The following is a 221,938-nucleotide window of genomic DNA, read 5'->3' as shown; positions in this document are numbered from 1 at the left end:
GCGGCGGCTTCTTCGGGGGCCTCGGCGGCCTCGCCTCGATGATCGGCCTGCTGTTCCAGGTCGGGCTGGTCGTGCTCGTGGTGATGATGGCGCTGCGCTTCTTCCGCCGCCGGAACGAGCCGGCCGGTGCGGGCGCGCCCTACGCGCGCTCGTCCCTCGACGGCCAGCAGGGTCCGGCCGGCCCGGTGGGCGGCGCGCCGGGCGGTGCCGGCATGTTCGGCGGCCAGCGCCCGCGGCAGACCCGTCCGGTGCAGATCGGGCCGAACGACTATCAGGCGTTCGAGCGCCTGCTCGGCGACATCCAGGAGGCCTATTCCCGCGAGGATCGCGTGACGCTGGGCAACCTCTCGACGCCCGAGATGGTCAGCTACTTCGACGAGGAGCTGCGCAACAACGCGTCCCGCGGCGTGGTGAACAAGATCTCGGACGTGAAGCTCCTGCAGGGCGACCTCGCGGAGGCCTGGGCCGAGGACCGCACCGAGTACGCCACCGTGGCGATGCGCTACGCCCTCAAGGACGTGATGGTCGAGCGGGCCGGCGGCCGCATCGTGTCGACCGACTCGTCGGAGGCCACCGAGTTGTGGACCTTCCAGCGTCAGCCCGGCCGCGGCTGGGTCCTGTCGGCGATCCAGCAGACCCGCTGATCGCAACGCGCCCCGGCGAGAGCCAGGGCTGCTCTCCTCAGGCCGGTGCCGTCGACGCGGCGCCGGTTTTTTTGTGCGCGTCCCAGAGGTTGGCGAGGTCCACGAATCCCGACACGGGGATCTCCTCGGCCCGCGCCGTCTCGGCGAGGCCCGCCGCCTCCAGCAGGCGCCCGGCCTCGGGGGTCAGGGCCTTCAGGCTCTGGCGCAGCATCTTGCGGCGCTGGCCGAAGGCCGCCCGGGTCACCGCCTCCAGAGCGCCGGCCCGGCAGGGCAGGGGCGTCGCCCGCGGCACCAGCCGGACCACGCTCGACGTGACCTTGGGCGGCGGCACGAAGGCCGTAGGGCTGACGTCGAACAGGATCTCGGCCTCGGTGCGCCAGCCGCACAGCACGCCGAGCCGCCCGTAATCGGCCCGCTCCTCCGGGCCGGCGACGATCCGCTCCGCGACCTCGCGCTGGAACATCAGCACGGCCTGATCCCACCAGGGCGGCCAGGCCTCGCCGTCGAGCCAGCCGGTGAGCAGCGCGGTCCCGACATTGTAGGGCAGGTTGGCGACGATCCGGGCCGGGCCGGGCCCAATCAGCGGCCGGGGATCGAAGGCCAGCGCATCGGCGTCCACCACCTCCAGCCGTCCGGGGTAATGCGCGGCGATCTCGGCCAAAGCCGGCAGGGCGCGGGGATCGCGCTCGATCGCCACGACCCGGGGGGCGCCCTCGGCCAGCAGCGCGCGGGTCAGACCGCCCGGCCCGGGGCCGACCTCCACCACCGTCACGCCCTCGAGCGGCCCGGCGGCACGAGCGATCCGGCCCGTCAGATTGAGATCGTACAGAAAATTCTGGCCGAGGGCCTTGCGTGGTTCCAGCCCGTGCCGGGCGACGACCTCGCGGAGCGGGGGCAGGGAGTCTCCGGCGCTCACAGTTCGTCCTCCGGGTCGAAATGTCGGGCGCCCGCGGGCCGGGGCCGTCCGGCATAGATGCTGAACGGCACGACCTCGCCCCCCGGCGTGTCGGCGCGATCAGCCGCGTTGGCGGCGAGCCGGTCGGCGAGGCGCAGGGCCGCCATCAGGCTGTCGGGCCGCGCGATCCCCTGGCCGGCGATATCGAAGGCCGTGCCGTGATCCGGCGAGGTGCGCACGAACGGCAGGCCCAGGGTGACGTTCACCCCGTCGTCGAACGCGATGGTCTTGATCGGGATCAGGGCCTGATCGTGGGTCGGCGCCAGGGCGACGTCGTAGGTGGCGCGGGCGCGGGCGTGGAACAGGGTATCGGCCGGCAGGGGCCCCCGGATGTCGATTCCGGCCGCGCGCAGACGGGCCACCGCGGGGGCGAGCACGTCGCGGTCCTCGCGGCCGATCGTGCCGGCCTCGCCCGCATGGGGGTTCAGTCCGGCGAGCACGAGGCGCGGCTCGGGCAGGCCGAACTTCTCACGCAGGTCCCGGGCCACGATGGTGGCGGTCTCCTCCACGAGTTCCTGGGTCAGAAGCTCGGGCACGTCCTTGAGGGGCACGTGAATGGTCACCGGAACCACCGACAGCCCCGCGCTCCAGATCATCATCACCGGCCGGGGCGGCGTGCGGCCGGGGGGCACCGCCAGGGCGGCCAGGAATTCGGTGTGGCCGGGATGGGCGAAGCCCGTCCGGGTCAGCACGAACTTGGCGATCGGGTTGGTAACGACCGCGCTGGCGCGCCCCGCCTTCAAGAAGCCGACCGCGGCCGTGATCGATTCGATCGTCGCGCCGGCATTGGCGGTATCCGGAACCCCGGGCTCGGCGGCCACGAGGGCACCGCTCGGCAGCGGCACCACCGGCAGGGCGCGGGGAAACACCTCGGCGGCCGTCTCGGGGTCGACCTCGGCCACCGGGACGAGGCGATCCAGGCGGTATGCGAGGCGCTCGATGAAGGCCGGATCGCCCACCAGGAAGAAGGGCGGCAGCGGGTCCGCGCCGCCACGGCCGAGCCAGGCGCTGAGCGCCAGTTCCGGACCGATCCCGGCGGGGTCTCCGAGGGTGAGGGCAAGGGGCGGCATGAGGGGTCTATAGCGCCGGCCGGGCGCGGGCGCATCCGCGCCGCTGCCCTGCGCTCACCGCACCGACGCGATGCCGTCCGCCGTGGTGGCCGTGCCGACGTTCTGGCGCAGGTCCGCCTCGCCCAGCGTCTTCAGCTCGACACGCAGCAGCACCGTCTGGTTGCGCTCGCGGACGCCCGTCGCGGTGGCGATCGGCGAGTTGATGTAGTTCAGCGAGACGGTGGTGCACTCGTCCTGATAGCCGCCGCCGAAGCTCGCCCCCGAGAGGTAGAACCGGCCCGGGTTCTGGTAGACCGGCACGGTGCCGACCGGGTTCGCGAGGTAGCTGGTCAGCGCGTCCTGATAGGTGTTGCGCACGTCGAGGTAGTGCGTGAGGTCGACCAGCAGCGAGCCCGTCACGAACCAGTTCGGCGTGATGTTGTAGGTCGCGGTCGCGGTGACGCCCTCGCGGTAATGGCTGTAGCCCAGGAGCGGCTGCGCCTCGTAGTAGGAGTAGAAGGCCGAGAGCGTCAGCGGCAGGAACGGCGCGAACCGGGCCGTCGCGCCGGTCTCCAGGCGCGCGACGTGGAAGTCCGACTGGTTGAACCGCGTCCGCGTGATGAACGTGATGTTCTGGTTCGGCGAGACCTGGAACCGGCTCACGAAGTCCGACCGCCGCGTCTCCAGGCCGGAATCCAGGCCGACATCGGCGATGTCGCCGCGGCGGAACGAGTTCACGCCGGCAAGCTGGATCGACTCGCCGAACAGCACGTTCGCGTACCAGCCCGACGGCGTCACCACCGAGTACTGGCCGCCGAGATTGGTGCGCACGCCGCCTTCGACGCGGTCGTAGCCCGAGAACTTGTCCCACTCGAACAGCGACGTGTCGTCGAAGACGAGGCTCTGCGCGTCCTCGTTGGGCAGGCGGCCGATCCGTGTCTCGGAGGGGCGCGCGATGACCTGGCCGATCGGCTCCAGGGTGTGGACGCCGAGCGCGCCGAAATTGGCCACGAACGGGTAGCGGTAGTCGAGGCCGATCGCCGGCATGACACGGCCGGCGAAGCCCTGATCGACATGGGCGACCTGGGGGACGAGGTCGTTCTGGTAGCCCGAGAAGCTCGTGCTGTTGAAGAACGCGTCGGTGCGCAGATAGGCGAAGGGCGTGAACTTCTGGCCGAAGTCGTCGATGAAGCTGCGCCGCCAGGACAGTTCCGCGGAGGCGCGGGTGTTGTTGCCGGCGAGCCCCTGGATCGCGCAGGTGCCGCGCTGGAACACCGTGCAGGTCTGGTACAGCGGGAAGCTGACCCCGTTGACGCTCGGCGAGAACAGGTAGCTCGCGGTGCGCGGCAGGCCCTGGAACTGCGTCGTCTCGCGGTTCAGGCTGGTGATGTTGGCCTGGAAGCGCACCTCGCCCCCGATCTCGGCGGGGCCGTTGATGCGCTTGTCGTAGTCGATCACCGGCGCGACGATCGGCTGCTGCTTCTGCCAGTCGAAGCTCGACAGGCCCTTGAAGTAGTAGCCCCGCGCCTCGAACCACGAGCGGTCGCCCTGGCCGATCAGGAAACCCGTCGAGGTCGCCTCGCGGAAGTAATCCGTGGTGATGTTCTGGTTGCGGATCCGGTAATTGTCGAGGAACCACTTGTCGGTCACGCCGACGAGGTCCCAGCCGGTGCGCCAGCGCGGGTTGATGTAGAACCGGCCCTCGGACTCGACCGAGCCGCGGAAGTCCCGCTCGCCCGCGCCGAGCGGGCTCGGCAGGAAGGCCGATGGCGTCGTCTGCGAGATGCCGGACAGGCGCAGGTTGTAGAAGCCGTTATCGACCCGCTGGCGGAACTCGCCCTGCGCCAGGAGCCCCTGGCGGCTCAGCACGGTCGGCGTCAGGGTCAGGTCGTAGTTCGGCGCCAGATCCACGAAGTAGGGGATCGACACGCCGGTGCCGAGGGCCGTGGTGCTGACGAAGCGCGGCGTCAGGAAGCCGGTCTTGCGCTTCACCGTCGGGTCGGGCGCCTCGAAATACGGCAGGTAGGCGACCGGGATCCCGGCGAGCTCGAGCGTCGAATCGTCGAAGTAGACCGTATGGGTCTGGTTGTCGTGGATGATCTTCTTGGCCTTGATCTGCCAGAGCGGCGGCGTCTCCGGGTGGTCCTTACAGGGCTCGCAGGCCGTGTAGCTGCCGGCCTCAAAGCTCGTCTGCTCGCCGTTCAGGCGCTCGGCCCGGGGAGCCGAGAAGCGGGTGCGCACCGTCTCGAACTTGCGCTGGACCGTCTGCTGGCCGCGGAAGGCGTCGACGAAGCCGGTCTTGAAGTCGTCGGTCAGCTCCATGCGCTCGCCGGTCACGAGGCCGCCATCGGCCTCGGTGAGGCGGACATTGCCCTCGGCGAAGACGCGGCCGGTGTTCCGGTCGTAGCGCACCCGGTCGGCCTGCAGCGTGCGGGGGCCGTAATGCAGCTCGGCATTGCCGCGGGCGGTCACGGTGCTGTGGTCGTTGTCGTAGATCAGCTCGTCGGCCTCGACGAGGAGCTTGTCGCCGGGCTTGCCGGTCGGCAGCTCGGGCAGGCCCTGGGCATGCGCCGACAGGCCACCGGCCAGCGGCGCGGCGAGCGCCAGCACGGCCAGGAGGCCCACCTTCCGCAGGATGTCGGCGACCTTACGCAACGCGTGTCCCAACCCCTGTGACGTTCACCGCCACCAACCCCAACGCCGGTCTCCCTGCCCGCGATGGATCGCGGGTCTCAGCCGTCTTCCTGGTACAGAAGCGTGAGCGTACCGAGAAGACTGCCTACCACGGCGGGGAACCAGGCCGCCACCGGTGCGGCGACGAGTCCGGACGCGCCGAGCCCCTCCATGACCTGTCGGATCACGTAGAGGGCGAAGCCGGCCGCGACCCCACCGAGGACGAGTTTGCCGACACCACCAAAGCGGAAGAACCGTAAGGAAACGGTTGCGGCGACGATCACCATAGCCACGAAAAGAATCGGCCTCGCCCACAGGACATCGTACTGGAGGCGGTATCGGGTGGCGTCCAAACCGGCACGTTCGGTGCGTGCGATCGTTGTGGGAAGTTGCCAGAAAGGCACAGATTCCGGGGGGGTGAAGCGCTGCCGGACCTGCCCGGGGTCGAGGTTCGAGGCGATCAGGTAGGTGTCGAACGACTCAGCGGGTGCGTCCGGTGTGAGAACGCGCACATCGGAGAGCTCCCAGTAGCCGTCGTGCAGGGTGGCCTGGGCCGCCACGAGCTGATCCACGAACTTGCCGGCCGCATCGAAGGTGAAGACCGAGACGCCCGACAGGGTGGTGGTGCCCTCGATGGCGGTCTCGGCCCGCAGGATCGCCTCGCCGTCGACGCCCTTCTGGCGGATCCAGAGATCCTTGCCGGAACCGGCCTTGGTGGCCTTGGCGAAGATCTTCGCCTCGATCTCGGTGGAGCGCTGCTTCAGCAGCGCCGAGACCGGGTTGTAGACCCCGACCGCCAGGGCGCCGAGGGCCAGGGCAACGAAGATCCCGGGCTGCAGGAACTGCCACGCCGAGATCCCCGCCGCGCGGGCCACCACCAGCTCCAGCTTGCGCGAGAGCTGGAGCAGGGTCGCCATCGAGCCGAACAGCACCGCGAAGGGCAACACGCCCTCGGCCACCGCGGGGGTGCGGTAGAGGGAGAGCTGCGCCATCAGCCCGGTGGAGGCGCCCTGGGTCTCGCCGGCGCGGCGCAGCAGCTCCACGAAGTCGAGCGTGTAGACCAGCGCGAACACGGTGATGAAGACGCCCAGCACCGTGCGGGCGAAGCGGGCGGCGAAGTAGCGCCCCAGGGTCGGTCCGATGAGCATGGCCGGGTCAGGTCGCCGGGGCGAGGCGGCGGCCGGGCAGCAGGCCCCGCAGCCCCCGCACCACGGCGCCGTTGAAGGCCCGGACCTTCGGCCCCCAGAAGATCAGCAGGCTCGAGAGGGCGATGGCCAGCAGCGGCACGCCGTAGACCGCCGCGACTGCGGCCTGGCTGCGCGCCGCCGCGCTCACCGCCGCGAAGCCGGCGATGCGCAGGGCCACCACGGCGAGGATCGCCCCCGCGATGGCGAGCCCCCGGCCCTGGCGGGTGGTGCGGGGGTCACCGAGCGCCGCGAAGGCGATGAAGGCGAGTGCCAGCGGGTACAGGCAGGCGGAGAGCCGGTCGTGCAGCTCGGCCCGGAAGCGGCCCTTCTGCAGCTTGTAGTAGCCCTCGGTCGTATCGGGGAACAGGAGCTGCGTCGTCGAGCGTTCGCGCGGCTTGTAGATCGTGTCGGAATCCGGTGGGGCGAAGGCCGCGAGGTCGATCGTGTAGCGCTCGAAGGTCAGGATCGAGGAATCGCGCGAGTCCTTCTGCTGCTGGTGAACGCTGCCGTTCTCCAGGATCAGGTAGCTCTGCCCGTCGATGTCGACGGCGTTGCCGCGGTCGGCGAGGTAGACCTTGGTCTTGCCGGCCTCCCGGCGGTCCTGGATGAACAGGCCCTTGAGGGTGCCCCCCGGCCCGCGCTCGCGGAAGTGGAAGGTGATGCCGTTGTCGAGCTGGGTGAACTGACCCTCCTTGACGACATTGGCGATGAAGTCGCCGCGCACCCGGGTGATGACGTCGCGCAACTCCTGGAAGCTCGCCGGCATCACAACCACCACCAGGAATCCCACGAGGAAGCTGACGATCACCGCCAGCCTCCTGAACGGGCGCAGCAGCGCACGGGGCGGCATGCCGGCCGCCGACATTACGATCAGCTCGGAATCGCCGTTGAGCTTGTTGAGGGCGTAGATCGTGCCGATGAACAGGGCCACCGGGGCGATCACCACGATCAGGGTCGGCAGTGACAATCCCGTGACGAACAGGAAGACGAGGAGCGTCTGGCCCTTGGCGGTCACGAGGTCGAGCTCGCGCAGGGCCTGCGTCAGCCAGATGGTGCCGGTCAGGCCGATCAGGCAGGCCAGGGTGGCGCCCAGGGCGATCCGGAAGATGTAGCGCTCGATCAGCCTCATCGGCCCGGCAGTCCCGCCCGTTTCATCGCGCCCCCCGGCGCGGCAGGGACCCGACAAAAGGGGCGATTCCAGGGCTGTCGCGCCGCGTTGCGTTCTTCGCCTCAGCGGCTACACAGGGCGGATGGCCTGCGCGGCTCCGCGCGGCCTCGGTGTGCGGCTCCGACAGGCGGAGCATAGCGGCAGGGATGGCGGCGGGTATGGCGGACGGTATCGAGATCGGTTTCGGCCCCCTGGAGAAGAGCGGGTCGGGCCCGGGTGGATCCGGCGATCTCGTGGTGTTCGTGGGCGACGACCTGGCCCTCGGCTCGGCGGCCCGGGAGATCCTGGGCGGATCGGGGGCGGACCTCGTGGCCCGCGCAGCGGCGTCGGAAAAATTCAAGGGCCGCTCGCTCAGCGCCCTGAGCCTGCCGGCGCCCGCGGGCGTCGCGGCGGACCGCCTCGTCGTGGTGGGCCTCGGCTCCGACAAGGACCGCGCCAAGACCGATTGGCCGGCGCTGGGCGGCTTCACGGCCGGCAAGGTCTCCGGCCGCACGGCCCGGGTGGTGCTCGACTGGCCGGGGGCGGTCGTCTCCGCCCGGGAGGCCGGCGAGTTCGCCCTCGGCGCCCGCCTGCGGACCTACAGCTTCGACCGCTACAAGACGAAGAAGAAGCCCGACGCCGACGACAAGGCCGGGACCACGCTGACCCTCTTGCTGGCCGACCACGACGCGGCCTCCCGCGAGGGGGAGGGCGCCCGGACGCTCGCCGACGGCGTGATCCTGGCGCGCAACCTCGTGAACGAGCCGCCGAACGTGCTCTTCCCGGAGGAATTCGCCAAGCGCGCGTCCGAGCTCGGCAACCTCGGCGTCGAGATCGAGGTGCTGGAGCCCGCCCGGATGCGCGAACTCGGCATGGGCGCGCTGCTCGCCGTGGCGCAGGGCTCCGTCCGCGAGCCCCGGGTCGTGATCATGCGCTGGAACGGCGGCTCCGCCGGCGAGGCGCCGGTGGCGCTGATCGGCAAGGGCGTGATCTTCGATTCCGGCGGCATCTCGATCAAGCCGGGCGGCGGCATGGAGGACATGAAGGGCGACATGGGCGGCGCGGCCGCGGTGGTCGGGGCGATGCACGCGCTGGCCTCGCGCAAGGCGCGCTGCAACGTCGTCGGCGCCATCGGCATCGTCGAGAACATGCCGGATGGCGGCGCCTACCGCCCCTCCGACATCGTGACGTCGCTGTCGGGCCAGACCATCGAGGTGATCAACACCGACGCCGAGGGCCGGCTCGTCCTGGCCGACGTGATCACCCACGTGGTCCGCAGCTTCAAGCCCAAGGCGATGGTGGATCTCGCGACGCTCACCGGCGCGATCATCGTGGCGCTGGGCCAGGACATCGCCGGAATGTTCTCGAACGACGACACGCTGGCGGGCAACATCCACGCGGCGGGTGAGGCGACCGGCGAGAAGGTCTGGCGGATGCCGCTGATCCCGGCCTACGACAAGGCGATCGACTCGAAGTTCGCCGACATGAAGAACACCGGCGGCCGCCACGGCGGCGCGGCGACGGCGGCCTCGTTCATTAAGCGCTACGTCGAGGAGGTGCCGTGGGCGCATCTCGACATCGCGGGCGTGGCGATGTCGTCGAACGCGAGCGAGATCAACCGGAGCTGGGGCGCCGGCTGGGGCGTGCGCCTGCTCGACCGGCTGGTGCGGGACCATTACGAGGCGAAGTAAGGACGGTCCCGTGAAGGCGCCTGCCGCCGGTGCCAGCCCCGGCGGCGGCCCTGCGCCATCGGCCGACTGGGACGATCCGAGAGGTATGACGCCAACCACGAAGCCGCACCTGGGCGCACCTTGGCTGGCAGCGTCCGGGCCGATCCTCGCCATGCTGCTCGCCCTGGCCCTCGTCGCGGCCACCGGCCTGAGCCAGCGCTCGGCCCTGCCGGAGACCGTCGAGCCCTGGGTCTACGGCTATTTCGCCGGGCGCTATCCGCTCTTCGCCTTCGCCCTGGTGTACGGCGTGGCGCATCTCGTCCGCATGGCCGCGGGTCCCGGGCCGGCCTCCATCCCGCGCCGCCTCGTGTTCGGCCTCGCGGGCGCTGTCATCCTGCTCCTGGCCGGCCTCTATCCGACCTTCGGCGGCCTGATCCTGCGCGCCGCCTTCGCCACCGGCGGGATGGCGTTCCTGACCCACCAACCCCTGTGGCTGGCCTACGCGCTCGGAACGGGCGCAGGGGCGGCCGTCTTCGGTGGCCTCCTCGGCCTGTTCGCCATCGCGGCGAACCGCCCGCTGCGGCCGCGCCTCGGAAGGGTCGGCGCGGGGGTGCTCGCGTTCCTGGCCCTCTGGTTCGGCGCGGCCGCCATCGGCCTGTCCGGCACGCTCGGGCTCGGCCCCTGGCCGCACCGGGCCTTGCGCCCCGCGGAAGCCGGCCTCGCCGCCCTTCTGCTCGTCATTGCGGCCCTGCCGCATAGTGCGCTGACGACAGTCCGGCGGCATCGTCCGGCCTCCTGAGCGCGCCGCCTTGCGGGGCGCCCGCCGTTCCCGCAGAGTCCCCCCGTTCCGCGTTGTGGGACCCGGCCGTCGAGAGCCGGGCCCGGGGAGGCTTCAGGATGCATGAGGCGAACGTGATCGACCACGGCGCACGGGCGCTGCCGTCCGACCAGGGCCCGACCCCGCCATCAGGCCACGATGCGGCGCATCCCCGGCGCGCCGCGTATCCCCCGAACGTGCCCACCGCGATCGATCCGGCGCGCCTCGGCACCCTCGTGGACCTGTTCGAGACCAGCGCGGCCGCCTTCGCCGACCGGCCGGCGATGCTGTGCTTCGGCTCGACGATGACCTACGCCACCCTGAGCCGGCAGGCGCGCGACCTCGCGGCCTGGCTCCAGGCGGAGGGGCTGGCCAAGGGCGACCGGGTCGCCATCATGCTGCCGAACGTGCCGGCCTACGCGGTGGCGATCTTCGGCATCCTGCTGGCGGGCGGGACCATCGTGAACACCAACCCGCTCTATACGCCCCGGGAGCTCACGCAGCAGCTCAGCGATTCCGGGGCGCGGATCCTGATCGTGCTGGAGAATTTCGGCGCCACCGTCGCCGCCACGCTGCCGGATGTCGCCCTGAAGCGCGTCGTCCTGGTCGGCCCCGGCGACGGGCTGGGCCTGAAGGGTCGCGTGATCAACCTCGCCAGCCGGCACGTGCGCAAGGCGGTGCCGCCATTCCGGCTCCCGGAGGGGCTGGCTCTTCCGTTCACCGCCATGCTGCGCCGGGGCCGCGGGCTGCCCCGGGCGACCACCAGGGTCGAGCCGGAGGATCTCGCCTTCCTGCAATACACGGGCGGCACCACCGGCATCGCCAAGGCCGCGATGCTCAGCCACCGCAACATCATGGCGAATGTCGAGCAGTCGCAGCTCTGGTTCGACTCGAAGGATCCGAGCGTCACGCGCTGCTGCGTCACGGCGCTGCCGCTCTATCACATCTTCGCGCTCACAGCCTGCTTCTTCCAGTTCATGCGCAGCGGCGGCGCCTGCCTCCTGATCCCGAACCCGCGGGACTGCGACGGCATGGTCAAGACGCTGAGCCAGACGCCCTTCACGCACCTCATGGGCGTGAACACGCTGTTCAACGTGCTGATCAACCACCCGAAGATCGGGACGGTCGACTTCTCGAAGCTCGACTTCGTGGTCGGCGGCGGCACGGCGGTCCAGCGCGCGGTGGCCGAGCGCTGGAAGGCGCTCACCGGCAACACGATCATCGAGGGCTACGGCCTGTCGGAGACCTCACCCGTCGTCTCCGCCAACCCTCGCGGCCTGCGCGCGTTCTCGGGGACGATCGGCTTCCCGCTGCCCTCGACCGAGGTCTCGATCCGCGATGCGGCCGGCGAGCCGGTCCCGAGCGGGCAACCGGGTGAGATCTGCGTGCGCGGGCCCCAGGTGATGCGCGGCTACTGGAACCGGCCGGAGGAGACCGCCCGCGCCATGACGGCCGACGGATTCTTCCGCACCGGCGACGTGGCGATCCTGCTGCCGGACGGCCAGCTCAAGATCGTCGACCGGATGAAGGACATGATCCTCGTCTCGGGCTTCAACGTCTACCCGAACGAGGTCGAGGACGTGCTGGCCGCCCATCCCGGGGTGCTCGAATGCGCGGTGGTCGGCGCGCCGAACGCGGAGACCGGCGAGATGGTGGTGGCCCATGTGGTCCGGAAGGACCCGGCGCTCACGCCCGACACCCTGCGCGCCTACGCGCGCACGCAGCTCACCGGCTACAAGGTGCCCCGGCAGGTCGTCTTCCACGAGGCGCTGCCCAAGACCAATGTCGGCAAGGTGCTCCGGCGGGTGCTGCGCGACGAGACGCCGGAGGCCTGATCGCCGCCCGCGACGCCTCGACGCGTAACCGTCCGGCCGATCTCGCCGAAAGGTGAGGCTACGGCGCTTGCAGCCCTGTCGGCCCGGGCCGATCTGTGGGTTGCGATCCGTGGGTTGTAGGCGCGGGAAACCGGAAGAGGCGGCCATGTTGATCAAGCGCAAGCGCGGATGGGAGATTCCGGAGCACCTCGCCACCCCGGAGGCGCTGTTCCTGAACCGCCGCGCGCTGATCGGCGGTGCCGCCGGGCTCGCCGCCGGCTCGCTCCTCGGCGGCCGGACCGCCGTGGCGGCCGCGGGCGACCCGTCGCTCTATCCGGCCCCGCAGAACCCCGCCTACACCCTCGACCGTCCGGTGACGCCCGAGAAGTTCAGCGGCGACTACAACAACTTCTACGAGTTTGGCACATCCAAGACCGTGCTGCCCGCCGCGAACGCCCTCAAGACCCAGCCCTGGACCCTGAAGATCGATGGGCTCGTCGAGAAGCCGTTCGAGATCGGCGTGGACGACCTGATCCGGAAGGTCGGCCTGGAGGAACGGCTGTATCGCCACCGCTGCGTCGAGGCGTGGTCCATGGCGGTGCCCTGGACCGGCTTCCCGCTGTCGAAGCTCGTGGCGCTCGCCAAGCCGAGTTCGGGGGCGAAGTACATCCGCTTCGAGACCTTCATGGACAAGGCCATGGCGCCCGGCCAGCGCGCCTTCTACTACCCCTGGCCCTACACGGAGGGCCTGACCCTGGCCGAGGCCGGCAACGAGCTCGCCTTCGTGGTGACGGGCGTCTACGGCAAGCCGCTGCCCAAACAGTTCGGCGCGCCGATCCGCGTCGCGGTGCCGTGGAAGTACGGCTTCAAGTCGGCGAAGTCGCTTGTGAAGATCTCGTTCACGGCCGACCGGCCCAAGACCTTCTGGGAAGGGTTGCAGGCGTCCGAGTATGGCTTCTGGGCCAATGTGAACCCGGCCGTGCCGCATCCGCGCTGGAGCCAGGCGACCGAGCGCGTGCTCGGCACCGACCAGCGCGTGCCGACGCTGATCTACAACGGCTACGGCGAGCAGGTCGCGGGGCTCTACAAGGGCCTCGAGGGCGAGCGGCTCTTCGTCTGAGCCGTCCGCGGGCCGGTCAGTAGGTCCAGCGCTGCGCCTTCGACACCAAGAAGTCGCGGAACGCCTGGACCCGGGCCACGGAGCGCATCTCCTCGGCGTAGACGAGGTAGCTTTCCAGGCTCGGCATCTCGGTCTCGCGCAGGACCTGCACGAGCTGCTGGTCCCCGTCCACCGCGTAGTCGGGCAGGATGCCGATGCCGGCGCCGGCCTCCATGGCGCGCTGCAGGGCGCCGATGTTGTTCACCGTCAGGTGGACTTGGCGCCGGTCGCGCCCCTCGCGGCCGGCATCGGCCAGCCAGTGGGCGGCGAGCAGGTAGGACGGCTCGTTGCCGCCGAATGACACGAGGCGGTGGTCGTCGAGATCCTCGATCGACTTCGGCTCGCTGAAGCGCTTGACGTAATCCTGGCTCGCGAAGGCGTGGTAGTGGACGGTGAACAGCCGCCGCTGGATCAGGTCCGGCTGGGCCGGGCGGCGCATGCGGATCGCCACATCCGCCTCGCGCATGGCGAGATCCAACTCCTCGTTGGTGAGGATCAGTTCGATGCGCACGTCCGGATAAAGGTCGAGGAATTCGCCGACCCGCTGGGACAACCACGACGTGCCGAGGCCCACCGTCGTCGTGACCTTGAGATCGCCGGTCGGTCGCTCGGCGGTTTCGACCAGGCGGGCCCGGGTATTCTCCAGGCGCAGCTTCATGTCACGGGCGGCCCGGAACAGCAGATCGCCCTGCTCGGTGAGGAGCAGCCCCCTGGCGTGGCGGTGGAACAGCGGCGCCTTCAGCTCCCGCTCCAGGGCGCTGATCTGCCGGCTAACCGCCGACTGGCTGAGGCCGATATCGTCGCCCGCCTTGGTGAAACTGCCCGCCTCGGCGACGTTCAGGAAGATCCGGATCTTATCCCAGTCCAAGGCAAGAACCCCTACCAGCGCGAACCCGCACGCGGCGCCCGGGCGAGGCGGACGCGTGGCGCAGCGGGCGGATCACCGGGCGAGTTGCGCGGCGCCGACGGTGGGGAAACACGCGGGGCACCGCGCGGGTATGCGTGAGATGCATCCCGGCGCAGTCGACACTCCTATGCGCACGGCGCATGGTCGAGCGCAAGCGCCTGGATCAGGAATTCGGAGGACGACGGACGTGCGGTGGCCAAATCACAACCGCACGTGGAGATATCCTTACCGGGCCGCCTACTCGGCCGCTGCGGCCTGGACCGGGCTCTCGCCGATCTCCAGGTTGGCGAGGAACTTCTCCGCCTCCAGCGCGGCCATGCAGCCCATGCCGGCCGCCGTGATCGCCTGACGGTAGACGTCGTCGGTCACGTCGCCCGCCGCGAACACCCCGGGAATGTCGGTCTCCGTGGTGCCCGGCTTCACGGTGAGATAGCCGCCGTGGCGCATCGGCAATTGCCCCTCGAAGATCGCGGTCGCCGGCTGGTGGCCGATCGCCACGAACACGCCGTCGGCCTTCACCTCGCTGATCTCCCCGGAGCGCGGATCCGTCAGCCGGACATGGGTGACGTTCGGCGCGGGCTTCTGCACGCCGCAGATCTCGGCGATTTCCCGGTGCCAGAGCACCTCGACGTTCGGGTGCTTGAACAGGCGCTCCTGCAGGATCCGCTCGGCCCGGAACGAATCGCGGCGGTGGACCACCGTGACCTTGCTGGCGATATTGGCGAGGTAGAGCGCCTCCTCGACGGCCGTGTTGCCGCCGCCGACCACGACGACCTCCTTGCCGCGGAAGAAGAAGCCGTCGCAGGTCGCGCAGGCCGAGACGCCGCCGCCCTGGAAGGTCGCCTCGGAGGGGATCCCGAGCCACTTGGCCTGGGCGCCGGTGGCGATGATCAGCGCGTCGCAGGAGTAGGTCTCGCCCGAATCGGCCTCGAGCCGGAACGGCCGCTGCTTGAGATCGACCTTGGTGATGTACTCGGAGACGATGCGGGTGCCGACATGCTCGGCCTGGAGCCGCATCTGCTCCATCAGCCAGGGCCCCTGGATCGCCTCGGCGAAGCCCGGATAGTTCTCGACATCCGTGGTGATCATAAGTTGCCCGCCCGGCTGGAAGCCCGAGATCAGCAGCGGCTCCACCATGGCGCGGGCCGCGTAGATCGCCGCCGTGTAGCCGGCCGGCCCGGAGCCGATGATCACCAGCTTGGCATGGGTATGGGCCATCTCTCGGTCTCCTCAGGCGCGATCGGCCGTGCGGTGCGCAGCGTAAGCGGTCGCGAGCGCCTGCGCGATCACCGGCGTCGCATCGATCGGCTTGTACGACAGGTCCACCAACTGACCGGTAAAGGGCCGGAGGGCTCCGGCGATCGCCAGCCCGGCGAACATCCGCCGGTGCCGGATATAGGTACGCGGCAGGTCGAACAGCAGGACCGGCGCGCCGGTGGCCACGGCCTCGCTGACCATGTTGGCCGAATCGGAGGTGACCACGATCGCCTCGGCGAGGGCCAGCATGGCCACGTAGGGGTTGTCGCCACTCCCGTCCCAGAGGAAGCCGCCGGTCTCGGCCGCCAGGGCCTTCACGGCGTTCCGGAGGGGATCAGGCGTCCGACGGGAGATCGTCACCATGAGCCGGCAGCCCTGATCCACCAGGGAGCGCAGATCCCCGACGAGTCGGATCATGTCGGTCTTGCGGTAGCTCAGGTGCCGGCTGTCGCCGCCGACCAGCACGGCCACCCGGGGCCCGTCGAGGCGGGCGAGGCGCGGATCGGGCCGGGCGCGGGCCGCCGCGAGGCGCGCCGCGGTCACGAGGTGCGGCGCCGTCAGCGTCGTGAAGACGTTGGGGCCGCGCAGGTCGTCGTAATCCGGCACCCAGATGAAGTCGGCGCTGTCCTCCCCGGTGCGCGGATCCTTGAGGAAGGCCGTGAAGGTCCGCCCGCCCGTGGCGCGCCGCACGGCCCGCAGATAGGGCACGGACCGACGCCCGGAGGCGATCAAGATATCGGGATAGGGCCCCGACAGGGCACCGGCCCGGCGCCGCGGGCCCTCGCGCGGGTCGATCGGCCCCCAGGGCGCCATCCAGCCGAACGGCCCGGAGGCCGGCACCTGCCGGATCTCGAAAGCGACGCCCAGGGTCTCGGCGATGCCGACGCACTGGTTCTCGTCGCCGGCCTTGCCGTCGGTGACGATCCAGGCGCGGGCGTGAGCCAGTTCGGGCAGGGATTCGGATCGCGCGTCCGGGCGGTTGCGCCTGGCGGGTTTCGCCTCCGTCACGTCGATGCTCGCCATGCGCCTTGCTCGGGAAACCCGTTTTCGAAACCGGAAGCGATCGTCTCCGCTTCTTTCCCTCCCCCGCAGAGGGGGGAGGGAGTTGCACCCGCACGTATAGGGCCGATCCGCGGGGACACGTTGGAACTGATCGCTGTAGCGTCGGCCGTCAGCGCGACCCGCTCTACTCCCGCGGCAGATCCCGCGCGAGCCACTGGGCGTAGATGTCGGCGATCGCCGCCAGCCGGCGCCCCTCGAAGTCCTGAGCGTACCACGCGCCGCCATAGCTCGACGGCGTCGCGGTCATCTGCGGGTGCCGCCCGAGGATCTGGCCCTTCGGCCCGACGAGCAGCGCCTCGCCTTCCAGATAGTCGGACTGGAAATTGCCGCCCAGGCCCGGCCGCGCACCGCTGCCGACGTAGGGCCGCAGGGACACGCCCGTGATCACCACGACGAGGCGCGGTCCGCGCCCGCCGATCCGATCCGCGAAATTCTTGCGCAGGGCCTCGGTCAGGTCGGCCGCCAGCGCTTCCGCCTGCAGGCCCGCACCCTTGTCGAGGAGCGGCCGCACGTCGACCCGGATATCGGAGAATTGGGCGGTCGCCGGAAACTCGTCCGCCGCCGCGGAGCCCGCGACGGCGCAGAGGATCAGACCGGCGAGCCGGCCCCAGGAACGCGACAGCATCCGCTCAGCCGCCGTACTGGACGGCGACGACCTCGTAGGATTTGCCGCCGCCGGGCGTCGTCACCTCGACGGTGTCGCCGACGCCCTTGCCGATCAGCGCGCGGGCGATCGGCGAGGTGATCGAGACCCGGCCCGAGCGCACGTCGGCCTCCGGCTCGCCGACGATCTGGTAGGTCTTCTCCTCCTCCGTGTCCTCGTCGACGAGCTTCACGGTGGCGCCGAACTTGATCTTGCTGCCCGAGAGCTTGGTGACATCGATGATCTCGGCGCGGGCGATCATGCTCTCCAGCTCCATGACGCGGCCCTCGTTGTGGGACTGCGCCTCCTTGGCGGCATGATACTCGGCGTTCTCCGACAGGTCGCCCAGCGCGCGCGCCTCGGCGATCGCCTGGATGATGCGCTGGCGCTCAACCTGCTGGCGGTGTTTCAGCTCCTCTTCGAGGGCTGCGAAGCCGCGCACCGTGATCGGAACCTTGTCTATCGCCATCGTCTCGCGCCACAATGAAGAGGCCCGGCCGAGAGTGCAGCACTCTCTCCGGGCCACGAGATAAAGTCAGCGGAACCCTGAGGCTCAGGCCGCGAAGTATTCCTGCAACGCGCGGACCTTGAGATCGCCTTCTAAGTAGGCCTTGATCCCCTCGGCCGCGGCCATCGCGCCAGCTAGAGTGGTGTAATACGGCACCTTATGCAAGAGGGCCGCGCGCCGGAGCGAGCGCGAGTCCGACAGAGCGCCCGCGCCTTCGGTGGTGTTGAGGACGAGGTGGATGCCGCCGTTCTTGATCGCGTCGACCACGTGCGGCCGCCCTTCGAGCACCTTGTTGATCCGCTCGGCCGGAACGCCGTTCTCGACGAGATAGCGCTGGGTGCCGCCGGTCGCCAGGATGGTGAAGCCGAGATCCGACAGCAGCTTCATGGTCGGCAGGATGCGGGCCTTGTCGGCATCCCGCACCGAGACGAACACGCTGCCCGCCTTGGGCACCTGCGTGCCCGAGCCGAGCTGACTCTTGGCGAAGGCCACGCCGAAGCTGGTATCGAGGCCGATCACCTCGCCGGTGGAGCGCATCTCCGGGCCGAGCAGCACGTCAACACCGGGGAAGCGAGCGAAGGGGAACACCGCTTCCTTGACGGCGATATGCGGCAGGGTCTTGGGCTTCAGGCCGAAGGTCGCGAGCGGCTCGCCCGCCATGATACGGGCTGCGATCTTCGCGATCGGCTCGCCGATAACCTTGGCGACGAACGGCACCGTGCGCGAAGCGCGGGGATTTACCTCCAGCACGTAGATGACGCCGTCCTTGATGGCGTACTGCACGTTCATCAGGCCGACGACCTTGAGCGCCAGCGCCATCGCCTTGGTCTGCCGCTCCAGCTCATCCATGGTCTCGGGCGAGAGCGAGCGCGGCGGCAGGGAGCAGGCCGAGTCGCCGGAATGGATGCCGGCCTCCTCGATGTGCTCCATGATGCCGGCGATGAACACGTCCTTGCCGTCGCAGACCGCGTCGACGTCGACCTCGACCGCGTCCGACAGGTAGCGGTCGAACAGGAGCGGGTTCTTGCCCAGCACCGTGTTGATCTGGCCGGTCTTGTCGTTCGGGTAGCGGGCCTTGACCTCGGAGGGGATCAGGCTCGGCAGCGTGTCGAGCAGGTAGTCGGCGAACTGCGTCTCGTCGCGGATGATCGCCATGGCGCGCCCGCCGAGCACGTAGCTCGGGCGCACCACGAAGGGCAGGCCGAGATCGGCCGCGACCAGCCGGCTCTGCTCCACCGAGTAGGCGATGCCGTTCTTCGGCTGCTTCATCGCGAGCTTGTCGAGGAGGCGCTTGAACTGGTCGCGGTCCTCGGCGAGGTCGATCGCGTCGGGCGAGGTGCCGAGGATCGGCACGCCGGCGGATTCCAGCGCCCGGGCGAGCTTCAGCGGGGTCTGGCCGCCGAACTGTACGATCACCCCGTGCAGGGTGCCGGCCTGCCGCTCGGTCTCGATGATCTCCAGCACGTCCTCGGCGGTCAGCGGCTCGAAATAGAGCCGGTCGGAGGTGTCGTAGTCGGTCGAGACCGTCTCCGGGTTGCAGTTGACCATGATGGTCTCGTAGCCGGCATCCGACAGCGCGAAGCAGGCGTGGCAGCAGCAATAGTCGAACTCGATGCCCTGGCCGATCCGGTTCGGGCCGCCGCCGAGGATCACGATCTTCTTGGCGTCGGAGGGCTGCGCCTCATCGACCACCGCGCCCGCGAAGGGCGCCACGTAGGTCGAGTACATGTAGGCGGTGGGCGACTTGAACTCGGCCGCGCAGGTGTCGATCCGCTTGTAGACCGGCCGCACCGACAGGGCGCGCCGGGCTGCGCTGACGGCGGCCTCCTCGGTCTTGGCCAGCACCGCGAGGCGGGCATCCGAGAAGCCGGCGGCCTTGAGCTGGCGGAAGGCACCGGCGGTCTTCGGCAGACCGTGGGCCTTCACGCGGTTCTCAAGGTCGATGATCGCCTGAAGCTGCTCCAGGAACCAGGGGTCGATCTTGCAGGAGGCGTAGACCTGCTCGTGGCTGACGCCGAGGCGCAGGGCCTGCGCAACCTTCAGGAGCCGGTCCGGGGTCGGGGTGCCGATCGCCGCCTTGATGGCGTTGTGGTCGTCGCCCTTGCCCAGCCCCTCGATCTCGATGTCGTCGAGGCCGGTCAGGCCGGTCTCCAGGGAGCGGAGCGCCTTCTGGAGCGATTCGGCAAAGCACCGGCCGATCGCCATGGCCTCGCCCACCGACTTCATGGCGGTGGTCAGCGTCGGCTCGGCGCCCGGGAATTTCTCGAAAGCGAAGCGCGGGATCTTGGTGACGACGTAGTCGATCGTCGGCTCGAACGAGGCCGGGGTCGCGCCGCCGGTGATGTCGTTGGCGATCTCGTCGAGCGTGTAGCCGACCGCGAGCTTGGCGGCGACCTTGGCGATCGGGAAGCCGGTCGCCTTCGAGGCGAGCGCCGAGGAGCGCGAGACGCGCGGATTCATCTCGATCACGATCATCCGCCCGTTCTCGGGGTTGATCGCGAACTGCACGTTGGAGCCGCCGGTCTCGACGCCGATCTCGCGGAGCACCGCCAGCGATGCGTCGCGCATCACTTGGTATTCCTTGTCGGTCAGCGTCAGCGCCGGGGCGACGGTGATCGAGTCGCCGGTGTGGACGCCCATCGGGTCGATGTTCTCGATGGAGCAGACGATGATGCAGTTGTCGTTCTTATCCCGAACGACCTCCATCTCGTACTCTTTCCAGCCGAGCACGCTCTCCTCGATCAGCACCTCGTTGGTCGGCGAGGCGTCGATGCCGCGCTCGACGATGTCGAGAAACTCCTCGCGGTTGTATGCGATGCCGCCGCCGGTGCCGCCCATGGTGAAGGACGGGCGGATGATCGCCGGCAGGCCGACCTCGGCCAGCGCCATCAGCGCCTGCCCGATCGCATGCTCGCCGTAGCGCTTGCGCCGGTCGGTCTCGCCGGCCATCCAGCCCTTCTCGAAGGCTGCGAGGGCAACCCGGCGCGCCTCCGGATCCGTGTTGGCGGATTCGATGCGCGCGACCTCGGCGAGGTACTTCTCGCGATCCGCCTTCTTGGCGGCGGACGCATTGGCCAGGGCCGATTTCGGGGTGTCGAGCCCGATCTTGGTCATGGCGTCGCGGAACAGGCTCCGGTCCTCGGCCTTGTCGATCGCCTCCGCGGTGGCGCCGATCATCTGAACGCCGTACTTGGCCAGCACGCCCATCTTCTGGAGCGAGAGGGCGCAGTTCAGCGCCGTCTGGCCACCCATGGTCGGCAGGATCGCGTCCGGGCGCTCCTTCTCGATGATCTTGGCGACGATCTCGGGCGTGATCGGCTCGACATAGGTCGCGTCCGCCATGTCCGGATCGGTCATGATCGTGGCGGGGTTCGAATTGACCAGGACGATCCGGTAGCCCTCCTCGCGGAGTGCCTTGCAGGCCTGGGTCCCGGAATAGTCGAACTCGCAGGCCTGTCCGATGATGATCGGACCCGCACCGATGATCAGAATCGAGGAGATGTCGGTGCGTTTGGGCATCGGGGGCCTTTTCAGGCCAAGCGCGCCCGATCGGGCAGGGCCAGAGCCCTGCGCCCGGACGCGCGTGGCGGGATTATCGTTGAACGCCGCATTTACACGGGCCGTCCCCGCTTTGGAAGGCCATGGCCCATGCGCAACCGGAGCACGCACAGGACGCCAAGCTTCGCCACTCGCAGGTAACGCTGGCGATGTTCCAAATTGATCCCTGGATCAATCGCGTGCCTGCCGGCGTCGAACGCGGTCGGTGAGGCTCAAACGATCGTTACGTCCGTCGAGCGTCGCAAAGAGACCTCAAGACTGACGATGATTGGGAATCGGTGAGCGTCGCAGCTCTGCCGATCGACGCGGTCTTGGGGGCGACCACCGCGGAAACCGTGGTGAAGACGTCAAGCAGCCGCCCCGGCGGAATGATGAACTTCGATTCCTCCGACGTGAAGATTCAGCCGGGCGACACGATCCGGTTCGTGCCCGCCGGCAAGGGACACCACGCCGAGCTCATCAACGGCATGGCCCCGAGGGCGCCCGGCTTCAGGTTCGTGATGGGCAAGGCGGGGACCGCGACCTTCGACGAGGCGGACCGCTACGGCTTCAAAGGCGCGCCGCACACCATCACGGGCATGGTCGGCCTGATCCAGATTGGCGGCATGCCGGAGAACTGGGAGGCCGCCAAACGGTTCGAGCCGCTGGCCGTGAAGGTGCAGTTATCCGGTCGGAGCGGCATGCCGCCCCGTCTCAGAAGCTCGCGTAGAGCGCGGCCACGGCCCGGTCGATGGAGAGGTAGAACACCCCGAACGCCACCAGGGCGGCCGCAGCGAACTCGACGGCGACGTTCGAGAGCGTCTGCGCGCGGCGCAGGGCCTCACGGCCGAAATACAGGGAGACCCAAGCCAGGGCGAGGACGGCCGGCAGGGCGAAGAGATACGACACCGTGCTCTCGACCCGATCGAGGCCGCCCGTTGGGTCGATCAGCGCGCGGATGTTGCGCACCCACGGGGCGTAGAAGGCGGCGGTGAGGGCGGTCAGCCAGGACAGGCCCACGGCGACGCCGAGATGGAGCGTGAAGGTGCGGTGCAGGCGGGAGAAATCGTCGCGCGCCTCGTCGATGGTCATCCGGCATTCCCCTGCGACGGAGCCGGTGGCGGCGGGCGCGGGTGCGCCGCCGTTCACGGGCCGTCATGGGTCTCTTAAGCCGGCGGATTTCGCGGATTTTATGGCCCCGGCGGGGCCCGATTGGGATCGCGCCGGGAACCGATCAGGGTTTCGCCGCTTGTTCCGGCTAGCCTGAGCGCATCAGCGTCACGAACCGCTCGAACAGGTAGTGGCTGTCGCGCGGGCCCGGCGAGGCCTCCGGGTGGTGCTGTACCGAGAAGGCGGGTCGGTCGGTGAGCGTCAGGCCACAATTTGAGCCGTCGAACAGCGAGACGTGGGTTTCGACCGCGCTCTCCGGCAGGCTCGCCGGGTCCACCGCGAAGCCGTGGTTCATCGAGACGATCTCGACCTTGCCGGTGGTCTTGTCCTTCACCGGATGGTTCGCGCCGTGGTGGCCCTGGCCCATCTTCACGGTCCGGCCGCCGAGCGCGAGGCCCATCAGCTGGTGCCCGAGGCAGATGCCGAAGGTCGGCACCTTCGCGTCGAGCAGCTTGCGGATCACCGGTACCGCGTAGGCCCCGGTCGCGGCCGGGTCGCCGGGGCCATTCGACAGGAACACACCATCCGGCTTCAGCGCCAGGATCTCGTCGGCCGAAGTCGTCGCCGGCACCACGGTGACGTCGCAGCCGGCCTGGGCGAGGAGCCGCAGGATGTTGCGCTTCACGCCGTAATCGATCGCCACGACCTTCAGGCCCTCGCCGGGGGCGCGCTTGCCGTAGCCGTTACCCAGCGCCCAGACGGTCTCCGACCACTCGGACGGCGCCCGGCTCGTCACCGGCGGCACGAGGTCGAGCCCCTCCATCGGCGCCAAAGCCGCCGCGCGGGCCTTCAGCGCCTCGCGGTCGAACTGGCCGTCGGGATCGTTGGCGATCACGGCGTTCGGCATGCCGTGGTCGCGGATCCGAGCGGTGAGCGCCCGGGTGTCGACGCCGGTGATGCCCACGATGCCGCGGGCCTTGAGCCAGCCATCGAGATGCGAGGAGGAGCGCCAGTTCGACGGCTTCGTCACCGCCGAGGCGATCACGGTGCCGCGCACGCCGGAGGCCGGGGCCGCCTCCAGGCTCTCGAGATCCTCGTCGTTCGTGCCGACATTGCCGATATGCGGGAAGGTGAAGGTGACGATCTGCCCGGCATAGGACGGATCGGTCAGGATCTCCTGATAGCCGGTCATCGCCGTGTTGAAGCAGACTTCGCCGTCGGCGATGCCGGTCTGGCCGATGCCGAAGCCCTCCAGGACCGTGCCGTCGGCCAGGACCAGCAGGGCCGTGGCGACGGGCTCGGCCCACGGCTCGGGCGCCGGGGCGTCGGGGGCGGCGGCGTCTTGCAGCATGGGGCGAGTCTCGCTTATGTCCGGCCGAAGGCGGGCGCCGGTTTGCGGCGCTCTCGGCTTGCAGCATGATCGTGTGCGGCGCTCTTAGCGAGCGGCCCGCGATGGGGTCAATGTGGCTCCGCCCTCCGCAGGGCTCAACGTCTGCTTATCACAGGGCAGATCCGCAAATCGCAGGCCAGCCCGCCGTTTCGATCACTGGAAGGTTTGACCAAGATGCTGCGCGCGCGCTTCACCACCGAGATGAAGGAGGCCATGAAGGCCGGCGACAAGGAGCGGCTCGCGACCGTCCGGATGATGCAGGCCGCCCTCAAGGATCGGGACATCGAGGCCCGCGGCACCGGCAAGGACCCGATCTCCGACGACGAGATCCTGTCGCTGCTGCAGAAGATGATCAAGCAGCGCACCGAATCGGCCAACGTCTACGAGCAGGGTGGCCGCCCGGAACTCGCCGCCAACGAGCGCGCCGAGATCGCTATCATCGAGAGCTTCCTGCCGAAGCAGATGGACGAGGCCGAGACGCAGGCGGCGATCGACGCGGCGATCGCCGAGACCGGCGCCGCCGGCCCGAAGGACATGGGCAAGGTGATCGCCGCCCTGAAGGGCGCCTATGCCGGCCGGATGGATTTCGGCAAGGCGAGCGGGCTGGTGAAGGCGGCGCTCGCCGCGAAGGGGTGAGGCGCGCTCAAGTCTCTCCCGCGGTGCAGGCTCTGACATAGCTCCGCAGCACCGCATTGATCCGGCTTTGGTAGCCATCACCGCCATCCTTGAAATAGTCCAAGATGTCGGCATCCAGCCGGATGGAAACGGCGACCTTGCGCGGCGGGACCACAACCTCGGCGCGCGACCAATCGATATCGAGGGGCGCGGCATCCGGATCCTCCGCGACCGCCGCCGCGATCTCGGCATCGTTCAGCGCGGCGATCCGCGCCGGATCGGTCACTCCAGGCTGGCGCTCAGCCACCGAAGTGCGCCGCGAAGACCTGTCGCTCATTTCGCCTCGCTGCTCTTGCGGAGATAATCCGCACGACACCGCCTCGATCGGTCCAAACGACCGCGATGACGCTTTCGGCGACCCGACCTAGGCTGACCATCCGGATCTCGTCGTTCCGGATCGTCTTGGTTGTCAGGTGCGGACCGTCGAAGATGCCGATCGCGTCGCGGAAATCGATGCCGTGCTTCTCAAGATTGATGGCTCGCTTGCTCTCGTCCCAGGCGAAGCCATCACGCGGCATGTCCTAGCCTAAAATCGAATCGGCGTCGATACAAATGTATATACACCCGCGGGCCTTGCGAGTCGCATGGGCGTAATCGCCATCGCACTCCAGTAACCGGTACGCGCACTTCTCCACGCAATCCCCTGGCGATGCCTTTTCACGGCAGCGTTGAGACTCCGGCACGCCCGGCACGCTATACTCGGCGGTCCCGTCAACCGTCCCAGGCCCCGTGCGCTATCCGCCTCACATCCTGGAAGAGATCCGTGCCCGGCTACCGGCTTCGTCGGTGGTCGGCCGTCGCGTCCAGCTCAAGAAGGCCGGCCGGGAGTGGCGCGGCCTGTCGCCGTTCAACGCCGAGAAGACGCCGTCCTTCTACGTCAACGACCAGAAGCAGTTCTATCATTGCTTCTCCTCCTCCAAGCACGGCGACATCTTCACCTTCCTGATGGAGACGGAGGGCCTGAGCTTCCCCGAGGCCGTGGAACGGCTGGCCGGGGAGGCGGGCGTCAGCCTGCCCGCGCCGACCGAGGACAATCGGGCCAGCGAACGGAAGCGCGCGGGCGCGATCGAGGTGATGGAGATGGCCGCCCGCTGGTTCGAGGAGCGGCTGCTGTCGAACCAGGGCAGCGAAGCCCGCGCCTATCTCGAACGACGGGCGCTCGGCCGCGAAACCCAGCAGGCCTTCCGCCTGGGCTACGCCCCGAACGATCGCTACGCCCTGCGCGATCATCTGGCCGGGCAGGGCGTCGACAAGGAGCTGATGATCGAGATGGGGTTGCTGGCGGCCGGGGAGGGCGTCTCGGTCCCGTACGATTATTTTCGCGATCGGGTGATGTTCCCGATCACCGACACCCGCGGCCGGGTGGTGGCGTTCGGCGGGCGGGCGCTCTCGAAGGACGTGCGCGCCAAGTACCTGAACTCGCCGGAGACGCCGCTCTTCCACAAGGGCCGGACGCTCTACAACCTGCACGGCGCCCGCAAGGCCGCGCATGATCGCAGCTCGATCATCGCGGTCGAGGGCTATGTCGACGTCATCGCGATGACGCTCGCCGGCCATCCCGAGACCGTGGCGCCGCTGGGCACGGCGCTGACCGAGGACCAGCTCGGCCTGCTCTGGCGCCATGCCGACGAGCCGATCCTGTGCTTCGACGGCGACAAGGCCGGCCAGCGGGCGGCGTTCCGGGCGCTGGATCTGGCGCTGCCGCTGCTGGAGCCGGGCCGGTCCCTGCGGATCGCACTGCTCCCCGGCGGCCAGGATCCCGACGATCTGCTGCGCTCCGGCGGCCCCGGGGCGATCGATCAGGTGCTCAACGCGGCCCTGCCACTGTCCGAACTGCTCTGGCGCCGCGCCGTCGAGGCCGGACCGGTCGACACGCCGGAGCGGCGCGCCGGCCTGACCCAGACCCTGCGCACCACCGTCGCGACGATCCGCGACGAGACCGTGCGGCGCTACTACCGCGACGATATTGAGGAGCGGCTGCGCAGCCTGTCGCCCCGCAACGCGCGTGCGGCCGGGCCGTCGCCCCGTGGTGGACGGACCCGCTTCGTGCGCCCCGGCGAGCCGGTCTCGCCCCGCATCACCGGCAGTCCGAGCCCATCGATGACGGCATCCGCGGGCTTCACCGGCGCGGCGCCGGTCCGCGAAGCGGTGATCGTCGGCACGCTGCTCGCGCATCCCGAAATGCTCGCCGACTTCGCCGAGGAGATCGCCGAACTGGACTTCGAGGATCCGGATGCGCGGGCGCTTTTGTCGGTCCTGCTCGCCTGCGCGGCCGAAGACGCGCGCACGGATCCGGACGTGTTGCAAAACCGCATCACCCGCGCCGGACTGAGCGCCGCCGCAGAGCGCATTCTCACGCTGGCCCGCTCACGGGACCGCAATACCGTCGCTCCGCATGCCGATCCGGCGCAGCGCGCGGACGCGCTCCGACAGGCGATGATCTTGCACCAACAGGCAGGAGCGCTACATAGCGAACTTCGCGAAGCACGGCAGGCGTTTGAGAACGATCCGACCGATGCCGGATGGGCATGGCTCTGCGAAGTGAAGGCGAGGCTGGAGACCGTCATCGCCGCCGAGGCCGAGGCCGAACAGCCGCTGTCGAGCGACTCGACGGCCGCCTGACGGCTGTGTCATGGCGGTCTAGGCTGGCGGTGGGGAGCAGCTCGCCATAGTTAACAATCGGTCAAGCCTCAGGCTTGCATACGGATACCGACGACTCAAGGCGACGGAGCAATCCGGCGCCGATCCCGTACCGCGGTGTCGCTGGCGTGGACCGGCCTCTCAAGGGCCTCCGCAGCGCACCGCCCACGAAACAATAGGCTGATCATGGCGACGAAGGCAACGGAACGGGACGAGACGGACGCTGCCCCCGAGCAGCAGACCGACGGGCCGCTCCTCGACCTGACGGATGCTTCGGTCAAGCGGATGGTGAAGCTCGCCAAGAAGCGCGGCTACGTGACCTACGAGGAAGTCAACGAGGTTCTGCCCGAGGGCCAGTCCGATCCGGACCAGCTCGAGGACGTGCTGTCGCAGCTCTCCGAGATGGGCATCAACGTCGTCGAGGCCGAGGAGACCGACGAGGCCGCCGCCGGCGAGAAGGCCGCCGAGGGCGAGGAAGAGGAGGCCGAGGGCGGTGAGGTCGCCGAGGTCGCGCCGGCGCGCGCCGTCGCGGTCGCCACCACCACCAAGGAGCCGACCGACCGCACCGACGATCCGGTGCGCATGTACCTGCGCGAGATGGGCTCGGTGGAGCTCCTGTCCCGCGAGGGCGAGATCGCGATCGCCAAGCGCATCGAGGCCGGCCGCGAGGCGATGATCGCGGGCCTGTGCGAGAGCCCGCTGACCTTCCAGGCGATCATCATCTGGCGCGACGAACTCGTCGAAGGCAAGGTCCTTCTGCGCGACATCATCGATCTCGAGGCGACCTACGCGGGTCCCGACGGCAAGAACGCGCCGCAGATCGCCGAGGGCGAGGAATCCGACGACGGCGAGCCGCCCGCCCCCCCGGAGGGCGGCGACGATGAGGACGACCTCGAGAACAACGTCTCGCTCGCCGCCATGGAGGCGGAGATCAAGCCGCGGGTCCTCGAGACCTTCGATGCGATCGCCGCCAACTACCGCAAGCTGCGCAAGTCCCAGACGGAGGGGACGGAGCGCAAGGCCGCGGGCGGGCAGAACACCCCGGCCCAGGACCAGAAGCAGGCCGAGCTGAAGGACATCGTCGTCGCCGACGTGAAGTCCCTGTCGCTGAACAACAACCGCATCGAGGCGCTGGTCGGCCAGCTCTACTCGATCAACAAGCAGCTGATCGGCCACGAGGGCCGGCTGATGCGCTTCGCCGAGAGCCACGGCGTCGCCCGCGACGAGTTCCTGCGCCACTACCAGGGCTACGAGCTCGATCCGAACTGGATGGAGCGCGTCGGCACGCTGGGCGGCAAGGGCTGGAAGAACCTGGTCGAGAAGGGCTCGAAGCAGGTGACGGAGCTGCGCGCGCAGATCCTCGACCTCGCCTCCGAGACGGGCCTGGAGATCGGCGAGTACCGCCGCATCGTCAACATGGTCCAGAAGGGCGAGCGCGAAGCCCGGCAGGCCAAGAAGGAGATGATCGAGGCGAACCTCCGTCTCGTGATCTCGATCGCCAAGAAGTACACGAACCGCGGCCTGCAGTTCCTGGACCTGATTCAGGAGGGCAACATCGGCCTGATGAAGGCCGTGGACAAGTTCGAGTACCGCCGCGGCTACAAGTTCTCGACCTACGCCACGTGGTGGATCCGGCAGGCGATCACCCGCTCGATCGCCGACCAGGCCCGCACGATCCGCATCCCGGTGCACATGATCGAGACGATCAACAAGATCGTCCGCACCTCGCGCCAGATGCTGCACGAGATCGGCCGCGAGCCGACCCCGGAGGAGCTGGCCGAGAAGCTGGCCATGCCGCTGGAGAAGGTCCGCAAGGTCTTGAAGATCGCCAAGGAGCCGATCTCCCTCGAGACGCCGATCGGCGACGAGGAGGACAGCCATCTCGGCGACTTCATCGAGGACAAGAACGTCGTCCTGCCGATCGACGCGGCGATCCAGAGCAATCTCCGCGAGACCACGACGCGCGTTCTCGCGTCGTTGACCCCGCGCGAGGAACGCGTGCTGCGTATGCGCTTCGGCATCGGCATGAACACCGACCACACCCTCGAAGAGGTCGGCCAGCAGTTCTCGGTGACCCGCGAGCGCATCCGTCAGATCGAGGCGAAGGCCCTGCGCAAGCTGAAGCACCCCTCACGCAGCCGGAAGCTGAGGAGCTTCCTGGACAACTGAGCCCCCGCCGCGGCACGGGCCGCGGCGCCTGCCCTTCGACCGCGCTGCGGCGCGGGAATACATTGGCGCCATGCTCGAACGCCGCCCGCAAACGCCCGGTCTGCCGACGGCCTTCGCGGACGGCACCGAGGCCGATGATGTGCCCTTCGGCGCGATCCAGCCCTCTGTGGGGATCCGCGACTGGCTGCTCGGCGAGGGCGCGCGGCTGGAAAAGGCCGAGGCGATGCTCGAAGGCCTCGCCGAACGGCTGATCGCCATCGGCGTGCCGGTGGACCGGGCCTCGACGGCGATCGACACTCTGCACTCGGAATATGCCGGCGTGGGCCGGATCTGGACGCGGGACGGCGGCACCACGGTCCGGCTGTTCCCGCACGGTGCCCGCTCCACCGCCGCCTATCTCAACAGCCCGTTCCACACGGTCCACGAGACCGGGGAATGGCTGATCCTCGACCTCGCCGAGACGCCGGACGACGCCTACGCGATCATCCCGGACCTGAAGGCCGGCGGCTACACGGCCTATGTCGTGGCACCGCTATTCTTCACCAACGGCACAAAGAACGGCATCACCTTCGCCACCCGGGCGCCGGAGGGGTTCGGAAACGACGACATCGCGATCCTGCGCTTCGTCATGCCGGCGCTCGCCGCCGTGATGGAGATGCGCGTCCTCAACAAGCAGCTCGACCACGTGCTGCGGCTCTATGTCGGCGACGAGCCCCACCGGGCGATCCTGGCCGGCGACATCCGCCGCGGGCAGGTGACGCGGATCCGCTCGGCGATCCTGTTCGCGGACATGCGCGACTACACCCGCACCTCCGCCGACATGTCGCCCGAGGAGGTGGTGGGGCTGCTCAACGTGTTCTTCGATTGCCTCGTCCCGCCGATCGAGCGGGAGGGCGGCGAGGTGCTGAAATATCTCGGCGACGGCCTGCTGGCGATCTTCCGTGAATCCGGGGACGATCTCGGCGGCGCCGCCAAGGGCGCATTGACGGCGGCCCAGCACGCGCTGGCAGCCCTCGACGAGGCGAATGCGCTCCACCAATTCCCGGTGCCGGTGGCGGCCGGCATCGCGCTCCACCACGGCGAGGCCGCCTACGGCAATGTCGGCTCGGGATCCCGGCTCGACTTCACGGTGATCGGCCGCGACGTGAATCTGGCGAGCCGGCTGGCGCAGCTCAACCGCATCCTGGGCGAGCCGCTGCTGATGTCGAAGCCCTTCGTCGACTTCCTCTGGGGTGATCCGATCCCCCTCGGGGAGCACCCGCTCGACGGATTCCGGGAGCCGATGGCGGTGTTCCGGCCGAAATTTCTGCGTCCGCGCAAACCCGACTGAGCCTGTCCCCGGCGTTGGGCCCGGCCGAGGCCGACCCTGCCTCACAGGTGTAGGCTAGGCCCTCAATCGCTCCCATTCGGGCGTCAAGGGTGAACTGTAGGGGGTGTGCCGCAGGCCCCAGACCGGATCGATCATCTTGTTCGCCACCTCGCGGGCCAAGGTGCTGGCGCGGGAGAAGACGTCCTTCGGGATGTTGCTGCGCCCCAAAATCTTCAAGCAGGCATATCCGCACGCGCCGTACTGGCCGATGTGGTAGGCGTTGACGGCGAACTCATCGAGCAATCCGTAATCGTAGACCCAGGGATTCAACGAGATGCCTTCGCTCGGAAGTTCCAGTTCCAGACCCGCCTCGGCGTAGCGGTAGCCCTCCGCGAACCGCTTGCTCTGCCTGCAGAATCGGCTGGCCCCATGGCGCGCTTCCGCCCGGGCCGGAACGACTCCGATGGCGCGCTCGTAGAGGTGCAGCACCGTGTCGGCGGGCTCGCCCACGCGCTCCGCGTTGACGGCGGCCATGAGCAGATTGAAATAGACTTCCTCGTCCCAACCGCCCAGATCGGCCCGCTTCAGAAAGCAGTCGAAGGCTTTCCGGTACTCGCCGGCCGCATCGAAGGTGATCCCGAGGTACATCGTGTACCGGGCGATCATCATGGGATCGGTCTCGACCGCCAGCGCCTGTTCGAGGATGGCGATATCACGTGCATCCGCGGTCTTGTCGTGGTGGCGCGCGCCGTCCTCGCCCCGGCGCATCGCGAGGGGCAGGATCGGCGTCGTGTCGACGCCGGGGCAGGAGAGAAACTCGTGCAGGACACCCCGATAGCGCCAGTTCTTACGGCTGCTGACGAGCTGGTTGCGCCAGTATCGGGTCTGCCTGTCGATGATCTCGAACCGGTACCCGGGCTCACGCAGCTTGGGCATCGTGAACCCGTCCGGGATGATCAGCGTGTCATCGGCGTCGATGATCAGCACGTAGTCCGCGTGGCGCCGCGCGAGCTTCAGGGCCTCGTTTCGGTTCGTGGCGAAATCGACCCAGGGTCGCTCGACGAGAGAGCCCGGCAGATCGGCCATCGCCGTGCGGATGATGTCCTGGGTCCCGTCCGTGGATCCGGTATCCACGATGATCCAGTGATCGATGATCGGCCGGACCGAGTCCAGGCACCGGCGGATGACGTCGGCCTCATCCTTGACGATCATCGATAGACAGATCGTAGGGCCGGCTTTCTTCGTCATCGCATCGTCCTGAACGGCAAATTTTGTCCGGCCGCAATCGTGTCGGCCCATACCACGACCCGTTGGTCGCGCAAATCCGGGGTTTTACATCATTAAAACATCATTATAGTCGCAAAATAAAGCTTAAATATTTATTATAGCAGAATACTTGACCGGATATGTTGAAAAAATTCAGCGTTCCAACGTGTTGATGTGCGCAGATCAGGGCGAGACTATCGCGGGAGGTCGCACCCATCGATCATCACGCCGGCGCTCAACCCCGGAGCGTCATCGTGCTGCCGGCCACGCCGAACTCGCGCAGGCGCCCGAGGAACGACATTCCCAGCAGGCTGGTCGAGAGGAGCCCCCGCGGGATCACCACGGCTTCCACATCCCGCACCGTGATCGCGCCGATCTGCACGACCGCGATCTTGATCGGTGCGACCCGGACCCGGCCGTTCGCCGTGTTCCAGACGCGCGTGAAATCCGCCGGACCGACCCGGATCCCGATCCGCGCGGCGTCCTCCTCGGAGAAGGCGCAGGCGCTCGCCCCGGTATCGACCATCATCGGCAGCGTGCGGCCGTCGAGCAGAACGCTGACGAAGAAATGGCCGTTGCGGCCCGCCTGAAGCGCCACGCCCGCGGGCGCGCTGGCTGCGAGAACCGGCTCCGCCTGCGGCGCGATGAGCAGGGCGGCCGGAGCCGGTCGCAGACCGTCGCGCAGCTTCTGGATGGCGGTCGCCCCCACGAAGCCCAGCGTGCAGACGAGCAGGATTGTACGCACGCCGATCAAGGTCCGAGTGTGGGGGCTGCCGACGGGGGAATGAGACCCCAGGAGCGTGAAGGGATCGTACACGGCCATCGCCGGGACCAGCCTGAGCTCGCCCGTTCCGCTGAGCTTGGTGTCCAGACCGTGACTGCGATCGGCGACTTTTCCCGCGAACACAGGTCCTCACTCCGAAGCGGGGTTGACCCGCGCCCCCCGGGCGACCAAATCTGTGCCTGTTCCAGGGAGATCCCCGGCAAGGGGCTGAGAAACCGCTGGCACGTCCGTCAGGACCTGCGGCGCGGAAATCCTTCGAACCTGATCCGGCTCATACCGGCGTAGGGATTGGACCGCGGCCGCCCGCAGGGCAGGCCACAGCTTCTCACCGAAGCACACGGCCCGATCTCCACGTTGGCACCCTGTGGAGAGACGCGTGTCCCTGGACCGCCCCCTATCACCGATCGGACAACGCCGCGGCCCCGCGGTGACGATCGCGCAGGCCCATCGTCCTGACACCACCGACATCGCGATCGTCGGCGGAGGGCTGATCGGCCTGTCGATCGCGTGGCGGCTCGCCCGCGCCGGCCGCTCCGTCACCGTGCTGGAACGCGAGACGATCGGTGCGGGGGCGAGCCTCGCGGCCACCGGGATGCTGGCGCCGGCCGCCGAGCACGAGCCGGGCTCCGATCCGTTGCTGCCGCTCGCCCTGGACTCGCTCCGGCGCTGGCCGGCCTTCCGCGATGCGCTTGAGGCCGAGTCTGGCCTGTCGATCGACTACCGGGCGGACGGCACGCTGGTCCTGGCCATCGGCCGCGACGAGGTCGAGCGCCTGCGCTTCCGCTACGATCTCCAGCGCCGCTCCGGGCTCGACGCGACGTGGCTGCCGGGCAGCGAGGTCCGGCGCCTGGAGCCCGGACTGCGTCCCTCGGTCACCGCCGGAATCCAGTGCCCGCTGGATCATCAGGTCGATCCGTGCCGCGTGATGGCCGCCCTGGCGGAGGCCTGCCGGTGCGCCGGCGTCACCCTGGTCGAACGGGCCCCGGTGAGCGCCCTCGACTGGACGGGGGGCCGCGTCACGGGCCTGCGCGTCGGGGAACACCGCATACAGGCCGGGACCGTGATCCTGGCCTCCGGCGCCTGGAGCGGGGAGGGCGGGCTGCTGCCCGACACGCTGGCGCTGCCGGTGCGGCCCCTGAAGGGTCAGTCGCTGGCCCTGCGTACCACCGCCCGGACCGGCACGCTCGCCCGGATGGTCTGGACCGAGCAGGTCCACATGGCTCCGAAGAGCGACGGCCAGCTCATCGTTGGCGCCACCGTGGAGGATTGCGGCTTCCGTCCCGGCGTCACCGCGGGCGGGCTCTACGCGCTGCTCGAAGGCGCGCGCCGGGTGCTGCCCGGGATCGAGGAGATGGAGGTGGCCTCCGTCTGGAGCGGCTACCGGCCGACCTCGGACGACGATGCGCCGATCATCGACACGCTGGCGCCCGGGCTCGTCGCCGCCACCGGCCATCACCGCAACGGCTATCTGCTCGCCCCCGTGACCGCCGATGCGGTGGCCGAACTGGTGATGGACGGTGCGCTGCCGGAGGTGGCGCGTTCCTTCACGCGGGCGCGGTTCGCGCGTCCGGAAGAACCCCGGAGGGCCTCGGCATGAAGCTCTTCATCAACGGCGAACCGCGCGAGCGCGACGCCGAGACCGTCGACGCCCTTTTTCGCCAGGAGGCGGAGGAGGGGGGCATCGAGAGCCCGCAGGGCGTCGCCATCGCGCTGAACGGACGGGTGCTGCGCCGCCGGGACTGGGGCGAGACCCCGGTCGCCGAGGGCGACCGCGTCGAGATCGTCCGCGCCATGCAGGGAGGATGAGCATGGACCAGACCGTAACACCGCTGCGCCCCGAGACGGGGATCGACAGCTTCATGATCGCCGGGGTGAGCCTGTCCTCCCGGCTGTTCATCGGCACCGCCGGCTATCCGACGCAGGCGATCATGCGCGACGCGGTCGCGGCGAGCGGGGCCGAGGTGGTGACCGCCTCGATCCGCCGGGTCTCGCTCCAGGGCCACGGCTCGGACACGGTGACACTGCTGAAGGGCAAGCGCTTCCTGCCGAACACCGCCGGCTGCGAGACCGCCCGCGACGCGATCATGACCGCCGAGCTCGCCCGCGAGGCGCTCGACACCAATTGGATCAAGGTCGAGGTGATCGGCGACCGGGAGACGCTCTACCCGGACGTGACCGAGCTGATCGAGGCCTGCCGCCACCTCGTGGACGACGGCTTCGTGGTCCTGCCCTATTGCAACGACGACCCGATCGTCTGCCAGCGCCTGGAGGATCTCGGCTGCGCCGCCGTGATGCCCATGGGCTCGCTGATCGGCTCCGGGATGGGGGTAGCCAACCCGGCCAATCTCGAACTGATCTGCCGCCGGGCCGGCGTGCCGGTGGTGGTCGATGCCGGGATTGGCACCGCCTCGGATGCGGTGATCGCCATGGAACTCGGCGCCTCCGCCTGCCTGATCAACACGGCGGTCGCCAAGGCCGACGACCCGGTGCGCATGGCCCGCGCCATGGGCCGAGCCGTGGAGGCCGGTCGCGATGCCTATCTGGCCGGGCGGATCCCCCGCCGCGGCCGGGCCGAGCCGTCGAGCCCGCAGCTCGGCCTCGTCGGCTCGTGAGGACGTTGCCGTCGCCGCTCCTGGCGGTGACGGACCGGCACGGCCGCGCGCGGCCGCTTACCGAGACCGTGCAGGCGATCGTGGAGGGCGGCGGGCGCTGGATCTGGTTCCGCGACCGCGACCTGGAGCCGGAGGCGCGGCTTCGCCTCGGTGAGGCTGTGGCTGCGTGCGTGCGGGCGGCAGGCGGATTTCTGACGGTCGGGGGCGATGTCGCCCTGGCCCGGGTGCTCGGCGCCGATGGGCTCCATCTCGGCGGCGGATCGGGCCCGGAGGCGATCGCGGCGGCGCGGGAGGCGCTGGGGGCGGGGGCGCTGATCGGCGTCTCGGCCCACGCGCCGCATGAGGTCGCGCAGGCCGCCAAGGCCGGCGCCGACTACGTGACGCTCAGCCCGATCTTTCCGACGGCGAGCAAGCCGGGCTACGGGCCGGCCCTCGGTCCCGAAGGCATCGTCGCCGCGCGGAGGTTCGGCCTTCCCGTCGTGGGGCTCGGTGGGATCGACCCTGCCCGGATCGCGGAATGCCATGCGGCCGGCGCAGCGGGAGTCGCCGTCATGGGCGGCTTGATGCGGACTGGCGATCCGGCCGCAGCCGCGCAGGCCCTATTGGAGGCCTGGGGGTACCAAGTCTCGTGCGATCCGGATGGTAAAGGTCCCGCACAACGGGGATCCCATCCATACCCCTCATCCTGAGGTGCCCGCGTCAGCGGGCCTCGAAGGAGGGCTCCAGGGATCCGGGTGCGATCTGGAGGTCTCCTTCGAGGCCTCCGCTGCGCTCCGGCACCTCAGGATGAGGGGGGATGGATGGGATAACGCGCACGGTATGAACCAGCCGTCGCGACGGAGGTACGGATCCCTACTTCTCAGAAGGCCCATAGGGCGGCCGCGGGATCGCCCGGTGCGCGGCCCGCAGGGCCGCCGACCAGCGCTCGCGCAGATCATGAAAATAACCCTCGCCGGCCTCGATCCGGTGGTTCACCTCCGTGGTGAGGGCGTTCCGACGCGCCACCGCGATATCGATCGGCAGGCCCACCCCGAGATTCGACCGCATGGTCGAGTCCATCGAGACGAGGCTCACCTTCAGGGCGTCGTACAGGTCGGTCCGGTAGGTCACCGCCCGGTCGAGGATCGGCTTGCCGTATTTGTGCTCGCCGATCTGGAGGAACGGCGCGTCCATGCTGCACTCGATGAAGTTGCCGGCGGAGTAGATCAGGTACAGCCGCATGTCGCCGGTGCCGATCTGGCCGCCGAACAGCAGCGAGATCGAGAACCGGATGTTGGCCGCCTCGAACCCGTCCTTCTCGATCATCCGGACCCGGCGGATCGCCCGGCCGATGATCTGCGCCGCCTGGAACATGGTCGGCGCTTCGACCAGCCGCTGGGGCGGCTCGTCGTCCTCGCCGGGGACGCCCTCCTGCAGCAGGCTCAGGACCGATTGGGTGATCGACAGGTTGCCGGCTGAAGCCAGCATCATCACCCGCTCGCCCGGCACGTTGAAGTGGTGGAGCTTGCGGTAGGTCGAGATGTCGTCGAGCCCCGCATTGGTGCGGGTGTCGGCGACCATCACGAGCCCCTCCTCGACAAGAACACCGACGCAGTAGGTCATCGTCTTCGGGCTCTCGTGCGGCCGGGGCCGGTTTCGCGGGAATCAGGACTGGATCGCGGCCCTGCCTTGCTCGACGCGAAGCTTCACGTCCAGTGTCTCGGTGCCGCCGCCGGTGCGGCTGCCGCGGATCGGCGCGGCACCGAGATAGTCGAGCCCGGTGGCGACGCGGATGTAGCTGTCGGACGGGCTCATCCCGAAGCACGGATCGAACGCGACCCAGCCGAGATCCGGCACCAGGGCCTCGGCCCAGCCATGCGGCGCTTCGACCGCTGCTTGGCCGTCGTCCCGGGCGCGGTAGCCCGCCACGTAGCGCGCCGGGATGCCGATATGCCGCGCCGCCGCGATGAAGACATGTGTCAGGTCCTGGCAGATGCCACGCCCCGCAGCAAAGGCCGTGCCGGCCGGGACGGCGTTCGCGGCCGGACCGGGTTCGAACGCCACCGCCTCCGGGATCGCGTCCATGAGGCGATGGAGCAGCGCCAGCGGCGCACCGTCACCCTCCGTGGCAATACGCTCGGCGAAGATATGCAGCTCCGGGCTCGCCGCGCAGAGATCCGTGTCGCGCAAGTAGAAGGGATCCGGCAGGCGCTCGACCGTGCCGCGCACGACCCCCTGGGTGTCCTCGGTGTCGACAGCGCCGGTGACCCGGATGGTCAGGGCCTCGGCGGGCTCGTCCGGGGTGAACCAGTGGACGATGTTGCCGAACCCGTCCTCCCGGGCGGTCAGGCGCCCGTCGACCGTGGTGTCGATTCGCCAGTTCCGGACATACTGCCCGTCATGGTCCCGCGGCGTCATGCGCAGGACCTGTACGAGCCCGCGGGCGGGCTGCTCGTAGGTGTAGATGGTCTCGTGGACCACGCGGATGCGCATGCGCCGTCCTGTCCGTCTCGTTCAGCCGACCAGATACTGCTTCACGATGGCCTCGCCCACCCCGTTGTTCTCGGCGATGAAGGCCTCGACGAATTCGTGCAGGCCCGAGGCGAAGATCCGGTTGATGTCCTCACCCTCGAGCTTGGCCAGCATGTTGCCCGCGAGCCGCTGGCTCGGTCCCCGGCGGCCGTAGGCGTCGGCGATCAGGTCGAGATATTCCACGATCACACCGTAGCAGTTCGCGAAGGAGCGCGGCATCTGCTTGTTGAGCATCAGCAGGTCGGCCACCAGCACCGGCTTGATGCTCTCGCGATAGACCCAGTGATAGGCGTTGAAGGCCGAGACCTCGCGCAGGATCGTGGTCCACTGGAAGTAATCGAGACTGCCGCCGATCTTCTCGTCGTGCGGCAGGAGGATCTGGTACTTCACGTCGAGGATGCGGGCGGTGTTGTCGGCCCGCTCGATCGCGGTGCCGAGCCGCGTGAACCAGAAGGCGTCGTTGCGCAGCATCGTGCGGAAGGCCGAGCCGTCGAAGGTCAGCGAGACGGTCTTCACCCAGTCGAGGAAGCGGCCGAACTCGTCGCGGTTCAGGTCCTTGCCGGCGTAGTTGCGCAGTTCCAGCCACGCGCCGTTGATCGCGTCCCACATCTCGGTGGTGAGCGCCGTGCGCACCGAGCGGGCGTTCTCCCGGGCCGCCTCGATACAGGACCGGATCGAGGAGGGGTTATGCGCGCTGAAGGCCAGGAAGTCGCAGACCGTGTCGGCGTTGATCACGCTGTAATGCGTCTTGAACGCATCCGGGTCGCCGGCCGAGGCGAGGGCGGATTCCCACTCGTTGCCCTCGCCGCCGCCGTAGCTCGTCGGCAGCGAGGCGAAGCGGTGCGCCGCGTCGAGGATGCGCGCCACGAAATCGGCGCGCTCGACGTAGCGCGAGAGCCAGAAGAGGTTGTCGGCGGTCCTGGAGAGCATCGGTCTTCAGCCAAGTTTCAGCGGCGTCGTGCGGACCACGATGTCCGCGCCTCGGAGGGTCCGGGGAGCGTGGGCTTCAGGCGTCGAGCACCCAGGTGTCCTTCGTACCACCGCCCTGGCTGGAATTGACCACCAGGGAGCCCTCCTTGAGCGCCACCCGGGTCAGGCCGCCCGGCACGATGCGGATCTGGTCGGCGCCGCACAGCACGAAGGGCCGCAGATCGACGTGCCGGGGCGCGACGCCCGAGGCCACGAAGGTCGGGCAGGTCGAGAGCGAGAGCGTCGGCTGGGCGATGAAGCCGTCCGGGGCGTGCTTCAACTTCTTAGCGAAGTCGTCGATCTCGCGCTTGCTGGCGTGCGGTCCGACCAGCATGCCGTAGCCGCCCGAGCCGTTGACCTCCTTCACGACGAGGTCGGACAGGTTGTCCATCACGTACGCGAAGGCGTCCTTCTCGCGGCAGCGATAGGTCGGCACGTTGTGCAGGATCGGCTCCTCGCCGGTGAAGAACTTCACGATCTCCGGCATGTAGCTGTAGACGGCCTTGTCGTCTGAGATGCCGGTGCCGACCGCGTTGGCGAGGGTGACCGAGCCGCGCTCGTAGGCGTTCATCAGGCCCGGCACGCCGAGGACCGAGTCCGGCCGGAAGACCAGCGGGTCCAGGAAGTCGTCGTCGAGGCGGCGGTAGATGACGTCGACCTTCCGCGGTCCCTCGGTGGTGCGCATGTAGACCACGTCGTCGCGGGTGAAGAGGTCGGAGGCCTCCACCAGCTCGACGCCGAGCTTGTCGGCCAGGAACGAGTGTTCGTAGAAGGCCGAATTGTAGCGCCCGGGGGTCAGCAGCACGACCGTGGGATCCCGGGTGGCCGAGCCCGGCGCGAGGCTGCGGAGCGTTGCGAGCAGCGCGTCCGGATAGTTCTCGACCGGCGCGACCCGGTGCTTGGAGAACAGGTCCGGGAACAGGCGCAGCATCACCTCCCGGTTCTCCAGCATGTAGGAGACGCCGGACGGGATGCGGGCGTTGTCTTCCAATACAAAGAAATCGTTCTCGCCGGTGCGCACGATGTCGATGCCGGCGATGTGGACGTAGAGGTCGTGCGGCACCCGGAACGAGCGCATCTCCATGCGGTAATGGGCGTTCCGGTAGACGAGGTCGGCCGGGATGATGCCGGCCTTGATGCATTCCTGCGCGCCGTAGATGTCCTTCAGGAACAGGTTGATGGCGGTGACCCGCTGCTTCAGCCCACGCTCCAGGAACGCCCATTCCGGCTTGGTGATCACCCGCGGGATGATGTCGAAGGGGATCAGGCGCTCGGTCGATTCGTTGTCGCCGTAGACCGCGAAGGTGATGCCGATCCGGCGGAACAGCAATTCGGCCTGGCTGCGGCGGGTGTTGAAATGCTCGGGCGGCGTCGCGTCGAGCCACGCCTTGAGCTGGCCGTAGGCGTCGCGGATCGCGGCCGGATCGGCGCTGGTGCCGAGCCCGTTCATCTCGTCGAAGGCCGTCGCCATCCCACTCCTCCCTTACGCTCCCGCTTCTGAGGCAAGAGGCGCGCCATGCCGACAGGGCTATAGGCCTGCGCGATAACGCTCAAGGCGGTCGAAGGATCAGATCAGCTTCAGGCCTTTCAGGCTGGCATGTCCGTTTCGCCCCAGGATGACATGATCGTGCACGACGATCTTGAGGGGCGTCAGAACGGCGATGACCTCACGCGTCATCGCCACGTCGGCCGAGGAGGGGGCCGGATCGCCGGACGGGTGGTTGTGGGCCAGGATGATGGCGGTGGCCGAGAGTTCCAGGGCCCGCCGGGCGACCTCGCGGGGATAGACCGGCGTGTGATCGACCGTCCCGCGGCCCTGGACCTCATCGGCGATGAGCTGATTGCGCTTGTCGAGGAACAGGATGCGGAATTCCTCCCGCGGCGCGAACGCCATGGTGGCGCGCAGATACTCGTGGAGCGCCCCCCACGAGCTGAGGAGCTCGCGCGCGCGGATCGCCCCCCGGGCGAGGCGCCGCCCGGCGGCCTCGATCACCTTCAGATCGGAGGCCACGCCGGCGCTGACGCCCGGCACCTCCATCAGCCGCGCGGGCTCGGCGCTCAACACCTCGGCGAAGCTGCCGAACCGGGCGACCAGCGCCTTGGCGAGCGGCTTCACGTCCCGGCGGGGGATCGCCCGGAACAGGACCAGCTCGAGCAGTTCGTAATCCGGCAGCGCATCGCCCCCCGCCGCCGCGAACTTCTCGCGCAGCCGGTCGCGGTGGCCGTGATAGTGCGGCGCGTCCTTGCTGAGCGACGCGGCCTCGGCGCTGTCGGCGAACAGCCCCGCCTCGGCGTCCTCCGGCAGCGGCGGCATCAGCGATCAGGCGGCGGGGTTGATGGGCTGGTGCAGCCCCTTCGGCGAGATCGTGAAGATCTCCACGCCCGTCTCGGTGACCGCCACCGTGTGCTCGAACTGCGCGGAGAGCGACCGGTCGCGGGTGACGGCGGTCCAGCCGTCGCCCAGCACCTTCACGGACGGACGTCCGAGATTGATCATCGGCTCGACCGTGAAGAACTGGCCGGGCTTGAACGGCACGTCGTAGCTCGCCTCGACGTAGTGCAGGATCGTCGGCGCATCGTGATAGGTGCGCCCTAGGCCGTGGCCGCAGAAATCCCGCACCACCGAGCAGCGCTCGCTCTCCGCATAGGCCTGGATCGCCCGGCCGATATCGTTGGTGGAGCCACCGGGCTTCACCGCCGCGACGCCGCGCATCAACGCCTCGTAGGTGATCTCGCAGAGGCGCTGCGCCTTGCGGGGCACCTCGCCGACATAGGCCATCCGGCTCGAATCGCCGTGCCAGCCGTCGAGGATCAGGCAGATGTCGAGGTTGACGATGTCGCCCTCGCGCAGGGGCTTGTCGTTCGGGATGCCGTGGCAGACCACGTGGTTGATCGAGGTGCAGATCGACTTCGGATAGCCGCGATAGAGCAGCGAGGCCGGGTAGGCGCCATGATCCATGGCGAATTCGTAGGCGAGCTTGTCGAGGGCCTCGGTGGTGACGCCGGGCTGCGTCGCCTCCATGAGCAGATCGAGGGCCTCGGCCGTGAGGCGCCCCGCGCGGCGCATGCCTTCGAAGCCCTCCGGGCCGTGGATCGGAGGCTCGGGGGCGCGGCGCGTCCCCTGCGCGGTAACCTGTTCCTGCTGCATGGCGTGACTTTTCGCGGCGTCATCAATCGGGCGTGCGCCTTATGTACGGTGCGCGGCGCGGCAGGCCAAGCGGCGTCCCACACGGACGGGGGCGAGGCTTGCGCCGGCCGCGGGGCTGGCGGCATAAGCGGCCGCGAGGCGCCCGGGGGCGCGCGGGCAGATTCGCCGCGCGGTCGGTTGCGGGTCAGGCGAGGGCCGGATGGCAGGCAAGGCGGTACCCCACTTCCACAACGAGCCGGGCGTGCCGGTGGTCGCCGTGGGCGTGAAGGAGTTCATGTGCATCGGCGCGCTGCCGCCGTTCGACCATCCGCACGTCTTCCTCGACATGGGCGCGGACACCGAGATCATCTGCCAGTACTGCTCGACGCTCTACCGCTACCGCGCCGGGCTGAAGCCGGATCAGGCGGATCCGCAGGCCTGCGTCTGGCAGGACGACGCCAAGCTCGCCGCGGAGTAGGCGCGACGGCCGTGTCCTCCGAGAATCGAGCCCTGCGGATCGGAATCGTCGGGGCCGGGATCGGCGGCCTGACGGCGGCCCTGGCGCTGTCCGATGCCGGCCATGCCGTGACGGTGATCGAGCGCCGCACCGGCTTCAGCGAGGTCGGGGCGGGGATCCAGATCTCGCCCAACGCCAGCCGGGTGCTCACCGCCCTCGGCCTCTCGGCGGCCCTGCACCGGGCCGCGAGCGAGCCCCCCGGCGTCACGGTGCGCGCCCTCGACAGCGGCCGCCGCCTCGGCGGCGTCGCCCTCGGGGCCGACGCGCAGACGCAGTTCGGGGCGCCCTATTACGTGATCCACCGGGCCGACCTGCAGACCCTGCTGCTCGACGCCCTGCGGGGCCGCCCGGCGATCCGCCTGATGATGGGCCGCGCGGTCACGGACTTCACCGAGACCGAGGCTGCGGTGCAGCTCGTCGCCGAGGGGGCGAGCGGCACGCAGGATCTGGCCTTCGATCTCCTGATCGGGGCCGACGGGATCCGCTCGCGCCTGCGCGGGCGGCTCGATCGGGCACCGCTGCGGCCGGGCCATGCGGCGGCGTGGCGGGCCCTCGTGCCGATCGACGCGGCGCCGGAGGCTTTGCGCGGGCCGGCCACGGGCCTGTGGCTCGGCCGGAACCGGCACGTGGTGCATTACCCGGTGCGGGACGCGCAGTATCTCAACGTCGTGGCGATCGTGCCCGAGGCGGTGGGCGACGAGGGCTGGGGCCGGCTCGGCGAGCCCGCGGTCCTGCGGAAATTCTTCCGCCCCTGCGCCGAGCCGCTGCGCGACCTCCTGGCCGTGCCGGATTCCTGGCTGGTCTGGTCGCTCGCCGACCGGGCGGCGGCGCGCCCGCTCGCCCGCGGACGGGTCGCGCTGGTCGGTGACGCGGCGCATCCCATCCTGCCCTATCTCGCGCAGGGGTCGGCGCTCGCCATCGAGGATGCCGCGGTGCTGACGCACGCGCTGGCGACCCATCCGGGCGTGCCGGCGGCGCTCGCCGCCTACGCAGCGCAGCGGTCGGCCCGGGTCCGGCGGGTCCAGAAGGCGGCCCGCGCCAACGGCCGCACCTACCACGCCCGGGGCCTCGTGGCGTTCGCGCGCAACGCCGTAATGGCCCGCCTCGGCCCGGACGGCATGCGCGACCGCTACGCCTGGCTCTACGGGTGGACGCCGCCGGCTTGATCGCGGGGGCGCCCCCGGCTACCGAGGGCGCGATGCGGACGTGGCGGAACCGGTAGACGCACGAGACTTAAAATCTTGCGGCCGCAAGGCCGTGCGGGTTCGAGTCCCGCCGTCCGCACCAGCATCGTCGCGCGAGGGATCGTCCGCGCAGATGCCGGTCCGTTGCATTTGAGCGATCATCTCAACCCGCCTGCAGGATGACCCCGGCACAATCATCGGCCGGAGGTTCCGCATGATCGACGCCCTTCAGACCGCCTTCACCGGCATGGCCCGCGCCACCGACCGCCTCGGTGCCGCCGCCCAGACTATCGCGTCCGCCGGAGCGCCCGTCTCCGGCACCACCCTGGAGCCTGCCGCGCAGGTGGACCTGTCGGGCGCCGCCGTCGAGCTGCTCGGGGCCAAATCCGCCTTCGCGCTGAACGCCGCCGTGGCGCGGACCGCCGACCGGATGACCGGCCAGCTCCTCGACATCAACGCCTGAGCGCCGGCAGCGCCAGGGCGGCCAGGATCGCGGCCGCCGCGAACAGCAGGGCGACGCCGACGGCGCGGTAGGCGATCACGCCCACCAGCCCGCCCGCGAGGAACGACCCGACCGTCAGCAGATGCAGCTGCAGCCGCACCGGATCGTGGGCCTTGAGCGGCACCCGGTCGGGCGCGCCGCGGTCGAGCCATCGCGCCAGCTCGATGCCGATATCGGTGACCATGCCGGTGACGTGGGTGGTGCGCACCCGCGCCTCGGAGATCTTGGTCACCGCGGCGTTCTGGAGGCCCATCGTGAAGCTCAGGCCCAGCACGAGGGCGTGTCCCCGGAGCGGCTCAGCGAGGGGCAGGGCCACGAGCCCGAGCACGACGAGGCACAACGCCTCCGCGCAGACGCTGTAGGCGTGGGAGCCCCGGACCGACTTGCGGCGGCGGTAGCGGATCAGCAGCGTCGAGGTCGCGGAGCCCAGCACGAACAGCAGGACCAGCAACAAAGCTTCCGCCGCCAGCGCGAAGTCACCCGTGCCGGTCCGGTCGGAGATCGCCGAGACGTTCCCGGTCATGTTCGAGGCGTAGAGGCCGACCGCGTAGAACCCCGCGGTATTCAGCGCGCCGGCAACCGCCGCCAAGGACAGGCCGAGCTTCCGGTCGGCTTCGGGGGTGCGCGTTATGCCTTCGTGGACCAGCATCGAATCGTCTCGCGGCGCGGGCGTTGAACCAACGGTTCACGCCCGGCGCATTCGGCTCCGCGTTCGCTTCGGTTGAGAGCGCTTTAGAGCGGCTTCCGACCGCGGTGCAATCGGGAACCGCTCCGCGCCCGCCTCAGCACGCGCTGCCTGTCGCCGGGCGAGCGGCGCGCCCCCTCAGGCGCCGTCCGGTCGATCCCCGACCGGTTCACCAGCCGTCATAGGCGCGATGGCCGTAGCCGCGGTATCCACCGTCCCAGTCATGATGCCAGTGACGGTCGTAGCCGACCGGCACCCGCTCATAGGTAACGGTGCGGCGGGTGGCGTAGACCGGCCCATCCTCCTCGTAGACGCGATAGGCCGGCGCCGGCCGCACCACGACGGGCCTCGGCGCATAGCCATAGCCGCCATAGCCACCCTCATACCCGTAGGCGGGCGCCGCCTGGGCCTGAGTGGCGGCGCCGATCAGGGCGCCGGCCGCGAGGCCGCCGATGATCCCGGCCGCGAGGGCGCCGCCGCCGCGCGCCTCCGCGGCCGAAGAGGCCAGGGTGCCCGCGCCGATCAGCGCGGCGGCCGAAAGCAAGGCGAAGCGTGTCATGACCTGTCTCCCATGAAGCGGGCGGCCCGAACCGCCCCGGATCATGAGACGGATCCTGTCACCTCCGCGCTGCATCGGGGCTGAACTGCGTTGGCAGCCATTGTTCAGCTTGCAGGACCGGGCCCGGACTCGGGCGCCCCGCGGACGTAGCCCCGGGAGATCAGCCGGCTGCGCTCGCGGGTGCGCCGCTCGGCCTCCATCAGGTCGGACAGCGCGTCGGCGATCGCGCAGCGCAGCGCGATCCCGGCATCCCCGCCCGCAAAGCCGAGGTAGGCGCTGCTGATCGCCTCGACCGGACAGGCGTGATCGTCGCGCACAGCATCGGCTGCAATCCGCATGGTGTTCTCCTCCTCGCGCTGGGAACGGAAAGAGAACAAGCCATAAAGGTTAACGCTTCGTCAACGCGGCCGCGCCAGCCGCACCGGAGGCCGCCCTAGCCTGTGGACAACGGCGTTTTGCCTCCCCGGGCGCTGTGGATAAGCCGGCTCACTCCGGCAGGCGGGGCAGGGGCTGTCCGTCCTTGGGAATCGGATAACGGGCCGCGTTCAGCTCCATCGCGAGCAGCGTGTAGTAGCCTGAGATCGCCGCCAGATCGACGATCGCCGGCTTGCCGAAGCGGGCCTCGGCCCGCGCGAAGGTGGCGTCCGAGACGCGCTTGGTGTCCTGCAACTCGGAGGTGAAGTCGTACACGATGGTCTCGTCGTCGCTCATCCGGGCCGGGCGGCGCCCGTCGCGGATCGCCGCGATGATGTCGGCCGAGATCCCTGCCTTCTCGGCGATCGGGGCATGGACGTACCATTCGTAATCCTGGGTCCAGCGCCGCGCGGTCATCAGGATCACCAACTCCGACAGGGTGGTGCCGATCTTGGGTTTGAAGCGCAGGTAATCGCCCATGGAGCGCGCGAGGGTCATGACGTCGGGCGAATACATCAGCGGCTCGAACGGTCCGAAGGGCGGCTTGCCCCGGACCTGCGCGAAGGCTTCGGCCGCCTGCTTCTGCTCGGGCGTGTAATCCTGCGGCGGGATCGTCGGCAGCCGGTCCTGCGCGTGCGCCGCGGCGAGTGCGTAGGGCAGGGCGGCCAGGGCCAGGATGGTCCGGCGAAAGCGCATCGTTTCACTCCCGATTATTTTTGATACGCTTCAGCTTCGCGCTTCACCGGCGCGGAGGCCAGCGTCCGGCGACCGGATCGGTATCGAACACGCCCCGGCGTCACCGGCCAACAGCGCGGTTGCGCGCGGCGGCGCTCCGCGCCATCAGCGGCAGCGATGCCCGATCCCCAGACCGCACTGCCGATCGAGGCGGCGCTCCCCGACCTGCGCGCCGCCCTCGCCGGACGGAACGCCGCCGTGCTGGTCGCGCCGCCGGGGGCCGGCAAGACCACGCGCGTGCCGCTCGATCTCCTGAACGCGCCGTGGCTCGGCGGGCGGAAGATCGTCTTGCTCGAACCCCGCCGGCTCGCCGCCCGGGCCGCGGCCGCGCGGATGGCGCAGACTCTCGGCGAGCCGGTCGGCGGCACGGTCGGTTTGCGCGTGCGGCTCGGCTCGAAGATCACGGCCCGAACCCGGATCGAGGTGGTGACCGAGGGCGTGTTTACGCGGATGATCCTCGACGATCCGGAACTGACCGGCATCGGCGCGGTGCTGTTCGACGAGTTCCACGAGCGCTCCCTCGACGCCGATCTCGGCCTCGCCCTGGCCCTCGACGCGCAGGGCGGCCTGCGCGAGGATCTGCGCCTCCTCGTCATGTCGGCGACGCTCGACGGCGCCCGGGTCGCGCGGCTGATGAACGATGCGCCCGTGGTCGCCTCCGAGGGCCGCGCCTTCCCGGTGGAGACCCGTCACGTCGAGCGCGATCCGAACCGGCGGATCGAGGAGGCGGTGGCCGACGTGACGCTCCGCGCCCTGCGGGCGGATCCGGGCTCGGTGCTGGTGTTCCTGCCCGGGCAGGCCGAGATCCGCCGGACCGCCGATCTGCTGGCCGAGCGCCTCGATGCCGGCGTGATGCTGGCGCCGCTCTACGGCGCCCTCCCGCCGGCCGAGCAGGATCGGGCCGTCACCCCGCCGGCGCCCGGGACCCGCAAGGTGGTGCTGGCCACCAGCATCGCCGAGACCTCGCTGACCATCGAGGGGGTCCGGATCGTGGTCGATTCCGGCCTCGCCCGGGTGCCGGTCTATGAGCCCGGTCTCGGCCTGACCCGGCTCGTGACGGCGCGCGCCTCCCGGGCCTCGGTGGATCAGCGGCGGGGCCGTGCCGGCCGCACCGAGCCGGGCGTCTGCTGGCGGCTTTGGTCGGAGGCCGCCACCAACGCCCTCGAACCGTTCTCGCGGCCCGAGATCCTGTCGGCGGATCTGGCGGGCCTGCTCCTCGATTGCGCCGCCTGGGGCGTCGCCGATCCCCACAAGCTCGCTTTCCTGGACCCGCCGCCGCCTCCCGCGCTGGCGGAGGCCCGTAGCCTGCTGGCCGAATTGGGCGCCCTCGATTCGGACGGGCGGCTGACGGAGACGGGTTCGCGCCTGCGCGCCCTGCCTCTGCCGCCGCGCCTCGCGCGGATGGTGACGGTCGCAGCCAAGTCCGGCCAGGCCCGGGCCGCTGCCGATCTCGCCGCCGTGCTGGTGGAACGCGGCCTCGGCGGCGACGACGTCGACCTCGATGCGCGGGTCGAGCGGTTTCGTCGCGATCGGGGCGGGCGCGCCGCGGATATGCGCCGCCTCGCCGAGGGGTGGGCGCGGATCTCGGGCGGCGGCCCGGATGCGGGACCTGCGCCGGCCGGCCGGCTCCTGGCGCTCGCCTATCCCGACCGCGTGGCACGGGCGCGGGGCCGCGACGGCGAGTTCGTGATGGCGAGCGGTCGCGCCGGTCGCCTCGACCCGGCGAGTCCGCTGGCGCGGGAAACCCATCTGGTGGTGGCCGACCTCGCGGGATCGGCCGGCAACGCCCGCATCCTGGCCGCGGCGGCCATCGAGGGCGCAACCATCGAGGCGTTGTTCGCCGACAGGATCGAAGCGCGAACCGAGATCACGTTCGATTCCCAGGCCGCTGCCCTGCGGGCCCGCGCGGTCCGGCGGCTCGGCGCGGTCAATCTCGGCGCCCGGCCGCTGCCGATCCCGGCCGACCAGGAGAGCGCGGCGATCCTTGCGCGGGGCATCGCGGACCTCGGGCTCGACCGGCTGCCCTGGACCCCCGGCCTGTCGCAATGGCGCGCCCGGGTGCGCTTCCTGCACGAAGCGGAGGGCGATGCCTGGCCCGATCTCTCGGATGCGGCGCTGGCCGAGGCCGTGGAGGCGTGGCTCGCCCCATCCCTCGTCGGGCGCACGTCGCTCGCTTCGGTTACCGCCGACGACCTCGCCGGCGCCCTGCAGGGCCTTCTGCCCTGGGACCTGCGCGCCCGGCTGGACGCGGAGGCGCCGACCCATGTGGAGGTCCCCACCGGCTCGCGCATCCCGGTGGATTACGCCGCCGATGAACCCGCCCTGTCGGTGCGGGTGCAGGAGCTGTTCGGCCTCGACCGCCATCCCCGGGCCGGCGGCCGGCCGCTGGTGCTGCACCTCTTGTCCCCGGCCCAGCGGCCGATCCAGATCACCCGCGACCTCCCGGGTTTCTGGCGTGGGTCCTGGGCGGCGGTCCGCGCCGAGATGCGCGGGCGCTATCCCCGCCACCCCTGGCCGGAGGATCCCCTCGCCGAGGCGCCGACGCGTCGGGCCAAGCCGCGGGGAACCTGACGGTGCCCGCCGGTTTCCCAGAGCCGCCAGAGAAACGGAGACCGCGATGACCAACGAGACCGATCCCTTCGATCCGAACGACGCGGGCTGGGCGTTGGTCGAGGACGCGGGCTTCATCGGGCATGTCGGCCCGCTGCACCGGCGCGCCTCCGACGGTGCCTACGCGTTCCGCGCCGAGCAGAAGCACGCCAACCTGATCGGCGTGGTCCATGGCGGCATGCTGATGAGCTTCGCCGACCGCGCCCTCGGCGAGGCGGCGATGCGGGCAGCCGACGGCGCCAATTGCGTGACGATCCAGCTCGAGATGAAGTTCATGGCGGTCGGCCGCCTGGGCGACTGGATCGGCTTTTGCCCGCAGGTGGTGAAGCGGACCGGCTCGCTCGTGTTCATGCGCGGCGACGTGCGCGCGGGAAGCCGGTTGCTGGCTTCGGCGGACGGGGTGTGGAAGATCCTGCGGCGCCGGCCGGTTTGACGTCGGCAGGATTTATATCTTATCATCGGACACGTCCGAAACTGCGAACCGGGGGGATCGCATGCGGAAGGAAGCCAGGGATCCGTTCGCGGCCACGGAGCAACGCGGGCGCGCCACGCCGTCGCGCCGCGTGATGCTCGCCGGGTTGGGACTCGCGCTCGGCTCGGCCGGCCTCGCCGCCGCCGAGCCCGGGCCGCCCAGCACAGTGACGAACCCGCCGCGCGACTTCCGCCCCAACGCCGCCCCTACCACCTACTTCACCGATCCCGACGTGCTCGCGGTCGATCCGGCCTTCGAGGCCTCCATCGTGCCCAACAGCGCGATCCGCCGCCTCTGGACCGGGGCGCTCTGGGCCGAGGGCCCGGCCTGGAACGCGGTCGGCCGGTTCCTGATCTGGAGCGACATTCCGAACAACCGCCAGTTGCGCTGGCTGGAGGAGGACGGGCACGTCTCCACGTTCCGCGCACCCAGCAACAATTCGAACGGCAACAGCTTCGACTGGCAGGGGCGCCAGCTCTCCTGCGAGCACGCCACGCGGCGCGTCGTCCGCTACGAGCTCGACGGCTCCGCGACGGTGCTGGCCGATCGATTCGAGGGCAAGCCGCTCAACTCCCCCAACGACGTGGTCCAGCACATCGACGGCTCGTACTGGTTCACCGACCCGCCCTATGGCGGCCAGCTCTACGAGGGCCTGCCGGACGAGGCGGGCGGCCCCTCGAATCCGAAGGGCCATCTCAACCCGCGCTTCGGGCAGCCGGCCGGAATCGTGACGTCACGGCGGGTGCTGCCCAACGCGGTCTACCGGATCGACCCCACGGACCGGATCGACCGGATCCTCACCGACGAGCAGGTGCCGGATCCGAACGGCCTCTGCTTCTCCCCCGACCATCGCATCCTCTACGTCTGTTCGACCGGCAAGGGCCCCGGCGATACCGGCCCCGGCGGCAAGGGCGAGATCTACACCTTCGATGTCGCGGAGGGCGGCATGCTTTCGAATCGGCGCCTGTTCGCGGACTGCGTGATCGACGGCATCAAGTGCGGGCCGGACGGCTTGCGGACCGATGTCGACGGCAATGTCTGGGCGTCGAGCAATGCGGGCCGGGCTGTCGGCTACAACGGCGTCACGGTTTGGAATCCAGCGGGCAAGCTGATCGGGCGCATCCGCCTGCCGGAGGTCTGCGGCAACCTCACCTTCGGCGGCCCGAAGCGGAACCGCCTGTTCATGGCGGCCAGCCAGTCGCTCTACGCCGTGACGGTGAACACCCAAGGCGCCGGACCGGCCTGAGATCCTGGATCCGCGCTCGAACCGCGCATCCGTTGATCGGCGAGCACCATGGTTGTCGGGCCGAGAGAACGCTATCTGTAGCGGGCATGAGCGAGGATCCAGCCGACCCGACCCTGAACCGGCTCAGCGCCGCCCTCGGGGACCTGCCCACGCGAGGGCCGCCGCCGGTCGAGCGCTGGAATCCGCCCTATTGCGGCGCCATCGACATGCGCATCGCCGCGGACGGGACGTGGTATCACAACGGCACGCCGATCCGCCGACCGAAGCTGGTCCGGCTGTTCTCCAGCATCCTGCGGCGCGAGCCGGACGGGCGCATCGTGCTGGTCACACCGGTGGAATGCGTCGGCATCACGGTCGAGGACGCGCCCTTCGCAGCGGTCGAGATGGCGGTGGACGGGTCCGGACAGGAGAGGCGCATCAGCTTCCGGACCAACGTCGACGATCTCGTCCCCGTCGATGCCGACCACACCCTGCGCTTCGAGGAAGCGGAAGACGGTGCGCTGAAGCCCTATCTCCATGTCCGGCGGGGTCTCTGGGCGCTGGTCTCCCGGGCGCTCACCTACGACCTCGTGGATCTCGCCGATGAGGGCACCCTCGACGGCGAGCCCTGGCTCGGGCTCTGGGCCGGCGGCCTGTTCCATCCGATCGCGCCGGCCGCCGCCGCGTGAGCGACGCCAGCGCCGATTTCCTCGCCCGCGCCGCCGCGGGCCTGTCGCCGCACCCGCCGGGGCCGGATGATCCGACCTCCAACCCGCGCGGCGACCACAGCCTCGATCCGGACGGTTCGGCGGTGATCCCGCCGCCGCCGCACCGACGCGCCGCCGTGCTGGTGCCGGTGGTGTTCCGACCGGAGGGGCCGAGCCTGATCCTGACGCAGCGGGCGGCGAACCTGCGCGACCATTCCGGCCAGGTCGCGCTGCCGGGGGGCAAGATCGACCCGTCCGATCCAAGCCCCGCCGCCGCGGCGCTGCGTGAGGCCGAGGAGGAGATCGGTCTCGCCCCGGCGTCGGTACGCCTCGTCGGCTATCTCGATCCCTACCTGTCGGGGACCGGCTTCCTGGTCACGCCGGTAATCGGCCTCGTCGCGCCGGAGGCGACGCTCCAGCCGAATCCCGCGGAGGTGGCCGACCTGTTCGAGGTGCCGCTGCCGGTGCTGATGGACCGGGAGCGCTACCGCCTGCGGTCGCGTGCCTGGCAGGGGCGCACCCGCTACTTCTACGCCCTGACCTTCGGCGAGCGGCTGATCTGGGGCGTCACGGCCGGAATCCTCAACAATCTCCGCGAGCGGCTCTATCCGGATTCCGAACCGGACCGGATCCGCCGCTCGGCCGGGTAGGGCGAACCGCCATGCTGCGTCGCGTCCTCGAAGAGTTCGGCCTCTTCCTCATCCCCTTCGCGCTGTTCGTGGTCTACCTCGTGCTGGCGGGACGAAACCCGCTGCGCCGGGTCCATTGGGATGCCCATCTCTTCCGCCTCGTGCTCGCCGGATTGGCCATCGTGATCGCAACCCTCGTCTACGAAGGCCTGTTCTCCGAGCGCCGCGCCGGCGGTTACGTGCCGACCCATATGGAGAACGGGCATCTGGTCCCGGGCGGCTTCCGGTGACGCGAGATCTTGACCAGGGCGGCCTGACGGCGTTGCTCGACCGCCCGGGCGTGCGCCGGGCCTTCGCGGCCCTGGACGAGCCGGGCGCCGAGACCCGGCTGATCGGCGGCTGCGTCCGCGATGCCCTCCTCGGCATCGCCGCCGCCGACATCGACCTCGCCACCACGCTGTTGCCGGAGGCCGTCCTGGCGCGGGCCCGCGCGGCGGGTCTCAAGGCGGTGCCGACCGGCATCGAGCACGGCACGGTCACCCTGATCACCGGGGACGGGCCGATCGAGGTCACGACGCTGCGTGAGGATGTCGAGACCGATGGCCGCCACGCGGTGGTGCGGTTCGGCAGCGATTTCGCCCAGGATGCCGAGCGCCGCGACTTCACGGTCAACGCCCTGTCGCTCGGCCGCGACGGGCAGCTGCACGACACGACCGGAGGATTGGCGGATCTCAGAAACAGGCGGGTGTGCTTCATCGGCGACCCGGCGACCCGGATCCGGGAGGACGCGCTGCGGATCCTGCGCTTCTTCCGCTTCCACGCGCGCTTCGGCGGCGGGCCGCCTGACGCTGCGGCGCTCGCCGCCTGTGTGGCCGCCCGGGACAGCCTGGGCCGGCTCTCTAGGGAGCGCATCCGCGACGAGTTCCTGAAGCTGCTGGCGGCCTCCGGTGGCCCAGAGATGGTCACGATCCTCAGCGGAACCGGCCTGCTGGCGCGAATCACCGGCGGCGTCGGCGAACTCGGACGGCTGGAGCGTGCAGCCAGCGCGAAGCTGACGTCCGTGATGCGGTTGGCCGCTCTGGCGGTCGGCGCGCGACACGACGCGGACCGGCTCCGCGACCGGCTCCGACTCTCGAACCAGGAGCACGGCCAACTCACCGCCTATGCCGACGCGCTGGCAGCCCTGCACGGTCGGGAAACGATCGATGCGCCTTCGACCCGTTCCCTTGCAGCCGAGCACGGCCTCACATTGCTGATCGAAACGCTGGCGATCCTGGCGGGCGAACCGCGGCCGCGCCTCACGGACGAGACGCAACAGGCGTTGCTTGCGTTAGGCGGGGCGGGCGGGCCGCCGTCTTTCCCGCTGGCCGGGGCCGATCTGGTCGCCGCGGGGATCCCGCCGGGTCCGGCCATCGGACGCGCTCTGGCGGCGGCGCGTCGCCTATGGCTGGAGCGCGGCTGTCCGTCCGATGCGGAAGAACGGACGACCTTGCTGGAGCATGCGCTGGATCACGCCCGCGCCCATGCGTGAACAGCCAATTCCAGGTTTCCAAAGAGCCACGCCCTTTGGCGGGTCCTCAGGGCGGAGCCCTGAGCTGTCATCCAGGACTCCGCCCTGAACCCGCGTAAGGTCTCGACCTTTTGAAACCTTGACTTGATCCGTCGAGGCGGTGCGGAAGCTCGTTCGCTCCCGTTAGAGACGCTCTCAGAGCTTCAGCAGCGCCTTGGTCTCCTGAAGCTGGACGATCTGGCCGTTCAGCTCCTCGCGCTTCTGGAGATCCTCGGTGGCGTCGCGCTGCATCTCGACAGCCTCGATATCCCGGTCGAGCGATTCCTGTGTCAGTTCCTCGATCGGAGCGGCGCGCTCAGCCAGCACAGTGACGGCGGTCGGCCCGATATCGGCGAAGCCGCCGCGGACATAGATCCGCTTGCCGCTGCCCTGGGCCTCGGTGACCACGATGACGCCGACCCGCAGGGAGGTCAGCACGGGCGCATGGCCCGGCATCACGGTCATCTCGCCCTCGGTGCCGGGCAGCTGAACGGCGGTCACCTCGCCGGAATACAGCGTCCGCTCGGGGCCGACGAAATCGAAGTGGAAGGTGGCCATCTCAGGACGATCCCGGATTCGCAACAGGCTCTCCTCCCCCTTGCGGGGAGGAGGTGGAGGTGGGGGTGGTGCAGGCGGCACCGGGGCGCTCGATCCTGAACCGCCTCACCCCCGACCCCTCCCCGCGAGGGGGAGGGGAGGGCGCAGCCTTAGGCCGCCTTCAGCTTCTTGGCCTTTTCCTGAGCCTCCTCGATGGTGCCGACCATATAGAAGGCCGCCTCCGGGAGGTCGTCGTAGTCGCCGTTCACCAGGCCCTTGAAGCCCTTGATGGTGTCTTCCAGCGCGACCTGCTTGCCCGGCGAGCCGGTGAACACCTCGGCCACCGAGAAGGGCTGCGAGAAGAAGCGCTCGATCTTGCGGGCGCGGGCGACGGTCAGCTTGTCCTCCTCGGACAGCTCATCCATGCCCAGGATCGCGATGATGTCCTGGAGCGCCTTGTAGCGTTGCAGGGTCTGCTGGACGCGGCGGGCGACGTCGTAGTGCTCCTCACCGAGGATGGTCGGCGACAGCATGCGCGAGGTCGAGTCCAGCGGGTCCACCGCCGGGTAGATGCCCTTCTCGGCGATCGAGCGCGACAGCACGGTCGTGGCGTCAAGGTGGGCGAACGAGGCGGCCGGCGCCGGGTCGGTCAGATCGTCGGCCGGCACGTAGATGGCCTGCACCGAGGTGATCGAGCCCTTGTTGGTGGTCGTGATGCGCTCCTGCAGGGCGCCCATGTCGGTGGCGAGCGTCGGCTGATAGCCCACCGCCGACGGGATGCGGCCCAGAAGCGCCGACACCTCGGAGCCCGCCTGGGTGAAGCGGAAGATGTTGTCGACGAAGAACAGCACGTCCTGGCCGTCATCGCGGAACTGCTCGGCGATGGTCAGGCCGGTGAGCGCGACGCGGGAACGGGCGCCCGGCGACTCGTTCATCTGGCCGTAAACCAGGGCGCACTTCGAACCCTCGGCGGAACCACCGTTCTCCTTCGGGTTCATGTTGACCTTGGACTCGATCATCTCGTGATAGAGATCGTTGCCCTCGCGGGTGCGCTCACCCACGCCGGCGAACACCGAGTAGCCCGAGTGCACCTTCGCGATATTGTTGATCAGCTCCATGATCAGCACGGTCTTGCCGACGCCGGCGCCGCCGAACAGGCCGATCTTGCCGCCCTTCGCGTAGGGGGCGAGCAGGTCCACCACCTTGATGCCGGTGACGAGGATCTGTGCCTCGGTCGACTGCTCGGCGTAGGAGGGGGCCGGCTGGTGGATGGCGCGGAACGTGGTGGCCTGGACCGGGCCGGCCTCGTCGATCGGCTCGCCGATGACGTTCATGATGCGGCCGAGGGTGTTCATGCCCACCGGAACCTTGATCGGCTCACCGGTGTCGGTGCACTCCTGGCCGCGGGTCAGGCCCTCGGACGTGTCCATGGCGATGCAGCGGACGGTGTTCTCGCCGAGCTGCTGGGCAACCTCGAGGACGAGGCGGGCGCCGTTGTTCTTGGTCTCAAGCGCGTTCAGGATCTCGGGCAGGTGGCCCTCGAACTGCACGTCGACCACGGGGCCGATGACCTGGGTGATCTTGCCGGTCTTGTTGGAGCCGGCGCCGGGGAGTGCGGTGTTCGCCATCGTGTACCTACCCTTCAAGCTGTGCGTTCAGGTCGCGGCGCCTCAGAGGGCTTCCGCGCCCGAGATGATCTCGATGAGTTCCTTAGTGATCATGGCCTGACGCGTCCGGTTGTAGATCAGCGTCTGCTTCTTGATCATCTCACCCGCGTTGCGAGTCGCCGAGTCCATGGCGCTCATGCGCGCGCCCTGCTCGGAGGCGGCGTTCTCCAGGAGCGCCCGGTAGATCTGCACCGTCAGGTTCTTCGGCAGCAGCGTCTCGAGGATCGCCTCCTCGGAGGGCTCGAACTCCAGCGCGGCGTTGCCGGCGGTCGCCTTCGCGGTGGTGTCGGCGGCCGGCAGCTCGGCCGGGATGAGGCGCTGCGCGGTCGGGATCTGCGAGATGACCGAGCGGAACTCGGAATAGAACAGGGTTGCGACGTCGAACTCGCCGGCCTCGAAGCGGGTGAGGATCTTGTCGGCGATTTCAGCGGCGAACGGATAATCCACCGGCCGGTTGCCGCGGATATCCATGCTCTCGATGATCTGGTCGCGATACTGCCGCCGCAGCGCGTCGAGGCCCTTCTTGCCCACCGTCATGATCTTGACGGTCTTGCCCTCGGCCATGAGCTTCTGCGCGTATTCGCGCACGGCAAGCCGGACGATCGAGGAGTTGAAGGCACCCGCGAGGCCGCGGTCGCCGGTGCAGACCACCAGCAGGTGCGTCTGCTCGGAACCCGTGCCCGACAGCAGCTTCGGCGCGCCGACGCCGCCCACGAGGTTGCCGGCGAGGTTGCCCAGCACCGCCGACATCTTCTCGGCATAGGGGCGGCCCGCCTCGGCGGCCATCTGCGCCCGGCGCAGCTTGGCGGCGGCGACCATCTGCATGGCCTTGGTGATCTTCTGCGTCGCCTTCACCGAGGTGATGCGGTTACGCAGGTCCTTCAAACTCGCCATCGGGTGAGGTCCAGGTCCATTTGAAAGGGCCTCTCCTCCCCCCTTGCGGGGAGGAGCCGGAGGTGGGGGTGGTTCAGGATGGAGCGGTACGGTGCCTCCTGCACCACCCCCACCCCTAACCCCTCCCCGTCTAGATCGGGCTTGCCGGATGTAGGCAAGCCCGGTTCTGATCTCGAGCAGGCCCGAGATCAGCGGGGAGGGGAGGTGCCTTAGGCGATCGACTTGGCGACGCTCTCGACCACGCTCTTCAGCTTGCCGGCGTTCTCATCCGACAGGTCCTTGGAGGCGGCGATCGAGTCGAGCAGATCCTTGTGCCGCGAGCGGAGCGTGCTGAGCAGCGCGTCCTCGAACGGCCGGACCTTGGCGACCGGCATCTTGTCCAGGTAGCCGTTCACGCCGGCGTAGATCACCGCGACCTGCTCTTCCATCTTCAGCGGCGAGAATTGCGGCTGCTTCAGGAGCTCGGTGAGCCGCGAGCCGCGGTTCAGGAGCTGCTGGGTCGAGGCGTCGAGATCCGAGCCGAACTGCGCGAAGGCCGCCATCTCGCGGTACTGCGCCAGCTCGCCCTTGATCTTGCCGGCGACCTTCTTCATCGCCTTGGTCTGGGCCGAGGAGCCCACCCGCGACACCGAGAGGCCGACGTTCACCGCCGGGCGGATGCCCTGGTAGAACAGGTCGGTCTCAAGGAAGATCTGGCCGTCGGTGATCGAGATCACGTTGGTCGGAATGTAGGCCGAGACGTCGTTGGCCTGGGTCTCGATGACCGGGAGCGCGGTCAGCGAGCCATTGCCGGCGGCGTCGCCCATCTTGGCGGCGCGCTCCAGCAGGCGGCTGTGGAGGTAGAACACGTCGCCCGGATAGGCCTCGCGGCCCGGCGGGCGGCGCAGCAGCAGCGACATCTGGCGGTAGGCCACGGCCTGCTTGGACAGATCGTCGTACACGATCACGGCGTGCATGCCGTTGTCGCGGAAGTACTCGCCCATGGCGCAGCCGGCGAACGGCGCGATGAACTGCATCGGGGCCGCATCGGACGCCGTAGCGGCGATGACGATGGAGTATTCCAGGGCACCCTGGTCCTCCAGCACCTTCACGAACTGGGCGACCGTCGAGCGCTTCTGGCCGATCGCGACGTAGATGCAGTAGAGCTTCGACGTCTCGTCGCCGCCCGCAGCGTGGCCCGGCTTCTGGTTGAGGATCGTGTCGAGGGCGATGGCGGTCTTGCCGGTCTGGCGGTCGCCGATGATCAGCTCGCGCTGGCCGCGGCCCACCGGGATCAGGGCGTCGATCGCCTTCAGGCCCGTGGCCATCGGCTCGTGCACCGACTTGCGCGGGATGATGCCCGGCGCCTTCACGTCGACCCGGCGACGCTCGGTGGACTGGATCGGGCCCTTGCCGTCGATCGGGTTGCCGAGGCCGTCGACCACGCGGCCGAGCAGACCCTTGCCGACCGGGACATCCACGATGGCGCCGGTGCGCTTGACGGTCTGGCCTTCCTTGATCTCGCGGTCGGAGCCGAAGATCACGATGCCGACGTTGTCCTGCTCGAGGTTCAGGGCCATGCCGCGCACGCCCGACTCGAACTCGACCATCTCACCGGCCTGGACATTGTCGAGGCCGTAGGCGCGGGCGATGCCGTCGCCGACGGACAGGACCTGTCCGACCTCGGAGACCTCGGCCTCTTCGCCGAAGTTCTTGATCTGCTCTTTCAGGATCGCGGAGATTTCGGCGGCGCGGATGTCCATACTCGGGCCTCTGTCGCTGATGCGTCTATAAGTGTTCGGATCGGATGGGGGCGCTTACGGCGCGGCCCGCATCGCGAGGCGGATACCGTTGAGCTTGGTCCTGAGGGAGGCGTCGACCATGCGCGAGCCCATCTTCACGATGAGGCCGCCGATCAGGCTCGGATCGACCACGAGATCGACGTCGACCTCGGCCCTGGCGATGTCGCGCAGCGACGCCTTGATCTCCTCGATCACGGCGTCGGACGGCTTCTCGGCCACCCGCACCTCGGCGCGCACGATGCCCTTCGAATCCTGCACCAGGGCGCGGAACGCGGCGATCATGTCGGGCAGGGCGAACAGCCGGCGGTTCGAAGCGGCGAGCCGGATGAAGTTGCCGGCGAGCCCGCCGATCCCGGCCTTGTCGAGCACGGCACCGATGGCGGCGGCCTGCTCCTCGGCACTGAACACCGGGCTGCGGACGAGGCGGCGAAGATCCGCGCTCTCCTTCAGCAGCGTGTCGAATCGATTGAGGGATTCGGCGACCGCGTCGACCTGGCGCTCGTCGCGCGCGAGCTCGAACAGGGCGGAAGCGTACCGGCCCGCCACGCCTGCGACCAGGGGACCAGCCTCGGAACCGTTCTGCGCCACCCGTCGCTCTCTTCTCTGGTTGCCCGCCCGCTCCGCGCGCTCCGGCAGGAGCGCGGTGCGTGACCGTTCGGGACGTGGGATCGTGCCGATGGGGGACAGGGTCGAGAACCGTCCGTTCGGCGCGGCGACCGCCTAGCATGCCAGCATGGCCGCGCGCAACACGGACGGGACCGCCGCTGCGCGATAGGACGGCAGAAGTGTGACGCAGCGGGCGCCTCAGCAGGCCAGCCGGTCGCAGCGGCGGACGCTGGCGATCATCTTCGCCAGGGCACGGGCGCCCGGATGCCCGAGGATCCCGCTGTTTCCGAGTACGTAGGACGGCGTGGCGTAGAGACCGAGGTCGGCGGCCATGCGCATCTGGCTCTTGAGCGCAGCGCGGACCTCCTCGCTGTCGGCGATCTCCTCCAGCTCGGCCTGCGGGATCCCGAGGGCGGCGGCGGCCGTCAGTGCGCCCGGCCCGTCGATGCGGCCGGGCTTGCCGAGCAGCGTCTGATAGAAGCCCCAGGCCGCCTGCGCGCCGAGCCGGCGCTGGACCGCCAGCATCACCTTGGCGGCCTGGGCCGATTGCGGCGACAGGATCGGGTTGTGGACAAGACCGATCCGCAATTCGCCGTCGCTGTCGTGCAAGGCCACCACGTCGGCCGCGGCCTTCCGGCAGAACGGGCAGTTGAAGTCGAAGAACTCATAGAGCGTGGTGCCGGCCTCCCGCGGACCGGCATAGGTGACGCCGCGCAGGGCGGGGATCTGTCCGGTGATCTCGCCGGGCAGGATCGCGTTGGCCACCGCCCGTCCGTCGTCTCCGTTCACGGCGACGCGCTGGCCATAGGATTGCGCGGCCGCGCGACCGAGGCCGGAACCCAGGGCGGCGCCGGCGGCTGCGAGGAGAACACGTCGGGAGACGGGCATGGGGTCTATCCGGGTCATCGCGGGTCCGCCCGGGCCTCGCCGGAGCAGGCCTGAGCGAAACCAGGGGCTCGCGTCGGATTGATGGCCGAGCGGCGTGAACGCGTCCCTACCGAAGCCCCCCTTTTACCGAAGCCCCTTTTGACCGGAGCCCCTTTTTACCGAAGCCCCTTGGGCCGGTCACCGGTCGCCCAGGCCAGGGCCTGCTCCAGCCGGTCGTTGCCCCAGAACAGCTCACCGTCATCGGCCAGGAAGGTCGGCGCGCCGTAGATGCCGCGGGAGCGCGCCTCCTCGACGCTGACCCGCAGCTTGGTCTTGTTGGGCTCCGCGGCGGCGGCGCGCACGGTCTGCGTCCCGTCGAGGCCGAGCGAATCGAGGATCTCGGCGACCGCCGCCGGCTCGGCGATCGAGCGGCCCTGGGCGAAGCTTGCGGTGAACACGGCCTTGGAGAATGGCACCAGCCAGTCCTGATCCTGCCCCAGGATGGCGACCCGCACGGCGCTCAGGCTGTTCTGCGGGAACTGCGCGGGCTTGGTCAGCGGCGGCAGGCCGAGGCGGGCGGCCTCGCGCTCGACATCGCGCCACATGTTCTTGCCCTTGGCCGGGTAGAGGTTGAACGGCGACGTGGTCCAGCCCTGAGAGGCGAAGAGCGGCCCGACCAGGAATGGCCGCCACCGCACCGCCACATCGGCCTCCGCGGCGGCCGCCTCGACGCGCATCGCCGCGAGGTACGAATAGGTCGAAGCGAATTCGTACCAGAACTCCAGAATCGGCTGGCGCGCCATAGACTTCGCTTCTCCGATGCACGTTTTCGAGCCTGATCACAGGCAATGCCCGCGCCTGTTCTTGCATGTCCGCAAGGCCGCCGTGAGGCGAAACGCGGCCGATCCTTCGGCAAAGGCTACGCGCCAGACGGCACGCCGGTTGCAGGCCAATCCCACCCGCGATAAGCGGCACAGGCCCCATCCCAGTTCCGGAAGCCGCATGTCCGTCCCCGCGAAAAGCCCCGTGAAGAAGGTCGTGCTGGCCTATTCCGGCGGGCTCGACACATCGATCATCCTGAAGTGGCTGCAGACCACCTACGGCTGCGAGGTCGTGACCTTCACGGCCGATCTCGGCCAGGGCGAGGAGCTGGAACCGGCCCGGCGCAAGGCGGAGCTGCTCGGCATCAAGCCCGAGAACATCTACATCGAGGATCTGCGCGAGGAATTCGTCCGCGACTACGTCTTCCCGATGTTCCGGGCGAACGCCGTCTACGAGGGCGTCTACCTGCTCGGCACCTCGATTGCCCGACCGCTGATTGCCAAGAAGCAGATTGAGATCGCCGAGAAGGTGGGGGCCGACGCGGTCTGCCACGGCGCCACCGGCAAGGGCAACGATCAGGTCCGGTTCGAGCTCGGCTACTATGCCCTGAAGCCGGATGTCACGGTGATCGCCCCCTGGCGCGAGTGGGACCTGCGTTCCCGCGAGCAGCTCATCGCCTTCGCCGAGCAGCACCAGATCCCGATCGCCAAGGACAAGCGCGGCGAGAGCCCGTTCTCGGTGGATGCCAACCTCCTGCATGCCTCATCCGAGGGCAAGGTGCTGGAGGATCCGGCGGTCGAGGTGCCGGATTACGTCTATTCGCGCACCCTCTCTCCCGAGGAAGCGCCCGACCAGCCGACGATCATCACGATCGGCTTCGAGCGGGGCGACGCGGTCTCGATCGACGGCGAAACGCTGTCACCTGCGAGCCTGCTGGCGAAGCTCAACCAGCTCGGCCACGACAACGGGATCGGCCGGCTCGACCTCGTGGAGAATCGCTTCGTCGGCATGAAGAGCCGCGGCATGTACGAGACGCCCGGCGGCACGATCCTGCTCCCGGCCCACCGCGCCATCGAGTCGATCACCCTGGACCGGGGCGCCGCGCACCTGAAGGACCAGCTCATGCCGCAATACGCGGAGCTGATCTACAACGGCTTCTGGTTCTCGCCGGAGCGCGAGATGATCCAAGCGCTGATCGACAAGAGCCAGGAGAAGGTCACCGGCACGGTGCGGCTGAAGCTCTACAAGGGCGGCGTCCACGTGATCGGCCGCGAGAGCCCGCACTCCCTCTACGATCAGGACCTCGTGACCTTCGAGGAGGGCGCGGTCGCCTACGATCACCGCGACGCGGCGGGCTTCATCAAGCTCAACGCGCTGCGGCTGCGGACCCTGGCGCAGCGCAAGAAGCGCGAGGGCTGAGCCGTCAGGCCGGCTCCCAGGCGCCGGACGATTCCGAACGCCGGAAGTCGCCCGGGCCGAGATCGGCGTAGCGCAGGAAGATCTGGAGGGCCGGCTGCATCTCGCGGTGGAGCCGGGCCCGGTGTGTCTCCGCGTCCTCGTCGTCGTTGGCGGCCGCCTCCGGCACCGCCGCAAGCAGTCGGGCCATGGCGGCGGTATAGGCCCCCCCGCCGCCATAGGGCTGAACCGGGTCCACCCGCGGGACGTTCGCGGCCGGATCCCAGCCGTAGGCGAGATGCGGGATCAGCGCGAGGTGCTCAGCCGTCACCGCGAAGGTGATGTGCTCGGGCGTCTCGCCGGTCTGCGCGTCCCGGAAGACATCGCCGACCGTGCCGTGGTCGAGCTTGGCCAGGCCGTTGTGGTACTGGTAGCGACCGGGCTTCAGCTGCGCGTTCTGGGCGAAGACCGCCAGCCCCTGCTCCAGGGACCGATGCTCCTCCTCGGCGCCCTCATCGTCGCCGGTGACGTTGGCGATGTCGCCGTCCCGATCGAGGCTGCCGTAGGGCGCATCCGGATGGACGGTGGGCGCGCCGGGCTCGGATCCGCCCCAGGCCACAACCATCCGGCGGATCAGGGCGATACGCTCCAGGGTCAGGTCGAAGACGGCGTCGCTCATCAGAATTCGGTCTCATCCGGCGGATACAACCCCGTCTAACAGAGGCGGGCGCAAGCCCGCTACCGGCGCAGACAGCCGGACAGCCCCTCGACCTGACCCATCATGGCCTGAATCCGTGCGGCGCGGCGGCGCACGCCGGCGGACGGGCGGCCGGCGCTGCGCAGGATCGGGTTCGGCAGGACGGCGGCCAAGAGGGCCGCCTCGTTGCGGGTCAGCCGGCTCGCGTCCTTGCCGAACCAGTGCCGGCTGGCGGCCTGCGCGCCGTAGATGCCGTCGCCCCACTCGGCCACGTTCAGGTAGATCTCCATCATGCGCCGCTTGCCCCAGAGGGTGTCGAGGGCGAGCGCCAGCGGGATCTCGACGGCCTTGCGGATGTAGGACCGGCCCGGCCACAGGAAGACGTTCTTCACCGTCTGCATCGCGAGGGTCGAGGCGCCGCGGCTCGGGGAATCCTCGTCCTCGACCACCTCGCGGATGGCGCCGAAATCGACCCCGTGATCGAGGCAGAAGCGCTGATCTTCCGAGGCGATCACTGCGAGCGGCAGGGCCGGCGCGATGCTGGAGAGCGGCACCGGATCGCGGCTCACCGGTTGAAGCGTCAACCACCGGCCGAGCATCAGGGTCGACGGCGGCATCACCGCGCTATAGACGAGCGCCAGACCCAGCACGAGGACGAAACCGAGGGCGGGGAGCAGCAGCAGCGTCCCCACGATCCGGCGGACCGGGCGGGGGCGCCGCGGGCGGGCGCGCGGGAGATTGCGTTCCGCCGCCGCCCCCATGCTGTCCACCCCGCTCACGGTGATTTCGTTCCCGTACAACTGACACGCGATTGGTTTTCGCAAGGCCAGGACCGGACGTAGCGCCCGATGACCACGACCTCCTCAACGCAGGCACAGACCGGTTCGGTCAAGGCTGGCACGCCGGCCGTCGAGTTTACCCACAGGTTGACCGAGGTCGCCGGGACGGTCGAGACCTTCCTGGTCGAGCGCCTCGGCCCGGAGGTCGGCCCCGGCGAGATCGCCCGGCCGCCCCGCCTGATGGAGGCGATGCGCCACGCGGTGCTGGGCGGCGGCAAGCGCCTGCGGCCGTTCCTCGCCATCGAGACCGCCCGGATGCTGGGCGGCTCCGAAGCGGCAGCGCTCGCCGCCGGCGCCGGAATCGAGCTGGTCCATTGCTACAGCCTCGTCCACGACGACCTGCCCGCCATGGATGACGACGACATGCGCCGCGGCAAGCCGACGGTGCACAAGGCCTACGACGAGGCCACCGCGATCCTGGTCGGCGACGCCCTGCAGACACTGGCCTTCGAGATCGTGGCCGATCCGACCTGGCAGCCCGATGCGCGGATCCGCGCCGACCTCGTACTCGGCCTCGCTCGGGCCTCGGGCCTCGGCGGCATGGTCGGCGGCCAGCTCCTCGACCTGACCGCCGAGGGCCGGTTCGGCGCGGCCAACATGAATGTGGACGACACCCTGCGGATGCAGGCGATGAAGACCGGCGCGATCCTGGCCTTCTCGGTGGAGGCCGGCGCGATCGTGGGTGGTGCCGATGAGGGCCAGCGCGCGGCGCTGCTGCGCTACGGCCTCGCCCTTGGCCAAGCCTTCCAGATCGCCGACGACATCCTCGACCGGGAGGCCTCCCCCGAAGCCATGGGCAAGGCCACCGGCAAGGACAAGGATGCCGGCAAGGCCACGCTGGTCGACCGGCTCGGTATCGACGGCGCCCGGGCCGAATGCGACCGCCTCGTCGGCGTCTGCGAGGACGCGGTCGGCGCCTGGGGGGAGGGCGCCCACATCCTGCGGGACGCCGCCCGGTTCACGGTGGCGCGCAAGACATAGTCGATCGGACATAGGCGATCGGCACCTTCCGAAGCCTGACGGCCACATTTTGATGCGCCTCATCGTCCCGATGAGGCGTTGACGGAATATGCCTTTTTCGACATATTTTCCACATGTGGTCGGTCGTGACCTTGAACGACACGGTGGACGCGGAGTTGGAAGCTCTGCCCGTCGACATGCGCGCCCGCTTCGATCGGATCTGCGAGCTGATTGAAGCCGTTGGTCTATCCCGGGTCGGCGAACCGCACGTCAAGCAGCTGGACGGCAAGATCTGGGAAATGCGTATGTCCGGCAAGGCTGGAATCTCGCGCGCGATCTACATCGCTCAGGCGGGACGCCGGGTCGTGATCCTTCGGGTCTTCATCAAGAAGACGCAGAAGACACCGCCGGCAGAGATCAAGCTGGCGCGGGAGAGAGCAAAGACGCTCGCCACCGGGACGGCCAAGCCAATCACCATCGGGCGTTCGACAGTGACGGAGGACATCGCCGATGAAAGAGGAACCAAGAGCAGAGAACCGGAGCGTGCGCCGGCTGACCGATCGCTGGAAGCAGGATCCGGAGTACAAGGCCGCCTACGACGCCCTCGACGGTGAGTTTGCCCTGGCCAAAGAAATGATCCTGGCGCGGACCGGAGCTCACCTGACGCAGACTCAGCTTGCGGAGAAGATGGGCACCAGTCAGGGCAAGATCTCGAAATGGGAGTCCGGCGCGGATAGTCCCACCGTCGAGACGCTGCGCCGGCTGGCGGATGCGACCGGAACAGAGCTGGTCGTGAAGTTCAAGCGACCGCGAAAGTCTGCGAAGGCCATGGCTTCGGCCTGAATTCGGGAAGTCCGAGAGCACGTGGTCACAGCGATGAGACAGCGTGACGGACAAGCGCAGCGGCGACCGATAGACTCCGCAACGGCCCCAAGTGGCGCCGGCCGGGCCGACGCCCGCCCGATCAGGCCTTGTTCTTGTTGTAGACGTCGAGGCAGACGGCGGCGAGCAAGACGATTCCCTTGATCACCTGCTGGTAGTCGACGCCGATGCCCATGATCGACATGCCGTTGTTCATCACCCCGATGATGAAGGCGCCGATCACCACGCCCGAGACCTTGCCGATGCCGCCGGAGGCCGAGGCGCCGCCGATGAAGCAGGCCGCGATCACGTCGAGCTCGAAGCCGACGCCGGCCTTCGGGGTCGCGGTGTTGAGCCGGGCGGCGAAGATCATGCCGGCGAGGCCCGCCAGCGCGCCCATATTGGCGAAGGTCAGGAAGGTGAGCCGCTCGGTCTTGATGCCGGAGAGCCGCGCCGCCTTGATGTTGCCGCCGAGCGCGTAGATCCGCCGCCCGATCGTCGTCCGGGTCGTGACGAAGCTGTAGAGCATCACCAGCACGAACATCACGAGCAGCACGTTCGGCAGGCCGCGGTAATGGCTCATCTGATACGCGAAGGCGAGGATCACGATCGTGGCCACGCCGTTGCGGAAGATGAGGGACGCCCAGGATTCCACCTCGACGCCGTTGCGGACCCGCGCGGCGCGGCGGCGCCAGTTCAAGCCCACGAAGGTCGACGCCAGAGCGAGCGCGATCAGCAGCGCCGTCCAGGGGCCGGCGAAGTTGGCGAGAAAGCCCTTGGCCAGGAGCTGGAACACCTCCGGGAACGGGCCGATCGAGGCGCCCTGGAGGAGGGCCAGCGTCATGCCACGGAAGACCAGCATGCCGGCCAGGGTGACGATGAAGCTCGGGATGCCGAGATAGGCCACGAAGTAGCCCTGCAACCCGCCGATCGCGGCGCCCACCGTGAGGCAGATGATCGTGGCGGTGAACGGATCGATGCCGAACCGCACCATCAGCAGGGCCGCGAGCGCGCCGACGAAGCCGACCACCGAGCCGATCGACAGGTCGATATGGCCCGCCACGATGATGAGCAGCATCCCCAGCGCCATCACCACGACGTAGCTGTTCTGCAGGATCAGGTTGGTGAGGTTCAACGGCTGAAACAGCACGCCGCCGGTCGTCGACTCGAAGAACAGGGTGATGACCGCCAGCGCGATGACCAACCCGTAGTCGCGCAGATGCGTCACCGGCAGGAAGCCGCGCCGGGCGCGCGACGCAGGGGCAGACATCGAACTCGACAATCCTTCGGTCGCGGGGATCATGGGCTTGCTCGCGGGGCTATCACTCATCCGTTCAGGTCCTTGGAGCGCATGATCGCGCGCATGATCGCTTCCTGGCTGGCCTCTTCCCGCGGGAACTCGCCGACGAAGCGCCCCTCGTTCATCACGTAGATCCGGTCGCAGAGGCCGAGCAGCTCGGGCATCTCGGACGAGATCACCAGCACGCCCCGGCCCTCATCCGCCAACTCGTTGATGATGCTGTAGATCTCGTACTTGGCGCCGACGTCGATGCCGCGTGTCGGCTCGTCCAGGATCAGCACCTTGGGGGCCGTGAACAGCCACTTGCTCAGCACGACCTTCTGCTGATTGCCGCCCGAGAGGTTCACCGTCTGCTGCGCCACCCCGAAGGAGCGAATCCGCATCTTGCTCCGGTAGCCGCTCGCGACCCGGTGCTCGGCGTCCTCGTCGATCACCGTCGCGGTGGAGACGCCCGGCAGGTTGGCGAGCGTGGTGTTCTTGGCGATGTCCTCGCCCAGGACGAGTCCGAGCTGCTTGCGGTCCTCGGTGACGTAGGCGATCCCCGCGGCGATCGCCTTGTCGATCGTCGAGACGTCGACCTCCGCGCCGTCGATCCGCACGGTGCCGCCGATGCCCTGCCCATAGGAGCGCCCGAAGATGCTCATGGCGAGTTCGGTCCGGCCTGAGCCCATCAGGCCGGCGATCCCGACGATCTCGCCCCGGCGCACGGTCAGGTTGATGCCGCGCACCACCGTCCGGTCCGGATGGATCGGGTGGTGGACCGTCCAGTCGCGCACCTCCATCAGCACGTCGCCGATCTTCGGCTCGCGCGTGGGATAGCGATTCGCCAGCGTGCGCCCGACCATGCCGCGGATGATGCGGTCCTCGTCCACGGCCTCGCACCGGCAATCGAGCGTCTCGACGGTGGTGCCGTCGCGCAGGACGGTGATCCGGTCGGCGACCTTCGAGATCTCGTTCAGCTTGTGCGAGATCAGGATCGACGCGATGCCCTGGTCCTTGAAGCGCAGCAGCAGTTGCAGCAACGCCGCGCTGTCGGTCTCGCTCAAGGACGCGGTCGGCTCGTCGAGGATGAGCAGCTTGACCTTCTTGGACAGCGCCTTGGCGATCTCGACGAGCTGCTGCTTGCCGACGCCCAGATGCGTCACCAGCGTGTCGGGGCTCTCGTCGAGGCCCACGGTGGCCAGCAGTTCGCGCGCGCGGGTGTAGACCCGGTCCTGATCGATGATCCCGAACCGGGCCGGCTCGTTGCCGAGGAAGATGTTCTCAGCGATCGACAGGAACGGCACCAGCGCCAGCTCCTGGTGGATGATCACGATGCCGAGGCGCTCGCTGTCGGAGATGGTCCGGAATTGGCCCGAACGGCCCTCGTAGACGATCTCGCCCTCGTAGGAGCCGTGGGGGTAGACGCCGCTCAGCACCTTCATGAGGGTCGACTTGCCGGCACCGTTCTCGCCGACCAGAGCGTGGATCTCGGCGGGGGCGACGGTGAGGTTGACGTCGTCGAGGGCCTTGACGCCGGGGAACGACTTGGAAATCCCCCGCATTTCGAGGACGGGCTGCATGCGACCCCTTTCGGCTCGGTCTGCCTAACGGGACCCACGCCGACGGGAGGCCGGCGCGAATCGAAGGGGGCCGGGATCCGGCCCCGCAGCGCTCACTTCAGCTGGACGAGGGTGTAGTAGCCCGAGTCCACCAGGACCGGCTTCCAGTTGTCCTTGGTGACGATGATCGGCGTCAGCAGGTAGGACGGGACGACCTTCTTGCCGTTGTTGTAGGTCTTGGTGTCGTTGACCTCCGGCTGCTTGCCGGATTCGATGGCGTCGATCATCGCCACCGTCACCTTCGCGAGCTCGCGGGTGTCCTTGAAGATCGTCGCGGTCTGCTCGCCCGCGATGATCGACTTGACCGATTGCAGCTCCGCATCCTGGCCGCTGACCACGGGCAGCTTCTGATTGCCGGAGCCGTAGCCGACGCTCTTCACCGACGAGATGATCGCCGTTGAGATGCCGTCGTAGGGCGAGAGCACCGCGTCGAGGCGCGCGTTGCCGTAATAGGCCGAGAGCAGGTTATCCATCCGGGCCTGGGCGGTGGCCCCGTCCCAGCGCAGGGTCGAGACCTTGTCCATCCCGAACTGGCCGGAGCGCACCACGAGCTTCTTCGCGTCGATGTACGGCTTCAGCACCGACATGGCGCCATCGTAGAAAAAGTATGCGTTATTGTCGTCGGGCGATCCACCGAACAGCTCGATGTTGAACGGGCCCTTGCCGTCCTTGAGACCCAGCGCATCCACGATGGACGTCGCCTGCTGCACACCGACCTTGAAGTTGTCGAACGTCGCGTAATAGTCGACGTTCGGCGTTCCCCGGATCAGGCGATCGTAGGCGATGACCTTCACGCCACTCGCGGCCGCCTTCGACAGCACGTCGCCCAGGGTCGTCCCGTCGATCGAAGCGACAACCAGGAGCTTCACGCCCTTGGTCAGCATGTTTTCGATCTGCGCGAGCTGGGTCGGAATATCGTCATCGGCGTATTGCAGGTCCGGCTTGTAGCCCTTGGCCTGGAGCAATTTCACGATGTTGTTGCCGTCGTCGATCCAACGCTGCGACGACTTCGTTGGCATCGCCACACCGATCGGATCACCGCTCGCGGCCTGTGCCGAAGACAGGGCGCTACTGACGAGCGCAGCGCCGAGGATCAGCTTGCGTAACATCTGCTTGGCGAACATGACTCCCCCTTTGGTCTTATCGTTTAGCGGGAGAAAGATTTTGCTCCCTCCGCCGCCACGTTCCGTATCACCGGCAGATCATTCGAAACGTGCGCACCACATTTTCAACATGCGTGAGACGTATATCAATAATACTCAAACTGAAATCTTATAATTCAATATGAATGATCTGCCGATGTGCCGAACTCGATTGATTGCGCGTGGAAATGGTTTGCGTGACAACCGCGAAGTCGATGCCGAGACGGCGAAAATCGTCTCCCGGCGCGGGACCGGGTTCAACCCCATCCGCCCGTCGTTGCAAAATTTGTATGAGTTATAGGATGGGACGTCAATCGTGCCTGCGCGCGCCGACCGCGCCGCCCCGACAAATGCACAGCGATGAGAGGGCGTCGGCGCCAGGGCGCGGCCGGAGCGGACCGGCGGCGCGCTCAGGGCCGTACCGGATCGCGTCACGTCCGGTACGCGACGGCGCCTGATTGGATCTCCCCCACCTCATCGGGGGGATCATGTCGGCGGGCCCCGAAGGAGAGCTCAAGGGATCGCGGCGACGTCTGGAGCGCTCCTGGGAGGTCCGCGCTACGCTCCAGCGATGCGGCAATGAGGGGTTGGGTTTAAGAACCTCACCGCGTCGACATCTAGCCGCGGCCGACGAACGGCATCTTGGTGGCCATGATCGTCATGAACTGCACGTTGGCCTCAAGCGGCAGACTCGCCATGGAGAGCACCGCCTGGCCGACATGGGCGGGGTCCATCACCGCCTCGGCCCGCAGCGAGCCGTCCGCCTGGGGAACGCCGGCCTTCATCTTGCCGCCCATGGGGGTGTCGGCGTTGCCGATATCGATCTGCCCGCAGGCGATGTCGTAGGCGCGGCCGTCGAGCGACGTCGCCTTGGTCAGGCCGGTCACCGCGTGCTTGGTGGCCGTATAGGCGATCGAGTTCGGCCGCGGGGCGTGGGCGGAGATCGAGCCGTTGTTGACGATCCGGCCGCCGCGGGGATCCTGGTCGCGCATGATCCGGAAGGCGTGCTGCGTGCACAGGAACAGGGCGGTCAGGTTGGTGTCGACCACCTGTCGCCAAGTCTCCAGCGGCAGATCCTCCAGGGGGACCGGCGGCGCGCCGATGCCGGCATTGTTGAACAGCAGGTCGAGGCGGCCGTATTCGGCCTGCGTGCGGGCGAACAGGTTGGCGATCGAATCGGGGTCGGTGACGTCGGTGGGTACGACGAGAGACCGGTCGCCACCGATCTCGGCCGCCACCTCTTCGAGGGGCCTCGGTCGCCGGCCCGACAGCACGACGCGCCAGGCGGCCCCGGCGAGCGCCAGGGCCGCAGCCCGGCCGACTCCCGTCCCCGCCCCGGTCACGATCGCGATCCGATCCACCATCGCCATGAACTCCTCCCGGCTTTCGTTCCCATTGCCTGTACCGGAAGGCCGCGGCGCCGCGAAGGGATCGGCGTTTCAGGAGCGGCGTGCGGTCACGCGGGCGGCGAAACGGAACGGCCGCGCTATGTTGGCGCGGGGTCTGAACCACGGGGAGGCCGGGACGATGCGGTGGATGACGGAATGGTCACCGGCGATCGATGAGCCGGTGCGGGTTTGAGCGCCCCCGAGATCCCGTTCCTGGCCGGGCTCGATCCGGCGGCCGAGGCGGCGGTGCGCGCCCGCATGGAGCCGGTCACCGTACCGGCGGGGAAGATCCTGTTCGAGCAGGGCGCCACGGGGGACGCGCTCTACACGATCGTCTCCGGCGTCGTCGGCGTCTCGGCCCGCGACCACATGGGCATGCCGACCCGGATCGCGCGCCTGCGTCCGCCGGAGATCTTTGGGGAGATGGCCCTCCTCTCCGACGCCCCCCGGGCGGCGACCGTGATCGCCCTGCGGGATGCCCATCTGCTGACGCTCACCCGCGAGGCCTTCGAGGCGGTGATCGCCGAGTATCCGCAGACGCTCCTGTACTTCGCACGCATGCTCGCCGACCGCCTGCGCCACATCTACGACGGCTACTCGGTGCACCACGCCCCGCGGATCTTCACGATCCTGGCGGTCACGGACGGGCCCGATCCGGCGCATCTCGCCCATCGGCTCGCGGCGGCCTTCGACGCTCATCTGCCCGGCGAGACCGGCTGCCTGACCGATTGGCCGGACGGGGCCGACGAGGCGTGGTTCCAGGCCTTCGAGGCGCGGCACGCGCGCACGATCTTCGCCGCCCGGCAGATCGATTGCCCCTGGTGCCGGCAGAGCCAGCGCCGGGGCGACCACGTGCTCGTGCTCGCCGAGCCCGGCGCCCCGCCGCGGCCCGGAGCGGCGGAGTATCTAAAGCGGGTGCGCTCCGATTGGATCCGGATGGACGTCGTGGTGCGCCAGGATCCCGACGCGCGGCGTCCGAAGCCGCTGCATCCGGCGGTCGCCGCGCTGCCCGCTTCCCTCCGGATCCAGCTCCGCGACAACCACGAGGCGGATCTGCATCGCCTCGCCCGGCTCGCCAGCGGCGCCGCGCGGGGCCTCGTGCTCGGCGGCGGCGGGGCGCGGGGGCTGGCTCATCTCGGGGTCCTCAAGGCCCTCGACGAGGTCGCGTGCCCCCCCGATTTCGTCGGCGGCACCAGCATGGGGGCGATCATCGCGGCGAGCCTCGCCATGGGCTGGAGCCTCGCCAAGATCCAGGGGCAGACCGAGGCGTTCTTCGCCACCGACAACCCGATCAACGACTACACGCTGCCGCTCCACGCCCTGACCCGGGGCGCGAAGGTCGATGCCGGCCTCGCCGCGCGCTACGGCGGCGTGCGCATCGAGGATCTGTGGCTGCCGTTCTTCTGCGTCTCGTCGAACCTCACCACCGGCAACACGATGGTCCATCGCTCGGGCGATCTGGTCCAGGCCCTGCGCGCCAGCATCGCCATTCCCGGCCTGCTGCCGCCGGTGCTGTGCGACGAGGGCGTGCTGGTCGATGGCGGCATGATGAACAACCTCCCGGCCGACGTCGCCGCCGATTGGGAACGCGGACCGGTGCTCGCCGTCGACGTCGGCAGCGACCGGGCGTTCCAGGACATGCCCGCCCGCGGCTGGACGGGCCGCCTCGTGCGCAAGCTGATCGGCTCACCGCTGGCGATGCCGGGCCTCGCGCCGCTGCTGCTGCGCGCCGCCACCGTGTCGAGCGACGCGCAGAGCCTGATGGCGGCGACCCACGCCACCGCCGTGCTCAAGCCCCAGCTCTCCGGGATCGACCTGCGGGCGTGGTCGCGGTTCCGGGAGTCGGCCGACCTCGGCTACCAGGAGACGCGCGCGAGCCTGGAATCCGGTGCCCTGGCGCGGTGGTTGGACCCGGTGCGTTGAGATGTCCGCGTGCGGCAGCGCACAACGACCCCGGATCCCCCTGTAACCCCCGCCATCCGGCGACGATCTCCCGGATAAGATCGCCATCGGAGATCAGCGCCATGCCCCAACCAGCCATCACCGGAACCACCCGGAGCCCGTCCGCAACCCACTCGACCCGGGGCCTGCTGCAGGGGGCGGCCTTCGTCCTGCTCTGCCTGTGGACCCGCACCGCGCCGGATCGCCTGCGCGACCAGCTCTCGTCAGAAGCCGGCGGCTGCGCCACCCTGGGCTTCTGACGGAGCGTTTCGCCCAGGCGAAGGACCGACGGGAATGGATGTTGCGGATGTGACCTTCCGGCGCGTGCAGTTGCCGAACCTCAGCCTGCGCGTGGCCGAGGCCGGCCCGGACACGGGTGCGCCGACCATCCTGCTCCATGGCTTCCCGGAATTCTGGTACGGCTGGCGTCACCAGATCGGCCCGCTCGCCGAGGCGGGCCTGCGGGTGGTCGCGCCGGATCAGCGCGGCTACGGCCTCAGCGACAAGCCCGAGGGCGTCGACGCCTATCACCTGGACCGGCTGGCCGGCGACGTGATCGCGCTTGCCGATGCCTGCGGCTTCCCCAAGGTGCGGCTCGTCGGCCACGATTGGGGCGGCCTGGTCGCGTGGTGGGTGGCCAGCCACCATCCGGAGCGGATCGAGCGTCTGGCCATCCTGAACGCGCCGCATCCCGGTATCGTCGGCGACTACATGCGGTCGCATCCGGGCCAGATGCTGCGCAGCTACTACGTCGGCCTGTTCCAGATCCCGGGCCTGCCGGAACGTCTGCTCACCGCGAACCGATGCCGGGCGCTGCGGCGGGCGCTCACCACGACCAGCCGACCCGGCGCCTTCGCGGAAGCCGAGCTTGAGCGCTACGTCGAAGCCTGGCTCCAGCCCGGCGCGATGACCGCCATGCTGAACTGGTACCGGGCCCTGGTGCGCCTCCCCCGGGCAAACCCGCCGCGGGTCCGGGTGCCCACCCTGATCCTCTGGGGCCGGCAGGACATTGCCCTACAGGCCGGCTTGGCCGAGGCCAGCCTCACCCTCTGCGATGATGGCCGGATCCGCTGGTACGACCGCGCCAGCCACTGGCTCGCGCACGAGGAACCCGATGCCGTGAACGCGGATCTCATGGCGTTCCTCACCTGAGAAGCCCCCGTGTTCCGCGCCGTGAAATTGTATTAACGAACTGAATTCGCTTTATAGTTATCAGCAATTTTCGGACAGCGTCGTGCAGCACGCGTGGCCTGGCTCCGTAATCCACATCGGCGCCGGGATTTACTTTGGGACATGCAGCTCTGAACTGGAACCTTCCGACCCGGACGCGTTTAGGAGAGAGCTCCTGAGAGCGGATCGGAGATACGGAACAATGTCTTTTCGCACCCTGCTGACCGTGGGTTTGCTCGCAGGCGGCCTCGTGGCCGGCGCCTCGGCCGTGCAGGCCGCCCCCGCCTTGCCGCAGGCTGGACTTGCCGACGGCGGTCTGGTCGAGACGGTCGCGATGCATCGCCACCACCGCATGCATCGTCACCATTCGACCCGGCACATGCGCCGGATGCGCCGCCTCAACACGATGCGCCACGGCAACCCGAACGCCCGCAACCCGTCGCGGCCCGGCTACCAGCAGCAGCTCGGCAACACCACGGGCGGCCCGCGCTACTGAGCACTGTCCACCGCCGCCGCGGCTTCTCCCCAGCCGCGGTGGCGCACGGCCCTGATTCGCGGACCGCGCTCTGCTAAGAGGCGCCATGGCCCGAACCGCCGTCCGCCCCGCCGACCCGCCACCGCCGAACCTCGATCCCGTCGGCGCCACGCCGATGATGGCGCAGTACATCGAGATCAAGGCTGCCAATCCGGACTGCCTGCTCTTCTACCGGATGGGCGACTTCTACGAGCTGTTCTTCGAGGATGCTGAGATCGCCTCCCGGGCGCTCGGCATCGTCCTGACCAAGCGCGGCAAGCACGCGGGGAGCGAGATCCCGATGTGCGGCGTGCCGGTCGAGCGCTCCGACGACTACCTCAACCGCCTGATCGCCCTCGGCCACCGGGTCGCGGTATGCGAGCAGACCGAGGATCCCGCCGAGGCCAAGAAGCGCGGCCCGAAATCGGTGGTCCGCCGGGAGGTGGTGCGCCTCGTCACCCCCGGCACGATCACCGAGGACCGGCTCCTCGATCCGGCCCGGGCCAACCTCCTGCTGGCAATCGGCCGCCGGAAGACGGGGGAGGGCGCGGTCGCCTACGGGCTGGCGGCGGTGGATATCTCGACCGGGCGGTTCTCGCTCAGCGAGGCCGCGGGCGGGGATCTCGCCGGCGCCATCGCCCGCCACGACCCGCGGGAGATCGTCGTGTCCGAGGCGATCCACGCCGATCCGGCCCTGACGCGGATCTGGCAGGAGAGCCGGGCGGCCATCGTGCCCCTGGCGCAGGCGGAGCTGGAGCCCGCCGCCGCCGAGCGGCGCATCCGCGAGCAGTACGGCGTCTCGACCCTCGAAGGCTTCGGCCAGTTCACCCGGGCCGAGATCGCGGCAGCCGGGGCGGCGCTCCTCTACATCGCCCGGACCCAGCTCGCAGCCCGGCCGACGCTCGCGGTCCCGACCCGGGAGGATGCGGGCGCGACGCTGGCCATCGACGCGGCCACCCGGGCCAATCTCGAACTCACCCGCACCCTGTCGGGGGAGCGCGGCGGAAGTCTGCTCGCCACGATCGACCGTACTGTGACGGCCAACGGCGCGCGGCTCCTCGCCGAGCACCTCGCGGGCCCGCTCACCAACCTCGACGCCATCGCCCGGCGGCACGCCGCAGTGGCGCACCTTGCCGAGAACGGACCGCTCCGCGCCGGCCTGCGCGATGCGCTCGCCCGGGCCCCTGACCTCGCCCGGGCCCTGTCGCGCACCGGCCTCGGCCGCGCCGGGCCGCGGGACCTCGCCGCCATCCGGGAGGGTCTGGCGGTGGCCGCCGATCTCGGCGGGCGCCTGTCCGACATGCCCGATCTGCCGGAGGATCTGGCCCGCTTAGCCGGGCACTTGGCAGCGGCCGACGCCGAGTTGATCGCGACGCTGGCGGCGGCGCTCGCCGACGAGCTTCCCCTGAGCCGGCGCGACGGCGGCTTCGTGCGCGCGGGCTACCATCCGGAGATCGACGAGGCCCGCACGCTCGGCCAGGATTCCCGCAAGGTGATCGCCGCCCTGCAGGCCCGCTACGCCGAGCAGACCGGGTGCCGGACCCTGCGCATCAAGCATAACAACCTGCTCGGCTATTTCATCGAGGTGCCGCAATCCGTAGGCGAGGCCTGCCTCAAGGGGCTGCAGAGCGAGTTCGTCCACCGCCAGACCATGGTGGATGCCATGCGCTTCACCAGCGTCGAGCTGGGCGGACTCGAATCCAAGATCTCGGGGGCGGCCGACCGGGCGCTCGCCCTCGAAGCGGCCGTGTTCGACGACCTTGCGGCCCGCGTGCTCGCACAGGCCGACAGCATCGCGGAAGTCGCGGAGGCGCTGGCCGGTCTCGACGTGGCGGCGAGCCATGCCGAACTCGCCGTCGAGCTCGACTGGCGCCGGCCCGTGGTCGACGATTCGCTGAGCTTCGTCGTGGTGGGCGGGCGCCATCCGGTGGTCGAGGCGGCGCTCCGCCGGGCGGGCGAGCCGTTCATCGCAAACGATTGCGACCTGTCCGGCGACACGCGAGGCCGGATCCGGCTGATCACCGGCCCCAACATGGGCGGCAAGTCGACCTTCCTGCGCCAGAACGCGCTGATCGCGGTGCTCGCACAGATCGGCGCCTTCGTGCCGGCCGCGGAGGCCCGGATCGGGCGGGTCGACCGGCTGTTCTCCCGCGTCGGCGCCGCCGACGACCTCGCCCGGGGGCAATCGACCTTCATGGTCGAGATGGTCGAGACCGCCGCGATCCTCAACCAGGCGACCCGGCGCTCGCTCGTCATCCTCGACGAGATCGGCCGGGGCACCGCGACCTTCGACGGGCTGTCGATCGCCTGGGCCTGCCTGGAGCACCTCCACGAGGTGAATGCCTGCCGGGCTCTGTTCGCCACGCACTTCCACGAGCTGACCGCCTTGGGCGACCGGCTCGCGCGCCTTGAGAACGCGACCCTCAAGGTCGCCGAGCACCGCGACGGCGTCGTGTTCCTGCACGAGGTGGTCCCCGGAATAGCCGAGCGCAGCTACGGGCTGCAGGTCGCGCGGCTCGCCGGTCTACCCGCCAGCGTCGTGGCCCGGGCCGGGGCGATCCTCAAGAGCCTGGAGAAGGCGGAGCGCGGCCGCCCGGCCCGGGCCCGGATCGACGACCTCCCGCTCTTCGCCGCCCTGGCCCCACCCCCGCCGCCGGAGCCGCCGCCCGAGGATCCGCTCGGCGCCCTGCTCGACGCGATCGATCCGGACGCGCTGACGCCCCGGGAGGCGCTGGACGCGCTCTACCGCTTGAAGCGCGAGCGGGCGGGGCGGGGTTAGGTTTGTTTGTCGAGGAAGGCTCCGACAGCGCCGCGTCTCTCCCTCCCCCCTCTGCGGGGGAGGGTGGCCCGCGAAGCGGGTCGGGAGAGGGGAGCAACAGTGCAAAATTTGGCGCTGCGCCGCGTGAAGGCAGCGCGCCGTTCTGACACCGCGTTCCCCTCTCCCGACCCCTGCTTCGCAGAGGCCACCCTGCCCCACAGAGGGGGGAGGGAGATGCGCGGAGACGGTCGGTCAAAACCTCACACCGGCGCCGGCAAAAATCCATCCGGCCAGGCCTCGGCGCCACGGCCGGCCCGGCGGTCGGCCACGTAGTCGAGGGTGCTGGCCACCACACGCTCGGAATAGGGCTTCGCGATCACCCCGATGGCGCCCGCGAAATCCCGCGGGATGCGCTTGGCGTTGGCGGTCATGAACACCACGGTGGTGCGCCGGTCCTCCGACAGCGCCCGGGCGACCTCGATGCCGGTCGGGCCATCCACGAGGTGAATGTCCACGAAGGCGACATCGGGCGCCGTGGACAGGCCGAGCGCGATCGCCTCGGCCGAGCTGCCGGCGATACCCACCGTGACGTGCCCCAGGTCATCCAGCAGGCACTCGAGCTCAAGGGCGATAAGCGCCTCGTCCTCGACCACGAGGATGCGCAGAGCAGCGTCCGCGTTCCCGGTCCCCATGCGCTCTCCGTATCCCGGCGTCGCCGACGCTCACGTGGCCGGGAGCGTGAAGAATTCGCGCCGAAGACTCAAGATGCGGATTGCAGCGGGATATCGATCTCGACGGTCGTGCCCGGCCCGGCATCCCGCCAGACGATGGTCCCGCGCATCTGCCGCACCACCATCTCGACGAGATTGCGCCCGAAGCCCGCCGGGTTGGGGGGCGCCGCGCCGAGGCCAATGCCGTCGTCCCGGATCGTCAGGTGCATGCCGTGCTCGGTCCGCTTGGCCGCGATCGAGACGCGGCCCTCCCGGGCATCCGGGAAGGCGTGGCGCAGGGCGTTGGCGGTGAGTTCGTGGATCAGCAGGGCCAGGGGCGCCGCCATCGCGGCCGCCACCGCGATCGGCTCCACGTCGGCCTCGACTCTGTGCCGCTCCGGGTCGAGGCCGGCATTCATGTCGGCCAGGAACTCGGACGCGAAGTCGCCGAGGTTGAAATGCGCGCAGTCGCCCTCCGAGTAGAGCAGCCGGTGCGCCGTCGACAGCGCCCCGATCCGTTCCGCCATGCCCTGAAGCGCGTCGCGGGCCTCGCCCTCCGGCGTGCGGCGGGCCTTCAATAGCATCAGCGAGGAGATCACCTGCAGGTTATTCTTCACCCGGTGATCGACCTCGTGCAGCAGCGCGGTCTTCTGCTCCAGCGCGGCGCTCAGGGCGTGCGTGCGGGCGTCCACGAGGCGCTCCAACTCATCGTTGGTGCCGCGCATCGTGACTTCGCGCTGGTGGGTATGGGTCATGTCGGCTTGCGCGGCGTAATAGAAAGCGACACCCTGCGCGTCGCTCACCGGCGTGATCGTCATGGCGTTCCAGAAGGGGGTGCCGTCCTTCCGGTAGTTCAACAGTTCGACGGAGATCGGCTCGGCCGCCGCGACGGCGGCGCGGATCCGCGCGACGGTGTCGTGATCGGTGGCTGGTCCCTGAAGCATGCGGCAATTGCGCCCGACGATCTCCGCAGCGGCGTAGCCGGTGGCCTGCAGGAAGGCGTCGTTGACCCAGGCGACCGGATTGTCGGGTGCCCGCGCGTCTGTGATCACCATGGGCGACGGGCTGCGCGCGAAGGCATCGACCAGCGTCGCGGGGGGCGGAGCGGACTCCGATCGGACACTCACCGCTTCATTCCACACTCTGCAACGCGACCCGTCCGCCCCAATCCTCCAGCCCTCGATCCACCGGGCATGGACGTTCCGTTAAGCAAGCTTCGATCAGGATCGCGCTTAACGGCATCACAATCCAGCGAGCCTTACCGCGGCGCACAGTTGCCACGATTTCGCGGGATCAAGGCCAGGAAAGCTCAGGAGTTCCATGCCATGGGCAACCAGCCACAGGCTTTGCGTCGCTTCCGCCTCCGCGACATCGTGGAGGATCGCCGCATCGCGCTGATGCTCGCCCTCGGATTCTCGTCCGGCCTGCCGCTCCTTCTGGTGCTCGGGACCTTCACGCTCCGCCTCGCCTTCTCGGATATCGACGTGCGCGCCATCGGGCTGTTCAGCTACGTGGCGCTGCCCTACTCGCTGAAGTTCCTCTGGGCGCCGGCGATCGATCGCCTTAACGTCCCGGTCCTGGGCGCGCGGCTCGGGCGTCGCCGGGCCTGGATGGTGACCACGCAGGCCGCCGTCGCCCTGTGCCTCGTCCTGATGGCGGTCTCCGATCCGAAAACCAACCTCGCGCTGCTCGGGCTCGGCGCCTTCCTGGTGGCGTTCTGCGCGGCAAGCCAGGACGTCGTGATCGACGGCTGGCGCATCGATGCCGCCGGCAGCGATTTCCAGGGCATTCTGGCGGCGACCTCGAACCTCGGCTACCGCCTCGGCCTGATCACCGCGGGCGCCGGCGCGCTGTTCATCGCGGCGTCCGGCGGCTGGATGCTCGCCTACCTGATCATGGCCGCGCTGATGCTGGTCGGCATGGTGGCGGCCCTGCTGGCGCCCGCCTTCGACAGACCCCGGGCGGCCCCGACCGAGACGGCCGGCCGATCGCGGCTCTGGTCGATGCGCCGCGCCGTGCTGGAGCCCCTGACCGAGCTGCACGGGCGGTTCGGGACCGCCCTCTGGGGCATCCTGCTGCTCGTCGCCCTCTACCGGCTGCCCGACTTCCTGTCCGGCGTGATGGCGAGCCCGCTCTACCGGACGCTGGGCTTCGACCTGAAGGAGATCGCCACCGTCACCAAGCTCTACGGCATCTGGGTCGGAATCGCGGGCGGGTTCGCGGGGGGCTGGGCGCTCGCGCGGCTCGGGCTGTTCCCGACGCTTCTGTTGGGTGCCTTCCTGGCGGCCGCCTCGCACCTCGCCTTCGCGTGGCTGTCGGCCGGCGCCCCCGAGATCTGGCGCCTGACGGTCGCCATCTCGATCGAGAACTTCTGCGGCTCCTTCGCGGGCATCGTGCTGATCGCCTACATGTCGAGCCTCACCAGCCCGGCCCATGCGGCGACGCAATACGCCCTGTTCTCCTCGCTCTACGCGCTGCCGGGCAAGCTGATCGCGGGCGCCTCGGGCTTCATCGTGGCGGCGATCGGCTACCCGGCCTTCTTCGTGCTGACATCGCTGGTCGGCATTCCGGTTCTGGCGCTCTGCCTCGCAGTGGGCCGTCGCAGCGGCCGATCGGGCACGGAGGCGACGCCGACCGGTGCATCCGCTCGGGGCCTGAGCGCGGAGGGGAACCGTGCGACGGGCGCGGAACTTCCTTCCACGGCGCGCGCCCCGGGGGCCGCGTGACCGGAACAGATCCGGGGATCCTTGGATGACCACGACCGACATCACCCGCGCCGACACGACCCTTCCGACGGTGGCCGAAGAGACGGCCCTGAGCGACACGGACCTCGCCGCGCTGCGCCGGGCCGTGCAGGTGCTGGAGCGGCCGAGCCTCGCCGCCCGCCTCTCGGCGGCCGCGGGGGCGCCGCTCGACATCATCGGCCGCTCGCTGCCGGCGCCCGTGACGGAGGTGGTGAGCCGCAGCACCGAGGCGGCCATGCGCGGCGCGCTCCGGGTCGCCCTGGCGACGCTGCCCCGCACCGAGGTCGTCTCGGCGACGGCGGGCGAAGCCGTGGGCACGGCGACCGCCAAGGCGGAGAGCCGTCTCACGCGGCTCCTCGGCTCGGGGGACGCCAAGCACAAGGCCTACGCGGCGCTGTCCGGCGCCCTCGGCGGCGCGTTCGGCCTGTCGACCCTGGCGGTCGAACTGCCGGTCTCGACGACGCTGATGCTGCGCTCGATCGCCGAGATCGCCCGCGAGGAGGGCGAGGATCTGGAGACGCCCGAGGGCGCGCTCGCCTGCGTGCAGGTCTTCGCCCTCGGCGGCCGGGCGGTGGCCACCACGGAAGCCGGCTCGGCGCTGACCGAGAGCGGCTATTTCGCGGTCCGCGCCGCCTTGGCCAAGACCCTGGCGGAGGCCGCCCGCTACGCCGGCAGCAAGACCCTCCTCGATCAATCGGCCCCGGCGCTGATCCGGTTCACCGCGCAGATCGCGGCGCGGTTCGGCCTCGTCGTGTCGCAGAAGGTCGCCGCGCAGGCGGTGCCGATCCTCGGGGCGTTCGGGGGCGCGGCCGTCAACACCGCCTTCATGAACCACTTCCAAGCGACGGCGCGGGCCCACTTCACGGTTCGGCGCCTGGAACGGAGATATGGCGCGGCCGCCGTGCGCGCGGCCTACGAGATCGAGAAGGTCGCCCTCGGAATTGGTTGATAAGCCGGCTCATGATCGTCCAGGATCGGCGGCGTCCGCGTCGTGCGGATGCGTGGAGACGATCGTGATCGGCAACGGCGAGATGGTGGCGCGGCTGGCGCTGGCGGCCCTGTTCGGCAGCGTGATCGGTCTGGAGCGGGAGCGCCTGCTCTGGGCGGCGGGCCTGCGGACCCACATGCTGGTCTGCGTCGGCTCCTGCCTGATCATGCTGGTCTCGGCCTTCGGCTTCGGCGACGTGCTGGGCACCGAGCACGTCGTGCTCGACCCGTCCCGTATCGCCGCCCAGGTGGTGTCGGGCATCGGCTTCTTGGGCGCGGGCACGATCCTGCTGCGCGGGGAGGTGGTGAAGGGCCTCACCACGGCGGCGAGCCTGTGGGGCGTAGCGGCGATCGGCCTCGCGATCGGCAGCGGCCTCTACGTGCCGGCGCTCGCCACGACGGCGCTGATCGTGGGCATCCTGGCCGGGGTGAAGCCGTTCGAGGAGCGCTGGCGCGACCGCATGCGGGCCCAGACGCTGCGGCTGACCGTACGCAAGGATGCGCTGTCGATCGAAACGATCCAGACGGCCAGCGGCGCGCGCGCCTCCCGGGTGCGGACCTTCACGGTCCGCCCCAGCGCGAACCCCGACTACGACGACGTCACCGTCACCTTCGTGCGCCTGTCGCGGACGAGCGTCGCGGAGATCGCCGAGAAGCTCCGGGCCATGCCGGAGGTCACGGCGGTGGAGGAAGGCACGGAATGAGACCGAATTGGGCTCACGCCGCCGAGACGCTTTCGCCGTCGAGAAACAGCCGATAGGCCGGGTTCTCGGTCTCGTCGGTGGCCGGGTAGCCCAGCGCCTCGATCACCGCGTCGAACCGCGCCCGCTCGGCCGGTGGGACCGCGATGCCGGCGAGCACGCGGCCGTAATCGGCGCCGTGATTGCGGTAGTGGAACAGCGTGATGTCGAAATCCGTGCCGAGCGCGTCGAGGAACTTCATCAGCGCGCCGGGCCGCTCCGGGAACTGAAAGCGGAACAGACGCTCGTGCGCGACGCCGACCGCCCGGCCGCCCACCATATAGCGGACATGGACCTTGGCCATCTCGTTGTCGCTCATGTCGAGGACCCGATATCCGATCTCGCGCAGGGCTTCGATCAGCGCCTGCTTCTCGCGCTTCCCCCCCGTCAGGTTGATGCCGACGAAGATCTGCGCCGCGTTGCCCGGGGCGTGGCGGTAGTTGAACTCCGTGATGGCGCGCGGCCCCAGGGCGTTGATGAAGGCCCGATAGGCCCCGGGCCGCTCCGGGATCGACACGCCGATCAGGATCTCCCGCTGCTCGCCGATCTCGGCCCGCTCGGCGATGTGGCGCAGGCGGTCGAAGTTGAGATTGGCCCCCGACGAGATGGCGATCAGCGTGCCGGTGCCGCCCTCGCGCTCGGCGTAGAGCTTGGCGCCGGCGAGGCTCAGCGCGCCGGAGGGCTCCGACACGGCCCGGGTGTCGTCGAAGATGTCCTTGACGGCGGCGCACATCGCGTCGGTATCGACGGTGATGACCTCGTCGAGGTGCTCGCGGCAGAGCCGGAAGGTCTCCTCGCCGGCCTGCCGCACCGCCACGCCGTCGGCGAACAGGCCGACCGAGGGCAGGCTGACCCGGGTGTCGGCGGCGAGCGCCGCGGCCATGCAGGCGGCGTCCTCGGGCTCGACGCCGATCACCTTCGTGCCGGGCCGCAGGTACTTCACGAAGGTGGCGATGCCGGCCGCCAAGCCGCCCCCGCCCACCGGGACGAAGATCGCCTCGATCGGTCCGGTATGCTGCTCCAGGATCTCCTTTCCGATCGTGCCCTGGCCGGCGATCACGTCGGGATCGTCGAACGGGTGCAGGAAGGTAAGGCCCTGCTCGGCCTCCAGGATCTTGGCCTGCGCCAGCGCATCATCGAAGGCGTCGCCGTGCAGCACGACCTCGGCGCCGCGGGCCCGGCAGGCATCGACCTTGATGGAGGGGGTGGTCCGCGGCATCACGATCACGGCCCGCGCCCCGAGCTTGGCGGCGGCGAGCGCGACGCCCTGGGCATGGTTGCCCGCCGAGGCGCAGACCACGCCGCGGGCGATCTGGTCCGGGCTCAGACCCGACATTTTGTTGTAGGCGCCGCGCAGCTTGAACGAGAAGACCGGCTGCAGATCCTCGCGCTTCAGCAGCACCGGGCGGCCGAGCCGCTGGGTCAGGCGCGGCATCCGATCGAGCGGGCTCTCGATCGCCACGTCGTAGACGCGGGCGGTGAGGATCTTGCGGATGTAGTCCGTCACGGGTTGGGATCTCAGGCGGTGCATTGTGTACGCCCGGCAGATAGCCCTTCGCGGCCACGGAAGCGAGCGCCCGGAGGGCAGGGCAGATCACCCCAGCCGCTCGACCAAAGCCGCCACCCACACCAGCAGCGCCGCCACCTGCGCCATGAAGGTTCCCGCCGAGGCGAGATCCTTGACCCGGCCGATCATCGGGTGGTGGCTCGGATGAACGTGGTCGCAAAGCTTCTCGACGGCGGTGTTGAGGAACTCGGCGGCCAGCATCAGCAGCAGGCTCACCATCAGCGCGACGCGCACCCACAGGGTCGCGCCGAGCAGCAGCGCGACCGGCACGCCGACCGCCAGCAGGACCAGTTCCTGTCGGACCGCCCGCTCGGTGCGCGCGCCATGGCGCAGGCCGCGCCAGGAATTGAGGAAGGCGAGGACCAGGGCGTTCATCAGGCCGCCCCCTCGGGCACGGACCGGCTGATCCACTTGGCCAGCAGCGGGCCGGTGAGCAGCACCACGAACAGGCGCAGGGTCTGCACCGCCAGCACGAAGGACACGTCGGCCTTCGAGCCGACCGCGATGATGGCCACGGAATCGAGCCCGCCCGGACTCGTGGCGAGAACGGCGGTGAGCAGGTCGATCGGCAGCAGCAATGTCAGGCCCCAGCCCCAGGCGGCGCAGAGGGCGATGACCGAGAAGGTCGCCACCAGGATGCCGGGAAGCGCCGTCACGGTCAGGCGCAGCGTCTCGCGGGTGAAGCGCAGGCCGACATACATCCCGATGCAGGCATAGGCGAGTTCGAGGAGCGGCACCGGCAGGGCCATTCGGACCACGCCGGTGGCATGCAGGAGGCTTCCCAGCACCATCGGACCAATCTGCGCGCCCGCCGGCACCCGCAGGGCGAGGGCCGCACTGGCGCCGATCACCGCCACCGCAAGCGTCGCCATCAGGGAGAGCGGCTCGACCGCCTCGGCGCTTCCGGATCCCACGGCCGCCGGGTTCGCCATGAGGAACCGGGCGGCGAGCGACGCCGAGAACACGACCGCGGCGACCCGCACGTACTGCATGAAGGCCACGAGCCGTGGATCCGCGCCGAAATCCTCGGCCATCGCCACCATGGCGGAGGCGCCCCCCGGCGAGGACCCCCAGGCGGCGGTGGTCCCGGGCAGCACCCGCAGGCGGGTGAGGACCCAGCCGACGACGCCGCTGACCGCGACCGTCACCAGCACCACGGCGACGATGAGCGGGCCATCCTCAAGCAGGGTCTGGGCGATCTGCCCGGTCACGGCGTGGGCCACGAGGCAGCCGATGAGCGCCTGGGAGGCCTGAAAGGCCGATCGCGGCACGTGGAGCCGCGACCCGCCGACGCCGAACGCGATCGCCCCGATCATCGGCCCGAGCAGCAGCGCCGCCGGGAACTGCGCGCGCATCAGGCCGTACGAGATGGCCGCGGACGCGGCGACGAGGGCGACCCAGAGGCCGAGGGTGCGGAGGGAGGGCAAGGCGGTCGGAAGGGGCGGGGTCCGGACGAGCGGCCGGGCGTCCACCGCGCGCTACACCGCAATATTGGTCCTGTCACGGCAAAGATTCGACACGGCGGACCCGCGTGGATGTCAGGGCTGGTCGGGTCCCCGGCGGCGTCATGCAGATCAGGCGCTGGGGGAGACGTCGCGACAGGCCGCGGTCCCCGGCGGCGCATGCGCCCGGAAGAAGGCGGCGAGGCTCGACAGGCCGGCCGCGCGGGGATCGCTGGTGCGCCAGGCCAACGCGATGGTGCGGCCCGGGCCGTCGACGTCGAAGGCGCGCGTGACCGTCAAACCGCTCGGGTCGGGGCCGGCCGGCACCGCGAGGGCGGGGAGCAGCGTGTAGCCGGCCCCGGCCGCCACCATGGAGCGCAGGGTCTCCAGGCTCGTGGCGTGGCGGCCGACCGAGGAGCCGGCCCCGCAGGCCGCGATCGTCTGATCACGCAGGCAGTTGCCCTCGTCGAGGAGCAGGAGGTCCGGCCCGGCGATCTCCGCGGCCGAGAGGGCGCCGCCGCGGGCGAGGGCATGCTCGGCCGGGCAGGCGAGCCAGAACGGCTCGATGAACAGGGGCGACGCGGTCAGCCCCAGTTGGGGCACCGGCAGGGAGACGAGCGCCGCGTCGATCCGCCCGTCGCGCAGGCCCTCCACGATGTCGGCGGTCCTCGACTCCTGCAGCGAAAGCGTCAGCAGCGGATATTCCTCGCGCAGGGGCCGCAACACCTGCGGGAAGAAGTAAGGGCCGAGCGTCTGGATCGCCGCCAGGATCAGGCGCCCGGTCAGCGGCGAGCCGCGCCCCTCGCTGGCCAGCGTCAGCAGGCGCTGCGCCTCCACCAGGATCACCCGGGCCTGCCGGATGATTACCTGGCCCGCCTCGGTCAGCAGGACGCGGCGGTTCGAGCGCTCGAACAAGACGAGGCCCAGTGTGGTTTCCAACTTGCGGACCTGCACGCTGAGCGTCGGCTGGCTGATGTTGCACCGCTCGGCGGCCCGCCCGAAATGACCCTCGTCGGCGACGGCGACGACATATTCGAGATCGCGCAGGGAGAGACCCGAAAGGTTCATAGGCAGCATCTATCACGATGTTTGTGACGATGCATTTGCTTCGGGGTCATGCCGGGGTCATAACCTTTCACCAGAACGGTTCCAGGTTGGCCCCCGTGTCCGACATGAGCCTTCGCAGAACAGAGAGACGGAACGCATGAGCGATCAACGCCCGATCCTGACCACCCGCCAGGGCCATCCGGTCCGCGACAACCAGAGCACCCGCACGGTCGGTGAGCGCGGCCCCGCGACGCTCGAGAACTATCAGTTCATCGAGAAGATCACGCATTTCGATCGCGAGCGGATCCCGGAGCGCGTCGTCCACGCCCGCGGCGCCGGCGCCCACGGCTACTTTGAGGCATACGGCAAGATCGGCAACGAGCCGGCTTCCAAGTATACCCGCGCCCGCGTGCTGAACGAGACCGGCGTCAAGACGCCGATGTTCGTGCGCTTCTCGACCGTCGCCGGCGCCAAGGAGAGCCCCGAGACCGAGCGCGACCCGCGCGGCTTCGCGGTCAAGTTCAAGACCGTCGACGGCAACTGGGACCTCGTGGGCAACAACCTCAAGGTCTTCTTCATCCGCGACGCGATCAAGTTCCCCGACATGATCCACGCGTTCAAGCCGGACCCGGTGACGAACCGCCAGGAGGCGTGGCGCTTCTTCGACTTCGTGGCCCAGCACCCCGAGTCAATCCACATGGTGACCCACCTGAAGTCGCCCTGGGGCATCCCGGCCAATTACCGGGAGATGGAGGGCTCGGGCGTCAACACCTACAAGCTGGTGAACGACCAGGGCGAGGCGGTGCTCTGCAAGTTCCACTGGATCCCCAAGCAGGGCGTCCGCAACCTGACCTCGGGCCAGGCCTCCGAGATCCAGGCTAAGGATGTCGGCCACGCGACCCGCGACCTGTACGACAACATCAAGGCCGGCAATTTCCCCGAGTGGGAGTTCGCCGTGCAGATCATGCCGGACGGCCCGAACGACCACCTGTCGTTCGATCCGCTGGACGACACGAAGCTGTGGCCGGTGGACCAGTTCCCGCTGCTGCCCTGCGGCCGGATGGTGCTCGACCGGGTGCCGGACAACTTCTTCGCTGAGGTCGAGCAGTCGGCCTTCGGCACCGGCGTGCTGGTCGATGGCATCGACTTCTCGGACGACAAGATGCTCCAGGGCCGGACGCTGTCCTACTCGGACACGCAGCGCTACCGCGTCGGCGCCAACTACCTCCAGCTGCCGATCAACGCGCCGCAGCCCGGCGTGAAGGTCTACTCGAACCAGCGGGATGGCCAGATGACCTACGGGGTCGACGGCACCGGTCCGAACAAGCACATCAACTACGAGCCCTCGACGCTCGCCGAAGGCCTGCGCGAGGCCCCGAAGCCCGCGAAGGACTACCACCAGCCGGTGCAGGGCAACCTCGGCCGCTACCAGACCTCGCGGACCGAGGACGACTACACCCAGGCCGGCGTGCGCTACCGCTCCTTCGCGGATTGGGAGCGTGACGACCTGATCGCCAACCTCGTGGGCGACATGAAGCAGTGCCCAGAGCCGATCCAGCTGCGGATGGTCTGGCACTTCTGGCACGCCGACGAGGATTACGGCCGCCGCGTCGCCGAGGGTGCGGGCATCGATCTGGAGAAGGCCAAGGCCCTGCCGCCGCTGCCGGGCCGCGCCGCCCCGGGCAAGCGCCTGCAGGCCGAGACCTACACGGACGGCTCGCAGGCCCACCGGGTCGCCGCGGAATAAGCCCTCTCAAGATCGGACGACGAAAGGCCCCGCGCGCTCCAGCACGCGGGGCCTTTTTTCTTCGACGAGTCGGCGAAGGGCCGTCGGGCGAAGGCAATCCCTCGGGCTCAGCCCCTCAAGGACAGTGTCGCCGCACGTAGCCCTTGCCGATGTAGGTCTGGGTCCGCGGGTCGTAGGTCCTGAACCGCCGGGCGCAGGCCGCGATGGCGGCCGAATCGTCGATCACCACCTCCGTCTCGACGGGAACCTCCGCCGGCGCCACGTAAACCGGCGGCGTGAACACGTAAGCGTCGTCAAACCAGGGATCGCCATAGGCCCCGAACAACCCGCCGAGACCGAGGCCCAGCCCGAAACCACCCAAGCCGTAGCCCCCATAGCGACGGTGCCAGTGATGATGATGGGCGAAGGGAGGCCAGCCGACGAAGCCGGGGCGGGCGAAGCCCCCGCCGGGTGCGACGCCGGGCCGGACCGGTCCGAGCGGTCGCCCCCAGGCCCCGACCCGCGGCCCGACCGCACCCGCGCGGAAACCGCCGCCGAACCCGCGCGCCTCCGCCCCCGTCGCACTCAGAGCGAGCGCCATCAGCGTCGCGGTGATGAGATGACGTCCCGATCGATCGATGCGTGCCATGCTGATATCCGACGCGGATGCCGCCCACTGGCCGGCCCTTGCTAGTAGGCTCAGCCATAACGTGCGTGGGACGCGCACTCAGTCAAGACCGCTCCGATGCAAGCTTCTCGCAGTTATGCAGCCACAGACCGCCAGACCGCGAACGAACACCTCGGGTATAGATTGGCTTTTGCCAGCGATATGCTCAGTATCCGTTTATTCAATAGGCGCACTGAAGCGGGGAACGCCCATCTCTAATCGCCTTTCGGCGGAAGATCTCGGACCGAGATTTTTGCAAAGCAAGTCCATGGAGCCTTGTGGCGGCCAGCCCATGCTCGCATGATGCGGGTGTCGGCAGGCCTGAGTCGCGAGCACGGGAAGGACGCAATGGCAACTCTTGTCCGTCACGACGCAAAACCCGACGTGGTGTTCGGCGGGGTCAGCGTCACCTACCTCGCGCGCAGCGATGCGACGGCGGACGTCCTCGGGATCTATCGGCTCGCGTTGGACCCCCGCACGCCGGGCGCTGGGCTGCACCGGCATGCCCGGCTGACCGAAACCTTCGCGGTGGAGGCGGGCACCCTCGCCCTGCACCTCGACGGGACGGATCTCGAACTCGGGCCCGGTGATTTCGCATTGGTCCGGCCGGGCACGCCGCACGCCTTTGCCAACCGCAGCGACCGGCCGGTCCGGCTGACCTTGAGCTTCACGCCGGCCCTCGCCCGCGAGGGCTTCTTCGAGGGCTTGGCGGTTCTCGCCGCCAGGGGGCGCCTCTCGGACGCCGAGGCGATGGAAGACCTGATGCTGCGCTACGATCAGGAACCGCTGGCCGGGTTGGACGGCTGGAGCGCGCTCAAGGGTTGAGCGGCCGGGCCGCGCGGCGCCGGTTCCGCCGCGCTGACCTTCCGGTCGCGGCCAGCCGCGAGGCCGATCAGGATCGCCGCGGCGGCGATGCCCGCGAACAGGGTGCCGGGAATGCCCCACCCTCCGGTCGCCTCATGGGCGAGCCCGAAGACCAGCGGGCCGAGGCACGCGCCCGCATAGCCGATGCCCTGCGCCATGGCGGACAGGCCGGCGGCGCTCGCCGCATCCGCCGCGCGGAGCACGATCAGAGTCAGCCCGAGGCCGAAGCAGCCGCCGATCCCGAAGCCCAGCGCGCAGGCAGACGGGATCCGCCAAGCGTCCGGCCCGAAGGCGAGGATCAGGAAGGCGGCGGCGGTCAGGCCCGGGATCGCAACGATCCAGGCGCGCTGGTCGCGGGCGCGGGCGGCCAGCGTGGCGGTGATCAGGGCGCCGGGCGCCTGGACCAGCGTGGTCAGCGAGGCGAACAGGCCGGCATCCAGCGGCGACAGGCCGCGCCCCTGCAGCAACAGCGGCAGCCAGCCGAACAGGATGTAGGCGAGCGAGGATTGCAGGCCCATGAAGCCCGTCACCCACCACGCCAGGGGGTTGCGCAGCAGCCGCCCGGCCGAGGGGGCCGACCGCGCACTCGGCCGGCGGGCGAACGGGATCCAGAACAGGCCGGCGACCAGCGCCGGAAGCGCCCAGATCGCCAGGGCGGAGGGCCAGCCGCCCCCGAGGGCGTGCTCGACCGGCACCGCCGCGCCGGCCCCCGCGGCCGCGCCGAGGCAGAGCGTCATGGTGTAGAGCCCGGTCATCAGGCCGCCGCTGCCGGCGTATTCACGCTTGACCAGGGCGGGCAGCAGGACGTTGTCGAGGCCGATGCCGATGGCGGCGAGCGCCGTCCCGGCAAACAGCGGCACCAAGCCCCCGAGGCCGCGCAAAGCCAGCCCGGCCGCCAGGATGGTGGTGCCCGCGAGTACGGCGAGATCGGCCCCGATTCGCCGGATCAGCGGTGCCGCCAGGGCGCAGGCGATGCCGAGGCAGAGGACCGGCAGCGTCGTGAGGATCGCGGCGCCGCCCGCGCCGAGGCCGGTCTCGTCCCGGATGGTCGCCAGCAACGGCCCGACGGTGCTGAGCGCCGGCCGCAGGTTGAACGCTACCAGCATCAGCGCGAGGGCGAGGAGGATCCGGCGCGATCCCGCCGGTTCCGCGCTCATCGCCGCCGACCCGCGGTCGCGGCGCCGACGAGGCAGGCTGCCAGCATCACCGCAAAGGCCGCGTCGCCGAACCGGCCGTACAGGGTGCCGCCGACGATGCGCGCCGGCAGGTCGGCATCGAGCCACGTCTCCTGATCGATCGGCGTCTGCGCGACGATGCGGCCGTGCGGGTCGATCACCGCGGAGATCCCGGTGTTGGCGTCACGCACCAGGGGCAGCCCTTCCTCGACGGCGCGCAGGCGCGCCTGGGCGAGGTGCTGGCGCGGGCCCGGCGTGTCGCCGAACCACGCGTCGTTGGTGACGTTCAGGATCAGCCCCGGCGGGCGGGACGCGGGCGCGGCATGCTCCGCCGGCAGGATCGCGCCCGGGAAGATCGCCTCGTAGCAGATCGTCGCCGCCACCGGCGGCAGGCCCGGCACCGCCAGGATCCTCTGCGCGGCGAGCGCCCCCGCCGAGAAGCCGCCGGGCACCGCCACGAACTGGCGCAGGCCGAGCGCCCGCAGGGCGGCGTCGAGGGGTCCGGGCAGGTACTCGCCGAACGGGACGAGGTGGACCTTGTCGTAGCTGTCGGAGATCACGCCGTCCGGCCCGATCACCAGGATGGCGTTGAAGTAGCGCAGGCGCTCGCCGGGCAGCGGCTCCTCGGCCCGGGCCGCGCCGGTGACGAGGTGCTGTCCGGGCTTGAGGCCGGCCGCCACCTTGGCCAGGGCCTCGGGATCGCGCTGGATCAGGAACGGGAAGGCCGATTCCGGCCAGACGATATGAGTCGGCTCAGGGTCGCCGGCCTCGACCGGGCGCTGGCTCAGCTCGATGTAGCGGTCGACGATGTCGGCGCGGTTCTCGGGCCTAAATTTGGCGTCCTGCGGCAGGTTCGGCTGGACGAGGCGCAGGCGCACGCCCGCCACCACCGGGTCGGGCGGCCCCAGGCGCTCGGCGCCGAACAGGGCCATGCCGGCGAGGACGATGGCGGCGGCCGCGCTCGGCCCGAACCGGCTGCGCGGATGGGAGCCGGTGGCGAGCGTCGCGGGGGCGGCGCAGATCAGGATCGCCAGAACGGTCAGGCCGTAGAGGCCGATCTCGGCGGCCCATTGCATCAGCCACAGGTTCTGGGCGAGCGCCATGCCGAGGGTGTTCCACGGAAAGCCCGTGAACAGGTGGCCGCGCAGCCACTCCGCGGCCCCGACCCCGAAGGCCAGGGCGGCGATCCGCGCCGGTCCGCGGCGCCACAACAGCCCGGCGGTCCCGAACCCCGCCCCGTAGAACAGGCCGAGCCCGAAGGGCAGGCCGATGACCCCGAGGGGCAGCGCCCAGAGGAACTCGTCGGCCTCCACCAGGAAGGCCTGACCCAGCCACCACAGGCCGGCCGTGAGATAGCCGAAGCCCCAGGCCCAGCCGATCAGGAAGCTCGGCCAGAGCCGCCGCAGGGCAGGGCGGTCGGCGGTCGCGCCGTCCATGAGCCAGACCGCGACGGTGAGGGAGACGATCAGCGCCGGCAGGACGCCGAAGGGCGGCATCGCCAGCGCGCCCAGCGCCCCCGCGAGCGACGCCAGACCAAGGCGGCGCCACCCGGTCAGGCCCGCGATGGCCCGCACGAAACCCGGTACCCGGCCGCGCATCGGCGCACCCGGCGCCGCAGACGCCCGGGCGTAACCCTCGGCGGTGCCCGTCACGCCTGGACCGTCACGGGTAGGGGGTCTCGGCAGCCGGTGGGTTGGGATTCGCGGGCGGGGGCAGGGCGAGCGGCACGACGTTGCCGATCCGCGCCGCGCCCTTGTGGAAGCGCAGCCGCTTCAGACGGCGGGGATCGGCATCGAGCACTTCGAACTCGAGGTCGCCGGGGCCGGCGATCAGCTCGCCCCGCGAGGGGACCCGACCCGCGAGCGTCACGATCATGCCGCCCAGCGTGTCGATCTCCTCGGCCATCTCGCCGACCGCCGCCGCCAGATCGACCCCGGTCGCCTCCGATACCTCGGCCAACGGCGTGCGCGCGTCGGCCACGAAGACGTCGCCCTCGCCGTCGACCCGCTGAACGTAGCTGGCCTCCGCGACGTCGTGCTCGTCCTCGATGTCGCCGACCACGACCTCGATCAGGTCCTCGATGGAGATCAGCCCGTCGGTGCCGCCATACTCGTCGATCACCAGCGCCATGTGGGTGCGGGTCGCCTGCATCCGCACCAGCAGATCGATCGCCGGCATGGAGGGCGGCACGAACAGGACCGGGCGCTGGATGCGGGTCGCCGCGAGCGTCGTGGTCAGGTCGACCTTGCCGAGGTCGAGGCTGCGCGGGAGCCGCGGCGCCGGACGGCGGACACGCGGTGCGGCCACCGGATCGGCCTCACCGTCGACCGCCGGCTCAGCCGGCTTGGCCGCCGGGACGCTGCGCCGGGTCGGCTCGGCCTTGGCGGCGATGTGGTCCACGAGGTCGCGGATGTGGACCATGCCGCGGGGATCGTCGAGGGTCTCGCCATAGACCGGCAGGCGGGAATGGCCGGCGGTGCGGAACAGCTTGAGCAGGTCGCCGAGGCTCGTCTCGTTGGAGACGGCGACGATGTCGGCCCGGGGGATCATCACGTCGTCGACCCGCACCTTGTGCAGGCCCAGCACGTTCTTGAGCATCACGCGCTCGAGCGGAGACAATCCGCTCTCGCCGGCATCCGGCTCGGCCAGCGCCTCCTCAAGCCCCTCGCGCAGGGAATCGCGCGGCTTGAGATGCAGCGCCTGGAGCAGGCGGTCGTACCAGGGCTCCCGGTTCTGGGACTCGCCCTCGGTGGAACTGGGCGCGGCCAGGGCCGCGCCGCGACTTCGATCGTTGCTCATGTCTCTCGTGTCTGGGGTCGGTCGGGCGTCGCGCGCTCAGGCATAGGGATCCGGGATGCCGAGGGTCGCGAGGGCTGCGACTTCCAAGGCTTCCATGGCATCGGCCTCGGCCTCGCCGAGCTCGTGGTCCTGACCGAGACAATGCAGGGTGCCATGGACGAGGAGGTGGGCGAGGTGATTCTGGAGCGGCTTCGACTGCTCGGCACTCTCGCGCACCAGGGTCTCGTACGCAAGGACCACGTCGCCCAGCGGCGTCGCGACTTGCGCATGCCGCGGCTGCGGTGCGGCCGGGAACGACAGGACGTTGGTGGGCTTGTCCTTGCCGCGCCACGTCCGGTTCAGATCCTGGACAGCGGCATCGTCAGTCAGCAGGACGCTGACCTCGACCGGGCCGTCCGGCTTCCCGGGGGCGATGGCGAGGCCCGCCTCGACGGCGCGGGTGACGAGGGCTTCGAGGCCGGGGATCGCGGCCTCCCAGCGCTCATCCTCGACGGCGAGATCGATGTCGTGCGGCATGCTCACGCCAGCGGCCGGCGCCGGGGGTTTGGGTTGCGGTCGGCCTCATCCTCGCCGTGGGCCGCGCGCTCGTAGGCGGTAACGATCCGGCGCACGAGATCGTGGCGGACGACGTCGACGTCCTTGAACCGCACGCGGCCGATTCCCTCGACCCCATCCAGCACGCGCACGGCCTCCACGAGGCCGGACTTCTGGCCCGGCGGCAGGTCGATCTGACTTGGATCGCCCGTGATGATCATGCGCGAGCCCTCGCCCAGACGGGTGAGGAACATCTTCATCTGCATGGAGGTCGTGTTCTGCGCCTCGTCGAGCAGCACAACCGCGTTGGTCAGCGTCCGCCCGCGCATGAAAGCCAGCGGCGCGATCTCGATCTGGCCAGTCTGCAACCCGCGGTCGACGTGGCGCGCCTCCATGAAGTCGTAGAGGGCGTCGTAGATCGGGCGCAGATAGGGATCGACCTTCTCGCGCATGTCGCCCGGCAGGAAGCCCAGGCGCTCGCCAGCCTCCACGGCGGGCCGCGACAGGATCAGCTTCTCGGCATGGCCCTGCTCCAGCAGCGAGACCGCGTGGCCGACCGCCAGCCAGGTCTTGCCGGTGCCGGCCGGCCCCTCGGCGAAGACCAGCTCGTTGGTGCGCAGGAGCTTGATGTACTCGTCCTGCGCCGGGTTGCGCGCCCGCACGGCCCCGCGCTTGCGGGTGGCGATCTGCTCGAAATGCGGCTTGTCGGCCTCGGCCGCGATCGTCTCGGCCGGGAACAGGCTCGCCTGCGCGGTGGCCTCGCGAATCGCGCCGTCCACGTCGCCGAGCGTCAGCGTGCTGCCGCCGGTGCGCACCCGGGCGTAGAGCTTCTGGAACACGCGCCGGGCCTTCTCGGCCGCGTCGGGCGGTCCCTTGATGACGAGATGGTTGCCGAGGGCCGTCGCGGTGACCTCCAGGCGGCGCTCGATATGGGCGACGTTCTGGTCGTACTGTCCGAAGACGAGGCTGGCGAGGCGGTTGTCGTCGAAGGTCAGCGGCACCTCGACCGCCTCGTCCTGCCCGGCCGGGCGAACCGGGCCGCGCCCCTTCAGGGCGCCGCGCGCCCCAGCCCCGTCCGACGCGCTCAAGCCGCCATCCTCGTCATACTCCTCACGCCGCCGCGGCCTCCGCGACAAGCTCACCGAACAGGCTGTTGGCGCCGGCTTCGGTGATCCGCACCGGAACCACCGATCCGATATGGTGCGGCCCGGCATCGAACTGGACGGCGAGGAGGTGCGGCGTCTTGCCCGCGACCTGACCGGGATGCCGGCCGGGCTTCTCCACCAGCACGTCGAAGACCCGGCCCTCGGCCGCCCGCTGATAGGCGTGGCGCTGGCTGTCGAGCAGGGCCTGCAGCTCCGCGAGCCGCGCCGCCATCACGGATTCCGGCACCTGATCGCCCCGGTCGGCCGCCGGCGTGCCGGGGCGGGGGCTGTACTTGAACGAGAAGGCGCTCTCGAAGCCGACATCGCGCACGAGCCGCAGGGTCTCGGCGAAGTCGGCGTCGGTCTCCCCGGGGAAGCCGACGATGAAGTCGGACGACAGGGCGATGTCGGGCCGGGCCGCCCGGACGCGATCGATCAGGCGGCGGTACTGGTCGCCCGTGTGCTTGCGGTTCATCGCCGCGAGGATCCGGTCCGACCCCGCCTGCACCGGCAGGTGCAAGTAGGGCATCAGGGCCGGCACCTCGGCATGGGCCCGGATCAGGTCGTCGTCGAAATCGTTCGGGTGGCTCGTGGTGTAGCGGATCCGCGCGATGCCCGGGATCTTCGCAACCGCCCGCACCAGCTCGGCGAGCCCGACCGGCGCGCCGTCCGCCCCCGCGCCGTGATAGGCGTTGACGTTCTGGCCGATCAGCGTGACCTCACGGACCCCGCCCTCCGCCAGCTTCCCGGCCTCGGCCAGAACCGCCGCCACGGGCCGCGAGACCTCGGCGCCGCGGGTGTACGGCACCACGCAGAACGCGCAGAACTTGTCGCAGCCCTCCTGCACGGTGAGGAAGGCGGAAGCACCCAGCGTCCGCCGCCGGGGCAGGTGATCGAACTTGTCCTCGACCGGGAAGTCCGTATCGACCACCCGCCGTTCGCGGGAGCGGGCGAGCAGGTCGGGCAGGCGGTGGTAGCTTTGCGGGCCGACCACCACGTCGACGGCCGGCTGGCGGGCCTGGATCTCGGCGCCCTCGGCCTGGGCGACGCAGCCCGCCACGACGATGCGCGTGTCGAGCCCCTGCGCCTTGCGCTCACCCTTGAGCACGCGCAGGCGGCCGAGCTCCGAATAGACCTTCTCGGCGGCCTTCTCGCGGATGTGGCAGGTGTTGAGGACGACGACATCCGCATCCTCGACCGAATCGGTCGGCGCGTAGCCCTCGGCACCCAGGACGTCGGCCATGCGGGCCGCGTCGTAGGCGTTCATCTGGCACCCGTAGGATTTGACGTAGGCCTTCTTCAACGCGCCCGTCCCGAACCGTCCGCTGGATCCTTGCGCCGGCCCCGCGGGGCCCGGCCTGCGGCCTGTAGCACGGATCGCGCGGGCCGTCGCGGCGCCTGAAACGCGACCGGCCGCCCAGGGGCGGCCGGCCAATGGCTTCGGCTGATGGATCAGCCTCAGTGAGCGACCGCCGCCGCTGCGGGCACGTCGATCACCATGTGCTGGAAGAACGGCACGTAGGCCTGAAGCATCACGAACAGGCCGACGAGGCAGGCCAGCGCGATCGAGTGCCAGAACACGAACCGCAGGATCTTGCCCTCCTGGCCGAAATAGCCGGTGGCCGTGGAGGCGACGACGATCGACTGGGCGTCGATCATCTTGCCCATCACGCCGCCGGACGAGTTCGCAGCCGCCATCAGCACGCCGGGCAAGCCGAGCTGCTCGGAGGTGATCCGCTGCAGGCCGCCGAACAGCACGTTCGAGGCCGTGTCCGACCCGGTCAGCGCGACGCCCAGCCAGCCGAGCAGCGTGCCGAAGAACGGGTAGAGGATCCCGGTCCCCGCGAAGGCCAGCCCGAGGGTGGCGTCGACGCCCGCGTAGCGGGTGAGGACGCCCAGCGCCAGCATCGCCGAGATGGTGATGAGCGAGTAGCGCAGGGCCCAGATCGTCTCGAAATAGGCCGTCACGAGCCGCACCGGCGAGAACCGCATGATCAGGCCGGAGATGATCGCGGCGATCAGCACGCCCGTGCCGGTGAACGACATGTAGGTGAACAGGAAGACCGCGCCCTCCGGCACCGGCTTCGGCACCACCGGCGGGACCTTCATGATCACGTTGTGCAGGCCCGGCACCTCGTACTTCCAGGTGAAGAGCGGATTGACGATGCCCTTGAACCAGCCGGTGCCCCAGATGGCGACGATGATCGACAGGACGATCCACGGCACCCAGGCCATCAGGATCTCGCCCTGCGAGGCCGTGCGGGCCCCGACATGGACCGGGGGCGTACCCGGCACACCGGCGCCGAGCGCCACCGGGCGCGGGCCCGCGACGGCGAGCGACGGATCATGGCCGCGCAGCGCCGGCGAGGTCCAGATCTCCTTCGGGTGCCAGACCTTCAGGAACAGCACCAGCGCGAGCATCGAGGCCAGCGAGGCGCCGATATCGACGATCCAGGGGTTCACATAGTTGGAGATCAGGAACTGCGCGACCGCGAAGGACGCGCCGCAGACCAGGATCGGCGGCCACACCCGGATCATGCCGCGGAAGCCCGCGAACACCCAGATCAGCCAGAACGGCACGATCAGCGAGAACAGCGGCAGCTGCCGGCCGATCATCGCGCCGAGGATCTCGGGCGGATAACCGGTCACCGAGGCCAGCCCCTGGATCGGCGCGCCGAGCGCCCCGAAGGCCACCGGCGCCGTGTTGGCGATCAGCGACAGGCCGGAGGCGGCGAGCGGCGAGAAGCCGAGGCCGATCAGGATGGCGCCGGTGACCGCAACCGGAGTGCCGAAGCCGCCCGCGCCCTCGAAGAAGGCGCCGAACGCGAAGGCGACCAGGAGCAGCTGCAAGCGCCGGTCGGCGGTGATGCCGGCCACCGATTGCTGAAGGATCGCGAACCAGCCCTTCTCCACCGTCAGCCGGTAGAGGAAGATGACGTTGAGGATGATCCAGCCGATCGGGAAGAAGCCCGTGACCATCCCGAGGATCGCGGCGCGTCCGGCGAGGCCGGTCGGCATGCCGAATCCCACGATGGCGACCAGGAGGGCGAGCCCGAGGGCGATGACGGCCGCGATATGGGCCTTCACCCGCCCGCTGGCGATCATGGCGAGCAGTGCGATGACCGGCACTGAGGCGGCGAGCGTCGAGAGCCATGGGCTCCCGAACGGATCGTAAACCTGATTCCAGGTTTGCAACGGGCGTCCTCCACTATGTCCCGACTGATACGGGTTGCGGCCTAGCTAGCAGAGAGATTCGGCCTGCTCAATGCACTGCATCATGTATTCCGGCGACCTTTTCGACCGACCATTTTGTATGTGGTCCGGTCGACCGCGGGCGTCGGGAGTCCGGGCCGTCAGACGGCCGCGACTTCAGGATCGTGAAGGTCGAGACCCGGGCGCGCCGGGCTGACGCTCACCGGCGGCGGAGGGCGAGAGCCCACGCCGACACCCCGCAGCGCGGCCCGAACCTCGGCCTCGGCGGCGGCGGTCGCGGCCTTCCGGTCGGTCGTCGCCTCGAAGGCGATGGGCGCCCCCCAGACCACATGCACGTCGATTGGGCCGCCCTGCACGAAGGCCATGAGGTGCGGGGCCAGCTCCATGTCGCCGTACCACGCGATCTCCGACCGCTCGGAGCGGGTCACCGGCAGCCCGTTGCGCCGGGGATACGCGATCGCCAGGGGCTGGAGGCGCACGCGACCCCGGCCAGCCTCGGCCTGCAGCGCCGCCCGGGCCGCCCCCACGAGGGAGGAGCGGAACGGCAGCAGCCGGGTCCCGTCGCCGGTCGTACCCTCCGCGAACAGCACCACGAGTTCGCCCTCCGCGAGGCGATGCCCCATGGTGGCACTCACCGTGGCGGTCGCCCCCCGGCGCTGCCGGTCGATGTAGATGGTCCGCTGCAGCGCCGCGAAGGTGCCGATCACCGGCCAGCCGGCGATCTCGGACTTCGCCACGAAGGAGAGCGGCCGCAGCGAGCCGATGGCGATGATGTCGAGCCACGAGACGTGGTTGGCCAGCACCAGGGCCGCCTCGCCCATGGCGGGGGGCGTGCCGCTCTGCGTCACCCGAACCCCGAACAGCCGCAGGAAGACCCGGTGGAACAGCATCGGCGCCAGGGTCGCCCGGCGACCGAGCAGGCGCAAAGCCACCCAGTGCGGCGGCGCCAACACCGCGAAGGCGAGGGCCAGGGTCGCGACGCGGCAGGCGAGGCCGAAGCGGCTCACGGCGTCAGAGGTCGGCGCTCATCGTCAGCGCGGTCGCCCGGCTGCCGTCGGCCTTGAGGTAGTAGCCGGTGCGCGCGCCGACCTGCCGGAAGCCGTTGCGGCTGTAGAGGCGCAGGGCCGGGGCGTTGCCCTCGTCGACCTCCAGATGGACCCGGGCGATGCCGCTGAGCGCGAGGCTCGACAGGTGCTCGCGCAGGAGCTTGCGGCTGTGCCCGCCGCCGCGCAGGGCCGGCGACAGCACCACGGTCAGGATCTCGGCCTCGTCGGCGGCGCGGCGCGAGAGCACGAAGCCGTGCAGCGTGCCCGCCCGCCAGAGGGCATGGGCCTGCGTCGACCGCTCGCAGAGCAGGCGCTCGAATTCATGGGCCTCCCAGGGACGGGCGAACGCGGTGGCGTGCAGCCGGGCCAGCGTCGGGGCCTGCGACGCGTCGATGAGCGGCGCCACGTAGGGCTCGGGGCTCAGCGCGTCCCACCACGCCGACCACCAGTCGGAGGGCCAGAAGGGTAGGGGCCGCGTCATTGCCGGGCGATCCGCGCATGGTCCTGGGGCCGCGCATCGGGCCCGCGCAGGTAGAGCGGCCGGGGCAGCGCCTGCTCGGGGTCGGCCAGGAGCCCGAGGGAGGCGACGGATGCGATGTCCGGCCCGGTGACGCGGTTGACGCTGGCTTGGACGCCGCGCTCGGCCAGGGCCGCCGCCAGGGCCGGCGAACCGGATCCGGCGAGCAGCATGGGACCGGCCCCGATCAGGCGGTCGGCGACCTCGGCGACGGGGAGATGCGCCGGGGCGATGCCGTCGCGCCCCGGACTGAGGGCGTGAACGTAGATCGCGCCATGCCGGGCATCGATCGCGGCGGCGATCGAGCCCTCGATCGTCTCGGCCAGCAGATGCGCCAGCAGGGCCGAGAGGGTGCCGACCCCGACCACCGGCTTGGCCGTGGCGAGGCCGATCGCGCGGGCCGCCGACAGGCCGACGCGCAAGCCCGTATAGCTGCCGGGGCCGACCGTGACAGCGATCCGGTCGATGGCCTCGAATCCGCCATCCACCCGGGCCATGACCCGCTCGATCAGCGGCAGCAGGGATTCGGCATGCCCGCGGGTCATCGCGAGGGACTCGACGGAGAGCGGCGTCTCGTCACCCTCCGCCATGACGCAGGCGGCGCAGGTGTCCAGCGCTGTGTCGATGGCCAGGATACGCACGTCCACTCCCGCATGCCGGTCCGCGCCGACCGTCCATTCCCTGCGCCCTCGAACGGCGCGAAGAGTCGGAATCGATAGAGCAAAACCGCCGTCCCGTCAGCGCCGGTCCGGTCGGCTGTCCCCATCGGCTGCGGAGTGTTGCCGGCTTGCGCCGCTTTGCCCGGGGACACGACCCCGCTTCCCTCAGGCGGCCCGGGAGACCCGACCGATCCGGCCGGCGATCGTCTCGGTGGTCCCGGCGGTCGGAAGTGGGGGCTCCGTCTTCGCACGCCACGACCGCGATGCTCCGGCCGGCGTCGCCGGCCCGAGCTACCGCGATCGTGGCGTCTCAGCCTCCAGCGCCCCCGCTTCGATCCTCAGATCGCCTGGACTTCCCGCACCTCCGGGAGGAAGTGCTTGAACAGGTTCTGCACCCCGTGCCGGAGCGTCGCGGTGGAGGACGGGCAGCCCGAGCAGGCGCCCTTCATCTCGAGATAGACGACGCCTTCCTTGTAGCCGCGGAAGGTGATGTCGCCGCCGTCTCCGGCGACGGCCGGGCGCACGCGGGTCTCGAGCAGGTCCTTGATGGTGACGACCGTGTCGTGGTCGGCCTCGTCGTAGAACTCGTCGCCGGGCTCGACCGCGTCGTGACCGCCCTCGGCCATCACGGGCGCACCGGACTGGAAATGCTCCATGATCGCGCCGAGCACGGCGGGCTTCACCTGCGCCCAATCGGAGCCGTCTTCGGCCTTGGTGACGGAGATGAAGTCGTGTCCGAAATACACGCCGGAGACGCCCGGAACCGCGAACAGCGCCGACGCCAGGGGCGAGCGGGCGGCGGCCTCGGCGTCCTTGGCCTCGAAGGTCGACTCGGCCAGGACGACGCGTCCGGGCAGGAACTTCAAGGTCGACGGGTTCGGCGTGGCTTCGGTCTGGATGAACATGCTGGCATAACTCCGCTGCGCCGGTTCAAGGCCGGCCGGGACATGCGCCCGCGGGCGCTTCCGTCCATGTGGACCGGCCGTCGGAATTTCTCAACCGGTGCGGCTTCGCGGGCGAGTGGACATTCCGGCCTGGGCGTCCGAGGACGGGCCCAGCAGGTGGCAGAGGAGCCGAGGGTGACGGTGACCGGGGACGAGACGCGCGCGCAGGATCCGCACACGGACCTCCGCGAGACCGAGACGAAACTCGACGAGGCCCGCGCCGAGGTTGCCGCGCTCAAGGTTCTGCTCGCCCTGCGGACGCACCAGCACGATCAGGCCTGGCAGGCCGCGCGACGCGCCGCAGCCGATCTCGAACAGGCGCGGGCCTCGTCCGCCCCGACTTCCGCCCCGACTTCCGCCCCGACCTCCGATGACGCGGAGAGCCCGTCCGCGGTGCAATCGGAGGCGGTCGCCCGCGCGGAGGCGCGCACCGAGGCCGTGCGGATCGTGCTGGGCGCCGTCCTGGCGAGCCTGCGCCCCTGGGGCTTGGATCGGCGCCGGTTCCAGAGGCTCGTCGTCCAGGCGGGCCGCGAGGCGCCGGAGGCGGGACCGGGCGCCGAGCGTCACGCGATCCTGTTGACCGAAGCGCGGCGCATCCTGGGGCGCACCCGATAGATGAGCCCGATGGGGGCGGCGGCACGCCGATCCGGAGCCCCGCACGCCGGGTCCACTGGGTTAACCCCCTCTTAACCGAGCCCTCCCATCGTCGGTGACAGGACGGACAGGGAGAGGTTTCCGGCATGCAGATCAGCGAACACCACGTGCGCGAGTACGCCTACTTCATCTGGGAAAACGAGGGCCGTGTTCACGGTCAGGCCGCGGCGCACTGGCTGCGCGCGGAAGCAGCTCTGCGCGTCGACACGACGCCGGCGGTTGTGACCGAGCCGGCTCCGGCCCAGAAGGCCGCCGCTCCGGCCAAGGTGGCTGCCCCCAAGTCGGCTGCCCCCAAGGTTGCCGCTCCGAAGGCTGCGGCTCCGAAGGCGGCTGCGCCCAAGGCCGCCAAGGCCGCCGCTCCGAAGGCCGCCGCCACCCCGGCGCCGAAGCCCGCGCCCGTCAAGGCTGCCGCGAAGCCGGCTGCCCCGAAGCCCATCCGGGCCTCCAAGACTGCCGTCACGGCCGGCATCGCCGCCAAGGCGAAGCCCGCCCGCACCCCGGCCGCGATGCACTGACGCGCACCGCACCGAACACATTTCAGAAGCCCGTCCCCACCCCGGGGGCGGGCTTCTGCCGTTCCAGCACCGAAATCCCGGGAACAGGGCCTTCTGCCGCCCCGTTGACGCCCGTGAAGCGGGCCGCCCTGCGCCGCGATGAGGCCAGCATGCGCGCCGTGATCTTCGACATCGACGGGACCTTGCTCGACAGCGTCGATCTGCATGCCCGGGCCTGGGTCGAGGCCTTCGCGCATTTCGGCGTCGAGACGGACGAGGCCAAAGTCCGCAGCCAGATCGGGAAGGGCGGCGACGAGCTGATGCCGGTCTTCCTGCCGCAGGAGCGGATCGAACGGGACGGCGAAACGATCGAGGCCTTCCGGTCCGACCTGTTCAAGCGGAAATACCTTCCCGACGTGAAGCCGTTTCCGGGCGTGCGATCGCTGTTCGAGCGGATCCGTGCGGACGGCAACACCATCGCCCTGGCCTCATCGGGCAAGCGAGCGGAGGTGGAGCGCTACACCGACATTCTAAAGATCGGCGACCTCGTCGATGTCGCCACGAGCTCGGACGACGCCGACCGGTCGAAGCCGCATCCCGACATCTTCGAGGCCGCTTTGGCGAAGCTCGACGGTGGTCCGTCCAGCACGATCCACGTCGTCGGCGACACGCCCTACGACGCCGAGGCCGCGCGGAAGGCGGGCCTGCCGACCATCGGTTTGCTGTGCGGCGGCTTCCCGGAGGCGGACCTGTCCGCGGCGGGCTGCGTGGCGATCTTCCGCGACCCGCAGGACCTGCTCGACGGGTACGACCGCTCGCCCCTGGCACAGCGCTGAGGGCCATCGCAACCGGAAGTGGGGCAAGCGATTTCGTGCCCGCCGGCTCCGATATCCCCACGTTTCGCATCACGTGTTGCAGTGCGGTGACGCAGCGTGATGCCGGCTACAGAAAAATACGAATGGGGCTGGTGCGACCCCGGCAAAAGGCGTAGCGAGCCGCCCGCCAACTTGGATCCCTTCGAAGGACGAGCGACGCTGATGCCTCAGACCCATCAGGCCCAGCCGGCATCGCGTTTCATTCCGGTCGCCAAGACGTTGCCGGAACAGATCGCCGAAGCCGTGGAGTCCCGGTCGACCCCGCTCAGTCACCTGCTCCGCCTCATGGCGGCCCTGCAGGAAGAGGGCGGAAACGAAGCCCTGCGCCTGCGCCTGCGGGCCCGGATCGGAGCGCCGCTCGACGCCTGAACGGCGCGGGCCGAGGCCCCCCTCAACGCCGATGGTGCCGCTTGTGCCGTCGGCGCGCCGGTTTAGCCGGCTGCGCGGATTGGCCCAGCCGCGCCATGCAGGCGTAATAGATCTGCTTGCCGATCTCTTCGAGTTCCAGACCCCGGGGATTGGGCGTCGCGAAAACCTTCGCCTTGGCTTCGAGGCGGCAGGCGGCATCCTCGGGGCTGCGAATCGGCGGCTCGGCGCGTGCGGGGGTCATGGCCAGCATCAGGCCGACTGACGCTCCGATAACGCTACCTACGGGAAAACGCCGTCTCGCCCAAGAATACGGCCTTGAATACGGCATTCGGATCGCAGTCCTCGCTCCACCCGGACGCCGAGATAGAGCGTTTCGCGCCGCCGTGAACCGTCCGGGACTACGGACCGGCATCCATCACGGAACGATCCACAGGCACCGGCCGGCGCCTGCGATCGTCATGCACTCGTAGGGTGCGCCGCCGATCAGCGCCCGCTGCTCCACGGACCCGATGGTCTTCCGGTCGATGCTGCGGCAGCCGGCCTCGGCCTCGGCCGGATGGCCCGAGCCGGTGGTCGCGTCGATCCGGCGGGCCGCAATCAGGGTCTCGCAGGCGATCGCCGTGGCGTGGTCCTGCGCCGCGGCCGCCCCCGACCAGACGACGACGGAGACGAGCACCAGAAGCGTTCGGATAAGCATCGCGCGCCCTCGCTACGACAGCCGCACGCACAGGGGCAGCTTGCAGACCGTCGCAAACGCGGGACACCGCGGGCGGGTTTCAGTCGACGGACCCCGGACGCGACGACGCCCGCCGGGACAGGCGGGCGTCGTTCAACGGACACAAGGCTGTCGAACGTCGCGTCCGCTCAGCGCTTGACCTTCACCTTGGCCTTGCGGGCCGCGTAGCGGGCGTCGCGCTGGGCCTTCTTGGCCGCGAGCTCGGCCGACTTGCGCTCCTGCGCGGCGGCGAGTTCGGCGGCCTCGCGGGCGAGCTGGGCAGCCAGTTCCGCCTCCTCGCGCTGACGCTTCTCCTCGGCGGCCTTCAGTTCGGCGGCAATGCGGGCGGCCTCGCGCTCACGGGTCCGCTCCTCGCGCGCCTTGGCGATATCGGCCCGGGCTTTGGCCTTGGCGATCACCTCCGGATCGTCGGACGGGGGCCGCGCCTTGAACTTGGCCAGCAAAGCGGCCTTGGCATTCTGCGAGTTCTGGCGGCGATCGTCGAAGTTCCTGTAGTCGAATGCGCTCATCTGACCTTTCTCAGTTCGGTATGTTGGGCGTCTTGCAGGGACATCCGGCCACGCCGGCAAGGGACCTCAGTCTGCAGATTCCGACGCCGTCCCCGGACCTCGGAACCGTGCCGACCCATCGGCAGCACCGATGGTTCGACCCGAGCGCTCGATCTGCGCCGCAGCGCTCGGGTCGAACCAAAATTTGAAAAACGGAGAGCCCTTACCCGGAGCCCCGATGGAGATGCAATCGCACCGGCGTCTTCAGCCTGCCCAGAAAGCGACAATCCACATCGTCTCTGTAAGAGTTTCGTCCGGCGATGCAGAAAAACATCAAACGGCGATCGCTGTGAAGACGTTGCGCAGGCGCGACAGGATGTCTGACGGATCAGGAGATAGGTCGCGCACAACGCGGCGGCAAGGTGAGTGGCCGGTCCTGACCGCCACCGACCGAGAACCGCAACGGCGGCCTTCCTGGCCTTCAGACAAGCCTGCGACACGGCCTACACAGTATCAAAACCGCTCCGCAGAACTTATTCTACGCTTGCATCACTGATTTGCGCTGCCGACATCGATCCCCCTGATGACCTTGAACCGGTGAAATGTGCCTCGTCACAGGCGTCGGCGGCGCGCCGGCCGCACGGCTGATCGATGGCAGCCGCCTGCTCAAAAATCGGGCATTCTTATCGCGTCTCTGCGGCATCCAAACCTTAGCGGCATATCTGCACACAAATTAGTCATATGATGGCCGACGGTTCGCCGGCAGCGGACGGCACGAGGTCTGCTACTGGGGCATAGAGCTCATCCGCCGCTTGATTGTGGACCCGATGCCTGAGACCGACGCCTCGTTCGAACCAGAACGCTACCTCGCCGCGACAGCTCCGCTCCTCGGCCTCACGCTGGACGCGGCCTGGACCGCACCGATCGCCGCCAACCTCCGGGTCCTCGCGGCGGCAGCCACGCTGCTCGCCGACTTCGAGATCCCCGATGCCATCGACGCTGCGCAGCGGTTCGAAGCATGAGCGCATCCCGACCCGCGGAAGCGACGGCGATCGCCGCCGCAGTCGCCGACCGGCGCTGCAGCGCGCGGAGCGTGATCGAACAGACCCTGGAAGGCATCGCGCGTCTCGACCGCGGAGTGAATGCCTTCACGGACGTGCTCGCCGCGCGCGCCCTGGCCCGGGCCGACGCCCTCGACGCCGCATCGGGCCAGGGCCGTGTGGCCGGGCCGCTCGCGGGTGTGCCCTTTGCGGTCAAGAATCTGATCGACATCGAAGGCCTGCCGACCCGAGCGGGTTCGAAGATCAACCGCGCGCTTCCCCCGGCCCGGCGGGACGGGGCTCTGGTACGCCGGCTCGAGGCGGCCGGGGCGATCCTGATCGGCGGCCTCAACATGGGCGAATACGCCTATGATTTCACAGGCGAGAACATCCACGACGGGGATGCCCGCAACCCGCACGCCCTCGACCATATGACCGGCGGCTCGTCCGGCGGATCCGGCGCGGCGCTCGCCGCCGGGATGGTGCCGCTGACGCTGGGCTCGGACACCAACGGCTCGATCCGGGTGCCCGCGGCCTTCTGCGGCTGCTTCGGGCTGAAGCCGACCTATGGGCGCCTCAGCCGGGCCGGGAGCTTTCCGTTCGTGGGCAGCCTGGATCATCTCGGGCCCATGGCGCGCAGCGTCGCCGACCTCGCCCTGGCGTACGATGCGATGCAGGGCCCCGATCCGGACGACCCGGTGGCCACGACCCGCGCGCCGGAGCCGGTCCTGTCGACCCTCGAGATCGGTATCGACGGCCTGCGGATCGCGGTGGCGGGCGGCTACTTCGCCCGGAGCGGCGATCCGGAAGCCTTCGCGGCGGTGGGGCACGTCGCGCAGGCGCTCGGCGCGCAGCGGACCGTCGAGCTGCCGGAGGCTCACCGCGCCCGGGCGGCGGCCTATCTCATCACCGCAGCCGAGGGCGCGACGCTCCACCTCGACCGCCTGCGCACCCGGCCCGGGGATTTCGATCCGGCGGTGCGGGACCGGCTGATCGCCGGCGCGATGATTCCGGCGCCCTTCGTCGAACGGGCGCAACGCTTCCGGCGCTGGTACCGGGACGCGGTGCTCGACCTGTTCGGCGGCGTCGACGTGATCCTGGCGCCCGCCACGCCCTGCCGGGCGCCGAAGCGTGGGCAGACGCATTTCGTCCTTGACGGCGTGAGCCTGCCGGTGCGGGCCAATGTCGGCGTGTTCACCCAGCCGATCTCGTTCATCGGCCTTCCGGTGGTCGCCGCCCCGGTCTGGCTCGATGACGGGTTGCCGCTCGGCGTCCAGGTCATCGCCGCCCCCTGGCGGGAGGATCTGGCCCTCCGCGTCGCCCGCCACCTCGAACGGACCGGCATCTGCACGGCGCGCATCGCGGAGCTGACCTGATGGTGATCGACGATCCCGCCGTGAAGGCCGAAGTCGAGGCCGCATTCCGGGCCTACGAGACGGCGCTCACCACCAACGACGTCCCGACCCTGGAGGCCTTGTTCCGGGACGATCCGCTGACCATCCGGTACGGCATCGGCGAGAACCTCTACGGCATGGACGCGATCCGCGCCTTCCGCCGCGCCCGCTCGCCGGTCGGCCTGGAGCGTACCCTCGCGCAGACGCAGATCACCACGTACGGGCGCGACCTCGCAACCGCGATGACGCTGTTCCGCCGCGCCGCGGCCCCCGGAAAGATCGGCCGCCAGAGCCAGACCTGGGTGCGCTTCCCCGAGGGCTGGCGGGTGGTGGCCGCCCATGTGAGCCTCATCGACGTGGAATAGCTTCGCGCAGCGCTTTCAAGGTGTTGGGCGGCGATCCGACGCCAACGTATCAAGCCGGTCGTGTGCGCCGCCCCTGTCCCGGGCGCATGCACCGCCAGCAGAATGCGACCCGGGATCCCGTGCGAGACTCCGCGAAGCGTCGGTCTGTATAGACCTGTGCCGCTGGCACGGCGCTCATTGTGCGGGACCCCGGATCAGGTTCCGCTGACGCTACACCTGTCCGGGAAAGGGCGCGCCGTAAGCCCGCGCGTTTGGTCCAACACCGTGACACGGCGGGGTCCGCGCGGTTCGCAGGGCGACTGGCCGCCGGCTTGCATAGGGACGAGCGTATGCCGGGCCCGACTGGCCCGGATCCACGCGAGTACCCGATCCAAGATGCTGTCCCGTCTAAAAAAATTCGGCGCCCGTGTGGCGCTGGCCGGCGCCCTGGCGCTTCCTGCGAGTTCTGCCGCCTTCGCGCAGGGGACGCTGCGGATCGGCATGACCGCCTCCGACATCCCGCTCACCACCGGCCAGACCGACAATGGTGGCGAGGGCATGCGCTTCCTCGGCTACACGGTCTATGACGGGCTCATCAATTGGGACCTGTCGAGCGCCGAACTGGCCTCCGATCTCGTGCCGGGGCTCGCCACCAGCTGGACCGTCGACCCGAACGACAAGACCAAGTGGACGTTCAAGCTGCGTCCCGGCGTGAAATTCCACGACGGCTCGGACTTCACCGCCGACGCGGTGGTCTGGAACCTCGACAAACTCCTGAAGTCGGACGCTCCGCAATACGACCCGCGCCAGTCGGCGCAGGGCAAGACCCGCATCCCCGCGGTGGCGAGCTACCGCGCCGTCGATCCGATGACCGTCGAGATCACCACCAAGGCCCCCGACGCGACGCTGCCCTACCAGATCGCCTGGATCATGATGTCGTCGCCGGCCCAGTGGGAGAAGCTCGGCAAGTCGTGGGACACCTTCGCCAAGCAGCCCTCGGGCACCGGCCCCTGGAAGCTGACCCTGTTCGCCCCGCGTGAGCGCGCCGAGATGGTCCCGTTCAAGGAGTACTGGGACAAGGATCGGGTGCCGAAGCTCGACAAGCTCGTGCTGATCCCGCTCCCCGAAGCCAATGCCCGGACCGCCGCGCTCCGCTCGGGTCAGGTCGACTGGATCGAGGCGCCCGCGCCCGACGCGGTGGAATCGCTCAAGAGCGCCGGCTTCACCATCGTCACCAACGCCTATCCGCACAATTGGACGTGGCACCTCTCGCGGGTCGAGGGCTCGCCCTGGAACGATATCCGCGTACGCAAGGCGGCGAACCTCGCCATCGACCGCGAGGGGCTGAAGGAACTGCTCGGCGGCCTCGCCATCCCGGCCAAGGGCTTCATGCCGCCCGGCCACCAGTGGTTCGGCCACCCGACCTTCGACATCAAGTACGATCCGGAGGCCGCCAAGAAGCTGCTCGCGGAAGCCGGCTACAGCCCGGCCAAGCCCCTGAAGCTCAAGGTCGCGATCTCGGCCTCGGGCTCGGGCCAGATGCAGCCGCTGCCGATGAACGAGTTCATCCAGCAGAACCTGGCCGAGGTGGGCATCCAGGTCGACTACGAGGTGGTCGAGTGGAACACGCTGATCAACATCTGGCGGGCCGGCGCCAAGGCCGATATCTCCCGCGGCGTCTCGGCGATCAACTACTCGTACTTCATCCAGGACCCGTTCACCGGCTTCATCCGCCATCTGCAGTGCAATTTCGCCCCGCCGAACGGCACGAACTGGGGCTATTACTGCGACCCGGCGATGGACAAGCTGTTCGATCAGGTCCGCAACACCTTCGACAAGGCCGAGCAGACCAAGGTCCTGCAGAAAATCCACGAGAAGTACGTCGACGACGCGCTGTTCGTCATGATCACGCACGACGTCAATCCGCGGGCGATGAGCCCGAAGGTGAAGGGCTTCGTTCAGGCGCAGAACTGGTTCCAGGATTTCTCGAAGATCACCATCGCGACCGCGGGACGGTAGCCGGGCGAGACACATCTCTCCTCCCCCTTGCGGGGAGGAGCCGGAGGTTGGGGTGGTGCAGGATTGAGCACAGCGGTGCCGTCTGAACCACCCCCACCCCTAACCCCTCCCCGCAAGGGGGAGGGGAAGAGCCTCGGCTGTGCACGACAACAGGGCCTTCAATGCTCCTCTACACCCTCAAGCGCCTGCTCTACGCGACCCCCGTGGCGTTCGGGGTCAGCGTGGTCTGCTTCCTCCTCGTCCATCTCGCGCCGGGCGATCCGCTGAGCGCGATCCTGCCCGTCGACGCCACGCAGTCGATGATCGACGAGATGCGCGCCGCCTACGGTTTCGATAAGCCGCTGCCGGTCCAGTATCTGATCTGGCTCTGGCACGTGCTGCACGGGGACCTCGGCATCTCGATCGCCACCGGACGGCCGGTGCTGAGCGAGGTCAGCCGCGCGGTGGTCAACTCGCTGATCCTCGCCTCCGTGGCGACCGTGATCGGCTTCACCTTCGGCACGCTGTTCGGCTTCGTGGCGGGCTACCACCGCAACTCGCTGGCCGACCGGGCGGCCTCGGCGCTGTCGGTCTTCGGCGTGAGCGTGCCGCATTACTGGCTCGGCATGGTGCTGGTGATCATATTCTCGGCGACTTTGGGCTGGCTGCCGCCCACCGGCGCCGGGCCGGACGGCTCCGGCAACTGGCGCCCGGACTTCGACCACCTGCGCTACATGATCCTGCCCGCGGTCACGATGTCGGTGATCCCGATGGGCATCATCGCCCGCACGGTCCGGGCGCTGGTCGCCGACATCCTGTCCCAGGACTTCGTCGAGGCCCTGCGCGCCAAGGGCATGGACGAGCGCGGCGTGTTCAAGCACGTCGTGCGCAACGCCGCCCCGACCGCGCTCGCCATCATGGGCCTGCAGCTCGGCTACCTGCTCGGCGGCTCGATCCTGGTCGAGACCGTGTTCGCGTGGCCCGGCACCGGCTTCCTGCTCAACGCCGCGATCTTCCAGCGCGATTTGCCCCTGCTTCAGGGCTCGATCCTCGTGCTGGCGATGTTCTTCGTGCTCCTCAACCTCTTGGTGGACGTGATGCAGACCGCCCTCGACCCGCGCATCGAGCGCGCCTGAGCCGGAGCCCGATCATGACTGCTCCCGTCACCGCGGCTTCCATCGCCCTCGACGGCGGCGTGCTCGCCGCCGAGGACGTCGCCCACGGGCCCGAGGCCGCCTTCGTCCCGTCGCGGGGCTTCTGGGGCCATGTCGGCCACCGGCTGGTGCGCGACCCCGTCGCCATGGGCGCGGGCGCCGTGATCCTGCTGGTCGTGCTGATCGCGCTCCTGTCGCCCTGGATCACCCCGATGGATCCCTACAAGGGCTCCATGCTGCGCCGCCTCAGGCATGTCGGCGACGCCACCTACTGGCTCGGCTCGGACGAGCTCGGCCGCGACATGATCAGCCGGCTGATGCTGGGCTCGCGCCTGTCGCTGTTCATCGGCGTCACGCCGGTGCTGATCGCCTTCGTGATCGGCTCGGGCATCGGGATCCTGGCCGGCTATGTCGGCGGCTGGACCAACACGATCCTGATGCGCACGATCGACGTGTTTTTTGCGTTCCCCTCCGTGCTGCTGGCGATCGCTCTCTCCGGCGCCCTGGGAGCGGGCATCTTCAACTCGATCGTCTCGCTGACTTGCGTGTTCGTGCCTCAGATCGCCCGGGTGGCCGAGAGCGTCACGACGGGCATCCGCAAGCGCGACTACATCGACGCCGCCAAGCTCTCGGGCGCCTCGGCCCTGACGATCATGCGCGTGCAGGTGCTCGGCAACGTCGTCGGGCCGATCTTCGTCTATTCGACCAGCCTGATCTCGGTCTCGATGATCCTGGCCTCGGGCCTCTCGTTCCTCGGCCTCGGCGTGCGTCCGCCCGAGCCCGAATGGGGCCTGATGCTCAACACCCTGCGCACCGCGATCTACGTGAACCCGGTCGTGGCCGCCCTGCCGGGCGTGTGCATCTTCCTCGTCTCGATCGCCTTCAACCTGTTCTCGGACGGCCTGCGCGCCGCCATGGAAATCCGCCAATGACGGAGATTCGCCAGTGAGCGTCATCCCGGACGCCCCCGACCCGTTCGCCCGCGACCGCGGCGGACCGGCCCAGCCGCTCCTGTCGGTCTCGGGGCTGACCAAGCACTTCCCGGTCCGCAAGGCCGGGGGCAAGAAACAGGTGGTCCGCGCCGTCGACGGCGTCGATTTCGACGTCCTGAAGGGCGAGACGCTGGGCATCGTCGGCGAGTCCGGCTGCGGCAAGTCCACCACCGCCAAGCTGCTGATGGGCCTGATCGAGCGCGATTCGGGCCAGATGCTCTACGACGGCCAGGCGATCGGCGAGCGCGCCATGCCGTGGCGGGCCTATCGCCGCCAGGTCCAGATGGTGTTCCAGGACAGCTACGCCTCGCTCAACCCGCGCATGACCGTGGAGCAGTCGATCGCCTTCGGCCCGAAGGTCAACGGCGTGCCGGGCCGCGAGGCGGTGGAGCGCGCCCGCGCGCTGCTTGCCCGGGTCGGCCTGGAGCCGAAGCGCTTCGCCGGCCGCTACCCGCACGAGATCTCCGGCGGCCAGCGCCAGCGGGTCAACATCGCCCGCTCGCTGGCGCTTGAGCCGCGGCTGGTGCTCCTCGACGAGGCGGTCTCGGCCCTCGACAAGTCGGTGGAGGCGCAGGTGCTGAACCTGCTCCTCGACCTGAAGGCCGAGTTCGGGCTGACCTACATCTTCATCAGCCACGATCTGAACGTCGTGCGCTTCATCTCCGACCGGGTGATGGTGATGTATCTCGGCCGGGTCGCCGAGATCGGCCCGTCCGACACGGTGCTCGACGCGCCGGCCCATCCCTACACCGAGGCGCTGCTCGCCTCGATGCCGTCCCTCGACCCCGATAACCGCACGCAGGCCGCGCTGCTGCAGGGCGACCCGCCGAATCCGATCGACCCGCCCTCCGGCTGCCGGTTCCACCCGCGCTGTGCCCTCGCGGAGGGTGTCTGCGCCGAGAGGGAGCCGCCGCTCGACGCGGTCCGGCCGCTGCACCGCGTGGCCTGCCTCGCCCGCCAGCCCAGCTCCGGCCATTCCGCGGCACCCGCCGAGGCACTCGCGGCATGAGCAGTTCGATTCCCACCCCTTCCTCGGAACCCGCCGTCACGCTCAAGGACCTGCGCGTCGCCTTCGGCAAGGTTCAGGTCGTCGACGGCGTCGACCTGGCCCTCGAGCGCGGGCAGGCGCTGGCGCTGATCGGCGAATCCGGCTCCGGCAAGAGCGTCACCCTCCGCGCGATCCTGCGCCTGTTCCCCGAAGGCCGCAGCCGGATCGAGGGTACGATCCGGGCGGCCGGCAAGGACGTGCAGGCGCTGACCAAGCGCCAGCTCGCCGATTTCCGCGGCGGCGACGTCTCGATGATCTTCCAGGAGCCGCTGCTCGCCTTCGACCCGGTCTATACGGTCGGCCAGCAGATCACCGAAGCGATCCGGCGCCACGAGCGGATCTCCAAGGATGAGGCGCGCAAGCGGGCGCTCGCCCTGTTCGAGCGGGTGCGGATCCCGAGCCCGGAGCGGCGGCTCGACAATTACCCGCACGAGATGTCGGGCGGCATGCGCCAGCGGGCCATGATCGCCCTGGCGCTCGCCTGCCGGCCACAGGTTCTGCTCGCCGATGAACCGACCACGGCGCTCGACGCCACGGTGCAGATCCAGGTGCTGCTGCTGCTGCGCGAGCTGCAGCGCGATCTCGGCCTGTCGATCGTCATCGTCACGCACGATCTCGGCGCGGCCGTCGAGGTCGCCGACCGGATCGCCGTGATGTACGCCGGCAAGATCGTCGAGACCGGCACGGCGCATCAGGTCGTGTTGAACCCGCACCACCCCTACACGATCGGCCTGCTGCGCAGCCGGGCCGAGGGTGCGCTCGCCAAGGGCTCCCGGCTCCAGACCATCCCGGGCAGCCCGCCCGATCTCGCCAACCGCCCGCCGGGCTGCCCGTTCGCGCCGCGCTGTTTCCTGGCGGAAGAACGCTGCCGCCGGGAGATGCCGCCGGTCGCCGCGATCACGCCCGGCCATCAGGTCGCCTGCTGGCGGACCGAGGAGGCCTCGGCCGCCTACCGTGCCGGCCCGACGCCGGTCCGCGCCGCCGAGCCGGTCCCGGCCTGACCTCGACGCCCCCGCGCGAAGCCTTTATCCGGCTTCGCACGGTCCGGTTGTGGGCCGCCGGGGCATGACGATGAGCCGACCCTCCTCCGAGATCCTGCTCGTCCCCCGGGGCGAGGCCGGCCACTTCCTGCCAGCCGCCCTCGGCTGGATGGGCAAGCCGGTCACCGTCACGGCCGAACCGGGCGAGGCGCGCCACGCCCTCTGCTTGCCCGTCCTCGACTTCGTCCGCCTGGGATTCCCGGAAGCGAACGGGCGGCTCGATCTCCTCACCCCCGGCGATGTCGAGAACCTGCGATCCGGGCGGGCGGCGCTTCTGCTTGATCTCTCGAACGAGGGCCCCGGCCTGCACGCACCGACCTTCGAGGCGCTTCACCGCAACCTTGCCGGGCTCGGCATCCCCCGGGACCGCGTCGTCCTCGTGTCCCAGAACCGGATGCTGCGGCTGGATTACGAGCGGCTCTTCGGCGAGGGCCTGCGCTTCTGGACCTTCGAGTTCTTCCCGCTCCAGGTCGCCCTCTGGCTCGACGCGGAGGCCGGCCCGCGGCTCTTCCCGCAGGCCCCGCTCGACCGCATTGGCTACGCGCCGTTCGCGCGAACCGCGGGTCCGGCCCGCTTCCTGTGCCAGAACGCGGCCCTGCGCTGGCACCGGGTGCTGCTCTTCCGCTGGTTCCAGCTCAAGGGCCTGGATCGCGACGGCCTGATCTCGTTTCACGGCATCGGCGCCGACAACCCGAAGGCGGGCGGCATCGATGTCTTCCACCGCCCGCCTGAGATCGAGGCCGCCTTCGGGCCGATCTTCGCGGATATCGAGACCTGGATTCCCCGCCACGCCCAGCGGATCGACCCCGACCAGGGCACCGACATGGTGCTGACCCTGGATACGCAGGCATACGCCGACTGCGACCTGACGGTGATCTCGGAGACCGATTTCTTCGAGCCCGGGGTGGAGCGGATCACGGAAAAGTCCCTGAAGGCGGCCGCGACCGGTCTGCCCTTCGTGATGGTCGGCGCCCCGCGCGCCGTAGCGCGGTTGTCTGAATTGGGCTTCCACACCTTCGAGGGCCTGATCGACCACGCCTACGACCCGATCGCCGACCCGATCGCACGCCTGCCGCAGGTCTTCCGCGCGGTCGAGCGGTCCTGGGCCGATTGCAAGGCGGATCGTCCGGCCTGGCACCGCCGGGCGCGGGAGCAGGCCGAGGCGAACCTCGCCCACGCGCACAGCGGTCTCCTGCGGCAGCTCGACCGCGTGATGGTCGCGCCCCTCGTCGCGCGGCTGGCCCGGTTCGCCGAGACCGGCGCGATCGTGCCCTGATCGAGCTGTCCGCCGATCACGAGGTCTGACGCAGCGCCTCTGCCATGCGCCGCACCGCCGGCGCGATCGCCCGCTCCGGCACGGCGGCGTAGCCGAGCAGCAGCCCGGGCTCCGGCGGGCCGGCGTGATAGGCCGAGAGCGCAACCGCGGAGATCCCGGCTTGGCCGAGCGCCGCGGCGGCAACTGCATCGGTGAGGCCCGGGGTCCAGGCCGGTCCCGGCCGCGCGATGAGATGCATCCCGCCCTCCATCGGCTCGACCGCGATCACATCGGCGGCGAGGGTCGCGGCGGTCTCCACCAGGGCCTCCTGACGCAACGCGTAGAGGCGGCGGGTCCGGCGCAGATGGCCGGCGAGGTGGCCGTCCTCGATGAAGCGCGCCAGCGCCCATTGGCCGATGCCCGGCGGGGCGGGGCCCATCTCGGCGAGCGCCTGGTTCACCGGCGCAACGAGCCCGCGCGGCAGGACGAGGTAGCTGAGGCCCAGCGCCGGCAACAGGAGCTTGGAGAAGCTGCCGACGTAGATGACGCGGCCGGCCCGGTCGAGGGCGCGCAACGGCGCCAGCGGCCGGCCGGCATACCGGTAGGCACCGTCGTAATCATCCTCGACGATCCAGCCCCCGGAAGCCTCCGCCCACGCCAGGAGGTCGAGACGGTTCTCCAGGCTCATGGTGTGGCCTAGGGGGTAATGGTGCGCCGGCGTCACCACGGCGAGCCGCGCGCCGGGCGCCAGGAGGGCCGCGCGGGATGCCGACAGCCCACCCAGGCCCACCGGGACCGGCACCGGCCGCAGGCCCGCGCTGGCGAGCGCCTGCGCGATCCCCGGAAAGCCCGGCTCCTCGACCAGGGCCGTTTCCCCGGAATCCAGCAGCAGCTCCGCGAGCAGTCGCAGGCTCTGCCGGATGCCGGCCGTGACGATCACGTCCTCGGCCGCGCAGGCGACGCCCCGCGCCTGGGCCAGATAGGTCGCGATCGCGCTCCGCAGCGCCGGCGAGCCGCGGGGATCCGGCGGCTCGGCCGGGCCGTGGCGCCATTCGGCCTGGAGCAGGCGCGCCCAGACTGCGTACGGGAAGGCGTCCGGGGCCGGACGGCCGAGCGCGAAGGCGTCGGGGGCGGCAGATCCCGCCATGTACCGGAGCCGCGGCGTCGCCGTGAGGCTGGCGCCCCGGCGCGAGAGTCTTGGCACCGGCGCCGGCGATGCCCCCTCGGACCCGCCCAGCGCCGGCACCGTATCGTCCGGCAAGATCGCCGCCACGCACGTGGCCGAGCCGGGGCGGGCCGTCAGGTAGCCTTCGGCGACGAGCTGTTCGAGGGCGAGCACCACCGTGCCACGGGCACAGGCGAGATCGGCAGCGAGGACGCGCGAGGCCGGGAGCCGGGCCCCGCGCGGCAGCCGGCGGTCGAGGATCGCCGCACGCAGGGCTTCGCGGAGCTGCGCGTGGAGCGGCAGCGGGCTCGTCGGATCGAGGCTGACGGGCAGCGGCAGCGGAGCCCTGGCCATGCCGAAGTGGTCCAGTCGGATTTCGTAAACTGGACCTTCCCTCTGGTCCACCGAGCGGTCAAGCCTGCCGGGCAGACCGTACGCCTCCGCGTCGCCCGACAGGACGAGACCCGTGTACCAGCCGCCGCACTTCAGGGAGGATTCGCGGGAGGCCCAGCATGCGCTGATCCGCGCCTATCCGCTCGGGCTCCTGATTACCGCCGGGCCGTCCGGACTTACGGCCAACCCGATCCCGTTCCTCCTCGACGAAAGCGGCGCGCACGGGATCCTGCGCGCGCACCTCGCGCGGGCCAATCCGCAGGGTCGGGACCTTGCGGCGGTCGCGGACTGCCTCGTGGTGTTCCAGGGGCCGCAGGGCTACGTCACCCCGAGCTGGTATGCGAGCAAGCAGGTTCACGGCCGGGTCGTGCCGACCTGGAACTACGCCACCGTGCAGGCCTGGGGGCGGCCGCGCGTGATCGAGGATCCCGCGTGGCTCCGGCGCCAGATCGCGGATCTCACCGCGTTCCGGGAGGGAGCGCGGGCCGAGCCCTGGGCGGTGTCCGACGCGCCGGAGCCGTTCGTGGCGGCGCAGGTTCAGGCGCTGATCGGCATCGAGATCCCGATCACGCGGATCGAGGGGAAGTGGAAGATGAGCCAGAACCGACCCGAGCCCGACCGGGCCGGGGTGATCGCGGGCTTCCGGGCCGCGGGCGAGGCGGACCTCGCCGATCTCGTCGCCGAGCGGGGGCGGTCATGAACGGGCGGGTCAACGCTTTCGGCCAGCCGATCGGTCCGGCCCTGCCGGACTGGACGCCGCGGCCGTATCCGCCGCGCACGCCCATGGAGGGTCGCTCCTGCCGGGTCGTGCCCCTCGACGCCGAGGCCCATGCGGCCGGCCTGTTCGCAGCCTTCTCGGCAGCCCCCGATCAGCGCAATTGGACGTATCTTCCCGATGAGATGCCGGAGAGCGAGGCCGCGTTCCGCGAGCGTCTCGCAGCCCGGGCGGCGAGCCGGGATCCCCTGTTCCATGCGATCCTCGACCGCGCGAGCGGCGAGCCCCTGGGCATCGCCTCGTATCTCCGGATCGATCCGGCCAACGGCGTGATCGAGGTCGGGCACCTGCATTTCGGGCCGCGCCTGCAGCGGACGCCGGCCTCGACCGAGGCCATGGCGCTGATGATGGCCCGCGCCTTCGACGAACTCGGCTACCGCCGCTACGAGTGGAAATGCGACAGCCTCAACGCCCCGTCCCGGGCGGCGGCCCTGCGCCTGGGTTTCACCTTCGAGGGCATCTTCCGGAATGCCACGGTGGTGAAGGGGCGCTCCCGCGACACCGCGTGGTACGCGATCACCGACGCGGACTGGCCGAAGGTCCGCGCCGGCTTCGAAGCGTGGCTCGAGCCGGCGAATTTCGACGCGGACGGCCGGCAGCGACGCGGGCTCGCGGCGTTGCGCGGGGCGGCCGTAACGCCCCGGCCAGGGCGACCGGAGCCAGACCTGCGATGCTGAAGGGCTGCGATCAGCGACGTCAGCGACCGGGCCTACGGCGTTTCCGGACGCGCATGTGCAGGCCCGCTGTTCGGCAAGTCGAGAGCTGCACGCATCCGAGCGTCCACCCGTCGCTCGCTGTTCATCGCCGCGATGTAGGCCAGCCCCGCCGCGGCGCAGGCCCAGTTCAGTCCCTCATCCTCATGCAGCGCCAGGATCGCCTCGGCCAAGCCGGCCGGCGTATCCGCCACCAGCCTTGCCAGCGGCTCCGGCAGATCGAGCCCCTCCGCGGCAACCGGCGTGCACACACAGGGGATTCCCGCGGCCAGACTGTCGAGGACCTTTCCCTTCACGCCCGCTCCATAGGCCAAGGGGGCCACGCTTAGCCGCACACGGTCGAACAGCGCGGCGAGGTCCGGCACCCGGCCCAGGATCTCGACCCCCGGCCGCGCCGCCGCCACAGCCACCAAGTGCTCCGGCATGCCGCTGCCCGCCAGCAGGCAAGGAAGCTCGGCCGCCGATCCGCCCGCCCGCAGCGCTGCCAGGGCCGGCATCACCGACTCGATCAGGAATAGCGCTGCATCGACGTTGGGCCGATGGCCGAAGCCACCGACGAAGGCCATACCCCGCCGTGCGGCAAACGAGACGACGGTCGGGCGCGGAGCGACCGCCCAGGGCACGATATGGACCCGCTCCCATGGAATGTACGCGGCCAGAATCTCCGCCTCGTGCGTCGAGTGGGTGATCACCGCGTCCGACACCCGCGCCGAACCGAGTTCCAGGACCCGCACGTGCTCGGCGTAGGCCGCGAAGTCCGCCCGGCCTTCGACCGCCGCTTGGCGAGCGGTGCGCAAGTGGTGCAGGTCTGCGACGCTGTAGACCAGCCGCGCCCCCCGCTGCGTGTCGCGGACGAGCTGGGCGTAGCGTCCGGCGGTGTCGACCCGATGCAGATAGACCAGCGCGAAGGCCCCCTCGTGCCGGCGCAGCACCTCCTCCACCGATGCGTACCAGGGCGACAGGCAGCAGCGCACGCCTTCGGCTTCCAGCGCCGCAGCATCCCCCACCATATCGACGGGGGTGAGGGTGACGGCGTAGCCGAGCCGCTGCAGGGCGCGGACATGCGAGAGGATCGCGTTCGAGCCGGCGTCGCGGTTGGGCACCGGCAGCGTGATATCGATCACTAGGGCCCGCGGCCGAGCGCCGGGATCGCGGATTACCTCGAAATCGTCGGCCCCGGCCTGCCGCAGGCGCTGCACCTCCTCCAGCAGGAAGGCGAGACGCCGGGCACGCTCGCCTGCATCCACAGGCTCGGCCAACACCTGGGACAACCGTCTGCGCAGATCGGTGTCGAAGGTGGTGATCGGGTCGAGGATCAGGGGCGGCCCCGGCACGGCCGCACCGTCGCCCTCACGGCGCACGGAAACTGTGCAGCGGGCCAGCGTCGGCAAGGCGCCATCGGGGAAGGCGAAGTCGAAACCGTGCCGGCCGTGGCCCTCGCCGGCCGCGACGAGGTCGTCCCGGGGCCGATCGGCGAGGCAGCGGCCGACCGCGCGGCCGTCGGCCAGCACGACCAGGGCCACGGTGCTGTCGGGCGCGGCTGCATCCCGCGCCCAGCCGATCACCTGTCGGCGGGACAGGTGATCGACATGCCCGCGCAGTGCCACCGCCGCGGCTCGCCCCGTTGGGTCAGGCAGCAATCCCGATCGGCGCGGCCGGATGCGCGGTGCCGAGCATCGCCCCGTCGGCCGAGCGTCGCAATGCGACCGTGGACGCGCCGGACAGCCCCCGGAGCGTCAGCGTCACGTCGAAGCCATGGCAACCGTCGCCGATACCGGACGCGGCGAGGTCCGCGCGGTAGGCCTCGGCATAGGCCAGCCCGACAACCGCGCCGTCCACCACCACGTCCAGGCAGACCGGCCCATCCGGATACGCCAGGTCCCAGGCCCAGCCCGCCACGCGCAGGGTCCCGTCCGTAACGACCGCGCACAGGTCGAGCTGGCCGCGCAGGGCTCCGAAGGTCCGCGCCGGCGCCACCGGCAGACCGGCACGCAAATCCAACCGCCGCCGGATCGCCTCCAGGGCGAAGCCGTCCGTCACCCGCGGGGCACAATAGGCCACCTTGCCCGTCCAGGCCGACGCGTGCGGGTACAGGGCGCGGTACGTGGCGGCGTTGTGGAAGATCGCCCGGCCGCCATCGTCGACGAAGCTCTCGGCCGGCGCGTCCTCGGCGAGCAGCACGTCGTGACTGTCGAGTTCGATGTGCCAGTAGGTGACCGCCTCGACACGCTCGGCTTTCACGATGGTGACGCCGTTGACGAGCTGCTCGGCCGGCACGAACACGCCGTCGAGGAAGAGGGCGTGCTCGGGGGAGACCCAGAGGTCGCGGACTGGCACCGCCTCGGCCAGCGCGCCGGCCTTGACGCAGACGGGCAGGATTGCCGGGTTGGTGTTGGCGAAACGGCCGCCGTAGCTGCGGGTGCCGATCCAGCGGATCGGGCGGTGAGCACCGGCGGCGGTGATGACCCGATCGCCAATGGCCAGATCCTCGACCGCGACCGGGCCGCGCTCGGTCAGGATGCGCGTGCCGGTGCAGTAGCAGGGGGCGTTGTTGGGTGGGGGGGTTGGGTTTGTGGCGGTTTGGTTTGTGGCGACCGGGTTCGTAGATTGATTCGGCGACGCGGAGTTACCGTTCGAAACCCGGAACACCACTCCGGTGTCGTTCACTCCGCCCTGAGACGTCGTGCCATAGAGGTTGCCCTGAGCGTCGGTTGTGACGCCGGAAAAGGGATATGCCCCGGTGGCGTTGCCGCTATTGCTGTTGGCGGCGAAAGAAAACAGGGTCTTCTGAGTGTAACCGTTGGCGCCTTTGACCAGCTCGTACACCGTCCCGGTGTCGTTCGCACCACCCTGTCCCGTCATACCGTAGAGATTGCCCTGGCCATCGGCAGTCAGCCCCAGAGTGGGGTAGGCGCCGGTGGCATTGCCGCTGCCAGTCTTGGCGGCGAAGGAAAACAGGGTCTGATGCGTGTAACCGTTGGTACCTTTGACCAGCTCGTACACCGCCCCCGTGTCGTTCGCGCCTCCCCTAAGCGTTGTACCGTATAGGTTGCCCTGTCCGTCGGCGATCACGCCGGCATTGGGGTTACTCCAGGTCACGTTGCCGCTGCTTTTGGCGGCGAAGGAATACAGGGTCTGCTGGGTGTAGCCGTTGGCGCCCTTGACCACCTCGTACACCGTCCCGGAGTTGTTCGCGCCGCCCTGAGATGTGGTGCCGTAAAGATTACCCTGAGCATCAGAAATTAGCCCCCCCGCAGAGGGTTTGGCTCCAGTGGCGTTGCCGCTACTGCTATTGGCGGCGAAGGATAACAGGGTCTGCTGAGTGTAGCCGTTGGCGCCCTTGACCAGCTCGTACACCGCTCCGGTGTCATTGACGCCGCCCCTATCTGTTGTGCCGTAAAGGTTGCCCTGGGCGTCGGCGGTCAGGCCCGCAGAGGGGTTGGCGCCGGTGGTGTTGCCGGTGCCGATGCTGTTGGCGGCAAAGGAGAATAGGGTCTGCTGGGCGTAGCCGTTGGCGCCCTTGAGCAGCTCGTACGCTACTCCGGTATTGTTCGTGCCGCCATAACGTGTCGTACCGTAGAGGTTGCCTTGGGCATCTGCGGTCAGGCCGGCGAAAGGTAAGGCCCCGGTTGCGTTGCCGCTGCCGTTGCTGGGCTGGGCGGCGAAGGAGAACAGGGTCTGCTGGGTGTAGCCGTTGGCGCCCTTGACCAGCTCGTACACCGCCCCGGTGTTGTTCGCGCCGCCCCAAAGCGTCGTTCCGTAGAGGTTGCCCTGAGCGTCGGCGATCAGGCCGGCATAGGGGAAGTCACCGGTGGCGTTGCCGCTGCTGGAAGATGCGTCGAAAGAAAACAGGGTATCGACGGTCGCCATGTCGCCATCTCGAGTTGGCCGCCATCCGCTCTGCTGAACGTGGCTACCTTGAATCTCCGCCCGGATCGTCGCTCCCGGCAGACCTGAGACATTGAGTTGCCGATCCAAACATCGCAGTCAATCGGCCCATCGCCGAAAGAAACCGCATAATTTTTTCCTGGGAAATGCGTTGCTCAAGGGCAACGCAACTGAGAGTAATCTTTAAGCTCTTGAATTTTGAATTACAAACGACGATACGAACCTGCAGAGCGCGATGCTCGGCATTTCCACGATGACACTTTGACGGACGGAGCATCTTCGGCATGGCCATGAGACCCCGAGCCCGGATCGTGGACGATCCGGCTGTGCGCGAGATCGTGGCCACGACTACGGTGACCGGCACGGTCTTCGAGGGCGCGCTGTTCGTGACGCTGGCGGCACAGCGCGCTCTGCCGGATACGACCGGGGTGCCACCGAGCCAGCCCCCGAGCGCGCACGTGACGGGGCGCCTCGTGCTGACGCCCTCGGCCGCGGTGGAGTTGGTGAACACGCTGAGCACGCTGCTGGCGACGATACCGGGGGTCAGCGCCCAGCGGATCGGTTCAGCCTAGGACGCGGATCCTTCGTGGATTCGACCGGGACTGATGCACCGGCTCCGGTCGCGGCAAGCCCTCCGGTGCGCTGTCTCTCAAGGTCTCGACGTCACCGGGCAGAGCCTGCGAGCACGTAGGGCCGAGGCCGGTTTCCTGGCGGCAGGGTCCTCATGCCCGCCCTGCCGGCCCAGCCCCCAGAAACGCCTCCGCACTCCGCAAACTCAGCGCCATGATGGTCAACGCCGGGTTCGCCGCGAGCGAACTCGGGAAGGTCGAGCCGTCGCAGATCCACAGATTGTCGATGTCGAAGCTGCGGCCCTGCGGGTCGACCACGGCGCTCGATCCGTCGCGGCCCATCCGGCAGGTGCCGAGCGTGTGCGCCACGCGCTCCAGCACCCAGATGTCCTCGGCGCCGGCCTCCTCCCACAGGCCGCGCATCACCTGCGTGGCATGGGCGTTGAGGCGATTCTCGTTGGTGCCGTAGCCGAAATCGATCCGGGCCTTGCGCATGCCGCGCGCGTCGGTCTCGTCCGAGAGCGTCAGCACGTTGGTATCGCAGGGCAGGGTCTCGCCGTTGATGCCGATGCCGGCGAGATTGTTGTAGCGATCGAGATAGTCGAGGAGCGGCTTGCCCCACAGCCCCCGCCCGCGCGCCACGGCGTTCCCGAAGGTCACCGGCACCACGCCGAGGCTCTGGATCAGGTAGCCGCCGGCGAAATCCGCCCCGGCCCGGATGAAGTCCTCGGTGATCAGCGAGGAGGGATAGCCGCGGTTCATCCGCACCTCGTGCGGGAAGGTGCCCCAGACCTGGGTCGCCACATGCCCCATGTAGTTCCGGCCGATCTGGTCGCTGGAATTGGCCAGCCCGCAATGCAGCAGGAGCCGCGGCGTCTCGACCGCGCCGGCGCACAGGAACACATGTGCGCAGCGCTGGCGGCGGTCCTGGCCGTCCTGCCGGTAGACCACGGCGGTGATCCGCCCGTCGCTGCCGCGCTCCAGGCCGTGCACGAAGGCCTCGGCCCGGATTTCCGCGCCGCGGGCGAGCGCCAGCGGCAGGTAGGTGACGTCCATGCTGGCCTTGGCGCCGTTGCGGCAGCCCTGATGGCAGAAGCCGCAATTGATGCAGGCGCCGCGGAGCGGCCCCTCCTCGGACTGAAAGTCCCGCGAGACCACCGCGGCGGGCGCGTCGGCCCACCGGATCCCGCGGGCCTCGCAGGCCTGCGCCATGATCTGCGCCGGGCCGTTGCGCGGCACCGGGGGGAGGGGATAGCGCCGGTTGGCATCCCAGGGATAGCTCTGCGCCCCCGAGACGCCGAGGAAGCGTTCGACCCGCTCGTAGTATGGCAGCAGGTCTTGGTAGGTGAGGGGCCAGTCGACGCCCTCGCCGGTCTCCGTGTGGAGCTGCAGGTCGCGGGCATCGGCCCGGGGCACGAAGGCGCCCCAGTGCAGCGTCGAGCCGCCGACGCCGGTGCCGCTGTTGTTGCCGCCGAAGGCTTCCGGCGTCGAGCCGCCGCTGAGACGCTCCTCGGTCCAGTAGATCTCGTCCGCCAGGGTCTCGTCGAAGGCGAAGCGCTCCGGCGTGAAGTTCGGTCCGGCCTCCAGGGCCACGACCTTGAGGCCCGCCGCGGCGAGACGGGCGAGGAGCGGCGCGCCGCCCGCCCCGGTCCCGACGATCACCGCATCGACGACGTCGTCCTCGCGGTAGGTCCGCATGCCCGCGAAGTTCATCGTGCCAGCTCCCCGTGCGACGGCATTCTTGGGTTCGGCTCGGGTTCCCAAGGCTCCGGCGTATCCAACCCGACCGCGTGGAAGCCCGGCAGGTCCGTGGCGATGTCGCCCGGCCGGTCGCCCCCGGCGCCGATTCCCGAAAAGCCGATCCGCGCCAGGGCCGCGGGATGGCCGAGCCAGAGCCGGGCCGCGTCGCCGCGCAGATCCTCGAACCAGAAGCGCATCCGGTCACCATCGAGCCGGCCGCCGAGGGCGTCGGGGACCGTCAGGTCGCCCTTCTGGCAGAGGGTCAGCAGGGCATCCTGCTTGTCGGGTTCGAGGGACACGAAGGGGCGGTTCTGGGACGCGCGTGCCGCGGCGTCGAGGGTGCGCAGGGCGGCGCGGTAGGCCTCCGGGTCGGCCGGCAGGGCCGAGAAGCGCCAGCCGTCGCCGCCTCCCGTGGCGAGGCGGCGGTCGATCCGGGCTGCGGGGTCAAGGCTGGGCACCGGCAGGATCCGGGCCAGAGCGGCTCGGAGGATCGCGAGTTCCACCGGATCGAGGGCTTCCGGGCGGTAGGCGGGATCGTCCGGCTCGGCGCGCTCACGGAGGGTTTGACGCAGGCGGCTGTTGACCCGCTCGGACTCGATGAGCGCCGCATAGGCGGGCGGCACCGCGGGCGGGCCGTCGACGGATGGCTCCGAGCGGCCGGCGAGGTGCTCGCGCAGGAGTTCGGCCAGCAGGTCGGGGCGCTCCAGCGGCAGGAGATGGCCGACGCCGTCGACGGTCACGCGGCGATGCCGGGCGAGATGGGGGGCCATCAGCGCCTGCTGGGCGTCGGGGCCGAGATCGGCATCCTCCGAACCCGCCAGGATCAGGGCCGGCGTGTGCAGGATTCCGACGCGGCGGCACCAATCCTCACGGGCGCCGGACTCGAGCCAAGCCTTCCAGGCCGCGGGGGAGGCCCGGAGCACGTCGGCCACCGCACGGGCCTCCATTTCGGCATCGAGATCGGTATCGACATTGGCGCGGATGAAGTCACGGGCTTCCCGTTCGCGCGTCTCCGGATCCGCGTCGATCCAGGCGCGCATCTTGGCCCGGCGCTCCTCCGGGATCGGCTCGGGGCTCGGCGGCGAACCGGAGATCAGGATGAGATCCGTCAGCCCCGCGAGGTCCGGGTCGCCATCCTCGGCGCGGCGTGCCAGGGCGAGCGCCACTTTGGCGCCCATGCTGTGGCCGGCGATCGCGAAGGCGGCGGGCGCGCGGGCACGGATCGCCTGCGCGACGTGATCGGCCATCGCGTCGACCGAAAACCCCGTCTCGCCCGCCGCTTCACCAAAGCCCGGCAAGTCTATGGGCACGCACGTCAAAACGCCGTCAAGCGCCGGCGCGAGGGGCGCCCAGCTGCGGGCACTTCCGCCGAGGAAATGCAGGCAGAACAGGAGTTCAGGTTCGGACATCGCGGTGACATCGCGCGAACTTGGATTGCTTCAAGCGTACGCGACGCCGCACGGGCCAAGTCTCGCCTGGGGCTGGTTGGCGCGATCACGCGGCCATGCGATCACCCCCTCCGGAGGATACCATGACGTCGGATCCCGATCTCGCCTGGCGGGTGGAGGAAGCCTGCCTCAACGCCTGGCCGAGCCAGCGCCAGATCCTGCTGGACGGCTATCTGCTCCGCGCCGCGGGCGGCCGGTCGAAGCGGCAGAACTCGGTCAATCCGATGCGCCGGAGCGGCGCCCCCGAGCCCGCCATCGCGGCGGCGGGCGCGCTCTACCGCAGCCTCGGCCAGCGCCCGATCTTCCGGATCCCCGCCATCGCGCCGCAGATGGAGCCGTTCCTGCGGTCCGCCGCCTACGCGGTCGTCGACGAGACCTGCACCCTGTACCGCCCCCTCGACGACGTGTCGGCGGAGCCCGACCCGTCCGTCGCCGTCGCGACGGCGCCCGGCGCGGACTGGCTGGCGCTGCGCGACGCCGTGAACCACGCCGATGCCGCCGCCGCCCGGGTGTTCCGCGACACGGTCGCCGCCCTGATGCTGCCGCGGGCATTTTCCAGCGCGCTCGCGGAGGGTGGGATCGGCGCCATCGCGTTCGGCGTGCTCGACCGCGGAATGCTGGTGATCGAGTCGGTCGCGACCCCCGAACCCCTGCGCGGCCGTGGCCATGCCCGGCGCGCCGTCGGGGCGCTGCTCCGCTGGAGCCGGGCGCAGGGTGCCGAGGCCGCCTGCCTGCAGGTCGTCGCGGCGAACACGCCGGCGCGGGCGCTGTATCGCGGCCTCGGCTTCACGCACGAACTGTACCGCTACCATTACCGGGTCGGGCCGGAGCCGGGCTGAAGGACCGCCTGCCGGCCGGACCGACCTTCTCGGGAGGCGAAGCCTCCCTCGGCTCACACCCGCTCAGGCGTCGAACAGGGAGCGCTGCCCCGCTGCTGGTTGGGCCGGCTTGGCGCTGCGCCGCTCGGCCGAGCGCGCCGACGGCCGCGGGCCGGCCTGACGTCCGGTCCGGGTGGTCGGGACCGGCTCCAGACCGCCCTCCGGCACCGCCGCGACGGTCCCGTCGGAGAATTGCAGGCTGAGGCGTGCGGCGGCGGCGGCCTCGGCGGCGCGGCGCACCGGCAGGCCGGCGGCATCGCGCACCAGCACGTAACCGCGTTCGAGCACCGCGTGGTAGCTCAGCGAACCCAACACGCCGGCCAGACCCGCAAGGCGATCACGGCGCCGCTCGATCCCGCGGGCGCCGGCCTGCGTCAGGCGGTCGGACAGGGCGAGCAGCCGGTCGGTCCGGCGGGCCTGGAGCGCCCGGGCCCGCTCCAGGCTCGCGTCGCGGGCGACGACGAGGCGGCGCCCGAGCTGGTTCAGAGCCTCGCCCTTGCGCTGCACATCGTTGCGCAGGGCGTGGAGCGGCCGGTGATCGATCCGCGCCAGCCGCGCGCGGGCATTGGCCAGGGCCACGTCGGGCGAGCGCCGCGCCATCCGATCGAGCAGGAGTTGAAGCCGTGCCCGGTGCCGGCTCGCGCCCGCGGCGAGGGCCGGGGCGAGGCGGGCCTCGGCGAGGTCGAGCCGCTGACGCTTGGTCGCAAGCAGCGCATCGGCGCTGGGTAAGGCCCGCCCCAGCGCGCGCAGGTCCACCCGGTCGCGCTCGATCCGGCGGCCGACCGCGCCGACCGAGCGGGCCGAGAGATCCGCCACCGTGGCGATCAGGTCGGCGCGAACCGGCACCGCCATCTCGGCGGCGCCCGTGGGGGTTGGGGCGCGGCGGTCGGAGACGTAGTCGATCAGCGTGGTATCGGTCTCGTGGCCCACCGCCGAGATCAGCGGGATCGCGCTCTCGAAGGCAGCGCGGACCACGCATTCCTCGTTGAACGCCCAGAGATCCTCAATCGAGCCGCCGCCGCGGGCGACGATCAGCACGTCCGGGCGCGGGATCGGGCCGCCGTGCTTCAGGGCGTTGAAGCCGCGGATCGCGGCGGCGACCTCTTCCGCCGCGCCATCCCCCTGAACCCGCACCGGCCAGACCAGGACGGGGCGCGGGAACCGATCCTCCAGCCGGTGGAGGATATCGCGGATCACGGCACCGGTGGGTGAGGTCACGACGCCGACGACCCGCGGCAGATAGGGGATCGCCCGCTTGTGCTCGGGGGCGAACAGCCCCTCGGCGGCGAGTTGCTTCTTGCGCTCCTCCAGCAACGCCATCCAGGCGCCGAGACCGGCCGGCTCCAGGCTCTCGACCACGATCTGGTACGAGGACTTGCCCGCGAAGGTGGTGATGCGCCCGGTGGCGATCACCTCCAGACCCTCCTGGGGCCGCTGGCGCAGGCGCCCGAACACGCCCTTCCACACCACCGCGTCGATGCGCGCCTGCCCGTCCTTCAACGAGAAATAGGCGTGGCCCGAGCCGTGCTGACCGCGATAGCCAGAGATCTCGCCGCGCAGGCGGACATGGCCGAACGCGTCCTCCAGGGTGCGCTTTAGCGCCCCCGCGAGATCGCCCACCGTCCATTCCGGCTGGTTGGCGGTGAGCACGCTGGTCGGTGGGGTATCCGCCGCTGGCGGGGCGGCGGGGCGCGGGGGCGGAACGAGGGGCATAGGTGGAGGCTAAAGCATGAGGCGGGGGAGGGGAAACCGGATTTCCGCTTTCATCGCGGCCGCAATTCACCGGCGATCACCAGACGTCCTGAGCCCAGTCCCGGCCGCCATAAAAGATGCGCAGGATCACCACACGGTCGTCTTCGACCATGAAGGCAATCGTAACGCGGCGGTCGAAGCCGATCGAGCGCAGACCCGGGCGCAGATCGTCGTGCAGCGTTCCACGCTCGGCCCCGAACTCAAGCCTTTGGCAAGCCTCACGGATCTTCTGTTCGTAACCCGACGCGACGGCGGGGGTCGTGACCGCAGCGATTGTGTCGTAGATCCAGTCGAGATCGTCGGCCGCAGCGGGTGCGTAGGTAAGGCGCCGCCGCGTCACGAGCCATTTCGCATCCGCGCTTCATGACGCTGGCGCATCCGCTCGGCCATGTCCTCGGTGGAGATCGGACGTTCGGGATGGGCCTTCATCGCATCATAGGTCGAGACGACTTCATCCCGAAGCCAGCGCTCGACGGCAGCGTCACGCTCCTGAAGCGCGCGCAGCCCAGCCCGCACGACCTCGCTCGCACTCGCGAATGAGCCGGCCCGCACTTGCGCATCGATGAAGGCGGCCTGATCTGCGGGCAGACTGAAGGTCCGCTTCTCGGTCGCGGCCATGCCGGCTCCTGCGCAGCTGCGGTACGACTTGACCATACCGTCATCGGAGATGGGCGCAAAGGCACCGGTCCTGTTGAGGAGCGCCTACTCCACCGCCAGCTCGCGCGGCCCCTCGGAGATCGCCACGGGCGGGACGAGGAGCGACAGGAGCAGGGTCAGCACGGCCACCGCGAACACCGTCCAGAACGTCCCGTGGAGCGCGTGCTGGAGCCCGGCGCGGATCGCCTCGCCCCCGGCGCCGAGGCTCGCCGGATCGTCGAGCAGGCGCCGGAGCTCGTCCGAGCTGACCGTGGGTCCGCTCGACGGGTGCGCGAGCCGATAGTTCAGCACGGCGCCGAGCGCGGTGGCGCCCAGCGTCGAGCCGAGATTGCGCGCAAAGATGTTCGAGGCGGTCGCCGCCCCGCGCTGGGCCCAGGCGACGCTGTCCTGGATGATCACGATGGCGGCCGTGGACAGGAAGCCCATGCCGAGGCCCATCACGATCGAGCCGATGGCCGCCACGGCGGGCGAGGTCGTGGGCCCCAGGGCCACGAAGGCGGTGGCGCCCAGCGGCAGCAGGGTTGCCCCCATCAGCAGGATCGGGCGCAGGCCGAACCGCACGAAACTGCGCGCCGCCGTGGTGGCGCCGATCGGCCAGCCGAGCACCATCAAGGTCAGGGTCAGGCCGGCGATCAGCGGCGATTGCTGCAGCACGCCCTGAACGTACATCGGCAGGAAGGCCGTGAGCCCGATCACCGTCATGCCGGAGAGGAGCGTCGCGGTGTTGGCGGTGGCGATCGGGCGCTGCATCCACAGGCGGATGTCGAGCATCGGATCGGGCGCGCGGCGCTCCTGCAACACGAACAGGATCGCGGCGACCATGAAAGCCAGACCCGGCCAGAACGCTGCCGCGGCCGAGTCGCCGGCTGCCGTCAGCGCGATCATCAGGGCCGCGATGGCGGCGGTGAACAGGCCTGCGCCGGCCACGTCAATCTGGCGGCTGCGGCGCTCCACGCCCTCGTGCAGGTAGCGGACGAACAAGGCCGCCGCGATGACGCCGATCGGCAGGTTGATCCAGAAGATCCAGGGCCAACTCAGGTGGCCGATGATCAGCCCGCCGACCAGCGGACCGGCCACCGAGGAGATCCCCCAGACGCTGGCGAGATAGCCCTGGATCCGGCCGCGCTCCCGCGCGGAATAAAGGTCGCCCACCACCGTCAGGCTCACCGGCTGGATCGCCCCCGCACCGATGCCCTGGATGAGGCGGAACAGGATCAGCGAGGGCATCGACCACGCGAGGCCGCACAGCAGCGAGCCGAGGAGGAACACCGCGATGCCGAACAGCAGCACCGGCCGGCGCCCGTAGAGATCGGACAGCTTGCCGAACACCACCGTGGTGGCGGTCTGGGTCAGCAGAAAGGACGCGAACACCCAGGCGTAGAGATGGAGATCGCCGAGTTGCCCGGCGATCTGCGGCATCGCGGTCGAGACGATCGTCGCCTCGATGGCGATCATGAACATCGCCGCCATCACCGCGGCCAGGACCAGCGGGCGGTTCGTCTGCGAGGGAATCGGCATGCCAGCGATCTATGCCTGTCATGCGCTGCGACCTAGCGCTGCGGCAGCGCCGCCCTCCGACCCCGAAGAGGTCCGTGCGCGAGCGCACATCGACCGTCGGTGTGACCCGCCGCCGACGCATGGTCCTCCCCGAGGGTTGCGTCAGCGGCATTGGTTGGCCGAGCGGGACCCGCCGTCAGGCTTCTCCCGCCTCTCTGTTCGAATCGAGGTCGCGCCCGCGGGTCTCCGGCAGCAGGAAGGCCGCGACCGTCCCGATCAGGCTGAAGGCGGCGAGATAATAGGCGGGCGCGAGCCGGTCTCCGGTTTCGGCGATCAGCCAGTTGATCACGTAATTGGTGGTGCCGCCGAACACCGAGACCGAGACCGCGTAGACGATCGACAGGCCGGCGCTGCGCACCGCCCGGGGCAGCGCCTCCGGGATGCCGACGATCACCGCGGCGGCGTTGATCGACGACAGCGCCGAGAGCAGAAACGTGATCGCGTAGACGTTCAAGGCGCCCGGTGCCTTCACCATCCAGGCGAAGGCCGGAATCGCCAGGATCACGATCAGGGCCCGCGGCCAGATCATGATGAGCCGCCGTCCGACCCGGTCGGCCAGCCAGCCGCCGAGCAGCGGGAAGGCCACCGAGGCGAGGCCCAGCGCGATCGGCACCGCGGTCGCGGCGGTCTCGCTCAAGCCCAGGGTCGCGCCGGCATAGACCGGCATGTTGGTGCCGACCGCGTTCGAAACGGTCGAGGCGGAGATCACCAGGAAGGTCAGGCCCAGCAGACGGCCGTGCTCGCGCAAGAGCCGCTTCATCACCGCGAAGGTCGAGGCGGCCGCATTCGGATCCTCCTCGACACCGGCCGTCTCCGGCAGGTGGCTGCGGATGATGAGGCCGACCGGTACGACGGCGAGGCCGAGCACGAACATCAGCCGCCAGCCCCAGGCATTCATCGCCTGGTCGCCGACGACGAGCGCCAGAATGGTGGCGACGATCCCGGCGAACAGGGCCGCGCAGCCCTGGCTGGCGATCTGCCAGCTCGTCACGAAGCCACGCCGTTCCGGGGCCGCGGCCTCCAGCAGGTAGGCGGTCGATGGGCCGACCTCGCCCCCGAGCGCCAGCCCCTGGATCAGCCGCCCGGCAATGACGATCACCTGTGCCCAGCCGCCGATCGCCGCGTAGGGCGGGCAGGCCGCCAGCAGCAGCATGCCCAGGGCCATCAGCCCGATCGTGATCAGCATCGCGGGCTTGCGCCCGGCGCGGTCCGCGAAGGCGCCGATCAAGGCGCCGCCGATCGGCCGCATCACGTAGCCGATGCCGAACAGGGCGAGCGAGGCGAGCAGGCTGTGGGTCGGGTCGGCCGCGGGGAAGAACGCCGCGCCGATCGGCTTGGCGAAGAAGGCGTAGACAGTGAAATCGTAGAATTCGAGGGCGTTGCCCAAAACCACGGCGCCGACGGCCTTGCGGTCCAGGGCCGGATGCGCAGTCGCGCCGGGATGGGGTCCGGGCCGGGCGTCCATCAGCGCGCCCCGTCGACCGGGTGTATACCGGGGTTCTTGGCATTACCGCCGGTGACGGGCTCGGCGCCGTCCGCCACCGCGGCGTCGTAGCCGGCGAGCCAGAGCGTGCGCGCCTGCGTACCCTCGGCATAGGGGCAGGCTTCCCGGGCGAGCCCCTTGGCGGGGGCCGCGCGGCCGAGGGCCTGGGCGTCGAGGTCGTTCGGGGGAGAGTCCATCGTGGCGCAGATCCTGTTCGCTCGCGTTCGCCGCGATGTAGGGCGCGCGCCGCACGACGCCGCTGTCAATGAAGGATCGGATCGTCCGGTGTCGGCAGCGTCACGGCTTCGCTGAACGGGAATTCCAGCACCACCTCGCCCGCGGCGTCGGCGACGATCAGGCAGGCGGTCATCAGCCGAGCCTGATCCGGGCGCTCGCGCAGGGCGGCGCGGATCGTATGGCGCGCCGTCTCCCAGGCTTCGTCCGGATCCCGCAGCTCGATGCCGGTCGGATCGCTGATCAGGTCGTCGCCGATCTGCGTGTGGAAGAAGTAGCGCGGCATGATCCCGTCACCTCCGAGAGCGAACCCCGAATCGAGGCACGGCACTCAGGTGGTGATCGGGGCCAGCCAACGCACGCCCGGCCGCGCCGCTCAGCCGTTGGCCGAACGCGACTCCGCGGGCGACGGGACCGGCCGGAGGATGCGCACCTGAGCGGATCCGGGGCCCACGCGATGATGCTTCTCCATCATCATCAGCGGCCGTAGTTCAGGCTCCGCGAAGTCGAGCAGCCTCGCGTTGCGCCAGCGCGGCTTGCCGGCGCCGCGGCCGAACCAGCGGGGGCGCTCCTCCTCGACCAGCAGCACGAGCCGCCCCGTCCAGGATTTCCGAAACCAGAAGCGCCCGGTCAGCGACATGGTCCGGTCCCCTCGCACACAGCGCGTGCCGCTCATGCCAAGACTGGTCATGGCCGCAGCGTGCGCCTTCAATACCGGATTTGGCAGCGAAAGTCTTGGCGGATCGGCGGGACGAACGGGCAGACAGGCCCTTTCCACAACCAGTGCCGTGAGCCGGTCGCCCGCCCTACCGCATGAGGTGGCGGCCGATGAACAGCATCACCACGAGCCAGACCAGTCCCGAGACGCCGTACACGAAGCCGCGCAGGAGTGCGGATTCCAGCGCGTCGTGGGCGGATGTCCGCTGGGAATGCGGCAGAGCCCGGGGCAGGCCGCGCCCCGCCGGCGGTCGGCGCGCGGACGGGGGCACGGCGAGCAGGCGCGTCAGGCTTTGCGGGAGGAGTCGTTCGTCGGTCGGCACGGTACCGCAAGACCTACAGGGCCTGCAGCCCCGGCGACAAGGTGGGCCACGATCACGGGGATGTCAGACGCTCGGTCACGCGGACCCGCCTGCGCTGCGGCCGCGCCCCGGCGGATGGCTTCCATGTGCCGCAGGGAGCCAACACCTTGGCAATGGATTGAGGGTAGGGCGGCCGGACGCGGTCGTCACCATGCCGTTCCGCGGCCGGTCGAGCGAGGCTGAGCCGTTGCGCGGTGGCCGTGATTTCAATTAGATCTATTCCAGGCAGGTGCATCCTGCCGACAGTGCTGCCGCGGCGGCCAATAGGAGGAAATCCATGCGTTCACTCGTTCTCGGCGCCGTGCTCGCGGTCCTGATCCCGCTCTCGGCGCAGGCCCAGGAGGCCGGAGACGCGGCCGCAGGCGAGAAGGCGTTCGCCCCCTGCAAGGCTTGCCACAACTTCCAGAAGAACGGCGTCGGCCCGGACCTGAAGGGCGTCGTGGGCCGTAAGGCCGGCACCTACGAGGGCTACAACTACTCGGCGGCGCTGAAGAATTCCGGCATCACCTGGGATGAGGCCAACCTGCACGAGTGGCTGAAGAACCCGAAGGCGAAGGTGCCGGGCACCAAGATGATCTTCCAGGGCTACCCGGACGACAAGAAGATCAACGACGTGATCGCCTATCTCAAGACCCAGTCCTGAGTTCGACCTGCACCGATAAGTAACATCCGGGGGTGGCCGCAGGGTCGCCTCCGGCCCCGTCCCTGGCGGCTTAGAGCCTCTCACAAAACTTCCGCTGCGCTGCTGTCGCGGTCGGAGGGAGAACTCCCGGTGCCCGGGAGTTTTGTGAGGAGCTCTTACTCCCCGATCAGGCCATTCTGCAGGCCCATCCGCAGCGTCACGAGGTCGTGCAGCAGCGTCTTCCGGCCCTCGACGCTCAGTCCGGTCAGATCGCCGGCCTCGTCCGGAATGCAGGCGAGGACGTCGCGCAATCGTGCACCGGCCGGCGTGAGGAAGATGCTGACTTGGCGCTCATCGACCCGATCCCGGGCACGGCGCACGCGGCCCGAGACCTCGAGGCGCTTCAGCAGCGGCGTCAGCGTGCCGGAATCGAGGAAGAGGCGGTTGCCGATCTCCTTGACCGAGAGCCCATCCTGCTCCCAGAGCACCAGAAGAACGAGATATTGCGGATAGGTCAGTTCGTAACGGCCAAGCAGATTGCGGTAGGCGCGCCCGAAGGCGTGCGCGGCGGCATAGACCGCGAAGCACAATTGATTATCGAGACGCTGCCGCTCCTGCTGCGTGGGCTGGTCGACGGTCGCGTGATCCGTCTGATTCGGCGCAGCGCCGCTCTGCAGAGCAGTCGGGCCTGGCATGGGAGTGATCTCTCTCAGGTAAAGCGGGCTCACGTACCGGTATGGCGATGGTTCACTCTTAGGCAGTTCTGCATACAAGAACAATCTGGGCATCGGCTCAGTACGCCGCAAAGCCCGACGCTCGGACGTCAGACGTCCATCAACGGGTGCAGATCCCGTACCATCGCCTTCAGGCGCTCATCGAGGACGTGGGTGTAGATCTGGGTCGTCGAAATGTCGGCGTGACCGAGCAGTTCCTGCACGATGCGCAGATCGGCCCCATTCTGCAGCAGATGACTGGCGAAGGCGTGGCGCAGTACGTGGGGGCTCACGCGATCCGACCGCAACCCGGCCTCCAGCGCCGTGGCCTTCAGGTCGCGGGCGAAGGCCTGCCGCGTCAGGTGGCCGCTGTCGCTGTCGGCCGGGAACAGCCACGCGCTCTCCTCCGGCACTGCGGCAAGGTGGGCCGCCATGGCGGCGCGGGCCGCCTCGGTCAGCGGCACGAGGCGCTCGCGCCCGCCCTTGCCCTTGATGAACAGGTATCGCTCCCGGGTCGCGCCCGCGGCCCGGGGCAGGGCGACGAGTTCCGAAACGCGCAGGCCCGTGGCGTAGAGGAGCTCGAGCAGGCACATCATGCGCCGCGCCCGCCGCGCCGGGCCGGGCGCCTGCTCGGTGCCGGCCGCCGCCTGCGCGACGGCCAGCAGGCGGTCGACCTCGGCCACCGACAGGATCTTGGGCAGCACCCGGCCCCGGCGCGGCCCCGAGACCGCCACGCTCGGATCGGCCCCGGCGAGGCCCTCGGCGTACAGGAACTTGTGGAAGCCGCGCACGCAGGACAGGCGCCGCGCCGCCGAGGAGGCCTTCAGCCCGCGCGTCTCCAGATCGGCCAGGAAGGCGCGCAGGGTCCCGGCCTCGACGGCGTCGAGGGCGATCCCGGTGCGGGCCAGATAGGCGCGGTAATCGTCGAGGTCGCGCCGGTAGGCCGCCAGGGTGTTGGCGCCGGCCCCGCGCTCGGCCGCCAGCATGTCGAGATAGTCGGCGACATCCGCGTCGGGCGCGCGAGCGCCGTCCCCGTCCTGCGTCGCGCTCAACGATTACCCGGCTGAAGCTTCGAGGCGGGGATGGTCACGCTCATCTCTCGCGGCGTCGGCTGGACGAAATTCGCCAGCGCGAACATCGCCGCGAAGACGAGACCCGCCAGGATCGCGAGGATAGCGAAGAAACGGAACAGGGTCGGCACGTCGGTCGAACCTCGGGCGGGCGGTGCGGGCGGCGGAGATGGGGACGGCCGACGGCTTTCTCCCAACCGACGCGGGTGCCCGGTTTCGAACACGCGATGAAGGCGCTGACAAGGCCCACAACGACACAGCGATGCGTTTCGCTGACCGCTTGAATCGCGCTAAGAGCCTGCCGCAGGATGGGAGATCGCCCGGCGCCGTGCGCCCGGTGCGACGGCGCGATCGTTGAGGCGCCGGATGGATGCGGTGCACGAGCGGGACAAAGGGCGGTACGCGGGGCGATGCAGGAGTTGGTGGGCGAGGCGGAGGGTGGCGAACCGATCGAAGCGCGGCTGCGCCGGGCGCTCGGCCCGCGCTCGATCGTGCTCGTGGGTCTGATGGGAGCCGGCAAGAGCACCGTGGGCCGGCGTCTGGCGAGCCGCCTCGGGCTGATCTTCAAGGACGCCGATATCGAGATCGAGGCGGCGGCCGGCCTGACGATCCCCGATATTTTCGCCATCTACGGCGAGCCGAGCTTTCGCGACGGCGAGGAGCGCGTGATCTCGCGCCTTCTGCGGGCCGGCCCCCTGGTGCTGGCCACCGGCGGTGGCGCCTATCTGCGGGAAGCCACGCGCCAGCGCATCACGGAATCGGCGGTTTCGGTCTGGCTGAAGGCCGATCTCGATGTCCTGATGCGCCGCGTGCGCAAGCGCGGCAACCGCCCGCTCCTCCAGACCGAGGACCCCGAGGCGACGATGCGCGACCTGATGGCGGTGCGCCACCCGGTCTACGCGGCGGCCGACGTGATGGTGATCTCGCGCGAGGTCTCGCACGACCGGGTCGTGCAGGACGTGCTGGAGGCGCTGGACGCCCACCTCAACGGCGAGCGCTCCATCTCGGTGGCGGCGCAGTAGAGGCGCAGTAGATTCGAATGAGCCTGCCCGTGATCGAACCCCTGACGGTCCATGTCCCCCTCGACGGCGGCCGCGCCTACGACATCCGGATCGGCCGCGGCCTGATCGATGATGCGGGCGATGCGGTGGCCGCGCTCGGCGGCCGCCGGGCCGCGATCGTCACGGACGAGACCGTCGGGGCGCTCTATGCCGATCGCCTGCGGCAGAGCCTGGAACGGTCCGGGTTGCAGGCGGGCGTGGTGACGGTGGCGCCCGGCGAGGGCTCGAAATCCTATGCGGGCTACGCCGCGGTCTGCGACGGGCTGCTCGGCCTCAAGGTGGAGCGCGGCGATCTCGTCGTGGCGCTCGGCGGCGGGGTGGTCGGCGATCTCGCGGGCTTCGCGGCCGCGACCCTGCGGCGCGGCGTGCGCTTCGTGCAGGTGCCGACGAGCCTGCTCGCGCAGGTCGATTCCTCGGTCGGCGGCAAGACCGGGATCAACGCCCCGCTCGGCAAGAACCTCATAGGCGCCTTCCATCAGCCCCGCCTCGTCCTGGCCGATACCGCGGCACTCGACACCCTGTCGGAGCGCGAGATGCGCGCCGGCTACGCCGAGGTCGCCAAATACGGCCTGATCGCCGACGCGCGCTTCTTCGATTGGTGCGAGGCCAATTGGCGCGGGATTTTTTCCGGCGGTCCCGAACGTGAGGCGGCGGTGGCGTCCTGCTGCCGGGCCAAGGCGGCGGTGGTGACCCGCGACGAACGGGAGGACGGCGAGCGGGCCCTGCTCAATCTCGGCCATACCTTCGGCCATGCCCTGGAGCGCCTGACGGGCTACGACCCGGCACGGCTGGTCCACGGGGAAGGCGTGGCGATCGGCCTGGCTCTGGCCTTCCGCTTCTCGGCCCGGCTCGGCCTGTGCGCCGGCCAGGAGGCGGGCCGCGTCGCCAATCACCTGGCGCTCGCCGGCCTGCCGACCCGCCTCCAGGCCGTCCCGGGCGGGTGCGGCGGCGCCGAGGCGATCGTGGACGCGATGGCACAGGACAAGAAGGTCCGCGACGGCGCGCTGACCTTCATCCTCGCCCGGGGAATCGGCCAGAGCTTCATCGCGCCGGGCGTGGACCGGGCCGAGGTGATGGCCTTCCTGCGCGATGAACTGGCGACGGACGCCGACGCGTGATCGCGATCGGCTCTGGCCTTGCCTAAAGCGGGTCGGGCCGCTATGAGCCTGCCACGTCCGACGCGGCCTGACGCGCGCCGGACGTGGCCCCTGTCGGGGCCGGGCCGCAATAGCTCAGCTGGTAGAGCACCTCATTCGTAATGAGGGGGTCGGGGGTTCGAATCCCTCTTGCGGCACCACTCAACTCTCTGCAGACGCCACCTTCTTGCACCCCGTCGATCCGGCACCGGGGTGGGTTCGGCTGCAACATCCCACCGCGTCAGGCCTGCGGGATACTCCGCCTCCGAAGCGGACTCGCTCCACGATCGGACGGCCTTCCAGGCTTTCCGACAGCCCGATCGATTTCGGTCATACGGCAAGTCCTGTTGGCGCCTCCGACGCGGACATCGACGCATGGGCGCGTTGCCGCCCTGCGGCTGAACGGGACACCAATTTGGCGCAGGAGAGCGTATCGAACCAAGACTGAGCCCCCGGGTCCGGACGACGGATCGAACGTCTACGGTGTGCGACACTCAAGGGCGGCCATGGCCTCGATCACGCTGAGCGCCCGGCGCCGCACCTCCAGCGGCGCGTTCGGGCTGTCCGACACGGCGGAGGCCTCGCGCTTCAGCGTCGCGTTGCACGCGCACGAGCTGTACCCGGTCGCATCATAGCAGGCGTCGTGACGCATGCAGGCAGCGTCGAGTTCGTCGGTCGGCGGCAGGGCCTCACCGCGCTGGCCCTTGCCGCAGTAATTGCCATGGAACAGCTCCTTCCCGGCGACCACCCGCCCGAGATCGCCCTTCGGCGATACCGGCGCCTCGGCCCGGCCGCCGGGATTGAGTTCGTTGGCCGGGCCGCCCGCCCGGGAGCCGGAGGCGCGCAAGGCCAGTGGAAGGCCGGAGCGCTCGCCGGGCTCGTTCAGGGCCTCGCCCGCCCGTCCGTTCGGATCCGATAGGTCGGGCAGGGGCGGGGGTGGCCCCGGGCGGGGTTCTTCCACCGCGAAGGTCGCGTCGGGCGCATCCTCGATACCCTGCGCCGCGGACACGTTCGGGCCGGCAATGAGCAGCAGACCCAGTGCGGCGAGGAGAAACGGTCTCAAGGATGGCTCCCGGTTCAGCCGCCCTCAACTCGAAGCGCGGCTTTTCCGTTCCGGGACTCATCGCGCGGCCGGGACACGCGCGGCAGGGCGGCCTGGGCCGGCAGAGTAAGGGTTCAATCTGCTGATCCGGATGACGTTCTCCGGCGCCGTCCCAGCGAAAACGGTCCTCCTTGTGCGCGCGGCCGCATCGTCGTGGGGCCGATGGCGGTTGCCTGCATCTCTCTTACGGGACCACCTCTGCCGCGGCCTCGACCGCGCACCATTCCGCCCGCAGGCGCCGCCCCTCTGCGAGGCGGGTCGTGAAACCCTGGGCGTCGAAATATTCGAGGAGCGGCATTGTCAGGTTGCGCCCGATGCCGGCCGTCTCGCGGAACCGCCCCACGGTGAGAAGTCCATCCGGATGCTCCGCCGCCACCGCCCGCGCGACCCCGGCGAGGTCGGCGAGGATCGCCGGCGGGACGTAGTAGCTCTTCGAGATCCGGCGCAGCCAGCCGATGCGGCCGACCTTGTCGAGGAGCGGGCGTAAGTCCTCCGGGTCGCGACCGAGCTGCTCGGCGAGGAGAGCGAGACGCGGCGGGTCGCGCCCGGCCGCCTCCAACGCGGCTCGGATCGCGGCATAGAGCGCGGCGTCGGCCGGGCGCAGGCGCGCGACGTGGCCCGGCCGGTGGAAGAGCCGGCCGCTGCGCACGATCTCTTCGTCCTGGAGAAGCCGGTCGAGGGCGCCCGGGAGGACCGGGCGGTCCGCCTCCGGCAACAGGGTGGCGATCTCCTCGATCTGCAGGCCGGGATTGTCGGGCTCGGCATCGTGCGCCTGGTCGAGTTCGGCCAAGACCCGCGCGCTCAGCGCCGCGACCCGCGCCCCCGCGAAGGCGCGCCGCCCCTCGACCACCACCGCACCGAGATCCACCCGCAGGGCCTCCATCGCCTGATCGGGGACGTTGCGCAGGCGGGCGAAGTGGGCGAGGTCGATGCCGGCCTCCGCGGCGGCCAACAGACCGTCCAGGGCGTGGCGGTCGTCGGACGTGTCGAGGGCTTCCAGGATCGCCCGGCGCCCCGGAGCCCAGGCGCCGCGGCGGGGGCCGTCGATGTCGATGATCCGGCCGCCGCCCAGGGTCCGCGACGCGGAGATGTCGCGCAGGATGAAGCGGTCGCCGGACAGGGCGCCGAGCCCGGCATCCAGCGCAATGATGGCGGGGGCGACCGCCCCGGGGGGCAGCGCACGATCGGTGTCCAGCAGCACCCGGCCGGTCACCGTGGCCGCGCCGTGGTGGACCTGAACCGGCATGCGATGGCGCACCGGCCGCGCCTCGCCGGGCAGCACGCGCAGGGCCACGTCGAGGCGCATCGTCGGGCCGTGGAGGTCCGGCGCCAGGATCCAGTGCCCGCGGCCGACCGAATCCCTCGTGAGCCGCGGACTGGTCAGGTTGAGGGCGCAGCGCTCCCCGGCCAGAGCCGCTTCCGCCTCGCCGTCGCGGACGCGGATGCCGCGGACCCGCGCCTCCCGGCCGCCCGGGGAGACGAGCAGCCGGTCGCCGACCCGCACCCGGCCGGCATGGACCGCCCCGGTCACGACGAGGCCGGCGCCCGGCACCGTAAACCGGCGATCGACGGCGAGGCGAAACCCGCGGGACGCGGCGTCGGATCGGTTGGCCTGACCCAAGGCTTCGAGGTGGCGGGCGAGGTCGGCGATCCCGGTGCCCGTCAGGGCCGAGCAGGGCAGGATCGGCGCGGCGGCGAGCCCGGTGCCGGCGAGCAAGGCGCCGATGTCCGCGATTACGGTGGTGATGCGGGCGGGATCGGCACGGTCGGCCTTGGTGATCGCCACCAGCCCGCGCGTCAGCCCGAGGAGATCGAGGATCGCGACATGCTCGCGGGTCTGCGGCATGACACCGTCATCGGCCGCGACCGCGAGCAGGGCACATGTCACGCCGGTGGCGCCCGCCACCATGGTGCGCACCAGCCGCTCGTGGCCCGGCACGTCGACGAAGCCCATCGGCGTTTTGAGGAGGCCACCCTCCGGCGGGTAGGCGAAGCCGAGGTCGAGGGTGATGCCCCGGGCCTTCTCCTCGGGCAGGCGGTCGGCATCGATCCCGGTCAGCGCCTTCACCAGCGCGGTCTTGCCGTGGTCGATATGGCCCGCGGTGGCGACGATCATGCAGCAGCTGCTTCTTCGTGGGGCCGGCGCGGATCGCTCCGCGCCGGCCGGTTGCGGCCTCAGCCCTTGATGCGGGTCTCGGCGAGTTCCGACATGCAGGTGTCGTAGGGCGTGAACGCCACCCGGTCGGAGACAGCGAACAGCGTGAACGGCGAATACAGGAACAGGGCCTTGGACCTGTCCTGGATGTACCGCTCCACCTCGCGGACGACCTCTTCCGTCCGCTCCTCAGGCGTATGGAGGAGCTTCTCGTAGAGGGCGTCGAACTCCGGATCCTCCGGACCCTGGCGCAGGGTCGCGTCACGCCCGAAAAACTCCCGGTGCACGCAGGCGACGGGGTATTGCGGCGTCCAGTCGAAGTACCATTCGAGCTTGAGGTCGAAGTCCTCCGGCAGGTCGCCGCGGTCGCTGACGAAGCGGGCCGAGAGGCCAATCTTCGACAGGCACTGCCCGATCGCCTCGACGACGCCCTGCCAACTCGGCGAGGCGACGATCACGATCTCCCGCCCGCCGAGGCCCGCCTTCTCCAGGCCCGCGCGTGCGGCCTCCGGATCGTGCGGAAGCGGGCTCATGCCAGGATCGGCCCCGTAGCGGCCGGGCTGGATGAACGCCGGGATGACCGTGCCGTAGCCGTGCGCGCCCTGGTCGAGCACGAACTGCCGGTCGATGGCGAGGTTGAACGCCCGCCGCACGGCGGGATCGCGCCAGACGGAATCGGGCTTGTTCTCGTTGAAGACGCCCGTGAGGATCGTCTTGGCTTTCTTCGTCTGGATCTTGCCCTTGTCGCTCTGCGGAAAGGCCTTGGCCTCCGCGGGCGTCAGGTCGAACACCACGTCCACGCGGCCGTCACCGGACGCCACGGACTTGATGCCCGCGTCCTTGCCGATGACGTTGTCGTAGACGATCCGGACCGTCGGCTTGCGGGCCGGGTTCCAGTAGGTCGCATTGGGCTCCATCACGACACGATCGGAGCGAGAATCGATCAGCGAGACACCCTCGGTGAGCACGAACGGGCCAGTCCCCCACGGACCGGGCGCGTCGATGACTCACCAATGGCCTTCGGCCGATCCCGTCTTCGGGTCGATGAAGCCCCACTCGTTCCAGAAGCGCGTCGACGGCAGGTGCATGCCGCGCAGCTTCATCAAGGCCGCGGAATCGCCGCCGGGGAAGCGCATGCGGATGGTGCGCTCATCCACCGCCTCGCAGGTGACGTCCCGGGCGAAGTTCAGGAAGGCGCCCGGCGGGTGCGGGTTGGTCCATTCCTGGACCTTGTCGAAGCCGAGCTTGAACATCGCGGCGTTGAACGGCTCGCCATCCTGGTAGACGGCGCCCCGCATCTTGAGCTCGAGGGTCTCGCGATCGAGCCACGTCCAGGACTCCGCGAGGCTCGGCTGGCCGATCCCGTCGTGATCGACGCGATTGGCCTCCTCCATCGTGTTCCAGGTGATCGAGAGCCAGTTGACCGGCGACGGATCGACCACCGTCACCGTGTTGTGAGGCCCCCAGGGCTGTCCGCCCCCGGGATCTCCGGTCGCTTGCGCGTCCATGTCTCCTCCTGTGTTCGCCGTCCGCGTCGCGCGCGGGCGCCGTCCGGCTCCGGTTGAGCCGGATGCGGATAAAGCTAGTGCGCTATGGCATTGCTCTCAATCGAACAGGTCTCGGCAATTGGACGGGGGCGATCACATGCTGTCGAGGCCTCTCCGCGGGGACTGCAGGGCTGGGGTGGATCGGCGTCCTGGCGCCGAATGGCCATCACGCCGCCTATGGCGCTCCACGCTACCGTTTCTCTGCGGACGGGTATCCGGGCGCGGTCCGCATGACCTGCCGTGAGAGACAATCCTTCGGCACGCGGCGCCTCCTTTGTGAAGCGCGGCCGGGCCGCGACCCGGAACGATAAGTGAAAACAGTCAGACTGACTTGATCAATCGATGATATGCAACAGATCTCGAGCCGCAAAACGGATAAAATTATAAAGATATTGGTACAATCAAATCAATGTTTGCTACAATAAACACCATTAGACATACGTACACGACAACATAACACGTTCTATTTAGATCTAAATGTCAAATCACGATCTATAATAGAACTGTCAATTCTCACTAAATATCGCTATGTCTTCGATTTTGTTCAATTTTTGAATATTGGTATCCGATCTGCGGCGAGTTATACCAGCATCATATGGACTTTCATTATCGAATGGCTTAGGGGTCCATGATGTTGTGCTGACAGCCCATGAGACCAGACAAGTCCGACCTCCAGCTTGTGACACGGAGCGAACCTCCACCGTATCCCGCGATCGCCCAGCACACTGCGCGGACGCCGATCGTGGTCGTGCTGGGCATGCATCGCAGCGGAACCTCGTTGTGCGCGCAGGTGCTCAGTCTCCTCGGCCTGGATATGGCCGATGATATCAGGGCAAGCCCTGGGAACCAAGCAGGGCACTGGGAACGCTGGGAAATCGTAGACTTCCACGACCGTGTTCTGCGGTTCCTCGATCGCGATTACTGGTCCGGGACTCACGATTTTCCGCTTCCGATCGGTTGGTGGGCGCAGCCCGAAGTTCGCGCCATCCAGCGCGAACTCGAAAACTTCGTTCGGGCGCGGATGCGGCCGGGGCATCCCTTCGGCTTCAAGGACCCGCGAACGGCACGCCTTCTGCCCCTCTGGACGCCGATCTTTCGGGCCCTGAACCTTGACCCGCGCTTCGTGTTCTGCTTGCGCAGTCCGTCCCAGGTGGCCCGTTCGCTGAACGATCGCGACGGCCTGCCGCTGGCGACGGGTGAGTATCGCTGGGCGGTCTACAACACGGAATGCTGGCGCAACCTGCGCACCGAGCCCTGCACCATCGTGTACGATTCGTGGTTCACGGATCGGGATCAGACGCTGGACCGCCTTCTGACCTTCCTCTCCGACGTCGTGGATGTGGATCGCGCCGCGATCGCCGAGGCTCTGGAGACACGGATCGACAGGTCGCTCCGTCATGACGGATTGACCCCGCCGAGCGCCCGGCAGCCAGCCTTGCGTTACTTCTACGAGCTGCTCGGACGGCCGGACAAGAACGCCGAAACGCAAGCCGCGATCGCCCGGTTCACCGAGCAGTTCGCGGCGTTTCAGCAGTTCCTCCCCTTCGAGGGCACGGTGAAAACGGCAGCGGAGCATGAGGCCGCTCTGAGCGCGGCCGACGAGCGCGTCCGGGCGCTGCAAGACGCGGAAGCGCAGCACGCCGCTGACCGCGCGAACCTTCACGCCGCCCTGGACGAGGCGAGGAACGAAGCGCACGCGGCGCGGAACGACAGCGAAGTCCTGCGCGCCCAGCACGCTGCGGCTGTGCAGGAGCGGGACGCGGCGCTCGCTGACGCCGAACGATACATGGCAGACGTCGCGACGACCCGCGCTGAATGCGAGACGTGGCGTGCGCAACATACCGCCGTCGTTCAGGCACGGGATGAGGCTACCGCAGCGGCCGAGGCCGCACGCAGCGAATGCGACGGGTGGCGCGCCCAGCACGCCGCCGCGGTTCAGGCTCGGGACGAGGCCACCGCAGCGGCCGAAGCGGCACGCCTGGAGCACGAAGCGCTAGACGCCCGCCACGGGGCGGCGATCTCCGAGGCCGAGGCGGAGATTCAACGCCAACGCGACGCCCGTTTGCGCCTCCAGCAATGGGCGGTGGCCCTCCACGATGGGATCGCGTCGTCATGGAGTTGGCGGCTGACCCGGCCGCTGCGCCGGGCTGGGTTCGCGCGCGCGGTCGTTCCTCCACACCCGGACCCGATCGACCCCTGACGGCGCCCTGAATCCGAGAATCGGTGGACCGGCGTGCGGGCCACCGCGTCGGGAATACGACAGCAGCAGGGTTGAGGTGCCCGTGAACACGACGATCCGATGGCAGGCCTACGCTCCGCGTCAGGCGCGGTGGGCGCAACTGGGCCAGCGGCCGGCGATCGCTTGGCTGACCGGTCTGCCGGGGTCGGGCAAGACCACGATCAGCGACGCGGTGGACCGGCGGCTCGCCACCCATGGACGGCATGTCTGCGTGCTCGATGGGGACAATCTGCGCCACGGTCTGTGCAGCGATCTCGGCTTCAGCGCCGCCGACCGGGCCGAGAACGTGCGCCGGACCGCCGAGGTCGCACGGCTGATGGCCGAGGCCGGGCTCGTGGTCATCGTGTCGCTGATCTCGCCGTTCCGGGCGGACCGGGCGCGGGCGCGGGCGATCGCCGGACACCTGCCGTTCCTGGAGGTCTACGTCGATACGTCGCTCGCCACCTGCGAGGCCCGCGATCCGAAGGGTTTGTATGCGCGGGCGCGGGCCGGGGCGATCACCGCCTTCACCGGCGTGTCGGCCCCCTACGAGCTGCCCGAGGGGCCGGACCTGACCTTGCGAACGCAGGGGCTGACCGTCGCGGCGTCGGCGGAACCGCTGTGCGCGAGACTGATGGAACTCAGCGCCAGCGCGTGATCGGCGCAGCGCTCTGTCGAGGGCGTTTCCGCGGCGGATCGGCCCTCACGCCATCGCCAGCACCGCCGCGATGACCGCCACCCCGACGGCCAGCCACGCCGCGTAGTCTCCGATCAGGCCGCTGTGCAGGATCTCCAGCGCGCGGGTCGGCGCTGATTGTGTGGCGCGGACCGGCCGGACGACGAAGGCCGGCAGGCGTTTGCGAAACAGCCCGTATCCCGCGCCCGCCAGCGCCGCCGCCACGGAGAACCACGGCAGCCAGCCCGGTCCTTCCGCAAGCATCCCGCCCTCCGGCCGGTGCATGAAGGCCGAGACGGCCCGGGGGAGGGCGTGCGCGATCGGGCCCGCCGGAAGTGCGAGGTCGACGGCCAGCAGCGCGCAGCAGGGCGCCAGCATCAGCCAGAGCGGCCGGTTGGCCTTCTCGCGCTCGTCCGCGCTCGGGGCCCCGGCCTCGTCGCCGGGGTCGGGCCCGAGGCCGAGGAAGATGCGCCCCGCCGCCCGCAGCACCGCCGCCCCCGTCAGCGCGGCGCCGATCGCGGTGGCGGCGAGGGCCATGCCGTGGCCCTCTTGCGACAGCGCCCCCTGGACAAGGCGCGTGCCCTGATCGAGGGTGCCGATCGGCAGGCCGCAGAGCAGCAGGCCGGCCAGCGCCATGGCGATCCCGGCCGGCCAGATCCCGCGTCCGAGGCCGCGCAGGGCAATCTCGTCGATGCTGGCCTGGGTGGCCAGCAGGATGCCGGCGATCATGAACAGGGCGCCCTTCACCAGCCCGTGGCCGACGACATAGACCAGCATCCCGCCGGTGCCGCCGATCGAGAGGGCGCCGAGCCCGGTCAGCATGATCCCGGCGTGGGAGATCGTCGAGAAGGCGAGCATCCGCTTGAGATGACGCTGCAGCAGGGCCATCCAGCCGCCGAGCAGGGCCGTGGCGCTGCCGAGCCCGATCAGCAGCACCGGCAGGGCACCCTGGACCTGATCGGAGCCGCCGAACACGACGGCGCTGACCTTGGCGAGGCCGAACAGGCCGAGCGAGACCATCGAGCCGGAGAAGATCACCGAGACCGGGCTCGGCGCCACCGCGTGGGCGTCCGCGAGCCAGAACTGGAACGGCACGATCGCGCCCTTGATCATCAGGGCCGCCGCCACGAGGCAGAAGGCCCCGGCCACCACGGGGTTCCGCCCGCCCTGGGCGACCGCCGTGGCGATCCCGTCGAAATCGAGGGTCCCGGTCTGCGCGTAGATCAGCCCGATGCCGCCGAGCATCAGGAAGCCCGCAAGGCTGTTGACCACCGTGAAATTGATGGCCCCCGCCAGCGACGATTCCGCGAGGTGATAGGCGGTGAGTGCGAAGGCCGCGACGCTCATCACCTCGAACCACACGAACAGGTTGAACATGTCCCGGGTGAAGCAGAACCCGACCATGGCGGCCAGGAACAGCAGCATCAGGATATGGAAGTGGCCGTGGGTGCGATCGAAGAAGCCCCAGGCGAACACGAAGGTCAGGGCGTAGAGCAGGCCGATGAAGGACGCGATCCAGCCGCTCGCCGCATCGACCGAAAAGCCGATCCCGAGATAGACGCCGTCATGCGGCTCCCATCCGCCGAACCAGTAGACCAGGGGCCTGTCGGCGGCCTGCACGGCGATCACCGCACAGAGGATCGCGACGGCGACGGCGGCGAGCAGAGCCAGGATGTCGGGGACGCGCCCCGGCAGCAGGTGTGCGGTCGCCAGCAGGACGGCACAGACCACGAGGGGGATCGCGACCGGGAGCGGGAGGAGGGCGGTCACGGCGTCTGCCGCCCGCCGTCGGAGACCGGGCGCGAGCCCTGGTCGGGGCCCTTGTTGCCGCCGGCCCGCATCGGCCGGAGCTTTTCCGGATCCAGGCTGCCGCCGCGCTTGTAGGCCTGGACGGTCAGGACGAGGAGCAGGGCGGTCAGCGTCGCGCCGACCACGATGTCGGTGAGCACGAGCGCCTGCATCACGGGATCGACCGCCGGCGTGCCCGGCGGGTGATCGTAGAAGATCGGCGCGATGCTGCCCCAGCGGTAGCCGAGGCCGAGCAGCAGCACGTAGGTCGCCGACTGGCAGACGCCGAGGCAGCCGACGAGGTGAATGAAGTTGCGGCTCGTGGCGATGCCGTAGAGGCCGACGCCGAACAGCCACGCGGCGACCACGTAGGGCAGAACACTCACGCGGATTCCTCCCCGGGCTCGTCGGGTTCCTCGGCCTCGCGGGTCTCCTCCATGAATTCCAGGAAGAGCTGCGTGAAGCCGCCCGTCACCGCCAGGGCCACGCCGAGGTTCTCGACCAGCATCAGGCCGCCGGAGAACAGGTCGCGGAAGGTACCGAGCGGCAGGATGTTCTGCATGAAGGCGGCGCCCGTGAGCATCGGCACCAGCCCGCACAGGGCGAAGAGGAGCGCGCCCCCACCCTCCAGCGCGTCGAGGACACGGCTGTGGATCGCATCGCGCCAGCCGGAATAGCCCTCGCCGAGGTAGATCAGCAGGGTTCCGGAGGCGAGGATCACGCCGCCCTGGAAGCCGCCGCCGGGGGTGACGGTTGCATGCACCACCACGTAGAGTCCGAACAGGCCGGTGAGCGGCCCGGCGATCCGGCAGGCCAGCACCGTCGCCTCCGAGCGCGGGATCACGGCGCGGCCGGGCCGGCGCATCGCACGCTCCGAGTTGCCCTCGCCCCGGCGTCCGCGCAGCAGCACCACCGTACCGGTGATGGCGGCGAGCAGCATGAATTCCTCGCCGAGCGTGTCGAGGCCGCGCAGGTCGAAATTGATCGCGCTCACCATGTTGGCGACGTGCCGTGCCTCCGGGGTGATGGCGTTGATGCGCGCGCCATACCGAGCGATGGTCGATCCGAAGGCGGGCAGCCCCGCGATCACCGAGGCCGCGCAGGGCAGCAGGATCAGGCCCGACAGGGCGAGCAGCGCGACGCGGATGCGCGGGCTCACGCGTCCTCTCCGGGGGCCTGCGTGCGCACCGCCATCAGCGCCACCAGAAAGAGGAGCGGCACCGCGGCCGAGCCGACCGCCAGCTCCGACAGGGCGACATCGGGCGCCTGCAAGGCGTCGAACAGGATCGTCAGGACGAGCCCGTTGATCGCGATGGCGAAGACCTGCCGGGTGGGGTCGCGCACCAGCACCACCGCGGTGCCGGAGATCGCCGCGAACAGGAACAGCAGCGGCAGGATCACGCTCATGCCGAGCGCCCCTCGCGCATCAGCACGGCCCGGCCGGAGACGTGCGACAGCACCGCGGCCCACCCGACGAAGATCACCATCATCACCAGAATCTTGAGGGAGCGTCCCGAGATCCCGTCGGACAGGAAGGCTGCCCCGGTGACGAGGCCGGAAGCCGCGACGTTGAGGAACGCCAAGGCGTGCAGCCGGTCGAGGGCCCGGGGCAGGCGCCACAGGGCGAGGGCGGAAAGCCACGTCACCGCCACCGCGAGGGCGAGCAGGATCCCGATCACGACGGTCATATCCAGCGCTCCAGGAAGACCGCGAGCAGCATCGTGCCGGGCAGGTTGAGCAGGACAAGCGTGAGGGCGAGGTCGGTGATCGAGGCCTGATCGGTGGCGAAGGCCATGAGCGTCAGGATCAGGACCGTCACGCTGCCGGCGAGTTGGTAGGCGGCGAAGCGCTGGCCGGGCCGCCCGCGCCACGCCAGGACGGCTGCGAGGATCAGCGGCGGCAGCAGCGCCAGGATGGCGACCGTCCAGATGTTCACGGCGCCTTACCCTCCAGGGCATGCGTCGATACGGTCCCGTGCGCGCGATCGAGGGTCAGCACGTAGCTGTCCGGGGCGAGCGAGGCGGCGAGCAGGCCGACAGCCCGGGTCGCCGAGGCCGTCTCGCCGTCAGGCCGCGCCCAGGCGATCGCGGCCGCGCTCTGCTCGTGCGTCGCACCGCCCTCCGCCCGTCCGAGCACCGCCCGCGCCAGATGCAGGCCGACCCGCCCGGTCTGCCGGGCCATGCCGAGCACGGCCGGCCCGAGCGGCCGGAGCGCGGCGCGGTTGAACCGGAAGCGCACGCCGCCGCGCCGCCCGACGACCCACCACCACGCGGTGCCGAAGGTCGCGCAGACCCCCATGGCGATGCCTTCGTTCACGCTCAGCGAGCCTGCGAAGACGAGGTAGGTGAGGGCGAGCAGCAGCCAGATCGCGATGGCGTCGCGCGTCGTCCGCTCCCTGAACCCGCTGATCGGTCCTAGCCGCATCGATCCTGACCGGAAGACGCCGTAAAAGCGTGGCCATTGGCTTGATCGACCCAAACGGGTTCGAAGCGTGGGCGTTCCCGGAACCGGAGAACACGCCTTCGTGTAAGCAGAGCGGTCGGTCGGACAGTTCCGCGGGCGGGAGCGCATCATGAAGGCCGAGATCCTGTCCATCCGCTACCTTCACGAGGGATGGAACCGGTTCGGCCTCGCGCAGGTGCGGCTGCACGATGGCTCGCTGGTCGAGCGGGCGATCGAGGACCATGGCCATTCGGTCGGGATCCTGCCCTACGATCCCGCGCGGCGGGTCGCGATGCTGGTGCGCGAGCTGCGCGTGCCGGCCCTGTTCGCCGCCGGCGAGCAGATGCAGCTCGAAGCGCCGGCCGGCCTGATCGACGACGGCAGCCCGGAGGAGAATGCCCGCCGGGAGGTGCTGGAGGAGGTCGGCCTGAGCCTGAACGGCCTGGACTTCGTCGGCGCCACCTATTCCTGCGCGAGCCTGACCACCGAGAAGATCCACCTCTACCTCGCCGCCTACAGCCCGGCGGATCGGGCCGAGGACGGTGGCGGGGCCGAGGGCGAGCACGAGAACATCCGGATCGTCGAGATGCCGCTCGCCGACCTCGCCGCCATGGCCGACCGGGCCGAACTCACCGACCTGAAGACGCTGACCCTCGTGCTGGCTCTGCGCTTGCGCCGGCCGGAGCTGTTCGCGGAGTGAGCATGCGCGCCCGCGACGTCGCCCGATGGCTGCTGACCATCCTCGTGCTCGTTGCGGTCGCGTGGATCGCGTTCCACCTGCGCTGAGCGCCGGCACACCGGTCGCGAGGCCCGCGACGGGGCACGCGGATCGGCAGCCTTGATCGCCGGACCGTGTGGGCCCATCGTTCAGCAAAGACTCGGGAGGTCACCGGATGACGCGCGCCTGCATCGTGGGCTGGGCCCACACTCCGTTCGGTAAGCTGGAGGAGCCGGACGTCGAGGGGCTGATCGCCCGCGTCTCCGGCGAAGCTCTGGCCCATGCCGGGATCGAGGAATCCCGGGTCGACGGCATCTATGTCGGCTCGATGAACACCGGCTTTTCGAAGCAGGGCTTCGAGGGCTCCCTCGTCGCGGTGAACCGGCCGGGCCTCGCCCACGCACCGGCGACCCATCTGGAGAACGCCTGCGCGACCGGCTCGGCGGCGCTCTACGCGGCTCTCGACTTCGTGGACAGCGGCCGGGGGCGCATCGCCCTGGTGGTCGGCGCCGAGAAGATGACGGCCAAGACCGTGGCCGAGACGGGCGACATCCTGCTCGGCGCCTCCTACCGCAAGGAGGAGGCCGACATCGAGGGCGGCTTCGCGGGCGTGTTCGGGCGGATCGCGGCGGGCTACTTCCAGCGCTACGGCGACCGCAGCGAGGAGCTGGCCCGGATCGCCGCCAAGAACCACCGCAACGGCGTCGCCAACCCCTACGCGCAGCTGCGCAAGGATCTCGGCTTCGACTTCTGCAACCGGGTCTCGGACAAGAACCCTTACGTGGCCGCGCCCCTGCGGCGGACCGACTGCTCGCTGATCTCGGACGGGGCGGCCGCCCTCGTGGTGGCCGATGCCGAGACCGCCGAGGGGCTGGAGCGGGCGATCGGCTTCCGCGCCCGGGCCCATGTCAACGATATCCTGCCGCTCTCCCGACGGGACCCGACGGAGTTCAAGGGCGCGCGGATGGCCTGGGACAAGGCGCGCGCGCAGGCCGGCATCGACAACGCGGATCTCTCCTTCGTGGAGACCCACGATTGTTTCACCATCGCCGAGCTGATCGAGTACGAGGCGATGGGCCTCGCCGCCCCGGGCGAGGGGTTCCGCGTGGTCCGCGAAGGGCTCGCCGAGAAGGGCGGGCGGCTGCCGATCAACCCGTCCGGCGGGTTGAAGGCCAAGGGCCATCCGGTGGGCGCCACCGGCGTGTCGATGCACGTGATGGCCTGCCTCCAGCTGATGGGCGAGGCGGGGGAGATGCAGGTGCCGGGGGCCGAACTCGCCGGGATCTTCAACATGGGCGGCGCGGCCGTGGCCAATTACGTGTCGATCCTGGAGCGGCGGCGCTGAGGCGACGCTCGGCCTGCTATCGAGGGATCCGGAAACAGTCGGCCGCTCCCGCGTGCGCTGGGATGTTCACGCAACTTCCGGATCGCCGCCGCTGACGGCAGGGCGCAACCTGCTCCCTCTCCTGTTCGGGAGAGGGTTGGGGAGAGGGGTGAGAACTCTCAGGATCGAGCACCCCATCCCCGCACGGTCCGGTCGCGCCTTGTCCGGACAGACCTGATCCCTCTCCCTGTCACTCTCCCGCACGGAAGAGGGGACCCGCGCTTGCTCCGAATGCCTTCACGCTGGATCGGGATGTGTGACCCCGATAGCCCGCATGCGGGAGCGGATGACACGTGGGAAGCGAGGGCTGGTCGTCGCCGTCTTTGCGAGCGCAGCAAAGCGATGACGGGGCCGGGGACCGAGCGCCCCGTTCAACCCAGCCGATCCAACGCCTGCTTGAGATCCGCGATCAGATCCGCCTCGTTCTCCAGCCCGATCGACAGGCGCACCGTCTCCGGCCCCACGAGCGCCGCGGCCTTCTCGTGCTCCGGCAATTGCCGGTGCGTGGTCGAGGACGGGTGGATGACCAGGGACTTGATCTCGCCGATGTTCACGAGGTGCGAGATCAGCTCCAGCCCGGCGATGAAGTTCAACGCCGCCGCCTCGCCGCCCTTGAGCGCGACGGTGAAGATCGAGCCCGGCCCGCCCGGCGTGTACCGGCGGGCGAGGTCTTCGCCGGTTTGACCCGGCAGCATCGGGTAGCTCACCCAGGCCACCGCAGGATGATCCTTGAGGAAGGCCGCGACCGCGCGCGCATTGGCGCAGTGCCGCTCCATGCGCAGCGGCAGGGTCTCGATACCCATCAGCGTCAGGAACGCGTTCATCGGCGACAGGCCGGGGCCGAGATCGCGCAGGCCGAAGAAGCGGCACGCCGCCGCGAAGGGCGTCTCCGGGAACGCCTCCGTCAGCACGAGCCCGTCGTAATCCGGCCAGGGCTCGGTGATCAGGTTGTAGCCGCCGGCCTTCGCCCAATCGAAGGTGCCGGCATCGCAGATCACGCCGCCGATGGTCTGGCCGGAGCCGCTCAGGAACTTCGAGGTGGAGTGCCAGACGATGTCGGCGCCGTGCTCGATCGGCCGGATCAGGGCCGGCGAGGCCAGGGTGTTGTCCACAACGAGCGGCAGATTGTGGCGCCGGGCTACCGCGGCGATCCCGTCGAGATCCACCACCGAGGCGCAGGGGTTCACGATCGATTCGCAGAAGATCGCCCGGCAGTCCGGGGTGATCGCCGCTTCGAAATCCTCCGGGGCCATGCCCCGGGCGAAGCGCGGCTTCAGGTCGTAGCGCCCGTCGAGGCGCCGCATCAGGCCCAGCGATCCGCCGAACAGCCGCGGGGACGCGACATAGGCGTCACCGCTGCGCAGCAACGTCATCAGGATCAGCTGCATGGCGGATTGCCCGGAGGACACCGCCACACCGGCCTTGGCACCTTCGAGATCGGCGATGCGGCGCTCGAGCGCGGCCACCGTCGGGTTCGAGCCGCGTGAGTACGAGAAGCCGGTGCGGCGCCCCGCGAAGATGTCGGCGGCCTGCTCGGTGGAATCGAACACGAAGCCGTTCGTGAAGTAGATCGGCTGGACCCGCGCGCCGGTGGCGGGATCCGGCGCGGCCCCCGCGTGGATGGCCCGCGTCGCGAAGCGGTGCTGTCGGCGGGAATCCGTCATGGCTGCGTCGTGGCTCTCGGTCGGCGGTTCGAAGCCCGGCGCCGCGGTGGACCCGGGCGTCAGGCGGCGCGCTGGATGAAGGCGCGGAGCGTCCGGACCAGCGTGGTCGGCTCGTAGGGCTTGGGGATGAACCGGGCGCCCTCCGGCATGTCGTTCGGGCCGGGTGTCCCCATGCCGGACACCACCAGCACCGGGATCGACGGCCAGCGATGCGCCACCAGACGGGCCAGGGCGAAGCCGTCCATCGAGCCCTGCGGCATGTCGACATCCGTCATCAGGACGCCGACATCGTCGCGGTTCTCGAGCACCCTCAGCGCCTTGTCGGCGTGGCTCGCCTCCACGACCGTGAAGCCGGCATCCGCCAGGGTATCCGCGGCCTCCATCAGCAGGAGGCCGTCATCCTCGACGAGAAGCACCACAGGTTGTTCGGACGGGCTTTCTGACATCAGACCTGCAGAGGTGTGTCGTGGATTCCGATGCCCGCGCCCTATTCCTCCGGGGCTCTCCCCGTCAAGGCGCCGGGTTGGCGCGGCGCCCGGGGGCGTCAGGCCGCTTCTTCGCGCTTGCCCAGGCGCTTGTCGAGGTAGGTGTCCACCGTCTGCGTCAGTTCCTCGACCTTGCCGTCGAAGAAGTGGTTGGCGCCATCGACCACTTGGTGCTCGATGATGACGCCCTTCTGCACCTTCACCTTCTCGATCACCGGCATGACTTCGCGGGCGGGCGCCACCCGATCCTCGGAGCCGTGGACGAACAGGCCGGAGGAGGGGCAGGGCGCCAGAAAGGTGAAATCGTAGCGGTTGGCCATCGCGGCGATCGAGATGAAGCCCTCGATCTCGGGGCGGCGCATCAGCAACTGCATGCCGATCCACGAGCCGAACGACACGCCCGCGATCCAGCAGGACTTCGCCTCCGGATTGACCGACTGCACCCAGTCCAGGGCCGCGGCGGCATCCGACAGCTCGCCCGAGCCATGATCGAACGAACCCTGGCTGCGGCCGACCCCACGGAAATTAAAGCGCAGGGCCGCGAAACCCCGGTTGGCGAATGTGTAGAAAAGGTTGTACACAATCTGATTGTTCATCGTGCCCCCGAACTGCGGGTGCGGGTGCAGGATGATGGCGATCGGTGCGCCGCGCTTCTTGGGAGCCTGATAGCGGCCTTCGAGGCGGCCGGCGGGGCCGGTGAAGATGACTTCGGGCATGGTTCGCTACTCACTCTCGCGTTTGCCCGCCGCGCGCACGGCGCCACGCTCCAGCAGCCTTGACTCAGTGCAGGAGCACCATAAAAGCACTCTTAGAACAGTTCTAGGCGATTAGAACCATTCTAAAAAGGCCGCTCGATGCGTCGCACGGGCTGCCCGAGCCGATCCTGCCGGTCGGCGGGCCTCGATCCATCGGCGGCCCTTAGCACGTCGGACCGGTCGGAAGGCAAGGAATTGTGACGCGCTGCAGACGAGGATCGCACGGACTCTCGATGAACCGGGCACGCGCCTATCTCGATTATAACGCCACCGCCCCGGTCCGCCCGGCCGTCGCGGATGCGGTGGCGCGTGCGCTGATGCTGCCCGGCAACCCGTCCTCGATCCACGCGGAGGGTCGGGCTGCGCGGGCCGCGCTGGAGGCCGCCCGCGCCGAGGTCGCAACTCTGGTGGGCGCTCGGCCCGAACAGGTCGTGTTCACCAGCGGCGGGACCGAGGCGGCGAACGCGGTCCTGTCGGGCGATCTGCGCGGCCGCAAGCTGCCGGCCCCGACCCGGCTGCTGCACACGGCGACCGAGCATCCCTGCGTGGCGGCGGGCCACCGGTTCCTGGACGACGCGGTGGAACGGCTGCCGGTGACCGGCGATGGCCTGATCGATCTCGCCGTCCTGGAGGATCGCCTCGCCGCGCTGGCGGACGAGTCCGTGCTCCTCTCAGTCCACGCCGCCAACAACGAGACCGGCGCGGTGCAGCCGCTGGCCGCGATCGTCGCGCTGGCGCGGCCGCACGGTCGCACCCTGGTGCACAGCGACGCCGTTCAGGCCGTTGGAAAAATGCCCCTCGACATGGTGGCCCTCGGCCTCGATGTCCTGACCCTGTCAGGCCACAAATTCGCGGCGCCCAAGGGCGTCGGCGCGCTGGTGCTGGCCGAGGGCGTTAGCCTGGACAGCGCCTTCCTGCGCGGCGGCGGCCAGGAGCGGCGGCAGCGCTGCGGCACCGAGTGCCTGCCCGCCATCGTGGGCATGGGCGAGGCGGCCCGGATCGCCCGTGCGGCGATCGACCGGGAGGCGGCGCGGCTGTCCGCCCTACGCGACCGGATCGAGGCCGGCGTGCAAGCCTTGGCGCCCGATGCCGTGATCTTCGCGGCTGGGGCCCCGCGCTTGCCCAACACCCTGCACTTCTCGGTTCCGGGGCTCGACGCCCCGGCGGCCGTGATCGCCCTCGACCTCGCCGGCGTGGCGGTGTCGTCGGGCTCGGCCTGCTCGTCGGGCAAGGTCGCGCGCTCGGCGACGCTCGCCGCGATGGGCGTGGATGCGGATCTCGCCGGGGGGGCGCTGCGCGTCAGCCTCGGCTGGAACACGGTGGACGAGGATGTGACATGCTTCCTCGACGCCTTCGAACGGGCCTTGCAGCCCCTATATAGACGGCGAGGACAGGCGGCCTGAGCGCCGTCCCCCCGCTATCCGACAGACGCTTCCCGGTCCTTGACGCCGGTGATGCCTAGGAGACGCTGATGCCTGCCGTGCAGGAAACCATTGACCGGGTCCGCTCGATCGACCTCGACCAGTACAAGTACGGGTTCGAGACCACCATCGAGATGGAGAAGTCCGAGAAGGGCATCTCCGAGGACGTGGTGCGCTTCATCTCGGCCAAGAAGAACGAGCCGGCCTGGCTGCTGGAATGGCGCCTCGACGCCTACCGGCGCTGGCTGACCATGAAGGAGCCGGAGTGGGCGCGCGTCGCCTACGACAAGGTCGACTACAACGACATCTACTACTACGCGGCGCCCAAGCGTCCGGCCGCGATGTCGCTCGACGAGATCGATCCCGAGATCCTGAAGACCTACGAGAAGCTGGGCATCCCGCTCCGCGAGGTCGAGGTGCTGGAGGGCATCGCCCCCGAGCGCCGGGTCGCGGTCGATGCCGTGTTCGATTCCGTCTCGGTGGCCACCACCTTCAAGAAGGAACTCTCGAAGGCCGGCGTGATCTTCATGCCGATTTCCGAGGCCGTGCAGGAATATCCCGAGCTGGTGCAGAAGTATCTCGGCTCGGTCGTGCCGGCGACCGACAACTTCTTCGCGACGCTGAACTCGGCCGTGTTCTCGGACGGGTCGTTCGTCTACATCCCGCCGGGCGTTCGCTGCCCGATGGAGCTGTCGACCTACTTCCGCATCAACGAGCGCGACACCGGCCAGTTCGAGCGCACGCTGATCATCGCCGACAAGGGCTCCTACGTCTCGTATCTCGAGGGCTGCACCGCCCCGAAGCGCGACGACAACCAGCTCCACGCCGCGGTGGTCGAGCTCGTTGCGCTGGATGACGCCGAGATCAAGTACTCGACGGTCCAGAACTGGTACCCGGGCGACAACGAAGGCAAGGGCGGGATCTACAACTTCGTGACGAAGCGCGGCGATTGCCGCGGCGCCCGCTCGAAGATCTCGTGGACGCAGGTCGAGACCGGCTCGGCGATCACCTGGAAGTATCCGTCCTGCATCCTGCGCGGCGACGATTCCCGCGGCGAGTTCTACTCGATCGCGGTGTCGAACGGCATGCAGCAGGTCGATTCCGGCACCAAGATGATCCATCTCGGCAAGAACACGACGAGCCGGATCATCTCGAAGGGTATTTCCGCGGGACGCTCGCAGAACACCTATCGGGGCCTCGTCTCGGCGCACCGGAAGGCCAAGGGCGCGCGCAACTTCACGAACTGCGACTCCCTGCTGATCGGCGATCAGTGCGGCGCGCACACCGTGCCCTACATCGAGTCGAAGAACGCGTCGGCGGTGTTCGAGCACGAGGCCACCACCTCGAAGATCTCCGAGGAGCAGAAGTTCTACTGCCAGCAGCGCGGCCTCTCCGAGGAGGAGGCGACCGCGCTCATCGTCAACGGCTTCGTCCGGGACGTGCTGCAGCAGCTGCCCATGGAGTTCGCCGTCGAGGCCCAGAAGCTGATCTCGATCAGCCTTGAGGGCTCGGTGGGCTGAGGGCCTGGGCGGATTCGACGATGACGTGTTGCGGGCCGCGCATCGGCATGGCGCGCGGCACGCAGACGAGGTCAGGAGCAGCGTCCTGTGCGGATGCTTCTTCTGCCTCGAAGTTTTCGCGCCGGACGAGATCACGGGCTGGATCGCCGATGACGGCACCGCCCTCTGTCCCCGGTGCGGCATCGACGCGGTGATCGGCGATCTCTCCGGCTACCCGGCCGGGAACGCCGCGTTCCTGCGGGCGATGCGGGACGAATGGTTTTGAAGGACTTGGACTGACATGCTGGAAATCAAGAACCTCGTCGTGCAGATCGAGGACAACCGCATCCTGAACGGCCTCAACCTCACCGTGAAGGATGGCGAGGTCGCCGCCATCATGGGCCCGAACGGCTCGGGCAAGTCGACGCTCTCCTACGTCATCGCCGGCAAGGAGGACTATGAAGTCCTCGACGGCGAGATCCTGCTCGACGGCCACAACCTGTTGGAGATGGAGCCGGACGAGCGCGCCGCGGCCGGCGTGTTCCTGGCGTTCCAGTACCCGCTGGAGATCCCCGGCGTCGGCACCATGACCTTCCTCAAGGCCTGCCTGAACGCCCAGCGCAAGGCCCGCGGCGAGGGCGAGATCTCGACCCCCGACTTCATCCGCGCGGTCAACGCGGCGGCGGACCGGCTGGAGATCAACAAGGACATGCTCAAGCGCGCCCTCAACGTCGGTTTCTCCGGCGGCGAGAAGAAGCGCATGGAGATCCTCCAGATGGCGCTGCTGCAGCCGAAGTTCTGCGTGCTCGACGAGACCGATTCCGGCCTCGACATCGACGCCCTGCGCATCGTCTCCGAGGGCGTGAATGCCCTGCGCGGCCAGGGCCGCTCGTTCCTGGTGATCACCCACTACCAGCGGCTGCTGAACCACATCGTGCCGGACGTCGTGCACGTCATGTCGAAGGGCCAGATCGTGAAGACCGGCGGCAAGGAGCTCGCCCTGGAGCTCGAGGCCTCCGGCTACGCCGAATACCGCACCGGGGAGGCCGCCTAAGCCATGGCCGACGTCACGAACCTCCGCTCCCCCGCCGAGGCCGGCCTGTCGAAGCTGTTCGAGACCGCCCGCCAGAGCTTCGCCAGCGAGACCACGATCGCCCGCGAGGAGGCGTTCCGCTTCTTCGAGGCGACCGGCCTGCCGAGCCGCCGGGTCGAGGCGTTCAAGTACACGGACCTGCGCGCCGCCATCGCCGAGGCCGCCCCGCCCGCCGAGGCGCCGAGTCTCGACGCCGCCAAGGTGGCCGTCGCGCAGGCCAAGGGCTTTTCCGGACTCGAGGCCGCACGCCTGACCTTCGTGAACGGGCATCTCGTCCGCGAGCTGTCGGATCTCGACCGTATCCCGGCCGGCGTCACGGTCGTGCCGCTCAACGATGCCCTGAGCCAGGGTGACGACGCCCTGACCCAGCTCGCCCCCGTGCCGCAGGCCCGGGAGAACCCGGTCTACCAGCTCAACACCGCCTTCCTGGCGGACGGCGCGGTGATCCGGGTCGCCCCCGGCGCCAAGCCGGAGCAGCCGATCCACCTGCGCTTCGTCGGCACCGGCACCACGCCGTTCTCGACGGCGACCCGCGTGCTGGTCCAGCTGGGCGAGGGCGCGGAGTTCAGCCTGCTGGAGAGCCACGAGGGGCCGAACGGCCTCACCTGCCAGCCGAACGACGCCCTCGACGTGGTGGTCGGCCCGAAGGCCGCCTTCCGGCATACCCGCCTGAACATCGAGGGCGACGCCACCATCGCGCTCTCGACCCTGTCGTTGAAGGTCGAGGACGAGGGGCAGGTCGAGACCGTGAACCTCGTCACCGGGGCCGTGCTGTCGCGCCACCAGATCTACGTCCATGTCGCGGGCGAGGGCACGAACGTCGTCGTCAACGGCGCCGCCATGCTGCGCAAGGGTCAGCTCGCCGACTCGACGCTGCTCGCCGACCATGCGGCGGTCGGCGGCGTCGGCCGCGAGCAGTTCAAGTGGATCATCGACGGCGACGCCACCGGTGTGTTCCAGGGCAAGATCATCGTCCGTCAGGCCGCCCAGCAGACCGACGGCAAGATGAAGTCCGACTGCCTCCTCCTCACCGACGAGGGGCAGATGATGAACAAGCCGGAGCTGGAGATCTTCGCCGACGACGTCGCCTGCGGCCACGGGGCCACCTGCGGCGCGCCGGACGAGGATCTGCTGTTCTACCTGATGGCCCGCGGCCTGCCGCGCGCGACCGCCGAAAGCCTGCTGGTTCAGGCCTTCGTGGGCGAGGCGGTGGAGACGGTCACGCACGAGGGCGCCCGCGCGGTGCTGATCGGCGAGATCGAGGCCTGGCTGAAGGCGCGGGGCTAGCGCGACGCGCGCTCCTCCCCCCTGTGGGGAGGAGCCGGAGGTGGGGGTGGTTCGGAAGGCACCGTTGCGCTCGATCCTGCGCCACCCCCACCCCTGACCCCTCCCCACAAGGGGGAGGGGAACCCGTCCTCTTCGAAGGGAGGGCGTTGAAGTGAGTGAGAAGCGATGAACGCACCCGTCCTCACCCCCACCTACGACGTCGCGGCGATCCGGAAGGATTTTCCGATCCTGGCGCAGCAGGTCTACGGCAAACCGCTCGTCTACCTCGATAACGCCGCTTCATCGCAGAAGCCGCGTCAGGTCATCGACGCGATGGTGTCCTGCATGGAGACGGGCTACGCCAACGTCCATCGCGGCCTGCACTACATGGCGAATGCCGCCACCGAAGGCTTCGAAGGCGCCCGCGAGACCACGCGCCAGTTCCTCAACGCCGCCTCCACCGACGAGATCATCTTCACCCGCAACGCCACCGAGGCCTACAACCTCGTGGCCTCGTCGATGGGCTGGGGCGGCCTGATCGGGGAGGGGGACGAGATCATCCTCTCGATCATGGAGCACCACTCCAACATCGTGCCCTGGCACTTCCTGCGCGAGCGCCGCGGCGCCGTGATCAAGTGGGCGCCGGTGGACGACGAGGGCAACTTCCTCGTCGAAGAGTACGAGAAGCTGTTCTCGCCCCGCACCAAGATGGTGGCGATCACCCACATGTCGAACGTGCTCGGCACGGTGACGCCGGCCGCCGAGATCGTGCGCATCGCCCACGCCCACGGCGTGCCGGTGCTGCTCGACGGTGCCCAGAGCGCGGTGCATCAGTCCGTCGACGTCCGGGCGCTCGATTGCGACTTCTTCGTCTTCACCGGCCACAAGGTCTACGGGCCGACCGGGATCGGCGTACTCTACGGCAAGAAGGAATGGCTGGACCGGCTGCCGCCCTATCAGGGCGGCGGCGAGATGATCCGCACGGTCAGCGAGGACGCGATCAGCTACAACGATCCGCCGCACAAGTTCGAGGCCGGCACTCCCGCGATCATCGAGGCGGTGGGTCTCGGTGCGGCCCTCGAATACATGATGGCGCTCGGGCGCGACGCGATCGCCGCCCACGAGGCGAAGCTCACGGCCTACGCCCAGGAGCGGCTCGGCGCCATGAATTCCCTGCGGCTGATCGGTACGGCTGCGGGCAAGGGCGGCGTCATCGCCTTCGAGATGAAGGGCGCGCATGCCCACGACATCGCCACGGTGATCGACCGCCAGGGCGTGGCGGTGCGGGCAGGCACCCACTGCGCCATGCCGCTGCTCAACCGCTTCGGCGTCACCTCGACCTGCCGCGCCTCGTTCGGCCTGTACAACACGACGGACGAGATCGATGCCCTTGCCGAGGCGCTCGCCAAGGCAGAGATGCTGTTCACCTGATCCATGGGTTCGAGGCTGGCCCCGTCCGGACCCGTCCGAAGAGAGTGAAGCGATGACCACCGACGCCACCATCACGGGCGGCATGAACGCCCCCGCCGTCGCCGGCGATTCCGCGATCCCGCCGGCGGAGCTGGATCGCCTGACCGACGACATCGTCGCCGCGCTGAAGAGCGTGTACGACCCGGAGATTCCGGCCGACATCTACGAGCTCGGCCTGATCTACAAGGTCGACATCAGCGACGACCGGAAGGTCGCCATCGACATGACGCTCACGGCCCCGGGCTGCCCGGTGGCGGGCGAGATGCCCGGCTGGGTCGAGAACGCGGTGAGCGCCGTTTCGGGCGTCCAGTCCTGTTCGGTGACCATGGTGTTCGACCCGCCGTGGGATCAGAGCCGTATGTCGGACGAGGCCCGCGTCGCCCTCGACATGTGGTAGCGCGCGGTCGCGGAGCCTTGCGCCGCGGCTTGAAATCCGCGGCCGCGTCGATGCCGGCCTCAGCGCCGTGAGGCGATCGGCCGATCCATTAAGGGTGCGCTAACCATGCGGGCGCAGATCGGGACAGGCCGCTCCCGGAGCGGTCCTCCCCCCATCGCGCTCGGTAATATCGGATGGCTTCGGGCTACGTGATTGCGGCCTTGCTGGAGGCCGCAGGACTGATCGGTCTCGCGCTCGCCCTCATCAGGATACGGGCGGAACGGGAGGGGAAGGCCGCCGAGTTGCGGAGCTTTCTCCGCTCGGGTCAGAGCACTCTGGCGCCTCCCGACAGCGGCAGCGCGCGCCGCCGGTTCACCGCCGGGACCCGGGTGATCGCCATCCCCTACGCGACCAATTCCGGCCTTTCCTCCGGGCCGACCGGCCATTCGGCGGCCCGCTCCGCCCTTCAGCGCGCCATCGCGCGCAACGGTCAACGGTTCCAGGCCACGCGGGGCGTCCGACTCAGCGCAGGATGATGTCGAGGCCGCTGCCGAAAAGAACGACGGCGCTGAGCGTCAGCATGAACTTCAGGTCTTCGAGACGGGCGCTCATGATCGATTCTCGCTGAAGGGCAGCTGCATCGCCGCCTCACCACTGCATTACCAACTCATTAACGGAATTTCTGCGAGTCCTTTCAGCATCCGTTAGGGATTTACCGACGCTTTCCATTCGGTAAGGTTAGTGAAGTGCTAAGGGCTCGCTCGATCCGTTAAGGTGTTCTACGCGCGCCGACGTGGCCCGGCGGTGCGCCAGAGCACCGGCGCTCTCGCTCAGGACAAATGCCCCGATGGACCAGGGAAGGACCGGCGTGTTCGCCAAGACGGTCGATTGGCTGTTCCGGAACCGCAGCACCGGTGCGCTGACCATCGCGCAATGGCCAAATCTGCCGCTGTGGTTGTTCGGCGGGCTCTCGTTGGCCGGATGGGCAGCCCGGACGAACCCGCCCCTGGCCGACTGGCTCTCCATCGGGGCCGACCTTGCCCTGGCGTGGTGGGCACTCGATGAGCTGTTGCGCGGCGTCAATCCCTGGCGCAGGTTCCTCGGGGCCGCGACCCTGATCGGGCTCGCCGCGCTCATCACGCTTCGGCGAGCCGGTTGAACGGACAGCGATTCAACGCATCGTGCCGCGTTTGGGCGATGACTGAATTGGTGTGTTCCGGCAGGTCGGCAAAGCCTGCGCACCGGCCTCCCGGCGCCACGGCTCCGCTGTTTGCCGCGTTGTTCGACACCTAACGGTAGGTTGCACCGCCCGCGAATTTGTGGATGTTCGCGCCGGACGTCGGCACGTGCGTCCGATTGAGGGTTGGTGTTGAAGGCATCATGACGGACGCAGGGGGCTTCGATCCCAAAAGCGGCACGTCCTCCGCCGACGAGCGGGTGCGGCTGCTCGGACAGATTGCAGAGGCGTTGAAGATTCCGGTCTCGACCTTTCACGGCAGGGGCGGCACGAATGCTTTGTGCAACGGGCCTTCCGCCACGGAATGTGCAGCGCTCCTGGCGGCCTTCGCGCGGATCGACGACCCGGACCGCCGCAAGGAATGTCTCGCGATCGTGGAACGGTTCGGCAAACGGTGAGGGCCGGCGCGCCTGGCCGTGCGCCGGCGCACATGGGATTGGTCCAGACCGGGATTGCAGCGTGCTATAGCGCCGATCATCCCAGGGGCAGCACCCGTTACGCGCCGGTGCGCTACGACCCGGGTTCGCTCCCGTTCCGTTCAGGCCCTGATGCCGATCATCTCCATTTCGCAGCTGTCGAAGACTTATAAGTCCGGCTTCACGGCTCTGCGCGACATCAATCTCGCGATCGAGCCCGGGGAGATCTTCGCGCTGCTTGGCCCGAACGGGGCCGGGAAGTCGACGCTGATCAACATCGTCTGCGGCATCGTCACGCCGAGTTCCGGCACCGTGCTGGTCGACGGGCACGATATCGCCGGCGACTACCGCGCCGCGCGCCGGACCATCGGGCTCGTGCCGCAGGAACTCACCACCGACGCCTTCGAGACCGTACTCAACACAGTGAGCTTCTCCCGGGGCCTGTTCGGGCTGCGGCCGGATCCCGGCCATATCGAGCGGATCCTGCGGGCGCTCTCTCTCTGGGACAAACGCGACAGCCGGTTGATGACCCTGTCGGGCGGCATGAAGCGCCGGGTTCTGATCGCCAAGGCCCTGTCGCACGAGCCCCGGGTGCTGTTCCTCGACGAGCCGACCGCGGGCGTCGACGTCGAGCTGCGCCAGGACATGTGGCGCCTCGTGCGCGAGCTGCGCCAGCAGGGGGTCACCGTCATCCTCACCACCCACTACATCGAGGAGGCGGAGGAGATGGCCGACCGCATCGGCGTGATCCGCCGGGGCGAGATCATCCTCGTGGAGGAGAAGGCCGCGCTGATGCGCAAGCTCGGGCGCAAGCAGCTCACGCTGCATCTCCAGCAGCCGATCGCGAGCGTTCCGCCGGACCTCGGCGATTACGAGCTGGCCCTGGCGGGCGACGGCCGCGAACTGGTCTACACCTACGACACGCGGGCCGAGCGCACGGGCATCACCGGGCTGCTCACCGGGCTCGCCGCGGCGGGTATCCGCTTCAACGACCTGCACACCGAGCAGAGTTCGCTGGAGGACATCTTCGTGGGCCTCGTGCGCGAGGAAGGAGCCCAGGCATGAACGCAGCCTCCAGCATGAACTGGCCGGCGGTACGGGCGATCTACCGGTTCGAGATGGGGCGGTTCTGGCGCACCGCCGGGCAGAGCATCCTGGCCCCGGTGATCTCGACCACCCTGTACTTCGTGGTGTTCGGCGCCGCGATCGGCTCGCGGGTGACGGCAGTCGACGGTGTGCCCTACGGGCTGTTCATCGTGCCGGGCCTGATCATGCTCTCGCTCCTGACGCAGAGCATCTCCAACGCCTCGTTCGGCATCTACTTCCCGCGTTTTGCCGGCACGATCTACGAGATCCTGTCGGCGCCGATCTCGCCGCTCGAGGTCGTCCTGGGCTTCGTGGGCGCGGCGGCCTCCAAGTCGATCCTGATCGGCCTGATCATCCTGGCGACCTCGGCGCTGTTCGTGCCGCTGCGGATCGACCACCCGCTCTGGATGATCGGCTTCCTGCTGCTCACCGCGGTGACGTTCAGCCTGTTCGGCTTCGTGATCGGGCTCTGGGCGGACGGGTTCGAGAAGCTGCAGCTGGTGCCGCTTCTCGTGGTGACGCCGCTGACCTTCCTGGGCGGCAGTTTCTACGCGATCGGCATGCTGCCGCCGTTCTGGCACGCGGTGAGCCTGCTCAACCCGGTCGTGTACCTGATCAGCGGCTTCCGCTGGGCTTTCTTCGGCAAGGCCGACGTCAACATCGCGATCAGCCTGGGCATGACCGCGTTGTTCCTAGTGATCTGCCTCGGCCTCGTCACCTACATCTTCCGCACGGGATACCGGCTGAAGAGCTGATCGGTCAGGGCTGCGCCGCCAGGAACGCCAGCACGCCATCCCGGTGCGGCTTCGCGCCGACCGCGGTGGAGTGATCCTTGCCCTCGATCTCGAGCGCCCGCGCATCCGGGATCAGGGCGGCGAGCCCCGGGCCGGAGCCCGCCACCGTGTCGAGGGTTCCGACCGAGACCAGCACCGGCACCTCGATCTGCCCGAGTTCCGCCCGGCTCAGCGTCTGGCGCGAGCCGCGCATGCAGGCGGCGAGCGCCCGCAGATCGCTCCGCGTCTGCTCGGCGAACATGCGGAAGGCGGCGGCCGTCGGATTCGGTGCCGGGGTCCCGGCCGGCGCCTCCAGGGCTTCGGCGATGCCGGACGGCAGACCCTTGCCCTCGACGAGGTGCATGCCGAGACCGCCGATCAGCGCGGCACGGACCCGGTCGGCGTGGTCGAGGGCGATATGCGCCGTGATCCGCCCGCCCATCGAGTAGCCCATCACGTGGGCGCGTTCGATGCCGAGATGGTCGAGCAGCCGGATCGCGTCGCCCGCCATCGCCTCAGAGCTGTAGGCGGCCGGATCGTAGAGCTTCTCGCTCTCGCCATGGCCGCGATTGTCCAAGGCGATCGCCCGGTAGCCGGCCTGGGTCAGAGCCTTCACCCACTGGGTGTTGACCCAGTTGACCGCGTGATTCGACGCGAAGCCATGGATCAGCAGGATCGGCGTGCCGGCCCCGTCGGCGGGCGGGACATCGATGTAGGCGATCCGCACGCCGTCGGAATTGAAGGACTCCATGCCGGGCAACCGATGCTCCTCGAAACTCGGCCCCCGCTTAGACCACGCGGGCTTGCCGGGGCAACGCATCGCGATCGGCTTGCGGGTCGGTGCGTCGGCTGGCAAACCGCCCCGGTCATGACGGACACCCAGCCCTACGGCACCTACGAACCCTCTGGTCTCGTGGCGGCGATCACCCGCCGCACGAGCCGGATCCCGGCCGGATCCTGGTACGGGCGGCGCCTCGCCCTGTTCCTGCGGCGGATCGCGATCTCGCGCCTTCGCGGCAAGCCCCTCGACGTGACCCGCTACGGGGCACGGATGCGGCTGCACCCGTACAACAACAATTGCGAGAAGAAGGTGCTGTTCACGCCGCAGTTCTTCGATCCCGAGGAGCGGGCGCTGCTCCAGGAGCGCCTGCCCAAGGACTGCGTCTTCCTCGATATCGGCGCCAATATCGGCGCCTACGCCCTGTGCGTCGCCGCCTTCTCGGGACGGGAAGCCCGGATCGTTGCGGTGGAGCCGCAGCCCGACGTGTTCAACCGCCTGACCTACAACATCGCCCAGAACCCGTTTCACACGGTCAAGGCGGTCGCCTGCGCGGTGGCCGACAAGGCCGGCGAGCTGACCCTGTTCATCGATCCCCGCAACCGCGGCGAATCGAGCCTGCGGATCGTCGGCACCAACGAGGGCGCGCGGATCACCGTACCGGCGATGACCCTCCTCGACCTCCTCCGCAGCGAGGGCCTGACCCGGGTCGACGCGGTGAAGCTCGATGTCGAGGGCGCCGAGGATCTGATCCTGGAGCCATTCCTGCGCGAGGCGCCGGACACGCTCCTGCCGCGCTTCCTGCTGATCGAGAACGGCACCGGCCAGTGGCAGATCGACCTGCCCCAGCACCTGGAGGGCTACGGCTATCGCGAGATCTCGCGATCCCGGCTGAATTTGGTGTTCGAGCGCCGCGCCGCCAGGCAGGCGTGAGAGGTCGTGCCGCTCACGCCCAGCGGCGCGGATCGAGATGCGTGTCGGTGTAGATTTCGGCGAGCGTGCAGATGGGGCCGAGATCGCCCAGCACCAGCGCATCGTCCGGCCCGGTCAAAGTCCTTGACGCCCAGGATCCGGCCGCGCCCCGCTCGTGCAGCGTCACCGCCAGCCGGTCCTGATCCGCGATCACGATGAAGCGGTTGTGCGGATGCGCTCGGTAGAAGCCGAGTTTGCTCTCGAGGATCCGGCCGCGGTCGCTGGCCGACGGCACCTCCATCACGAGGTAGAAGCGGTCCGCGAAGGTCCGTTCCGTGTCGGTCAGCGCATCGATGACCGTCACCTCGGGCTCCGGCCGATACCGGGAGGCATCCGACACCTCGATGCCGACCTCCCGGTCCGCGCGCCACGCGGGTCTAAGGCGGCGGAGCGCCGCATTGAGATGCCGCTCGAAATTGCTTGCGATCCGCTGATGCGCGATTCTCGGGGCGGCCGATTGCACCGCGATACCCTCGATCAGTTCCCATCGCTCGTCGTCCGGGCGCGCTTCGAGGAAGGCGCGGAACGCGGCCACGTCGTAGAGACGATCCTCAAGCTGCGCAGCGTCGGCCATCGGGCTTGCTCAGATCCGCGGCGATTCCGCCTCCGGGCTAACATATCCGCAGCGATGGAGCCATGAACCGGATTACGGCGGCGTGATCACCGGGATCTCCTCCGCGATCGCGACGCCCGCCGGCTCGACCGCGCAGCGATAGGCGCAGACCTCGACGCCCGCGACGCGCGCCTCCCGAAAGGCCCGGTCGAAGGCCGGATCGATGTCCCGCGCGACATCGAACGCCGCCGCCTGCATCTGCACCACGATGACGACCAAAGCCCGGCCGCCCTCCGCCACCACCTGGGCGAGGTCGCGCATGTGCCGGGCGCTGCGGGCGGCGGTGCAATCCGGGAACTCCGCGAGGCCGGCCTGGCGCATCAGGTGGCAGTTCTTGACCTCGACGTGGCACGGCCCGCGCCCGCCACCGCGCGCGACGAAATCGACCCGGCTCGCCTGCGCGTAGCGAACCTCCGGCTTCAGCACGTCGTATCCGGCCAATGCCGGGATCGCGCCGGAACGAAAAGCCTCGGCCACCAGGGCGTTCGGACGCAGGGTGTTGAGGCCGACCCATTGCGGCCCGCCCGGCAGGTCGGCCTCGACCAACTCCCAGGTCAGCGGCAGCTTGCGCGTCGGATTGGCCGAGCGGGACAGCAGCACCCGCGCCCCAGGCGTGTTGAGGCCGAGCATCGCCCCCGGATTGGGGCAATGCGCGGTGACGACGCCTTCTGACGTCTCGATATCGGCCAGGAAGCGCTTGTAGCGGTGGACCAGCCGTCCCGGCAGGAGCGGCGCGGCGAACTGCATGGCATCCTCGGCATTGTCGTAGTCGGGCGAGCGTGTCGCGCTATCTGCCCGCGCGATCCCCTCGACGCCAGAGACCCATGGACCAGCCTTCCGAATCCGTCACCGCCGCCATCCTCGTGATCGGCGATGAGATCCTCTCGGGTCGCACCAAGGACAAGAATATCGGCACCATCGCCGACTTCCTCACCGCGGCCGGCATCGACCTGCGTGAGGTACGGATCGTCCCGGACGAGCCCGACATGATCGTCGAGGCGGTCAATGCCCTGCGTGCCCGCTACACCTACCTGTTCACCACCGGCGGCATCGGCCCGACTCACGACGACATCACGGCGGATTGCGTCGCCCAGGCCTTCGGGGTCGGCATCGACGTCGATGAGCGCGCCCGGGCTATGCTGCTGGAGCGGCACAAGCCGGAGGATCTGAACGAGGCGCGCCTGCGCATGGCGCGGATCCCGTTCGGGGCCGACCTGATCGCCAACTCGGTCTCGAAGGCGCCGGGCTTCCGGATCGGCAACGTCCACGTGATGGCGGGCGTGCCGAGCATCATGCAGGCGATGCTCGATTCGATCGCCCCGACCCTCAAGGGGGGCGCCGCGATGCTGTCCGAGACGATCGAGGCGAAAAACCTACCCGAGGGCAACTATGCCGGCGACCTCGGCGCGATCGCCAAGGAACGGCCGAAGGTCTCGATCGGCTCCTACCCGGCGATGACGCCGGAGGGTTTTCGCAATCGGATCGTGGTGCGCAGCCGGGATCCGGAGGCGCTCGCCGAGGCGCGCAGCGCCGTCGAAGCCCTGCTGGCGCGGCTGACGGCCTGACTCACGACCATCCGATCATCACGAGTTGCGTAGCGGGGCCGAGCGGATGGTGCGGGATAAGAACAAGCGGGCCGAGCAGGAGGCTCGGCGCGACGAGTTGCTGAAGGAAGTCTCCGAGATCGGCCGGCCGGACGCCTACGTGCTGCACGAAGTCATCCGGCTCGAAGGCGACGAGGAGTTGCGGCGCCACGGCCTCGCGCTGTTCCTGTCGGCCTTCGCGGCGGGCTTGAGCATCGCCCTGTCGTTGATCGTGCCCGGCGTCCTGCGCAGCCACCTGCCGGAGACCGACTGGGCGAAGATCGTGAGCTCGATGGGCTACGCGGTCGGATTCCTCGTCGTGGTCCTCGGGCGGCAGCAGCTCTTCACCGAGAACACGATCACGCCGGTCCTGCCGCTGCTGCACGACCGCTCGGTGAAGACGGCGGTGCGGGTCGTCCGGCTCTGGGCGATCGTCCTGTCGGGCAACATCCTGGGAACGCTGGTGATCGCGGCGTTGCTCGCCCATTCCGGGGCCTTCGAGCCGCCGGTGCTCAAGGCCTTTGCCGAGATCAGCCACGACGCCATCGCCCACAGCTTCTGGTCGACATTCACCAAGGCGGTCTTCGCCGGGTGGATGATCGCCCTGATGGTGTGGTTCCTGCCGGCAACCGCCAGCGCGGCGCCCTTCGTGATCCTTCTGATGACGTGGCTGGTGGCGCTCTGCAGCCTCGCCCACATTGTCGCCGGATCGGTGGAGGCCTTCTACCTCGTGGTCACCGACGCCGCCTCGATGAGCGATTACGGATTCAAGTTCTTCCTGCCGACCCTGCTCGGCAACACCTTCGGCGGCGCGGCCCTCGTGGCGGTTCTGAATTACGGGCAGGTGGCGCCCGAGGTGGAGGAGACCAAGGCGGTCGAGGGCGAACGGCCCGATTGAGAGGGGCCGGCCAGTCGCGCTTCACGGCCGGGCTGATCGGGTGCTGGCGATCCAACAGACCGTGCGTCAGCTGAGCCGAGGACTCGTTCGAGAGACCGCCGCCGACGCGACCGATCCGCGCTTGGACCGCGGTGCATCCCCGTGCCCACACAGTCGGGGATGTCGTTCAGGCCGCCGATGTTCGCGGCCGGACGGGCTGTTCGTCAGAGCGTCCGCGGCAACGGCATCCCGGTCCGCCCGCTCGCGATACCGCAGGCCCCCAAATAAAAAAGCCGCCCGGAGGCGGCTTCTCGATGCGTGATCGGCCGGATCAGGACCGCAGGCGGGTCCGGACCTCGCCGAGGCTCGCGCGGATCAGGCTCTGGGCGGCCTCGCCCTGTAGCCGCTCCCGCAGGATCGTCTCAGACACCTTCACGGCAGCCTCGGCGGCAGCGGCGCGCACCTGGGCCTCGGCCTGCGCCTCGGCCTGGGCGATCTTGGTCTCGGCGGCCTTGGTGCGGCGCGCCAGGAAGTCGTCGAGCTTGCGGTGCCCTTCCTCGGCGGCGCGCTGGGCCTCCTCGCGGGCGCTGGCGACGATCGACTCCGCCTCCTTCTCGGCCTCGGTGCGGCGGCGCTTGTAATCGGCCAGCACGGCGGCGGCTTCCTCGCGCAGGCGCTTGGCCTCGTCGAGTTCGTTGCGGACGCGCTTGGCGCGGCCGTCCAACCCCTTGGTCATCGCCGAGAAGGCGCCGACCTTCCAGGCGATGGCCATGAAGATGACGAACGCGACGGCGACCCAGAATTCGGCTTCGAGCAGCATCGTTGGGGTCCCGTCTAGTGTGCGGTGGCGTCGAGGGCGCGGTCGAGGGTCGCCCGGTCGGGGGCCTGACCCGTCAGACGCTCGACGATCGCCGAGGCGGCCTCGCCCGCGATGGAGCGGACATTGCCCATGGCGGCCTCGGTCCGCTGGCGGATCGTCGCCTCGGAGGCAGCGAGCTTGGCGTTCAGCTGCTCCTCAAGCGCCTTGCGCTTGGTGTCGGCCTCGGCGGCCAGTTCGTTGCGGGTGGTCTGCGCGATGTCGCGCGCCTTGCCCTGGGCATCGCGCAGGGCCGTCTCGAAGGCGACGCCCGCGGCATCGGCCTCGGTCTTCATCGCCTGCGCCTGATCGAGATCGGCGCGCAGCCGCTCGGCCCGGGCGTGCAGGATCGACTGGATGCGCGGCAGCGCGATCTTGTCCATCAGGTAGTAGAGGAGGCCGAAGGCCAGGGCGAGCCAGATCAGCTGCGCCAGGAAGCCGTGGGTCTCGAAGGGCGGGAAGGCGCCGGTATGCGCTTCCGCGTGCTCAGTATGGCCCGGCACGATCTGCGTGTCGGCGCCCGGAGGCGGCGTGGTGAGGGGATTGGGCTGCGCCATGGGACCGCTACACTGACACCGTTCGCTGAGGCCACCGCGGGGCGGTGACGGACGAAGGCGGGCGCCCCATCACGGAGCGCCCACCGATTGACCGGGAGGCCGAGACCTCCAGCGCCGATCAGACGGCGAAGAGCAGCAGCAGCGCGATCAGCAGCGAGAAGATGCCGAGCGCCTCGGTGAGGGCGAAGCCCAGGAGCAGGGTGGCGCGCTGCCCGTCGGCGGCGGACGGGTTGCGAAGGGCGCCGGCGAGGAACTGACCGAACAGGTTGCCGAGGCCGATGCCCGCACCCGCCATGCCGAGGCAGGCGAGGCCGGCGCCGATGTACTTCGCAGCGACGGGATCCATGATAACTCCTAGGGTCTCTTCAGATCGAAACGTGCTTTGACGTTTGCGGCGGGTGGAGCCGGCCGATCAGTGGCCGGGGTGAAGGGCGTCGTTGAGGTAGATCGCCGTCAGCGTCGCGAAGACGTAGGCCTGCAGCGCCGCAACGAGGAACTCGAGGGCGGTCAGCGCGATCGTCAGGAACAGCGGAAGCGGCGATAGCACGCTCCAGGCACCCGCGAGAAGAAGCTGGACCACGAAGAACGCGAAGATCTTCATCGCGATGTGACCGGCCAGCATGTTCGCGAACAGACGGACCGACAGGCTGATCGGGCGCGAGATGAACGAGATGATCTCGATCGGCACCAGGATCGCCAGCAGCGGCTTCGGCACGCCCGACGGCACGAACAGGCCGAAGAAGTGGGTGCCGTGCTTCATCACGCCGAAGATCACCACGGTGGAGATCACCAGCGCGGCCAGCCCGAAGGTGACGATCAGGTGGCTGGTCACCGCGAAGCTGTAGGGGATCATCCCGAACAGGTTCAGGATCAGCACGAACATGAAGAGCGAGAAGACCAGCGGCATGAAGCGCTTGCCGCCGTCGCCAGTCGCCTGGTGCAGCGTATCGGCGATGAATTCGTAGAAGATCTCAGCCAGCGACTGCATCCGGCCCGGCACGATCGAGCGCGAGGACGTCGCCACGATGGTGATCAGCGCGATCACGCCCACGGCGGCGAACATGTACAGGGCGGACTGGGTGAACGCGAGCTGCTGATGGCCGATATGGCCGAGCGACACGAGCGGCTTCAGCTCGAACTGCTCGATCGGGTCGATCGTGACCGCCATTCCCGCTCCCGCCCTTCTTGTCCGACGCACCGGCTCCTGCCGGCCGCCTCGATTGTCCCTGACCGGCGCGCCTTATGGCTCCTGCCGGTCGCGCCGCTCCGGACGCGCGCCGGAGAAACCCGACACCCGCATCACGTTGTAGACCCCCGCGACGAACCCGAGCATCAGAAGGACGATCAAGCCCCAGGGTTTGGTCCCGAAGACATGATCGACGATCCAGCCGAGTATGCCCCCCGCGATCACGCCAGCGACGAACTCCGTGGAGAGCGTCATGGCCTGGCCCAGCGCGGATGACCCGTTGGTCCGAGGGCGCGTGGAAGGATCGGCAGCAGCCTGCGGCCGCTTCCGTTCGATCTGCGTCTCGAGACGTCTGAGCCTCGCGGAGAGTTCGCTGTCCGTCGGCGTCCCCTCGGTCCCGTTCCCGCCCCGCGCGTCGTCGCCGTTCACGGCTCAAAACTCACAGGGTGGGAGGATCCGAAACCGGCTGGACGCCCCCAGCAAGCGGCCGCACCATAGTTTCGCCTATCTTGAGTGTCAAGGCGAAGCCCATACATGGTAAGCCGTTGATTTTGTTCTGGTATTCCAGTCTTGGCCGCTTCTGCTGCGTGGTGCTTCGCAGACGCGGCGGCCGGGCGCTCAGGCCCCGATGATCGGCTTGATCACCTTCTCCATGCCCTCGACCGTCATCTCGCCGGTATAGCGCTCGCCGTTGATGAAGAAAGTCGGCGTGGAATCGACCTTGAACACGTCGAGTCCGCGCTGCTTCACGGCGTTGACCCCGGCGTAGATCTTCTGGTCCTTCAGGCAGGCCTCGAAGGTCTGCTTGGTGTAGCCGGCCTGCCGCAGCATCTGCTCCAGCGCGTCCACCGGCTTCGGGGTGAAGGCCCAGGCCGGCTGCTGGTCGAACAGCAGATCGGTGATCGGGTAATATTTGGAATCGCCCTCGCAGCGCGCCAGCATGAAGGCCGCCGTCGCCAGCGGATCGAGCGGGAACTCGCGCAGGGTGAAGCGCACCTTGCCGGTGTCGATGTACCGCTCCTTCAGCGTCGGCCACGTGTTGCGGTGGAAGGCGGCACAGTGCGAGCAGGTCATCGAGGCGTATTCGATGATCGTGCACTTGGCATCCGCCGGCCCGAGCCAGACATCGCCGAGCGGGCCCGGCTGCATCAGGGCGGCGACGTCGGAGCCCTGGGCCCGTGCGCCGCGCGACAGGTAAGGCAGGGCGAGGCCGGCGCCGAGGGCGAGGCCGGAGAGTTTGAGAGCGTCGCGTCGCGTCGTCATCGGGCAGGCTCCGCCGAAGAGACCAGGTTGGCGTCGCATGCCGGTACTCGGGCGCGGCCCTCCTGGCAAGGCGACCGAATCGCCCCGCTCAACGCTCCGGGCGCGTCGCCACGGCCGCGGTGCCGAGACGGTCGAGGGCCGCGCGCAGGCCGTCATCGGCGATCCCGGCGACCGCCTTCTGCACCTCGACGGCCCGGGCCGGATCGATACGTGTGCGCCGTGCCTGCGGGCCACCCCGGCCGATCCGGTCCTGCTGCAGCACGATCCGCGAGACGCAGGCCCAACCGTAATGCGCGTTGATCCGCTGGATCACCACCGGAGCGAGGTGCTGCAACTCGATGGCGAACACACCCTCGACGCGCACCACCAGCGTGCCCGAATCCGGCACCGCGCCATCCTTTCGGCGGCGCTTCGGCCATTCGAGCCGGGACGGCCGGCAATAGCGGGCGAGCCGCTCGCCGACGATCTCCGGCCACGCGGCCAGGATGTCGGTGGAGGCAAAACCCTGCGCCGCGAAGGCCGGGCCGATGCAGCCCTCGATCAGTTCGGCCAGCGGTTTGACGCGCGCCATGGTGGTCCCGGCCCTGTGGATTCCACGAAGGTAGCGCAGGATGGTTGACGAAGGGAGGACGCCGCCGCGCTTTCGCCGCCCTATGATCGCCATCGGCGTCCGGCTATGCAGCATGGCCCCTGTCGACCCGATCATGCCGCCCCGCACAGCCACGGATCTTCAAGCGGTCGAACCGCGCGCCGACGACCTGCTCGCCTGGTACGACCGGCATCGGCGGGTCCTGCCGTGGCGGGCGCTCGCCGGCGAGGTGCCGGATCCCTACCGGGTCTGGCTCTCCGAGGTGATGCTGCAGCAGACCACGATCGCGGCGGTCCGGCCGTATTTCGAGCGGTTCCTCACGCGCTTTCCCGACGTGTTCGCCCTCGCGGACGCCCCCGAGGAGGCCGTGATGTCGGCCTGGGCCGGGCTCGGCTATTACTCCCGCGCGCGCAACCTGCACGCCTGCGCGAAGGCGGTCGCGGCGGCTGGCGGGCGCTTCCCCGACACGGCCGAGGGCCTGCGCAAGCTCCCGGGGATCGGCGCCTACACGGCCGGCGCAATCGCGGCGATCGCCTTCGACCGGGCCGAGGCCGCCGTCGACGGCAATGTCGAGCGCGTGCTGAGCCGGGCCTACGCGGTCGAGGCGCCCTTGCCGGGTAGCCGCCCGGAGATCCGCCGGATGACGCAGGCACTGGTTCCGGAGGACCGGCCGGGCGACTTCGCCCAGGCGCTGATGGATCTCGGCGCCACGATCTGCACGCCCAAGCGCCCCGCCTGCGCACTCTGCCCGTGGATGTCGCCCTGCCGCGCCCGAGCACTCGGGACGCAGGAGACGTTTCCGCGCAAGATCAAGGTCGCCAAGGGCGCTTTGCGACGCGGCGCGGCCTTCGTGGCGATCCGCAGCGGCGACGAGGCGGTGCTATTGCGGACGCGGGCGCCCGAAGGGCTGCTCGGAAACATGGCAGAGCCGCCGGGCAGCGCCTGGGAGCCGGATTACGACGTGGCCGGAGCCCTGCTGGACGCGCCCCTCGACGCCCGGTGGAAGCGTCTGCCGGGCCTCGTGCGCCACGGCTTCACGCATTTTCCGCTCGAGCTGACCGTCTTCGCGGCCCGGGTCGCACTCTCGACGCCGGCACCGGCCGGCATGCGGTTCACGCCGCGGAACGCCCTCGACGAGGAGCCGCTGCCGGGCCTGATGCGCAAGGTCCTGGCCCACGCCTTCGATCCGAAGCCGGAACCGGAGAAGAAGCCGCGCGGACGGTCGAAGAAGGAGCCGCCGCCGATGCCGCTGCTGGCGGCCATGGAGGCGCCGGTCTCGATGCCGGATCCCGAGCCGCGCCCGCGCATCCGGGCCGTGCCGAAGCCGCAGCCGAAGCCCGCGCCAGCGCCGCCGCCGGACGCCGACGATTTCCTGGACGGTGAGCCGGAGGCACCGCCGGCCGCGCCGCGCCGGCGGGGCACGGCGCGGCGGCGCTAGTCAGACGTCTCGGAAGGACCGGGTTTCCAAAGGGCTCAGCCCTTTGGTGGGGTTTGGGGCGAAGCCCCGGGATGTTCGCAGGGGCTCTGCCCTGCACCCGCCAATGGGCTGAGCCCTTTGGGATCCCATGACCGGGGAGGGAACGGATCAGCCGTTCGCCATCGCCTGCCGCAGGCCCGCGCGGTAGGTGTCGATCACCACCGGCTTGCCGCCGCGCTCCACGTGCCAGAAGGTCCAGCCGTTGCAGGCCGGCAGGCCCTGGACCAGGGCGCCGATCTTGTGGATCGAGCCGATCACCAGACCGTTGTCGAGCTGACCGTCCGGACGCACCGTGGCGCGGAAGCGGCGGCGCTCGTCGGTGACGATCTCGCCGGGACGGATGTGTCCGGCCTCGATCACCGACAGGAACGGCACCCGCGGCTCGGCGCGCTTGGTCGGCGCCACCATCAGGGCGGCCTTCGACAGGGGCTCCACGGTGGCGATCCGCGCGCGGGCCGCCTCGGCATAAACCGTCTCGCGCTCGATGCCGATGAAGCGGCGGCCGAGGCGCTTGGCGACGGCGCCGGTCGTGCCGGTGCCGAAGAACGGGTCCAGCACCACGTCGCCGGGGTTGGTCGCCGCGAGCAGCGTCCGCGCGAGCAGGGCCTCGGGCTTCTGGGTCGGATGGACCTTCTGGCCATCCGCACCCTTGAGCCGCTCCTCGCCGGTGCAGAGCGGGATGAACCAGTCCGAGCGCATCTGGAGGTCTTCGTTCCCCCCTTTGAGCGCCTCGTAATGGAAGGTGTAGCCCTTCGACTCTGCCGAGCGCGAGGCCCAGATCAGGGTCTCGTGCGCGTTGGTGAAGCGCTTGCCGCGGAAATTCGGCATCGGGTTGGCCTTGCGCCAGACGATGTCGTTGAGGATCCAGTAACCGAGATCCTGCAACGCGCTCCCGACTCGGAAGATGTTGTGGTACGACCCGATCACCCAGAGGGTCGCGTTCGGCTTCATCACGCGGCGGCAGGCGGCGAGCCAGTCCCGGGTGAAGGCGTCGTAGGACTCGAAGGTCGCGAACTTGTCCCAGTCGTCGTCGACGGCATCGACGCGGCTCTGATCGGGACGCAGCAGGCCGGCTTCGCCGAGCTGCAGGTTGTAGGGCGGATCTGCGAAAACGCAGTCGACGCTCGACGCCGGCAGGGCGTTCATGGCTGCGATACAATCCCCGACCAGCACTTGGTCGAGGGGCAGGGGACGCTGGGCGGGTACGAGACCCATCCGTGGCGCCGACGCGGGCCGCCCGGCACGCGAGACCTGTTTCCGGGCGACGACGTCGGCAGCCACGGTACGCGGGGAAGCCATGGCAAACACCGGTTACGCGACTGACCGGCAGACCATGCCCCCAACAGGGTAAAGGCGGCGTTCTCACATTTTCTCGACGTGCGTCCCGTTCTGGGGCTGCAGCTTTTGCCGGGTCCGGAACCCCGCACGGCGCGATCGCGTTAAGAATCCCTGACCACCCTCGGGGCCCAGTCGAGTCCGGAACGCATCACGCGGTGGTCCGCTGCCTCGATGACCGAGCACCGATTCGAGCTTGGCGCAGGCTGCGTCATCCGAGCAGGCTCTGAAAGCCGGATCGACTGATCGAGTTGACGTCAGCCTGACGCGGGCAGCACGCCCCCCTCGGATCCTGTGGACGATCGCGCGCTCGAGCTTGACGACTCGCGTCCACCTTAGTGGGATCCTGGGTCACGCTCAGCGCAAGGCTTAGGACACAATGCCTGACGGCGTGTGTCTGCGCCTCGCCTTGGGAAAAGCTTGCCTCATCCCGGCTTCGACTTGCGATCTAGTATTTCGAAGCAGATCCGGAAACGCTTTGTAACAAGTCCGCATGTAAACAAAATCCGACGCGAAACATCCGGCGGCACTACAACCGCAGCTGCAATCGAGCACCCGCCTTATTCCGGCCGATTTCCGAAACGACTGGCGCCGTCCCGAAAAAACAAGGGAATGCGCAAAGAATGACGTTTGGTTTCGGTAAGCTCGTTGTCTCGCTTGGAATGCTGTCCACCGTCATCGGAACGAGCCTCCCGGCCGCTGCGCAGAGCGGTGCGGCCTCCTGGTACGGGAGTGGTCATCGCACCGCGAACGGCGAGCGTTTCAACCCCAACGGACTGACCGCTGCCCATCGCAGCCTGCCGTTCGGCACCCGCGTCCGCGTCGAGAACACCCGGACCGGCCGCTCGGTGGTGGTTCGCATCAACGATCGTGGGCCGTTCGTGCGCGGCCGCATCATCGACCTGTCGCGCGGCTCCGCCCGCGCCCTGGGCATGGGCGGCACGACCTACGTGTCGCTGCACGTGCTGCACTGAGCGCGCACAAACGTCGGGCCGCCCCAGCGTGGAAGCGCGGGGCGGCCTCCGGGCGTTGTCTGGGGCGGATCGAGGCCCCATCTGCTGACGGGTTCAGCCCGGATCAGCGTCCCATGCCCAAGCCCCTCATCGTCGATATCCCGCACGACCTCGGCCGCGACGAGGCCAAGCGGCGCCTGGAGCATGGCACCGATCAGGCCCGGGCGTTCCTCGCCAAGAGCGGCATCACGGTGGACCAGCTCGCCTGGACGGGGGATCGCCTCGATTTCGGCGTGTCCGCCGTCGCGCAGAAAATCGCCGGCACGATCGATGTCGGCGCCGAGAGCGTTCGGCTCGAGGTGAAGCTGCCCTTCCTCCTCGCCCTGTTCGCCGAGAAGATCCAGAAGGTGGCGAGCAAGGAGGGCAACCTCCTGCTGACCAAGAAGTAGCGGCCCGGAACCGGACCGGCCGGGTCTTGTTTCCGCCCGAACGACGTGGGTCCACCACGTCGGTCTCGCGGAGGATGCCGATGCCCGATTTCACCCTCGCCGACCCGGGGCAGATCCCCGAAGTGCCGCCGCAGCCCGGTCCGGCGCCGGATCGGCCCTACGAGCCGCCGCAGGCCCCGACCCAGCCGCCCGGCCCGGAAATCCCCGGCAACACCCCGGCCGAGGCACCGGGCATCCAGCCGCCGGAGATCCCCGTGACTGATCCCGGCGGACCGGAGATCAGCCCCCCGGGGCCGGCGAACCCCGTCGCCTGACGGGAGGGCGGGGGCGCGGGTTTGAACGGTGAGCCCTGCGCTGCCATAAGCCGGCGCATGGCCGCTCCCCCGCTCCTGACTCTCCAAGACGTCGCGCTGACCTTCGGTGGCACGCCGCTCATCACCCGCGCCGAGATCACCATCGCGCCGGGCGAGCGGACCTGCCTCGTCGGACGCAACGGCTCCGGCAAATCGACCCTCATGAAAATCGCCGCCGGCCTGGTCGAGTCCGACAAGGGCCGCCGGTTCGTGCAGCCCGGCACGACGATCCGCTACCTCGCGCAGGAGCCGGACTTTTCCGGCTTCGCCACCACGCTGGATTTCGTCGAGGCCGGCCTGCCGCCGGGGGAATCGACCCACCGCGCCCGCTACCTGCTGGAAAGCCTCGGCCTGACGGGCGAGGAGGATCCCACAAAGCTCTCGGGCGGGGAGGGGCGGCGCACCGCGCTCGCCCAGGCGCTCGCCCCGGAGCCCGACGTGCTGCTCCTCGACGAGCCGACCAACCACCTCGACCTGCCGGCGATCGAGTGGCTCGAATCGGAACTGCGGAACACCCGCGCCGCCCTCGTGCTGATCAGCCACGACCGGCGGTTCCTCTCGGCCCTGTCGCGGGCCACGATCTGGCTCGACCGCGGCGAGACCCGCCGGATCGACCAGGGGTTCTCCGGCTTCGAGGCGTGGCGCGACGCCTTCTTCGAGGAGGAGGAGCGGGACCAGCACAAGCTCGACCGCAAGATCGCCGCCGAGGAGCATTGGCTGCGCTACGGCGTCACCGCCCGGCGCAAGCGCAACGTCCGCCGGCTGGGCAACCTGCACGAACTCCGGCAGAACCGCCGCGAGGTCCGGCGTCCGGTCGGCAGCGTCAGCATGCAGGCCTCGGATGCCGAATCGTCCGGCAGCTTGGTCGTGGAAGCCCGTGACATCGCCAAGGCCTATGGCGCGCGGACGATCGTCGACGGTCTGTCGCTGCGGGTGATGCGCGGCGACCGGCTCGGCATCGTCGGGGCGAACGGCGCCGGCAAGTCGACGCTGATCAACCTGCTGATGGGTCGGCTCGAACCCGATTCCGGGCAGGTCGTGCTCGGCACCAACCTGATGCCGGTGGTGCTCGATCAGGCCCGGGCTACGCTGGAGCCCGGCATGACCGTCACCGACGTCCTGACCGGCGGCCGGGGCGACAGCGTCACGGTCAACGGCCAGAGCCGCCACGTGATCGGCTATCTCAAGGACTTCCTGTTCACCCCCGAGCAGGCGCGTACGCCGGTCTCGGTCCTGTCGGGCGGCGAGCGCAACCGGCTGCTGATCGCCCGCGCCCTGGCGCAGCCGGCCAACCTCCTCGTCCTCGACGAGCCGACCAACGACCTCGACTTGGAGACCCTCGACCTGCTGCAGGAGATGCTCGGCGACTACCAGGGCACGCTGATCCTGGTGAGCCACGACCGCGACTTCCTCGACCGCGTGGCCGGCAGCGTTCTCGTCTCCGAGGGCGCTGGCCGCTGGGTCGAGTATGCCGGCGGCTACAGCGACATGCTGATCCAGCGCGGACAGGGCGTCGAGGCGCGCACCGTCGCGCCGAAGGCGAAGGAGGCCAAGGCCCGCGCCGCCGCGCCCGCGTCCACGCCAACCGCCAAGCCGAAGCTCGGCTTCAACGAACAGCACGAGTTGAAGACGCTGCCGGCCAAGATGCAGAAGCTGGAGGCGGCGATCGGCCAGCTCAAGACGATCCTGGCCGATCCCGACCTCTACGCCCGCGACGCCGCCCGGTTCGACAAGGCCTCGACCATGCTGGCGCAGGCCGAGACCGAGCTGTCGCAGGCCGAGGATCGCTGGCTGGAACTGGAGATGCTGCAGGCGGGGTGAGCGCCGAGCGCCGCACCTGTAGCCAAGACGGATCGGAGACCGCATGACCGCCTATCAGACCCTCGAACAGCGCTTCGCGCGGCTGGCGGCCCTCGAAGGTGCCGCCGGGATCCTCGGCTGGGACGCGCAGACCCTGATGCCGGACGGCGCGGCGGCGGCGCGGGGCGATCAGCTCGCGATCCTGCGCGGCCTCGCCCACGCCATGCTGACGGAGGCCGAGGGGGCCGCGGAGCTCGACGCCGCGGAGCGGGGCGGCGGCCTCGATCCCTGGGCCGCCGCCAACCTGCGCGAGATGCGCCGGGCGCAGGCCCATGCCACCGCGGTGCCACGCGATCTGGTCGAGGCGAGTTCCCGGGCGGTGTCCCGCTCCGAGATGATCTGGCGCGAGGCGCGGCGGGATTCGGACTTCGCCAAGCTGGAGCCGCACCTCGCCGAGGTGCTGCGGCTGCAGCGGGAGATCGGACAGGCCAAGGGCGCGGCGCTCGGGCTCGACCCCTATGACGCGCTGCTCGACAGCTACGATCCGGGCATGCGCCGGGCGACGATCGACCCGCTGTTTTCGGATCTGACCCGCTGGCTTCCGGACCTGATCGCCCGCGCCCGGGAGATCCAGGCGTCGCGCCCGGCGCCGCTGCCGCTCGCCGGCCCCTTCGACGTTGCGGTCCAGCGCGCCCTCGGCCTGAAGCTGATGGACGCGGTGGGATTCGATTTCACCCGGGGCCGGCTCGACATCAGCCTGCACCCGTTCTGCGGCGGCGCCACCGACGACGTCCGGATCACCACCCGCTACGACGAGGCCGATTTCGGCCGGGCCCTGATGGGCGTGCTGCACGAGACCGGCCACGCCCTCTACGAGCAGGGCCGTCCGGAGGCGTGGCGCAACCAGCCGGTGGGCTCGGCCCGCGGCATGAGCCTGCACGAGAGCCAGTCGCTCATCGTCGAGATGCAGGCCTGCCGGAGCCGGGAATTCTTCACCTTCCTGGCGCCGCTGCTGCAGGAGGCGTTCGGGCGCTCGGGGCCGGACTGGTCGCCGGAGAACCTGCACGCGCTCAACACCCGGGTCGCGCCGGGCTTCATCCGGGTCGATGCCGATGAGGCGACCTATCCGGCGCACATCCTGCTGCGCTATCGGCTGGAGACCGCGATGATCGCGGGCGACCTCGCGGTGCGGGACCTGCCGGGGGCGTTCAACGACGGCATGCGGGAGCTTCTGGGCCTCACCGTGCCGGACGACCGGGTCGGCTGCCTGCAGGACATCCACTGGCCGAGCGGCGCCTTCGGCTACTTCCCGACCTACACGCTGGGGGCGCTCGCGGCGGCGCAGCTGTTCCGGGCCGCCCGGGCGGCCGAGCCGGCGCTGCCGGATTGTCTGGCGGAGGGCGATTTCGCGCCGCTGCGGCGCTGGCTGCGCGCGAACGTGCATGAGGTCGGCAGCCTGCTCGGCACGGACGAGATCCTGACCCGCGCCACGGGGGCGCCGCTCGGCACGGACGCGTTCCGGGCGCATCTGGAGGCGCGGTATCTCGGGGGGTGATGGCCACACGCCCTGCTCCGCCCCCCGCAGAGCTACGACGCTTACATATCTCTGGTCGACACCGACGCAGGTGAGGGAGCGCAACCTGCCCCCTCTCCCGAGCGGGAGAGGGTTGGGGTGAGGGAGGAGAACCCACAGAATCGAGCAGGCGACTGACGCGGGTCGAAGGCGCGCCTCTTTCGGACGGGCCTGATCCCTCACCCTGTCCCTCTCCCGCTCGGGAGAGGGGACCCGCGCTCAATCCTGAAGCCCTGGTGCCGTCGTCGTTCGACGCCGCCATCGGACCTACGCGATCCTTGGTAGCGGGCGCAGAAGGTTGAGCCCCATCAAAGCGCCACGATATCCACCGCCTCCCCCAGCCGATCCCGGGCGATCTCGGCCACGTGGCGGTGGTGGGTGAACAGGATCGGCTGCACGCTGGCGCCGATCTCCGCGAGTGCGTCCAGGCCGTACCCGGTGCGGGCCTCGTCGAACGTCGAGAAAAGATCGTCGCCGATGAACGGCGCCGGCTCGGCGCGCCCGGCGTAATCCTCCAGATAGGCGAGCCGCAGGGCGAGGTAGAGCTGGTCGCGAGTGCCCTCGCTCATGCCCTCGATCGCCACCTGACCGCCGCCCGCGCGCTGCCCGGCGAGCTTCGGGGTGTCGTCCTGATCGAAGGTCTGCGCGAGGCCCGAGAAAGCGCCACCGGTGAGCGACCGGAACAGCGCCCCGGCGCGGGCCACCAGGGGATCCTGCTGCCCGGCCCGGTGCCGGGCCACCGCCTGACCGAGCATCAGCCCGGCCAAGCGCAGCACCGCCCAGGATCGGGCCGCCCCTTGGAGATCGGCCTCCGCGGCCTTGCGCTCGGCGAGCGCCAGCTCGGCCCCGGTCCCGCCTTCGAGTTCCGCCCGGCGCCGCTCGGCCCGGTCCCGGTCCGAAAAGATCACCCGGCCGCGCTCCTCCTGCTCCTCGGCCTCCTGGGCGAGCCGTGCCAGCTCGGCCTCGATCGCCTCCGGAGAGAGCGCATCGAGCCCGGCGCGCAGGTCCGCCTCGGGCAACCCGTCCGCCGCCCCAGCGAGATTGGTGCGGAGGCGAAACAGTTCGGCGCGCAGCGTCTCCCGGGCCCGCAGCCGACCGAACACAGCCTCGATCTCGGGCATCGGCGCCTCGACACGGTCCGGCATCGCCCCGGCGAGGTGGCGGCTGAGCGCCGCGCGCGCCGCCCCATGCTGGTCCGCGGCGGTGCGGCTCGCCGCGGCGGCCTCCGCCAGTCGACGGTCGAGGTCGGCCCGCCGGGCTTCCCGGTTCTGGGCAGCGACGAGGCGGGCGTGCAGGGCGCGCACCGCCGCGGCGGGGCTCTCCTCGGCGAGATCGGGTGCGAGGGCCTCGACCAGGGCGGCCGCGTTCGCCCGGAACGCCTCCCGGTCGCGCCGGATGCCGGCGGCCCGCCGGTCCAGGGCGGCGCGCTCGGTGAGCCGGTCGGGCACCGCCCGCCACGCCTCCAGGGCGCTCTCGGCCTCCTCGGGCCGGGCCGCAGAGTCGAGGCCGAGGGGCTGGATCGCCCCAGCCCATTCGGATTGCCATGCGGATCGGCGGCCCTCCGCCTCCGCGCGGGCCGCCTCCAGCCGCTCGACCGCGGCGCGGGCGGCGTGCAGCAAACCGCCGGTCTGCAGGCTCGCCTCCCAGCGGCTCGTCAGGGTGGCGACCCGCGCCTCGAACCGCTCCAGGCGCGCGCCGAGGTCGAGATCGGGCTCCGGCTCCAGGCCGGCGCGGGTCCAGAGATCGGCGATGGGCGCTCCGGCGGCCGCGATGACCGCGGCGACCCGGTCCCGCTCGATCCGCTGATCGGCGAGGCGCTGCTCGGCCTCGATCAGGCTCTCGACCTCGCCGAGCCACGCCGCCATCTCGGCCGGTGATCCGGGGGCGATGCCGGCCGCCCGCCACGCCTCGCGCCACGCCGCCTCGCCCTCGGCGATCTCGGCGACGATACCCGCCAGGCTGCCCTCGGCGGCCGCCAGCTCCGCCTCCTCGGCGGCGAGGCGGTCGCGGTCGGCCGCATGCGCGGCGACCCGGGCGGCATCGCCGGCACGCTCGTCGGCGAGTCGGTCCGCGTCGAGGAGCGCGCGCTCGAAGGCGGCGATGGACGCAGGCTCGATACTCCGCCCCGCCACCAGGGCATCCCGGAGCGGCGCGAAGGCCGCGTCGCGCGTGGCGCGAAACGCCTCGACCCGCTCCCAAGTGGCGATCGGCCGGCCGGCCTCGCGCTCGCGCAGCCGGTCCCGGGTGGCGGCGGCCTGCCGGCGGGCCGCGTCGCGCTGGTCCGCGGCCCGCTCGCGCTCGCGGGTCTTGCCGTCGAGGAGGGCGCGGTAGGCCGCCACCGTCTCGGGCGAGGGCAGGGGCATGTGGACGAGGGCGGCGCGGTCGGCGATCGGCGGCACCAGCCGGGCGGCCTGATTGCGCAGCAGCGCCGCCTCCCGCCGGATCGCGCCGTCGAGGGTGTCGTGCGCCTCGATCCGCTCGCGCAGGCGGCCAAGGGGCTTCAGCGCCTCGCGCAGCGGGGCCGGATCGCGCGGTGCGCCCGCCGCCTCGATCTCCCCGACCAGACGGTCGCGCTCGGACAGAGCCGTCGCGCGGTCGCGGGCGAGCTGATCCTCGGCGGCCGCCAGGGTCCTGTGCTCGCGGATCAGACGCTCGATCCGCGCCCGGGCGGCGTCGCTCGGCTGGCCGGCCTCTAGGGCCGCGAGGTCGGCGATCCCGATCCGGGCGCGCAGCCGGTCGAGATCCAGGCCGACCTTGTGGGCGTCGCCCTCGATCCGCGGCAGGTCGGTGCCGCCCTTCTCGAATTCCTTGGTGCCGCTGAAGGCCGCCAGGATCGCGTCGGCCCGCAGCGTCAGCCCCGGCTCGACCGGCACAGCCTCCGCCTCGGCGCGGGCGCGGGCCAGAACGGCTTCGGCCCGCTCGGCCTCGACATCCGCGAGGCGGCATTGTTCGAGGGCGGCGCCGAGCCGGTCGATCCAGGCCGGATCCGCGTCGATCAGGCCATCCTCGGCTGCGATGCGCTGCTCCAGGGCGTCGATCTCGCCGAGGAGCGGCCGGACCCGCTTGAGCCGCTCCAGGCGGGCGCGGGCGACCGCGATAGTCTTCTGCTCGGCCCGGAGGGTGTCGAGCTGGACGGCCGCGGCGGCGATCTCGTCGTTCAGGGCACGCCAGTCGCCGGAGCGCAGGGTGGTGTCGCGGATCGCCCGCCGGGCGGTCTCGTGGCGCTCCAGGGCCTGATAGAACGTCCGGTGCTTGGCCTGCCGCGGGGCGAAGATCGTATCCGCCTCCTCGTCCAGGGTTGTCTGCAGTTCCGTCAGGCCGCGCAGGCCCGAGCCCGCCGCGAACAGGCTCGCGCCGACCTCGCCCTCGACATCGACCATCTCGCGCCCGCCCGCCCGCAGGCTCGCGGCGTCGAGGCCGAAGGCGCGGCAGAACACGGTCCGCGAGATGCCGCCGAGGAACGGCGCCAGGGCATCGTCGGGGATCGGCGCGTCGGCGGCGTCGATCAGGGTGCGGGCATTGCCCTTCCGGCGGCGGAAGCTCAGCCGGCGCCCGTCCGTGGCGGCGATCTCGGCGCCGAGGCGCAGCAGGGGCATGTCGTGCTGGAAGGCGTACGGTGTGGATTTCCCGAAGCCGAACAGCAGGTCGGTGACGGCCGCGAGCGCCGTGCTCTTGCCGGCCTCGTTGGCGCCCAGCACCACGTGCAGGCGCGCATCCGGCCGGAACGCGAGCGCGCGGTCGGTGAAGGCGCCGTAGCGCTCCAGGGCGAGGTGGATCAGGCGCATCGGGGCTCTCGATCCACTCAGCAGTGCCGGCCGGTGAGGCGGCCGATAATCAGCGCCTCGGCCTCCGCGCAGAGCGCGTCGAACTCGGCCTCCAGATCCGCCTCCGCGGCGACCGCGGCGGGCATCCGGCCGCCGATCTCCGTCAGGGCGGCCTTGGCCCGGCTGCGGAACTCGGGATCGCGGTCGAGGTCGGCGAGCAGGGCGGCCGGGTCGATGGCGGCGCCGGAGGAATCGATCGCGGCGGGCGGCCGGCGCGTCTCGATCTTGAGGCGTTCGAGCCAGAGATCCTCGTGCAGCCGGTGGGCCGCGGCCTGGATCTCGGCGGTGACCGATTCCCGGTCGGCCGCCAGGGCATCGTGGGCCTTCGTGGTGCCGGCGAGATGGACGCGCACCAGCACGAGCCGGTTCGCGGCGAGGCCCGCAAGCGGGCGCAGGGCCGCCTCCACGGCCTCGATGGCGGCGCGGGTATCGGATGCCTCGGCGAGATCCACCGCGACCCGCTCGAACCGGGCGCGGTCGAGGGCGAGGCGGGTCAGGCCGGTCACCCGTCCGTCGGCCACTTCGACCAGGACGGCGCCCTTTTCTCCGCATTCGCGGATGCTGCGGCCCTGGAGATTGCCGGGGAACACGATCCAGGGATCCCGGGACAGCTCGGCATATTCGTGGATGTGGCCGAGCGCCCAGTAATCGTAGCCGCGGCCCGCGAGGTCGGCGAGCGAGCAGGGCGCGTAGGTCTCGTGGGCGGCGTGGCCGGTGCAGGAGGTGTGCAGGATCCCGAGGTTGAACCAGCCCGGCAGGGCCGCCGGGTAGGTCAGCGACAGGTTCTCCTCGACGGCCCGGCCCTGGAAGCTGCGACCGTGCAGGGCGACGCGCAGGGCCTCGATCCGGTGGGTGCCGGCGCGGTTGGCCGGGAAGACGTGGACCGAGGGCGGCAGGGTGATGGCGCGGGTGATCACGCTCTCGGCGTCGTGGTTGCCGCGCACCAGGATCGTCGGGATCCCGGCGCGGTCGAGGCGGCCCACCTGCCGGGCGAAGAACAGGCCGATCGTGTTGTCGGCCCAATCGCCGTCATAGACGTCGCCCGCCACGACCACGAAGGCGACCCCGCGCTCGATCGCCTGGGTGACGAGATCCTCGAAGGCCTGCCGCCCGGCCGCGGCGAGGCGGCGGGCGAGATCCGCGTCGCGGGTCGCGAGGCCCGAGAGCGGGCTGCCGAGATGCAGGTCCGCCGCGTGGATGAAGCTGAAGGCTGACATCGGGCCGGGGGTCTGTTGAACGTCCGGGATCCACGCTTGCCCCGGGGCGGGCGGTGTGGAGGCTGGCTCTTAGGCTGGGCGCGGGGGGCGGCTCAAGGGCGACGACGCGCTCACAGTCTGGGACGTGGCGATCCTCTCGATGGCGGGCCGCTCGCGCGGCACTTTTCGGGCTGGGTCCCGGATCGCATTCCGCTATCGCTGCATGCGCCCGGGAAAAGGCGTCGCGTTTCATTCCCAGTGCCCCCATTCCCGGACAGGTGGAGCGACAGCGGAACCTGATCCGGGATCCAGCAGGGGAAGCGCCGCGATAGCGGCACAATCGTCCATCCCGAATCCCCCGTCGTTCCCCCAAAGCCCATCGAACACCGAGGCCCCACGCGCGTTACAGCGGGGCGGTGGCGGGAGCGCCGCGCGGTGAGGTACGTGTCCGGCCCAATGACCATCGCTGCACGCCCAGGCCGCCTCGGCCCGACCACGGTCCCCATTTCGCCGACCCGGCTGGCGGAGGCCCACGCGCCGTTCAAGATCGTGAGCTGGAACCTGCTGCGGCGCACCGGCGCGGCGGTCGACGACGTCGCCGCCCTGGTGGCGCGGGAGAAGCCCGACCTGCTGCTGATGCAGGAAGCGACGCGCGCCATCGGGTTCCTGCTGGACCGGATCGGCGGCCACTATGCCTGGGCACCCCTGCCGGGGCGGATCCACGGACTGGCCATGTGGAGCCCGACCCCCTGGCCGGCCCCCCCGCGGGTGATCACGCTGCCCTCGGGCGCCCTGGTCCACCGGGTCTGCCAGATCCTCGATCTCGGCACCTTCGGCGTCGCCAACGTCCACCTGTCGCACGGGCAGATGCTGAACCGGCGCCAGCTCCGCCGGATCGTCTCCGAGCTGCCCCCGCGCGCCGCCGTGCTGGGCGACTACAACATCGTCGGGCCCGCGATGATCCCGGGTTTCCGCGATGTCGGGCCCCGGCGGCCGACCCACGCGATGGTGGAGGTGCTGCCGCTGCGCCTCGACCGCTGCCTCGCCCGCGGCCTCGTCTGCCACGACCACGCGGTCCTGCCGCGGGGCCGCTCCGATCACCGGCCGATCGTCGTCCATCTCGGGCCGGCGCCGGAGGCGCACGCGCCCGGCCGGCTCAAAGGTATGGCAGCAGCAGTCGCACGCCTGCGTCGCGGAGACGGACGGGCATCGACCGCGCGGCGAGATCCTCACGGCTGAGCCGCGTCTCCATCTTGCCCCGCATGAAGGCGTCGAGCTCGGCGGCGAGCGCCGCGTCGATGATCTCGACGTTCAGCTCGAAGTTCAGCCGGAAGCTGCGCATGTCCCAGTTGGCGCTGCCGACGAAGCACCAGATCTCGTCCACCACCATCACCTTGGAATGGTCGAAGGGGGGCTCGTCGAGCCAGACCCGGACGCCGGCCCGGAGCAGCGGGTCGAGATGGGCCCGGGTCGCCCAGTCGATGAAGTGGTGGTCGCTGACCCGCGGGATGATCACGTCGACGGTGATGCCCCGGGTCGCGGCCTGGGCGAGGGCGCCGGTGATGAGCTCGTCCGGCAGGAAGTAGGGCGTCACGAACCGGACGGTTTTCCGCGCACAGGCGAGGGCCTGCAGGATGACCTGCTCGATCTTCTCCACGTCGGCATCCGGGCCGGAGGTCACCGCCCGGGCGACGCTGTCCCCATCCGGCTCGAGGTCGACGAACCACGGCGGCCCGTCGAGGTTCTCGCCGGCCACGAACGCCCAATCGGCCGCAAAGGCGGCGGCGAGCTGCTCCACCACGGGGCCGGTCAGCCGGTAATGGGTGTCGCGGATCGGATGCGCCGGCTTCAGAGCGACGCGGTTCGCGTGCCAGATGTTCAGCCCGCCCGTGAAGGCGATACGCCCGTCGACGATCAGCAGCTTCTTGTGCGAGCGGAGGTTCAGGAACGGCATCCGCCAGGGCAGGGCCGAGTGCATGAACAGGGCGGCCGGCACCCCGGCGGCGGTCAGGCGGCGGTAGACGGGCGCCCGGAAGTAGCCGCCGCCGATCCCGTCGATGATGACGCGGACCTGCACACCGCGCGCTTGCGCCTCCACCAGGGCGTCGCAGAATTCGAGGCCGGTGGGATCGTCCTTGAAGATGTAGCTCGACAGGCCGATGCTGGCCTCGGCCTCCCGAATGGCCGCCAGCATGGCCGGGTAGCCCGCGTCGCCGTTGCGGAACATCTGCACGGTGTTGCCCGCGAAGGCCGGCAGGCCGGTGATGCGCCGGATCGCCCGGTCGAGGGGCCAGAGCGCCTCCGGCACGACGGCGTCGTCGGTGTCGGGCAGATGCGCGGCGTCGGAGGGCTTGGTCCGCAGCCGCCGGGCCCGGCGCGAGACGCGGTTGATGCCGAAGGTCAGGTAGAGCGCGGTGCCGAAGATCGGCGACAACCACGCGAGGCCGATCCAACCCACCGCCACGCTGACCCGCCGCTTGCGCTGCAGGGCGTGCAGCGTGACGCCGATCGCCAGGATGAAGCCGATGATCGCCTCAACGTCGGACCGCATCAGGGCGGTCGACTGAAGCCATCGCAGGAGCGCGTTTTCCAAGGTCTCGGCATCCGGTTCGCGGGTGATCGCGCCGGATATAGGCGAAGGACGCGCAGCAGCGCAGATTAATCCGCTGTCTTGGCCGGATGCGCGAGACCGGCTTCGGCCGGGTGATCGCAGCGATAGGGGCCGCTGCCATCGAGGGCGGCGTACAGGACGCGGCCCCCGGACCGGATGCAGCGCGCCTTCGCCTCGGCGTAGGGCCGGTGGAAGCTCCAGATGGTGATCATCGGCCCCACCATGGCGATGCAGACGCCGCCGAACACCAGGGCGGCGGCCCAGGTCGCACCGTTGCGGTTCGGGCGCGGCGGACGCGGCGGCGGCATGGCGCCGTAGAAGGCCAGCGTCAGACCGAACAGGTCGATGGTGCTCATCAGCCGTTCCGCGTTGAGGGCCGCGTTGCGGGCCGCGTCGAGGGCGGCGGGCTCAGGTTACCCGCACGCATCTGCAATCCTAGGGCAGGGCGCCGCCAGAACCTACGCGCACCAGGCCGCCGGGCCTGCGTCCTATCGCGCCACGCCGTCGGTCACGGCTCCCAGCGCGGCGGGCGCTTGCCGAGGAACGCGTCGATCCCCTCCTGCGCGTCGGCCATCATCATGTTCCGGACCATGACGTCAGCCGTGTAGGTGTAGGCCTCCTCCAGGCCCATCTCGATCTGCCGGCCGAAGGCCTCCTTGCCGATCGCCAGGACGCGCCGCGCCTTGCCGGCGATGCGGGTCGCCAGGGCATCGACCGCCGCGTCGAGCTCCGCCTGCGGCACGACGCGGTTGACGAGGCCGATCCGCAGCGCCTCCTGTGCGTCGATGGGCTCGCCGACCAGCAGCATCTCCAGCGCGGCCTTGCGCGACACCGCCCGGGACAGGGCGACCATCGGGGTCGAGCAGAACAGGCCGATCTGCACCCCCGGCGTGGCGAAGCGCGCCGTCTCGGCGCAGATCGCGAGGTCGCAGGTGGCGACGAGCTGGCAGCCGGCCGCGGTGGCGATCCCGTGGACCCGGGCGATCACCGGCTGCGGCAGGCGCGTGAGGCTCAGCATCAGCCGGGCGCAGGCGCGGAACACCGCTTCCGTCGCCGCCCGGGACGGGTCGGCCCGCATCTCCTTGAGGTCGTGCCCCGCGCAGAAGGCTGGGCCCGCCCCCTGCAGGACGACGACCCGCACCGCCGGATCGTCGCGGATCGCGTCGAGCGCGTCCTGCAGGGCTGCCATCAGCGCCATCGACAGGGCGTTGCGGGCCTGCGGGCGGTTGAGCGTCAGGGTCGCGACGCCGTCGGCATCGCTGCGCAGCAGGATCGGAGACTGCGGATCGTGCGCGACGGACGGGACCGGCGCAGGGGCGGCTGTCATGGGGCGTCTCCCGATGCCGGTCGACCTTCCGGGGCGCCAGCGCTTCGGCGCACAGGTAGCACGCGGATCGCCGGCCTGCGACGCCAGCGCGACAGGTCCGCGAAAGCTTGGACCCGCATGCGGGCCCGCTCAAGCGTCGGACCGGCCCCCCGGCCCCGCAGACAGACGGAGAAGACTCATATGATGGTGCTGCCGTTCGTCGGCTTCGCGGGCAGCGTGGCCGCCTTGATCGCCGGGCGGCGCGGCCTCGCCATCGGCCTGTGGCTGGCCGCGCTGATCGGCACGCTCGCGCTCTACGCGGTCCACGCCACCTCGACGCTCAACCTCGCCTTCTAAGCGGAGCCCCCGCCATGACGCTGCTTCACGCCCGCACGCTCAACGCCCTCGGATTGCTGGGCTGCTGCGCGATCCTCCTGGTGGCGTTCGGCTGCCAGTTTGCACTCGGCGAGCTGCCGTGCCCACTCTGCCTCCTGCAGCGGGCGGCCTTCGCGGCTTCGGGCGTCGGCTTCGCGCTCAACGTCCGATTCGGCCCCCGGCCGTCGCATGACGGGATCGCGATCCTGAGCGCGATCGCCGGTGCGGCCGTCGCGGCGCGGCAGGTCGCCCTGCATATCGTGCCGGGAACCGGCGGCTACGGCGCGACCCTGTTCGGCCTTCACTTCTACACCCTCGCGCTGATCGCCTTCGTGGCGCTGATCGGGGCGGTGGGCGTGCTTCTGCTGATCGCCGATCGGGTCCGGCCCGAACCCCTGGTTGGGCGGGGCGCCGGGACCTTCGGGACGGCCTGCCTCGTGCTGTTCCTCGGCGTCGTCGTCGCCAATGCCGTCTCGACGGCGGCGGAATGCGGCACCGGCCTGTGTCCGGACGACCCCACGCGCTACGAGGCCCTCGACGCGTGGCTGGGCCGATAGACCCCCTTCGAATCGGCCCGGCGCGCGCCGGGTTTCAGGCCAGCTCGGCCAAAGCCAGGTCGAGGCTCGCGAAATCGGCCCCCGGGCCGTTCCACCAGAGGGTCGGGCAGGTCGCGAGGCGGCCCATCACCGCCGCGTAGGTATCCGCCAGATGCGTGTCGGCGATCACCAGGGCGGCTCCGGCCAGGCCCTCGGCCAAGGCTTCGCCGCCGCGGCCGGCGAGGCAGGTCACGCGCAGGCCGATGCGGGTCAAGCCGAGGCGCATCGCCTCCGCCTGTCCGAGATCCTGCACCAGCAGCGCGACGCTCTCCCCCGCCTGCAGGCCTTCGCCCCAGGCCCAGCGGGCCATGCGGTGCGGACAGATCGTGACGGAGGGCGCGGGATCAGTGCGCCGGGCGCCGATGCCGGGGAAACGCCCCTCGGCGGCGTGGGGCGCCGGCAAGGGAAGGGGGGCGACAGGTGTTTCGAGGCCGAACATGCGATGCAGACCGCCTGGATCCGGATAAACCATGGTGTCTGGCGTGACGCGAGCCGGTTAACACTCTGTCTCACCGCCCGAGGCGATCGGAACAAGAGCCGCATTTCGGCCGTTATCACGCCCTTCGTTGGTCCTATGCCCAACGAGGCATGAAGGCCGAACGGCGCATTGTCGTCAAATTCGGTCGCAGTGGCACGGCGTTCGGCCCGGCCTATGTCGGATCCGTCGAGGGCGGCCCGTCAGAGGCCGCCGCCACCGAGGAAACCGATCCGCATGCGCCACGCCGCCCTGTCCGCCGCCGCCCTGATGATCGCCGCCCTTCCGGCGCAGGCGCAGATCCGAAACGCGCCGGGCCCGCGGGCCCTGGAATTCGCCGCCTACATCTTCGCGGCCTCCAATGTCTGTGGCTACCGGATCGGCAGCGACCAGTTCGAGGGGCTGCTGGCCAAGCAGAACGTGCAGATCGCGGACGTCCAGCCGCGCGGGCCGTTCGGCAACCGGGTGCAGACGATGTTCACGCTGATGTCGAACCAGATGCAGCAGAACCGCGATCAGGCCTGCCTCGCGGTGGCGGGCGAGTACGGGCCGGAGGGCACGGTCGCCAAGAACGTGCTGCTGCCGGCTGGCCAGGAGGCGCCGGCCAAGCCCGCGGAGCCCGCCAAGCCCGCGGAGCCCGCCAAGCCGCAGTGATCGGCGCGTCGAGGCCTAGCCCAGCCGCCATTCGATCGGCCGGCCCCCATGGTCGGCGAGCCAGCGATTGGCCCGGCCGAACGGGTCCGATCCCGGAAAGTCCCGGGCGCGGTTGAGCGGGGAGGGGTGCCCGCTCTCGAACACGCCGTGGCGGGTCCGGTCGATCAGCGTCGCCCGGGCGCGGGCCTGGGCGCCCCAGAGCAGGAACACGGCGGGCTCCGGCCGGGCCGAGACCGCCGCCACCGCCTCGTCGGTCAGCCGCGCCCAGCCGAACCGCAGATGCGCCCCGGCCTTGCCGGCCTCGACCGTCAGTGCGCTGTTGAGCAGCAGAACACCCTGCCGGGCCCAGGCGGTGAGGTCGCCGCCCGCGACGCGGTCGGACCCCGCCTCGGCCAGGATCACCTTCAGCGAGGCGGGCAGGCGGCCCGATCCCACGAACGAGAAGGCGAGGCCGTTGGCATCGCCCGGGGTCGGGTAGGGGTCCTGGCCGAGAATCACCGCGCGCACCGCCGGCAAGGGCGTCTCCGTCAGCGCGCGAAACACCTGGGCCGGGGCCGGCAGCACGCGAGCGCCCGCCGCGATGCGTTCGTCCACCCGGGCCGCCACCGCTTCAGCCGCCCCCTCGGTGAAGAAGGGCATCGCCAGCCAGGGTGAGCCGGAGGCGCGGAAGGCCGCGAGGGCATCGGCCACGGGTTTCGCGCTCATCGAATCTCCAGGTGTTCCGGCAAGAGGCTCGGTTGCAGCGCACGGCCCAGCGTGTTTAGGGACAGGGGTCGTGCGTGCGGCTCCGGTGCGGCATGTCGCATCCGGTCTTCGCCGGGCGGCATCGCACCCTACATGGAAGCACAACCCGACGGGTTAAGCCTCCGGTCCAGGCCCCAGCGTGCGCGCCGGCCACCGGATATCTGTAGCCAGAAGAAGGACTCGGCGCGCGGCGCCGGAACGCTGCCATGAACGAACGCGTCGAACCTGCCGCTGCGCTGGCGAATGGCCGTCCCCTCGCCCCGCGCCAGCCCGGGGCCGACACCCTGCCGGCCGACCATCCGAAGGTCGCCTGGGGCCGCGTCGGCGTCCTGCTGATGAATCTCGGCACGCCGGAGGGCACGAGCTACTGGCCGATGCGCCGGTATCTGAAGGAGTTCCTGTCGGACCGGCGGGTCATCGAGGTGTCGCGGCTGATCTGGTGGCCGCTGCTCAACCTGATCATCCTGACCAAGCGGCCGGGGCCGAAGGGCCGCGATTACGCCAGCGTGTGGAACAACGCGCTGAACGAGGGACCGCTCAAGACCACCACCCGGGGCCAGAGCGAGCGCCTCCAGGCCGCGATGGGCGATTCGGTCGTGGTCGACTGGGCGATGCGCTACGGCAAGCCGGAGGTCGCGGGCCGGATCCAGGCGCTGCTCGACCAGGGCTGCGACCGGATCCTGCTGGTGCCGCTCTATCCGCAATACGCCGCCGCCACCTCGGCCACCGCCTGCGATCAGGCGTTCCGGGCCCTGATGGACATGCGCTGGCAGCCGACGGTGCGGGTCTCGCCGCCCTACCACGACGATCCGGTCTACATCGCCGCCATGGCCGATTCGATCCGGGAGGGGCTCGCCAAGCTCGATTTTGAGCCGGAGGTGATCCTCACCTCGTTCCACGGGGTGCCGCGGAGCTACCTGCTCAAGGGCGACCCCTACCATTGCCAGTGCCACAAGACCGGCCGGCTGATCCGTGAAGCCCTGGGGCTGTCGCCGGACAAGATGCGCGTGACCTTCCAGTCCCGCTTCGGCAACGAGGAATGGCTCAAGCCCTACACGGACGAGACCGTGATGGAGCTGGCCAAGTCCGGCGTGAAGCGGATGGCGATCGTGGCGCCGGGCTTCACGGCCGATTGCCTGGAGACCCTGGAGGAACTCGACGGCGAGAACCGCCACTATTTCGAGGAGAATGGGGGCGAGCGCTTCGCCTACATCCCGTGCCTGAACGACACCGACCTCGGCATGAAGGTCATCGAGCACGTGGTGCGCCGGGAGCTCCAGGGCTGGATCTGAGAATCGGGTCCGGGCGCGCTTGCTGCGCGGCCCGGGCGGCCTATTCTTTTCCTAAGCCGGGCAATTCCTCGACTCGGCGCTGGAGGATCCCATGGCGTTCTTCATCGGCATCGCGTGCCCCTGGCTGCTGATCGCGGTGCTCGACCGGATCGCCGAAGGCCGCCGCACCAGCGAATTGGCGGCCCTGGGCGTCACGCCGCCGGCCGCGCCGGCGCAGTCGAGCTACCTCGTGCCTGATCGGCCTTACTGACGTTCGCGCCGATCGAAGCGCGGCACGAAGTTGCGCTTTCCGGTGGCCGGTCTCGACGGGCATTGATAACCCTGTCGCGATCCGCTCCATCAGGAGGACGCAATGATCCGTGCCGAACTCGGGGACCAGCTTGAGGCCTTCGTGCTGCGGCTGGTCGCAACCGGCCCGTACACGTCGGAGAATGAGGTGCTGCGGGAAGGGGTCCGCCTGATCCGCGACCGGGAGGCGGACCTCGCCACGTTGGATCAATCGATCACGACCGCCCTCGCTCAGGCTCAGGGCGGCCAGACCAAGCCGGCTGAAGAGGTTTTTGACCGGCTGGAGCGCAAGTATCGCGCTCTGAGTGGCGACACAGAATGATTGTCCGTTTCACGGACGCAGCGGAACACGATCTGGAAGCGCTCGGCGACTACATTGCGCAGGATGATCCTGAGCGCGCCCTCAGTTTTGTGCGGGAACTGCGGGTGGCGTGCCTACCGCTGGCGGATTTCCCCGAGCGCTTTCCGCTGGTTCCACGCTACGAAGATCGTGGCGTCCGCCGACGGGTGCAGGGTGGTTACCTGATCTTCTAGGGTAGAGGCCGATCAGGTCGTCATCCTGCACATCCTGCGTGGCACGGTGGATCATGCCACACGCCTATTCCCATCCTGATCACATCGAACCGTCCGACCGGCACCCCGATCAGGGCTTCTTCGTCTCCGGCGCCGGCTGAGCCGCCTCGGCCGGCGCATCGGGCCGAACGATCTTCGCCTCCGCGCGCAGCTTCAGGATAAGGTCCTGCTGCGCCTTGCGGATGAGGTGCTGGTCGATCTGCTCCTTCAGCTCGTCGAAGGTCGGCTGCGGCTTGGTCCGCTTCTCCTCGACCTTGATGACGTGCCAGCCGAACTGCGTCTTCACCGGGTCGGAAACCTGCCCGGCCTTCATCGCAAAGGCCGCGTTGGCGAAGTCCGGGACCATCCGCTCCTTGGTGAACCAGCCGAGATCGCCGCCCTCGGCCTTCGAGCCCGGATCCTTCGAGGTCTCGGCCGCCACCTTGGCGAAGTCCTCGCCGCCCTTGATCCGTGCCGCGATCTTCTTGGCCTCGGCCTCGTTGTCCACCAGGATGTGGCGGGCGTGCACCTCCTCCTCGGGCTTCATCAGCTTGACGGTCTGATCGTAGATCGCGTGCTCGGCCTCAGGGGTGACGGCGCGCTTGGCCTCCTGCTCCAGGTAGTCGTCGAGCAGAAGCTTGTCGCGGAAGTAGGCGAGCTTGCGCTTGAACTCCGGCGTGTCGCCGATCTTGGCGGCCTCGGCTGCCTGCGCGCCGACGCGCAGATCGACCATGTAGTCCACCAGCAGGTTCTGCTTCTGCGCCTCGTCGACGCCCGGAAGCGACAGGGCCGGATCGTCGGCCGCGATGGCGAGGTCGCCCTGCGTGATCGGCTTGCCGTTGACGCTCGCCACCGTCGTGTCCGGCCCCGCGGGAGCGGCAGGCACCGCGGCGGGGGTGTTCGCGGCGGGCGTCGCGGCCGGGGCCTTCTGGGGCGCGGGCTGGGGGCTTTGTGCCAGCGCGAGCCCCGGCAGCGCGATCAGGACGGCGAGCGCGCTGACGCGCCGGAGCAGGGCGGTATGGGGCATCGGGCGAAGACCTCGGCTGACATCTCGTGGCCGTCCCGGATCGGGCCGGGCGGCGGGCCGCGGCACAGGTGGCCCGCGTCGCGCGAGAAGGCAAGCGCGGCGGTTCCGCCGCTGGCGGAACCGTGACCGCACCGGAAGGCGTTGAGGGGCGCCCCTTTCAGGTGCACCGGGCGATGTTTACCTCTATAAGCCCGGCCAACTCCGCCCAGGCCGGCCCGCCACGCGTCCAGCGTGGGCGGGCTCGCGCGTCCGCAGGTCCACGATGCTCGGCTCGATCGCCAAGAAGATTTTCGGCTCCTCCAACGACCGGCGCGTCAAGGGCTACCGCCCCCGCGTGGCGCAGATCAATGCGCTGGAACCGGAGATCCAGGCCCTGTCGGACGAGGCCCTGCGCGCCCGCACCGACATGCTGCGGGCCGAGCTCGCCGGCGGCAAGAGCCTCGACGACATCCTCGTGCCGGCCTTCGCCACGGTGCGGGAGGCGGCCAAGCGGGTCTTCGGCCAGCGCCACTTCGACGTGCAGCTGATCGGCGGCATGGTGCTGCACGAGGGCGGCATCGCCGAGATGAAGACCGGCGAGGGCAAGACCCTGGTGGCGACGCTGCCGGTCTACCTCAACGCGCTCGAGGGCAAGGGCGTCCACGTTGTCACCGTGAACGACTACCTCGCCTCGCGTGACGCCGAGTGGATGGGCCAGCTTTACCGCTTCCTGGGCCTGTCGGTCGGCACCATCGTCCACGGGCTCGACGATGCGCAGCGCAAGGACGCCTATGCCTGCGACATCACCTACGGCACCAACAACGAGTACGGGTTCGACTACCTGCGCGACAACATGAAGTACGAGCTGTCCCAGCTGGCGCAGCGGGGGCACAACTTCGCCATCGTGGACGAGGTCGACTCGATCCTGATCGACGAGGCGCGGACCCCGCTGATCATCTCCGGCCCGGTGGACGACCGCTCGGAACTCTACGTGGCGGTCGATGCGCTGATGCCGCGTCTGCGCAAGGAGTTCTACGACCTCGACGAGAAGCAGCGCACCGTCTCGCTGACCGAAGAGGGCAACGAGTTCATCGAGGAGGCGATGCGCGAGGCCGGCCTCCTCAACGAGGGCGACCTCTACGACGCCCACAACGTGACGCTCGTCCACCACGTGACCCAGGCGCTGCGCGCCCACACGCTGTTCACCCGGGACAAGGACTACATCGTCAAGAACGACGAGGTGGTGATCATCGACGAGTTCACCGGCCGCATGATGCAGGGCCGGCGCTACTCGGAGGGCCTCCATCAGGCGCTCGAGGCCAAGGAGCGGGTCACGATCCAGCCCGAGAACCAGACGCTGGCCTCGATCACCTTCCAGAACTATTTCCGGCTCTACAAGAAACTCGCCGGCATGACCGGCACGGCCTCCACCGAGGCCGACGAGTTCGCCGAGATCTACAAGCTCGACGTGGTCGACATCCCGACCAACAAAGAGGTCGAGCGCGTCGACGAGGATGACGAGGTCTACCGCACCGTCGGCGAGAAGTACGAGGGCATCATCGCCGAGATCGACAAGGCGCATAGCCGCCACCAGCCGATCCTGGTCGGCACCGGCTCGATCGAGAAGTCCGAGCACCTCGCCGAGATGCTCAAGAAGGCGGGCTACAGCCTGCTCGACTATTCCGACCCGAACGCTTTGACCGACGTCTACGCCGCCGCCCGCGAGGGCCGCGTCACCAAGCGCTTCGCCGTGCTGAACGCCCGCTTCCACGAGCAGGAGGCCTACATCGTGGCCGAGGCGGGCGTGCCGGGCGCGATCACCATCGCCACCAACATGGCCGGCCGCGGCACCGACATCAAACTCGGCGGCAACATCGAGATGCGGGTCGAGAAGGAACTCGCCGGGATGCCGGAGGGGCCGGAGCGCGACGCGCGGATCGAGGCCATCAAGGCCGAGATCGCCGAGAACCGCGCCAAGGTGCTGGCCTCGGGCGAGAAGGCGGATCCGGAGGCGGGCCGCAAGAAGGATCTGCCCGGCGGCCTCTACATCATCGGCACCGAGCGCCACGAATCGCGGCGCATCGACAATCAGCTCCGCGGCCGTTCCGGCCGCCAGGGCGATCCCGGCCGCTCGAAGTTCTACCTGTCGCTTCAGGACGACCTGATGCGGATCTTCGGCTCCGACCGCATGGACGGGATGCTGCAGAAGCTCGGCCTGGAGCAGGGCGAGGCGATTATCCACCCCTGGATCAACAAGGCGATCGAGAAGGCGCAGCAGAAGGTCGAAGCCCGCAACTTCGACATGCGCAAGAACGTGCTCAAGTACGACAACGTCATGAACGACCAGCGCAAGGTCGTCTTCGAGCAGCGCCGCGACTTCATGGGCCAGGAGAGCGTCCGCGAGACCGTGGACGAGATGCGCGAGGGCGTGATCGACGATCTGGTCGCCCGCCACATCCCGGAGAACGCCTACGCCGAGCAGTGGGACGTCGCCGGCCTGCACGAGCAGGTGAAGGAGATCCTCAACCTCGACGTGCCGGTGGAGGAGTGGGCCAAGGAGGAGGGCATCGCCGACGAGGAGATGCGCGAACGCCTGCTGAAGGCCGCCGAGGAGGCCTACGCCGCCCGGACCGAGAAGAACGGCGCCGAGGTCACCGCCTATATCGAGAAGCAGGTCCTGCTCCAGACCCTGGATCACCTGTGGCGCGAGCACCTCGTGACCCTCGACCACCTGCGGCAGGTGATCGGCTGGCGTGGCTTCGCCCAGCGCGACCCGCTGAACGAGTACAAGTCCGAGGCCTTCGACCTGTTCAACGGCCTCGTCACGGCCCTGCGCGAGCAGGTCACCGCGCAGCTCTCGCGGGTCGAGATCATGTTCCAGGAGCCGCAGGAACAGTTCCCGGCCGGCGGGCCGGCCCTGCCGCCGATGTTCGCCCAGCACCTCGATCCGGTCACCGGCGAGAACGAGATGGACTATGCCGGCTCGGGCAGCGATGGCGGTGGCGGCCCGGCCTACGGCTTCGCCGCCCAGGGCCTCGCCGCGGACGGCGCGGTGCTGGAGCGCGACCCGCAGGATGCCGGGACCTGGGGCCGCGTCGGCCGCAACGAGCCCTGCCCCTGCGGCTCGGGCAAGAAGTACAAGCACTGCCACGGCAGCCTGCAGGCCTGAGGCCGCCATGGCGGCCCGGGCGGTCTTCATCGCGGGGGCCGGCACCGAGATCGGCAAGACCTACGTCACCGCGGCGCTGACCCGGCGCCTGCGGGCGCAGGGCCGGCCGGTGCGGACCGTGAAACCCCTGGCGAGCGGCGTCCCACCGCTGGGTGATCCGGGCTTTGCCGAGAGCGACACCGCCCGCCTCCTCGACGCGCAGGGCATCGCCCTCGACGCCGAGGCGGTGGAGGCCTGTTCGCCCTGGCGGTTCTCCGCGCCGCTCTCGCCCGATCAAGCGGCCGTGCTGGAGGGGCGATCCCTGGACCTCGGCGACCTCGTCGGCTGGTGCCGCACCCAGATCGCCGTCACGCCGGGCACGCTGCTGATCGAGGGGGTCGGCGGCCTGATGAGCCCTGTGACCGAGACCGCCACCGGCCTCGACTGGCTGCGGGGCCTCGCCGTTCCGGCGGTGCTGGTCTCGGGCAGCTACCTGGGGGCGATCAGCCACGCGCTCACGGCCTGCGAGACCCTGCGCCGGTACGACGTGCCGCTGCGCGCCGTGGTGGTCAGCGAGAGCGCGGGCGCGCCGGCCCCGGCCAGCACCGTCGCGGCGTCGATCGCCCGCCACGCCGGCGCGGCGGTCTTCTGCCTGAGGCGTGGCGAAGGCTGCCCCGAGGCGCTGGCGGATCTGATCTGAGCCGGGCGCTCCATCGCAGCGATGCGAGCGGTTATCCCCTCACGTCCCCGTGTGGGACCGCTTGCATGTTATACCGTGGACGCCCGATCGCTGGACGACCTCGAACAAACCCTTAACTGTCGAGCCAGATCGCCTCGCCCGGGTCCGGGCAGGTCCGTGCGGGAGTTGGTGCGTTGAGTCAGTCCCTCGCCCCCGCCGCGGAGACCAGTGCCGACACCGATGCGGACGGCGGTACGTCCGCCCACAACCGCCTGCGGCCGGCCCTCGTGCTCGGCGCGCTGGGAGTGGTGTACGGCGATATTGGCACGAGCCCGCTCTACGCGTTCAAGGAGGCCGTGAAGGCCGCCACCAGCGGCGGCGCCTCGGTGCCGGCGGCGGCCACCGGCGCGGTGTCGCTGATCCTGTGGTCGCTGATCCTGATCGTGTCGCTCAAATACGCGGTGCTGATCCTGCGCGCCGACAATCGCGGCGAGGGCGGTATCGTCGCCATGCTGGCGCTGCTCGGCGCCCGGCAGGCGCGGCCCGGCTCGTGGAAGGCGCTGCTGCTGGTAGTCGGGCTCGTGGGGGCGGCCCTGCTCTACGGCGACGGGGCGATCACGCCGGCGATCTCGGTGCTCTCAGCAATCGAGGGGCTGAAGGTCGACGCGCCCTCGCTCGGGCCGTACGTGGTGCCGATCACGATCGTGATCCTGGTCGGGCTTTTCCTCGTCCAGCACAAGGGCGTGGCCGCCATCGGCCGGGTGTTCGGGCCCGTGATGCTGGCCTGGTTCATCGTGCTGAGCCTGCTCGGGATCATCGGGATCGTGCAGAAGCCCGAGATCCTCGCCGCCGCCAATCCGCTCCGGGCGCTGGACTTCATGCTCCATGCGGGCCTGCCGGTGAGCTTTGCCATGCTGGGCGCGGCGTTCCTGGCGGTGACGGGCGGCGAGGCGATGTATGCCGATCTCGGCCATTTCGGCGCCCTGCCGATTCGCCTGGCCTGGTTCGCCCTCGTGCTGCCCGCTCTCGTGCTGAACTATCTCGGCCAGGGCGCGCTGCTGATCGCGGCGCCGGACGCCCTGGAGAACCCGTTCTTCCGCCTGTGCCCCGACTGGGCGCATTATCCCCTCGTCGGCCTCGCCACCATGGCGACGGTCATCGCCTCGCAGGCGATCATCTCGGGCGTGTTCTCGCTGACCCAGCAATCGGTGCAGCTCGGCTTCCTGCCGGCGATGCGCATCGTGCAGACGGCCCGGGAGGAGCGCGGGCAGATCTACGTTCCGGTGGTGAACTGGCTGCTCGCCCTCGCCACCCTCGTGGCGGTGGTGATGTTCGGCTCCTCCGACGCACTGGCCGGCGCCTACGGCATCGCGGTGTCGATGCTGATGGGCATCACCACGCTGCTCGCTGCCCTGATCGCGCTTCGCTGGGGCTACAACCCGATCCTGGTCTTCGCGGTGAACGGCTTCTTCCTGATCATCGATCTGATCTTCTTCGCCGCCAACAGCGTGAAGATCCTGGAGGGCGGCTGGTTTCCCCTGGTGCTCGCCGGCTTCGTCGCGCTGATGATGCTGACGTGGAGGAAGGGCAACGACCTGGTGGAGGACGCGCGGGCCGCGCTACGGCAGCCCGAGGATGTATTCCTGGCCGGGCTGCAGCACCAAGACCTGCTGCGCCTGCCAGGGACGGCGGCCTTCCTGTCGGCGGCCGAGCATGGGATCCCGCTGCATCTCTCGCGCTTTGTGGAGCGCAACCACGCCCTGATGGAGCGCATCCTGATCATCACGGCGCTCTACGAGGAGACGCCGACCGTCCCGCAGGAGCAGCGTGCGCACGTGACGATCCTGGCGCCGGACTTCTACCGGGTGATCCTGCGCTACGGCTTCATGGAGGAGGCCTCGATCCCGGAAGGCCTGGCCTGCGCGGTCGAATCGCGCCACCTGCCGCCGCACGTGCTCGACGACATGACGATCTTCGTCGGCCACGAGACGATCATCCCGAAGGACGACGCGCGGGGCATGGCCTCCTGGCGGGAGGGCCTGTTCGCCTTCATGCAGCGCAATGCCGAGCGCACCGGCGCCTTCTTCGGCGTGCCGACCCGGCAGGTGGTGGAGGTGGGGACCGAGATCGAGATCTAAGGGGCGCGGCGGCCGCTCCGCGATCGGTCTCTCCGCGCGGAGCGCACCGAAACGTGTGATTCGCCCCACGGTCCAAGCGGAACCGTGAGCCCCCCGCCTCGTTCCGCCCCGACGCAGGCGGTGCGCCATCCCGGCGCACGCCGGATCGGAGGGACACGATGAACAGAGATCATCTCGAAGGCGGTCTCCGCCATCTGGGGGGCCGGGCCAAGACGGCGGCGGGCGCGATCCGCGGCAATCCGGGAAGCCAGCTCGACGGCGCCTACGACCAGGCGGCCGGCGCCGCGCAGTACGCCTACGGCGAGGCGCGCGATGCCGTGCGTGACCTGCGCCACGGCGGCGAGCACCTCGTCGAGGAGGGCCGGAGCCGGTTCCGCGAGGCCAGCGCGCGCGGCCGCGAACTGGCCGACGAGGCCGTCGAACGCGGTCAGCACTACCGGGACCGCGCGGTCCGCCACGGTCGCCACCTCGCATCGCGTGCGGATGAGAACCGCGGCACGACCCTCGCCCTGGTGGCCGCCGTCGCGTTCGCCGTCGGCTGGCTGGCCCGCCCGACCCGATAGGCGGCCTCCGCTTTCGCGGCCGGCGGGACGGCATCGCGGCCGCCCCGCCGGACGGAACGTATAAAGACATCTTTATGTCTTGATTGCTTCGCGGCCCGCGAGGTGGTAGAGGCTCGCGCCGAACCCCACCGCGAACACGGAGCCGTTGCGACATGGCCAAGGATTACATCGTCAAGGACATCGGGCTGGCCGATTACGGCCGCAAGGAGATCTCGATCGCCGAGACGGAGATGCCGGGCCTGATGGCGGTCCGCGAGGAGTACGGCGCGGCGCAGCCCCTGAAGGGCGCCAAGATCGCCGGCTCGCTCCACATGACGATCCAGACCGCGGTGCTGATCGAGACCCTGAAGGCGCTGGGCGCCGACATCCGCTGGGTCTCCTGCAACATCTACTCGACCCAGGACCACGCCGCCGCCGCCATCGCGGCCGCCGGCATCCCGGTCTTCGCCGTGAAGGGCGAGACCCTGGAGGAGTACTGGGACTACACCTCGCGCCTGTTCGACTGGCATGACGGCGGCATGCCGAACATGATCCTCGACGACGGCGGCGACGCGACGATGTTCGTCCATCTCGGCCTGCGCGCCGAGAACGGCGACACCGCCTTCCTCGACAAGCCCGAGAGCGAGGAGGAGGAGGTGTTCTTCGCGCTGCTCAAGCGGAAGCTCGCCGAGAAGCCGAAGGGCTGGTTCGCGGGCCTCGCCGACAGCATTAAGGGCGTCTCCGAGGAGACCACCACGGGCGTTCACCGCCTCTACGTGCTGGCCAAGGAGGGCAAGCTGCTCTTCCCGGCGATCAACGTGAACGATTCGGTCACCAAGTCGAAGTTCGACAACCTGTACGGCTGCAAGGAGTCGCTGGTCGACGGCATCCGCCGCGGCACCGACGTCATGATGGCCGGCAAGGTCGCCATGGTCGCGGGCTTCGGCGATGTCGGCAAGGGCTCGGCCGCGTCGCTCCGCAACGCCGGCTGCCGCGTGCTGGTGTCGGAGATCGACCCGATCTGCGCGCTCCAGGCCGCCATGGAGGGCTACGAGGTCGTGACCATGGAGGATGCCGCGCCGCGCGCCGACATCTTCGTCACCGCCACGGGCAACAAAGACATCATCACCATCGAGCACATGCGGGCGATGAAGGACCGGGCCATCGTCTGCAACATCGGCCACTTCGACAATGAGATTCAGGTCGCCGGCCTGAAGAACCTGAAGTGGTCGAACATCAAGCCGCAGGTGGACGAGATCACCTTCGCGGACGGCCACCGCATCATCCTCCTGTCGGAGGGGCGCCTGGTGAACCTCGGCAACGCCACCGGTCACCCGTCCTTCGTGATGTCGGCCTCGTTCACCAACCAGACGCTGGCGCAGATCGAACTCTGGTCCAACCCGGGCAAGTACCAGAAGCAGGTCTATACCCTGCCCAAGACCCTCGACGAGAAGGTCGCCGCCCTGCATCTGGAGAAGATCGGCGTGAAGCTCTCGAAGCTGCGCCCCGATCAAGCCTCCTATATCGGCGTGTCCGAGAGCGGCCCCTTCAAGCCCGAGCATTACCGCTACTGAAGCCTGGGCGGGCGCGGCGACGCGCCCAACCAACGGTTGCAGATTCGGCGGTCGGTGCGGGCTTTGCCCCCCAACGACCCGCTGCCCCAGGAGGCCCGGCGCACTGCGTCGGGCCTTCTCGTTTGTCAAGCTGCGTATGCGTGTTCGGACTGTGTCTTCTGTGTGTCGTTAACGACTGATTATGCACGTCGATCAAAAGCCACGCTTCGTTCCCCTTCCGGCTGGATTCCTACGCACGGTAGAGTGCCTGCGAATCTTTGATCGATGGGGCCGCGCCGGTTCGGGAGAATCGCCGCGGGGACGGTGCGTCCTGCGCCGCGCGATGGCGCGCGCCGTGTGCATCGCCGTCGAGGGCTGGGGGCGGGGCAAAGCATGGGTGTCGGTCGGACGACCCACATTCGAATTGGCGTGGGTGCGCTCGCCCTCACGACGGCGAGCGCCGCCCTGGCCGAGCTGCCCGACGCGCCGGCGGGGCACGCGACGCGCGAGATCCACAGCGTCGCCGCGCTGGCGATCTTCGGCGGCCTCGTCGTCTTCGCGGTGATCCTGTCCCTGCTTCATCTCTACGAGCGCAACCGCTGGACCCGGCGCGAGCGCGAGCTGGCCGCCGCCCTGGACGTGCTCCGCGGCGCCCACGACCGCGCCGAGATGCTGCTCAACGCCGAGCGCCAGATCATCGTGACCTGGGACCGGCGCAGCGAACCGGTGGTTGAGGGCGACATCAGCCTCGCGATCAACGGCGAGCGGCCGGCCTCAGGCTATGCCCGCCGCGTCCTGGCCTTCGGGACATGGCTCGTCGCCGCGGACGCGACTGCGGTCGAGGCCGCGGTGGAGACCCTGCGGACGCGCGGCACGGGCTTCACGCTGAGCCTGCGGACACAGACCGGCCGCAGCATCGAGGCGCACGGGCAGGCGGTGGCAGGCCGGGCGCTGCTGCGCCTGCGCGAGACCAGCCAGGAGCGCAGCGAGATCGCCGACCTGCGCGCGACCCTGGACGAGACCCGCCGGGGCCTCTCAACCCTGTCCGGGCTTCTCGATGCGATCCCGCAGCCGGTCTGGCGGCGCACCCGCGAGGGCAGCCTGAGCTGGGTCAACGCCGCCTACGTCAACGCCGTGGAAGCGGAGAGCCGCGAGGCCGCCCTCGATGCCGGCCTGGAGCTGTTCGACCGGCCGGCCCGCGAGACCATCGCCCGCGAGGAAGCCGCCCGTGCCGCCGGCCTGACCCGCAGCCTGCCGCGGCTCTCGGCCATCGTGGCCGGCAGCCGGCGCATGCTCGACGTGTTCGAGACCAGCCTCGACACCGGCCGGGTCGGCATCGCCATCGACGTGTCGGAGCTTGAGAGCGTCCGCGCCGACCTGCAGCGGCAGATGAACGCCAACGTCCGCACCCTCGACCAGCTGCCGACCGCGGTGGCGATGTTCGACGTGTCGCAGCGGCTGATCTTCCACAACGCCGCCTATCGCCAGCTCTGGGACCTCGATCAAGCCTTCCTCGACAGCCGCCCGTCCGACGGCGAGATCCTCGATCATCTCCGCGCCAAGCGGAAGCTCGAGGAGCACGCCGATTTCCGCGGCTGGAAGCAGGGCGTGCTCGCCGCCTACCGGGCCGCGGAGGCGAACCAGACGTGGTGGTACCTGCCCGATGGCCGGACGCTCCGCGTGGTGGCCGATCCGAATCCGCAGGGCGGGCTGACCTACCTGTTCGATGACGTCTCCGACCACCTGAACGCGGAATCCCGCTACAACGCCCTGCGCCGCCTGCAGGCCGAGACCCTCGACACCCTGGCCGAGCCCGTCGCGGTGTTCGGGGCCGACGGACGGCTGACGCTTGCCAACCGCGCCTTCCTCACCGTCTGGCGGCTCGATCCCGCCCTGGTGGAGGAGCGCCCGCACGTCGATGCCGTCATCGCGGCTTGCCGGGAACTGGCCCCCGCGGAGGAGCCCTGGCTCGACATTCGCGACGCCGTGGTCGGCCTCGAATCCCGGACGGCCCGTTCGTGCCGCCTGGATGTCGCGGACGGCTCCGTGCTGGACTGTGCCGCCCAGCCTCTGCCCGAGGGCGCCACCCTGTTGACCCTCATCGACATCACGGCGAGCGTGAATGTCGAGCGGGCGCTGACCGAGAAGAACGACGCCCTGGTGAAGGCGGCGCAGCTCCGCGACACCTTCGTGCACCATGTCTCCTACGAGTTGCGATCGCCGCTCACCAACATCATCGGCTTCACGCAGCTCCTGGGCGACGAGACGGTCGGCGCCCTCAACGAGCGGCAGCGCGAATACGCCGACCACATCATGCGCTCCTCGGCGGCGCTCCTCGTCATCATCAACGACATCCTCGACCTCGCCTCGATCGATGCCGGCTCGCTGGAACTTCAGCGCGAGGACATGGACGTCCAGGCCTCCATCGAGGCGGCCGTACGCGGGATCGAGGACCGACTCGCCGAATCGCGCATCACCCTCTCCCTCGACGTCCCGGAGGATATCGGCAGCGTGCATGCCGACGGGAAGCGCGTCCGCCAGATCCTGTTCAACCTGCTCTCGAATGCGGTCGGCTTCTCGGAGGCCGGGCAGCGCGTGGAGGTCCATGCCCGCCGCGACGGCCAGGATCTTCTCCTGAGCGTCCGGGATTACGGCCGCGGCATGCCCCCCGAGATCGCCGATTCCGTCTTCAACCGATTCGAGAGCCATACCCTCGGCACGCGGCACCGGGGGGTCGGGCTGGGCCTCTCGATCGTCCGCTCCTTCGTGGAACTGCACGGGGGCCGGGTCCATCTGGAGACCACGCCCGGCGAGGGAACCTGCGTGATCTGCACGTTTCCGCTCGATCCGACGGCCCGGCCCCGCCGCGAGCCGGTTCTGGAGGTCCGGTCCCCGGCTCCCCCGGCCGCGGCTGCGCGGAAGCCGGGACTGGCGCTGCATTAGGCGCTTCGACAGGCAAATTGGCCGGCGCCACAACCGTCAGGGTTGATTCTTCCGTCGGCACCGCGCAGCAGGGGGCATGTCCAAACAGGATCGCTCCGGCTGGGCCGTCTTCGGCATCGGCGACTTCCGCCTGTTCGGCGCCGCCCGTTTCCTGACGGGCCTCGCCTACCAGATGCAGGCGGTGGCGATCGGCTGGTTCGTCTACGACCTGACCCACTCCGCCCTGGCGCTCGGTCTCGTCGGTCTCGCGGGCTTCCTGCCGGCGATCGTCTGCGCGTTGATCACCGGCCATGTCGCGGATGCCTACGACCGCCGCCTCGTCGGCGCCGGGGCCTTCGCGCTCCAGAGCGTGGCGAGCTTCGGCCTGCTCGCCTGCGCCCTGTCGGGCGTCCACGTGGTCTGGCCGATCTACGCCCTGGTGATCCTCGTGGGCACCGCCCGGGCCTTCGCCAACCCGGCGCTCCAGGCCCTGCTGCCGACCCTGGTGCCGCCGGCCCAGTTCAGTTCGGCCATCGCGTGGAACGCCTCCCTCTGGCAGAGCGCCTCGGTGATGGGCCCCGCGCTCGGCGGGTTCCTCTACGCCCTCGGGCCGGCGGTCGTGTTCGGCGGGGCGGCAGCGAGCTTCGCGCTTGCGAGCCTGCTGACGGTGCTGATCCGCTTCCGGCCGGCATCCATCAGCGAGCGGCCACCCATCACCTGGGCGGCCCTCTCGGCCGGGATCGCCTATATCCGCTCGCAGCCCGTGGTGCTCGGCGCGATCAGCCTCGACCTGTTCACCGTCCTCCTCGGCGGCGCCACGGCGCTGCTGCCGATCTATGCCGGGGAGGTGCTGCATGTCGGCCCCCTCGGGCTCGGGGCGCTGCGCAGCATGCCGGCCTTCGGGGCGGTCACGATGGCGGTGCTGCTGGCGAACTATCCCCTGCGGCGCCACGCCGGTCTGCGCATGCTCCGGGCCGCCGCGGTGTTCGGTGCCGCCACGGTGGTGTTCGGCCTCTCGACCTCGCTGCCCCTGTCGATGGCCTGCCTGTTCGTCACCGGCGCCGCCGACATGATCTCGGTCTATGTCCGCCAGACCTTCGTGCAGGGCGAGACGCCCGACGCCATGCGGGGGCGGGTCTCGGCGGTGAACACGGTGTTCATCGGCGCCTCGAACGAACTCGGCGAGTTCGAATCCGGGGTGCTGGCCGCCGCGATCGGGGCGGTGCCCGCGGTGGTGGTGGGCGGCGCCGCGACGGTCGGGGTTGCACTGCTCTGGGGCAGGCTGTTTCCGGCACTCAGGGATCGGGACCGGTTGATGGTGCAGGGGTGACGGCGATTATCCCTCGGCGGCCTCGTTCGGCGCGCAAAAGGGATAATCCCAGTCGGATCAACGGCTTCTGACGGCGCGCTGACAACCCTGATGCAGCTCGGCGAATGAGGGACTGGTGAGCCGGGCTCCCCGCCGCCCTTAGCGCCCGCCGAGCAGCGGCGACCAGGTCGGATCCGACGCGTAGGCCGGGGTCGGGACCGGCTGCTCGACCTTGCCGGTGATGTCGACCATGAACAGCTTGCCGCCGCCCTGGCCGCCGGGATCGCGGAAGAAGAGCACGTACTGGCCGTTCGGCGCGAAGGTCGGGCCCTCGTTGTGGAAGCCCTCGGTGAGGACGCGCTCGCCGGTCCCGTCGGGCTTCGAGACGCAGATGGCGAAGCCGCCGTTGCGCTGGCGGGTATAGGCGATCAGGTCGCCCCGGGGCGAGAAGGCCGGCTGCGAGGCCGAGCCGGCGCCGAAGGTGATCCGGTGCGGGTTCGAGCCGTCGGCGCCCATCACGTAGACCTGCTGGGAGCCACCGCGATCGGATTCGAAGGCGATCTGCGATCCATCCGGCGAGTAGGTCGGCGAGGTGTCGATCGCCATGCCGTTTGTGATCGAGCGCTGCGCCTTCGAGGCGAGGTCCATGGTGACGATGTCGGCGTTGCCGCCCTGCTGGACGCTCATCACGATCTTGCGGCCGTCCGGCGAGAAGCGCGGGCTCGCGCTCATCGAATCGACGTTGCCGAGCGCCTGCCGCGATCCCGTCTCCAGGTTGATCATCTGGACCCGCGGCTGGTGCCCGTTGGCCTGCGCCATGAAGGCGATGTCCTGGGTGGCCGGCGAGTAGCGCGGCGCCACGATCGACATCTCGCCGCTGGTGATCGCCCGGACGTTGGCGCCGTCCTGGTCCATGACCATCAGGCGCTTGCGCCGGTTCTCCTTCGGGCCGGTCTCGTCCACGAAGGCGATGCGGCTGTCGAACCAGGGGCCGAGGCCCGTGATCTTGGTGTAGACCGCGTCCGAGATCAGGTGACCGGTGCGCCGGACGTTGGCGGCGTCGGTCCCGTATTGCTGGCCGGTCATCTGCTGGCCGGAGGTCACGTCCCAGAGCCGGAACTCGACCTTGACCCGGCCGGACTCGCGGACCACCCGGCCGGTGACGAGACCCTGGACGCCGGTGGCGCGCCACTTCTCGAAATTCGGCGCCGCATCGAAGTTCGGCTGCTCCGGGAAGCGCCCGTGGTCGAGGGGCGTGAAGTAGCCGGAGCGGCGCAAATTGTTGGTCACCACGCCGGAGACGAGGCCGGCGAGGCTCGGGTCGCCGCCGAAATCCGCGATGGCGATGGGCATCGGCTGGAAGTTGCCGCCGCCGATGCGCAGCTGCAGCTGCGCCTGGGCGGGCCCGGCCAGGAAGGCCGTCAGCAGGGTGAAGACCGCGATCAGACGCGCGGCGAAGGACGTCGGGAGGCGCCCGGCGGAGGGTAGGTGCAGCATGGTGGGTCGGATCCGAATGACGATCTGACGAGGCGGCCGGATCAGGGCGGAAGAAGGGCTGGAGGGCGTCAAGTCGCCGTGAACTCGAACTCCGCGTTGATGGCCTTCCAGTCGTTGTAGTACGGCGCGTAGGTGGCCGGAATGTTATACGGCGCACAGCGGCGGACCGCCCGGAGCGCGGCCTGGGCGATCGACTGGTCGACCGCGCTGGCGCCGCCGCGCATGATCCGCGGCTCGGTGCTGAGCGAACCGTTCGGGTTCAGGCGGATGTCGAGCACCGGCAGGACCACCCCCTGCGCCGCACCGGGTGGCGCCGAGTAGCAGCGCTCGATCTGCTGCTGGAGCAGGCCGACGAGCGCATCCCGCAGCGACGGCGACAGGCGCTGGGCGTTGCCGGTCGCGGCACCGAGCGCCGCCACCTTCTGCACGGTGTGGCCGGTGGCGCCGGTCGATTGCGACGGCGCCTTCGAGGCCAGCATCGAACGAATATCGCCCGCGTTGAACTTGTTGGCGAGTTCGGCCTGCTTGCGCGCCTTGGCCTCCCCGTCGGCCTTGGCCTTCGCATCCGCCATCGCCTTGGCCTTCGCCTTGGCGGCGGCGTCCGCCTTCGCAGCCGCTTCGGCCTTCGCGGCCTCCGCCTTGGCCTTCGCGGCGGCGTCAGCCTTCTCGCGCTCGGCCTCGGCCTTCGCCTCGGCGATCTCCTTCTGGCGCTCGGCTTCCGCCTCGGCCTTGGCCTTGGCGTCCGCCGCCTTTTTGGCCGCTTCCTTGGCCGCCTCGGCCTTGGCGGCGGCCTCGGCCTTCGCCTTCGCGGCCGCAGCCTTCTGGGCGGCCAGTTCGGCCTCGGCCTCCTGCTTCTCGATCAGCTTCTCCAGCTGCTCGCGCTTCTCGGCCTCGGCCTTCGCGACAGCCTCGGCCTTCGCCTTCGCCTCTGCCTTGGCCTCCGCCTTGGCGGCCGCCGCCTTCTCGGCAGCCGCAGCCTTGTCGGCGGCGGCCTTCTCGGCTGCGGCCTTGGCGGCTTTCTCGGCCGCCTTTTCCGCGGCCTTCTCGGCCGCTTTCTCGGCGTCGCGCTTCTCCTGCGCCGCCTTGGCGGCCTGCGCCACCTCCTGCGGATCCGGCTCGGAGCGCAGCGGCATCTCCTCCGCGTTGGCGAGCTTCATCTCGGCCGTGCGGGTGGGCGCGGTGGGCGCGTCGGTCTTCGAATTCTCGGGCTCGCGATCCTCGAATTTCTCCGCCTTGCGGTCGGCCCGCGAGGTCGCGTTCGGCATCGGCTTGTCGGCCTGCCGCTCCCCCTTGGTGATCTCGGAGAACTGGTTCTCGGTGATCACCTCGACGGGCACGCCCTCCTGGGCCTCCGGCAGGGCCGGGGCCGCGACGCTGAACAGCGCCAGCGCGAGCAGCGCCACGTGGGTGCCGGCGGAGATCCAGACACCCGGTTCCTTGCGGTCGAAGCGGAACTCCACGGCCAACGCCCTACTGATGCTCAGGCTCGGTCACGAGGGCGACCTTCTTGAAGCCGCCGCCGGTCACGATCGCCATCACCTGCGCCACCCGGCCGTAATCGACCCGCTTGTCGCCGCGCACGAAGACGCGCTCCTCGGTGCCGGTCTTGGCGGTCTCCATCAGCTTCGGCACGATCGTGTCATCGGTGAGCTCGTCCTCGCCGAGGAAGATCTGGCCGGTCTGGCGGATCGACAGGGTGATCGGCTTCACGTCGGAGTTGAGCGGCGAGGCCTTCGACTGCGGCAGGTCCAGCGGCACGCCGACCGTCATCATCGGCGCCGCCACCATGAAGATGATCAGGAGCACCAGCACGACGTCGATGAACGGCGTCATGTTGATCTCGTTGATCGGACCGCCGCGCCGGCCCCGGCGGCGGCGCTTGCCGCCCTGCGATGCACCCGCTGCCATGCCCATGGTGGTGTCTCCTCCGGATCGGCCTCAGGCGGCGAGCGGCAGACGCTCGTCGATCTGGCGGGACAGGATGGCGGAGAACTCGTCGGCGAAGCCCTCCAGCCGCGACTGCAGCTTGGCGACCTCGGCCTGGAGCTTGTTGTAGGCGAGCACCGCCGGGATCGCGGCGAACAGGCCGATGGCGGTGGCGAACAGCGCCTCGGCGATGCCGGGGGCGACGACCGCGAGCGACGTGTTCTTGGAGGCCGCGATCGAGGTGAACGCGGTCATGATGCCCCAGACGGTGCCGAACAGGCCGATATACGGGCCGGCCGAGCCGATCGAGGCGAGGAACAGGAGGCGGGATTCGAGCCGCTCGACCTCCCGGTGGATGGTCACGTCGAGCTGCTTCTCGATCCGCTGCGACAGCGACTGGATCTGCCGGCCCGACCCTTCGAACGAGCGCTTCCATTCCCGCATGGCGGCGACGAACACCGCTGCGAGGCCCGTGGCCGGGCGGTCGTTGAACGAGCGGAACAGCTCCTCCAGGGAGCGGCCGGACCAGAACGCGTCCTCGAACGCGTCCATCTCGGCCCGGGTGCGGCGGAACAGCAGCGTCTTGTCGACGATGATCGACCAGCACCAGATCGAGGCCGAGAGCAGCCCGATCATCACGATCTTCACGACGAAGTGGGCCTGCAGGAACAGACCGAGCAGCGTCATATCGGCGACAGGCGCGGCCTGCATCGCGTCGGCTGGGTTCATCCGTCGAGGTCTCCTGCTCCGGACCGCGCTGCGCCGGGCGAGGCCCGCGTCCGCCGGATCCGTGAGCGATATCAAGGCTGTCGCCCGCGAATCTGTCGAAAGTAAGGGCCGTCGGCGGCCCCCGCGCCCCGCCGTAGCAGCGGGTCTGTTAAGGGCGCGGCAGGGTTAAGGATCGGTTTCGATCCCGGCGATCCTGAGGCGTCCGGCTGTTCGAACGGGGGCGGGGTGGACCTGCCGGAACCGGCTCCCTTATGGTCGCAGGCACCCGCGCCGAGTCGCGCGTCACTTCGAGACCAGCACAGGAAGCGCATGACACTTCCCGTTCCCAGTCTTCAGGAACTCCTGCCCACGGGCCACGCCCGGTTCCTCGGATGGTCCTGCATCGCCGATCCCGCCCTCGCGGGCGCCCTGGCACGGGCGGGCTTCGACGCCGTCCTGCTGGATCAGCAGCACGGGGCCTACGATTACCGATCGAGCTGCGCGGCGATCACCGAGGTGGCGCTCGCCGGCAAGCCCGCCCTGGTGCGGGTGCCGGTGGGTGAGTTCGCCATGGTGTCACGGATGCTGGATGCGGGCGCGGCGGGCATCGTCGCCCCGATGATCAACACGGCGGCGCAGGCCGAGGCCGTTGCCGCCGCCGCCAAATATCCGCCGGTGGGCGAGCGCAGCTGGGGGCCGGACCGGGCGATCGTGCTGTCCGGGCTTCGGGACAGCGCGGAGTATCTCGCGGTCGGCAACGCCCGCGCCCTCACCATCGCCATGTGCGAGACCGCGGAGTCGATCGCCGCGCTGGAGTCGATCCTGGCGGTGCCGGGCATCGACGGAATCCTGGTCGGGCCGGCCGACCTCTCGATCGCCCTGTCGAAGGGCGCAGCCATCGATCCGTCGGGCTCGGCCGTCACGGCGGCCCTGGGGGAGATCGTCCGCAAGACCCTGGCGGCCGGCAAGCTGCCCTGCGCCTTCGCGCCCTCGGCGGCCCGGGCGCGCGAGATGGTGGCGATGGGCTTCCAGCTCGTGTCGATCGAGTACGACGCCATGACCATCGCGGCGGCGTTCGCGCAGCTCCTGCGTCAGGCCGACCCGTCCCGGGCGGGCTGAGGCCTATGCGGACGGGGCGAGGCTGCGCCGCAGAGACTCCGGAAGGCGGACGGCACAGCCGTCGCGGACGCAGGCGACCGTGACCTCGGCGGCGACCAGCAGCGTGTCGCCCCGGCGCACCTCCTGGGCGAGGAGCATCGAGGCGCCGCGCAGAACCTTCGTGTGGGTCAGGATCGTCAGGAGATCGTCCATCCGGGCCGGGCTCACGAAGTCGAGGCTCATCCGGCGGACGACGAAGACGAGGCCCTTCGCCTCGCGGTGCAGCTCGGACTGGTCGCCCGCGAGGCCGCGGAGCAGTTCCGTGCGGCCGCGCTCCAGGAAGCGCAGATAGTTCGCGTGATAGACGAAGCCCGAGAAGTCGGTGTCCTCGTAGTAGACGCGGACGCTCAGGTGATGCGGCGTGGATTCGGCCGTCGGGCTGCCGCTTGCGGGCTCGGTTGCGCTCATGCCGGTCCTTTAGCGGCCGGCAGCCGGAGCGCGCAACGCGACGAAGGCCGCCCCGTGGGACGGCCTTCGCGGAGGCTTGCTTCTAGAGGTTACGATCAGCCGCCGATGCGGTTGGCAAGGCTCGCCGAGTGCGCGTGCTCGTCGGCGATGTAGGGCAGCGCCTCGGTGGCGAACTTGCGGCCCTGGGCATTGTCGCCCGACTTCGCGTAGGCATCGTAGAGCGCCAGGGTCTGGGCGTCGGAGCGGGCCTGCTGATCGATGTAGGTCCGATCGAAGGCGCGGCCGTTCGGGGCCGACTGCAGCTGCGCGAGGCGCGCCTGGCCACGCTCGCCGAGCGCCACACGGCGGCCCGGCTCGGCGGGGCTGTTGTCGACGATGCCGACCGCGCCCAGCGCGCCGCCCACGATGCTCGTGCCGAGGTTCGCCGCGATGGTCACCGGCGCGAGCACCAGGCCGACCGGGTTGCTCAGGTCGGTCCGGATGCCCTGGTTGTCGGAGACGACCGAGCCGTTGCGCGACAGGGAGGTGTTCGGCGGCAGCAGGGCGTCGGTGGTCGCCTTGCGCTCGACCAGAACGCGGTTGGCGTAGTTGCGGACCCGCGGGTTGCGCGACCGCTCCAGGGCGATCCGGCTCGCCTCGATGCTGGCGGCATCCGAACGCAGCGCCTCGGCGCGGAAGGCCGGGGTCTCGGTGGCGGCAGCGCCGACGCCGGCATTGGCCTGATTGGCGAAGGGCAGGATGCGGATCGGCAGCGCGTCCTGCGCGAAGGCCGGCGCGGTGAAGGCGGCGGAGAGGCCGAGGACGGCGAGCGTCATCTTCTTCATGGCGGAAGTCTATCCTGCTGGTGTTCTTGATGGCTCCAAGATCTGTCGCGCCCCGTCGGGCAAGGCCCTGGATGCGACAGCCTGGCCGGCGCCAAATCACGTTGGCGCGGTCGCCTCCACAACAGGCACCTCTCAGCCCTGTTCCATGAGAACGCGAAATTTCTGCGCCGTCATCTGCTTACGTACCTGTCAACAAGCTTGGCTTGACGGACGAAGACTGCCCGAGAAAAAACCGAACACCGAGAGCATGTTATCGTGGTTGCACTGCAGCATGACGCGCAACGCCCGCGAACCGATCGGGCCAGAGGCGCATGAACCAACTGAATTGCTGACGTGAGCGAAGCGCATGGATCCACACGTCGGCGTGATCAGTCGCTGTCCTCATCGAGGAAGTTGGGCTGTTCTCTGGTATCCCGGCGGGGCTCGGGGAGACCCAAGTGTTTGTAGGCGTGGCGGGTGAGCACCCGCCCGCGCGGGGTGCGCTGCACGAAGCCGCGCTGGATCAGGTACGGCTCGATGATGTCCTCGATCGCGTCCCGCGGCTCCGACAGGGCCGCCCCGATCGTCTCGATCCCCACGGGACCGCCCCCGAACGAGCGTACGATCAGGCTCAGGTACTTGCGGTCCATCACGTCGAGGCCCGCCTCGTCCACGTCCAGCAGCTTCAGCGCCCGGTCGGCGATCGCCCGCGTCACCGTCTCGGCCTCGGCCACAATCGCGAAGTCCCGCACCCGCCGCAGCAGCCGCCCCGCGATCCGCGGCGTGCCCCGCGCCCGCCGCGCGATCTCGTTCGCGCCCTCGGCCGACATGCCGAGGCCCAGCACCCGCGCGCCGCGGGCCACGATCTGCTCCAGCTCGTCGATCTCGTAGAATTCCAGCCGGATCGGGATGCCGAACCGGTCGCGCAACGGCGTCGTCAGCAGGCCGGCCCGCGTGGTGGCGCCGACGAGCGTGAACTTGGGCAGATCGATCTTGACCGAGCGCGCGGCAGGGCCCTCGCCGATGATCAGGTCGAGCTGATAATCCTCCATAGCCGGATAGAGGATCTCCTCGACCGCCGGGTTGAGGCGGTGGATCTCGTCGATGAACAGGACGTCGCGCTCGTCGAGGTTGGTGAGCTGGGCGGCGAGATCGCCGGCCTTGGCGATGACCGGGCCGGATGTGGAGCGGAAGTTGACGCCGAGTTCGCGAGCGACGATCTGGGCGAGGGTCGTCTTGCCCAGCCCGGGGGGGCCGACGAATAGGACGTGATCGAGCGCCTGACCGGTCTTGCGCGCCGCCTCGATGAAGATCTGCATGTTGGCCCGGGCCGCCCGCTGGCCGATGAACTCGGACAGGCTCAGCGGGCGGATGGTCTGATCGGCGTCGTCGGCCCGCTTCTCCGGCGTCAGAAGCGCGTTGGTCGGCGGTTTCGGCTTGTTCATCAACCTGGCTTCTGGACGCGTGCTGCGTGGACTGGACCGGGGCGTCCACGGAGCCCCGGCAGCCCTCCGCGTGCGGGCCGGCTCTCCTTACCGGCGATTGCCGGGAAATCTAAGCGCCGCCCTCCGATGCGCGGCGCCGCACATCATTCACCATTCGCCGCCCGCGGTGAAACCGAAGCGGCGCCCCGCGCATTGCTTCACCAACACCCCAAGCACGGCCGCAGGGCGCTCTCCGCATCATGACAGTTCGAACCACCGTCCTCGGCGCCGCCGGCGCTGTGCTTCTTTTCGCGACCACGGCGGCCCAGGCTGCCGCAGACCCGACCGAGACCAAGGTCGCCGACGCCGGCCAGCAGGTGCACACCACCGCCGGCGCCGACCGGGAAGACGAGGCCAGCTGCAGCCGCGCCCGCCGCCGCCTCTGGATCGAGGGCGAGGGCTGGGTCGTCCGCCGCATCACCACCTGCCGCTGACGCGGATCGGGCACCCCCATACGCCCACGGCGTTACGCAGTCTTCGCCACTGGAGCCGCGGAACGGCGTGGGGTCGGGTCGGTTTCCCAGCATCCCGCGCGACTCGCGCGCCGTACGGAGTGGAGCGCCCCATGGCGATCCGGACGATCCTACCGCTCGCCGCCCTGATCCTGGCTGCACCCGCCTCGGCTCAGCCCCTCGCAGCACCCCATCCCTATGCGCCTGCCTACGCCTCGCGTTACACCCCGGCCTACGCAGACGGGTACGGCTTCGCAGGGGAATTCGTGCGCGGCGATTATATCGGGGCGCCCCTGACTCAGGTGCCGAGCCCCAACCGGATCGTCCCGGCCCCCTGGAGCTACGGCACCTATGGAGTTCCCACGGTCAGCGGCATCGCCCCGTCCCCGACCGCCCAGCCGACGCTGACGGTCATCCAGGGCGCCGGCCCGAAGAATCGCCAGCGGCTCGGGGCCGTGGCCGAGGGACAGACGGCCGGCGCGCAGATCATCGCGGTTCGGGTTCCCCGTCGTTGAGCGCGGCGTACCACGCCGCATAGGGCGTGGTGCGGACCAAGTGCCGGTTGAGATCCGGCGCCCCATCGCGCCACCAGACCGGTCCGCGCTCGCCCAGCCCGACTTTGGCGGCATCGACCGCCGTGCGGGCCGCCGCCAGGGCGCCGGCTGCGGCGGCATCGCCCGCGCGCTCGGCCTTCTTGGCCGCCTTCACCGCCCGGCGCGCCGCCATCAGATCGGCCACCAGACTGGACCGACGCTCCGGCGAGAGATCGGGATCCGCGCAGCGCCAAAGTCGTCCACGGACAATGATATAGCGACGATCTGGGGTTGTTATTGCTACGCTCATATTACCATTCGGCGCGTTTGGGGTAGGTTAAGTCTTTTGGATTAGACTTCGGACATCGTGTCCAGGTCAGACCATGCAGATCGTCATCGTCGATTCGAGCCGCGTCGTTCTCCAGATCATCGCGTCGCTGATCGAGCCCCGGGGCCACGCCGTGCATGCCTTCACGGATTCGGTGGAGGCGCTCGCGTTCCTCAAGGCGACGCCGTCCGTCCGCGTCCTCATCACCAGCCTTGAGGTCCGGCCGCTCTGCGGGCTCGAACTGTGCTGGTCGGCCCGTCTGCTCGCGGAGGAGCGCGGGCCGCTCCACGTCATCACGATGTCGTCGGCCCGCAACGTCCGGAGCCTGGCCGAGGCCCTCGACAGCGGCGCCGACGACTTCATCGAGAAGCCGCCGAGCGCCGAGGAGTTGAACGCGCGGCTGCGCGCGGCCGAACGCCTGACCACCATGCAGGAGGAACTGATCCGCCTCGCCGAGACGGATCCGCTGACCGGCGCCCTGAACCGGCGTGCCTTCTTCAACCGGGCCCGGATCGCCGCGGGTCAGAATTGTCGTCCGGGCGGGGTCTCGGCGATCCTGGCCGATATCGATCACTTCAAGCGCATCAACGATCAGTACGGACACGATGTCGGCGACCGCGCGATCACGGCGGTGGCCGACCTGATCGCCCGGGACGGTATCGGCGGCCGGCTCGGCGGCGAGGAGTTCGCCCTTATCCTGCCGGAATGTAACCTGTTGGGGGCGGCCGCCCGGGCCGAGCGCCTGCGGGCGGATGTGCAGGACCTTCGGATCCGCGCGGGCGCCGCCACCGTCACGCTGAGCTGCAGCTTCGGCGTCAGCAGCTGGACCGACGGCGACAGCGTCGAAGCCCTGATCAAGCGCGCGGACGTCGCCCTCTACGCAGCCAAGAGCGGCGGGCGGAACCGCGTCGTGTCGTCTTCGCGGGACGCGATGCCAATCGTCGCGTAATGAACCGGCCGCGCTGCCCCATATCGAGACGGGGATCTCAAGCAGACCAGGCCCAAGTCCCGGATCGGGACGCGGGTCGACAGAAATCCCATGAATTGGCGGCATATATGCCGATATAAAGCTTAATATTTCTGAATTCGCGATGGAACAGTTCTTGGAACTCAGTCTCCGATCCCGGTCCCTTGTATCGAGCCGGGAGAGCGGAGTGCGAGGCAATGAGTACCGCCGTTGGCGTCCTGATCCTGGATGAGCCGCAGGACCTGAGCGCAACCGTTCGCGCCACCCTGGAACACATGCCGGAGTTCCACACGATCGGCGAGGCCGATCTGGGCGTGGCCGATACCGACCACGCGGTCGCCCTGGTCTTCCTCGACGAGATCCGGCTGGCGGACGGGATTGCGCGCATCGTCGATCTCAAGGAGCGGCAACCGCACCTGCGCACCCTGGTGGTGTTCGGCGCGCTGACGGCCGACGATCTCCGCGCCCTGCTGGCCGCGGGTGCCGACGCCTTCGTGGCACGCTCGAAGGCCCCGCGGGAGCTCGCGGCGGCGCTCCTCGCCCTGGCGGAGGGCTCCGATTGCCTCGTGCCGCCGGAGCAGCCCCTGTCGCTGGCGAGCGAGCCGGCCGATAGCCTCGGGCTGACGCCGCGCGAGGCCGAGGTGCTGCGCTTCCTCAGCTCGGGCTTCAGCAACAAGGAGGTCGCCCGGCGGCTCGCGCTCAGCGTCCGCACGGTGGAAACGCACCGGCTCAACCTGCGGCGCAAGACCCAGACCGGCCGGCTGAAGGACCTCGTATCCCTGGCCCGCCAGCTCGGGCTGGCCCCGGTCGTGGACACCGCCGACCAGGTCCGGCGCAACCCCGACCGGCGACCGGCGAGCACCGACAGCCAGTCCCGGCACTGAGGGAATCCGATGGGACCGCGCGTGGGTGGCCGCCCCTCAGGCGGCCACGATTCGCGCTTCGGCTCCGGGGCGCGGCGGGCGCTTCGTCTTCGCCGCCGATACCGTCCCTTGATCCTTCCGTCCGTCCTTCGACCGTTGCGGGCTCCGCTTGGCGGCCGGTTTGACCCGCTTGCCGTCCCGCGCCGCGTCCTGGCTGGCGGCGAGCCGCGCCTGGAGCAGCGCCAGCACGGCGGCCTCCTCGGAGCGGAGGCTGGAGAGGTCCTCGCTCAGCTCGGACTCGACCACGTCCTTCACGTGCAGGAGCAGGCTCCCCTCCATGTAGCAGTCGAGGATCTG

220 protein-coding genes, 2 tRNA genes, 2 pseudogenes and 1 riboswitch (2 of these 225 cut by a window edge) are annotated in these 221,938 nt (G+C 69.8%); of the genes and pseudogenes, 105 read left to right on the top strand and 119 right to left on the bottom strand.

The window, feature by feature from the left end:
- Positions 1–644 carry the 3' portion of a TIM44-like domain-containing protein gene (locus tag AAHG09_RS05925; RefSeq protein WP_342105997.1) on the top strand. The gene continues 316 nt to the left of window position 1, outside the view, so 644 of the gene's 960 nt are visible here — the last part of the coding sequence; the start codon falls outside the window, past its left edge; the stop codon is at positions 642–644.
- A 37-nt stretch (positions 645–681) separates the two neighbouring features.
- Here AAHG09_RS05925 and rsmA read toward each other — a convergent pair whose 3' ends face one another.
- The 5 genes from rsmA to lptF all read right to left on the bottom strand — a co-directional run bounded on the left by rsmA (position 682) and on the right by lptF (position 7,637).
- Positions 682–1,560, bottom strand: a complete 879-nt coding sequence (rsmA, locus tag AAHG09_RS05920) for a 16S rRNA (adenine(1518)-N(6)/adenine(1519)-N(6))-dimethyltransferase RsmA (RefSeq protein WP_342105996.1) — start codon at positions 1,558–1,560, stop codon at positions 682–684.
- Positions 1,557–2,669 carry a 4-hydroxythreonine-4-phosphate dehydrogenase PdxA gene (gene pdxA / locus AAHG09_RS05915; RefSeq protein WP_342105995.1) on the bottom strand — a complete coding sequence of 371 codons (1,113 nt, stop codon included), beginning with the start codon at positions 2,667–2,669 and terminating at the stop codon, positions 1,557–1,559. Before pdxA ends, rsmA begins: the two co-directional genes overlap by 4 nt.
- Positions 2,670–2,723: 54 nt before the next feature.
- Positions 2,724–5,303 (bottom strand): LPS-assembly protein LptD, encoded by a 2,580-nt coding sequence (locus tag AAHG09_RS05910; protein ID WP_342105994.1) that lies wholly within the window; start codon positions 5,301–5,303, stop codon positions 2,724–2,726.
- 77 nt (positions 5,304–5,380) lie between these two features.
- Complete coding sequence (gene lptG, locus AAHG09_RS05905) at positions 5,381–6,469, bottom strand: LPS export ABC transporter permease LptG (protein ID WP_342105993.1); 1,089 nt, start codon at positions 6,467–6,469, stop codon at positions 5,381–5,383.
- Positions 6,470–6,476: 7 nt separating this feature from the next.
- A complete protein-coding gene (gene lptF / locus AAHG09_RS05900) occupies positions 6,477–7,637 on the bottom strand; it encodes an LPS export ABC transporter permease LptF (RefSeq protein ID WP_342105992.1) in 1,161 nt (386 codons plus the stop codon).
- A 197-nt stretch (positions 7,638–7,834) separates the two neighbouring features.
- Between lptF and AAHG09_RS05895 the strand changes: the two genes are divergently transcribed.
- The 4 genes from AAHG09_RS05895 (at position 7,835) to msrP (ending at position 13,076) form a co-directional block, all read left to right on the top strand.
- Positions 7,835–9,346: a leucyl aminopeptidase gene (locus AAHG09_RS05895; RefSeq protein WP_342105991.1), complete on the top strand. Its 1,512-nt coding sequence runs from the start codon at positions 7,835–7,837 to the stop codon at positions 9,344–9,346.
- A gap of 85 nt (positions 9,347–9,431) precedes the next feature.
- Positions 9,432–10,124, top strand: a complete 693-nt coding sequence (locus tag AAHG09_RS05890; RefSeq protein ID WP_342105989.1) for a hypothetical protein — start codon at positions 9,432–9,434, stop codon at positions 10,122–10,124.
- A gap of 98 nt (positions 10,125–10,222) precedes the next feature.
- Positions 10,223–11,977, top strand: coding sequence for an AMP-binding protein (locus AAHG09_RS05885; protein WP_342105987.1), 1,755 nt, complete (start codon positions 10,223–10,225; stop codon positions 11,975–11,977).
- Between the two features lie 145 nt (positions 11,978–12,122).
- Complete coding sequence (gene msrP / locus AAHG09_RS05880; RefSeq protein ID WP_342105985.1) at positions 12,123–13,076, top strand: protein-methionine-sulfoxide reductase catalytic subunit MsrP; 954 nt, start codon at positions 12,123–12,125, stop codon at positions 13,074–13,076.
- 16 nt (positions 13,077–13,092) lie between these two features.
- Here msrP and AAHG09_RS05875 read toward each other — a convergent pair whose 3' ends face one another.
- From AAHG09_RS05875 to carB, 6 genes are all read right to left on the bottom strand, one after another.
- The gene (locus AAHG09_RS05875) at positions 13,093–13,983 is read right to left on the bottom strand and encodes a LysR family transcriptional regulator (protein WP_342105983.1); all 891 of its coding nucleotides are present in this window, start codon (positions 13,981–13,983) and stop codon (positions 13,093–13,095) included.
- Positions 13,984–14,259: 276 nt separating this feature from the next.
- Positions 14,260–15,240, bottom strand: a complete 981-nt coding sequence (gene trxB / locus AAHG09_RS05870) for a thioredoxin-disulfide reductase (RefSeq protein WP_342105982.1) — start codon at positions 15,238–15,240, stop codon at positions 14,260–14,262.
- Positions 15,241–15,252: 12 nt separating this feature from the next.
- On the bottom strand, positions 15,253–16,302 hold the full coding sequence (locus AAHG09_RS05865; protein WP_342105981.1) for a mitochondrial fission ELM1 family protein: 1,050 nt from the start codon (positions 16,300–16,302) through the stop codon (positions 15,253–15,255).
- A 163-nt stretch (positions 16,303–16,465) separates the two neighbouring features.
- On the bottom strand, positions 16,466–16,966 hold the full coding sequence (locus AAHG09_RS05860; RefSeq protein WP_342105980.1) for a hypothetical protein: 501 nt from the start codon (positions 16,964–16,966) through the stop codon (positions 16,466–16,468).
- 4 nt (positions 16,967–16,970) lie between these two features.
- Positions 16,971–17,447: a transcription elongation factor GreA gene (greA, locus tag AAHG09_RS05855; RefSeq protein WP_342106222.1), complete on the bottom strand. Its 477-nt coding sequence runs from the start codon at positions 17,445–17,447 to the stop codon at positions 16,971–16,973.
- A 90-nt stretch (positions 17,448–17,537) separates the two neighbouring features.
- Positions 17,538–21,011 (bottom strand): carbamoyl-phosphate synthase large subunit, encoded by a 3,474-nt coding sequence (gene carB / locus AAHG09_RS05850; protein WP_342105979.1) that lies wholly within the window; start codon positions 21,009–21,011, stop codon positions 17,538–17,540.
- 407 nt (positions 21,012–21,418) lie between these two features.
- Between carB and AAHG09_RS31890 the strand changes: the two are divergent.
- Positions 21,419–21,637, top strand: a pseudogene (locus AAHG09_RS31890) (plastocyanin/azurin family copper-binding protein); the annotation flags it as partial.
- 106 nt (positions 21,638–21,743) lie between these two features.
- Here the strand turns inward: AAHG09_RS31890 and AAHG09_RS05845 are convergent.
- Both AAHG09_RS05845 and carA read right to left on the bottom strand, forming a co-directional pair.
- Positions 21,744–22,121: a hypothetical protein gene (locus AAHG09_RS05845; protein ID WP_342105978.1), complete on the bottom strand. Its 378-nt coding sequence runs from the start codon at positions 22,119–22,121 to the stop codon at positions 21,744–21,746.
- Positions 22,122–22,287: 166 nt separating this feature from the next.
- Entirely contained in the window at positions 22,288–23,490 is a 1,203-nt protein-coding gene (gene carA / locus AAHG09_RS05840; RefSeq protein ID WP_342105977.1) for a glutamine-hydrolyzing carbamoyl-phosphate synthase small subunit, read from the bottom strand.
- A gap of 213 nt (positions 23,491–23,703) precedes the next feature.
- On the opposite strand from carA, the gene AAHG09_RS05835 reads away from it, so the two are divergent.
- Positions 23,704–24,165 (top strand): GatB/YqeY domain-containing protein, encoded by a 462-nt coding sequence (locus tag AAHG09_RS05835; protein WP_342105976.1) that lies wholly within the window; start codon positions 23,704–23,706, stop codon positions 24,163–24,165.
- Positions 24,166–24,172: 7 nt separating this feature from the next.
- Here AAHG09_RS05835 and AAHG09_RS05830 read toward each other — a convergent pair whose 3' ends face one another.
- Together AAHG09_RS05830 and AAHG09_RS05825 are read right to left on the bottom strand one after the other, a co-directional pair.
- Positions 24,173–24,430: a BrnA antitoxin family protein gene (locus AAHG09_RS05830; protein WP_342105975.1), complete on the bottom strand. Its 258-nt coding sequence runs from the start codon at positions 24,428–24,430 to the stop codon at positions 24,173–24,175.
- Positions 24,431–24,443: 13 nt separating this feature from the next.
- Positions 24,444–24,722 (bottom strand): BrnT family toxin, encoded by a 279-nt coding sequence (locus AAHG09_RS05825; RefSeq protein WP_342105972.1) that lies wholly within the window; start codon positions 24,720–24,722, stop codon positions 24,444–24,446.
- 211 nt (positions 24,723–24,933) lie between these two features.
- Here AAHG09_RS05825 and dnaG point away from each other — a divergent pair, with 211 nt between their 5' ends.
- The 3 genes from dnaG (at position 24,934) to AAHG09_RS05810 (ending at position 30,343) form a co-directional block, all read left to right on the top strand.
- Positions 24,934–26,826, top strand: coding sequence for a DNA primase (gene dnaG, locus AAHG09_RS05820; RefSeq protein WP_342105970.1), 1,893 nt, complete (start codon positions 24,934–24,936; stop codon positions 26,824–26,826).
- A gap of 204 nt (positions 26,827–27,030) precedes the next feature.
- Positions 27,031–29,013 carry an RNA polymerase sigma factor RpoD gene (gene rpoD / locus AAHG09_RS05815; RefSeq protein ID WP_342105969.1) on the top strand — a complete coding sequence of 661 codons (1,983 nt, stop codon included), beginning with the start codon at positions 27,031–27,033 and terminating at the stop codon, positions 29,011–29,013.
- A gap of 70 nt (positions 29,014–29,083) precedes the next feature.
- Positions 29,084–30,343, top strand: coding sequence for an adenylate/guanylate cyclase domain-containing protein (locus AAHG09_RS05810; RefSeq protein ID WP_342105968.1), 1,260 nt, complete (start codon positions 29,084–29,086; stop codon positions 30,341–30,343).
- A 54-nt stretch (positions 30,344–30,397) separates the two neighbouring features.
- On the opposite strand, the gene AAHG09_RS05805 is transcribed toward AAHG09_RS05810, so the two are convergent.
- Both AAHG09_RS05805 and AAHG09_RS05800 read right to left on the bottom strand, forming a co-directional pair.
- Positions 30,398–31,534, bottom strand: a complete 1,137-nt coding sequence (locus tag AAHG09_RS05805; protein WP_342105967.1) for a glycosyltransferase — start codon at positions 31,532–31,534, stop codon at positions 30,398–30,400.
- A gap of 289 nt (positions 31,535–31,823) precedes the next feature.
- Positions 31,824–32,333, bottom strand: a complete 510-nt coding sequence (locus AAHG09_RS05800; protein ID WP_342105966.1) for a TIGR02281 family clan AA aspartic protease — start codon at positions 32,331–32,333, stop codon at positions 31,824–31,826.
- 216 nt (positions 32,334–32,549) lie between these two features.
- Positions 32,550–32,678: riboswitch (TPP riboswitch) on the top strand.
- A gap of 70 nt (positions 32,679–32,748) precedes the next feature.
- Between AAHG09_RS05800 and thiO the strand changes: the two genes are divergently transcribed.
- Genes thiO through AAHG09_RS05780 form a run of 4 tightly spaced genes read left to right on the top strand, consistent with a single transcriptional unit; the run spans position 32,749 to position 35,673 of the window.
- The gene (gene thiO, locus AAHG09_RS05795) at positions 32,749–33,969 is read left to right on the top strand and encodes a glycine oxidase ThiO (RefSeq protein ID WP_412759992.1); all 1,221 of its coding nucleotides are present in this window, start codon (positions 32,749–32,751) and stop codon (positions 33,967–33,969) included.
- On the top strand, positions 33,966–34,178 hold the full coding sequence (thiS, locus tag AAHG09_RS05790; RefSeq protein WP_160535041.1) for a sulfur carrier protein ThiS: 213 nt from the start codon (positions 33,966–33,968) through the stop codon (positions 34,176–34,178). The genes thiO and thiS overlap by 4 nt, the downstream gene beginning before the upstream one ends.
- Before the next feature lie 2 nt (positions 34,179–34,180).
- Positions 34,181–34,984 (top strand): thiazole synthase, encoded by an 804-nt coding sequence (gene thiG, locus AAHG09_RS05785; protein WP_342105965.1) that lies wholly within the window; start codon positions 34,181–34,183, stop codon positions 34,982–34,984.
- Positions 34,981–35,673 (top strand): thiamine phosphate synthase, encoded by a 693-nt coding sequence (locus AAHG09_RS05780; protein WP_342105964.1) that lies wholly within the window; start codon positions 34,981–34,983, stop codon positions 35,671–35,673. Before thiG ends, AAHG09_RS05780 begins: the two co-directional genes overlap by 4 nt.
- A gap of 163 nt (positions 35,674–35,836) precedes the next feature.
- On the opposite strand, the gene AAHG09_RS05775 is transcribed toward AAHG09_RS05780, so the two are convergent.
- The 6 genes from AAHG09_RS05775 to map all read right to left on the bottom strand — a co-directional run bounded on the left by AAHG09_RS05775 (position 35,837) and on the right by map (position 41,612).
- Complete coding sequence (locus tag AAHG09_RS05775) at positions 35,837–36,586, bottom strand: peptidase (RefSeq protein WP_342105963.1); 750 nt, start codon at positions 36,584–36,586, stop codon at positions 35,837–35,839.
- 42 nt (positions 36,587–36,628) lie between these two features.
- On the bottom strand, positions 36,629–37,456 hold the full coding sequence (locus AAHG09_RS05770; protein WP_342105962.1) for a transglutaminase family protein: 828 nt from the start codon (positions 37,454–37,456) through the stop codon (positions 36,629–36,631).
- Between the two features lie 21 nt (positions 37,457–37,477).
- Entirely contained in the window at positions 37,478–38,425 is a 948-nt protein-coding gene (locus tag AAHG09_RS05765; RefSeq protein WP_342105961.1) for an alpha-E domain-containing protein, read from the bottom strand.
- 76 nt (positions 38,426–38,501) lie between these two features.
- Positions 38,502–39,935 carry a circularly permuted type 2 ATP-grasp protein gene (locus tag AAHG09_RS05760; RefSeq protein ID WP_342105959.1) on the bottom strand — a complete coding sequence of 478 codons (1,434 nt, stop codon included), beginning with the start codon at positions 39,933–39,935 and terminating at the stop codon, positions 38,502–38,504.
- A 96-nt stretch (positions 39,936–40,031) separates the two neighbouring features.
- The gene (radC, locus tag AAHG09_RS05755) at positions 40,032–40,778 is read right to left on the bottom strand and encodes a RadC family protein (protein WP_342105957.1); all 747 of its coding nucleotides are present in this window, start codon (positions 40,776–40,778) and stop codon (positions 40,032–40,034) included.
- Positions 40,779–40,784: 6 nt separating this feature from the next.
- Entirely contained in the window at positions 40,785–41,612 is an 828-nt protein-coding gene (gene map / locus AAHG09_RS05750) for a type I methionyl aminopeptidase (RefSeq protein ID WP_342105956.1), read from the bottom strand.
- Between the two features lie 199 nt (positions 41,613–41,811).
- On the opposite strand from map, the gene AAHG09_RS05745 reads away from it, so the two are divergent.
- The 4 genes from AAHG09_RS05745 (at position 41,812) to AAHG09_RS05730 (ending at position 43,755) form a co-directional block, all read left to right on the top strand.
- Positions 41,812–42,069 carry a zinc-finger domain-containing protein gene (locus tag AAHG09_RS05745; protein WP_160535051.1) on the top strand — a complete coding sequence of 86 codons (258 nt, stop codon included), beginning with the start codon at positions 41,812–41,814 and terminating at the stop codon, positions 42,067–42,069.
- Between the two features lie 11 nt (positions 42,070–42,080).
- Positions 42,081–43,274: an FAD-dependent monooxygenase gene (locus tag AAHG09_RS05740; RefSeq protein WP_342105954.1), complete on the top strand. Its 1,194-nt coding sequence runs from the start codon at positions 42,081–42,083 to the stop codon at positions 43,272–43,274.
- A gap of 34 nt (positions 43,275–43,308) precedes the next feature.
- Positions 43,309–43,395 (top strand) — tRNA-Leu (locus AAHG09_RS05735).
- 111 nt (positions 43,396–43,506) lie between these two features.
- Positions 43,507–43,755: a flagellar basal body rod C-terminal domain-containing protein gene (locus tag AAHG09_RS05730; RefSeq protein WP_342105953.1), complete on the top strand. Its 249-nt coding sequence runs from the start codon at positions 43,507–43,509 to the stop codon at positions 43,753–43,755.
- On the opposite strand, the gene AAHG09_RS05725 is transcribed toward AAHG09_RS05730, so the two are convergent.
- The 4 genes from AAHG09_RS05725 to AAHG09_RS05710 form a co-directional block, all read right to left on the bottom strand.
- The gene (locus AAHG09_RS05725) at positions 43,745–44,443 is read right to left on the bottom strand and encodes a YoaK family protein (protein WP_342105952.1); all 699 of its coding nucleotides are present in this window, start codon (positions 44,441–44,443) and stop codon (positions 43,745–43,747) included. The genes AAHG09_RS05730 and AAHG09_RS05725 overlap by 11 nt on opposite strands.
- 205 nt (positions 44,444–44,648) lie before the next feature.
- Positions 44,649–45,038 carry a hypothetical protein gene (locus AAHG09_RS05720; protein WP_342105951.1) on the bottom strand — a complete coding sequence of 130 codons (390 nt, stop codon included), beginning with the start codon at positions 45,036–45,038 and terminating at the stop codon, positions 44,649–44,651.
- A gap of 104 nt (positions 45,039–45,142) precedes the next feature.
- Positions 45,143–45,376, bottom strand: coding sequence for a hypothetical protein (locus AAHG09_RS05715; RefSeq protein ID WP_342105950.1), 234 nt, complete (start codon positions 45,374–45,376; stop codon positions 45,143–45,145).
- A gap of 148 nt (positions 45,377–45,524) precedes the next feature.
- On the bottom strand, positions 45,525–46,148 hold the full coding sequence (locus AAHG09_RS05710) for a carboxymuconolactone decarboxylase family protein (protein ID WP_342105949.1): 624 nt from the start codon (positions 46,146–46,148) through the stop codon (positions 45,525–45,527).
- Between the two features lie 156 nt (positions 46,149–46,304).
- On the opposite strand from AAHG09_RS05710, the gene hrpB reads away from it, so the two are divergent.
- From hrpB to AAHG09_RS05675, 7 genes are all read left to right on the top strand, one after another.
- On the top strand, positions 46,305–48,758 hold the full coding sequence (hrpB, locus tag AAHG09_RS05705) for an ATP-dependent helicase HrpB (RefSeq protein WP_342105948.1): 2,454 nt from the start codon (positions 46,305–46,307) through the stop codon (positions 48,756–48,758).
- 46 nt (positions 48,759–48,804) lie between these two features.
- A complete protein-coding gene (locus tag AAHG09_RS05700) occupies positions 48,805–49,230 on the top strand; it encodes a PaaI family thioesterase (RefSeq protein WP_342105947.1) in 426 nt (141 codons plus the stop codon).
- Positions 49,231–49,291: 61 nt separating this feature from the next.
- Positions 49,292–50,515: an SMP-30/gluconolactonase/LRE family protein gene (locus AAHG09_RS05695; protein ID WP_412759991.1), complete on the top strand. Its 1,224-nt coding sequence runs from the start codon at positions 49,292–49,294 to the stop codon at positions 50,513–50,515.
- Between the two features lie 86 nt (positions 50,516–50,601).
- A complete protein-coding gene (locus AAHG09_RS05690) occupies positions 50,602–51,183 on the top strand; it encodes a DUF1285 domain-containing protein (RefSeq protein ID WP_342105945.1) in 582 nt (193 codons plus the stop codon).
- Positions 51,180–51,851, top strand: a complete 672-nt coding sequence (locus AAHG09_RS05685; protein WP_342105944.1) for a CoA pyrophosphatase — start codon at positions 51,180–51,182, stop codon at positions 51,849–51,851. Before AAHG09_RS05690 ends, AAHG09_RS05685 begins: the two co-directional genes overlap by 4 nt.
- Before the next feature lie 11 nt (positions 51,852–51,862).
- Positions 51,863–52,120 carry a DUF6111 family protein gene (locus AAHG09_RS05680; RefSeq protein WP_342105943.1) on the top strand — a complete coding sequence of 86 codons (258 nt, stop codon included), beginning with the start codon at positions 51,863–51,865 and terminating at the stop codon, positions 52,118–52,120.
- On the top strand, positions 52,117–53,361 hold the full coding sequence (locus tag AAHG09_RS05675) for a CCA tRNA nucleotidyltransferase (RefSeq protein WP_342105941.1): 1,245 nt from the start codon (positions 52,117–52,119) through the stop codon (positions 53,359–53,361). Before AAHG09_RS05680 ends, AAHG09_RS05675 begins: the two co-directional genes overlap by 4 nt.
- 174 nt (positions 53,362–53,535) lie before the next feature.
- Here AAHG09_RS05675 and AAHG09_RS05670 read toward each other — a convergent pair whose 3' ends face one another.
- The 7 genes from AAHG09_RS05670 to AAHG09_RS05640 form a co-directional block, all read right to left on the bottom strand.
- On the bottom strand, positions 53,536–53,937 hold the full coding sequence (locus AAHG09_RS05670; RefSeq protein WP_342105939.1) for a F0F1 ATP synthase subunit epsilon: 402 nt from the start codon (positions 53,935–53,937) through the stop codon (positions 53,536–53,538).
- A 149-nt stretch (positions 53,938–54,086) separates the two neighbouring features.
- Complete coding sequence (gene atpD / locus AAHG09_RS05665) at positions 54,087–55,544, bottom strand: F0F1 ATP synthase subunit beta (RefSeq protein WP_342105937.1); 1,458 nt, start codon at positions 55,542–55,544, stop codon at positions 54,087–54,089.
- 42 nt (positions 55,545–55,586) lie between these two features.
- Positions 55,587–56,477, bottom strand: coding sequence for a F0F1 ATP synthase subunit gamma (locus AAHG09_RS05660; RefSeq protein WP_342105936.1), 891 nt, complete (start codon positions 56,475–56,477; stop codon positions 55,587–55,589).
- 209 nt (positions 56,478–56,686) lie between these two features.
- Complete coding sequence (atpA, locus tag AAHG09_RS05655; protein ID WP_342105935.1) at positions 56,687–58,219, bottom strand: F0F1 ATP synthase subunit alpha; 1,533 nt, start codon at positions 58,217–58,219, stop codon at positions 56,687–56,689.
- A 54-nt stretch (positions 58,220–58,273) separates the two neighbouring features.
- Entirely contained in the window at positions 58,274–58,846 is a 573-nt protein-coding gene (locus AAHG09_RS05650; protein ID WP_342105933.1) for a F0F1 ATP synthase subunit delta, read from the bottom strand.
- Positions 58,847–59,062: 216 nt separating this feature from the next.
- The gene (locus AAHG09_RS05645; RefSeq protein ID WP_342105930.1) at positions 59,063–59,752 is read right to left on the bottom strand and encodes a DsbA family protein; all 690 of its coding nucleotides are present in this window, start codon (positions 59,750–59,752) and stop codon (positions 59,063–59,065) included.
- Positions 59,753–59,907: 155 nt separating this feature from the next.
- Positions 59,908–60,534: a 2-hydroxychromene-2-carboxylate isomerase gene (locus AAHG09_RS05640; protein ID WP_342105929.1), complete on the bottom strand. Its 627-nt coding sequence runs from the start codon at positions 60,532–60,534 to the stop codon at positions 59,908–59,910.
- Between the two features lie 199 nt (positions 60,535–60,733).
- Between AAHG09_RS05640 and AAHG09_RS05635 the strand changes: the two genes are divergently transcribed.
- On the top strand, positions 60,734–61,972 hold the full coding sequence (locus AAHG09_RS05635; RefSeq protein WP_342105928.1) for an argininosuccinate synthase: 1,239 nt from the start codon (positions 60,734–60,736) through the stop codon (positions 61,970–61,972).
- 4 nt (positions 61,973–61,976) lie between these two features.
- Here the strand turns inward: AAHG09_RS05635 and AAHG09_RS05630 are convergent, their stop codons facing one another.
- Together AAHG09_RS05630 and mtgA are read right to left on the bottom strand one after the other, a co-directional pair.
- Positions 61,977–62,627 (bottom strand): hypothetical protein, encoded by a 651-nt coding sequence (locus AAHG09_RS05630; RefSeq protein ID WP_342105926.1) that lies wholly within the window; start codon positions 62,625–62,627, stop codon positions 61,977–61,979.
- 59 nt (positions 62,628–62,686) lie between these two features.
- Positions 62,687–63,337 carry a monofunctional biosynthetic peptidoglycan transglycosylase gene (mtgA, locus tag AAHG09_RS05625; protein ID WP_342106219.1) on the bottom strand — a complete coding sequence of 217 codons (651 nt, stop codon included), beginning with the start codon at positions 63,335–63,337 and terminating at the stop codon, positions 62,687–62,689.
- A 156-nt stretch (positions 63,338–63,493) separates the two neighbouring features.
- Between mtgA and AAHG09_RS05620 the strand changes: the two genes are divergently transcribed.
- From AAHG09_RS05620 to AAHG09_RS05610, 3 genes are all read left to right on the top strand, one after another.
- Positions 63,494–64,465, top strand: a complete 972-nt coding sequence (locus tag AAHG09_RS05620; protein WP_342105924.1) for a polyprenyl synthetase family protein — start codon at positions 63,494–63,496, stop codon at positions 64,463–64,465.
- A 113-nt stretch (positions 64,466–64,578) separates the two neighbouring features.
- The gene (locus AAHG09_RS05615) at positions 64,579–65,058 is read left to right on the top strand and encodes a type II toxin-antitoxin system RelE/ParE family toxin (RefSeq protein ID WP_342105923.1); all 480 of its coding nucleotides are present in this window, start codon (positions 64,579–64,581) and stop codon (positions 65,056–65,058) included.
- On the top strand, positions 64,988–65,287 hold the full coding sequence (locus tag AAHG09_RS05610; RefSeq protein WP_342105921.1) for a helix-turn-helix domain-containing protein: 300 nt from the start codon (positions 64,988–64,990) through the stop codon (positions 65,285–65,287). The genes AAHG09_RS05615 and AAHG09_RS05610 overlap by 71 nt, the downstream gene beginning before the upstream one ends.
- Before the next feature lie 121 nt (positions 65,288–65,408).
- On the opposite strand, the gene mmsB is transcribed toward AAHG09_RS05610, so the two are convergent.
- The 4 genes from mmsB to AAHG09_RS05590 form a co-directional block, all read right to left on the bottom strand.
- Positions 65,409–66,575, bottom strand: coding sequence for a multiple monosaccharide ABC transporter permease (gene mmsB, locus AAHG09_RS05605; protein WP_342105920.1), 1,167 nt, complete (start codon positions 66,573–66,575; stop codon positions 65,409–65,411).
- A gap of 56 nt (positions 66,576–66,631) precedes the next feature.
- The gene (gene mmsA / locus AAHG09_RS05600; RefSeq protein WP_342105919.1) at positions 66,632–68,167 is read right to left on the bottom strand and encodes a multiple monosaccharide ABC transporter ATP-binding protein; all 1,536 of its coding nucleotides are present in this window, start codon (positions 68,165–68,167) and stop codon (positions 66,632–66,634) included.
- 92 nt (positions 68,168–68,259) lie between these two features.
- Positions 68,260–69,330 carry a multiple monosaccharide ABC transporter substrate-binding protein gene (gene chvE, locus AAHG09_RS05595; protein ID WP_342105918.1) on the bottom strand — a complete coding sequence of 357 codons (1,071 nt, stop codon included), beginning with the start codon at positions 69,328–69,330 and terminating at the stop codon, positions 68,260–68,262.
- A 635-nt stretch (positions 69,331–69,965) separates the two neighbouring features.
- Positions 69,966–70,718, bottom strand: coding sequence for an SDR family oxidoreductase (locus AAHG09_RS05590; RefSeq protein ID WP_342105917.1), 753 nt, complete (start codon positions 70,716–70,718; stop codon positions 69,966–69,968).
- 207 nt (positions 70,719–70,925) lie between these two features.
- Between AAHG09_RS05590 and AAHG09_RS05585 the strand changes: the two genes are divergently transcribed.
- From AAHG09_RS05585 to mutS, 5 genes are all read left to right on the top strand, one after another.
- Positions 70,926–72,659 carry a patatin-like phospholipase family protein gene (locus AAHG09_RS05585; RefSeq protein WP_342105916.1) on the top strand — a complete coding sequence of 578 codons (1,734 nt, stop codon included), beginning with the start codon at positions 70,926–70,928 and terminating at the stop codon, positions 72,657–72,659.
- A gap of 101 nt (positions 72,660–72,760) precedes the next feature.
- Positions 72,761–72,937 carry a hypothetical protein gene (locus AAHG09_RS05580; RefSeq protein ID WP_342105915.1) on the top strand — a complete coding sequence of 59 codons (177 nt, stop codon included), beginning with the start codon at positions 72,761–72,763 and terminating at the stop codon, positions 72,935–72,937.
- Positions 72,938–72,971: 34 nt separating this feature from the next.
- On the top strand, positions 72,972–73,829 hold the full coding sequence (locus tag AAHG09_RS05575; protein ID WP_342105914.1) for an alpha/beta fold hydrolase: 858 nt from the start codon (positions 72,972–72,974) through the stop codon (positions 73,827–73,829).
- A 220-nt stretch (positions 73,830–74,049) separates the two neighbouring features.
- Entirely contained in the window at positions 74,050–74,343 is a 294-nt protein-coding gene (locus tag AAHG09_RS05570; protein WP_342105913.1) for a hypothetical protein, read from the top strand.
- Positions 74,344–74,428: 85 nt separating this feature from the next.
- Positions 74,429–77,140, top strand: coding sequence for a DNA mismatch repair protein MutS (mutS, locus tag AAHG09_RS05565; RefSeq protein ID WP_342105912.1), 2,712 nt, complete (start codon positions 74,429–74,431; stop codon positions 77,138–77,140).
- A 239-nt stretch (positions 77,141–77,379) separates the two neighbouring features.
- On the opposite strand, the gene AAHG09_RS05560 is transcribed toward mutS, so the two are convergent.
- Entirely contained in the window at positions 77,380–77,811 is a 432-nt protein-coding gene (locus tag AAHG09_RS05560) for a response regulator (protein WP_342105911.1), read from the bottom strand.
- A 68-nt stretch (positions 77,812–77,879) separates the two neighbouring features.
- Positions 77,880–78,956, bottom strand: a complete 1,077-nt coding sequence (locus AAHG09_RS05555) for a histidine kinase dimerization/phosphoacceptor domain -containing protein (RefSeq protein WP_342105910.1) — start codon at positions 78,954–78,956, stop codon at positions 77,880–77,882.
- Between the two features lie 198 nt (positions 78,957–79,154).
- Here AAHG09_RS05555 and AAHG09_RS05550 point away from each other — a divergent pair, with 198 nt between their 5' ends.
- The 3 genes from AAHG09_RS05550 to AAHG09_RS05540 all read left to right on the top strand — a co-directional run bounded on the left by AAHG09_RS05550 (position 79,155) and on the right by AAHG09_RS05540 (position 82,264).
- Positions 79,155–80,555: an AmpG family muropeptide MFS transporter gene (locus AAHG09_RS05550; RefSeq protein ID WP_342105909.1), complete on the top strand. Its 1,401-nt coding sequence runs from the start codon at positions 79,155–79,157 to the stop codon at positions 80,553–80,555.
- Positions 80,556–80,580: 25 nt separating this feature from the next.
- The gene (locus AAHG09_RS05545; RefSeq protein WP_342105908.1) at positions 80,581–81,522 is read left to right on the top strand and encodes an EcsC family protein; all 942 of its coding nucleotides are present in this window, start codon (positions 80,581–80,583) and stop codon (positions 81,520–81,522) included.
- Positions 81,523–81,604: 82 nt separating this feature from the next.
- Positions 81,605–82,264: an MgtC/SapB family protein gene (locus AAHG09_RS05540; protein WP_342106218.1), complete on the top strand. Its 660-nt coding sequence runs from the start codon at positions 81,605–81,607 to the stop codon at positions 82,262–82,264.
- Between the two features lie 13 nt (positions 82,265–82,277).
- On the opposite strand, the gene ilvA is transcribed toward AAHG09_RS05540, so the two are convergent.
- The 4 genes from ilvA to AAHG09_RS05520 form a co-directional block, all read right to left on the bottom strand.
- On the bottom strand, positions 82,278–83,831 hold the full coding sequence (gene ilvA, locus AAHG09_RS05535; protein WP_342105906.1) for a threonine ammonia-lyase, biosynthetic: 1,554 nt from the start codon (positions 83,829–83,831) through the stop codon (positions 82,278–82,280).
- A gap of 63 nt (positions 83,832–83,894) precedes the next feature.
- Positions 83,895–84,242, bottom strand: a complete 348-nt coding sequence (locus tag AAHG09_RS05530) for a diacylglycerol kinase (protein ID WP_243916940.1) — start codon at positions 84,240–84,242, stop codon at positions 83,895–83,897.
- The gene (locus AAHG09_RS05525; RefSeq protein WP_342105905.1) at positions 84,242–85,294 is read right to left on the bottom strand and encodes an AbrB family transcriptional regulator; all 1,053 of its coding nucleotides are present in this window, start codon (positions 85,292–85,294) and stop codon (positions 84,242–84,244) included. The genes AAHG09_RS05530 and AAHG09_RS05525 overlap by 1 nt, the downstream gene beginning before the upstream one ends.
- 147 nt (positions 85,295–85,441) lie before the next feature.
- Positions 85,442–86,377: a LysR substrate-binding domain-containing protein gene (locus AAHG09_RS05520; RefSeq protein WP_342105904.1), complete on the bottom strand. Its 936-nt coding sequence runs from the start codon at positions 86,375–86,377 to the stop codon at positions 85,442–85,444.
- A 136-nt stretch (positions 86,378–86,513) separates the two neighbouring features.
- Here AAHG09_RS05520 and AAHG09_RS05515 point away from each other — a divergent pair, with 136 nt between their 5' ends.
- Positions 86,514–88,103: a catalase gene (locus tag AAHG09_RS05515; RefSeq protein ID WP_342105903.1), complete on the top strand. Its 1,590-nt coding sequence runs from the start codon at positions 86,514–86,516 to the stop codon at positions 88,101–88,103.
- A 115-nt stretch (positions 88,104–88,218) separates the two neighbouring features.
- On the opposite strand, the gene AAHG09_RS05510 is transcribed toward AAHG09_RS05515, so the two are convergent.
- Positions 88,219–88,731, bottom strand: a complete 513-nt coding sequence (locus AAHG09_RS05510) for a BA14K family protein (RefSeq protein ID WP_342105901.1) — start codon at positions 88,729–88,731, stop codon at positions 88,219–88,221.
- Positions 88,732–89,097: 366 nt separating this feature from the next.
- Between AAHG09_RS05510 and AAHG09_RS05505 the strand changes: the two genes are divergently transcribed.
- On the top strand, positions 89,098–89,574 hold the full coding sequence (locus AAHG09_RS05505; RefSeq protein WP_342105900.1) for a cupin domain-containing protein: 477 nt from the start codon (positions 89,098–89,100) through the stop codon (positions 89,572–89,574).
- Here AAHG09_RS05505 and AAHG09_RS05500 read toward each other — a convergent pair.
- From AAHG09_RS05500 to AAHG09_RS05450, 11 genes are all read right to left on the bottom strand, one after another.
- Positions 89,526–90,770, bottom strand: coding sequence for an MFS transporter (locus AAHG09_RS05500; protein WP_342105899.1), 1,245 nt, complete (start codon positions 90,768–90,770; stop codon positions 89,526–89,528). The two genes, AAHG09_RS05505 and AAHG09_RS05500, sit on opposite strands and share 49 nt — an antisense overlap.
- Positions 90,767–92,386 carry an apolipoprotein N-acyltransferase gene (lnt, locus tag AAHG09_RS05495; RefSeq protein WP_342106216.1) on the bottom strand — a complete coding sequence of 540 codons (1,620 nt, stop codon included), beginning with the start codon at positions 92,384–92,386 and terminating at the stop codon, positions 90,767–90,769. Before lnt ends, AAHG09_RS05500 begins: the two co-directional genes overlap by 4 nt.
- 64 nt (positions 92,387–92,450) lie before the next feature.
- The gene (locus AAHG09_RS05490) at positions 92,451–93,587 is read right to left on the bottom strand and encodes a hemolysin family protein (RefSeq protein ID WP_342105898.1); all 1,137 of its coding nucleotides are present in this window, start codon (positions 93,585–93,587) and stop codon (positions 92,451–92,453) included.
- Positions 93,588–93,623: 36 nt separating this feature from the next.
- Complete coding sequence (ybeY, locus tag AAHG09_RS05485; RefSeq protein WP_342105897.1) at positions 93,624–94,103, bottom strand: rRNA maturation RNase YbeY; 480 nt, start codon at positions 94,101–94,103, stop codon at positions 93,624–93,626.
- 2 nt (positions 94,104–94,105) lie between these two features.
- Complete coding sequence (locus tag AAHG09_RS05480; protein ID WP_412759990.1) at positions 94,106–95,209, bottom strand: PhoH family protein; 1,104 nt, start codon at positions 95,207–95,209, stop codon at positions 94,106–94,108.
- A 22-nt stretch (positions 95,210–95,231) separates the two neighbouring features.
- Complete coding sequence (gene miaB, locus AAHG09_RS05475; RefSeq protein ID WP_342105896.1) at positions 95,232–96,569, bottom strand: tRNA (N6-isopentenyl adenosine(37)-C2)-methylthiotransferase MiaB; 1,338 nt, start codon at positions 96,567–96,569, stop codon at positions 95,232–95,234.
- Positions 96,570–96,724: 155 nt separating this feature from the next.
- On the bottom strand, positions 96,725–98,461 hold the full coding sequence (locus tag AAHG09_RS05470; RefSeq protein ID WP_342105895.1) for an L-lactate permease: 1,737 nt from the start codon (positions 98,459–98,461) through the stop codon (positions 96,725–96,727).
- Between the two features lie 158 nt (positions 98,462–98,619).
- Positions 98,620–99,486: a lysophospholipid acyltransferase family protein gene (locus AAHG09_RS05465; protein WP_342105894.1), complete on the bottom strand. Its 867-nt coding sequence runs from the start codon at positions 99,484–99,486 to the stop codon at positions 98,620–98,622.
- Positions 99,487–99,490: 4 nt separating this feature from the next.
- On the bottom strand, positions 99,491–100,006 hold the full coding sequence (locus AAHG09_RS05460; protein ID WP_342105892.1) for a GNAT family N-acetyltransferase: 516 nt from the start codon (positions 100,004–100,006) through the stop codon (positions 99,491–99,493).
- Positions 100,003–100,683, bottom strand: a complete 681-nt coding sequence (gene tsaB / locus AAHG09_RS05455; protein ID WP_342105891.1) for a tRNA (adenosine(37)-N6)-threonylcarbamoyltransferase complex dimerization subunit type 1 TsaB — start codon at positions 100,681–100,683, stop codon at positions 100,003–100,005. The genes AAHG09_RS05460 and tsaB overlap by 4 nt, the downstream gene beginning before the upstream one ends.
- Positions 100,684–101,039: 356 nt before the next feature.
- Positions 101,040–101,606, bottom strand: a complete 567-nt coding sequence (locus AAHG09_RS05450; protein ID WP_342105889.1) for a NifU family protein — start codon at positions 101,604–101,606, stop codon at positions 101,040–101,042.
- Positions 101,607–101,780: 174 nt separating this feature from the next.
- Here AAHG09_RS05450 and AAHG09_RS05445 point away from each other — a divergent pair, with 174 nt between their 5' ends.
- The 4 genes from AAHG09_RS05445 to AAHG09_RS05430 all read left to right on the top strand — a co-directional run bounded on the left by AAHG09_RS05445 (position 101,781) and on the right by AAHG09_RS05430 (position 104,037).
- Positions 101,781–102,260, top strand: a complete 480-nt coding sequence (locus AAHG09_RS05445) for an atp-dependent helicase (RefSeq protein WP_342105888.1) — start codon at positions 101,781–101,783, stop codon at positions 102,258–102,260.
- A 125-nt stretch (positions 102,261–102,385) separates the two neighbouring features.
- Entirely contained in the window at positions 102,386–102,814 is a 429-nt protein-coding gene (locus AAHG09_RS05440; protein WP_342105887.1) for a DUF2934 domain-containing protein, read from the top strand.
- A 149-nt stretch (positions 102,815–102,963) separates the two neighbouring features.
- The gene (locus AAHG09_RS05435) at positions 102,964–103,629 is read left to right on the top strand and encodes an HAD family hydrolase (RefSeq protein WP_342105885.1); all 666 of its coding nucleotides are present in this window, start codon (positions 102,964–102,966) and stop codon (positions 103,627–103,629) included.
- A gap of 201 nt (positions 103,630–103,830) precedes the next feature.
- On the top strand, positions 103,831–104,037 hold the full coding sequence (locus AAHG09_RS05430; protein ID WP_342106214.1) for a hypothetical protein: 207 nt from the start codon (positions 103,831–103,833) through the stop codon (positions 104,035–104,037).
- Between the two features lie 22 nt (positions 104,038–104,059).
- On the opposite strand, the gene AAHG09_RS05425 is transcribed toward AAHG09_RS05430, so the two are convergent.
- The 3 genes from AAHG09_RS05425 to AAHG09_RS05415 all read right to left on the bottom strand — a co-directional run bounded on the left by AAHG09_RS05425 (position 104,060) and on the right by AAHG09_RS05415 (position 105,282).
- Positions 104,060–104,287, bottom strand: a complete 228-nt coding sequence (locus tag AAHG09_RS05425; RefSeq protein ID WP_342105884.1) for a hypothetical protein — start codon at positions 104,285–104,287, stop codon at positions 104,060–104,062.
- Positions 104,288–104,452: 165 nt separating this feature from the next.
- A complete protein-coding gene (locus tag AAHG09_RS05420) occupies positions 104,453–104,734 on the bottom strand; it encodes a hypothetical protein (protein WP_342105883.1) in 282 nt (93 codons plus the stop codon).
- 167 nt (positions 104,735–104,901) lie between these two features.
- Positions 104,902–105,282, bottom strand: a complete 381-nt coding sequence (locus AAHG09_RS05415; protein WP_342105882.1) for a DUF6481 family protein — start codon at positions 105,280–105,282, stop codon at positions 104,902–104,904.
- An 806-nt stretch (positions 105,283–106,088) separates the two neighbouring features.
- On the opposite strand from AAHG09_RS05415, the gene AAHG09_RS05410 reads away from it, so the two are divergent.
- From AAHG09_RS05410 to AAHG09_RS05370, 9 genes are all read left to right on the top strand, one after another.
- Positions 106,089–106,283 (top strand): AtzG-like protein, encoded by a 195-nt coding sequence (locus tag AAHG09_RS05410; RefSeq protein ID WP_342105880.1) that lies wholly within the window; start codon positions 106,089–106,091, stop codon positions 106,281–106,283.
- Complete coding sequence (locus tag AAHG09_RS05405; protein WP_342105879.1) at positions 106,280–107,677, top strand: AtzE family amidohydrolase; 1,398 nt, start codon at positions 106,280–106,282, stop codon at positions 107,675–107,677. Before AAHG09_RS05410 ends, AAHG09_RS05405 begins: the two co-directional genes overlap by 4 nt.
- Positions 107,677–108,060: an oxalurate catabolism protein HpxZ gene (hpxZ, locus tag AAHG09_RS05400; protein WP_342105877.1), complete on the top strand. Its 384-nt coding sequence runs from the start codon at positions 107,677–107,679 to the stop codon at positions 108,058–108,060. The genes AAHG09_RS05405 and hpxZ overlap by 1 nt, the downstream gene beginning before the upstream one ends.
- A gap of 375 nt (positions 108,061–108,435) precedes the next feature.
- On the top strand, positions 108,436–110,058 hold the full coding sequence (locus AAHG09_RS05395; RefSeq protein ID WP_342105875.1) for an ABC transporter substrate-binding protein: 1,623 nt from the start codon (positions 108,436–108,438) through the stop codon (positions 110,056–110,058).
- A gap of 161 nt (positions 110,059–110,219) precedes the next feature.
- The gene (locus AAHG09_RS05390) at positions 110,220–111,173 is read left to right on the top strand and encodes an ABC transporter permease (protein ID WP_342105874.1); all 954 of its coding nucleotides are present in this window, start codon (positions 110,220–110,222) and stop codon (positions 111,171–111,173) included.
- A 14-nt stretch (positions 111,174–111,187) separates the two neighbouring features.
- On the top strand, positions 111,188–112,123 hold the full coding sequence (locus AAHG09_RS05385; protein ID WP_342105872.1) for an ABC transporter permease: 936 nt from the start codon (positions 111,188–111,190) through the stop codon (positions 112,121–112,123).
- Between the two features lie 13 nt (positions 112,124–112,136).
- The gene (locus tag AAHG09_RS05380; protein ID WP_342105871.1) at positions 112,137–113,192 is read left to right on the top strand and encodes an ABC transporter ATP-binding protein; all 1,056 of its coding nucleotides are present in this window, start codon (positions 112,137–112,139) and stop codon (positions 113,190–113,192) included.
- A complete protein-coding gene (locus tag AAHG09_RS05375) occupies positions 113,189–114,232 on the top strand; it encodes an ABC transporter ATP-binding protein (RefSeq protein WP_342105869.1) in 1,044 nt (347 codons plus the stop codon). The genes AAHG09_RS05380 and AAHG09_RS05375 overlap by 4 nt, the downstream gene beginning before the upstream one ends.
- Before the next feature lie 70 nt (positions 114,233–114,302).
- Positions 114,303–115,547, top strand: coding sequence for a hypothetical protein (locus AAHG09_RS05370; RefSeq protein WP_342105868.1), 1,245 nt, complete (start codon positions 114,303–114,305; stop codon positions 115,545–115,547).
- A gap of 16 nt (positions 115,548–115,563) precedes the next feature.
- On the opposite strand, the gene pdxR is transcribed toward AAHG09_RS05370, so the two are convergent.
- Positions 115,564–117,045: a MocR-like pyridoxine biosynthesis transcription factor PdxR gene (gene pdxR, locus AAHG09_RS05365; protein WP_342105867.1), complete on the bottom strand. Its 1,482-nt coding sequence runs from the start codon at positions 117,043–117,045 to the stop codon at positions 115,564–115,566.
- A 112-nt stretch (positions 117,046–117,157) separates the two neighbouring features.
- On the opposite strand from pdxR, the gene AAHG09_RS05360 reads away from it, so the two are divergent.
- Both AAHG09_RS05360 and AAHG09_RS05355 read left to right on the top strand, forming a co-directional pair.
- Positions 117,158–117,784 carry an FMN-binding negative transcriptional regulator gene (locus tag AAHG09_RS05360; RefSeq protein WP_342105866.1) on the top strand — a complete coding sequence of 209 codons (627 nt, stop codon included), beginning with the start codon at positions 117,158–117,160 and terminating at the stop codon, positions 117,782–117,784.
- Positions 117,781–118,536, top strand: a complete 756-nt coding sequence (locus AAHG09_RS05355) for a GNAT family N-acetyltransferase (RefSeq protein WP_342105865.1) — start codon at positions 117,781–117,783, stop codon at positions 118,534–118,536. The genes AAHG09_RS05360 and AAHG09_RS05355 overlap by 4 nt, the downstream gene beginning before the upstream one ends.
- 32 nt (positions 118,537–118,568) lie before the next feature.
- Here the strand turns inward: AAHG09_RS05355 and AAHG09_RS05350 are convergent, their stop codons facing one another.
- Positions 118,569–120,179, bottom strand: coding sequence for a glycosyltransferase (locus AAHG09_RS05350; protein WP_342105864.1), 1,611 nt, complete (start codon positions 120,177–120,179; stop codon positions 118,569–118,571).
- A 22-nt stretch (positions 120,180–120,201) separates the two neighbouring features.
- Positions 120,202–122,442: a choice-of-anchor tandem repeat GloVer-containing protein gene (locus tag AAHG09_RS05345; RefSeq protein ID WP_342105863.1), complete on the bottom strand. Its 2,241-nt coding sequence runs from the start codon at positions 122,440–122,442 to the stop codon at positions 120,202–120,204.
- Between the two features lie 302 nt (positions 122,443–122,744).
- Between AAHG09_RS05345 and AAHG09_RS05340 the strand changes: the two genes are divergently transcribed.
- Complete coding sequence (locus tag AAHG09_RS05340) at positions 122,745–123,032, top strand: hypothetical protein (protein ID WP_342105862.1); 288 nt, start codon at positions 122,745–122,747, stop codon at positions 123,030–123,032.
- A 150-nt stretch (positions 123,033–123,182) separates the two neighbouring features.
- Here AAHG09_RS05340 and AAHG09_RS05335 read toward each other — a convergent pair whose 3' ends face one another.
- Positions 123,183–124,742: a GMC family oxidoreductase gene (locus AAHG09_RS05335; protein WP_342105861.1), complete on the bottom strand. Its 1,560-nt coding sequence runs from the start codon at positions 124,740–124,742 to the stop codon at positions 123,183–123,185.
- On the bottom strand, positions 124,739–126,178 hold the full coding sequence (locus AAHG09_RS05330; RefSeq protein ID WP_342105860.1) for an alpha/beta hydrolase: 1,440 nt from the start codon (positions 126,176–126,178) through the stop codon (positions 124,739–124,741). Before AAHG09_RS05330 ends, AAHG09_RS05335 begins: the two co-directional genes overlap by 4 nt.
- Positions 126,179–126,300: 122 nt before the next feature.
- On the opposite strand from AAHG09_RS05330, the gene AAHG09_RS05325 reads away from it, so the two are divergent.
- Positions 126,301–127,056 carry a GNAT family N-acetyltransferase gene (locus tag AAHG09_RS05325; RefSeq protein WP_342105859.1) on the top strand — a complete coding sequence of 252 codons (756 nt, stop codon included), beginning with the start codon at positions 126,301–126,303 and terminating at the stop codon, positions 127,054–127,056.
- A gap of 63 nt (positions 127,057–127,119) precedes the next feature.
- Here AAHG09_RS05325 and xseA read toward each other — a convergent pair whose 3' ends face one another.
- The 9 genes from xseA to AAHG09_RS05280 form a co-directional block, all read right to left on the bottom strand.
- On the bottom strand, positions 127,120–128,808 hold the full coding sequence (xseA, locus tag AAHG09_RS05320; RefSeq protein ID WP_342105858.1) for an exodeoxyribonuclease VII large subunit: 1,689 nt from the start codon (positions 128,806–128,808) through the stop codon (positions 127,120–127,122).
- 76 nt (positions 128,809–128,884) lie between these two features.
- Positions 128,885–129,187, bottom strand: a complete 303-nt coding sequence (locus tag AAHG09_RS05315; RefSeq protein ID WP_342105857.1) for a type II toxin-antitoxin system RelE/ParE family toxin — start codon at positions 129,185–129,187, stop codon at positions 128,885–128,887.
- Complete coding sequence (locus tag AAHG09_RS05310; protein WP_342105856.1) at positions 129,184–129,465, bottom strand: type II toxin-antitoxin system ParD family antitoxin; 282 nt, start codon at positions 129,463–129,465, stop codon at positions 129,184–129,186. The genes AAHG09_RS05315 and AAHG09_RS05310 overlap by 4 nt, the downstream gene beginning before the upstream one ends.
- Positions 129,466–129,549: 84 nt before the next feature.
- On the bottom strand, positions 129,550–131,022 hold the full coding sequence (locus AAHG09_RS05305) for an MDR family MFS transporter (protein ID WP_342105855.1): 1,473 nt from the start codon (positions 131,020–131,022) through the stop codon (positions 129,550–129,552).
- Positions 131,023–131,197: 175 nt separating this feature from the next.
- Positions 131,198–132,526 carry an MFS transporter gene (locus AAHG09_RS05300; RefSeq protein ID WP_342105854.1) on the bottom strand — a complete coding sequence of 443 codons (1,329 nt, stop codon included), beginning with the start codon at positions 132,524–132,526 and terminating at the stop codon, positions 131,198–131,200.
- Positions 132,526–132,741 carry an Rmf/CrpP family protein gene (locus AAHG09_RS05295; RefSeq protein ID WP_342105853.1) on the bottom strand — a complete coding sequence of 72 codons (216 nt, stop codon included), beginning with the start codon at positions 132,739–132,741 and terminating at the stop codon, positions 132,526–132,528. Before AAHG09_RS05295 ends, AAHG09_RS05300 begins: the two co-directional genes overlap by 1 nt.
- Before the next feature lie 65 nt (positions 132,742–132,806).
- On the bottom strand, positions 132,807–133,064 hold the full coding sequence (locus AAHG09_RS05290; RefSeq protein ID WP_342105852.1) for a DUF6894 family protein: 258 nt from the start codon (positions 133,062–133,064) through the stop codon (positions 132,807–132,809).
- Between the two features lie 90 nt (positions 133,065–133,154).
- Positions 133,155–133,418, bottom strand: a complete 264-nt coding sequence (locus AAHG09_RS05285) for a hypothetical protein (RefSeq protein WP_342105851.1) — start codon at positions 133,416–133,418, stop codon at positions 133,155–133,157.
- A gap of 166 nt (positions 133,419–133,584) precedes the next feature.
- Positions 133,585–133,818, bottom strand: coding sequence for a hypothetical protein (locus AAHG09_RS05280; protein ID WP_342105850.1), 234 nt, complete (start codon positions 133,816–133,818; stop codon positions 133,585–133,587).
- 316 nt (positions 133,819–134,134) lie between these two features.
- Between AAHG09_RS05280 and AAHG09_RS05275 the strand changes: the two genes are divergently transcribed.
- Positions 134,135–134,500 (top strand): c-type cytochrome, encoded by a 366-nt coding sequence (locus tag AAHG09_RS05275; RefSeq protein ID WP_342105849.1) that lies wholly within the window; start codon positions 134,135–134,137, stop codon positions 134,498–134,500.
- Positions 134,501–134,655: 155 nt separating this feature from the next.
- Here AAHG09_RS05275 and AAHG09_RS05270 read toward each other — a convergent pair whose 3' ends face one another.
- The 3 genes from AAHG09_RS05270 to AAHG09_RS05260 form a co-directional block, all read right to left on the bottom strand.
- On the bottom strand, positions 134,656–135,174 hold the full coding sequence (locus tag AAHG09_RS05270; protein WP_342106213.1) for a MarR family winged helix-turn-helix transcriptional regulator: 519 nt from the start codon (positions 135,172–135,174) through the stop codon (positions 134,656–134,658).
- Between the two features lie 128 nt (positions 135,175–135,302).
- The gene (locus AAHG09_RS05265; protein WP_342105847.1) at positions 135,303–136,244 is read right to left on the bottom strand and encodes a site-specific tyrosine recombinase XerD; all 942 of its coding nucleotides are present in this window, start codon (positions 136,242–136,244) and stop codon (positions 135,303–135,305) included.
- A complete protein-coding gene (locus AAHG09_RS05260) occupies positions 136,241–136,393 on the bottom strand; it encodes a histidine kinase (RefSeq protein WP_342105846.1) in 153 nt (50 codons plus the stop codon). The genes AAHG09_RS05265 and AAHG09_RS05260 overlap by 4 nt, the downstream gene beginning before the upstream one ends.
- 279 nt (positions 136,394–136,672) lie before the next feature.
- On the opposite strand from AAHG09_RS05260, the gene AAHG09_RS05255 reads away from it, so the two are divergent.
- From AAHG09_RS05255 to AAHG09_RS05245, 3 genes are all read left to right on the top strand, one after another.
- Positions 136,673–137,284: a shikimate kinase gene (locus tag AAHG09_RS05255; protein ID WP_342105844.1), complete on the top strand. Its 612-nt coding sequence runs from the start codon at positions 136,673–136,675 to the stop codon at positions 137,282–137,284.
- A 29-nt stretch (positions 137,285–137,313) separates the two neighbouring features.
- Positions 137,314–138,441: a 3-dehydroquinate synthase gene (gene aroB / locus AAHG09_RS05250; RefSeq protein ID WP_412759989.1), complete on the top strand. Its 1,128-nt coding sequence runs from the start codon at positions 137,314–137,316 to the stop codon at positions 138,439–138,441.
- A 103-nt stretch (positions 138,442–138,544) separates the two neighbouring features.
- Positions 138,545–138,620, top strand: a tRNA-Thr gene (locus AAHG09_RS05245).
- A gap of 317 nt (positions 138,621–138,937) precedes the next feature.
- Here AAHG09_RS05245 and AAHG09_RS05240 read toward each other — a convergent pair.
- From AAHG09_RS05240 to AAHG09_RS05230, 3 genes and pseudogenes are all read right to left on the bottom strand, one after another.
- A complete protein-coding gene (locus AAHG09_RS05240; RefSeq protein ID WP_342105841.1) occupies positions 138,938–139,522 on the bottom strand; it encodes a hypothetical protein in 585 nt (194 codons plus the stop codon).
- A 223-nt stretch (positions 139,523–139,745) separates the two neighbouring features.
- The gene (gene selB, locus AAHG09_RS05235; protein ID WP_342105840.1) at positions 139,746–141,677 is read right to left on the bottom strand and encodes a selenocysteine-specific translation elongation factor; all 1,932 of its coding nucleotides are present in this window, start codon (positions 141,675–141,677) and stop codon (positions 139,746–139,748) included.
- Between the two features lie 59 nt (positions 141,678–141,736).
- Positions 141,737–143,110 (bottom strand): annotated as a pseudogene (locus AAHG09_RS05230) (ABC transporter substrate-binding protein).
- Between the two features lie 895 nt (positions 143,111–144,005).
- Here AAHG09_RS05230 and AAHG09_RS05225 point away from each other — a divergent pair.
- Together AAHG09_RS05225 and cysC are read left to right on the top strand one after the other, a co-directional pair.
- Positions 144,006–145,463 (top strand): hypothetical protein, encoded by a 1,458-nt coding sequence (locus tag AAHG09_RS05225; RefSeq protein WP_342105838.1) that lies wholly within the window; start codon positions 144,006–144,008, stop codon positions 145,461–145,463.
- A gap of 82 nt (positions 145,464–145,545) precedes the next feature.
- Positions 145,546–146,139: an adenylyl-sulfate kinase gene (gene cysC, locus AAHG09_RS05220; protein ID WP_342105835.1), complete on the top strand. Its 594-nt coding sequence runs from the start codon at positions 145,546–145,548 to the stop codon at positions 146,137–146,139.
- A 45-nt stretch (positions 146,140–146,184) separates the two neighbouring features.
- Here cysC and AAHG09_RS05215 read toward each other — a convergent pair whose 3' ends face one another.
- From AAHG09_RS05215 to AAHG09_RS05185, 7 genes are read right to left on the bottom strand one after another with little or no spacing between them, the layout of a single operon-like run.
- Positions 146,185–147,927 carry a complex I subunit 5 family protein gene (locus AAHG09_RS05215; protein ID WP_342105834.1) on the bottom strand — a complete coding sequence of 581 codons (1,743 nt, stop codon included), beginning with the start codon at positions 147,925–147,927 and terminating at the stop codon, positions 146,185–146,187.
- Positions 147,924–148,331, bottom strand: coding sequence for a sodium:proton antiporter (locus AAHG09_RS05210; protein ID WP_342105833.1), 408 nt, complete (start codon positions 148,329–148,331; stop codon positions 147,924–147,926). Before AAHG09_RS05210 ends, AAHG09_RS05215 begins: the two co-directional genes overlap by 4 nt.
- The gene (locus tag AAHG09_RS05205; protein WP_342105832.1) at positions 148,328–149,104 is read right to left on the bottom strand and encodes an MnhB domain-containing protein; all 777 of its coding nucleotides are present in this window, start codon (positions 149,102–149,104) and stop codon (positions 148,328–148,330) included. Before AAHG09_RS05205 ends, AAHG09_RS05210 begins: the two co-directional genes overlap by 4 nt.
- Positions 149,101–149,352: a Na(+)/H(+) antiporter subunit B gene (locus AAHG09_RS05200; RefSeq protein WP_342105830.1), complete on the bottom strand. Its 252-nt coding sequence runs from the start codon at positions 149,350–149,352 to the stop codon at positions 149,101–149,103. The genes AAHG09_RS05205 and AAHG09_RS05200 overlap by 4 nt, the downstream gene beginning before the upstream one ends.
- Entirely contained in the window at positions 149,349–149,633 is a 285-nt protein-coding gene (locus AAHG09_RS05195; RefSeq protein WP_342105829.1) for a monovalent cation/H(+) antiporter subunit G, read from the bottom strand. Before AAHG09_RS05195 ends, AAHG09_RS05200 begins: the two co-directional genes overlap by 4 nt.
- Complete coding sequence (locus AAHG09_RS05190) at positions 149,630–149,881, bottom strand: monovalent cation/H+ antiporter complex subunit F (RefSeq protein WP_342105828.1); 252 nt, start codon at positions 149,879–149,881, stop codon at positions 149,630–149,632. Before AAHG09_RS05190 ends, AAHG09_RS05195 begins: the two co-directional genes overlap by 4 nt.
- Positions 149,878–150,369 carry a hypothetical protein gene (locus tag AAHG09_RS05185; RefSeq protein ID WP_342105826.1) on the bottom strand — a complete coding sequence of 164 codons (492 nt, stop codon included), beginning with the start codon at positions 150,367–150,369 and terminating at the stop codon, positions 149,878–149,880. The genes AAHG09_RS05190 and AAHG09_RS05185 overlap by 4 nt, the downstream gene beginning before the upstream one ends.
- A 148-nt stretch (positions 150,370–150,517) precedes the next feature.
- On the opposite strand from AAHG09_RS05185, the gene AAHG09_RS05180 reads away from it, so the two are divergent.
- Positions 150,518–151,087: an NUDIX hydrolase gene (locus tag AAHG09_RS05180; RefSeq protein ID WP_342105825.1), complete on the top strand. Its 570-nt coding sequence runs from the start codon at positions 150,518–150,520 to the stop codon at positions 151,085–151,087.
- 193 nt (positions 151,088–151,280) lie between these two features.
- Entirely contained in the window at positions 151,281–152,450 is a 1,170-nt protein-coding gene (locus AAHG09_RS05175; protein WP_342105824.1) for an acetyl-CoA acetyltransferase, read from the top strand.
- A 410-nt stretch (positions 152,451–152,860) separates the two neighbouring features.
- Here the strand turns inward: AAHG09_RS05175 and AAHG09_RS05170 are convergent, their stop codons facing one another.
- The 3 genes from AAHG09_RS05170 to AAHG09_RS05160 form a co-directional block, all read right to left on the bottom strand.
- Positions 152,861–154,153, bottom strand: a complete 1,293-nt coding sequence (locus AAHG09_RS05170) for an O-acetylhomoserine aminocarboxypropyltransferase/cysteine synthase family protein (RefSeq protein WP_342105823.1) — start codon at positions 154,151–154,153, stop codon at positions 152,861–152,863.
- A 59-nt stretch (positions 154,154–154,212) separates the two neighbouring features.
- Positions 154,213–154,599: a response regulator gene (locus AAHG09_RS05165; protein ID WP_342105822.1), complete on the bottom strand. Its 387-nt coding sequence runs from the start codon at positions 154,597–154,599 to the stop codon at positions 154,213–154,215.
- A 98-nt stretch (positions 154,600–154,697) separates the two neighbouring features.
- Complete coding sequence (locus AAHG09_RS05160; protein WP_244002673.1) at positions 154,698–155,354, bottom strand: alpha/beta hydrolase; 657 nt, start codon at positions 155,352–155,354, stop codon at positions 154,698–154,700.
- Positions 155,355–155,626: 272 nt separating this feature from the next.
- On the opposite strand from AAHG09_RS05160, the gene AAHG09_RS05155 reads away from it, so the two are divergent.
- The 12 genes from AAHG09_RS05155 (at position 155,627) to AAHG09_RS05100 (ending at position 166,012) form a co-directional block, all read left to right on the top strand.
- Positions 155,627–156,796, top strand: a complete 1,170-nt coding sequence (locus AAHG09_RS05155) for a cysteine desulfurase family protein (protein ID WP_342105819.1) — start codon at positions 155,627–155,629, stop codon at positions 156,794–156,796.
- 68 nt (positions 156,797–156,864) lie between these two features.
- The gene (gene sufB / locus AAHG09_RS05150) at positions 156,865–158,334 is read left to right on the top strand and encodes a Fe-S cluster assembly protein SufB (protein ID WP_331315090.1); all 1,470 of its coding nucleotides are present in this window, start codon (positions 156,865–156,867) and stop codon (positions 158,332–158,334) included.
- A 25-nt stretch (positions 158,335–158,359) separates the two neighbouring features.
- Positions 158,360–158,599 carry a cytoplasmic protein gene (locus tag AAHG09_RS05145; RefSeq protein ID WP_342105818.1) on the top strand — a complete coding sequence of 80 codons (240 nt, stop codon included), beginning with the start codon at positions 158,360–158,362 and terminating at the stop codon, positions 158,597–158,599.
- A 15-nt stretch (positions 158,600–158,614) separates the two neighbouring features.
- Entirely contained in the window at positions 158,615–159,367 is a 753-nt protein-coding gene (gene sufC, locus AAHG09_RS05140) for a Fe-S cluster assembly ATPase SufC (protein ID WP_342105817.1), read from the top strand.
- A gap of 3 nt (positions 159,368–159,370) precedes the next feature.
- Positions 159,371–160,693, top strand: coding sequence for a SufB/SufD family protein (locus AAHG09_RS05135; protein ID WP_342105816.1), 1,323 nt, complete (start codon positions 159,371–159,373; stop codon positions 160,691–160,693).
- 165 nt (positions 160,694–160,858) lie between these two features.
- Positions 160,859–162,103: a cysteine desulfurase gene (locus AAHG09_RS05130; protein WP_342105815.1), complete on the top strand. Its 1,245-nt coding sequence runs from the start codon at positions 160,859–160,861 to the stop codon at positions 162,101–162,103.
- A gap of 52 nt (positions 162,104–162,155) precedes the next feature.
- Positions 162,156–162,539 (top strand): SUF system Fe-S cluster assembly protein, encoded by a 384-nt coding sequence (locus tag AAHG09_RS05125; protein WP_342105814.1) that lies wholly within the window; start codon positions 162,156–162,158, stop codon positions 162,537–162,539.
- 173 nt (positions 162,540–162,712) lie between these two features.
- Positions 162,713–163,054 carry a hypothetical protein gene (locus tag AAHG09_RS05120; RefSeq protein WP_342105813.1) on the top strand — a complete coding sequence of 114 codons (342 nt, stop codon included), beginning with the start codon at positions 162,713–162,715 and terminating at the stop codon, positions 163,052–163,054.
- 311 nt (positions 163,055–163,365) lie between these two features.
- Positions 163,366–163,677, top strand: a complete 312-nt coding sequence (locus AAHG09_RS05115; RefSeq protein WP_342105812.1) for a hypothetical protein — start codon at positions 163,366–163,368, stop codon at positions 163,675–163,677.
- Positions 163,678–163,841: 164 nt separating this feature from the next.
- Positions 163,842–164,153, top strand: a complete 312-nt coding sequence (locus AAHG09_RS05110; RefSeq protein WP_342105811.1) for a hypothetical protein — start codon at positions 163,842–163,844, stop codon at positions 164,151–164,153.
- Positions 164,154–164,300: 147 nt separating this feature from the next.
- Complete coding sequence (locus tag AAHG09_RS05105; RefSeq protein ID WP_342106212.1) at positions 164,301–165,236, top strand: ABC transporter ATP-binding protein; 936 nt, start codon at positions 164,301–164,303, stop codon at positions 165,234–165,236.
- Positions 165,237–165,250: 14 nt separating this feature from the next.
- Positions 165,251–166,012 (top strand): ABC transporter permease, encoded by a 762-nt coding sequence (locus AAHG09_RS05100; RefSeq protein ID WP_412760000.1) that lies wholly within the window; start codon positions 165,251–165,253, stop codon positions 166,010–166,012.
- A 4-nt stretch (positions 166,013–166,016) separates the two neighbouring features.
- Here AAHG09_RS05100 and AAHG09_RS05095 read toward each other — a convergent pair whose 3' ends face one another.
- On the bottom strand, positions 166,017–166,781 hold the full coding sequence (locus AAHG09_RS05095) for an alpha/beta fold hydrolase (RefSeq protein ID WP_342105809.1): 765 nt from the start codon (positions 166,779–166,781) through the stop codon (positions 166,017–166,019).
- Positions 166,782–166,898: 117 nt separating this feature from the next.
- On the opposite strand from AAHG09_RS05095, the gene AAHG09_RS05090 reads away from it, so the two are divergent.
- Entirely contained in the window at positions 166,899–167,741 is an 843-nt protein-coding gene (locus AAHG09_RS05090; protein WP_342105808.1) for an FkbM family methyltransferase, read from the top strand.
- A 13-nt stretch (positions 167,742–167,754) separates the two neighbouring features.
- Here the strand turns inward: AAHG09_RS05090 and AAHG09_RS05085 are convergent, their stop codons facing one another.
- Both AAHG09_RS05085 and sfsA read right to left on the bottom strand, forming a co-directional pair.
- Positions 167,755–168,354, bottom strand: coding sequence for a Uma2 family endonuclease (locus AAHG09_RS05085; protein ID WP_342105806.1), 600 nt, complete (start codon positions 168,352–168,354; stop codon positions 167,755–167,757).
- Between the two features lie 72 nt (positions 168,355–168,426).
- Positions 168,427–169,140 (bottom strand): DNA/RNA nuclease SfsA, encoded by a 714-nt coding sequence (gene sfsA, locus AAHG09_RS05080; RefSeq protein WP_342105804.1) that lies wholly within the window; start codon positions 169,138–169,140, stop codon positions 168,427–168,429.
- Positions 169,141–169,217: 77 nt separating this feature from the next.
- Here sfsA and AAHG09_RS05075 point away from each other — a divergent pair, with 77 nt between their 5' ends.
- A complete protein-coding gene (locus AAHG09_RS05075) occupies positions 169,218–169,958 on the top strand; it encodes a competence/damage-inducible protein A (protein WP_342105803.1) in 741 nt (246 codons plus the stop codon).
- A 46-nt stretch (positions 169,959–170,004) separates the two neighbouring features.
- Positions 170,005–170,874: a formate/nitrite transporter family protein gene (locus tag AAHG09_RS05070; protein ID WP_342106209.1), complete on the top strand. Its 870-nt coding sequence runs from the start codon at positions 170,005–170,007 to the stop codon at positions 170,872–170,874.
- A 310-nt stretch (positions 170,875–171,184) separates the two neighbouring features.
- On the opposite strand, the gene AAHG09_RS05065 is transcribed toward AAHG09_RS05070, so the two are convergent.
- The 7 genes from AAHG09_RS05065 to AAHG09_RS05035 all read right to left on the bottom strand — a co-directional run bounded on the left by AAHG09_RS05065 (position 171,185) and on the right by AAHG09_RS05035 (position 175,286).
- Positions 171,185–171,670: a F0F1 ATP synthase subunit B family protein gene (locus AAHG09_RS05065; RefSeq protein WP_342106208.1), complete on the bottom strand. Its 486-nt coding sequence runs from the start codon at positions 171,668–171,670 to the stop codon at positions 171,185–171,187.
- Between the two features lie 17 nt (positions 171,671–171,687).
- Positions 171,688–172,266, bottom strand: a complete 579-nt coding sequence (locus AAHG09_RS05060) for a F0F1 ATP synthase subunit B family protein (protein WP_342105802.1) — start codon at positions 172,264–172,266, stop codon at positions 171,688–171,690.
- A gap of 118 nt (positions 172,267–172,384) precedes the next feature.
- Positions 172,385–172,612, bottom strand: a complete 228-nt coding sequence (locus AAHG09_RS05055) for a F0F1 ATP synthase subunit C (protein WP_007566773.1) — start codon at positions 172,610–172,612, stop codon at positions 172,385–172,387.
- A gap of 66 nt (positions 172,613–172,678) precedes the next feature.
- Complete coding sequence (locus AAHG09_RS05050) at positions 172,679–173,434, bottom strand: F0F1 ATP synthase subunit A (RefSeq protein ID WP_342105801.1); 756 nt, start codon at positions 173,432–173,434, stop codon at positions 172,679–172,681.
- 72 nt (positions 173,435–173,506) lie between these two features.
- Positions 173,507–173,881: an AtpZ/AtpI family protein gene (locus tag AAHG09_RS05045; protein ID WP_342105799.1), complete on the bottom strand. Its 375-nt coding sequence runs from the start codon at positions 173,879–173,881 to the stop codon at positions 173,507–173,509.
- Between the two features lie 189 nt (positions 173,882–174,070).
- Complete coding sequence (locus AAHG09_RS05040) at positions 174,071–174,715, bottom strand: DsbA family protein (RefSeq protein ID WP_342105797.1); 645 nt, start codon at positions 174,713–174,715, stop codon at positions 174,071–174,073.
- A gap of 88 nt (positions 174,716–174,803) precedes the next feature.
- Positions 174,804–175,286: a DUF721 domain-containing protein gene (locus AAHG09_RS05035; protein WP_342105796.1), complete on the bottom strand. Its 483-nt coding sequence runs from the start codon at positions 175,284–175,286 to the stop codon at positions 174,804–174,806.
- 133 nt (positions 175,287–175,419) lie between these two features.
- Here AAHG09_RS05035 and mutY point away from each other — a divergent pair, with 133 nt between their 5' ends.
- Entirely contained in the window at positions 175,420–176,742 is a 1,323-nt protein-coding gene (gene mutY / locus AAHG09_RS05030) for an A/G-specific adenine glycosylase (protein WP_342105794.1), read from the top strand.
- Between the two features lie 147 nt (positions 176,743–176,889).
- On the opposite strand, the gene AAHG09_RS05025 is transcribed toward mutY, so the two are convergent.
- Entirely contained in the window at positions 176,890–178,080 is a 1,191-nt protein-coding gene (locus tag AAHG09_RS05025; protein ID WP_342105793.1) for a site-specific DNA-methyltransferase, read from the bottom strand.
- Between the two features lie 659 nt (positions 178,081–178,739).
- Here AAHG09_RS05025 and AAHG09_RS05020 point away from each other — a divergent pair.
- The 5 genes from AAHG09_RS05020 (at position 178,740) to AAHG09_RS05000 (ending at position 183,226) form a co-directional block, all read left to right on the top strand.
- Positions 178,740–179,090, top strand: a complete 351-nt coding sequence (locus tag AAHG09_RS05020) for a septal ring lytic transglycosylase RlpA family protein (protein WP_342105790.1) — start codon at positions 178,740–178,742, stop codon at positions 179,088–179,090.
- 113 nt (positions 179,091–179,203) lie between these two features.
- Positions 179,204–179,518: a polyhydroxyalkanoic acid system family protein gene (locus AAHG09_RS05015; protein WP_012317725.1), complete on the top strand. Its 315-nt coding sequence runs from the start codon at positions 179,204–179,206 to the stop codon at positions 179,516–179,518.
- A gap of 80 nt (positions 179,519–179,598) precedes the next feature.
- A complete protein-coding gene (locus tag AAHG09_RS05010) occupies positions 179,599–179,832 on the top strand; it encodes a hypothetical protein (RefSeq protein WP_342105789.1) in 234 nt (77 codons plus the stop codon).
- Between the two features lie 57 nt (positions 179,833–179,889).
- Entirely contained in the window at positions 179,890–181,692 is a 1,803-nt protein-coding gene (locus AAHG09_RS05005; RefSeq protein WP_342105787.1) for an ATP-binding cassette domain-containing protein, read from the top strand.
- Positions 181,693–181,735: 43 nt separating this feature from the next.
- Positions 181,736–183,226, top strand: a complete 1,491-nt coding sequence (locus AAHG09_RS05000; protein WP_342105784.1) for a carboxypeptidase M32 — start codon at positions 181,736–181,738, stop codon at positions 183,224–183,226.
- 326 nt (positions 183,227–183,552) lie between these two features.
- Here the strand turns inward: AAHG09_RS05000 and AAHG09_RS04995 are convergent, their stop codons facing one another.
- Positions 183,553–187,029 (bottom strand): AAA family ATPase, encoded by a 3,477-nt coding sequence (locus AAHG09_RS04995; RefSeq protein WP_342105782.1) that lies wholly within the window; start codon positions 187,027–187,029, stop codon positions 183,553–183,555.
- A gap of 17 nt (positions 187,030–187,046) precedes the next feature.
- Positions 187,047–188,285 carry a metallophosphoesterase family protein gene (locus AAHG09_RS04990; RefSeq protein WP_342105780.1) on the bottom strand — a complete coding sequence of 413 codons (1,239 nt, stop codon included), beginning with the start codon at positions 188,283–188,285 and terminating at the stop codon, positions 187,047–187,049.
- Positions 188,286–188,720: 435 nt separating this feature from the next.
- Between AAHG09_RS04990 and AAHG09_RS04985 the strand changes: the two genes are divergently transcribed.
- Positions 188,721–189,503, top strand: coding sequence for an endonuclease/exonuclease/phosphatase family protein (locus tag AAHG09_RS04985; protein ID WP_342105779.1), 783 nt, complete (start codon positions 188,721–188,723; stop codon positions 189,501–189,503).
- On the opposite strand, the gene AAHG09_RS04980 is transcribed toward AAHG09_RS04985, so the two are convergent.
- From AAHG09_RS04980 to AAHG09_RS04970, 3 genes are all read right to left on the bottom strand, one after another.
- A complete protein-coding gene (locus tag AAHG09_RS04980) occupies positions 189,421–190,857 on the bottom strand; it encodes a phospholipase D-like domain-containing protein (RefSeq protein WP_342105778.1) in 1,437 nt (478 codons plus the stop codon). The two genes, AAHG09_RS04985 and AAHG09_RS04980, sit on opposite strands and share 83 nt — an antisense overlap.
- Before the next feature lie 65 nt (positions 190,858–190,922).
- Positions 190,923–191,231, bottom strand: a complete 309-nt coding sequence (locus tag AAHG09_RS04975; RefSeq protein ID WP_342105777.1) for a hypothetical protein — start codon at positions 191,229–191,231, stop codon at positions 190,923–190,925.
- 152 nt (positions 191,232–191,383) lie between these two features.
- On the bottom strand, positions 191,384–192,202 hold the full coding sequence (locus AAHG09_RS04970) for an enoyl-CoA hydratase (RefSeq protein WP_342105774.1): 819 nt from the start codon (positions 192,200–192,202) through the stop codon (positions 191,384–191,386).
- Positions 192,203–192,382: 180 nt separating this feature from the next.
- Here AAHG09_RS04970 and AAHG09_RS04965 point away from each other — a divergent pair, with 180 nt between their 5' ends.
- Both AAHG09_RS04965 and AAHG09_RS04960 read left to right on the top strand, forming a co-directional pair.
- A complete protein-coding gene (locus tag AAHG09_RS04965) occupies positions 192,383–192,538 on the top strand; it encodes a DUF5993 family protein (RefSeq protein WP_342105772.1) in 156 nt (51 codons plus the stop codon).
- Positions 192,539–192,552: 14 nt separating this feature from the next.
- A complete protein-coding gene (locus AAHG09_RS04960) occupies positions 192,553–193,113 on the top strand; it encodes a disulfide bond formation protein B (RefSeq protein WP_342105771.1) in 561 nt (186 codons plus the stop codon).
- Positions 193,114–193,147: 34 nt separating this feature from the next.
- On the opposite strand, the gene AAHG09_RS04955 is transcribed toward AAHG09_RS04960, so the two are convergent.
- On the bottom strand, positions 193,148–193,462 hold the full coding sequence (locus AAHG09_RS04955) for a hypothetical protein (protein WP_342105770.1): 315 nt from the start codon (positions 193,460–193,462) through the stop codon (positions 193,148–193,150).
- Positions 193,463–193,864: 402 nt separating this feature from the next.
- Between AAHG09_RS04955 and AAHG09_RS04950 the strand changes: the two genes are divergently transcribed.
- A complete protein-coding gene (locus AAHG09_RS04950; RefSeq protein ID WP_412759988.1) occupies positions 193,865–194,281 on the top strand; it encodes a hypothetical protein in 417 nt (138 codons plus the stop codon).
- A gap of 15 nt (positions 194,282–194,296) precedes the next feature.
- On the opposite strand, the gene AAHG09_RS04945 is transcribed toward AAHG09_RS04950, so the two are convergent.
- Positions 194,297–194,986, bottom strand: coding sequence for a uracil-DNA glycosylase (locus tag AAHG09_RS04945; protein ID WP_342105769.1), 690 nt, complete (start codon positions 194,984–194,986; stop codon positions 194,297–194,299).
- 245 nt (positions 194,987–195,231) lie between these two features.
- On the opposite strand from AAHG09_RS04945, the gene hemH reads away from it, so the two are divergent.
- From hemH to AAHG09_RS04925, 4 genes are all read left to right on the top strand, one after another.
- Positions 195,232–196,317: a ferrochelatase gene (hemH, locus tag AAHG09_RS04940; protein ID WP_342105768.1), complete on the top strand. Its 1,086-nt coding sequence runs from the start codon at positions 195,232–195,234 to the stop codon at positions 196,315–196,317.
- 91 nt (positions 196,318–196,408) lie between these two features.
- Positions 196,409–196,567 (top strand): hypothetical protein, encoded by a 159-nt coding sequence (locus AAHG09_RS04935; protein ID WP_342105767.1) that lies wholly within the window; start codon positions 196,409–196,411, stop codon positions 196,565–196,567.
- Between the two features lie 102 nt (positions 196,568–196,669).
- Positions 196,670–196,927, top strand: a complete 258-nt coding sequence (locus AAHG09_RS04930; RefSeq protein ID WP_342105766.1) for a type II toxin-antitoxin system ParD family antitoxin — start codon at positions 196,670–196,672, stop codon at positions 196,925–196,927.
- On the top strand, positions 196,924–197,139 hold the full coding sequence (locus tag AAHG09_RS04925; protein ID WP_342105764.1) for a type II toxin-antitoxin system RelE/ParE family toxin: 216 nt from the start codon (positions 196,924–196,926) through the stop codon (positions 197,137–197,139). The genes AAHG09_RS04930 and AAHG09_RS04925 overlap by 4 nt, the downstream gene beginning before the upstream one ends.
- A gap of 109 nt (positions 197,140–197,248) precedes the next feature.
- On the opposite strand, the gene AAHG09_RS04920 is transcribed toward AAHG09_RS04925, so the two are convergent.
- Entirely contained in the window at positions 197,249–198,184 is a 936-nt protein-coding gene (locus AAHG09_RS04920; RefSeq protein ID WP_342105763.1) for a peptidylprolyl isomerase, read from the bottom strand.
- 262 nt (positions 198,185–198,446) lie between these two features.
- Here AAHG09_RS04920 and secA point away from each other — a divergent pair, with 262 nt between their 5' ends.
- The 7 genes from secA to AAHG09_RS04885 all read left to right on the top strand — a co-directional run bounded on the left by secA (position 198,447) and on the right by AAHG09_RS04885 (position 210,475).
- Positions 198,447–201,332: a preprotein translocase subunit SecA gene (gene secA, locus AAHG09_RS04915; protein ID WP_342105762.1), complete on the top strand. Its 2,886-nt coding sequence runs from the start codon at positions 198,447–198,449 to the stop codon at positions 201,330–201,332.
- Between the two features lie 7 nt (positions 201,333–201,339).
- Positions 201,340–202,011 carry a dethiobiotin synthase gene (gene bioD / locus AAHG09_RS04910; RefSeq protein ID WP_342105760.1) on the top strand — a complete coding sequence of 224 codons (672 nt, stop codon included), beginning with the start codon at positions 201,340–201,342 and terminating at the stop codon, positions 202,009–202,011.
- 173 nt (positions 202,012–202,184) lie between these two features.
- The gene (locus AAHG09_RS04905; protein ID WP_342105758.1) at positions 202,185–204,128 is read left to right on the top strand and encodes a potassium transporter Kup; all 1,944 of its coding nucleotides are present in this window, start codon (positions 202,185–202,187) and stop codon (positions 204,126–204,128) included.
- Positions 204,129–204,286: 158 nt separating this feature from the next.
- The gene (locus AAHG09_RS04900) at positions 204,287–204,691 is read left to right on the top strand and encodes a CsbD family protein (RefSeq protein ID WP_342105756.1); all 405 of its coding nucleotides are present in this window, start codon (positions 204,287–204,289) and stop codon (positions 204,689–204,691) included.
- 152 nt (positions 204,692–204,843) lie between these two features.
- The gene (ahcY, locus tag AAHG09_RS04895; protein ID WP_342105755.1) at positions 204,844–206,244 is read left to right on the top strand and encodes an adenosylhomocysteinase; all 1,401 of its coding nucleotides are present in this window, start codon (positions 204,844–204,846) and stop codon (positions 206,242–206,244) included.
- A gap of 372 nt (positions 206,245–206,616) precedes the next feature.
- Entirely contained in the window at positions 206,617–209,166 is a 2,550-nt protein-coding gene (locus tag AAHG09_RS04890) for a sensor histidine kinase (RefSeq protein WP_342105754.1), read from the top strand.
- A gap of 76 nt (positions 209,167–209,242) precedes the next feature.
- A complete protein-coding gene (locus AAHG09_RS04885; protein WP_342105752.1) occupies positions 209,243–210,475 on the top strand; it encodes an MFS transporter in 1,233 nt (410 codons plus the stop codon).
- 138 nt (positions 210,476–210,613) lie between these two features.
- On the opposite strand, the gene tolB is transcribed toward AAHG09_RS04885, so the two are convergent.
- The 4 genes from tolB to tolQ form a co-directional block, all read right to left on the bottom strand.
- Complete coding sequence (gene tolB, locus AAHG09_RS04880) at positions 210,614–211,951, bottom strand: Tol-Pal system beta propeller repeat protein TolB (RefSeq protein ID WP_342105751.1); 1,338 nt, start codon at positions 211,949–211,951, stop codon at positions 210,614–210,616.
- A gap of 68 nt (positions 211,952–212,019) precedes the next feature.
- Complete coding sequence (tolA, locus tag AAHG09_RS04875) at positions 212,020–213,411, bottom strand: cell envelope integrity protein TolA (protein ID WP_342106206.1); 1,392 nt, start codon at positions 213,409–213,411, stop codon at positions 212,020–212,022.
- Between the two features lie 10 nt (positions 213,412–213,421).
- Positions 213,422–213,865: an ExbD/TolR family protein gene (locus AAHG09_RS04870; protein WP_342105750.1), complete on the bottom strand. Its 444-nt coding sequence runs from the start codon at positions 213,863–213,865 to the stop codon at positions 213,422–213,424.
- 24 nt (positions 213,866–213,889) lie between these two features.
- Entirely contained in the window at positions 213,890–214,606 is a 717-nt protein-coding gene (gene tolQ / locus AAHG09_RS04865) for a protein TolQ (RefSeq protein ID WP_091713126.1), read from the bottom strand.
- A 309-nt stretch (positions 214,607–214,915) separates the two neighbouring features.
- Here tolQ and AAHG09_RS04860 point away from each other — a divergent pair, with 309 nt between their 5' ends.
- Complete coding sequence (locus AAHG09_RS04860) at positions 214,916–215,704, top strand: HpcH/HpaI aldolase family protein (RefSeq protein WP_342105748.1); 789 nt, start codon at positions 214,916–214,918, stop codon at positions 215,702–215,704.
- 3 nt (positions 215,705–215,707) lie between these two features.
- On the opposite strand, the gene ybgC is transcribed toward AAHG09_RS04860, so the two are convergent.
- The 3 genes from ybgC to ruvB form a co-directional block, all read right to left on the bottom strand.
- Positions 215,708–216,151, bottom strand: a complete 444-nt coding sequence (gene ybgC, locus AAHG09_RS04855; RefSeq protein ID WP_342105747.1) for a tol-pal system-associated acyl-CoA thioesterase — start codon at positions 216,149–216,151, stop codon at positions 215,708–215,710.
- Positions 216,152–216,246: 95 nt separating this feature from the next.
- Positions 216,247–216,975 (bottom strand): DUF4142 domain-containing protein, encoded by a 729-nt coding sequence (locus AAHG09_RS04850; protein ID WP_342105746.1) that lies wholly within the window; start codon positions 216,973–216,975, stop codon positions 216,247–216,249.
- Positions 216,976–217,343: 368 nt separating this feature from the next.
- Complete coding sequence (gene ruvB / locus AAHG09_RS04845; RefSeq protein ID WP_342105745.1) at positions 217,344–218,399, bottom strand: Holliday junction branch migration DNA helicase RuvB; 1,056 nt, start codon at positions 218,397–218,399, stop codon at positions 217,344–217,346.
- Positions 218,400–218,638: 239 nt separating this feature from the next.
- On the opposite strand from ruvB, the gene AAHG09_RS04840 reads away from it, so the two are divergent.
- Positions 218,639–218,872: a hypothetical protein gene (locus AAHG09_RS04840; RefSeq protein ID WP_342105744.1), complete on the top strand. Its 234-nt coding sequence runs from the start codon at positions 218,639–218,641 to the stop codon at positions 218,870–218,872.
- 131 nt (positions 218,873–219,003) lie between these two features.
- Positions 219,004–219,405, top strand: coding sequence for a hypothetical protein (locus AAHG09_RS04835; protein ID WP_342105741.1), 402 nt, complete (start codon positions 219,004–219,006; stop codon positions 219,403–219,405).
- Here the strand turns inward: AAHG09_RS04835 and AAHG09_RS04830 are convergent.
- Positions 219,377–219,733 (bottom strand): hypothetical protein, encoded by a 357-nt coding sequence (locus AAHG09_RS04830; RefSeq protein WP_342105740.1) that lies wholly within the window; start codon positions 219,731–219,733, stop codon positions 219,377–219,379. The genes AAHG09_RS04835 and AAHG09_RS04830 overlap by 29 nt on opposite strands.
- A 73-nt stretch (positions 219,734–219,806) precedes the next feature.
- Here AAHG09_RS04830 and AAHG09_RS04825 point away from each other — a divergent pair, with 73 nt between their 5' ends.
- Both AAHG09_RS04825 and AAHG09_RS04820 read left to right on the top strand, forming a co-directional pair.
- The gene (locus AAHG09_RS04825; protein WP_342105738.1) at positions 219,807–220,700 is read left to right on the top strand and encodes a GGDEF domain-containing protein; all 894 of its coding nucleotides are present in this window, start codon (positions 219,807–219,809) and stop codon (positions 220,698–220,700) included.
- Between the two features lie 215 nt (positions 220,701–220,915).
- Positions 220,916–221,602 carry a response regulator transcription factor gene (locus AAHG09_RS04820; RefSeq protein ID WP_342105737.1) on the top strand — a complete coding sequence of 229 codons (687 nt, stop codon included), beginning with the start codon at positions 220,916–220,918 and terminating at the stop codon, positions 221,600–221,602.
- A gap of 36 nt (positions 221,603–221,638) precedes the next feature.
- On the opposite strand, the gene AAHG09_RS04815 is transcribed toward AAHG09_RS04820, so the two are convergent.
- On the bottom strand, positions 221,639–221,938 hold the final stretch of the coding sequence (locus AAHG09_RS04815) for a DNA topoisomerase IB (protein WP_342105736.1). 930 nt of this gene lie beyond the right edge of the window; only the last 300 of its 1,230 coding nucleotides appear in the window; its start codon lies off the right edge, out of view; it ends in the stop codon at positions 221,639–221,641.

The sequence above is a fragment of the Methylobacterium guangdongense genome (assembly GCF_038442355.1).
In the GTDB taxonomy this organism is placed as follows: domain Bacteria; phylum Pseudomonadota; class Alphaproteobacteria; order Rhizobiales; family Beijerinckiaceae; genus Methylobacterium; species Methylobacterium guangdongense.
The sequence above is the reverse complement of the archived record's forward strand: the minus strand, read 5'-3'. Positions and strand labels throughout refer to the sequence as shown.

Bases quoted from the DNA above. Each gene is read 5' to 3' on its own strand.
- msrP (WP_342105985.1), top strand. From the start codon at position 12,123: ATGTTGATCAAGCGCAAGCGCGGATGGGAGATTCCGGAGCACCTCGCC.
- AAHG09_RS05765 (WP_342105961.1), bottom strand. From the start codon at position 38,425: ATGCTCTCCAGGACCGCCGACAACCTCTTCTGGCTCTCGCGCTACGTC.
- atpD (WP_342105937.1), bottom strand. From the start codon at position 55,544: ATGGCGAACACCGCACTCCCCGGCGCCGGCTCCAACAAGACCGGCAAG.
- AAHG09_RS05300 (WP_342105854.1), bottom strand. From the start codon at position 132,526: ATGGACGCCCGGCCCGGACCCCATCCCGGCGCGACTGCGCATCCGGCC.
- AAHG09_RS05020 (WP_342105790.1), top strand. From the start codon at position 178,740: ATGACGTTTGGTTTCGGTAAGCTCGTTGTCTCGCTTGGAATGCTGTCC.
- AAHG09_RS05505 (WP_342105900.1), top strand. From the start codon at position 89,098: ATGGCAACTCTTGTCCGTCACGACGCAAAACCCGACGTGGTGTTCGGC.
- AAHG09_RS04935 (WP_342105767.1), top strand. From the start codon at position 196,409: ATGGCGTTCTTCATCGGCATCGCGTGCCCCTGGCTGCTGATCGCGGTG.
- AAHG09_RS05810 (WP_342105968.1), top strand. From the start codon at position 29,084: ATGCTCGAACGCCGCCCGCAAACGCCCGGTCTGCCGACGGCCTTCGCG.
- AAHG09_RS05000 (WP_342105784.1), top strand. From the start codon at position 181,736: ATGACCGCCTATCAGACCCTCGAACAGCGCTTCGCGCGGCTGGCGGCC.
- AAHG09_RS04955 (WP_342105770.1), bottom strand. From the start codon at position 193,462: ATGGCCCGCTGGGCCTGGGGCGAAGGCCTGCAGGCGGGGGAGAGCGTC.
- AAHG09_RS05345 (WP_342105863.1), bottom strand. From the start codon at position 122,442: ATGGCGACCGTCGATACCCTGTTTTCTTTCGACGCATCTTCCAGCAGC.
- lnt (WP_342106216.1), bottom strand. From the start codon at position 92,386: ATGCGCGGCCGGGTACCGGGTTTCGTGCGGGCCATCGCGGGCCTGACC.
- lptG (WP_342105993.1), bottom strand. From the start codon at position 6,469: ATGCTCATCGGACCGACCCTGGGGCGCTACTTCGCCGCCCGCTTCGCC.
- AAHG09_RS04965 (WP_342105772.1), top strand. From the start codon at position 192,383: ATGATGGTGCTGCCGTTCGTCGGCTTCGCGGGCAGCGTGGCCGCCTTG.
- AAHG09_RS05170 (WP_342105823.1), bottom strand. From the start codon at position 154,153: ATGACGGATTCCCGCCGACAGCACCGCTTCGCGACGCGGGCCATCCAC.
- AAHG09_RS05695 (WP_412759991.1), top strand. From the start codon at position 49,292: ATGCGGAAGGAAGCCAGGGATCCGTTCGCGGCCACGGAGCAACGCGGG.
- AAHG09_RS05510 (WP_342105901.1), bottom strand. From the start codon at position 88,731: ATGGCACGCATCGATCGATCGGGACGTCATCTCATCACCGCGACGCTG.
- atpA (WP_342105935.1), bottom strand. From the start codon at position 58,219: ATGGACATCCGCGCCGCCGAAATCTCCGCGATCCTGAAAGAGCAGATC.
- thiS (WP_160535041.1), top strand. From the start codon at position 33,966: ATGAAGCTCTTCATCAACGGCGAACCGCGCGAGCGCGACGCCGAGACC.
- AAHG09_RS05545 (WP_342105908.1), top strand. From the start codon at position 80,581: ATGACCACGACCGACATCACCCGCGCCGACACGACCCTTCCGACGGTG.
- AAHG09_RS05370 (WP_342105868.1), top strand. From the start codon at position 114,303: ATGAGCCGACCCTCCTCCGAGATCCTGCTCGTCCCCCGGGGCGAGGCC.
- ruvB (WP_342105745.1), bottom strand. From the start codon at position 218,399: ATGAACAAGCCGAAACCGCCGACCAACGCGCTTCTGACGCCGGAGAAG.
- AAHG09_RS05845 (WP_342105978.1), bottom strand. From the start codon at position 22,121: ATGACCATCGACGAGGCGCGCGACGATTTCTCCCGCCTGCACCGCACC.
- secA (WP_342105762.1), top strand. From the start codon at position 198,447: ATGCTCGGCTCGATCGCCAAGAAGATTTTCGGCTCCTCCAACGACCGG.
- AAHG09_RS05450 (WP_342105889.1), bottom strand. From the start codon at position 101,606: ATGTTCATCCAGACCGAAGCCACGCCGAACCCGTCGACCTTGAAGTTC.
- AAHG09_RS04970 (WP_342105774.1), bottom strand. From the start codon at position 192,202: ATGACAGCCGCCCCTGCGCCGGTCCCGTCCGTCGCGCACGATCCGCAG.
- AAHG09_RS05530 (WP_243916940.1), bottom strand. From the start codon at position 84,242: ATGAACGCCCTGGTCCTCGCCTTCCTCAATTCCTGGCGCGGCCTGCGC.
- carA (WP_342105977.1), bottom strand. From the start codon at position 23,490: ATGCTGCAAGACGCCGCCGCCCCCGACGCCCCGGCGCCCGAGCCGTGG.
- AAHG09_RS04890 (WP_342105754.1), top strand. From the start codon at position 206,617: ATGGGTGTCGGTCGGACGACCCACATTCGAATTGGCGTGGGTGCGCTC.
- AAHG09_RS05630 (WP_342105926.1), bottom strand. From the start codon at position 62,627: ATGAGCGACGCCGTCTTCGACCTGACCCTGGAGCGTATCGCCCTGATC.
- AAHG09_RS05590 (WP_342105917.1), bottom strand. From the start codon at position 70,718: ATGGCGATGGTGGATCGGATCGCGATCGTGACCGGGGCGGGGACGGGA.
- AAHG09_RS05825 (WP_342105972.1), bottom strand. From the start codon at position 24,722: ATGCCGCGTGATGGCTTCGCCTGGGACGAGAGCAAGCGAGCCATCAAT.
- AAHG09_RS04920 (WP_342105763.1), bottom strand. From the start codon at position 198,184: ATGCCCCATACCGCCCTGCTCCGGCGCGTCAGCGCGCTCGCCGTCCTG.
- AAHG09_RS05085 (WP_342105806.1), bottom strand. From the start codon at position 168,354: ATGGCCGACGCTGCGCAGCTTGAGGATCGTCTCTACGACGTGGCCGCG.
- AAHG09_RS04900 (WP_342105756.1), top strand. From the start codon at position 204,287: ATGAACAGAGATCATCTCGAAGGCGGTCTCCGCCATCTGGGGGGCCGG.
- AAHG09_RS04950 (WP_412759988.1), top strand. From the start codon at position 193,865: ATGCGCCACGCCGCCCTGTCCGCCGCCGCCCTGATGATCGCCGCCCTT.
- AAHG09_RS04825 (WP_342105738.1), top strand. From the start codon at position 219,807: ATGCAGATCGTCATCGTCGATTCGAGCCGCGTCGTTCTCCAGATCATC.
- pdxA (WP_342105995.1), bottom strand. From the start codon at position 2,669: ATGCCGCCCCTTGCCCTCACCCTCGGAGACCCCGCCGGGATCGGTCCG.
- AAHG09_RS05395 (WP_342105875.1), top strand. From the start codon at position 108,436: ATGCTGTCCCGTCTAAAAAAATTCGGCGCCCGTGTGGCGCTGGCCGGC.
- bioD (WP_342105760.1), top strand. From the start codon at position 201,340: ATGGCGGCCCGGGCGGTCTTCATCGCGGGGGCCGGCACCGAGATCGGC.
- AAHG09_RS05560 (WP_342105911.1), bottom strand. From the start codon at position 77,811: ATGGGGACCGGGAACGCGGACGCTGCTCTGCGCATCCTCGTGGTCGAG.
- AAHG09_RS05295 (WP_342105853.1), bottom strand. From the start codon at position 132,741: ATGGACTCTCCCCCGAACGACCTCGACGCCCAGGCCCTCGGCCGCGCG.
- AAHG09_RS05725 (WP_342105952.1), bottom strand. From the start codon at position 44,443: ATGCTGGTCCACGAAGGCATAACGCGCACCCCCGAAGCCGACCGGAAG.
- xseA (WP_342105858.1), bottom strand. From the start codon at position 128,808: ATGCCCCTCGTTCCGCCCCCGCGCCCCGCCGCCCCGCCAGCGGCGGAT.
- AAHG09_RS04850 (WP_342105746.1), bottom strand. From the start codon at position 216,975: ATGAAGAAGATGACGCTCGCCGTCCTCGGCCTCTCCGCCGCCTTCACC.
- AAHG09_RS05040 (WP_342105797.1), bottom strand. From the start codon at position 174,715: ATGACGACGCGACGCGACGCTCTCAAACTCTCCGGCCTCGCCCTCGGC.
- hpxZ (WP_342105877.1), top strand. From the start codon at position 107,677: ATGGTGATCGACGATCCCGCCGTGAAGGCCGAAGTCGAGGCCGCATTC.
- AAHG09_RS05805 (WP_342105967.1), bottom strand. From the start codon at position 31,534: ATGATCGTCAAGGATGAGGCCGACGTCATCCGCCGGTGCCTGGACTCG.
- AAHG09_RS04885 (WP_342105752.1), top strand. From the start codon at position 209,243: ATGTCCAAACAGGATCGCTCCGGCTGGGCCGTCTTCGGCATCGGCGAC.
- AAHG09_RS05305 (WP_342105855.1), bottom strand. From the start codon at position 131,022: ATGCCGATTCCCTCGCAGACGAACCGCCCGCTGGTCCTGGCCGCGGTG.
- AAHG09_RS05075 (WP_342105803.1), top strand. From the start codon at position 169,218: ATGGACCAGCCTTCCGAATCCGTCACCGCCGCCATCCTCGTGATCGGC.
- mmsA (WP_342105919.1), bottom strand. From the start codon at position 68,167: ATGCAGCCCGTCCTCGAAATGCGGGGGATTTCCAAGTCGTTCCCCGGC.
- AAHG09_RS05515 (WP_342105903.1), top strand. From the start codon at position 86,514: ATGAGCGATCAACGCCCGATCCTGACCACCCGCCAGGGCCATCCGGTC.
- ybeY (WP_342105897.1), bottom strand. From the start codon at position 94,103: ATGCCGCACGACATCGATCTCGCCGTCGAGGATGAGCGCTGGGAGGCC.
- AAHG09_RS05270 (WP_342106213.1), bottom strand. From the start codon at position 135,174: ATGCCAGGCCCGACTGCTCTGCAGAGCGGCGCTGCGCCGAATCAGACG.
- ilvA (WP_342105906.1), bottom strand. From the start codon at position 83,831: ATGCACCGCCTGAGATCCCAACCCGTGACGGACTACATCCGCAAGATC.
- AAHG09_RS05770 (WP_342105962.1), bottom strand. From the start codon at position 37,456: ATGCGCATCCGCGTGGTCCACGAGACCATCTACACCTACGAGCAGCCC.
- AAHG09_RS05860 (WP_342105980.1), bottom strand. From the start codon at position 16,966: ATGCTGTCGCGTTCCTGGGGCCGGCTCGCCGGTCTGATCCTCTGCGCC.
- AAHG09_RS05120 (WP_342105813.1), top strand. From the start codon at position 162,713: ATGGCTTCGGGCTACGTGATTGCGGCCTTGCTGGAGGCCGCAGGACTG.
- AAHG09_RS05335 (WP_342105861.1), bottom strand. From the start codon at position 124,742: ATGAACTTCGCGGGCATGCGGACCTACCGCGAGGACGACGTCGTCGAT.
- AAHG09_RS05620 (WP_342105924.1), top strand. From the start codon at position 63,494: ATGACCACGACCTCCTCAACGCAGGCACAGACCGGTTCGGTCAAGGCT.
- AAHG09_RS05440 (WP_342105887.1), top strand. From the start codon at position 102,386: ATGCAGATCAGCGAACACCACGTGCGCGAGTACGCCTACTTCATCTGG.
- AAHG09_RS05375 (WP_342105869.1), top strand. From the start codon at position 113,189: ATGAGCAGTTCGATTCCCACCCCTTCCTCGGAACCCGCCGTCACGCTC.
- rpoD (WP_342105969.1), top strand. From the start codon at position 27,031: ATGGCGACGAAGGCAACGGAACGGGACGAGACGGACGCTGCCCCCGAG.
- AAHG09_RS05540 (WP_342106218.1), top strand. From the start codon at position 81,605: ATGGTGGCGCGGCTGGCGCTGGCGGCCCTGTTCGGCAGCGTGATCGGT.
- AAHG09_RS05895 (WP_342105991.1), top strand. From the start codon at position 7,835: ATGGCGGACGGTATCGAGATCGGTTTCGGCCCCCTGGAGAAGAGCGGG.
- AAHG09_RS05410 (WP_342105880.1), top strand. From the start codon at position 106,089: ATGCCTGAGACCGACGCCTCGTTCGAACCAGAACGCTACCTCGCCGCG.
- AAHG09_RS05775 (WP_342105963.1), bottom strand. From the start codon at position 36,586: ATGACCTACTGCGTCGGTGTTCTTGTCGAGGAGGGGCTCGTGATGGTC.
- AAHG09_RS05520 (WP_342105904.1), bottom strand. From the start codon at position 86,377: ATGAACCTTTCGGGTCTCTCCCTGCGCGATCTCGAATATGTCGTCGCC.
- AAHG09_RS04995 (WP_342105782.1), bottom strand. From the start codon at position 187,029: ATGCGCCTGATCCACCTCGCCCTGGAGCGCTACGGCGCCTTCACCGAC.
- AAHG09_RS05180 (WP_342105825.1), top strand. From the start codon at position 150,518: ATGAAGGCCGAGATCCTGTCCATCCGCTACCTTCACGAGGGATGGAAC.
- AAHG09_RS05715 (WP_342105950.1), bottom strand. From the start codon at position 45,376: ATGCGGATTGCAGCCGATGCTGTGCGCGACGATCACGCCTGTCCGGTC.
- AAHG09_RS05425 (WP_342105884.1), bottom strand. From the start codon at position 104,287: ATGCTGGCCATGACCCCCGCACGCGCCGAGCCGCCGATTCGCAGCCCC.
- AAHG09_RS04840 (WP_342105744.1), top strand. From the start codon at position 218,639: ATGACAGTTCGAACCACCGTCCTCGGCGCCGCCGGCGCTGTGCTTCTT.
- AAHG09_RS05175 (WP_342105824.1), top strand. From the start codon at position 151,281: ATGACGCGCGCCTGCATCGTGGGCTGGGCCCACACTCCGTTCGGTAAG.
- AAHG09_RS05060 (WP_342105802.1), bottom strand. From the start codon at position 172,266: ATGGCGCAGCCCAATCCCCTCACCACGCCGCCTCCGGGCGCCGACACG.
- AAHG09_RS05710 (WP_342105949.1), bottom strand. From the start codon at position 46,148: ATGCGCTTTCGCCGGACCATCCTGGCCCTGGCCGCCCTGCCCTACGCA.
- AAHG09_RS05835 (WP_342105976.1), top strand. From the start codon at position 23,704: ATGCTGCGCGCGCGCTTCACCACCGAGATGAAGGAGGCCATGAAGGCC.
- AAHG09_RS04860 (WP_342105748.1), top strand. From the start codon at position 214,916: ATGACACTTCCCGTTCCCAGTCTTCAGGAACTCCTGCCCACGGGCCAC.
- AAHG09_RS05435 (WP_342105885.1), top strand. From the start codon at position 102,964: ATGCGCGCCGTGATCTTCGACATCGACGGGACCTTGCTCGACAGCGTC.
- AAHG09_RS05885 (WP_342105987.1), top strand. From the start codon at position 10,223: ATGCATGAGGCGAACGTGATCGACCACGGCGCACGGGCGCTGCCGTCC.
- AAHG09_RS05025 (WP_342105793.1), bottom strand. From the start codon at position 178,080: ATGGCTTCCCCGCGTACCGTGGCTGCCGACGTCGTCGCCCGGAAACAG.
- AAHG09_RS04930 (WP_342105766.1), top strand. From the start codon at position 196,670: ATGATCCGTGCCGAACTCGGGGACCAGCTTGAGGCCTTCGTGCTGCGG.
- AAHG09_RS05070 (WP_342106209.1), top strand. From the start codon at position 170,005: ATGGTGCGGGATAAGAACAAGCGGGCCGAGCAGGAGGCTCGGCGCGAC.
- AAHG09_RS05680 (WP_342105943.1), top strand. From the start codon at position 51,863: ATGCTGCGTCGCGTCCTCGAAGAGTTCGGCCTCTTCCTCATCCCCTTC.
- AAHG09_RS05200 (WP_342105830.1), bottom strand. From the start codon at position 149,352: ATGAGCGTGATCCTGCCGCTGCTGTTCCTGTTCGCGGCGATCTCCGGC.
- AAHG09_RS05460 (WP_342105892.1), bottom strand. From the start codon at position 100,006: ATGACGCGGCCCCTACCCTTCTGGCCCTCCGACTGGTGGTCGGCGTGG.
- AAHG09_RS05890 (WP_342105989.1), top strand. From the start codon at position 9,432: ATGACGCCAACCACGAAGCCGCACCTGGGCGCACCTTGGCTGGCAGCG.
- mutS (WP_342105912.1), top strand. From the start codon at position 74,429: ATGGCCCGAACCGCCGTCCGCCCCGCCGACCCGCCACCGCCGAACCTC.
- AAHG09_RS05015 (WP_012317725.1), top strand. From the start codon at position 179,204: ATGCCCAAGCCCCTCATCGTCGATATCCCGCACGACCTCGGCCGCGAC.
- AAHG09_RS05575 (WP_342105914.1), top strand. From the start codon at position 72,972: ATGGATGTTGCGGATGTGACCTTCCGGCGCGTGCAGTTGCCGAACCTC.
- sufC (WP_342105817.1), top strand. From the start codon at position 158,615: ATGCTGGAAATCAAGAACCTCGTCGTGCAGATCGAGGACAACCGCATC.
- AAHG09_RS05325 (WP_342105859.1), top strand. From the start codon at position 126,301: ATGACGTCGGATCCCGATCTCGCCTGGCGGGTGGAGGAAGCCTGCCTC.
- AAHG09_RS05125 (WP_342105814.1), top strand. From the start codon at position 162,156: ATGACCACCGACGCCACCATCACGGGCGGCATGAACGCCCCCGCCGTC.
- AAHG09_RS05275 (WP_342105849.1), top strand. From the start codon at position 134,135: ATGCGTTCACTCGTTCTCGGCGCCGTGCTCGCGGTCCTGATCCCGCTC.
- AAHG09_RS04820 (WP_342105737.1), top strand. From the start codon at position 220,916: ATGAGTACCGCCGTTGGCGTCCTGATCCTGGATGAGCCGCAGGACCTG.
- AAHG09_RS05720 (WP_342105951.1), bottom strand. From the start codon at position 45,038: ATGACACGCTTCGCCTTGCTTTCGGCCGCCGCGCTGATCGGCGCGGGC.
- AAHG09_RS04945 (WP_342105769.1), bottom strand. From the start codon at position 194,986: ATGAGCGCGAAACCCGTGGCCGATGCCCTCGCGGCCTTCCGCGCCTCC.
- trxB (WP_342105982.1), bottom strand. From the start codon at position 15,240: ATGGCCCATACCCATGCCAAGCTGGTGATCATCGGCTCCGGGCCGGCC.
- AAHG09_RS04835 (WP_342105741.1), top strand. From the start codon at position 219,004: ATGGCGATCCGGACGATCCTACCGCTCGCCGCCCTGATCCTGGCTGCA.
- hrpB (WP_342105948.1), top strand. From the start codon at position 46,305: ATGCCCGATCCCCAGACCGCACTGCCGATCGAGGCGGCGCTCCCCGAC.
- AAHG09_RS05185 (WP_342105826.1), bottom strand. From the start codon at position 150,369: ATGCGGCTAGGACCGATCAGCGGGTTCAGGGAGCGGACGACGCGCGAC.
- AAHG09_RS05100 (WP_412760000.1), top strand. From the start codon at position 165,251: ATGAACTGGCCGGCGGTACGGGCGATCTACCGGTTCGAGATGGGGCGG.
- AAHG09_RS05390 (WP_342105874.1), top strand. From the start codon at position 110,220: ATGCTCCTCTACACCCTCAAGCGCCTGCTCTACGCGACCCCCGTGGCG.
- AAHG09_RS05730 (WP_342105953.1), top strand. From the start codon at position 43,507: ATGATCGACGCCCTTCAGACCGCCTTCACCGGCATGGCCCGCGCCACC.
- hemH (WP_342105768.1), top strand. From the start codon at position 195,232: ATGAACGAACGCGTCGAACCTGCCGCTGCGCTGGCGAATGGCCGTCCC.
- AAHG09_RS05640 (WP_342105929.1), bottom strand. From the start codon at position 60,534: ATGGCGCGCCAGCCGATTCTGGAGTTCTGGTACGAATTCGCTTCGACC.
- AAHG09_RS05155 (WP_342105819.1), top strand. From the start codon at position 155,627: ATGAACCGGGCACGCGCCTATCTCGATTATAACGCCACCGCCCCGGTC.
- AAHG09_RS05420 (WP_342105883.1), bottom strand. From the start codon at position 104,734: ATGCTTATCCGAACGCTTCTGGTGCTCGTCTCCGTCGTCGTCTGGTCG.
- AAHG09_RS05500 (WP_342105899.1), bottom strand. From the start codon at position 90,770: ATGAGCGCGGAACCGGCGGGATCGCGCCGGATCCTCCTCGCCCTCGCG.
- AAHG09_RS04975 (WP_342105777.1), bottom strand. From the start codon at position 191,231: ATGAGCACCATCGACCTGTTCGGTCTGACGCTGGCCTTCTACGGCGCC.
- AAHG09_RS04990 (WP_342105780.1), bottom strand. From the start codon at position 188,285: ATGTCAGCCTTCAGCTTCATCCACGCGGCGGACCTGCATCTCGGCAGC.
- tolQ (WP_091713126.1), bottom strand. From the start codon at position 214,606: ATGAACCCAGCCGACGCGATGCAGGCCGCGCCTGTCGCCGATATGACG.
- lptF (WP_342105992.1), bottom strand. From the start codon at position 7,637: ATGAGGCTGATCGAGCGCTACATCTTCCGGATCGCCCTGGGCGCCACC.
- mmsB (WP_342105920.1), bottom strand. From the start codon at position 66,575: ATGTCTGCCCCTGCGTCGCGCGCCCGGCGCGGCTTCCTGCCGGTGACG.
- ybgC (WP_342105747.1), bottom strand. From the start codon at position 216,151: ATGAGCGCAACCGAGCCCGCAAGCGGCAGCCCGACGGCCGAATCCACG.
- AAHG09_RS05645 (WP_342105930.1), bottom strand. From the start codon at position 59,752: ATGCCCGTCTCCCGACGTGTTCTCCTCGCAGCCGCCGGCGCCGCCCTG.
- radC (WP_342105957.1), bottom strand. From the start codon at position 40,778: ATGCCGCCGCTGCCGGAGGACGCCGAGGCGGGGCTGTTCGCCGACAGC.
- chvE (WP_342105918.1), bottom strand. From the start codon at position 69,330: ATGTTCGCCAAGCAGATGTTACGCAAGCTGATCCTCGGCGCTGCGCTC.
- AAHG09_RS05580 (WP_342105915.1), top strand. From the start codon at position 72,761: ATGCCCCAACCAGCCATCACCGGAACCACCCGGAGCCCGTCCGCAACC.
- AAHG09_RS05090 (WP_342105808.1), top strand. From the start codon at position 166,899: ATGACGGACACCCAGCCCTACGGCACCTACGAACCCTCTGGTCTCGTG.
- AAHG09_RS04830 (WP_342105740.1), bottom strand. From the start codon at position 219,733: ATGAGCGTAGCAATAACAACCCCAGATCGTCGCTATATCATTGTCCGT.
- ahcY (WP_342105755.1), top strand. From the start codon at position 204,844: ATGGCCAAGGATTACATCGTCAAGGACATCGGGCTGGCCGATTACGGC.
- AAHG09_RS05660 (WP_342105936.1), bottom strand. From the start codon at position 56,477: ATGGCGAGTTTGAAGGACCTGCGTAACCGCATCACCTCGGTGAAGGCG.
- AAHG09_RS05430 (WP_342106214.1), top strand. From the start codon at position 103,831: ATGCCTCAGACCCATCAGGCCCAGCCGGCATCGCGTTTCATTCCGGTC.
- AAHG09_RS05690 (WP_342105945.1), top strand. From the start codon at position 50,602: ATGAGCGAGGATCCAGCCGACCCGACCCTGAACCGGCTCAGCGCCGCC.
- AAHG09_RS05095 (WP_342105809.1), bottom strand. From the start codon at position 166,781: ATGGAGTCCTTCAATTCCGACGGCGTGCGGATCGCCTACATCGATGTC.
- AAHG09_RS04985 (WP_342105779.1), top strand. From the start codon at position 188,721: ATGACCATCGCTGCACGCCCAGGCCGCCTCGGCCCGACCACGGTCCCC.
- AAHG09_RS05050 (WP_342105801.1), bottom strand. From the start codon at position 173,434: ATGGCGGTCACGATCGACCCGATCGAGCAGTTCGAGCTGAAGCCGCTC.
- pdxR (WP_342105867.1), bottom strand. From the start codon at position 117,045: ATGGCCAGGGCTCCGCTGCCGCTGCCCGTCAGCCTCGATCCGACGAGC.
- sfsA (WP_342105804.1), bottom strand. From the start codon at position 169,140: ATGCAGTTCGCCGCGCCGCTCCTGCCGGGACGGCTGGTCCACCGCTAC.
- AAHG09_RS05135 (WP_342105816.1), top strand. From the start codon at position 159,371: ATGGCCGACGTCACGAACCTCCGCTCCCCCGCCGAGGCCGGCCTGTCG.
- AAHG09_RS05115 (WP_342105812.1), top strand. From the start codon at position 163,366: ATGGACCAGGGAAGGACCGGCGTGTTCGCCAAGACGGTCGATTGGCTG.
- AAHG09_RS04870 (WP_342105750.1), bottom strand. From the start codon at position 213,865: ATGGGCATGGCAGCGGGTGCATCGCAGGGCGGCAAGCGCCGCCGCCGG.
- AAHG09_RS05865 (WP_342105981.1), bottom strand. From the start codon at position 16,302: ATGGCGAGCATCGACGTGACGGAGGCGAAACCCGCCAGGCGCAACCGC.
- AAHG09_RS05310 (WP_342105856.1), bottom strand. From the start codon at position 129,465: ATGGCCGCGACCGAGAAGCGGACCTTCAGTCTGCCCGCAGATCAGGCC.
- AAHG09_RS05165 (WP_342105822.1), bottom strand. From the start codon at position 154,599: ATGTCAGAAAGCCCGTCCGAACAACCTGTGGTGCTTCTCGTCGAGGAT.
- AAHG09_RS05110 (WP_342105811.1), top strand. From the start codon at position 163,842: ATGTTCGCGCCGGACGTCGGCACGTGCGTCCGATTGAGGGTTGGTGTT.
- AAHG09_RS05550 (WP_342105909.1), top strand. From the start codon at position 79,155: ATGGGCAACCAGCCACAGGCTTTGCGTCGCTTCCGCCTCCGCGACATC.
- AAHG09_RS05340 (WP_342105862.1), top strand. From the start codon at position 122,745: ATGGCCATGAGACCCCGAGCCCGGATCGTGGACGATCCGGCTGTGCGC.
- AAHG09_RS05355 (WP_342105865.1), top strand. From the start codon at position 117,781: ATGAACGGGCGGGTCAACGCTTTCGGCCAGCCGATCGGTCCGGCCCTG.
- AAHG09_RS05195 (WP_342105829.1), bottom strand. From the start codon at position 149,633: ATGACCGTCGTGATCGGGATCCTGCTCGCCCTCGCGGTGGCGGTGACG.
- AAHG09_RS05570 (WP_342105913.1), top strand. From the start codon at position 74,050: ATGTCTTTTCGCACCCTGCTGACCGTGGGTTTGCTCGCAGGCGGCCTC.
- AAHG09_RS05635 (WP_342105928.1), top strand. From the start codon at position 60,734: ATGTCCGTCCCCGCGAAAAGCCCCGTGAAGAAGGTCGTGCTGGCCTAT.
- carB (WP_342105979.1), bottom strand. From the start codon at position 21,011: ATGCCCAAACGCACCGACATCTCCTCGATTCTGATCATCGGTGCGGGT.
- selB (WP_342105840.1), bottom strand. From the start codon at position 141,677: ATGATCGTCGCCACCGCGGGCCATATCGACCACGGCAAGACCGCGCTG.
- mutY (WP_342105794.1), top strand. From the start codon at position 175,420: ATGCCGCCCCGCACAGCCACGGATCTTCAAGCGGTCGAACCGCGCGCC.
- AAHG09_RS05005 (WP_342105787.1), top strand. From the start codon at position 179,890: ATGGCCGCTCCCCCGCTCCTGACTCTCCAAGACGTCGCGCTGACCTTC.
- AAHG09_RS05745 (WP_160535051.1), top strand. From the start codon at position 41,812: ATGGCAGGCAAGGCGGTACCCCACTTCCACAACGAGCCGGGCGTGCCG.
- AAHG09_RS05010 (WP_342105789.1), top strand. From the start codon at position 179,599: ATGCCCGATTTCACCCTCGCCGACCCGGGGCAGATCCCCGAAGTGCCG.
- AAHG09_RS05415 (WP_342105882.1), bottom strand. From the start codon at position 105,282: ATGAGCGCATTCGACTACAGGAACTTCGACGATCGCCGCCAGAACTCG.
- AAHG09_RS05615 (WP_342105923.1), top strand. From the start codon at position 64,579: ATGTGGTCGGTCGTGACCTTGAACGACACGGTGGACGCGGAGTTGGAA.
- AAHG09_RS05385 (WP_342105872.1), top strand. From the start codon at position 111,188: ATGACTGCTCCCGTCACCGCGGCTTCCATCGCCCTCGACGGCGGCGTG.
- AAHG09_RS05285 (WP_342105851.1), bottom strand. From the start codon at position 133,418: ATGTCGCTGACCGGGCGCTTCTGGTTTCGGAAATCCTGGACGGGGCGG.
- AAHG09_RS05405 (WP_342105879.1), top strand. From the start codon at position 106,280: ATGAGCGCATCCCGACCCGCGGAAGCGACGGCGATCGCCGCCGCAGTC.
- AAHG09_RS05760 (WP_342105959.1), bottom strand. From the start codon at position 39,935: ATGGCGACGGCCTTCGACGAGATGAACGGGCTCGGCACCAGCGCCGAT.
- AAHG09_RS04925 (WP_342105764.1), top strand. From the start codon at position 196,924: ATGATTGTCCGTTTCACGGACGCAGCGGAACACGATCTGGAAGCGCTC.
- AAHG09_RS05490 (WP_342105898.1), bottom strand. From the start codon at position 93,587: ATGAGCAACGATCGAAGTCGCGGCGCGGCCCTGGCCGCGCCCAGTTCC.
- tolB (WP_342105751.1), bottom strand. From the start codon at position 211,951: ATGCTGCACCTACCCTCCGCCGGGCGCCTCCCGACGTCCTTCGCCGCG.
- AAHG09_RS05160 (WP_244002673.1), bottom strand. From the start codon at position 155,354: ATGCCCGAAGTCATCTTCACCGGCCCCGCCGGCCGCCTCGAAGGCCGC.
- AAHG09_RS05255 (WP_342105844.1), top strand. From the start codon at position 136,673: ATGCAGGAGTTGGTGGGCGAGGCGGAGGGTGGCGAACCGATCGAAGCG.
- thiG (WP_342105965.1), top strand. From the start codon at position 34,181: ATGGACCAGACCGTAACACCGCTGCGCCCCGAGACGGGGATCGACAGC.
- AAHG09_RS05330 (WP_342105860.1), bottom strand. From the start codon at position 126,178: ATGTCCGAACCTGAACTCCTGTTCTGCCTGCATTTCCTCGGCGGAAGT.
- AAHG09_RS05290 (WP_342105852.1), bottom strand. From the start codon at position 133,064: ATGCCGCGCTACTTCTTCCACACGCAGATCGGCGACGACCTGATCAGC.
- AAHG09_RS04960 (WP_342105771.1), top strand. From the start codon at position 192,553: ATGACGCTGCTTCACGCCCGCACGCTCAACGCCCTCGGATTGCTGGGC.
- AAHG09_RS05055 (WP_007566773.1), bottom strand. From the start codon at position 172,612: ATGGATCCCGTCGCTGCGAAGTACATCGGCGCCGGCCTCGCCTGCCTC.
- map (WP_342105956.1), bottom strand. From the start codon at position 41,612: ATGCAGCAGGAACAGGTTACCGCGCAGGGGACGCGCCGCGCCCCCGAG.
- AAHG09_RS05670 (WP_342105939.1), bottom strand. From the start codon at position 53,937: ATGGCCACCTTCCACTTCGATTTCGTCGGCCCCGAGCGGACGCTGTAT.
- AAHG09_RS05700 (WP_342105947.1), top strand. From the start codon at position 48,805: ATGACCAACGAGACCGATCCCTTCGATCCGAACGACGCGGGCTGGGCG.
- sufB (WP_331315090.1), top strand. From the start codon at position 156,865: ATGCCTGCCGTGCAGGAAACCATTGACCGGGTCCGCTCGATCGACCTC.
- AAHG09_RS05130 (WP_342105815.1), top strand. From the start codon at position 160,859: ATGAACGCACCCGTCCTCACCCCCACCTACGACGTCGCGGCGATCCGG.
- AAHG09_RS05035 (WP_342105796.1), bottom strand. From the start codon at position 175,286: ATGGCGCGCGTCAAACCGCTGGCCGAACTGATCGAGGGCTGCATCGGC.